Origin of the sequence: Streptomyces sp. NPDC005262 (assembly GCF_042872425.1) — a bacterium.
In the GTDB taxonomy this organism is placed as follows: domain Bacteria; phylum Actinomycetota; class Actinomycetes; order Streptomycetales; family Streptomycetaceae; genus Streptomyces.
Genome location: NZ_JBIAKK010000006.1, coordinates 1 through 230,686 on the forward strand (window position 1 = coordinate 1; position 230,686 = coordinate 230,686).

Below are 230,686 nucleotides of genomic sequence, written 5' to 3' on the forward strand. Positions count from 1 at the left end.
AGCGCGGGACGGGTGGCGTCACCGAAGGGGTCGTTGCCGCGCCAGCCGACGGTCCAGAGACCGAAGGTGAACTTGTCCGCGGAGGTGGGGGTGAAACGGTCCGACATGAATCTGCCTCTTGTCGACAAGGGCTCGGACGACGCACCGCCGACCGACCAATTTGTTTGCTGACAGTACTAATACTGCATCGCGGCTCTCGTCGCCAGCCCGTCTCCGTGACACATCAGTCACATAGGGGCAACATGACGGCTTCGTCCCGCCTCTGGCGGCACTCAAATGAGGCAGATCGATGGACCACTCCGTTCATGTCTTGATAATTCCGCCAGATTTGTTTTACACACGATCAAAATCGAGATGCACAGGCGGCGAGAGCTCCTGGATCCATTGAGGCGCAGCATGGCGTCCATCGGAGGATTCCGGTGGGCGCGGCCCGGTGCGCCATGTCGCCACCGAAGCGGGTCGCACACCTGCCCGAGCGTTCCAACTGGCTTGACGCTGCGATGACATGGGTGGGCGCAGTGCGCCCGGGAACCCGCATCGGACGGTCTATCGTGGGCGCCATGTCCGCCCCTGAACTCATCCGCATCGTGTCCCGCGACTCGCCCATGGCTCTCGCCCAGGTGGAGCGCGTCCGTGCCGAGCTGGCCGCCCTCCACCCCGGCACCGCCACCGAAGTCGTGGCTGTCAAGACCACCGGTGACAAGTGGATGGGCGATCTCGCCCAGGTCGAAGGGAAGGGCGCGTTCACCAAGGAGGTCGACGCCGCCCTCCTCTCGGGCCAGGCGGACCTCGCAGTGCACTGCGTCAAGGACATCCCGGCCGACCGGCCGCTGCCCGCCGGAACCACCTTCGCGGCCTTCCTCCGGCGGGACGACATCCGTGACGCCCTCGTACACCCCGGAGGTCTCACCCTCGACCAGCTCCCCGACGGAGCCAGGATCGGCACCTCCTCCGTACGGCGCAGCGCCCAGCTCGCCGCCTCCCACCCGCACCTCCAGTGCGTGCCTATGCGGGGCAACGCCAACCGCCGACTGGACAAGCTCGCGGCAGGAGAAGCGGACGCGCTGCTTCTGGCCGTCGCCGGACTGGAGCGCATCGACCGCACGGATGTGATCACCGAAGTCCTGCCGGTCGAGGTGATGTGCCCGCCGATCGGAGCCGGGATCCTTGCCCTCCAGTGCCGTGAGGGCGACAGGGCGCTGATCGACGCGATCAGCGGCCTCGGCGACCCGGCCACCCACCGCGAGGCCACCGCCGAGCGCATGTTCCTGCACGTGCTGCAGGGCCACTGCAACAGCCCCATCGCCGGATACGCCCGTACCGAGGGGACCAGCGAACTGTCGCTGCGGGCGAAGGTGTTCACGCCCGACGGGAAGGTGATCCTCAACGCCCACGAGTGGGCGGGCCGCCTGGACCCGGCCACGCTCGGCACGTCCGTCGCCGTCGCCCTCCTGCGCCAGGGCGCCCGCGAACTCATCGACGGAATCCCGCACTGAACCAGTCCGGCGCACCGGCCGGTGCTCCTGAGCCGGCCCGCCCCGGCCCCGCCCCGGACCGAGGAACTGTCTGATCAGGTCCGCGAGGGCACGATGCAGTCCCGGTCGCCGGCGCGATGTCCTTCCCGGCGTCGTACGGGTCGACGACAGGCCACGGCCGGTCGGCCCGCGCCGCCTCCCTGAAGAAGTACGGGTGGATGAAGCCGTCGGCCGTGCGGCAGTCATGGTTGCCGAGCAGTGCCGAGCGGTCGCCGGTACTCGACCGGAACCAGTTTTGTGGGTGCCGCTCACTCGTCGAGGTCCAGCACCGGTCGCCGTCGCACGACTGTGCGCGCCACCTCCGCCGTGCCCTTCCACGGCCCCGGCTCGGCACCCTGGGCCGCACGGTCCCGGCGCGTACACGAAGGTGCCCGGAATGCGATCGTGGATCAGCGAGTTTGGAAGCTACGCAGCAGGCGGCGCGCACAGCGCGGAGAACAGAGAGCGGACGGCACCCATGGGCGAGTTGATTCTGATCCGGCACGGCGAGACCGAGTGGTCCCGGTCCGGGCGGCACACGAGCCACACCGATCTGCCGCTGACCGCCCTCGGTGAGCGGCAGGCCCGCGCTCTCGTGCCGCTGATCGCCGACCGGAAGATCGGGCTCACCCTGGTCAGCCCGGCCCTGCGGGCCCGGCGTACCGCCCAACTTGCCGGGCTTGCCTCGCCCCGTATCACCCCTGACCTGCGTGAATGGGACTACGGCGGCTATGAGGGTGTGACCACCGTCGAGATCCACCGCACCCGGCCGTCCTGGAACCTGTGGACCGACGGGGTCGCCCCGGGCTCGGAGGACCACCCCGGGGAGACACCGGCTCAGGTGGGGGAGCGGGCCGACCGCGTGCTCACCGAGATCCGCACGGCCGCCGAATCACTGGGGGACGCGGACATCGCCGTCGTTGCGCACTCCCACTTCCTTCGCGTGCTCACCGCTCGCTATCTGGGGCTGACTACGTCCGGCGGCACACTGTTCCAGCTCGGCACGGGGACCGTCTCCCGGCTCGGTACCGAGCACGGGAAGCCGGTCATCACCGCCTGGAACCTGGCCCTTCCCGAGAGTCTCCTCCACGCGGCAGCGCCGCATCCGGCGCAGTCGCCGGAGTGAGACGGGGCCGGTACGTGCCGCCGCCGACGGTGAACCCGCACGGGCGCAGTCGCGCACACCACGCCGCGAACGCATTCGTCCGCACCGTGGAATGAACGAACGGCCGGTACCTCACCCGAGGTACCGGCCGTTCGCAGGAGCGCAGAGGTCAGGAGATCAGCTCCACCTCCGCCAGCGTCCCCTCACCCTCGGGCACGAGGCGGTAGTGCTCGTACGTTCCCGTCGTGCTCACCGAGAACACCCGCGTCTGCTTGTCCCACGCGAACGACTGCGCGGACCGCTTGTCCAGGTCCTGCCAGGTCGTGCCGTCCGACGAGCCCTGCAGGACCCAGCCCTTCGGGGCCTTCGCCGCCGCGCCCGATGTCAGCGTGTACTGGACCGCCTTCGTCGATGCGGGCACCGGCAGCTCCACCGGGCCGTTCACCGTCGCCGTCGTGGCCGACGTGTTGTCGTACAGGGCACCCTCGCCCTTCAGCACGTCCTTCTTCGGCGACGGCACCTGGTCGTCCTTGGTGATCGATGTCGGGGCCGCGTCCTTGCCCGTCCCCCACGCCGACGGCTTGGCGCCCATGTCGAACTCCAGGACACCGCCCTTGGCGAGCAGGTCGTGCGGCAGCGACGTGGACGTCCACTTCTTGCCGTTGACCTTCAGGCCCTGCACATAGATGTTCTTCGCGCTGTTCTTCGGAGCCTCGACCACCAGGTCGTGGCCGTTCTCCAGGTGGACGGTCGTCTTCGTGAAGAGCGGCGAGCCGATCGCGTACTCGCCACTGCCCATCACCAGCGGGTAGAAGCCGAGCGAGGAGAAGAGGTACCAGGCCGACTGCTCGCCGTTGTCCTCGTCGCCGTGGTAGCCCTGGCCGATCTCGCTACCGGTGTAGAGACGGCTGAGGACCTCGCGGACCTTCTCCTGCGTCTTCCAGGGCTGCGACGCCGCGTCGTACATGTACGTGACGTGGTGCGCGACCTGGTTGCTGTGGCCGTACATGCCCATCCGTACGTCACGCGCCTCCGTCATCTCGTGGATGACACCGCCGTACGAGCCGACGAACTCCGGGCCCGCCGTCTCGGGAGTGGAGAAGTACGTGTCGAGCTTCTTGGCCAGGCCGTCGCGGCCGCCGTACAGGTTCGCCAGGCCGCGGCTGTCCTGCGGGGCCGTGAACGCGTAGCCCCAGCCGTTCGTCTCCGTGTAGTCGTAGCCCCAGATGCGCGGGTCGTACTTGTCGGAAGCGACCCGCCAGTCACCCTTGGCGTCCTTGCCCTGGAAGAAGCCCGCCTTGGAGTCGAACAGCTCGACATAGTTGCGGGCCCGGTTCAGGAAGTACTCCGACTCCTCCTTGTACCGGTCCTTCTTCGTCTTCTTGTAGAGCGCCTGGCCCATCTGCGCGAGGCCGTAGTCGTTGAGGTAGCCCTCCAGCGACCAGGACAGACCCTCGTGCGTCGACGTGTTCGCGTAACCCGCGAACGGGGACGTCTCCATGCCCTTGCGGCCGACACCCGACGACGGCGGAACCACCGTGGCGTTCTTCAGCGCCGCCTCGTAGGCCGCCTCGCCGTCGAACTTCACGCCCTTGACGTAGGCGTCCGCGAACGCGACGTCCGACGACGTGCCGGTCATCAGGTCGGCATAGCCGGGGGAGGACCAGCGGGAGATCCAGCCGCCGTCCTTGTACTGCTGGACGAAGCCGTCGACCATCTCGCCGGCCTTCTTCGGCGTGAGGAACGAGTACGCGGGCCAGGTCGTCCGGTACGTGTCCCAGAAGCCGTTGTTGACGTACACCTTGCCGTCGACGATCTTCGCACCCGTGTGGGTGGGGGTGTCGGAGCCGATCTGCGGCGAGAACGGGCTGGCGTACCGGTCCTTGCCACCGACCTGCTCGAAGCCCGAGTTCGGGTAGAGATACAGGCGGTACATGCTGGAGTAGAGACTCGTCAGCTGGTCGGCGTCGGCGCCCTCGACCTCCACCTTGCCCAGGATGTCGTCCCAGGCGTGCTGCGCCTGCTCCTCGACGCGGCCGAAGGAACGGGACGCGGGGATCTCCGCGGCGAGGTTCTGCTTCGCCTGGTCGATGCTGATCAGCGAGGTGGCCAGACGGAGGTTGACCGTACGGTCCTTGCCGGCGTCGAAGCGGAGGTAGCCCGTCACGTCGTCACCGCCGCCGCCCTTGAGCTTGCCGCTCGCGGTGACCGGTGCGTCGAAGACGCCGTAGACGAAGAGGCGGGTGGCACCGGTGGAGAGGCCGCTCTTCACGTCGGAGAAGCCGGTGAAGGAGCTGGTCCCGGGGTCGAGGGTGAGCCCGCCGTCGTTGGAGATGTTGTCGAAGACGACGGAGGCGTCGTCACCGGGGTAGGTGAACCGCATCCGCGCCGCGTGGTCGGTCGGCGTCATCTCGGCCTTGAGGCCGTTCTCGAACGTCACACCGTAGTAGTGCGGCTTCGCCGTCTCGTTCTCGTGCTTGAACGGCAGCGCGCGCGCCGTGCGGGAGGCGGACGGCTCGTCCTCGGCCACCGACGGCATCAGCTGGAACGTCTGCCGGTCGCCCATCCACGGGCTCGGCTCATGGCTCGCGCTGAACGCCTGGAGCGTAGGCAGGTTGTCGTCGTTGTTGGCGCGCTGGTAGTCGTACAGCCAGCTCGTCGAGCCGGCGTTGGTGACCGGCGTCCAGAAGTTGAAGCCGTTCGGGACCGCGGTGGCGGGGAAGTTGTTGCCGCGCGAGAAACCGCCGCTGGAGTTGGTGCCGCGGACCGTCGACGCGTAGTCGGACAGGTGCGCCCGGCGCTTCTCGGGAGCCCTCGGGGCGAGCTTGATGTCGTCGAGCCAGCCCTGGAACTTCGCCGGGCCCTTGGGGGAGTCGTACGCCACCAGGATCCGGTCGACGGTCTTGCCTGCCGCGACCGTGCCGATGCGGGAGGCGACCTTGTTCCACTGGTTCACGTACAGCCGCTTGGCGTCGGCCTGGCCCTGCGGGGTCAGCAGACCGCCATGGCTGTCGGTGGCGCCGAGATCGCTCAGATACGTACCGTCGGTGAAGGCCAGATCGACCGAGACATGGGTGGCGGGGTACGAGAGGTCCGTCTCGCCCATCTGCGGGTAGACGAGGTAGGAGAGCTCGGTGTCCCGGGTGACCGCGGTGTCGACGTCGAAGATCTTGTTGTACGAGTACGCGCGGCCGTCCGGCTTGTGCGTGCCCGCGTACCGCAGGGCCTTCTTACCGGTGAAGCCCGCGCCGGCCTTGGCGGTGGGCGAGCCGGACGGACCGCGGTCGATCTGGCTGCGCATCTCCTCGGGGGCGGGGGTGCTGGTGTTGCCGTCGGAGAACTGGACGTCGGCCAGCTGGGTCGCGTCCGATGCACCGTTGTTCTTGGTGACGTCCAGGCGGTAGTGCTGGTAGGCCGTGTCGCTCGAGAAGTCGTACGACTTCGTCTGGAAGCGCTCGGAGAAGGACTGGTCGGACCGGGAGTCGAGGTCCTTCCAGGTCTTGCCGTCGGCGGAGCCCTGAAGGGTCCAGTCCTTCGGGTCGCGCTCGTCGTGGTCATTGGCCGAAGTGAGCGCGTATGTCACGACCTTGACCGGTTCGACGAGGTCGAACTCGATCCAGCCGGTGGGCTCGAAGGTCAGCCACTTCGAGGAGGACTCCCCGTCGACCAGGTTCTCCTTCACCTCGCCGCCGCCGGTGTTCTCGCCGCTGGCGCGCAGATCTGTGACCTTGTCGGTGACATTGCCCGGTATTCCGGCGGAGAAGCCGCCGTCGATACCCGACGCCCGCTTCTTCCCGTCCGGACCCTCTTCCACGGTATTACGCCAGTCCGGCTGCTTTTCGTTCGCTTCGAACGATGAGCTGAATGTCTGGTCGCTCGTGGGCTTTTCACCCTTTTCGGCAGACCTCGCCGACTGTGCGGCGGCCGTGGTGGGGGCGGTCACCACCAGGACCAGTGAAGCCGCGATGAGTGCGGCCGTGCGGTTTTGTCTCTTACGAGAACCATGTCGGGGCTGCATGCCGAGCCATTCCTCCCGAGGAAGCGCACTGGACAACGTTGTCAGGGCGATGTGCAGGATCCAGTAGGGAGGCAAGTGGCGCGATGTGTCAAGGGTGTTGGACGAGGGCGCGCGGGTGAATCGACCGTATTGCGGAAATCGTTACACCCGGATGAGCGCGCACGGGGTCCATGTATCCGCGAGGTCTCAACTCGGGAAAGACTGCCGCTCAAACCTGCATTCGATCTTGCTCAGTTGGCTGCAAGTGGACTATACCTGTCGGCGTCTGCCCCGCCGTTTTCCACGCGGACGCGGACAAGGGGGGCCGGGGGGAACGGCCGGGGGCGCCATCGCTGCATCCATCGGTTCGATCTCCGGAATCCCCCGCTGCATCTGGCTAGCCTGCAAATCAGTACGACCCAAGCGCAACTGACCGCGGTGGCGGGGCCCTTCGCCTGAGGCGAATTTCGACGGGCGACCGGTACACACCGCCTGAGTCCTGGAGAAGGCGAGGACTTGAGCATGGGATCCACCTCCGCCCACAAGAATGAGGGCCTTGGCCGTCGCGACGTGATCAAGCGGTCTGCCGCACTCGGTCTGATCACCGTTCCGACGATGAGCTTCCTGTCGGCGTGTGCGAGTAGCGACAGCGGCACCGACGACTCGGTCAAGAAGGGCAAGACGAGCGCCAAGAACCCGCTCGGCGTCAACGAGACCGCTGCCCTCGATGTCGTCATCTTCGATGGCGGTTTCGGCCAGCAGTACGCGATCGACGCGGAGAAGAAGTACAACGCGGCCTTCCCGAAGGCGCCGAAGGTCAAGCACACCGCGACCCAGAAGATCCAGTCGCAGCTGCAGCCGCGCTTCAACGGTGGCACCCCGCCGGACCTGATCGACAACTCGGGCGCCGAGCAGATGGACATGGGTGTCCTCGTCGGCAAGAAGCAGCTGCTCGACCTGACGCCGCTGATGGACGCCCCGTCCATCGACGACCCGAGCAAGAAGGTCCGTGACACGCTGCGCCCCGGTGTCCTGGAGATGGGCCAGTTCGACGGCGACCCGGTCTGGATCATGTACTACGCGTACACGGTCTACGGCGTCTGGTACTCGCAGACCGCGCTCGACAACCTCGACGCGCAGTACCCCGAGAACTGGGACGACATGCTCGCCCTCTGCGAGAAGGCGAAGAAGAAGGGCATCGCCGGCTGGACCTACGCCGGTAAGTACCCCTACTACCTGCCGTTCTCGCTCTACCCGTTCATCGCCAAGATCGGCGGCCGGGAGGTTCTCGACAAGATCGACAACCTGGAGCCGAACGCCTGGAAGGACCCCGCGGTCAAGGCGGCGTTCGAGGCGTACTACGAGCTGTACAAGAAGGGGTACATCCTCAAGGGCACCCCGGGCATGACGCACATCCAGTCGCAGACCGCGTGGACCAAGGGCAAGGCGCTCTTCATCCCGAACGGTTCGTGGGTGGAGAACGAGGCGGCGCCGACCACGCCCAAGGACTTCAAGATGATGGTCTCGGCGCCGTCCAGCCTGGACTCGTCCGACAAGATGCCGTTCGGCACCATCTGGGCCTCCGGCGGGGAGCCCTTCGTCGTCCCGGCCAAGGCGAAGAACCCCGAGGGCGGCATGGAGCAGCTGCGCATCATGCTCTCCGAGGAGTCCTCGAAGAACTTCACCAAGCAGGTCAAGTCCCTGAGCGCCTTCAACGGTGGCACCGACGGTCTGACCCTGTCCACGGCCATGCAGGCCGGCGTCGACGCGCTGAAGAAGGCCGGCGACAACGTGGTGAACCCGCGTCTGCAGGACTGGTACGTGAAGCTCCAGAAGGAGCAGATCGGCGTCGCCGGCATCGGCGAGATGATGGCTGGCCGCGCGACCCCGGCGGAAGCCATCAAGAAGATCCAGGCCTTCGCGGACGCGGCGGCCAAGGACCAGTCCATCAAGCACTACAAGCACCAGTGAGCAACCGTCACCAGCGGCGGCACCCGCGGAAAGATCGGGGTCGGTAAACGATGCAGCATGGCAAGTACCGGTTCATTGTGGGGTTCTTGATCGCCCCACTGGCGTTGTACGCGGTCTTCGTCATTTGGCCGTTCGTCCAGTCCATCTACTATTCGTTCACGGACTGGACGGGTCTGAGCCCGGACTTCAAGATGGTCGGCTTCGACAACTACACCAGGATGCTGAAGGACGACATCTTCTGGAAGTCGTTGCAGCACAGCGTGTTGCTTGTGCTGCTGCTGCCGCTGGTGACGCTGGGCCTCGCGCTTTTCTTCGCTTTCATGCTCAATGTCGGCGGCCGACGGCGTAAGAACGCCACGGTCGCCGGCGTGCGGGGCTCGGGCTTCTACAAGATCGCCTATTTCTTCCCGCAGGTGCTTTCGATCGTGATCGTCGCCCTGCTCTTCCAATTCGCGTTCAACCCCAGCGACGGGATGCTGAACTCGACGCTGAAGGGCATCGGCCTCGGCTCCGTCCAGCCGGACTGGCTGGGCGATCCGAGCCTCGCGCTCATCTGTGTCATGTCGGTGCTGATCTGGTCGACGGTCGGATTCTTCGTCGTCCTCTTCTCCGCAGGCATGGCATCCATCCCGAAGGACTTCTACGAGGCGGCGCTCCTCGACGGCGCCAACCGCATCACGACGTTCTTCCGGATCACCCTGCCGCTGCTCTGGGACACCGTGCAGTCGGGCTGGGTCTACATGGGAATCCTGGCGCTCGGCGTGGAGGCGTTCACTGCCGTACAGGTCATGACCGTGGGTCCCGGTGGTCCCGACTACTCGACCACGGTTCTGCCGCTGTACGTGTACCAGACGGCCTTCCGTGACGGCCAGGCGGGATACGCAACGACGATCGGTGTCGGACTGCTCATCGTCACCATGGCCTTCGCGGCCATCGTGATGCGACTGGGCCGGCGCGAGCGGCTGGAGTTCTGATGAAGACCACTGACACCCCTCCCGTGGCTGCGGCGGACCTCGTGCCCGTGTCCAAGGCGTCCGTACCCGCCGGCAAGAAGGAGAAGAGCAGTGAGGGCAGCGTCCTCAACGTCTTCTCGCACGGTGTGCTGATCATCTGGGCGATCCTGGTCGTCATGCCGCTGCTCTGGGCGGTGATGGCGTCCTTCAAGACGGACGACTCGATCCTGTCGACGCCGTGGGCACTGCCCGACAAGCTTCACTTCGAGAACTGGTCGCGCGCCTGGAGCCAGGCGCACATGAGCGATTACTTCTTCAACACGATCGTCGTGGTGGGCGGTTCGCTCATCGGCACGCTGCTGCTCGGGTCCATGGCGGCGTACGTACTGGCGCGGTTCGACTTCCCGGGGAACCGCTTCCTGTACTTCCTGTTCATCGGCGGGATGAGCTTCCCGATCATCCTGGCGCTGGTCCCGCTGTTCTTCGTGATGAACAACATGGGCCTGCTGAACACGGTGCACGGACTGATCCTGGTCTATATCGCGTACTCGCTGCCGTTCACCGTCTTCTTCCTCACCTCGTTCTTCCGGACGCTGCCGACCTCGGTGGCGGAGGCGGCGATGCTCGACGGGGCGTCGCACACCCGGACGTTCTTCCAGGTGATGCTGCCGATGGCGAAGCCCGGCCTGATCAGCGTCGGCATCTTCAACTTCCTGGGGCAGTGGAACCAGTACATGCTGCCGACGGTGCTGAACACCGAACCGGATCACCGGGTCCTCTCCCAGGGCCTGGTCGAACTGGCCACCAGCCAGGGGTACAAAGGTGACTGGTCCGGTCTCTTCGCCGGTCTGGTGATGGCGATGCTGCCGGTCCTTGCGGCCTACATCGTCTTCCAGCGTCAGGTCGTCGCGGGCCTGACCGCGGGAGCGGTGAAGTAGCGCCGCACACTTCTTGCACACAGAAAAACCGCCCGTCGGCCACAGACCGACGGGCGGTTCGTCTGTTTTCCGTGGTCGCCCCGGCGGCGCAGGCTGCTCATCCGAGGCTCCCACTGCTCAAGGTCTTGACGGGGGGTGCCCCAAAACGTCAGCTTAGAGTTCACATGTTGGAGAAACTGGCAGGAGTGAGAGAGTCGATGGAGACTCCGGGGTCGCAGACATCTCTGCATCGCGCCAACCTTGAGCGGGTTGTGCGTGCCGTGCGTATGGCGGGCTCGCTCACCCAGGCGGAGATCGCCAGAAGCACGGGCCTCTCGGCGGCCACGGTCTCCAATATCGTTCGCGAACTGAAGGACGGCGGCACCGTAGAGGTGACCCCCACCTCGGCGGGCGGCCGCCGGGCCCGCAGCGTCTCGCTCAGTGGTGACGCGGGCATCGTGATCGGAGTCGACTTCGGCCATACGCATCTGCGGGTGGCGGTCGGCAATCTCGCCCACCAGGTGCTCGCCGAGGAGTCCGAGCCGCTGGACGTCGACGCCTCGTCGGCGCAGGGCTTCGGACGGGCGGAACAGCTGGTCAACCGGCTGATCGAGACGACCGGCATCAGCCCGGGCAAGGTGATCGGCGTGGGCCTCGGCGTTCCCGGCCCGATCGATGTGGAGTCCGGCACGCTGGGCTCCACGTCGATCCTGCCGGGCTGGACGGGCATCAACCCGAGCGAGGAGCTCGCCGCGAGGCTCGGCGTGCCGGTCTACGTCGACAACGACGCCAATCTGGGGGCGCTGGGCGAGCTCGTCTGGGGGAGTGGCCGGGGCGTCAAGGATCTGGCGTACATCAAGGTCGCGAGCGGTGTCGGGGCCGGCCTGGTGATCGACGGGCACATCTACCGGGGGCCGGGCGGCACGGCAGGCGAGATCGGGCACATCACCCTCGACGAATCGGGCCCGGTGTGCCGCTGCGGCAACCGGGGCTGCCTGGAGACCTTCACGGCCGCACGGTACGTCCTGCCCCTGCTCAGGCCGAGCCACGGGCCCGATCTCACGATGGAACGGGTGGTCCAGCTGGCCCGGGAGGGCGACCCGGGCTGCCGCCGGGTGATCGGGGACGTCGGACGGCACATCGGTAGCGGTGTCGCCAACCTGTGCAACCTGCTCAACCCGAGCCGGGTGGTCCTCGGCGGGTCCCTCGCCGAGGCCGGCGAGCTGGTGCTCGCGCCGATCCGGGACTCGGTGTCGCGCTACGCCATTCCCAGTGCCGGAAGGCAGCTCTCGGTGCTTCCCGGAGCGCTGGGAGCTCGGGCGGAGGTGCTGGGTGCGCTGGCCCTCGTACTGAGCGAAATGGGGGATTCGACCCTTTTGGAGAGCACTCTTCCGACGGCGACCCCTGCCTTCACTTAGATAACGAATGGCACCGTTGTCATCTCGTTAAGGATTTACTCCTTGACGTCGGCTTCGCAGCCGAGTTGACTTCCAGCCACCTCGGCCGCAACGCTGCGGCCTCGTCAGGGAGGCACACCCGCAATGAACGCAATGACGCGACGCATCGTCATAGGCACGGCCGCAGTTTCGATGGCCGTCTCCCTCGCAGCCTGTGGCAAGGCGGGCGACGACAAGAAGGGCTCGGCGGAGTCGGGCAGCAAGACCAAGATCGGTCTGCTGCTCCCGGAGAACAAGACCGCTCGCTACGAGACGCTGGACAAGCCGCTGTTCATCGAAGCGGTCAAGAAGGACTGCGCGGACTGCGAGGTTGTCTACAACAACGCGGCCGGTGATGTCGGCCAGCAGAAGCAGCAGTTCGAGCAGCAGATAGCCGATGGCATCAAGGTCATCGCGATCTCCTCGGTCGACGCCGAGAAGTCCGCCGCGTGGGTTGCCGACGCACACAAGAAGGGCGTCAAGGTCGTCGCGTACGACCGCGCCATCGTCGGTGCCGACGCCTACGTCAGCCACGACAACGAGAAGATCGGCAAGCTCCAGGGCCAGGCCGTCCTCGACGCCCTCGGCTCCAAGGCGGCCGGCTCCAACCTCGTCATGATCAACGGTGACGAGAAGGACCCGAACGCCGGCCTGTTCAAGAAGGGTGCTCACGAGGCCCTCGACGGCAAGATCAAGATTGCCTACGAGGCGTCCGGCGAGTGGGACCCGAAGATCGCCGGCGAGAAGATGACCGCCGCGATCTCCTCGGTCGGCAAGGGCAAGATCAACGCGGTCTACTCCGCCAACGACGGCATGGCGGGCGGTATCATCACGTCCCTGAGCAACGCCGGCATCAAGAACATCCCGGTGGGTGGCCAGGACGCCGAGCTCCCCGGTATCCAGCGGATCATCGCCGGTACGCAGACCTTCACGATCTACAAGTCGCCGAAGCAGCTCGCCCCGACGGCCGCCCAGTTCGCTGTCAACCTGCTCCAGGGCAAGGACATCGGCGCCTCGGGCAAGACGGACGGCGTTCCCTCCACGCTGCTCGAGCCGACCGTGGTGAACAAGGACAACATCGAGTCCACCGTGGTCAAGGACGGCATCTACCAGGCCTCCGCGATCTGCGTCAAGGACATCGCCGCCAAGTGCACCGCACTGGGCATCCAGTAGTCCCTCCTCGCGCCAGGGCCAACAGGCCCTGGCGCGTACGGGTTTGATCCGCGCCGCACGGCGGAGTCGGCCCGCCCCATGACTGTCCGGCCCCGGCCGGCCCACACCCCGCTGCCGGCCGGGTGCCGGACATTCTTCCCCCAGTACTTCCAGTACGTCGACGCTGCCCCTCGTGGCGCGGCGTCTCCGCCGGTCAGGCGGCACATCCCCGCCGGTCAGGCGGCGAAGGAGATGGTTCACGTGTCACAGACGCCCGTGCTGGCGTTGCGTGGAGTCTTCAAGCGATTCGGAGCGGTCCAGGTCCTCTCCGGTGTCGATCTCGAAGTCCACGCCGGAGAAGTGGTCGCCCTGGTCGGCGACAACGGTGCAGGAAAGTCCACACTGGTCAAGACGATTGCCGGCGTGCACCCCATCGATGAGGGCGTCATCGAGTGGGAGGGCGCGAAGGTGGACATCAACCGTCCGCACGACGCCCAGAACCTCGGCGTCGCCACCGTGTACCAGGACCTTGCGCTCTGCGACAACCTGGATGTCGTCGCCAACCTCTTCCTCGGTCGCGAGATCAAGAAGGGTGGCGTCCTCGACGAGGTCGCCATGGAGAAGCGGGCACAGGACCTCCTGTCCACGCTCTCCATCCGTATCCCCAGCGTCCGTATCCCGGTTGCCGCGCTCTCCGGCGGCCAGCGCCAGGTCGTGGCCATCGCCCGTGCCCTGGTCGGCAACCCCAAGATCGTGATCCTGGACGAGCCCACCGCGGCCCTCGGCGTCGAGCAGACCGCACAGGTCCTCGACCTGGTGGAGCGGCTGCGCGAGCAGAACCTCGGCGTCATCCTCATCAGCCACAACATGGCCGATGTGAAGGCTGTCGCCGACAAGGTCGCCGTGCTGCGACTCGGCCACAACAACGGCATCTTCCCTGTGGCGACGACCAGCCACGAAGAAATCATCGCCGCGATCACGGGCGCCACGGACAACGCCGTGACCCGTCGCAAGTCCCGCAGCGCGGAGGCATCCAAGTGAGCAAGATCAGCAAGACTTCGGCCGAGGTCCCGGCCCAGGCAAAGGCCACCGAGGCTCCCGCAGCAGCGGCCGGCGCAGTCAAGGTCGTCGACCCCCGCCTGCTCATCCGTGAGCAGGGCTTCAAGGGCTACTGGACCGAGTTCAAGCGCAAGGTGCGCTCGGGCGAGATCGGTTCGCTGCCTGTCGTGGTGGGCCTGATCGTCATCGGGATCGTCTTCCAGGTCGAGACCGGCAACTTCCTCACCTCGTACAACCTCGACCAGATCACGCTGTACGCGGCGGGCCCCGGCATCATGGCCGTGGGCATCGTCTTCGTACTGCTGCTCGGCGAGATCGACCTCGCGGTCGGTTCCGTCGCGGGTCTCGCGGGTTCGGTGTGGGCCGTGCTCGGCACGGACATGCCCGACTCCCTCGCCATCGTGGTCGGCATCCTGTCCGGCACGGTCATCGGCGCCTTCCACGGCATCGTCTTCGCCAAGATCGGCGTGCCCGCGTTCGTCGTGACGCTGGCAGGCTTCCTGGGCTGGGCCGGTCTGCAGACCTGGGTGATGGGCGACAAGTCCACCATCACCACCCCGCTCGGCAGCTTCGTCCGCGACCTGACCAGCTACTACTTCGCCGACGTCGCCGCCGCCTACGGTCTCGCCGTGGTCGTGATCGTCGCCTTCTACCTCGCGCAGCTGCGCGACTCGAGGCGCCGCAAGGCCGCAGAGCTGCCGCACCGCCCGCAGAGCGAGATCATCCTGCGCACCGTGCTGATCGCCGTCCTGTGCCTCCTCGCCGCGTACGCGTTCAACCAGGAGCAGGGCCTCCCGCTCTCCCTGGTGATCTTCCTCGCGATCCTGGTCATCACCGACTTCGTTCTGCGCCGCACCACCTACGGCCGTCAGATCTTCGCGGTCGGCGGTGGCATCGAGGCAGCGCGTCGTGCCGGTATCAACGTGTCCTGGATCCGCATCTCGGTGTTCATGATCTCCGGCACGCTCGGTGCGGTCGGCGGTCTCTTCCTGGCCTCCGCGACCGGCGGCGCCGACCGTTCGCTCGGTGGCGGCAACCAGCTCATGATGTGCATCGCCGCAGCCGTCATCGGCGGTACGTCCCTGTTCGGCGGACGCGGCAAGGTCTGGTCCGCGCTGCTGGGCATCCTGGTCATCCAGTCGATCGTCCAGGGCCTCAACCAGATGAACCTGTCGTCGAACGCGATCCAGTACATGATCACCGGTGGAGTACTCCTCATCGCCGTGATCATCGACTCGGTCTCGCGCAAGACCCAGAAGACCGCGGGCCGCGCCTGACCGCGGAACCCGCGCCTGTGCCCGGCACCCTTCGTGGTGCCGGGCACCTGCGTGTACGTATGTACGCACGCACCGGTCCGCACCGGAAAGCACCGCCCGATGACCCCGGCCCCGGACGGAACATTAGACTCAGCGGATCGGCATGCTCGACCAGCTCAAACGCAAGGAGGCACGGGTGGCCCTGCTGACCCGCATCGGGGGACCGCGCGACCTGGACCGGCTCAGTCCTGAGCAGCTGGAACAGCTCGCCGAGGAGATCCGGACCTTCCTCGTCGACGCAGTCTCCAAGACCGGCGGCCACCTCGGCCCCAACCTGGGCGTGGTCGAGCTGACCATCGCCCTGCACCGGGTCTTCGATTCACCGAAGGACAAGGTGCTCTTCGACACCGGCCACCAGAGCTACGTGCACAAGCTGCTCACCGGTCGCCAGGACTTCTCGAAGCTCAAGAGCAAGGGCGGCCTGTCCGGCTACCCCTCGCGCGCAGAGTCCGACCACGACATCATCGAGAACTCGCACGCCTCCACCGTCCTCGGCTGGGCCGACGGCCTCGCCAAGGCCAACGAGGTGCTGAAGAAGGACGACCATGTCGTCGCGGTCATCGGTGACGGCGCTCTCACCGGCGGTATGGCCTGGGAGGCGCTGAACAACATCGCCGCCGCCAAGGACCGCCCGCTCGTCATCGTCGTCAACGACAACGAGCGTTCCTACGCCCCGACCATCGGCGGCCTCGCGAACCACCTCGCCACCCTGCGCACCACGGACGGCTACGAGCGCTTCCTGGCCCGTGGCAAGGACATCCTGGAGCGCACGCCAGTCGTCGGGAAGCCGCTGTACGAGACGCTGCACGGCGCCAAGAAGGGGCTGAAGGACTTCATCGCCCCGCAGGGCATGTTCGAGGACCTCGGCCTGAAGTACGTCGGCCCGATCGACGGCCACGACATCGAGGCCCTGGAATCCGCGCTGCAGCGGGCCAAGCGCTTCGGCGGGCCGGTCATCGTGCACTGCCTCACCGAGAAGGGCCGCGGCTACACCCCCGCCCTCCTCGACGAGGCCGACCGCTTCCACGCCGTCGGCAAGATCCACCCCGACACCGGCCTCCCCGTCGCCACCTCCGGCCTCGACTGGACCTCGGTCTTCGGCGAGGAGATGGTCAAGCTCGGCAAGGAGCGCAAGGACATCGTCGCGATCACCGCGGCCATGCTCCAGCCGGTCGGCCTCACCAGGTTCGAGAAGGAATTCCCGGACCGGATCTACGACGTCGGCATCGCCGAGCAGCACGGCGCGGTCTCCGCGGCGGGCCTCGCCACCGGCGGACTGCACCCCGTCTTCGCGGTGTACGCCACGTTCCTCAACAGGGCCTTCGACCAGGTCCTGATGGACGTCGCGCTGCACAAGTGCGGTGTCACATTCGTCCTGGACCGGGCGGGGATCACCGGCACCGACGGCGCCTCGCACAACGGCATGTGGGACATGTCGATCCTGCAGTGCGTGCCGGACCTGCGGATCGCCGCGCCGCGCGACGCCGACCAGGTCCGCGCCCAGCTGCGCGAGGCGGTCGACGTCGACGACGCCCCGACCGTGGTCCGCTTCTCCAAGGGTGCGGTCGGCCCGTCAGTCAAAGCCGTCGGCAGGGTCGGTGGCATGGACGTGCTCCGCAGGGCCGACACCGCCCGCCCGGACGTCCTCCTGGTCTCCGTCGGCGCACTCGCCCCGATGTGCCTGGAGATCGCCGATCTGCTGGACGCCCAGGGCATCACGACGACGGTCGTCGACCCGCGCTGGGTCAAGCCGGTCGACGAGGCCATGGCCCCGCTCGCCGAACAGCACCGTGTCGTCGTCACCGTCGAGGACAACAGCAGGGCCGGCGGTGTCGGCTCGGCCGTCGCCCAGGCGCTGCGCGACGCGGGAGTCGACGTACCGCTGCGCGACTTCGGTATCCCGCCGCGGTTCCTCGACCACGCCTCCCGCAAGGAGGTCATGGCGGAGATCGGGCTGACCGCGCCGGACATCGCCCGCCAGGTCACCGGTCTCGTCGCCAAGCTGGACGGCCGCTACGACAGCGACGCCGGCAGGCCCTCCGTGATCGAGCCCGCCAGGGACTGATCCGACCGACACGGACCCGGCCCGCACGGGTCCGAACGAGCGACGAGCGATACGGCCGATGGGCCGGTCGGACCACCCTGTACGAGTGGTCCGACCGGCCCATTCGCGTGAAATCGCTCGACGTGGAGCCTTGCTCTGCCGGTGATGTCCCAATCATGGCGTTCACGACGAGTGCGTGGAGGTACGCCGGTGACTGCGCAGCAGGACACACCACCCACCAAAGGCGGGCTGTTCCGGACCAAGACGGTGGAACAGTCCATCCGTGACACCGAGGAGCCGGAGCACGCTCTCAAGAAGTCCCTCTCCGCGCTGGACCTCACGGTCTTCGGAGTGGGCGTCATCATCGGCACCGGCATCTTCGTCCTCACCGGCAAAGTGGCGAAGGAATCGGCGGGGCCTGCCACCGCACTCGCCTTCGTGGCAGCCGCCATCGTCTGCGCCCTTGCCGCACTCTGTTACGCCGAGTTCGCCTCCACCGTTCCGGTCGCGGGGTCCGCGTACACCTTCTCGTACGCCTCGCTGGGTGAACTGATCGCCTGGATCATCGGCTGGGACCTCGTGCTGGAATTCGCCCTGGGCACGGCGGTGGTGGCCGTCGGCTGGTCCGGCTACGTCCGCTCGCTGATGGACAACGTGGGCTGGCACATGCCCGACGTGATCGCCGGGCCGGATGCGGGGACCGGATTCGGCTTCGACGTCCTGGCCTTCGTCCTGGTACTCGTCCTGACCGTCATCCTGGTGCTCGGTATGAAGCTGTCGGCGAGGGTCACGACCGTCGTGGTCGCCATCAAGGTGGCGGTCGTCCTGATCGTGATCATCGCGGGGCTCTTCTTCATCAAGGCCGCCAACTACTCACCCTTCATCCCGCCCGCTGAGCCACAGACGTCCGGCTCAGGACTGAACGCGCCGCTGATCCAGCTGATGTTCGGCTACGCCCCGACCAACTTCGGCGTCCTGGGCATCTTCACCGCCGCCTCCATCGTCTTCTTCGCCTTCATCGGCTTCGATGTCGTGGCCACCGCCGCCGAGGAGACCAAGCTCCCGCAGCGTGACATGCCGCGAGGCATCCTCGCCTCGCTGTTCATCTGCACAGTGCTCTACGTCGCCGTATCGCTGGTGGTCACCGGCATGGAGCACTACACCGAACTGTCCGTGAGCGCCCCGCTGGCCGACGCCTTCAAGGCCGTCGGGCATCCCTTCTACGCGGGCGTCATCAGCTTCGGAGCCGCGGTCGGCCTCACGACGGTGTGCATGATCCTGCTGCTGGGCCAGACCCGGGTGTTCTTCGCGATGAGCCGTGACGGGCTGCTTCCCCGGTTCTTCTCCAGGACGCACCCGAAGTTCGGCACCCCGTACCGCCCGACCATCCTGCTCGGCGTGATCATCGCGATCGTGGCCGGCTTCACCAGCATCAACGAGCTGGCGACCCTGGTGAACATCGGCACGCTCTTCGCGTTCGTGGTGGTCGCCCTGGGCGTTCTCGTGCTGCGCCGCACCCGTCCTGATCTGCATCGCGCGTTCCGCACCCCGTGGGTGCCGCTGATCCCGGTCCTCTCGGTGGCCGCCTCGGTGTGGCTGATGCTCAACCTGCCGGCCGAGACGTGGCTCCGGTTCGCCGTCTGGATGATCGTCGGGGTGATCATCTACTTCTCTTACGGGCGCCGGCACAGCCGCATCAACGACGCCGTCGGCCGGCCGTAGGTCAGTCCTTGCGAGGCGGCAGCGGCCGTACGGCACGGGGGCCCGCGCATTGCGCCCCGTACGCCTCCACCCGCTGCCGCAGCTCCCGGTCGGCCGTCACCACGACACAGTCGCGGTTCGCGGCCGGAGCCGCCTCGGCGACGACGAGGTCGACGATCCGGTCGTCCCCACTGCCGGGCGCGGACTCCACCCGTACCCCCGGCACCGACACGATGCCACGGGCCGCGCCCTCGACGACCAGCACCAACTCGACGGGTCCGGGGTGCCCGGGCAGACCGGCCGCGGCGAACGGGACCAGGGAATCCCGCAGCCGTTCGGTCGCCCCGAGCCGGTCCCGCCACCAGCCGTCCGGCACCGACCCGACCACATTGGCCGCGTCCACGATCACCAGGGTCCGTTCGGTCTGCATCCCAAAATGGTGGCATGCACCGGCCGCCGCACGGCCCGTCAGCCGCCGGTGGCGGGGGACTTCTTCGCCGACTCCGGGATCGTGCCGTCCTTGCGGATCGCCTTCCAGAGGTCACCGGCCTGCGGCTGCGCCGCCACCACCCGGTTGGGGTCCTGCTTGTCGTACGCGACCGGAAGCATGATCGTTTCCATCGCGCTCGGGTCCACGCCGTTCATCGACCGGGCGAACTCCGCAAGGGACTTCAGTGAGGCGAGCCCGGAGTCGGTGGTCAGCGACTTGGTGGCCGAGTTGGCGATCTTGTACGAGTTCGTCGGACTGCCCAGCAGATCCTGCGACTTGACCTCACTCAGCAGCGCGAGGAGGAACTGCTGCTGGAGCCCGATGCGGCCCAGGTCGCTGCCGTCGCCGATGCCGTGCCGGGTACGGACGTACGCGAGGGACTGGGTGCCGTCGAGCTTGTGCGGGCCTGCCGTGAGGTCGAGACCGGACGACGTGTCGTGGATGTCCTGAGGGACATCGACCGTGACTCCGCCGATGGCATCCACCAGATCCTTGAACCCGGCGAAGTTGATCTCCAGGTAGTGGTCGATCCGGACCCCGGACATCTTCTCGACGGTCTTGACCACGCAGGCCGGACCGATCTGCGAGTAGACGGAGTTGAACATCACGCGGTTCGCGGACGGCGTCGTCGAGCCGTCGGCCTTGGTGCACTCGGGCCGGGTGACGAGGGTGTCGCGCGGAATGGACACGGCGACGGCCTGCTGCCGGCCCTCGGGTATGTGCACCACCATCGCGGTGTCGGACCGGGCGCCGCTGACGCTGCCGCCGCCCCCCAGCTCCTTGTTCTCGGCACCGGCCCGTGAGTCGGAGCCGAGCACCAGCAGATTCTGACCGCTGGTGGGCAGCTTCTCCGGGCGGTCGTCCCCCAGCGCCTTGTTGATGTCGACGCCCTTGATGTTCCCGTCGAGGCTGCTGTAAAGCCACCAGAAGGTGCCACCGGCGGCGAGGAGCAGGACGAGCACGACACTGAGGGTGATCTTCAGACCCCGGCGGCGCTTTCGGTCCTTCTTGCGACCCCGCTGCGAAGTTGCTGCTCGTCGGGAGGCGCGCGGGCCCGGGGGCATGCCGTCGTGGCTCATCCTGCTCGAGTCCCTTGTCTCGTCGCCCGGAAGGGCTGGGTTGGGTGGACTCGGGTGGGGGGAGGAGCCGGTCCGTCTTTTCCTGATGAATGTGCACTATAGACAGTCCATCGGACGTGCGTACGAGTGACGCGAACCTGTGCGTGGCGGACCGGCGACTTCCGGAAGTGCGGAGACGCGTCGTTGCGACAGGCCAGAGCCTTGGAACGCCCTCCGATGCGGGGGTTTAGGATGTGGCAGATTCGAAATACTGCGCGAGTCGTCGGATGTCAGTTCTGGAAGGTGGCTGCAGAACCATGCTGGAGCACGGCACTCGTGAGACTTCAAAGGCTTCCGCAGGCTCTCATGCGCTTCAGGGCGTATGGCTCACCCGGGGCAAGGACGGCCGACTCACTGTGTACGCCACGGCTCAGGGTGGTCTGCAGCGATGGACCGAGGAGCGGTCCGGTGGTCCGCGGTGGAGCCGCCCCGAGTTCTTCGCGGCGCCGCATCTGACCCATCTGTGTCTCGTGCAGGACAGCAACGGCTATGTGCATTTCATCGCCCGCCGTGAGCGAGGTGCCGCCGGCAAATCTGCTGTGGCCGACATCATGTACGCCATCCAGTACCAGACGGGCCGCCCGATCTCGCAATGGCGTTCCCTCGGCAACCCCCACAAGGACGCGGAGTCTGCGCGTGCGATCGGAGTGCCGGTCGGTGTGGTGACGTCGTCGGGTGTAGTGCACATCTGTCTGCCGAGCGCTCGCGGTGGTCTTGCTCTCCGCCGTGAGCAGCCCGACGGTAAATGGCGCGCGTGGGAGGACCTCGGGGGCAGCGGCATCGAATCCGCTCCGGCGATCGTCGCCCTCTCCACGGATCGCGTCGAGATCTTCGCGTCGACGCAGCTCGGTACGGCGCACTGGAGCCAGCAGAAGCCCGCCGGGCCGTGGGGCGACGCGCAGCCCTCACGCTTCGCGGTGTGCCCCGGTACGGCGGCCGGTCTGGAGACGGGCCCCGACCGGGCCACCTACTACTGGACCGATCCCGCAGGCCTCGGTGTGGTGGCGTACCGGGCCGGAGGGTGGCCGATGCCGCTCGGCGGGGCTCCGGGCGACGGACCCCACTCGACGGCGCGCGCGTTCGTGGACGGCTACGACTGCACCTTGCTGGCTCACCGAGGGGCGAACGGCACAGCCGTCATCGGTGTGGGAGTGACTGAGGGCGAGAGCAACGGGATGTGGTGGTCGGACACCGGAATGTCCTGTTCTGGCACCCCCGCGCTGGCCGAGGACGTCTTCGGCAGGGTGGTCGTGGCCGTGATCGACGAGAGTGGTGAACCTCGAGTGGCCCGGCAGACGGACGGTCCGGGACTGACGCTCGCCGAGTGGCAGACCCTCTGAGAAGAGCCGACCGGACTCTCTTTCACGCTCAGTAGGGAATCTCCGACGCATTCATGACACCCCGTAAGGGTTGTACGGCGAGTGCCATGACTTCAATCACTCTCGGGTGTCCAGAGTGTTTCGTGGGCCCTCACGGAACCTGCACGTTGACATCCTTTAATGTTCACTTAAGATTTGCGTCTGACGCAACAGTTTCAAGAGTTGAGCGACCAGTGGTCGGTTTGGTCCGACCCTGGGCCCCCATGGCTCGGCGAAGGCGGTGCGCAGAGTTGGATGTTGGCGGTGGCGCAGGCGCGTTCCGCTGCCGTGAACTGGAGTGTGAAGCATGGCCGACGGGCCGCGACTGAGTGTCATCGTCCCGTTTCAGGATGTTGAGATCTACCTTGCCGAGTGCCTGGAGTCCATCGCGCGCCAGACGTTCCGCGAGTTCGAAGTCATCATGGTTGATGACGGCTCGACCGATCACTCCACCCAGATCGCTCAGGACTTCTGTGCACGGGACCCCCGCTTCCGGCTGATACGGCAGGAGTCGCACGGCCCCGGCCATGCTCGCAATACAGGTCTTCGCGCCATGCATCAGGCAGGTGAGTTCCTGGTCTTCGCCGATGGTGACGACGTCATTCCGGAATACGCCTATGAGTTGCTCATCCGTACTCTCTCGGAGTCCGGTTCGGATTTTGTTTCGGGCAACGTCCAGATGATGAACTCCACCGCGAAGTGGCAGTCCCCTCTTCACAAGGGGCCGATGCAGCGCGACCGCCGTGGAACTCACATCACCCGGTTCGAGGCGCTGATCTACGACCGAACCGTCTGGAACAAGGTGTTCCGCCGCTCCTTCTGGGACTATCACTTCATTCAGTTCCCCGAAGGAGTCATGTACGAGGACTCCTGGGTGAACATGTTCGCCCATTTCCGGGCCCAGAAGGTCGATGTCATCACCGACATCGTGTACTTCTGGCGCCGCCGGGAAGGCGGAGCCGCCCCTTCGATCACCCAGCGGCACACCGAGCTCAGCAATCTGCGCGACCGGGTCGCCGCCGTGCAGTCCGTGAGTCGCTTCCTCGGTCAGCATCGGTCACGGTCGTTCAGGGACCACAAGCGCAAGTACGACCTCGCCTGCCTCAAGTCGGACCTCATGCTCCATCTGAAGGTGCTTCCCGACGCCGACGAGGAATATCGCGATGCCTTCATGCACTGGGCCCAGGAGTTCCTGAGCGAGGCGGACGAGGACATCATCGAAGAGCTCCCCGCGGACGCGCGTGTCAAGTGGCTCCTCGTCCACCAGGGTCAGCTCGATGAACTGCTCGACGTCATCGAGTTCGAGCGCAAGGGCGGACCGCTTCCGGTACGCCGCCGACTGCACCGGTACCTGAACTATCCGCATCTGGGCAACCGCAAGACGGGTCTCTACAAGCGCGACTACCGACTCGACAAGGAGTTGTCGCCCCACAGCTCGGCCACCGGGGTGCAGTGGAACGGCGAGTGGCTGACGCTGACCGGATCCGCCTATGTGCGTTTCATCAATGTGCACAAGCGGCACATGTCCACGAAAATGCTGGCGCTGCGCAACAAGAAGACCGGAAGCACCCTCGTCAATCTGGCCAAAACGACGTATTACCCCCAGGCGACCGAGCATTCCAACCAGAACCGCTACTGCTACGACTGGGCGGGCTTCGAGAGCCGCTTCGACACCACGCGGCTGAAGAAGAAGGGTGAGTGGGTCGAGGGAACCTGGGATGTCGCAGCCGGTGTGTTCAGCCGCGGGCTGTTCCGTTACAAGAGCATCGGCCGCGGTGGCTCCGGTACGGCAGCCAATCCGCCGTACCGGTATGTCGACAAGAACACCCGTATCATCCCGCTGTTCGTGCAGGGCAGTCTGAAGCTCAGGGTGGAGGTCGTCCGGTGCCGCATCACGAGGCACCGCGTGGTCGGCGAGTATCTGGAGATCGGCGGCGTCTATCTCGGTCCGAAGATTCCCGAGTGGGGCAAGTTCCGTGTCACCAGCATGAATGGTGCGGGCCGCCATGATTCATGGCTGAGCTTCCAGCCCGGCGGCGACGGCTGGTGCACGTTCGTCACCCGTGTCCCACTGGCCGATGTGGTGCCCGGCTCGCGGGCCACAGGCGAGGCGGTACCGCAGGCGTGGACCATGGGCAGCAACGGCTGGAAGGTCACCGTGCACGTGGAGGGGCGCAAGGCGCCGCTCTACCCGGTGATGGCCGAGGAGGCCCAGGACGGCCACTACCGCATGCCGGCATCTCTGCAGACGGACGATGGCGACCGCGAGATCGTCGTTCACCGGAACGGCTCGGGTTATGTGGTGCTGTTCGAACGCGCTGCCCTGCCCCTCCTTTCGGACGGCGCCTGGCTCGAGGACGGCGCGCTGGAGCTCATCTGCGGCTACTCCTGTGCCGACCTGCTCGGTCCCGCCGAGCGGGTCGCCGCCCACGTGGTCGTCCGCTCCCGTGCTCATGGCGCCGAACGGGCCGTGCCCATCCAGTGGGACGGAAAGAGGTTCCGCTGTGTCCTCACCCCCGCCGCGATGAGGACGCTGGCCGGCGACATCCCTCTCGCCGCGGGACGCTGGGATTTCTTCCTGCGCCGTCAGGACCCCTCCGTCGTAGCCCCGGACGACCGCTCCCCGGACCTCATGATCAAGATCGAGCAGGAGCTCATCGCTTCCATGCCCCAGAACATGGAGCGTGGCGACCGAGGGTACGAACTCCAGGCCGAGGCGTACGACAGGCTCTCGATGCTCGTGCAGTCCGCGATGCCTGAGGAGGCTCGAGGCCCGTACCGGCAGAAGTTGCTGCGAACCAGGGCATACCCACAGGCTCGGCGTCAGGACATTCGACCGGCCGTGCTCTTCGACGCCTTCAAGGGAACGCAGTACTCGGACAGCCCCCGGGCGGTGCACGAGGAGATGGTCCGGCGCGGGGTCGCGCTGGAGCACCTCTGGGTGGTGCGCGACGACCAGGTCGAGGTGCCTCCGACCGCCAGGCCTGTGCGCATGTGGTCACCGGAGTGGTACGAGGCGCTGGCGACTTCGCGCTACGTGGTCGCCAACAACCACCTCCCGGACTGGTTCCAGAAGCGTCCGGAGCAGGTTGTCGTCCAGACCTGGCACGGAACGCCGCTCAAGCGCATCGGCCATGACATCGAATCGGTGCACTTCGCGGACCAGCGGTATCTGGAGCGGGTGGAGAAAGAAGTCCAGAACTGGGACATGCTCGTATCGCCCAACAGCTTCTCCACTCCGATCCTCAAGAGGGCCTTCAGGTTTCCCGGAGAAATGGTCGAGTGCGGCTACCCGCGCAACGACATCCTGAGGCGTCACGACACGGGCCGCAAGGCGATGGAGATCCGGCGGCGCATCGGGCTGCCTCCGGGCAAGCGCGTCATCATGTATGCCCCCACCTGGCGCGACGACCAGTTCTACGCACCCGGGAAGTACAAGTTCGATTTCCGTATCGATCTCGACGACGCGCGGGAGCGGCTCGGTGCTGACCATGTGCTGATGGTGCGTCGTCATCCGAATGTGGTGGACCCGGTTCCGGGCGCGGGGGACGGCTTCGTCTACGACGTCTCCGACTATCCGGATATGGCCGATCTCTCACTCATAGCCGATGTGATGATCACTGATTACTCGTCCCTGATGTTCGACTTCGTCAACACCGGGCGCCCGATCCTGTTCTTCACCTACGACCTGGACCACTACCGAGACACGCTGCGTGGTTTCTATTTCGACTTCGAGGAGAGCGCCCCGGGGCCACTGGTCTTCGAATCCCCCGAACTGATATCGGCGATCCGGGACATCGACCGGATCCAGGAGGACTACGCGGACCGCTATCAATGGTTCCAGGAGGAGTTCTGCGACCTGGACGACGGCTACGCCTCGGCCAGACTCGCCGACCGGATCCTGGTCGCCGGTGGGGATCTGGACGCGGCGCAGGCGATGGCGCCGGCCGTCGGAACGGTGACGCCGTACAGCTCCGGCTACAACTCCGCCCAGGCGAGGGAGCGGGCCCTCGGCGGCCGCGCCGTTGTGCCCCGGCAGCTGATGAGCAGGGCTACAGCCGAGCCGCACAGGCAGGAAGTGGATTCCGTACATGTCTAACGCAGCCCCGAACGGGCGTGCCGTGTTCAGCGGTGTCGAAGCCTCCGGGTCCGTTCCCCTCGAGTACAGGTTCTCCCACGCGAAGAACGGAAACCGGCATCTGGTCGTCGTTTTCGCCAACCTCAATGCACCCGGTGAATGGGGATGGGCGAACGGGGTGCTCGACAAGACCCGCGCCAACATCCTGTGGATCCGAGACCAGTTCGACGGCCAGAACAGCTACTACCTGTGCAAGGGGATGGACTTCTCGCTGGAGAGGTCCGTCATCGAACTCATTTCGCGCGTAATGAACGCACTTGCTCTGACACCGGACGACTGCACCATGTTCGGCAGCTCGAAGGGCGGCACAGCAGCGCTGTACTTCGGATTGAAGTACGGCTTCCGGAACGTGGTGGCGAGTGTGCCCCAGTTCAGGATCGGCACCTTCGTCAAGGAATCGATGCCGGGTGCGGCCCGGTTGATGATGGGCGAAGTGACGGACGAGAAGGTGCACATCCTCGACTCCGTGCTCCCCGACGTGGTGCGGGCGGGGACGTATCGCGATGCCAACGTCTATCTGATCTCGTCACCTCAGGACGAGCAGTACACACGCCATGTCGAACCCTTCCTCGGGCTGTTCCAGGGGTACACGAACTTCAATTTCGTCTACAACGACTCTCCCTTGATCGCGAGTCACGGGAAAGTCACCCTGCGGAATCTCCCGACCATGATGGGGCTCTTGAATCTCCTCGTCGACGGAATCACTCCCCGCATAGGTGTGGTCAGCAACGGCCAGGAGCAGCCGGAGCGCGACACGTCCGCCATCGACGCCTATCTCTCGTCCACCTCGCAGATGCGCGGCGATACGTTCGCCGCGCCCGTGGTCTCGACGCCGGTACCTCATCAGGAGCTGCCGGGAAACGCCGTCCGTTTCGTCGGGAGTGCCCCGGGTGCCGTACGCGTCAGCATGTGGGAGAACGGCAAGTACCTCGGCTCGCCGCAGGTGCTCCCCGACGGCAGCTGGAGCTGGGCTCCGGAGAAGACCTGGGCCAGGGGGAAGCACGTCATCAGGCTCTTCGCAGTGGACGCCAACAAGTTCCACAGCGCACGCACCGAAGTAGTCTTCACCGCACTGGACCCGGCTTTTGCGCCGACACCGATTCTGCCGGCCGTACCGGTCGTGACCGCTCCGGTGGCCCACCAGCAGGTGGTGGGCGCGGCGGTGGGATTCATGGGGTACGCGCAGGGAGCAGCTCAGGTGTCCTTCCGCGAGAACGGCACCCATCTGGGTGCGGCGGCGGTCAGGTCTGACGGAAGCTGGTCCTGGGAGGCCCGATGGGCCTGGCCGGAGGGCCCGCACAATGTCGAGTACGTTGCAGTGGATGCGGCCGGCAACGAGTCCCCGCGGAGCCTGCTCGCCTTCACCGTGGTGAACGCGTTCGCGGTGCCGGCGAACGCCTCGTACGTCGAGCCGCGTTACTGACGCCGCCGTCCGCACCGTGCGAAGGCGTGCCGAGCGCGCCGAGGCCGTGTGAGGACCCCCACAAGATCGGAGTTCCCGAACCATGTCCAACGCACCTTCCGGCGGCGCCCCGCACAGTGGCATCGAAGCCTCCGGAAAGTACCCGGTTCAGTACAGGTTCGCCCATGCGAAGAAGGGCAACCAGCACCTGGTGGTCGTCTTCGCCAACTTTGCCGCGCCCGACGACTACGGGTGGTCGAACGGGGTCTTCGACAACCTCCGGTCCAACATCCTGTGGATCCGTGACCAGTTCGACGGCAAGAACAGCTACTACCTGTGCAAGGGGATGGACTTCGAACTGGAGCGGTCCGTCATCACCCTCATATCCAATGTGATGAACTCGCTGGGACTCACCCCGGACCAGTGCACCATGTGGGGGGGCTCCAAGGGTGGCAGCGCGGCGCTCTACTTCGGCCTGAAGTACGGCTTCCGGAACATTGTTTCGATCGTCCCGCAGTTCATGATCGGCACCTATCTGGAGAAGCACCCGTCGGTCGCGGAGTTCATGATGGGCCAGGTCACGGAGCCCAACATTCGCGTCCTCGACAATGCGATCCCCGACCTGGTCCGCGCCGGGGCGAACCGAGGGGCCAACATCTACGTGCTCTCGTCGCCGCAGGACGAGCAGTACCCGGTGCAGGTGGAGCCGTTCCTCGGCCTCTTCAACGGCTACGAGAACTTCAACTTCATCTTCAGCGACTCTCCCTTCATCTCCGATCACACCCAGGTGACCAGGAGAAACGTGCCCATGCTCATGGGACTCATCAACTTCCTCATCGACGGCATGGCACCGCGCCTCGGCTTCGTCGGTAACGGCCGCGAGCAGCCCGACGCCGACAGATCCGCCATCGACGGCTACCTGAAGGCGACAGCACAGGTGCGCTCGTCGTTCCCTGCCCCGATGGTCTTCGCTCCGTCGCCCGGCCAGCAGGTCCATACGCCTACGGTCGGATTCACCGGTTCCGCACCGGGCGCTGTGCGGGTGAGTATCTGGGAGCACGGAAAGTTCCTGGGCTCGCCCAAGGCCGCGCCCGAAGGCAGTTGGTCCTGGGAGCTGGGTAGGCCTTGGTCCAAGGGGCAGCATGTCGTCCGCATCTTCGCGGTGGACACCACCGGGTTCGCCTCACCCGCGACCGAGGTCGCCTTCACCGTCCAGACGCAGGGCTCCCTGTCCCCGGACCCGAACGCGGTGTCCGGCGGACAGCTGCTGGTGCAGCAGACGGTCGGCCCTTCGGCCCCGGCCCCTGTCATCTCGGTACCGGCTCCGGGTCAGCAGGTGCCGGGCCCGGTCATCGGACTCATGGGGTATGCGTCGGGCGCGGCGCACGTGGAGTTCGTGGAGGAGGGCATACCGCTCGGCATGGCACCGGTGGCCCCGGACAGCAGCTGGTCGTGGGAGTCGGGCTGGTCCTGGACCGAGGGGCCGCACACCGTGGAGTGCCATGCGGTGGACATGGGCGGCAACAGGTCCCAGCGGAGCGCGGTCACCTTCAGTGTGGTGAACGCCTACGCCTCGCCGGCTCCGGCGCAGCACCTGGGTCCCGGCTACTGACGCCGTGCCCGCAGGGGGACCGGCCTTCTCGTCAGCCGGCTCTGACCGCCATGACGAGCGCCAGGTGGTCCGATGCCGCAGTCGCCCGCACAGAGCAATGCGTTCTCGGCAGTGCCGTGAACAGGTAGTCCACCTTGTGACCGGTGAGATGAGTGGCTCGGCCGCTGCGTGAGGAGGCCGAATCCTGGTCGCACTCCCGGTAGCTGCGGTACATGTCGTACGGCCAGATCCAGCTGTCCTGGCTGCCGGCCGAGGGCGGCGCACTGTTCAGATCCCCGCCGAACACCGTGCGCGCGTTCGCCGCGCCCACCAGCGACGACAGCTGGTCGTCACGGTATTCCCAGTCCGGATGCGCCCGGTCGCCGCCGGGCAGAGTCAGGTGTGCATTGCACACCCGGACGCCGTGGGAGGCGAGCGAGGCGCAGAGGATGCCCCTGCGCAGTCCGACGGCCGGTTGCCGCGAGGGCACCACCGAGACATGGGAGAGCGGCGACGAGGCGAGGATCGCGAAGCCCGCCTGTCCTTGACGCTGCTCCGCGCACCGGACCTTGGTCTGCCGCCCACGGGCGTCGCGGTCGGCGTACGCCCGGAAGGTGCTGCGCCAACCGTTGCCCAGTTCCTTCCGCGCCGAGGCGAGGTCCCCGGCGCAGACCTCCTGGAGCATGATCACCTGCGCGCCGTCGACAGTGGCCAGCCGCTTCAGCGCCTGGAGTTTCTGCCGACTGCTCCCGGTGTCCTGGCAGTTCCATTGCCGTACGTCGCACATGTTCCAGGTCGCGATCCGCAGATCTCCCGGTACGGCGTCCGTCAGGGGCGCGTGAGTCGCGCCGGGCCGGCCGGACAGCGTGACCACGACGAGAGCGACCAGAGCCGCGACCGCCAGAGTCAGCCAGGGGGTCCGCGAGCGCGGTACCGCGGCGGATACCTTCGTCAGCATCCCGGGACGACGCGGCATGACGCGGCCTCTCCCTCTGCCCGGATTCTTCCCGCCCGGACTCTTCGCCGGCCCGAATGCGGACGGACCGTACGGGACATGATCCCGCACGGTCCGTCCTGTCCTACGACCGGCCTCTCACATCGGCAGGCCTGCCGACTTACGCCGGGACGCTCGCCACGCCCTGCGCCAGGAACTGCTTGCCGTTGACCCGCTCCGAGACGCCCTCACGGTCCAGGTACGGCGTGATGCCGCCCAGGTGGAAGGGCCAGCCCGCACCGGTGATCAGGCAGAGGTCGATGTCCTGGGCCTCGGCGACGACGCCCTCGTCCAGCATCAGACCGATCTCCTGCGCCACCGCGTCCAGGACGCGGTCGCGGACCTGCTCCTCGGACAGGACGACATCGCCCTGCTTGAGGAGAGCGGCGACCTCCGGGTCGAGCTCCGGCTTGCCGGAGTCGTACACGTAGAAGCCGCGCTTGCCGGCCTTGACCACCGCGGCCAGGTTCTCGGAGACGGTGAAACGCTCCGGGAAGGCGCGGTTCAGGGTCTCGGAGACGTGCAGACCGATGGCCGGGCCGACCAGCTCGAGGAGGACCAGCGGGGACATCGGCAGACCGAGGGGCTCGATGGCCTTCTCGGCGACCTCGACCGGGGTGCCCTCGTCGATGACGTTCTGGATCTCGCCCATGAAGCGGGTGAGGATGCGGTTGACGACGAACGCCGGGGCGTCCTTCACCAGCACCGCGGTCTTCTTCAGCTTCCGCGCCACACCGAACGCCGTGGCCAGCGAGGCGTCGTCGGTCTTCTCGCCGCGCACGATCTCCAGCAGCGGGAGGATCGCGACCGGGTTGAAGAAGTGGAAGCCGACGACCCGCTCGGGGTGCTGCAGCTTCGACGCCATCTCGGTGACCGAGAGGGACGAGGTGTTGGTGGCGAGGATCGCGTGCGCCGGGGCGACCGCCTCGACCTCCGCGAACACCTGCTGCTTGACGCCGATCTCCTCGAAGACGGCCTCGATGATGAAGTCGGCGTCGGAGAAGCCCTCGGCCTTGTCCAGCACACCGGAGACCAGGGCCTTGAGGCGGTTGGCCTTGTCCTGGTTGATCCGGCCCTTGCCCAGCAGCTTCTCGATCTCGGCGTGGACGTAGCCCACACCCTTGTCGACGCGCTCCTGGTCGATGTCGGTCAGGACGACCGGCACCTCCAGGCGACGCAGGAAGAGCAGCGCCAGCTGCGAGGCCATCAGACCGGCGCCGACGACGCCGACCTTGGTGACCGGGCGGGCCAGGCTCTTGTCCGGGGCACCGGCCGGGCGCTTGGCGCGCTTCTGGACCAGGTTGAAGGCGTAGATCCCGGAGCGCAGCTCGCCGCCCATGATCAGGTCCGCGAGGGCCTGGTCCTCGGCCTCGAAGCCGGCGCTCAGGTCGCCGTCCTTCGCCGCGGCGATGATGTCCAGCGCGCGGTACGCGGCCGGGGCGGCGCCGTGCACCTTGGAGTCGGCGATGGCCTTGCCACGGGCGACGGCCTGGTCCCAGGCGTCACCGCGGTCGACCTCGGGGCGCTCCACCGTGACCGCGCCGTTCAGCACGTTCGCGGTCCAGATCAGCGACTGCTCCAGGAAGTCCGCGCCTTCGAAGAGGGCATCGGCGATCCCGAGCTCGAAGACCTGCTTGCCCTTGAGCTGACGGTTCTGGTTGAGCGAGTTCTCGATGATCACCGAGACCGCGCGGTCCGCGCCGATCAGGTTCGGCAGCAGGGCGCAGCCGCCCCAGCCGGGGACCAGACCGAGGAAGACCTCGGGCAGCGAGAACGCGGGCAGCGCCTTGGAGACGGTGCGGTACGAGCAGTGCAGACCGACCTCGACACCGCCGCCCATCGCCGCGCCGTTGTAGTACGCGAACGTCGGGACCGCGAGGCCGGAGAGGCGACGGAAGACGTCGTGGCCGCCCTTGCCGATGGCGAGCGCGTCGTCGTGCTTCTTCAGCAGCTCGACGCCCTTGAGGTCGGCGCCGACCGCGAAGATGAACGGCTTGCCGGTGATGCCGATACCGACGATCGCACCCTCGGCGGCCTCCTTCTCGACCTGGTCGATGGCGGCGTTCAGGTTCGCCAGCGACTGCGGTCCGAAGGTGGTCGGCTTGGTGTGGTCCAGGCCGTTGTCCAGCGTGATGAGGGCGAACCTGCCCGCGCCCGCCGGCAGGTCGAGGTGGCGCACGTGCGCCTGCGTGACGACCTCGCCCGGGAACAGCTCGGCTGCGCCCTTCAGAAGCTCAGTGGTGGAGCTCACTTGCTGCCTCCGTCGAAGTTCGGGTTCTCCCAGATGACCGTCGCGCCCATGCCGAAGCCGACGCACATGGTGGTCAGGCCGTAGCGGACCTGCGGCTGCTCCTCGAACTGACGGGCCAGCTGCGTCATCAGACGCACACCGGACGAGGCCAGCGGGTGACCGTACGCGATGGCGCCGCCGTACTGGTTGACGCGCGCGTCGTCGTCGGCGATGCCGTAGTGGTCGAGGAAGGCGAGCACCTGGACGGCGAAAGCCTCGTTGATCTCGAACAGGCCGATGTCACCGATCGACAGACCGGCCTTGGCGAGGGCCTTCTCCGTCGACGGGATCGGGCCGTACCCCATGACCTCGGGCTCGACGCCGGCGAAGGCGTACGAGACGAGGCGCATCTTGACCGGGAGGCCGAGCTCGCGGGCAACGTCCTCGGCGGCGAGCAGGGAGGCGGTGGCGCCGTCGTTGAGACCCGCGGCGTTGCCGGCGGTGACGCGGCCGTGGGGGCGGAACGGGGTCTTCAGACCGGCCAGGGACTCCAGCGTGGTGCCCGGACGCATCGGCTCGTCGGCGGTGACCAGGCCCCAGCCCGTCTCGCCGGCCTCGGCGTTGGTGCGGCGCACGGAGACCGGCACCAGGTCCTGCTGGATCTTGCCGTTGGCGTACGCCTTGGCGGCCTTCTCCTGCGAACGGACCGCGTACTCGTCGGCGCGGAGCTTGGTGATCTGCGGATACCGGTCGTGCAGGTTCTCCGCGGTCATGCCCATGAACAGGGCGGACTCGTCGACCAGCTTCTCCGATACGAAGCGCGGGTTCGGGTCCACGCCCTCGCCCATCGGGTGGCGGCCCATGTGCTCGACACCGCCGGCGACGACGACGTCGTACGCGCCGAAGGCGATGGAGCCGGCCGTCGACGTGACGGCGGTCAGGGCGCCCGCACACATGCGGTCGATGGAGTATCCGGGGACGGACTGCGGCAGACCGGCCAGGATTCCGGCGGTCCGGCCCAGCGTCAGACCCTGGTCGCCGATCTGGGTGGTCGCGGCGATGGCGACCTCGTCGATACGGGCCGGGTCCAGGTCCGGGTTGCGGCGCAGCAGCTCCCGGATGGCCTTCACGACGAGATCGTCGGCGCGGGTCTCGTGGTAGATGCCCTTCGGGCCCGCTTTGCCGAACGGGGTGCGGACGCCGTCGACGAAGACGACGTCCCGGATGGTACGAGGCACGATGGCTCTCCTCCAGGGTGCGGGATGGCACTGCTGCGCGGCACGCCCGGAAGCGCGCCGCCACCATCATGCTACTTGCGGGTAACCAGACTGCCCACCCCCCACGGCGGGAGCGGCGAACGTCACATGCCGGGGCGGGGACAAGCTGGCGTGATTCCGATCGCCCCCGACCGCCCCGCGGCCGCACCCCGGCTGACGAAAACGCCCCCGGCCGGTCGGCCGGGGGCGTTTTCGTCGCACGACGCCGCGGAGCGTCGTCCAGGCGAATTCGTGCGGAAAGGGGGGGCGAGGGGGTCAGGCCGTCGCCGACGTCAGGGCGCGCAGCAGGAGCGGTGCGACCTGTTCGATCTGCCAGCGCCTGGCCCCGTACATGGTGAGTGCGTCCTCGACCGCGTTCGGCGTCGGGTTCTTCGGCGGCTCCCAGCAGACCCGGCGGACGGTGTCCGGCGTGATCAGGTTCTCCTGAGGCATGTGCAGCCGTTCGGCCAGCTCCGACACCGCGGCGCGGGCCGCCGAGAGCCGGGCAGCGGCCGCCGGATCCTTGTCCGCCCAGGAACGCGGCGGCGGCGGGCCCAGCAGGGGCTGGCCGGGCTGCGGGAGCTCGGACTCGGGGAGCGCCTTGGCCCGGTCGATGGCTGCCTGCCACTGTTCCAGCTGACGCCGGCCCATGCGGTGGCCGAAGCCCGGCAGGGTGGTCAGCGTCTGGATGTTCGGCGGGAGGGAGAGGGCCGCCTCGATGATCGCGCCGTCGCCGAGGACCTTGCCGGGCGAGATGTCCCGGCGCTGTGCGACCTGGTCACGAGCGTTCCACAGCTCCCGTACGACCGCCATCTGACGACGACGGCGCACCTTGTGCATGCCGGACGTGCGGCGCCACGGGTCCTTGCGCGGGGGAGCGGGCGGGGCCGAGGCGATCGCGTTGAACTCCTCCTGCGCCCACTCCAGCTTGCCCTGCCGGTCGAGCTCCTCCTCCAGGGCGTTGCGCAGATCGATCAGCAGCTCGACATCGAGCGCGGCGTAGCGCAGCCAGGGGTCGGGCAGCGGGCGGGTGGACCAGTCGACCGCGGAGTGCCCCTTCTCCAGCGCGTAGCCGAGCACGTTCTCGACCATCGCGCCGAGGCCGACGCGCGGGAAGCCCGCCAGCCGTCCGGCGAGCTCCGTGTCGAAGAGTTCGGTGGGAAGCATCCCTATTTCGCGCAGGCAGGGCAGGTCCTGGGTGGCGGCGTGCAGGATCCACTCGCTGCCGCGCAGCGCCTCGCCGAGCGACGTCAGGTCCGGGCAGCCGACCGGGTCGATCAGGGCGCTGCCCGCGCCGTCGCGCCGCAGCTGTACGAGGTAGGCGCGCTGTCCGTAGCGGTAGCCGGATGCGCGCTCGGCATCGACGGCGACGGGGCCGGTGCCCGCGGCGAAAGCCGCGACCACCCGGGCGAGGGCGTCGTCGGAGGCCACCACCGGGGGAATGCCCTCGCGAGGTTCGAGCAAGGGGATCGGCGCCGGGGCGACGTCGTCCGGGGGAGCGCCCCCGGTGGTTCGCAGTGAAGTGTCTGCTGCGGTCTCTTGGGCGTCGGTCACGTGTCAAGGGTATCTGTGTATGCACGGCGCCCGTCGACGGAACGTTCCGTCGACGGGCGCCGATGAATGTAAACCAGCCGGTCCGCAACGTTCTGTCGGCCGGCCGGGGCGTGCAGGTCAGTGGATGATGCCCGTGCGCAGGGCCACGGCGACCATTCCGGCGCGGTCTCCGGTGCCGAGCTTGCGGGCGATGCGGGCGAGGTGGCTCTTCACGGTCAGGGCGGACAGCCCCATGGAGACACCGATGGCCTTGTTGGACTGTCCTTCGGCGACCAGCCGGAGGACCTCCACCTCGCGGCCGGACAGTTCGCGGTAGCCGCCCGGGTGGCTCGGGGTGCCGGGGGGCCGGCGGTGCATACGGGCGGCATTGGCGCCGATGGGAGCGACGCCGGGGCGGGTGGGGTGGCCGATATTGGTACGTGTGCCGGTGACGACATAGCCCTTCACGCCGCCCGCGAGGGCATTGCGTACGGCGCCGATGTCATCGGCGGCGGAGAGGGCGAGGCCGTTCGGCCAGCCGGCGGCTCGGGTTTCGGACAGCAGGGTCAGCCCGGAACCGTCGGGCAGATGGACGTCGGCAACACAGATGTCGCGCGGGTTGCCGACGCGGGGACGGGCCTCCGCGATGGACGACGCCTCGATGACGTCACGTACTCCGAGTGCCCACAGATGGCGGGTGACGGTGGAACGGACGCGCGGGTCGGCCACGACGACCATGGCCGTCGGCTTGTTCGGGCGGTAGGCGACCAGGCTTGCGGGCTGCTCGAGGAGAACGGACACCAGGCCTCCTGGGGAGTGGCGGGACGGGCCGGCTCGGGGATGAAGCCGGGGCGAACCGTGCTTGAAGGGTCATTGACCTCTTCGGCAGCAGACCCGTCCTCCTTTAGAGGAAGATCACGATTTAGTGAGTAACAATTCGGGCAAATCGGACGGGCGATCGATTGTACGAAAAGAATCCCGGCAATCGAGTGAAACCTGTGACGGATTGATGCCGATATGTTTCGGCGTGCGCCAAAAGGTGTAGCGGCGGAACGGCCGGCTACGGAACCTGCGGACCGCGCCGCTGAGGCAGCGTCACCACCGCCGCGTCGGCCGGGCCCGACGGCGGCAGGCCGGCGATCTGGCACAGCAGATCCCCCCACGCCACCAGATGTGCCGCCGTGTCCGGTGCTCCACCTCGCCCCTCGCGTGGGGTCCAGGACGCCCGGATCTCGATCTGCGTCGCGGGGCGCCGCTCGGACAGCGCGCCGAAGTAGTGGGAACCTGCCCGGGTGACGGTGCCGCCCGCCTCTCCGTACGACAGACCGCGCGCCTCCAGCGCACCGGTCAGCCAGGACCAGCACACCTCCGGCAGCAGCGGGTCGGAAGCCATCTCCGGCTCCAGCTCGGCGCGGACCAGCGTCACCAGACGGAACGTGCCGTGCCACGCCTCGTGCCCGGCCGGGTCGTGGAGCAGCACAAGGCGGCCGTCCGCGAGATCGTCCTCGCCGTCGACGACCGCCGCCTCCACGGCGTACGCGTACGGAGCGAGACGCTGAGGCGGCCGAGTCGGCTCCACTTCCAGCTCGGGGCGGAGCCGCGCCGAGCGCAAGGCCTCCACCGCCGACCGGAACGCGGGCGGGACGGAACTGCCCTCCGCACTGTCCTTGCTGTCAGCGCCATCGGATTGTTCGGAGAATTGTCCCTGAGCCGGAGCCATGCGGGGAAGAGTAGGCGGAACCGGAGCCTCGTGCAGGGAGGGACACCCGGCGCGGACCCGGCTCCTCACCGCTTCGTGCGAAGATTCTGTGCGTGAGTGCCAACGATCGCCCCTCGGGCCAGCAGACGAAGACCTCCGCCACCCATGAGTCGGCGTTCCTGAAGGCATGCCGCCGCGAGCCGGTGCCCCACACGCCGGTCTGGTTCATGCGTCAGGCAGGGCGGTCGCTGCCCGAGTACCTCAAGGTGCGCGAGGGCATCGCCATGCTCGACTCCTGCACGATGCCGGAGCTGGTCACCGAGATCACACTGCAGCCCGTCCGCCGCCACAAGGTCGACGCGGCGATCTACTACAGCGACATCGTCGTCCCGCTCAAGGCCATCGGGATCGACCTCGACATCAAGCCCGGTGTCGGCCCGGTCATCGCCGACCCGATCCGGACCCGCGCCGATCTCGCCCGGCTGCGCGACCTCACGCCGGAGGACGTCCACTACGTCACCGAAGCCGTCGGCATGCTCACCGCCGAGCTCGGCCCGACGCCGCTCATCGGATTCGCCGGTGCGCCGTTCACTCTCGCGAGCTATCTCGTGGAGGGCGGTCCGTCCCGCAACCACGAGCGCACCAAGGCCATGATGTACGGCGAGCCGGAGCTCTGGGCCGACCTCCTCGACCGGCTGGCCGAGATCACCGGCGCGTTCCTCAAGGTACAGATCGAGGCGGGCGCCTCGGCCGTGCAGCTCTTCGACTCCTGGGTCGGTGCGCTCGCCCCCGCCGACTACCGCCGATCCGTGATGCCTGCCTCCGCGAAGGTCTTCGACGCCGTCGCCCCGTACGGTGTCCCGCGCATCCATTTCGGTGTCGGCACCGGCGAACTGCTCGGGCTGATGGGCGAGGCGGGCGCGGATGTCGTCGGCGTCGACTGGCGGGTCCCGATGGACGAGGGTGCGCGCCGGGTCGGACCCGGCAAGGCACTTCAGGGCAACCTCGACCCGGCGGTGCTGTTCGCGTCGACGGCGACGGTGGAGGCGAAGGCGCGCGAGGTGCTGGACGCGGCCGCCGGTCTGGAGGGCCATGTCTTCAACCTGGGCCACGGTGTGATGCCGACGACCGACCCGGACGCGCTGACGCGGCTCGTCGAGTACGTACACACGCAGACCGCTCGCTGAGGGCTGTTCCGTACGGTCCTACCGGCCTCGGGGCGCCCGTACGGCCCGGCCCCCGGGGACCGGATGCGGTGACAGACACGGCACTCCAGCATGCCGCTCAGCCGGGGTTGCCGCAGCCGGCGGCCGGTGTCCGCAAGTCCCCGAAGTCCGGGTAGGTCCGCCCGGACTGCGGGGGACGCGGGCGCCGGTCCGGCCGGCCGCTGCCGATGGTCGGCGCGCCGACCGCCACCACGGCCGACAGCAGGATCCCACTCATGTCCATGCCGTCGGCGCCGGATGAACGTCAGGCGGTGCCCGCCCGCCGTACCGCCGTCACAGCCTTCCGCGCCGCCACCAGAATGGGATCCCAGACCGGCGAGAACGGCGGGGCGTACCCGAGGTCGAGCGCCGTCAGCTGTTCCACCGTCAGCCCTGCGGTGAGCGCGACCGCGGCGATGTCCACCCGCTTCGCCGCCCCGTCCCGGCCCACGATCTGCACCCCGAGCAGCCGGCCCGTGCGGTGCTCCGCGAGCATCTTCACCGTCATCGGCTGGGCGCCCGGGTAGTAACCCGCCCGGCCCGTCGACTCGATCGTCGCCGTGACGAACCGCAGCCCCACCGCGCGGGCGTCCTTCTCGCGCAGCCCCGTCCGGGCGATCTCCAGATCACAGACCTTGCTGACCGCCGTGCCCACCACCCCCGGGAACGTCCCGTAGCCGCCGCCGACATTGGCCCCGATGATCTGGCCGTGCTTGTTGGCATGGGTGCCCAGCGCGATATGGCGGGTGCGGCCCGCCACCAGGTCGAGGACCTCGACGCAGTCGCCGCCCGCCCAGATGTTGTCGTGTCCGACGACCCGCATCGACAGATCGGTGAGCAGACCGCCGTGCGGGCCGACCGGCAGGCCCGCCGCGCGGGCCAGTGTCGTCTCCGGTTCGACACCGATACCGAGCACCACCACATCCGCCGGGTGGCTCGCGTCGTTCGTGGCGACCGCGGTCACGCGGCCGTCCGCACCGGTGAGGATCTTGGTGACCTCGGCCCCGTTCACCGTCGTGATGCCCAGCCCGTCCATCGCGTCGTGGACCAGGCGTCCCATGTCGGGGTCGAGCGTCGCCATCGGCTGCTCGCCGCGGTTGAGGACCGTCACCTGGAAGCCGTGCTTCAGCAGCGCCTCCGCCATCTCGACACCGATGTATCCGGCGCCGACGACGACCGCGCGCCGCCCCGGCGCCCGGTCCAGGGAGTCCAGCAGCGCCTGGCCGTCGTCCAGGGTCTGCACGCCGTGCACCCCCGCCGCGTCCATGCCGGGCAGCGCCGGACGCACCGGCCGGGCCCCCGTCGCGATCACCAGCTTGTCGAAGCCGGTCCAGTAGGTCTCCCCGCTCTCCCGGTCGAGCGCCCGCACCCGCTGCCCGGCGACATGGATCTCCGTCACCTCGGTGCGCATGCGCAGGTCGATGGCGCGGGCCCGGTGCTCCTCGGGCGCACGGGCGATGAGGTCGTCCCGTCCCGCCACGTCGCCGCTGACCCAGTACGGGATGCCGCAGGCGGAGTACGAGCTGAAGTGGCCCCGCTCGAAGGCGACGATGCTCAGCTCCTCCGGTCCCTTGAGCCTGCGGGCCTGGGACGCGGCGGACATGCCCGCCGCGTCCCCGCCGATGACCACCAGTCGCTCCGCTGTCATGCCGGGTCCCTTCGAGCGTCCACTCCGAAGGTCCACGCTACGACGCTCAGGGGGCGGTCGGAGCCTCGGGTGTTGCGGGAGCCTGCTCTTCCGGCCGGGACGCCTGGGGTTCCCGCGGCACCCGGCGTCGGGCGAGCCAGGTGCGCAGCAGTCGCCCGAGCAGCAGCAGCCCCGCGGCCGCGGCCAGGAACGGCGCCGCCGCACCCAGAGCCATCGCGATCCACCGCACCATCGTCACGAACGCGTGCCAGCCACCGCCGAGTGCGTCCACGAACCCCGGATCGTCGTCCTCGCTGTTCGACGGGGACTCCGGCTCGGAGAGGCTGAGCGTGATCGTCGCCAGGGTGGTGCGGTCCTTCAGCGACTCCTGCTGGGCGAGGAGCGACTCCAGTTCGGCCTGGCGGTTGCTCAGTTCCCCTTCCAGAGTGACCACATCGGCGAGCTTGTCGGCCCGGTCCATCAGCTTCCGCACCCGGGCGACGCTCGCCCGCTGGGTGGCTATCCGGCTCTCCACGTCGACGACCTGATCGGTGACGTCCTTCGCCTCCGTCGTCCGGGACAGCAGCTTCCCGCCACCCGCCAGCTCCCGCAGCACGGCGTCGTACTCCCCCTGCGGCACCCGCAGCACGATGTGCGACACCTCGTGCGTGGCGTCGAGCCGCTCGGTGGACTCGTTCGCCACCAGACCGCCCGCACTCTCCACTGCCGCACGGGCCGCCGCGACCGCCTTCGGCACACTCTTCACCTCCACGGAGAGCGAGGCCTTGCGGATGACATGGGGGGTCGACAGCGCGGAGGACTTCTTCTTCTCCGCCGAGCCGCTCTCGGCGGACCCCTGGTCCGCAGCCCCGGCGGCGGCGTCGCCGCGTTCCGCCTGGGGGGCCGCGTACTTGGCGCTGTCTCCCGCCGCGCTCTTGCTGTCCGAGCTGTCGCTCGCCCCGCAGCCGCTCAGCGCGAGGAGTGCGGCGAGCGTCCCGGCGGCGAGAACCGTGCGCGATCGCTGGGTGGACGAACGGTCCCGATGGCGTCCTGACTGCATAACTGCTCCCCCTGGGCGGGTGGTTGATGGTGCCGGTTCGACGTTCGGGACCGGGGTTCGGGTTGCCCGCTACCGGTTTCGAAGCGGTCACGTTCGGGACTCGGAACAGGTTTGAGAGAGTGGAGGCATGCAGCGTTCAACAAACCGCGCGGACACAGGTACGGGTCATGTCGTCGTCATCGGCGGCGGCATCGCCGGACTCGCAGCAGCCCACCGGCTCCTGGCCACCGGGCTGCGGGTCACCCTCCTGGAGGCGACCGACCGGCTCGGCGGCAAACTCATGACCGGTGAGGTCGCGGGCACCCAGGTCGATCTGGGTGCGGAGTCGATGCTGGCCAGACGGCCGGAGGCGGTCGACCTGGCGCGCGCCGTCGGGCTCGGCGACCGGCTGCAGCCGCCGGCCACGGCCACCGCGGCGGTCTGGACGCGCGGTGAACTGAGGCCGATGCCCAAGGGCCATGTGATGGGCGTGCCGGGCGACCCGGCCGCGCTCGGCGGGGTGCTGTCGCCGGAGGGCCTCGCCCGCATCGCGCAGGAACGGGACCTCACCCCGACCGCCGTCGGCGACGACGTCGCGGTCGGTGCGTACGTCGCCGACCGGCTGGGCCGCGAGGTCGTCGACCGGCTCGTGGAACCGCTGCTCGGCGGGGTGTATGCGGGCGACGCCTACCGGCTCTCGATGCGTGCCGCCGTACCGCAGCTGTTCGAGGTGGCCCGGGAGGGCGGTTCACTGCTCGACGGCGTGGAGCGCATCCAGCAGCAGGCGGCGGCCCGCCGGCAGACCGGCCCGGTCTTCCAGGGCATCGACGGAGGCATCGGCACCCTGCCGGACGCCGTCGCCGATGCCGTGCGCGGGGCGGGCGGCGAGATCCTCACAGCCACGCCCGTGCTGGGTCTGACCCGTACCACCGACGGCTGGGCCATCCGCACCGACACCCGGGTGATCACCGCCGACGGCATCGTCCTCGCCACTCCCGCCTGGTCCGCTTCCACCCTGCTCGCCGCCGAGTCCCCGGCCGCCTCCGTCGAGCTGGCGGGTGTCGAGTACGCGTCGATGGCGCTGGTCACCCTGGCGTTCCGGCGCTCCGACGTGGCTGCCACGGACGCCCTCGACGGGCGCTCCGGCTTCCTCGTACCGCCGGTCGACGGCCGCACCATCAAGGCATCCACCTTCTCCACGCACAAGTGGCAATGGGTCGCCGACACAGCCCCCGACCTGTTCGTCCTGCGCACCTCCGTCGGCCGGTACGGCGAGGAGGACCACCTGCACCGCGAGGACACCGAACTCGTCGACGTCTCGCTGCGCGACCTCGCCGAGGCGACCGGACTCGCCGCGAAGCCGGTGGACACCGAGGTCACCCGGTGGATCGGCGGCCTGCCCCAGTACCCCGTCGGTCATCTGACGCGGGTCGCCCGGATCCGCGACGAGGTCGCCAAGCTGCCGGCGCTGCGGGTCTGCGGAGCGGTGTACGACGGCGTCGGCATCCCCGCGTGCATCGCCAGTGCCCACCGGGCGGCGGACGAGATCGCCGCCGATCTCGCGGGAGAGATCATTGCCACTCCCACCCCGGTTCAGGGCACACGGAGCGAGGCGGGACAATAGCCGTATGAGTGCGCCTGAGAAGATCCCCAACGCCGGCAAGAAGGCCAAGGACCTCAACGAGGTCATCCGCTACACGCTGTGGTCCGTCTTCAAGCTTCGTGATGTGCTCCCCGCCGGCCGTGCCGGTTACGCCGACGAGGTCCAGGAGCTGTTCGACCAGCTCGCCGCCAAGGACATCACCGTCCGTGGCACCTATGACCTCTCCGGCCTGCGTGCCGACGCCGACGTCATGATCTGGTGGCACGCCGAGACGGCGGACGAGCTGCAGGAGGCGTACAACCTCTTCCGGCGCACCAAGCTGGGCCTGGCGCTGGAGCCGGTCTGGTCGAACATGGCGCTGCACCGCCCCGCCGAGTTCAACAAGGCGCACATCCCGGCGTTCCTGGCCGACGAGACGCCGCGCAACTACATCAGCGTCTACCCCTTCGTGCGCAGCTACGACTGGTACCTGCTGCCCGACGAGGACCGTCGCCGGATGCTCGCGGACCACGGCAAGATGGCCCGTGGCTACCCCGACGTCCGCGCCAACACCGTCGCCTCCTTCTCGCTCGGCGACTACGAGTGGATCCTCGCCTTCGAGGCCGACGAGCTCTACCGCATCGTCGACCTCATGCGTCACCTGCGGGCTTCCGAGGCGCGGATGCACGTCCGCGAGGAGGTCCCCTTCTACACGGGCCGCAGGAAGTCCGTCGCAGACCTGGTGGCCGGGCTCGCGTAGCGAGCGGGCTCCGACCACCCCAACCCGGAAGATCAGAGGGTGGGCGCCGGCGCACGGCTGTGCGCTGCCCGCCGCTCCAGCGACACCGGGTTCGGCTCCGGGTGCGCAGTAGGTCCTGACCTGCGGCGTTCCCGGGACGGGCGGGGGAGTGACACGTCCTTCCCCGCTCGTCTTCGGCCCCGCCCCGGCGCGGGCCCGGCACCTGCTCCCGTGGGAGCACCAGGCCTGGCCTCCAAGGCCGGCCCACTCATGCGCCGGGCACCGGCCCGGTGGAAGGCCACCCCTCGCCGCGCTGTATTCGATGGCCCTGGTGCGGGAGATGTGCCGGGTGGCCGCCGATCGAGAGCGCGGCGCGCAGCGCAGGATCGGCGACGGCACCGACACCTCGTACCGCGACCATCGCCAGGACGTCGTGATCCGTGCCGCCCACCGGGGCGGCGACCGAGTCCAGCAGCCGCTGCCCGGTGGGCGAGGCCCAGGAGCTGTACGGATGGATCTCCATCCGGGCGATGGCCAGAGCGCCGAGCGTCAGGACGAGCGGCAGCCCGAACCAGACGAGTTCGGCCGCCGTCGGACTGCCGAGCCCCCGCCCCTGTCCGGGAAGCAGCAGCGCGGCGCCCGTCATCACGGCCGCCAGCAGGGCCGATCCGCGCACCGCGCGCACCGCCGACGCGATGTCGGTCCGTTCACCGCCGGGCAGGGCCAGCCCCGCCCGGACGAGGCGGTCGGCGAGAGCGCGTACGGCTCCGGCGGCAGCGGTCGCCGAGCGTATCGGAGGTATCGGCGACTGCCCCTCCGGGCCGATGGCACGGATCACCGTGCGCTCGACCTCGTCCCGGCCGTCGGGGTCGACGACAGTGGCCCACCCGGTGTGGGCGAGCAGCAGTCGGCGGCGCAGATGCATGGTGACCAGGGCGAGGTCGGCGACCCGGTGCGGGCCACCCGTCAGGAACGCGGTCTCGTACAGGGTCAGTTCGACGTCCCCGGGGTCCCGCGCCCGGTCGACGGACGCGGCGGCCAGACAGAGCCGGAGACATGAGAGGGCCGCAGCGCCCCATGCGACCAGCAGAAACAGAACCCAGAGCATGTCGGGATTTCTATGCGAGGCGGACGGCGGAGCGCCACGGCTTTCCACCATGCGGACGGTGCACCGAGGGGACCGAAGCGGCAGTGGAGGCCGCGGAGCCGCCCATTCAGGAACTGCTGCTGCAGCTCGAACCACTGCTGCAGCTCGAACTACTGCTGGAACAACTGCTGCTGGAACAGCTGGAGCCGGAGCAGCTGGAGCCGGAACTGCAGCTGCTTCCCGAGCTGCACCCACCGCCACCGCCACCGCCATCTCCGCCGCAGCCGCTGCCTCCGCCGCCAGGGGTTCCGCTGGAACTTCCGCAGCCGGAGTCGGCCGGGCCCGAACCGGCGCACCACGCCGTCGCCATGAGGAAGTCGCCGCTGCCGGTGGAGGACGAGGAGGGGTGCGACGGCGACATCGGCCGCCGCCCGGTGGTCGTCCGCATCCGCGCCGCCGTCACCAGCTGCGTCCGCAGTACCGGATCGGGCAGCGCACGCAGTCCGAGCGTCGCCACCAGATGGGCCGGTTCCGCGGCGCCGACGTGGGCGGCGCGGTACTGCCTGGCCGCCTGCCTGCCCGCCCCGGTGATCCGGGCACGGGCAATGCCCGCGCAGACGAGCCCGACCGGGATGCCCACGACCAGGGCAGGGAGCACCTTGACGATGAAGGGGACGGAGAAGCCGGTCGGGTCGTCGTCCGTCACGAACTGAGCCACCGTCACCGCGAAGGAGGCCGGAATGGCCAGCAGACAGCCGAAACCCTGGAACAAGCCCCAGCGGCGCCACTTCCGGGTGGCCTCCGGCGCGGCCAGCAGACCGCGGGCCGCGAGTCCGTCGCCGACCTCCTGCACGGCCGGGTGCCGCATGGCGGCGTCCCGCAGCGTGTGCAGCGCGCCGCTGGGGGCGGCGGCGTGCGCCTGCAGTACGGCCCTCTCCACCGGGTCGTGGGCGATCGGCTGTGTGATGGCGACGATGCCGGGGCCGCCGACCACCAGGCGTCCGTCCGCCTGGAGCGCGGTGAGCGCGGTGTCCACCACCCTGCCGGGCCCACCGTTCAGGAAGGCCACTTCGTAGAGGTCGTGCACCGGGCCACCGGGTCCGCGCCGGGCCTTCGAGAGCCCCACGATCAGGAGCGTCGAGGAGGCGACGACGCCGAGCGTCACGAGCAGAGCGACGACATTCATCCCGGTCACCTTCCGACGATCGCGGCGCGGGCGGCCCGTACCAGCCGGGTGGTGCGACGTGGCGGCCTGGCGGCCGCACGGTCCTGCCACCAGTGGGTCAGCCGACGCCGGGCGGCGTGGTCCGCGGGCCGGCCGGTGATCAGCAACTGCTCGGCGAAGTCCAGTGCGTCGCGCCGGTATCCGGCGGACATGGGGCGGGTCCTGGCGTACGAGAGGAAGGCGTCCCGGTAGCCGTCGCCGAGGATCCGGGGCAGTTCGGGCGCCACCTTGGCGACGACGTCGGCCCGCTTGGCGGCCAGGGCGCGGCTCTGGACGCCCAGGCGACGGTGGTCGAAGCCCTCGGGGGCGGGGGTGCCGGCCACGAGTGCGGAGAGCAACGCGGTCTGGGCGACGGCGGCGCGGTCGCGCGCTCCATCGGTTGCGACACCGGTGTCGGTGGCTCGGCTGCTGACGGCGGCCGTGGTGGTGTCATCCGTGGATTCGACCGGGGAGGTGGCCGGGGCGATGCGGCCGTGGCCGGATGCTCCCGGCTCGGACGCGGAGCCCGAGCGTGCCTTCCCCGCCGCTTCCAACGTGGCGCGGACAGCGGATAGTTCGCCCGCCAGTTCCTCCGCGGGCGGGAAGTCGTCGTCGCGCTCGAGCAGAACGCCGGGCGGCGCGATCCGGGAGCGGAGTTCGGCGAGTACGTCCAGGACGGGACGGGTCACCGGGTGGGCGTGCGTGTCGTGCCAGACGCCGTCCTTCTCGATGCCGCCCGCCACATGCACGTACGCGATCGCCTCCACCGGCAGTTCGTCGAGGGCCCTTGCGGGGTTCTCGCCACGGTTGACGTGGTTGGTGTGCAGGTTGGCGACATCGATCAGCAGCCGGACCCCGGTGCGCTCGACCAGTTCCGCCAGGAACTGGCCCTCTGTCAGCTCCTCGCCGGGCCAGGAGATCAGCGCCGCGATGTTCTCCAGCGCCAGCGGCACCGGCAGCGAGTCCTGGGCGATCCGCACGTTCTCGCACAGCACGTCCAGCGCCTCCCAGGTCCTCGGTACGGGCAGCAGGTGGCCCGCTTCGAGCCTCGGAGACGCGGTGCGCGGCCCCCCGGCCCGTACGAACGCGATGTGCTCGGTGACCAGCGGCGTGCCCAGCAGCGCGGCCCGGGTGGCGAGGTCGGCGAGGCGGGCCGGGTCGGGGCGGTCGGCGCCGCCGAGGCCCAGCGAGACGCCGTGCGGGACGACGGTCACGCCGCGCGCGCGGAGCCGTTCCAGGGAGCCGGGCAGATGATCGGTGCAGAGGTTCTCCGCGACCGCTTCCACCCAGTCGATCCCCGGCAGTGCCTCCACCGCGTCCGCGATCTCCGGCCGCCAGCCGATACCGATGCCCAGCTCCATGGTGTCCCCCTCCTCCGCTCCGTGCAGGGGTAATGGCCCCGGCGGGCGGTGGCCAATCCGAAGAGGGGGACGTTCAGAGCAGGATTTGAGGTTCCGGCCCCGGGACGGGCCGGATCAGGGCATCGGCATCGGCATCGTGGACGGACGCGAGGTGAACGACTGGTCCCCGGTCGGCTCCGCGGGCACCGGCTGGGGCGGCACCACCCCGCCGGTGGGCGGGGGCGGCCCGGTCGGACTGGCGGTCGCCGCGGCCGCCGCATCGCGGGCGATCGCGTCGTAGTCGACGAAGCCCGTGCCCTCCAGCATCGTGATGTGGTCCAGCACCGTCTGGTTGGCGTCGGTCGCCAGCTGACGGATCAGCGAATTGCGGGTGGTGTTCCGGACCTGGCCGATCAGACCGAAGACCTTGCCGTGCGCGGCCCGCAGCAGATTGGCGAACTTGCGTTCGTAGTCCTCGCCGCTCGCCGCAGTCAGCTCGCGCAGCCAGCCCTGCTGCTGCTCGGTCGGCTGGTTCGGCAGCTCCACCCCGAGCTTCGCGGCCACGTCCCGGGCCCGGCGGTCCAGATCCGTGTGCCCGACCACCAGATGGTCGCCGGCGGCCTTGACCGCCTCGCTCGGCGCACGCTCGATGGCCTGCTGCCCGGCGGGGAGCTCCCAGAGCCCCGCCAGACGCACCTTCACGAGGAAGTCCCGGTCGGTTGCGGAGAGCGGACCCCACTGCGTGGCGACGGACGACGCGTTGAGATTGGCCTGACCGGTGCCGGAACGGTCGGCGTAGGACCAGACGGGATAGGCGAGCGCGCCGAGTGTGGCGACAAGTGCCGCGATGATGAGGGCCGTTCCGTTGATGCGTCGCAACAAGGTTTCTCCCGGGCCGAGGCGTGACGGCGTCGAATCAACTGCCGGTTCCAACGACCGGCGCATGACTGGTCGTTCAAGATACTGGTCAGTAGTGCCGGTGGGGCAGTATCGGGAGATACGCAGCGGCGCACCGGAGCGTTCAGCGGCGCATGCCGGACGCTCAGCGGCGCAGCGCCGGATGGTCGGCGACCACCGTGCAGGATCCCGGGGCGATCTCCGTGAAGCCGGCGTCGCGCACCACCGGAAGTCCGCTCACAGTGAGTTCCGCCCAGCGGGCGGCGTCCGGAGTGGCGACGGAGAGCGGGAACCCGGCCTCGCGCCAGGCCTTGCGCTCCGTATCCGACAGCTCCCACCAGGCGAGCTGTGCGCCGTGCCCGGCCTGCGCCATCTCCTTGCCCGCGGACATACCGAGCTTCGGGTTCAGCCACAGCACCGGGCCGGACAGGTCCGGTGCGGCGGGCGGCTCCGGGTCGTCCAGGTCCGTGCCCGACACCTGGAGCTTGGCCAGCTCCTTCGGCCAGCCGTCCAGCGGCACCGGCGGGAACACCCGCACCTCCGCGCTCTCGCCCGTGACCGTGATGCCGGGAAGGGCGGACGCCTTGCGCCACTCCGCGCCGCGCGCCCGGCGCACCACCTTGCGGATCCGGGCGTCCTGCCAGTCGTGGACGGCCTGCGCCCACTCGCCCTCGCCGACGGACCGCTCGTCGGAGAGCATCACGAGGACGGCGCGGGCGGCGGTGCGCAGTGCGTCGGTGCGGGCCGGGGGGTCGGTCTTCTCGATGTGCACGACCAGCGGCAGTACGTACTGCGGGGCCTCGTCCCGGCTGTTCCGCTCGGACTGGAAGGGGGAGACGGAAGTGGACGTGGCGCCCGGCCGGGCCGAGGAGTCCGGCTGGGACAGGGGAGGGAAGGTGTCGTTGCTGCTCACGCGTCCAAGTCTGCCAGCCGTCCCTCTCCCGGGCTTCCCGGCTCCTTGGCGGAATGAATCGCTCCGGGTGAGGATGCACCGCATGAAGAGCGATCTCTTTTCCAGCGAGAACATGGTCAAGCCGGCAACCGCCCCGGGAATGACCCTGCAGAACACCAAGTCCATCAAGTACGCCGTGAACGGCGAGATGCACGCACGCCAGGGATCGATGGTCGCCTTCCGCGGCGATCTGCAGTTCGAGCGCAAGGGCCAGGGCCTCGGCGGCATGCTCAAGCGCGCCGTCACCGGAGAGGGGCTGCCGCTGATGGCGGTCCGCGGTCAGGGCGAGGCGTGGTTCGCCCATGAGGCCGCCAACTGCTTCATAGTGGAGATGGAGCAGGGCGACGTCCTCACCATCAACGGTCGCAACGTCCTGTGTTTCGACGCCACGCTCTCGTACGAGATCAAGACGGTGAAGGGTGCCGGCATGACCGGCGGCGGAATCTTCAACAGCGTCTTCAGCGGCTACGGCAAGCTCGGCCTGATGTGTGAGGGGCATCCCATAGTGATCCCGGTCACGGCTCATCAGCCGGTGTGCGTCGACACGGACGCCGTGGTCGGCTGGAGCAGTCAACTGGCCACGTCGCTGCACCGCTCGCAGAGCTTCGGTTCGATGATCCGCGGCGGCTCCGGGGAGGCCGTCCAACTGAGGCTGGACGGGGAGGGGTTCGTGATCGTACGGCCCAGCGAGCTCAAGCCCGAGAAGGCATCGGCCAACTGAACCTGACGGGGGTGGGCCGTCGCTACGGCCTCGGCGGACCGTGGGTGCTGCGCGGGGTCGGACTCGACCTGCCCGCGCACACCCTGATCCGGATCGAGGGCGCCAACGGATCGGGCAAATCAACCCTGCTGAGGCTGCTCGCCGGGATCGACGCCCCGACCGAGGGGCGGATCACCGGCCGCACACCGTCCACGTTCCGCTGCTGCCCGCCGGGCTCGCCGGGCTGCTCGCCGCCGCCTGCTGCGCGTTGCTCGGAGCGGCGGTCGGCGCGCTGTGCGCGCGCCCGGTGCTGCACCGCCGCGGCTGGTCGGTCGCGACCACCGCGTTCGCCGCCCTGCTGTCCCTGGTGACCAGCGGCTCGCCCGCGAAGTACGCGGTCACGGGGCTGGTCACCGGATCGCTGACCGGGGCGGTCCACATCCCTGTCGTGCCGCTGATCTGCGCCGCTGCCGTCGCTGCCGCGGTGGGGACGCTCGTCTGCCGGCTGACTTCGCTGCGCGGGTGATCAAGGGCTGTCCCGTGATCCCCGGCGGATCGGCGCGCGGAGCCTTGTGCGGTGCAGCGCAAGGCGGAGGGGCGTCATCGGGCTGGGCGTATTCGGGCTTCCAGCACGCGGTGAGGTGCCGTAGCTGTCGTCGTGCGCCCGCCGGGGACCACGGGACACCCCTTAGGCTCGGACCCATGGACGAGTCGTACTGCGAGACGCCCGGCGCGCGGCCGGTGACGGTGGCTTCCGGCGCAGCGGAATCGGGACCTCCGTACGCCGAGTGCGTGCTGTGCCGGGAGCCGACCGAGTATCCGGAGTCGGTCAAGGGGATCACGCTCTGCCCGGTCTGCGAATGGCAGGAGGCGCAGCGCACCGCCTGCTCGGGCTGACCAGCCACCGGACGGGCACGGAGGGCGCCGATGCCGACGTACCCCTGTAACTCCCTCCGATGGCGCCCTCATCACCTGGCGCTTCGACAGTTCCGCCGCCGAGCAGCGACCGCACCTGCCTACCACGGACAGGGCCTCCATCAACTGGTGGGCGCTGCAGACCGATCCGGTACGGGGCGGCGGGCGGTGCCGCCCGCCGCCCCGTACCGCTCAGCGCATCAGCGCCAAGGGCCCGTCACGGCGAACGTCGTCCCGGGCGTGTAGCAGTTGACGAACATCGTTCCGCCGTCCGGCGCGAACGTGACCCCGGCGAACTCGCCCCACTCCGGCTCCTGGGGCGTACCGATGTTCTGCCGGCCGCGCGCCATCGCGTACACCTCGCCGCTCCGCGTCACACCGAACACATGCTGGGCGCCGCTGCCGTCCTCGCACACCATCAGCCCGCCGTCGGACGCCAGGCAGATGTTGTCGGGGGACTCGCCGGGCAGCTGGACATCCGTACCCGGGCCGAAGACGACCACCAGGGTGAGGCGGCGGCGCTTCGGCTCGTACCGCCACACCTGGCCGAAGTGGTCGGCCGCCGAGCCCGCCGCACTCTGCGCGAAGCTGGAGACGAAGTAGACCGATGAGCCGCCCCAGTAGCAGCCCTCCAGCTTCTGGGCGTGCGTGATGCCCTTCGGACCGAACTCCTGCAGCCGGACGGGCGTCCCTGCGGCCTGCGGATCCGGTACGGGGACCCACTCGATGCGGTCGAAGCTCGCACCGGTCTCCTGGACGACGGAGAGGTCGGGGACGCCGGGCACCCGCATGGCCTGCAGTTCGCCGCCGGCCCGCAAGGAGCCCGTGCCGCCCAGTGGTTTCTCCGGCAGGAAGCGGTAGAAGAGCCCGAACGGCTTCTCGAACGCGTCCTCCGTCTCGTAGACGATCCCGTTGTTCGGATCGATCGCGCTCGCCTCGTGCTGGAACCGGCCCATCGCGGTGAGTGGCACGGCTCCGGTGCGGTGCGGGTCGGCGCCGTCCACCTCGAAGATGAAGCCGTGGTCCTTGGTGTAGCCGTTGGTGCCGGCTCGGTCCTCGGTCTCCTCGCAGGTGAGCCAGGTGTTCCAGGGGGTGCGGCCGCCCGCGCAGTTCACCGCGGTGCCGGCGATGGCCACGCGTTCGCCGAGGACGGCGCCGCGGCTGTCGAGCTCCAGTGCCGTGCAGCCGCCCTTGCCCATCGGGTCGTAGGTGAGGCCGTCGACGGACGGGACGGCGATCTTCGCGGTGACCCGGTTCTCGTGGTTGCGGACGAGGTGGACGCGGCCCCGGTGGCCGGCGAAGGCGGCCATGCCGTCGTGGTTGCTGGGCACCGGGCCCTCGCCGGAGCGGAGCCGGTCGCCCTCACGTGAGAGCACCCGGTAGCGGAACCCCTTCGGTAGATCGAGCAGGCCGTCCGGGTCGGGGACCAGCGGTCCGTAGCCGCTGTGGCCACGGGCGGCTGCGGTGCCTGCGAAGAGTTCGGAGAAGGCCCCGGCGAAGGCGATCGAGACAGCGGTCGCACCGCTGCCGGCCAAGACCTGTCGTCGTGTTGCGAGTCGTCGTGCTGGTGCAGATGACATGAGGCAACTCCCTGCTGGCGGACAGGAGAAGTGACCCGCATGTGTGTACCACGCGTATCGCCGCGCGTGAACCATGCGGGCCACTGTGCCTGGTGGCGCGTCGCGGGCCTGCCGTGGCCCGTGGGGTCAGACGAGCGAAGCGGTCAGGGTGATCGTCGTGCCCGTGAGCGCCTGGCTGACCGGGCAGTTCGCCTTGGCGTCCTCGGCCGCCTTGACGAAGCCCGCCTCATCGAGACCGGGCACCTCGCCCTGCACGGTGAGGTGGATGCCGGTGATGCCGGTACCGGGCTGGAAGGTGACCTCGGCCTGGGTGTTCAGCCGGGTCGGCGCGTTGCCGGCCGTGGTCAGACCGTTGGAAAGCGCCATCGAGAAGCAGCTGGAGTGCGCCGCCGCGATGAGCTCCTCCGGGCTGGTCTTGCCGTTCGCCTTTTCCGCGCGGGACGGCCACGACACGGGGTAGTCCCCGATGCCGGAGGAGTCGAAGGTGACAACGCCCTCGCCCTCGATCAGGTTGCCTTCCCAGACCGTGTGCGCCTGACGCGTGGTTGCCATGCTGGTTCCCTTCGGATGATGGAGTTGCCGCATCCGAACCTACTGCGCCACCAGTCCCTTTGCGTCGCGCGCCAGCGCCGTGAGCCGGGAGATCGCCCGGAAGTACTTCTTCCGGTATCCCCCGTTCAGCATCTCGTCACTGAACAGCCGGTCGAACGGGAGCCCGGAGGCGAGCACCGGTATCTCCCGGTCGTACAGTCGGTCGGCGAGTACCACGAGCCGCAGCGCCGTCGACTGGTCCGGCACCGGCTGCACGTCGGTGAGGCAGACCGCCCGGACGCCGTCCGTCAGTGCGCCGTACCGGCTGGGATGGACCCGGGCCAGATGGTCGAGCAGCGCCGGGAAGTCGTCCAGGCTCGCGCCCGCGGTGGCGTACGCCGCCCTGGTGACCTGCTCGTCCGAGTACGGGGCGGGGGCCTCGGGCAGCCCGCGGTGCCGGTAGTCCTCGCCGTCGATGCGCAGCGGGCGGAAGTGCGAGGACAGGCCCTGGATCTCCCGCAGGAAGTCGGCGGCGGCGAAGCGCCCCTCGCCGAGCTTGCCGGGCAGTGTGTTGGAGGTGGCGGCCAGCGCGACCCCCGCCTCGACCAGCCTGCTGAGCAGCGACGACACGAGGACGGTGTCGCCCGGGTCGTCGAGTTCGAATTCGTCGATGCAGAGCAGCCGGTGCCCGCTGAGTGTCTGCACGGTCTGCTGGAAGCCCAGGGCGCCCACCAGATTTGTCAGCTCCACGAAGGTGCCGAACGCCTTGAGCGACGGGGCGGCGGGCGTGGCGTGCCAGAGCGAGGCCAGCAGGTGCGTCTTGCCGACGCCGTAACCGCCGTCGAGATACACGCCGAGCGGTCCGGCCGCCGGCGCCGGCTTCCTGCTCATGAACCACTTGCGCTTGCCCGTGCCCGTGGCGTGCGCACCGCCGAGCCCGGTCGCGAACCCGCTGAGGACCTTGACCGCCTCGACCTGACTGGGCTGGTCGGGGTCGGGGACGTACGTGTCGAAGCGCACCGAGTCGAAGCGCGGCGGCGGCACCATCTCGGCGACCAGTCGGTCGGCAGGGACGTGCGGCTCAAGGGCGCACAGGGACAGCGGGGCCGTTTCGGCTATGGGACTCTGCCCAGGCACGGCGGTGGAGGACGACACAGCTGTCAAGCTTAAGCGCCGTGCGAGACTGCACGAATGCGACGCCTCTTCCCTGCGACCGACCAGACACCGGCTGCCGAAGCAGGGGAGTGGAGTCTGGACGAGCTGGCCGACGCCTATGCGTATCCCACGGGGGGTGGCCCGTGGCTGCGCGCCAACATGGTCTCGACGCTCGACGGCGCCGCCCAGCACGACGGCCGCTCGCAGCCGATCTCCTGCGAGACGGACATGCGGATCTTCGGTACGTTGCGCGGGCTGGCCGATGTCGTCGTGGTGGGCGCGGAGACCGTACGCAAGGAGGGCTACCGGCCGGCCCGGGCCCGGGAGGCCTTCGCCGCGCGACGGGCGGCGGCCGGACAGGGGCCCGCACCGGCGATCGCCGTGGTCAGTAGCAGCCTGGATCTGGACTTCTCGCTTCCGCTGTTCGTCTCGCCACTCGTCCCGACCCTCGTCCTCACCGGCAACGGCGCGCCGCCGGCCCGGATCGAAGCGGCCCGGAAGGCGGGCGCGGAGGTGGTGACCGCGGGGGAGGGCTCCCGGGTGGACCCCGCGAGGGCCGTACGGGAACTCGCGGACCGCGGACTCAAGCGGCAGCTGGCGGAGGGCGGACCCCGGCTGCTCGGTCAGTTCATCGCTGCCGGGGTACTGGACGAGCTGTGTCTGACCCTTTCGCCGATGCTCACCGCCGGTGACGCCCAGCGGATCGCCAGAGGTCCGGCGGTGGCGGTGCCGGAACGATTCACCCTGGCGTCGCTGCTGGAGGAGGCCGGCTTTCTCTTCACTCGGTACCGTCGGATCTGACAATCATCGGAATATCCCGTTCCGGTTAGCTTCCGGTGGGCACAATAGCTCTCGCAGTCCCCGTGGCCGCACGGGGAAGGATGGTTTCGGCAGCGGCCTGCGACGGTCGATGGAACAGAAGGGCGCCTGTGGTGTTCACCAGCGTTTTGATGATCGAGAAGCCCCTCACTTCCGAGGACGTCGAGTTCGTCACCACCCTCCACGGGGACGAGAGGACCTCGTTCGTCGTACTGATGCAGCCGCGCGGTGACCAGGCCGACGTACTGCTGCGCGCCATCGACGACGTGGCGATCGGAGAGCTGAAGGAAGCGGCCCGCGAGATCGGGGAGCCCGAGGGCAAGGACGCCAGGCAGTCCGCCGAGCTGGCCCTCGAGGTCTCGCTCGCCGCGCTGCGCAAGGCGGGCTCCGAAGCGGTCGGACAGGTGCTCGAGGACCACCCGCTGGACAAGCTGAAGTCCGTGGTCGACGAGGCGGAGGCCGACGAGGTCATCGTGCTGACCGCCCCGCACTACGTGGAGGAGTTCTTCCACCGCGACTGGGCGTCCAGGGCCCGGCACAAGGTGGGCGTACCTGTGCTCAAACTCTTCGCGCACAGCGAATAGGCTGGGGGCGTCGCACCACAACTTTTGGGAGATACGCGCATGGCACCCGGTATTCCTGCCGCCATGGAACGACCGCACTTCATCGGCATCGGCGGCGCCGGAATGTCGGGCATCGCGAAGATCCTCGCCCGGCGTGGCGCGAAGGTTGCGGGCAGTGACGCCAAGGAGTCCGGTACGGCCGAGGCCCTGCGGGCACTGGGCGCGACCGTCCACATCGGGCATGCCGCCGGCCATCTGGCGGACGACGCGTCCTGCGTGGTCGTCTCCAGTGCCATCCGCGCCGACAACCCGGAGCTGCTGCGCGCCGCCGAGCTGTTGATCCCCGTCGTGCACCGATCGGACGCGCTCGCCTCGCTGATGCAGGGCCTGCGCGCCATCGCCGTCGCCGGCACCCACGGCAAGACGACCACCACGTCCATGCTGGCCGTCGCCCTCTCCGAGCTGGGCCTCGACCCGTCGTATGCCATCGGCGGCGACCTGGCCGGTCCCGGAACCAACGCGACGCACGGCGAGGGTGACATCTTCGTCGCCGAGGCCGACGAGAGCGACCGCAGCTTCCAGAAGTACGACCCCGAGGTCGCGATCGTTCTCAACGTGGAGCTGGACCACCACGCGAATTACGCCTCGATGGACGAGATCTACGACTCCTTCGAGACGTTCGTCGGGAAGATCGTCCCCGGTGGCACCCTGGTCGTCTCCGCGGACCAGTCCGGCGCGGTCGAACTGACGAGGCGCGTACGCGATCTCTCCTCCCTGAACATCGTCACGTACGGTGAGTCCGAGACCGCCGACGTACGCGTCCACAAGATCACCCCGCGCGGTCTGACCAGCGAAGTCACGGTCGTCCTGAACGGCAAGTTCCTCACCTTCACGGTCTCCGTCCCGGGCAGCCACTACGCCCACAACGCGGTCGCCGCCCTGGCCGCCGGTGTCGCACTGGGCATCCCGGCCCACAACCTGGCATCCGCGCTCGGCAAGTACACCGGGGTCAAGCGCCGCCTCCAGCTCAAGGGCGAGGCGGCAGGCGTCCAGGTCATCGACTCGTACGCGCACCACCCGACGGAGATGACCGCCGACCTCGAGGCGATGCGCGGCGCCGCTTCCGACTCGCGCCTCCTGGTCGTCTTCCAGCCGCACCTCTTCTCCCGCACCCAGGAGCTCGGTACGGAGATGGGCCAGGCCCTCGCCCTCGCCGACGCCTCCGTGGTCCTGGACATCTACCCGGCCCGCGAGGACCCGATCCCGGGCGTCACCAGCACCCTGATCATCGACGCGGCGAAGGCGGCCGGCGCCGACGTCACCGCCGTCCACGACAAGGCGGCGGTCCCCGAGGTCATCGCGGGAATGGCGAAGCCCGGCGACCTCGTTCTCACCATGGGGGCGGGCGACGTCACGGACCTCGGCCCGCAGATCCTGGACCACATGTCGAGCTGAGGGAGCCACCGTGTCGTACGACATCGAGAAGCCGGACGAGGAATGGCGGGCGGAGCTGACGCCAGCCGAGTACGCGGTCCTGCGCCAGGCCGGCACCGAACCGGCCTTCGTCGGCGAGTACACCGACACCAAGACGGCCGGCGTCTACTCCTGCCGGGCCTGTGGCGCCGAGCTGTTCCGCTCGGACACGAAATTCGAGTCGCACTGCGGCTGGCCGTCCTTTTACGACCCGAAGGACACGGACGCGGTCGAGCTGATCCAGGACCGCAGCCTCGGCATGGTCCGCACGGAGGTGCGGTGCGCGCGCTGCGGCTCGCACCTGGGGCACGTCTTCGAGGGCGAGGGGTACCCCACGCCGACCGACCAGCGGTACTGCATCAACTCGATCTCGCTGCGCCTGGCACCGGACGAGAGCTGACGCGAAGCCCGGCTGCGGGGCGCATCCGCCCGCAGCCGGTCAGTCGTCCTCGGGGGTGTCGGGACGCAGCAGCGGGTGGGCGACGCCGGGGAACACCCGCGCCCTGACCACCGGCTCCGCCGCCCCGCCCTGAACCACTGTCTCGGCGACGCCCCAGGGGCGGCCGCGCAGGACGACGGTCAGCGTGTACGAGGACGAGCAGCCCAGGCAGTCGTACCGGTCCACCCACGTCTCCACGTCGGTGACGCTGCCGGGGTAGCGCGCCACGTGCCGGTGCCGGGCGTGACAACGGTCGCACGTCTCGCCCGGCTCGCACGTCCCGCCGCAGGGACACGGCACATCGAGCGAGTCCGCCGGGTGCCAGCGCTGGGTGAGGACGGCGTCACGGGTGGCGCCCATGTCCTTCATCGCCTTGAGATTGCGGGCGGCGACGTTGTACGACTCGCCCGTGGCGGCCATCCGGTCGCGGATGACGTCCTTGCGTCCGCGGTTCGTCGTCATCAGTTCCTCCTGGGTATGCGCAGCCCGCCAGGAGGCCCACGAAATCGTTCTCCTACGGTACCTGCCGCCGGCACCGCTGTACCCCGCACGCCTGCCCCGGCTCCGGCGGAATGGACGGATTGGAAGGCGGCGCGCCGTCATCCAGCCCATTCGGCTTGTTTCCCTCCCAGGCGCCGACCTTCCTGTGAAGCGGTCGTGAATTCAATCTTCATATTCCGTAAGTGAAATGCTCTGACCACGCAAAATCGTCCGTGGTCGATTCCGCCGGCAGTCATCGCCGGATGGCCTATTCGCTCCCTTGACCCGCCCTTGGGGCGCGTAACAGACTCCCCTGAGGAACTCATGCATCAGGAGCCACCGGCGCATGCGCATGCAGATGGCCCTGCGAGACCGATATTGCACGGGGTGAACAACGGGGGAAACAAAAGGGGATCGTGTACGCGGCTCGATGTGCGTGCGCACATTTCCTTCACTTCCTTGCGTCGTTGCTCGGTGCGCGAAGGGAAATGGAGGGGGAATGCCTACGCACATGGGCTATCCCGGCGTTTACATCGAGGAACTTCCCAGCGCTATCCGCACCATCGCATCGGTCACCACTTCGGTGACCGCGTTCGTGGGGCACACCCGCCGGGGTCCGCTCAATCAACCGGTACGGGTCAGCAGCTTCGCGGACTTCGAGCGCCGCTTCGGCGGACTCACCTCCCAGAGCGCGGTCAGCTATGCGGTGCATCAGTTCTTCGGCAATGGCGGCACGGTCGCGGTCGTCGTCCGGGTGGCCAAGAGCGGTACCGGTGAGGATGCCTGCGTCACCCTCCTCTCCACCGAGGGAAGCAGTGAGTGCCCGGTGCTGGAGGTGCACGCCAAGGAGCCCGGCATCTGGGGCTCCGGCCTGCGGGTGGCCGTCGACCACGACACCCCGGATCCGGACAAGACGTTCAATCTCCAGATACTCGATGCTCGCGGCGGTGGCCGCGAGTCCTTCACCGGGCTCTCGATGAACGCCGGCCACGGCCGCTTCGTGGAGACGGTCGTCAACGCCGGTTCCTCCCTGGTCCGCGTCAAGGCGCTGGACGAGGACCGGCCCGACCCCTCCGGCACGGTCTCCAAGCCTTTCGCGGCCGAACTTCCCGACCTGGGGGTCGAGTTGAAGGTCAAGATCGGCGACGTGGAGCGGGAATTCGCACTCTACGAGCCCGACCACGACGGCGAGCCCCCAGCCACCGTCACCGAGCTCGCCCTGCTGCTCGAGCGCAAGCTGCGCGCGCTGCCCGACGCCCCCGGCAAGCACGCCTTCGCCGGAGCCGAGGTCACCGCCTTCGGCCGTCGCCTCCAAGTCGTCGCCGGCTCCGTCGACCCCGACGACGTGGTGCGTTTCGTCGGCGAGTGCGCCAACGACCTCGGTCTCGAAGCCTCGGTCAACCCGCCCGTGCTCGCGCTCCAGGGCGGCAAGGACGGCGACCCGCCCGGACCGCGCGACCTGATCGGCAGCGAGGCGCGCAAGACCGGAGTACAGGCGTTGCGCGACGTGGACGACGTCAACCTGCTGGCTCTGCCCGAGCTTTCGGCGTACGAGTCGACCGATGACATGGTCACCGTGCTCTCCGCGGCCGAGCAGCTGTGCCGGGAGCGGCGGATCTTCCTGCTCGTCGACTCGCCGTCGACCTGGGGCAGCGTGGACGCGGCGCGGGCAGGTATCGGCGCGTTCGAGCCCGTACGCAGCGATCACGCGGGGCTGTACTACCCGCATCTGCAGCTCAACGACCCGCTGACCGGGCGGCTGCGTTCCTTCCCGCCCTCGGGTGCCGTCGCAGGTGTCATCGCCCGGACCGACGGCGAGCGCGGTGTCTGGAAGGCGCCGGCCGGGACCGAGGCGCGGCTCGCCGGTGTGCGGTCGCTGACGGTCAAGCTCACCGACCGCGAGAACGGGCTGCTCAATCCGCTGGGCATCAACTGCCTGCGCACCCTCCCCGTGATGGGCCCGCTGGTGTGGGGTGCCCGTACGCTCGAAGGCGCGGATGCGCTTGACAGCGAGTGGAAGTACGTGCCGGTGCGCCGTCTCGCGCTGCAGGTCGAGGAGAGCCTGCACCGCGGTCTGCAGTGGGTCGTCTTCGAGCCGAACGACGAGCAGTTGTGGCAACAGATCCGGCTGAAGGCCTCCGCGTATCTCCACGACCTGTTCCGGCAGGGTGCGTTCAAGGGAGGCACGCCACGCGAGGCGTACTTCGTCAAGTGCGACAAGGACACCACCACGGAGGCCGATATCGACGCCGGTGTAGTCAACGTCGTCATCGGCATCGCACCGGTGAAGCCCGCGGAGTTCGTCATCGTGAAGATCCAGCAGATGGCCGGGCAGTTCGACCTCTCGTAACCAAGAAAAGGAACACGAAGGAAACCGATGGCTGAGTTCCAGATCAACGCCCATCGCTTCGACCCCTACAAGAATTTCAAGTTCCTGGTCCTCTGGGACGGTCGAACGGTCGCGGGCATCAGCAAGATCAGTCCCCTGAAGCGCACCACCGAGGTGGTCAAGCACCGCCACGGCGGTGACCCGAGTTCACCGCGCAAGTCACCGGGCCGCTCCGAGTTCGAGGGCGTCACGCTCGAACGCGGTGTCACCCACGACCCCGAATTCGACCGGTGGGCCAACAAGGTCTGGCAGGTCGGCGCCGGGCTCGGCTCGGAGGTGTCGCTCCGGGACTTCCGCAAGGACATCATCATCCAGGTCCTCAACGAGGCCGGGCAGGTGGCCGTCTCGCACAAGCTCTACCGGGCCTGGGTGAGCGAATACCAGGTGCTCGGCGAGTTGGACGCCAACGCCAACGCCGTCGCCATCCAGAGCGTGAAGCTCGAATGCGAGGGCTGGGAGCGGGACTACGAGGTGGAGGAGCCGGTCGAGCCCTCGTTCACCCATCCCGCCTGAGCGGCGTCTGTGCACCGGAGGAGTGAGGGATGACGCCGACGGGGCCGGCCGAGCTGCTCGCCACCTGGGAGGCCGGGCTCGCGCAGCACGACTCGGGAAGGTCTCTGCTGCTGCACCGGGCGGCCCGCCCGGGAGCCGGTACCGACGCGTTGCTGTCGATGCCGATCGGCGAGCGGGAGGCGGATCTGTTCGCGCTGCGCCGGGCGCTGTTCGGCGAGCGCATGCAGGTGCGGGTCGAGTGCGCGGAGTGCGGCGAGGCCATGGAGTTCGACCTCGACGCGACGCTGTTCGGCACCCGGACGCGGACGCCGGGCGGGCCGCTGCGAGTGGAGGAGGACGGGTGGACGATCGAGTTCCGGCTGCCCACCGTCGCCGACCTCGCGGCGGCCGGCGCCGTGCCCGATCCGGACGAGGCGCGTCGGCTGCTCATGGCGCGCTGCACCGTGTCGGCCGTACGGGACGGCGAGGCGGTCTCGCCCGAGCGGCTGGCCGTCCTGCTGCCCGAGCGCGTGAAGCGACAGCTCGCGGAGACGGCGGCTTCGGCGGACCCGGCGTCCGACGTGACGCTGAACGTCGCCTGCCCAGAGTGCGGTGAGGCCACTCCGGCCGAGCTGGACATCACCTCCTACCTGTGGACCGAACTGGACACCTGGGCGCGGGACTTGATGCTCGACATCCATCTGCTCGCTTCCGCCTACGGGTGGAGCGAGCCGGAGATTCTGGCGCTCAGCCCGCTGCGGCGTCGCTACTACCTGGAGCTGTGCGCAGATGCCTGACTACTTCGACCGGCTGCTCGCCCGGTACGCACCGGTGCACGCGGTCGGCGGTGGCGCGGCGCGGGTCCGGCCGCGGTTGCCCGGCCCGTTCGAACGGGCCGAAGCGCTGCGGAGCGGGCCGCCGGAGCCGGACGAGCCGGCGGCTCTGATCCCGTCGGCGCCCCAGCCCGCCTTCGGACCGGCCGAGTCGGTACGGCGCGAGCGCGAGGTACGGACGGATCGCGAGACCGTCGTACGGACCGAGGCGGCGGCGGTTCCGGGTGTGCCCGAGCGGTGGGCGGGGCAGGCCGCACCGGTCACGGGCCCGCTGTTGCGACCGGCCGCGGCCACGCCCTCGGCGACCCGCTCGGCCGCCTCGGATGCCCCGCGGGCGGCACGGCGGGGTGCCGCCGCACCGGTGGCCGATGCGCCGCGGACGCCGGCCGCTGCCGTGCCGCGCGTGGCGGACACGGCTGCCCCGGCCGCCTCCGCACCTGCCCGGCCGCGCGGTGCCGATACGGCCGCGGCGCGGGGTGCGGCGCTGAACGGAGTCGGGCGGCGCCCGCCGCGGCCCGCCGAACGCGTCGTGCATGTACAGATCGGCCGCCTGGAGGTGAGCGCGGCTCCACCGCCCGGTGCGAGCCGCCCCGCCGTCGGCCACCCCGACCACACCGGACGGCGTGCGCCCGCGCTGACGCTGGACGACTACCTGTCACGCGGCGAGAAGAGGGACTGAGGCCATGAGCAACGCACTCGCCATCGCGACGGTCACCCAGGCACTGGCCCTGCTGATCGAGAACAACCTGAGCCCCGAGATGGACATCGCGGTGAAGGTCGAGACCCGTAAGCCGCCGGCCGAGCCGCCGGCCGAGCCGACCATCAACGTCTTCCTGTACCAGGTCACCCCGAACCCCTCGATGCGCCACACCGACCTGCCGGCGCGCGCATCGGACGGCACGCTGCTCAAGCGGCCCGCCGCCGCGCTGGATCTGCACTTTCTGATCAGTGCGTACGGGGAGGAGGCGGAGCTGGTCGGACACCGGCTGATCGGCTGCGTGGTGCGAACGCTGCACGAAATCCCGGTGCTGCCACAGGAGTTGATCGAACTCGCGGCGGAACGTCCGTATCTCGCGGGCAGCGATCTGGCCGACTCGCCGCAGAAGGTGCGGTTCACGCCGACGGTGATGGACATCGACGAGACGTCGAAGCTGTGGGGGATGCTCCACCAGACCCCGTACACCCTGTCGGTTGCGTACCAGGCGTCGCTGGTCCTGATCGAGGGCCGCGAGAGGCCGGTCCTGGCGAAGCCCGTGGAGCGGCGGACGGTGAAGGTGCTGCCGTTCGGGGCACCGGGCGCGCCGGTGCCGCCGGGGCGGCCGCAGGCCGCGGAACCCGAATCCTCGCCCCGACCGGAGCCCGCGCCTGACACGACGCCAGAGGCGGCCGCTCCCCCGCGAAAGCGCGCCGCGGCCAAGACCGCGAAGGCCGCCGCGAAGCGCGTGGCGAAACGGGCCGCGCCCGCTCGTGCCCGGAAAGGCACCGAAGCCGGCGCGGACGACAAGGAGAGCTGAGACACGGTGCGCGACACGGGGGCGGGTGAGGGCATGAGGACGCACGAGCCGACCGGTGCGTCGGCGAACGCCGGTGCGGACGGGCGGGAGCTGTTCGCGGCCGTACGATCCGTGCTCGCCCGCGTGGACGCCCACGCGGCCCGGGCGCAGAGCCGCCCCGGGGGGCCCGGCAGCGGACAGGGCGCCACGGACCGGCCGCACGCGGGGGCCGCACCCGCGGACAGCGCCGTTCCTGGCGCCGGTGCGGACCGCCCCGCCGCGAAGGGTGCGGCCGAGCCCGTCCGGTGGGACGGCGATCCCGGCGCCGCGGCGCCCCCGCGACAGAGCGAACTCACTGCCGGCGGCAGCACCCCCACCGCCACAGCCGGAGGTGAACCGGCCGCCCCCGGTGTGCGCGGGCCAGCCACGCTCGCCACGCTCGTCGCCTGCTTCGGGCTCAGCCCCTTCGAGTGCGACGTCGTCCTGCTCGCCGCCGCTGCGGAGCTCGACCCCACCACCGGCGGGCGGTGTGCCGCCGCCAGTGGGGACCCCGAGCGCACCCACCCCACGTTCTCGCTGGCCCTCGCCGCCCTCGACGGTGCGCACTGGAGCGCCCTCACCCCGGTCGCCCCGCTGCGCCGCTGGCGGCTCGTCGAGCTCGACGACGAAACCCGGCTGACCACCTCACGGCTGCGCCTCGACGAGCGCATCCTGCACTTCCTCGTCGGCTCGCCCTACCTGGACTCCCGGCTGCACGGACTGCTGCGCCGTGCGCCCGTACCGGAGTCGCTGCCCGTGTCGTACGACCTGGCGGCGAGTCAGGTCGCAGCGGGCTGGAAGGGCGCCGGGTCGCACGCGCCGCTCCGGATCGAGCTCGTCGGCGGCGATCTGCGGACCCGTACCGACATCGCCGCGGCGGCGGCACGCCGGTCGGGGCTCGGTCTGTACGCCATGGCCGCCGACGACATGCCCACCGATCCGGCCGAGCGCGACCGGCTGGCGCGGCTGTGGCAGCGCGAGGCCGTCATGCTGCCCGCCGCGCTGCTCGTCGAGGTCGGCGAGCTCGACCGCGACCAGGCGGCGGCCACGGACGCGTTCATCGAGAGTGCGGCCGTTCCGCTCGTCGTCTCCAGCCCCGATCCCCGGCAGACCGCCCGGCCGCGCGGTGAGCGCGTGACCGTGCCGCCGCTGGACACGGAGGAGCAACTGGGCGTGTGGGCCGACGCGTTCGCGGACGTACCGGAGGTGAGCGAGGAGGATTTGCGGGATCTCGTCGCGCAGTTCTCGCTGCCGCCACATCTGATCGAGTCCGCCGGAGCGACCGTCGTACGCGATCTGCCCGGCGAGGACGAGCTGGACGCGACCGGTCTGGCCTGGCGTGCAGGGCTCACCGAGGCCCGGATGGGCATGGACGAGCTGGGCCGGCGGATCGAGCCGCAGGCGGCGTGGAGCGATCTGGTGCTGGCCGAGCGGCAGCGGCGGATTCTGCGCGAGATCGTCGCGCATGTGCGTCAGCGCTCGACCGTGTACCAGGAGTGGGGCTTCGCCGAGACGCTGCGCCGCGGACTCGGCGTCACCGCACTCTTCGCCGGCGGCTCCGGCACCGGAAAGACCCTGGCAGCCGAGGTGATGGCCAAGGAGCTCGGCCTGGATCTGTTCATCATCGATCTCTCGCAGGTGGTCAGCAAGTACATCGGCGAGACCGAGAAGAATCTGCGCAAGGTCTTCGACGCGGCCGAACGAGGCGGCGCGCTGCTGCTGTTCGACGAGGCCGACGCCCTGTTCGGCAAGCGCAGCGAGGTCAAGGACAGCCATGACCGGTACGCCAACCTCGAGGTCAGCTATCTGCTGATGCGGATGGAGGCGTACCGGGGGCTCGCGATCCTCACGACGAACATGAAGCAGGCGCTGGACACGGCGTTCATGCGGCGCATCCGATTCGTCGTCGACTTCCCCTTCCCCGGCGAGAGCGAGCGCGCCGAGATCTGGCGACGGGTGCTGCCCGCGCGGGCCCCGATGAAGGGCATCGATCCCGCGCAGCTGGCCCGGCTGACCGTGGCGGGCGGCTCGATTCGCAATATCGCACTGTCGGGCGCGTTCCTCGCGGCGGAGGAGGGCGACCGGCTCCAGATGCGCCACATGCTGGAGGCGGCGCGCACCGAATACCTCAAGCTGGACCGCTCCTTGACGCCCTCGGAGGTCCACGGATGGGTCTGAGCGAGGCACGGCGTGAGGCTGCGCGCGAGGCACCACGTCCCTCGGAGCGCGCGATCCGCGTGGACATCGGCGAGCTGGTGCTCGACGGGTTCGAGCGGCTCGACCCCGACCGGGTCTCGGCCGCCTTCGAGGCGGAGCTCTCCCGGCTCGTACGGGAGCGTGGCGTGCCGCTGGCCGCTGACGGGGGCCGGGCCCTGGACGCCCTGTCCGGACTGCCGCCGCTGCCCTCGACCACCTCGCCGGGGCGGCTCGGCGAGGCGTTGGCGCGTGCGGTGCACGCGGGACTCTCGGGGCGGGGTGAGTCTCGATGAGTACGTCACATGCCCAGGACACGCAGGCGGCCCAGGCCGAACGGCGACGCAAGCGCAAGGAGCGCGCCACGTCCCGGACACCGGAGCCGAAGAACATCGTCAGCGGAGCCGGACAGCCGCTCGATCTCAGCGTACGGCGGGAGCTGGAGGAGCAGCTCGGCCACGACTTCAGCCGGGTGCGCCTGCACACCGACCGGGACGCGGGCGCACTGACGGAACTGCTGGGCGCGGACGCGGTCGCGGTCGGCCAGGACATCTTCTTCCGCGAGGGCGCCTATCGCCCGGGCACGGCGGACGGGCAGCGGCTGCTCGCCCACGAGCTGCTGCACACGGTGCAGAACCCGGACGGTCTGGGCGCGTTGCGCGCGGGCCGCGATCTGGGGGCGGTGAGCCTTCCGCAGCAGGCGCTGGAGCGCGAGGCCGAGTCGGCGGCGCAGGCCCTCGTACGGGACGAGGAGCAGGCCCCTGAGGTGGAGGCGGAGCAGTCCACGCCCGGCTGGCTGCGGTACGCCACGGTCGACGCCGACCGGTCCCGTACGGAACAGCTGGACCCCGCCACGCTGGTGGACCGTCTCGCGAACGGCGTGCTGCGCTCGCTGCGCGGCGACCCGGCGGACCTGTCGGGACGTGTACGCCTCCAACTGGCCCGGATGTCACCGCAGTTGCAGGACTCGGTGCTGGACCGGCTGGAAGTGCGGCTGCTCTCCGACGAGTACGACCGGATCCTCGACCTCGCCGAGGAGTCCGAGACCAGGCCGGCGGACCTCCAGCCGGCCGAGGTGCCCGAGCCGGAGACCGATCTCTTCGAGCTGCTGGGTGTCGAGCGCACCCGATGGAAGCACCAGGAAGAGGGCGGCCGGGGCGCGAAGGACAAGCAGGCCGCGGACTCCCGCGAGGAGCAGAAGGACGCCGCTGCACGGGACGAGAAGCTCAGCGGCGACCGGAGCAGGGCGCGCTCCGACGCGGTGGCCGAGGGCCAGGAGACTGCCCAGCGCAAGGAACAGGAGGACGAGCGGGCCCAGTCCCGGCAGCAGGCCGCGCAGGAGCAGCGGCAGGAAGAGGAGAAGCAGGGCCAGGACCGTCAGCGGGGCGACGAGGCCGCGGACGAGCGCGCGCAGGGCCAGGCGGACGGCGCCGAGCAGACCAAGGAGCAGCGCAAGGAGCAGCGCGACCGGGAGGAGCAGGACCCGGAGCAGGCGAACGCGCCCGGTGCCGACAAGCGCAAGCGCAAGGACGACGCGAAGAAGCCGGCGGACGGTTCGAAGCAGGAGAACCTCGACCCGAAGGCGAAGGGCCGGCCCGGTCCCGTACGCCCCGAGAAGGTGGACGAGCGGGCGGAGCAGAGGGACAGCGCGCTGTTCGAGCACGGCCTGCACGAGAAGGACGAGGACGAGGACGAGCCGCGCGAGGAGGAGAAGCCGCTCGGGCTCGAGGCGGGCGCGGACCGGGAGATCGGCGGCGACGAGGGTGACCAGGACAAGGGCGGCGGCGCGGTCGAGCCGGAACTGAAGCCCGAGGACTATCTGCCGGATACCGATCCGGATGTGTCCTCGGTCCCGACGGCGGACAACCCCTCGGCTGCCATGCCCGCCTTTCCCACGCCTCCGCCGACCAAGGCCGAACAGGTCCAGGAGCAGCGGGAGAACGACGCGGAGGAGGAAGAGGACGAGGACGCCCCCGAGGCCGAGGCCAAACCGCCGGGCGCAGAGATGGGGCCGGTCGAGGGCGAGGCGCCGCAGCCCGAGGGCGGCCCGGCGGCCGAGGCCGGGGACCGCAGCGAGAAGGACCTCCAGCCGGAGAAGCCGGTGGACCAGGAGGTCGGCCCCGATCCCGGGACCGAGGGCAGGCAGGAGCCGGAGCCCGAGGCGGAGAAGCGGGACCCGGAGCAGCAACAGGAGGCGGACGAGAGGGACTCGGGCTCCTCCGACGGCGAGGAGCAGCCGGACGCCAGGAGCGCCGAGGATCAGCAGGAGGAGCGTAAGGAGCAACAGGAGCAGGACCGCAGGCCTCGACCCGGGGTTGCCGGATCCTCGGCGGCTGCGTCGGGCACGGGCGCTGCCACCAGTACGGCGGCGTCCGCGACCCCGCCCGCCGGTGCGCACACGGAACGGACCTCGGCCGAGGACGCCAGGCCTTCTCCTGCCGCACGGCGGGTCGCCGACTCCGCGAAGAGCGACCATGAGGCATCCGCGCCCAAGAGCGCGGTGCCGAAGGAGAGCGGTCCGGGAGCGGCGGTGCCGAGCGGTGTGGTCGGCGGCAGCAGTGCGACAGGGCCGAGCGCCGCGACCGGCCCCGGCGGGGCGCCGTCGGTGGCGCAGGCCGCGGTGAGCCCCGCGGCTGAACAGGCTGAGAGCCCTGGGAGGTCGGGCCCTCCCGCGCCGGAGGCGTCGCTGGAGAAGGACGGCGGCGGCTGCGCCCCGCCCGAGCCCGCGGCGGAGAAGGACGAGGGAAGCGGCAGCTGCGGCGGAGGCGGCGGTGGGACGTCTCCCGAGGAGAAGCAGGAGGAGCCGCCGGACGTCTCGGGCCAGGACCCGAAGGCAGCCATCGGGACGGTCAGCAAGCTGGCTCCGGACCAGGCCGCAGCCGCCATGCCCGGTGTGGACGCGGCGGCGGACAAGAAGGTCGGTGAGGAGCAGCGGCGGCTGGCCGCCAACCCGCCGAAGCGGGAACGTCCTTCGGGCGCGCCACGGACTCGGTCCGGCCCGCCCGAGGCGGCCCCACCGGCCGCCCAGGTGACCGGCAAGGTCGAGAAGCTCGGGCCCGAGGATCGGGTCGAGAAGCAGAAGGCCAAGGGCAGCGCGAAGGCGGAGGGCGCGAAGCCCACCGACCACACTCCGCCACCGCCGGCCCCGGTGGCGGAAAAGTTGACCGCGGAAGAGGCGAAGAACGTCGATGCCGCGGCCGACGCGGTCCCGACCGTCGACCCGGAACTGCAGAACAAGACGGTCGGGCCCGCCCCCAAGATCAGGCTTGAGGGCGAAAGCGACCCGAAGCGTACGGACGACCAGGCCAAGGCGCTCATGGACAAGCAGTCCGACATCCAGAGCACGGGCCGCGAGGACGCGGCCAAGCCCATGGGCGAGGACCGGATCTTCCCCGACGCGCCCCAGGAGCAGCTGGTCGGCAAGGCCATGGGCGGTCGGCGGCGGGGCGGCGGAGGCGACTTGAAGGCCGGGTCCGCGCCCAAGCCCGGCGTCGGAGCGGTCGCCAAGCAGGAACGAGGCGGCGAGATCCAGGGGGCCGCGGGCCAGGCCCAGGGCGACCTGGTCGCCAAGGAGAAGCAACAGCAGCAGGGCGAACAGCAGGCCAAGCAGGAGAAGCAGACCGAGATCGACCGCGAGGTCACCCGGAACGCGGAGAAGCAGACGGCCGAGCGCGGGCGCGCGGCCGAGGATGCTCAGCGCGAGCGCGAGAACTGGCGCCACGAGCAGGACCAGAGGATCGAGGACGCGGACAAGAAGTCCGAGAAGGAACACACGGACAAGAACAAGGAAATCGTCAAGGCCCGCGACGACAAGGACAAGGAGGTCAGCGACCGCAAGGACAAGGACAACGCGCAGATCGACACCGAGCGCGAGAAGGCGGAGAAGGAGGCCGAGAAGAAGAAGGAGGAGGAGAAGCCCTCGGGAGGCTTCTTCGGCTGGGTCGCGGACAAGGTGAAGAGCGCCTTCAATGCGATCCTCGACGCGGTCACCAAGGTCTTCGACGCCGCCCGCAAGGCTGTCAACAGCATCATCGACACCTTCAAGGACTGGGCCAACAAGGCCATCGACTTCGTACGGGACCTCGCCATCAAGGCGATCAACGTCCTGGCGGATGCGCTGATCGCCATCGGTGACGTGCTGTTGGCGGCCTTCCCCGAGCTACGGGACAAGTTCCGCAAGGCGATCGAGGGCTTGCGTGACAAGGCGATCGCGGCTGTCAACGCGCTGGCGGACGGCCTGAAGAAGGCCGTCAATGCCCTGCTCGACGCATTGGCCGCGGGCCTGAATGCGCTGCTCGACGTACTGGAAGCAGGCATCAAGGCCGCCATCAAGATCTACCAGGCGGTCATTCTCGGCGCGATCAAGTACGCCCAGGCGGCGATCGAGGCGCTGGGCAAGTTCGCGGCACTGGTGGCGGACATCGCGCCGGACCCGGGTGGCTGGATCAGCAAGGCGGGCAGTTCGGCGAAGGCCGGCATCACCGACCACCTCTGGGGCGCCATCAAGACGGGTGTGAAGCGGTGGCTCGACACGAAGGTCGAGGGCATCCTCGGGCTCGGCAAGGCTGTGATCGACGTTCTGGTGAAGGGCTGCGTCTCGATCAAGCAGATCGGGAAGATGGCGTGGGACGCGATCATCGCCTCGCTCCCGATGATGATCGCCTCGCTTGTCATCGAGAAGGTCGTCTCGATGATCGTCCCGGCGGCGGGCGCGATCCTCACTATCGTCCAGGGCCTGATGGCGGCGTGGCAGAGCATCAGCTCGATCCTTTCCGCATTCAGCAAATTCTGGGCCTACTTGAAGGCGGTCAAGGTCGGACCCGCAGCCTGCCTGTTCGCGGAGGCGGTGGCCGCAGGTGTCGTCGCGCTGCTGGACTTCATTGCCAACTTCCTGCTGGAGCGACTCGGTTCCGCGACCAGGGGGGTCGGTAAACGCCTCAAGGCGATGGCCGAGAAGATCATGAAGGGCCTCAAGAAGACGGGCAAGGGTGCGAAGAAGGCGGCCGGCGAGGCGGTCAACAAGGCACGGGGCGCGATGCGTAGTGCGCAGGAGGCGCTGAGGAAGCCGGCGGGCCCCTCGAGGCCGAAGGGGCCGAGGGTCCCGAAGAACCGTTCGACGTCGGCGGACCGAGGTCCGGGGGCGAATCGGGTGCCGAAGGACGCGAGCAGCGACAGGCCGACGAGCAGGACGCCGAACAAGGAACGGGAGCACCGCCGCGAGGAGGACGCGGCCAAGCGGGACCAGCGAGGGCCGGAAGCGACGCCTGACAAACCACAGAGCCGGACGCCCGAAGACCGGCCCGGCACCGCACCGGACCAAAAATCTGATGCCCGGACGGACAGGACTCCGGGCAGCGCTCCGGAGAAGAAGCCCGACCTGCGAGAGAACAAGGCTCCGGACAAGTCCAAGAAGAAGGAGACCGAGGCTCCGAAACGCCCGAAGCCGCGTAAGCCCAAGTCTCCGCTCGGTAAGGCCTTGCAGAAGATAAAGGACAAGGTCAAGTCCGCACTGAAGAAGGTCCGCAACGCCGGTAAAACTCTCGGTAGGAAGCTCAGCAAGAGCAACCCCGGAAAGGCGATCAAGAACAGCGGCAAGAAGATGCGCGACCTCTTCAAGAAGAAGCGCGACCGTATGCGTAACGACAAGAAGCGACGCGCGGACCAGAACAAGAAGCACCGGGACGACCGGAAGAAGAAGGAGAACTCGAAGGAATCGAAGGAGGTGCGCCTCCAGAAGATTCTCGGACGGCTCCGGCCAACCATCAGGACCAAGCTCGAGAAGGGTATGTGGGACCCCGCGTTCCGGGCCATGCTTTTCGGGATGCGTAAGTGGTACAAGCTGACGAATCTGGCGCCTGTGGGTGATCCACTCATCGACATTCGGGCCAGGCTCAATCCCGAGGACAGTGCCGGCGAAGCTCAGCGGGACCAGCCGAACCCGGAAACCGGACAGCGAAAGGTACACCTCCGGGGCAAGAAGAAACCGGCGCCGCTGAACAAGGGGGACAAGGTGAAGCTGGCGCAGCACGGAATGGCTTGGCTCATCGGTGAGGTGACGAACACGAACGAGGAGCAGGAGAGATTCGACTTCTACGGTCATGGCGCGAGGGGAGACAGCCGTTTCAGCAACATCCCCTTCACTGGGGGGCATCGCTGGAAGAAATATAACCCAGGGCAGTCGTACAAGACCGGCGAGGCATTCGAGCGCATTCGACACCGGAACGAATGGGACGACTTCAATGATGCACGGCAGGTCCTCAACTATCGTAAGCATGTCGAGTTCAGTAACCCGGAGGGCATGCAGTGGCACCACATCCACGAGCAGAATGCCGGCGGCAGGCACCTCGTGCCGAACCTTGCGCTGACCACCGTGGAGCTCAACAGGGATACATTCAATCGCTGGTTTACAAGGCCTCGTCGAGACCTCAACGGCTTGAACGTACGAGCTTACCTGCGAGGAATCAACGCATCAGAGGCGGAGTACCGGAAGTGGGGGCTTCTGTGCATCAAGGAGAACAAGCTCAAGATCGACCGCAGGAATCACAATAATCGGGGCGACTATCAGGAACTGATCGGGAGGTGATGATGAAGACCGACTATCTGGTGAGCCTCGATGAGGAAGCCGACCCGCAGCTTCATGCGTTCCTCGTCGGCCAAGGGGCGCGGCTCACAACAGAGTTCGGCGAGTGGCGGGTGCCCCAGCACTGCCGGGCTTCGGTGAAGGCAGCACTGCAGCAGAGGGCACTCGATTTTCGCCTCCGCTACGAATTCTTGGCCGAACCGACCGACAGTGTGGACGAGTTGGCCGCATATCTGGGAGTGGACGTCCTCCAGGACTCACGCGTCACACCGTCGCGTCCCCTTTTTGCCAAGGCCCCGGAGGACGACTCCCTCATCGCCAGCACCGCGATGGTCGGTCTCCTGGAAGCGGTGACCTCCGAGCTGGGGTGGCAGCGCTACAGCGACGCCGCTGGGGACCTGTGGTCCCTCACCTCGGCAAGCACGCTTCCGGACCCCATCCGCACACCGCACGCCTTCGCCACCGTTCAGGGGAGGAATGGGCTGTGGATGGTGATGGATGACGGCAGGTCCATCATCACGGAATCCAGTCTCAGGCACTTGCGCCTGTGCGGGATTGCCTGGACCACCAAGAAGATGGTGGAGGGCAGAGTTCTCCCGCATCCAGCCATTCCGGTATTCGGTGGCCGCGTCCTCGACGTCATCGACAAGCACCACGTCGAGCTCGCCTTTCCGCCGCTCTGCCTGGTTCCCGAGCAGAGCACCGTCGACCCCTGGTAGCACTTCACCGGATTGGATTGCCGTGACCCGTTACGCAGACATACCCAAGCCCATCCGCTCCGGCATCGTCGTCGTCGACCCCGAGCGCGGTACCCCCCAGCGCATCATCGTCCTCCAGTTCAACCCCGACACCCTCGAACGCTCCCTCGCCCCTCAATCCGCCGGCGGCAGCGGTGACGCCGGCGGGGGCGGGAGCGGAGGCGACCGGAACGAGGCCCTCCGGCTCAAGGGGCCTGCCGAGGAGAGCTGGAAGTTCACCGCCGAGATCGATGCCACCGATCAGTTCGAGGTCGCCGCGCCCGACGGCATCCATCCGCAGCTCGCGACGTTGGAGATGCTGGTGCATCCCACGAGCGCGCAGCTCCGCGAGGCCTCCCGGCGAACCCAGAAGGGCACCATCGAGATCAGCCCGATCGAGATGCCGCTGACCCTCTTCACCTGGGGGAGCAAGCGAGTCATGCCCGTGCGGCTCACCGAACTGTCCATCAACGAGTCGGCGTTCGACGTCGGTCTCAATCCGATCAGGGCAAGCCTCGGCATCGGGATGAAGGTCCTCAGCGTGAGCGATCTGCCCGCCGGGCACCGCGGGGCCGACCTGTATCTCGCACATCTGGCGCAGAAGGAACGGCTCGCCGCGGCCGCGCTGGGCGGCAGGCTGGCCGAACTCGGTCTGGGACGGGGGCTTTAGGACGTGATTGATCCGTATGAGAGTGCGCTGGACGCGATCCCGGGGGCACATCCGTATCCCCGCACCAGCCGGTACCACGACGCGGAGATCGGTGTGCACCGCCTCCCCGACGGCACCGAAGTGCGGTACGCCAAGCGGCGTTTGCTGCCTCCGCTCAGCCGGGCCGCCGAGGAGACCGCCCCGCACACCGTCAGCAGTGGCGAGCGGCCCGACCATCTCGGGCAGCGCTATTTCGGGGACCCCGGGCAGTGGTGGCAGATCGCGGACGCCAATCCCGTACTCGACCCGCAGGAGCTGACCGCAGAGCCGGGGCGGACGATCGACATTCCGCTGCCGGGTGGGTTCCATGGCTGACGAGCCCATCGGGAGCGGGCCCGTCCATCTCACCCTGCACATGGGCCCCAAGCTCACCCGCCCGGTGCCGGCCGAGGTGGCCGAGGCTCTGTTGTCCGCGCAGATCACCATGACCGCGGGGGAACGGAGCGGGTTCCAGCTCGCCTTCGATCTGACCAAGCGGGGGCTGATCGCACAACGGCTGCTGCCCGAGGGGTTCTTCGATCCGAAGACCAGGGTGATCGTCGCGACCTCGGTCAAGGGGACGCCGACCGTGATCCTGGACGGGCTGATCGTGCGACAGGAGGTCGGTGCCAGCAATCAGCCCGGGCAGAGCACACTCACCGTTACAGGTGAGGACCTGACGCTGCTGATGGACCTCGAAGAGCGCACCGACCGGTATCCGAACCTCGGCCCCGCCCAGCGGGTGGAGCGGATTCTGCGGCGGTACGCCGACTACGGAATCGATCCCTGGATCATCCGTGAGCAGATCCATCAGCCACCCCGTGAGCAGCTGCGGGTGGACTACCAGACCGGCACCGATCTGCAGTATCTGAACGAGCTCGCGCGGGCGAACGGATACACCTTCTATCTGGAGCCGGGCCCGGGCCTCGGCCGGTCCATCGCCTTCTGGGGTCCCGAGCAACGGCTCGGTCGGCGTCAGCACGCGCTCAACGTCAACATGGACAACAATTCCACCGTCGACCAGCTGACTTTCGCGTACGACGGGACGGCCCGGGAAGAGCCCCAGGCCCGTGTCCAGGACCCGCGCACCCGCGATGTGAGGCTGCTGGCGCAGCCCGACATCAGCCCACTGCGGCCGCCTCTCGGCCTGCGGGCCTCGCCCGCTCTGAAGCGCAAGACGCTGTCCGGCACGGCGAAGAAGGAGCTCGGGCAGGCCGAGGCCGAGACGCTGGCCAGGGCTGCGACCTCCGCTGACGCCGTTTCCGGGTCAGGGTCGCTGGATGTCAATCGGCATGGATACGTCCTGCGGCCAAGGGAGTTGGTGGGGGTTCGCGGCTCGGGCCTGACGTACGACGGGGACTACTACGTCAAGAGCGTGACGCACAACCTCAGACCCGGCTCGTACCAGCAGAACTTCACGCTCTCCCGCGAGGGCCTCATCGCTCGCAGCAGGACGGTTCGTCCGTGAGGGCGCGACCGTGATGACGCGTCCGCAATGACGTAAGGACCAGGAGAACTTCGCATGGCTGCAGGACCGAACAACCGGTTTCTCGGCAAGTTCCGGGGGCGGGTGATCGACAACAAGGACCCGCTCAAGCTGGGCCGGATCACGGCCCAGGTGCCGGATGTGCTCGGCGACGAGGCCTCCACCTGGGCGCTGCCCTGCCTGCCGTTCACCGGCCGGCACGCGGGGCAGTACGTCGTCCCGCAGATCGGCGCCGGCGTGTGGATGGAGTTCGAACAGGGCGATCCGAGCTTCCCGATCTGGACCGGGAGTTGGTACGGGGACGCCTCCGAGCTGCCTCCCCGGGCGAGCGCGGAGCTGCCCGGCTCGCAGCCGGTGGTGATCCAGACGCCTGGCGATCACAAGCTGGTGATGTCGGACGTGCCCGGTGGCACGGGGATTCTGCTGGAGGCCAAGGGCGGCGCCTACATCCGGATAGATGAGAAGGGCGTGACCATCGGCACCGGCAAGGGTGCGTCGATCGTGCTGACCGGCGACGAGGTCAACATCAACGAGGGCCGGCTGATCGTGCCGAAGAAGCGATGACCACAGCGACGAGTACGACAAGAACGGGGAGATACGTGGTGTCCGGGAATCTGGTGAACAGCGGCTCGGCGATCAGCTGCCCGCACGGCGGCCGTGTCACGCCCGCCTCCGCCCCGTCGTCCGGAGTCCGGATCGACGGGCTGTCCGTGCCCAGCGTGACGGATGTCTTCGCGGTGAGCGGCTGCCGGCATACGGTCGACGGCGTACTGCATCCGTGTGTGACGGTCCGCTGGACGCCGGAGCGCGGTGGTGTGCTGATCGACGGCCGGTCCGTGCTGCTGGAGAGCTCGTCCGCGCTCTGCTTCAGCGCCGCGCTCGTGCCGCAGGGCCCGCCGGTCGTGACCGCAGCCGCGCGGGGGGTGTCCTCCCGATGACGGGGACGAGGAGCGATATCGCCTTCCCCTTCCGGACCGACCGGCGGGGACGCACCGCGCACGCGGCTCATGACGAGCATGTACGCGACCTGATCGAGCAGTTGCTGTTCACCAGTCCCGGCGAGCGTGTGATGCGCCCCGACTTCGGCTGCGGGCTGCTCGATCTGGTCTTCACGCCCAACAGCCCCGAGCTGGCCTCCGCGCTGGAGCTGTCGGTGCAGGCATCCCTGCAGCGCTGGCTGGGTGAGCTGATCGAGGTGGAGTCCCTGGACGTGGTCAGCGAGGAGAACGTGGTCCGGGTGTATCTGCGCTACGTGGTGCGCTCCACCGCGAGCCGGCGCGACGACGTGTTCGAGGGGAGCGGCCCGGCATGAGCGGTACGAACAACGAGTTGGTCCGCCGTACGGACGGCAGGCGCGTCAAGGTGCGGGCTGCGCAGCTCGGCGGCGTGGACGCCGTGGAGGTCGGTGACGACGGGCTGACCCTCACCGTCACCTTCCTCGGCAAGGCGCCCCATGGGCTGTGCCCGGAGAACATACGCATCGACGGCGGCCGGCGGATCTCCGGCATCGAGGCCGTCGAGGTGTCCGTCGAGCGCGAGGAGGACCCGGAGCTCGACGACCGGCTGTTCGTCACGCTGGACCGCACCGGCGACACGTCCCGGTACACGCTCTCCGTCGTGGACACCGATCCCTACGGACGGCCCGGCACCGGGCCCTTTCCCGGCTTCGACCAGCGGTACTTCTCCGCCGGGTTCGACTTCCGGCCCGGCTGCCCGACCCCCTTCGACTGCAAGGACGAGCAGCCCGACTGCCCGCCTGCCTTCCCTGCCGCGCCGGTCATCGACTACACCGCGCGCGACTACGACACGATCCGCCGCCTGATCCTGGACCGGCTGGCGCTGACCACGCCGGACTGGGTGGAACGCAACGCTGCCGACCTGGGCACCACGCTGGTCGAGCTGCTCGCGCACACCGCCGACCGGATCACATATCAGCAGGACGCGGTGGCCACGGAGGCGTATCTCGACACGGCCCGCCGCCGCGTCTCCTTACGCCGCCATGTGCGGCTCATCGACTACCCGATGCACGACGGTGTCAACGCGCGCGCTTTCGTCGCGGTCGAGACCGTACGGGAGATGACGCTGGGGCCCGGCACGTACCGCTTCGCGGCCGTCGACGTCCGCAGCCTGGGGCCGCGCGACCGGCCCGCGATCGGCACCGTCATCGACGACCGGGACCTGGCCGTGCTGGACGAGCGAGGATCGGTCGAGGTGTTCGAGCCGGTCGTGGCCGACGAGCCGCTGGCGCTGCGCCCCGAGCACAACACCATCCGCTTCTGGACCTGGGGCGACGAGGTGTGCTCGCTGCCCAAGGGCGCCACTTCCGCGACACTGCGGGACGCGTGGGCGGACGAGGAGTGCTCGGTCAGGTCACTGGAGCTGGCTCCTGGCGATCTGCTGCTGATCGAGGAGGTGCTCGGGGCACGCTCCGGTACGCCGGGCGACGCCGACCCCGCCCACCGCCAGGCCGTACGCCTCACCTCGGTCACGCCGGGCGTGGACCGGCTGGCCGACCAGCCGGTACTGGAGGTCAGCTGGGCGCAGGAGGACGCGCTGGCCCTCCCCGTCCGTCTGTCGACGCGGGGCGGCAAGGACTGCGAGCCGGTCGAGGACGTGAGCGTGGCGCGCGGGAATGTCGTGCTCGTCGATCACGGGCGCTCTCTGACGTTCCGCGGTGAAATGCCGGAGACGGCCACCGTGCCTCCCGCGCCCGCCGTCCTCGGGTCCTGCGAGCCGTCCGGCTTCGGCTGCTGGGACCGCAAGGAGGGGAACTCCACGGCAGTTCTCATCAACGCCCTTCTGGAGCAGACCCGTTGTGGCCGGCTTCTGACAGCTGACCAGATACGGGAGCTGTTCACCGTTGTCGGCGAGGACCGGACGGGACGCGCCGGTCTCGGCCTGGAACTCGCGGGCCGCCGACGGGCGAAGGTCGTCCCCGGCACCGCCTACGAGCAGGCCGGAGCGCTTGAGACCCTGCTGGCCCAGGTCGTCTACCCCGGAATCCCGGCGCGCTTCAGGCCGGTGCTGCATCGCTCGCCCGTCGTCCAGTCGGTGCCGTTCCCCGACCCGCGTCATGTCTCGGCGGGACAGTCCACCCGGCTGGCCGCCATCCCCGGACGCGTCCGGCAGCGGCTGGTGGAGCTGTGGCGCAGCGCCCGCGACTGCGACGGACTCACAGAGGACGAAATCACGGAGCTGACGGTGCTGTTCGGGCTGCACGTGCTGGAGCGTTTCGAGCTGCGCCGTCATCCGGTGCCCGCGCTGCGGGAGCTGCTGCACCGCAGCGAGCGGCTGCTGGCCGCGAAGCTGCGTCGTCTGGATGTGCTGTCGGCCCGGGCGCGGGCCGGTGCGGTGCTGGACGATTCGATCGCCTGGGAGATCACCCACACCTGGGGCGCCGAGTACGCGGCGGGGATCGATCCGGACGAGCCGGTGCTGCGGGGTCCCGCGGCCGCGCTCGTTCAGGATCCGCGGGCCGCGCTTCCCGCCGTGACGGTCGGGGACGGCGAGACGTGGTGGACCGCGAAGCGGGACCTACTCGACTCGGGTGCGCGCGAGCGGCACTTCGTCGGTGAGCTGGAGGACGACGGCCGGATCGCGCTGCGGTTCGGGGACGGGCGCCACGGCGCCCGCCCGCAGCCGGGCGCGCGGCTGGAGCTGCACTACCGGCTCGGCGGCGGCACCGCCGGCAACGTCGGCGCGGAGGCCATCAACCACCTGGTGCTGTGCCGGGATCCGGACGAGTCCGACGCAGACGAGCCGTTGCCCGTGGCGGGCGTACGCAATCCGCTGCCCGCCGTCGGCGGCACCGAGCCCGAGCCGGTCGAGCAGGTGCGCCAGCTCGCCCCGCTCGACCTGAAGCGCACGCGGCTGCGGGCCGTCACCGCCAAGGACTATGCGGCACTGGCATCCCAGCTGCCCGGAGTGCAGCGCGCGGCCGCCGAGATCCGCTGGACCGGCAGTGTGCAGGAGGCGCATGTCGCCGTCGACGCACTGGGTAGCGGGGACGCGTCCCCCGAGCTGCTCGACTCGGTGGCGTACGCCCTGGAGAGCTACCGCCGGATCGGGCACGACCTGGTGGTCGGGCCCGCGCGGTCCGTGCCGCTGGACATCGCGCTGACGGTGTGCGCGGTGCCCGGTCATCAGCACGGCCAGATTCTCGCCGAGCTGTACCGACTCCTCGGCAACCGCCCGCTGACCGGCGGACGTCTCGGCTTCTTCCATCCCGACGCGCTGACCTTCGGTGAACCGGTGCGGCTCAGCCGACTGGTGGCGGTGGCCGCGGCGGTGCACGGCGTGGAGAGCGTACGGGTGACCCGGCTGCGCCGGCTGTTCCACGAAGATCCACTCGATGACACGGCACTGGAGGCAGGCGTGCTGCGGCTCGGCCCGCTGGAGATCGCGCGTTGCGACAACGACCCGGACCGGCCCGAGCTGGGCCGGCTTTCGATCGAGCTCGGCGGAGGTAGGCGATGAGCGGATCTTGCGGTTGCGGCTGCGGCGGGCACGACGAACGCCACGCGCCCAAGGCCCTGTACAACGCGCCGGGCCACACTGCCCTCAACTACCGGGTCGGCGAGTACGGCTCGTTCCTGGCGGCCATGCTCGACCGGCTCGCCTCACCCGCCTATCCGGCGCTACGCGGGCTGACCGTCCGCACCCCGGACGATCCGTCGATCGGACTGCTCGACGCGTGGGCGGTCGTGGGCGATCTGCTCACCTTCCACTCCGAGCGCATCGCCGACGAGGGATATCTGCGCACGGCCGACGAACACCGGTCGCTGGCTCTGCTGGGGCGTCTCGTGGGACACCGGCCGCGTCCGGGCATCGCCGCCGACACCCATCTCGCGTACACGCTGGACAGGGATCCGCGGGCCGAGGACGTGCCGGTGCTGATCCCGCGCGGCGCGCGCGCCAACAGCGTGCCCAGCGCCTCCGACGAGGAGTCCCAGGCCTTCGAGACCAGCGAGGACCTCATCGCACGCTGGGCGTGGAACGAGCTGGCGGTGCGTCGGCGGCGGCCGGCGCCGCTCACGCCGGACGGTCTGCGCAAGCGCCCGGAGATCTTCGTCTCGGGGACCGACATCTCCCTGCAGACCGGGGACAGACTGCTGTTCGTCTTCGGTGGGGACAAGGACACCCCCGGTCAGCGGCTGCTCCTTCCGGTGGCGCGCATCCGCATCGACCGGGACGACGAGATCACGGCGATCGGGCTGCCGCAGTCCGCCCCGCCCTCGCTGTCCGAGCTGGTGTCCGAGCTGAGCGAGTGGATCACCGAGGACGAGGAGGGTGAGCCCACCCCCGACAACCCCGCCCCGCGCCCTGTCAGCCGGATCATCGAGGACTTCGACGCCCAGGTGCTCGCGCCGCTGCGTGCGGACCTGGCCGGCATCAGGACGCCCGCGCAGTTCGCGACGCGGCTCGTCGAGCCGCACGACCGGCTTGCGGAGGCGCAGGCGATAGCCGCGCCGTACGAGGAAGTGGCCGCCTGGTTCGAGCAGTTGGAGGCCGTGGTCGGCGAGCTGATGGAGCGTGCGGCCGATCTGGAACCTTCCCGCCCGGATGCGCCCGCGGCCGCTGCCGACTCGCCCGCCATGCGGGCGCTGGGGGCCGTACTCCCCGCACTGCGCACCCGTGTGGTGCGGCCCCCGTCGGGGGCGCGCACGCTCGATCCGGGCCGTTACTACGCGCCGGGTTCCGATCTCGGGGCTCAGCTGCTGTCGGCGCTCGATCCGCGGGTCGCCGACGGCATGTACGCGGCGTGGCGGCGGGCGGCGCCCGCCGCGCCCGCGCTGCTGCGGGAGCTTCAGGCGATGCGGGTGACCGCCGTGCCGTTCGGGGCGACGGCACCGCTCAAGCCCGTGCAGGACGAACGTGGGCGGGTGATCCGGCAGACGGACTGGCCCGTGAGCGGCGGAGAACTCACCACGATGCGGATCGTGTACGACACGGCCGGACGGGTTCCGGTGCGCGCCGAGTTCCAGCACATCGAGACGGGGTCCTCCTGGCAGCGTTCGGAGAATCTGCCCGCGGACACGAGCTTCGGTCTGGGGCCGGGCAGGGTCTCGCTGCAGACCCGGGTGGGCCAGGACCACGATCTGAGCTGGCTGACCAGGCGCCCTGCGGACTCGCAGGAGCCCGGTGTGACGGCCGAGTTCTCCCAAGGGCTTCCGGAGCGGACGCTGTTCGTGTCGAGGCCGGCCGAGGACGGGCGTGTGCATGTGGCCGTGCAGAACGGCCGGCCGCTCAACTGGCTGCTGACTCCCGGCGAGCACAAGCAGGTCACCCACGGCGGTGTGGAGGTGACGGCGCGGTACACGGTCGGCAGCGAGCCCGCGAATGTCGAGATCGGCATCGTGACCGTGCCCGAGCAGGCGGACCGTCATGTGCTTCCGCTCGACTCCGTGCAGGACGGGATCACCGTCGGCAGCTGGGTCGCGATCGAGCGTCCCCGCAAGGGCTCCGGGGAACCCGACGGCATCCCGGGCGACAAGAAGCTCGCGCTCGTGACCACCCGCGTCACCGCCGTGCGCACGGCCGCGTACACCAACTACGGGATCACCGGCCGTGGCACCGAGCTGACGCTCGCCGATCCGTGGCTGGACGAGCACGACGTGCTGCTCTCGGCGATCCGGGACGCCACCGTCCACGCGGGCGGCGAGGCGCTGCGCCCCGCCGACGAGCCGCTGCCCGAGGAGGTCCACGGCAATGAACTCGAACTCGCCGAGCTGTACGACGGGTTGCGGCCCGGCCGTCATCTGGTGGTGTCGGGAGAGCGCACCGACATCCCCGGCACGGCCGGGATCCGCGGCACCGAACTGGTGGTGATCGCTTCGGTGGAGCAGCGGTTCGACCCGCAGCTGCCCGGCGACCATGTCCACACAAGGCTGACGCTCACCACGGATCTGGCCTACCGCTACCGGCGCGACACGGTGCGCGTTCAGGGCAACGTCGTGCCCGCGACGCACGGCGAGAGCCGTGACGAGCCGATCGGCAGCGGCGACGCCGGCCGGACCAACCAGACGTTCACGCTCTGGCAGTCGCCGCTGACCTGGCTTCCCGCCGGCAATCCGCTGGGGGCCACCCCGGCGCTCGAGGTACGCGTGGACGGGCTGTTGTGGCACGAAGTGGACAGCCTGGCCGGACGCGGGCCGCGCGAGCGCGTCTATGTCTCGGGCACGGCCGGGGACGGGCGCGCGACCGTGACGTTCGGCGACGGGACGCACGGCGCGCGGCTGCCCACGGGGCACGAGAACGTCCGGGCCCGGTACCGCTTCGGCACCGGCCGGGCTGCCAACGTCGGAGCGGACCGCATCACCCAAGCGATCACCCGGCCGCTGGGCGTCACCGCCGTCACCAATCCCCAGCCCGCAACGGGCGGCGCCGAGACCGACGGTCCGGGCCTGACCCGCCGAACGATCCCGCTCGCGGTCTCTGCGCTGGACCGGCTCGTCTCCCTCACGGACTATGAGGACTTCGCCCGCTCGCGGGCCGGCATCGGCCGGGCCGCGGCGCGCGAGATCTTCGACGGGCGGCGGCGGATCCTGCACGTGACGGTCGCCGGGGTCGACGACATCGCGATCGCGCACGACTCCGAGGTGCTGCGGGCTCTGCGCTCCTCGCTCGCCGAGTACGGCGACTCGCGCCTTCCGGTCCAGGTGGACGTACGCGAACTCGTGCTGCTGCTCGTCGCGGCGAAGGTGAAGGTCGCCCCCGACCACACCTGGAGTGTCGTCGAACCGCGGCTGCGCCAGGCGCTGCTGAGCCAATTCGGCAGCGGTCGGCGTGAGTTGGGCCGCCCCGCGCGACTGTCCGAGCTCCTGGCGACGGCCCACGCGGTGCCCGGCGTCGACTACGTCGACGTGGATGTCTTCACCGGTGTGCCCGCGTCCGTGACACCCGATGAGCTGACCGGACTCGCGGATTCGCTCGCGCAGCCGCGCACCGCTGTCGGGGCCCGGCTCGCCGCATACGACGAGGACGTGCACCGTGTCACTGCCGACGGCGGCGAGACGCTCACCCAGGTCGCCGCCAGGTACGGCATCTCGCTCGCCGAACTGCTGCGGCTGAATCCGGACATCACCGATACCCGGCGGCTGGCGAACGGCCGGGCCGTGTTCGTCTTCCGCGGCATCCGGCCGGCCCAGCTCGCCCTGCTCTCCCCACATGTAGCGGACACGCTGATTCTGACGGAGGTCACTTCATGACCAGGGAACCGGACGGCCTCGCGGATCTGCTCCCGCAATGGCACCGCCTGCGGGACGCCGAGGGCGGCGAGCCGCTGCGCGCGCTGCTCGCGGTGATGGCCGAGCAGGTGGACCGGGTGCGGGACGGAGTCGAGCAGGGGTACGAGGACTGGTTCGTCGAGACGGCCGCGCCCTGGGTGCTTCCGTACCTGGGCGATCTGGTCGGCTACTCACCCCTGCCGGGCTATGAGCGCGTGCAGGCACAGGGACTTGAGGGCGAGGGTGGGGACGATTCGCGGCTGCGCCTCGCCGAGGCCCTGGCGCCGCGCCGCGATGTGGCCGCCACGGTCGCCAACCGACGGCGCAAGGGCACCCTCGCGCTGCTCGAGGAGCTGGCGGAGGACGTGGCCGGATGGCCTTCGCGGGCCGTGGAGTTCTCCCGGCTCGTTTCCCACCAGCAGCCCGTGAAGCTGTACGGATCGGGCACGGAGGCCGCCGACGGACGCCGCCTGCAGCGCGGCAGGCTCGTGGACGTACGGGAAGGGGCCGCGCTGGACCTTGCGGGCGGACCCTTCGGCACGATCGCGCAGTCGGTGAATGTACGACGGAGCAACTCGGCCCGCACCCAGGGCGGTTACTCGCCGGCCGGGGTCGGTCTCTTCGTCTGGCGGCTGAAGCCGTATCCCCTGACCCGCTCACCCGCGTACTGCATCGACCGGGCCCGCAACCTCTACACCTTCTCGATTCTCGGCAATGACACTCCGCTGGTGACCAAGCCGGTGCCGGAGCCGTCGGCGACCCATGTCGCGACGATCGACAACGTTCCCGCGTACATCCGCCGCCGGCAGCTCGCCGACCGGCTCGCCGACTACTACGGGCCGGGCAAGAGCTTCACGATCTGGCGCGACGGCCAGGACGAGCCGGTGCCGCTGTCGGACATCGTGGTGGCGGATCTGACCCACTGGCGCTACCGGGCCAAGCGCGGCCAGGTGGCGGTCGATCCGGCCCTCGGCCGGATCGCCTTCGGCTCGCGGTCCGCGCCGCGGCAGGGCGTGTGGGTCACCTACCACTACGCGTTCGCGGACGACACGGGCGGCGGGGAGTACCCGCGCGACCGGGAGACACCGACGGCCGCCAAGTTCTACCGCGTCGGCCCCGGCCAGAGCTACCAGCGGATCATGGATGCGTACAACGACTGGCAGCGCGACCGGCGTTCCGGGCACTGCGGCCCCGACGGCGTCATCGAGATCACGCACAGCGGCGCCTACCAGGAGCAGCTGGACTTCGACCTGGACCCGGGCGACCGCCTCGAAGTGCGGGCCGCCGAGGGCACACGGCCGGTGATCCGGCTGCTCGACTGGTACAGCAACCGGCCCGACGCGCTCAACATCCGCGCCCAGGAGGACTGCGAGGGTGAGGCTCCACGGATCGTGCTAGACGGTCTGCTGATCACCGGTCGCGGGCTCAATGTCACCGGCCCGGTCGGCGCGGTCGTGCTGCGGCACTGCACGCTCGTACCGGGCTGGTCGCTGGAGCCGGAGTGTGACCCGCACTCGCCCGACGAACCGAGCCTGGTCCTGGACCGGACCACCGCGTGCGTGTCCATCGAGCGCAGCATCCTGGGCACCATCGAGGTCATCGGCGACGAGGTGCGCCACGACCCGCTGCCCATCCACATCCGGGACAGCATCCTCGATGCCACAGGACACGACCGGGCGGCGCTCTCGGCGCCGGACTGCCGCCACGCGCATGCCGTGCTGTACGCGCACCGGACCACCGTCATCGGCGAGGTCCACACCCACGCGGTGGAGATCGCCGAGAACAGCATCTTCACCGGGCCGATGCGGGTGGCCCGGCGGGGCATCGGCTGCGTGCGCTTCTCGTACGTGCCGCCCGGGTCCCGGACGCCACGCCGGCACCGCTGCCAACCGGACCTGGCAGGCCACGAGGAGGCTCAGCGGGTACGGCCGCTGTTCACCGGCGAGCGGTACGGCACTCCCGCGTACGGACAGCCTGCCGGGGGCTGCGCCGACGAGATCAGGCGCGGTGCCGAGGACGGCGCCGAGATGGGCGCCTTCCACGACCTCTACCAGCCGCAGCGCGAGGACAGCCTGCGGGCCCGCCTCGCCGAGTACACCCCGGCCGGTACCGACGCCGGGATCATCCCCGTCACCTGACACGACTTCTCACCGACGTACGAACTTCCGAGGGGGACCCCTTCCCATGCACGCAGACATCTCCCGCATCACCTTCCGGCCGGACCGGCACTACTCGGCGGTGATCGCACAGCAGGGCCGGGTACAGCTCGACGCGGACGCCAATGAGCAGGCCGCCATCCAGCTTCTGCAGGCTCGTACGACCGCCGCCGATCTGATCGGGCAGCACGGCGGTCCGGGCGGCGCCACCGGCTTCGCGCTGGCTTTCGTGAGCGGTGGCCGGGAGCTGGACGATCTGTCCATCGGCGGCGGCCGCTACTACGTGGACGGCATTCTGGTGGACGCGACGCGTCCGCAGGCCGGCGTCCCGGTCGTCGACGACGGACACGCCACGGAGGACGGCGACAAGGAGGGCCCGGCTGACGAGCAGCCTGCGGCGACCTGGACGTACTGGGACCAGCCGGACGGATACCGGGACGCGGAACGCCCAGGTGACCGCCTGCCCGGCCAATTCCCTTATCTGGCCTACCTCAAGGTGTGGGAGCGCTCGGTGACCGCGGCCGAGGACCCGCTGCTGCGCGAGGTGGCGCTGGGCTCGGCGATGCCCGACACCGCAGCCCGGCTCAAGACCGTATGGCAGGTGCTGCCGCTGCCCGGCACACAGCTGGACCTGGCGGACGGGGCGAGCAAGGACGAGGTCCGCGCCGCGTTCGCGCAGTGGGTGGCGGAACAGGCGCCGACCGCGCGGATGGCGGCGCGCAGCGAGCGTCCCGAGCACGCCGACGAGGACCCCTGCCTGGTGAAGCCGGACGCCCGGTACCGGGGCCAGGAGAACCAGATGTACCGCGTGGAGATCCACGAGGGCGGAGCGGCCGAGGACGCGACCTTCAAGTGGTCGCGGGAGAACGGCTCGGTGACCTTCCCGGTCGACGGACTCGACGGTACGTGGGTGGAGCTGGCCTCCCTCGGCAGCGACGACAAGCTCGACCTGAACGTGGGCGACTGGGTGGAGCTCGTGGACACCGCCTACACCAGCCGGGGCGAGCCGCTGCCGCTGTTGCGCGTCGAGGAGGTCGACCTGCCGGGGCGGCGGGTGCGGCTCTCCGGCGAGCCGGATCCTTCGGTCGGACGGCGCCCCGAACTCCACCCGTTCCTGCGACGCTGGGACCAGCGGCCGGCTTCCCGGCACGGGGCAGGACCGGGGCGTACGAAGCAGGCCGCAGCCAAGCTGCGGGGTGGCGCGCTCCGTGTCGAGGAAGGCGGCTGGCTGCCGCTGGAGGACGGAGTACTCGTGTACTTCGAGCCCGGCAGGACGTATCGGGCCGGTGACTTCTGGACCCTTCCGGCCCGTACGGCGACGGGGAATGTCGAATGGCCGACGGACGTGGCCCGCCGGCCGCTGCTGCGGTCCCCGATGGGTATCCAGGTCCACTACGCACCGCTGGCCTGGGTACTGGGGGAGGGCTCGGTCCCGGATCTGCGGATGACGTTCGGACCGCTGGCTGCCGTCATCCCCGCCGCGAACGACGAGGAGCTGGCGGCGGAGGCTGCGGCCGAGGAGGAAGCCAAGGCGGCGGAGGCCTCCGCCGCAACCGGGCCGGGCGTGCCGACGACGGCGCAGGACGACGAGGCCCAGCGCGAGAACTGATGCATCACCAGAGAAGAGGAGCACCACGATGGCAACGCCTCTGACCGCCGACAGACTGCTCAAGGCCCTCCGGGACGAAGGGCTGCACGTTGTCGAGCAACGGAGCTGGCGCACGCACAACCGCAACCACAAGGGTCCGTGGGGGCCCATGCACGGCGTGATGATCCATCACACCGTGACCTCGGGCACGCAGAACTCCGTGGACATCTGCTACAACGGCCATTCGAGCCTGCCGGGTCCGCTGTGCCACGGCGTGATAGCCAAGGACGGCACGGTCCACCTGGTCGGAAACGGCCGTGCCAACCATGCCGGACTCGGCGACGACGACGTCCTGCGCGCGGTGATCAACGAATCGACGTTGCCCGCCGACAACGAGGCCAACACCGACGGCAATCGCTCCTTCTACGGCTTCGAGTGCGTCAACCTCGGCGACGGCAAGGACCCCTGGCCGGCGGCTCAGCTGGAGGCCATCGAGAAGGCGGCGGCCGCGATCTGCCGGGCCCACGGCTGGTCGCACCGCTCGGTGATCGGCCACAAGGAGTGGCAGCCGGGGAAGATCGACCCGCGCGGGTTCACCATGGACTCGATGCGCAGCCGGATCAGGGCACGTCTCGGCGGCACGCCCGACGGCCCGTCGAAGCCGCCGTCGAAGCCCCCGGCCAAGCTGGAGCCGTTCCCCGGAGCCACGTTCTTCCGGGTGGGCCGGCACAGCGCCGTCATCACAGCGATGGGAAAGAGACTGGTGGCCGAGGGCTGCGGAAGGTACGAGGTCGGCCCGGGCCCGGACTGGTCGGAGGCGGACCGCAAGTCTTACGCCGCGTGGCAGCGCAAGCTGGGCTTCTCGGGGACCGACGCGGACGGCATTCCGGGCAAGGCGAGCTGGGACAGGCTCAAGGTGCCCAACGTCTGATCCACCGCCACCCGACGCCGGCCGGGCGGACCTCTCCTCGACAAGAGCCGCCCGGGCGGTGATGTCAGTCCACCGGCCCGCCCGCCACATAGATGACCTGGCCGGAGACGAACCCCGCCCCGGGACTCACGAGGTAGGACGCCGTATGGGCGATGTCCTCCGGTTGACCCACTCGCCCGACCGGAATGGACTGCACCGCGTTGCGCTGGAACTCCTCGAAGCCGAGGCCCAGCCGGCGGGCCGAGGTCCTGGTCATGTCGCTCACCACGAAGCCCGGGGCGATGGCGTTGGCCGTGATGCCGTGCCGGCCGAGCTGCAGGGCGAGCGACTTGGTGAAGCCGAGCAGACCCGCCTTCGCGCTGGCGTAGTCGACACGGGCGGCGTCGCCGGTCGCGGAGATGCTCGACATGGTGACGATCCGCCCCCAGCCGGCCGCGATCATGTGTGGGGTGACGGCCCGTGTGGCGAAGAACGGCCCCCGCAGATTGACCCCCAGGACCGTGTCCCACTGTTCCGTGGTCATCTCCACGAGGTCGGCACGGGGACCGACACCGGCGTTGTTGACCAGCACCGTCGGCGGACCCAGCTCCGTGGTGACCCGGGAGACGGCGGCGGTCACCGCGGCCTCGTCGGCGACGTCGGCGGCGACCGCCACCGCCGTACCGCCGTCGCCCCTGATGGCCTCCACCGTGCCCGCGCAGTCCGCCTCGTCCAGGTCGATCACGCCGACCGCCAGGCCGTCGTGGGCCAGCTGCCTGGCCACCGCGGCACCGATGCCGCGTGCCGCACCGGTGACAATTGCCGTGCGTCGTACCTCATTTGTGTATGTCATGGGCTGAAGTTCACGGCATGGGCGCGCTGCTGCCAACCGAATTGGGCCCGGCCTTCACGGGCAGCCGTCACAGAACCACCGACCACCAAATGCGACCGGAACCGGCAGAACCGGCGCCCAGCACCTCTCCGACGTGCTGGGCGACTCCGACGAGGACCGCACGGAGCGGCCGGGGGATCCGTGTCCACGGGACAGCCCTTGGCCGGGCCCCGGCTAGGACCGTCGCACCCGTGCCGCCAGCCGGCTTCCCAGGCGCCTGCCGAAGGTGCCGGGCCGGCGGCGCCAGGTCCGGAACGCCTCCGCCGTGCGGCTGCTGCCCGTCCGTTCGGCGGCCCTCTCCACCGCCGCGATCTCGCTGCCGGACAGGTCGTGCACCACCGGACGCAGCACCTCCTCCAGCAGTGCGGCCCGGGTCTCGCTCCAGGCCCGGCCCGCGTGCGGATGAGAGGTCCAGACGGTGAAGCAGTCGGCCACGTAAGCCGGTTCGGTCCGCAGCCGGGCCAGGACGGTGTCGTGGCGGGCGGCCCTGCCGTAGGCCGCGATCAGGTCCCGGTCGTCGCTGTGCACGAATGCGTACAGCTCCGCCTCGGGGCGTTCCGGTGCGAGCAGCTTGTGGGCGAGGGTGCCGTAGGCGTGCTCCAGCACAGTGGGTTCCACCGGCTCGGCGCGGGCGCGTAGAGCCTTTGCGCGGTCGGGCCAGCCGGGCGCCGACTCACCGGACCTGATGTCGCGGGCGAACTCGAGCAGCCGCAGCGCACCGCGGCCGCGTGCGTCGATCTCCTGGGGGAAGCAGCGCAGCAGATCGTGGGCGAGTTCGGCGGCATCCGCGTCGTCCGAAGGCGCGGACAGTGCGGCGGCGAGGAGGTGTGACCACGTGCCGGCCGTCCGGTGGGAGTCGGAACCGGACTCGCCGAGCAGGAGGAGGGCCTCGCCCGCCGTCGGGGTGGTATCACCCCAGATCAGCCCGACGGCGGTGCGCAGTACCAGCGGCTCGGCAAAGGGTGAGAACCCTGCGGCGCGCAGCACCGTGTGCAGCGCCATGATGCGGTCGGAGCCCTGCTCCTTCGCGCGGGGCGCCGCGGCGCACATCCGCAGATGCGGCAGTGCCTGCGCGCCGGTGAAGGGGAGGGCGACGCGGGTGAGGAGTTCTTCGGCGGCGGAGGGTGCGGTCAGGGCGAGTTGGTCCAGTTCGCCGAGGAGCGCCGTGCGGACGTCGAACTGCTCGTCGAGGAGGTCGAGCAGTGCGGGGCCGCTGTCCGGCGCCGGAGCTGCCAGCAGGATCCGGGCCATGTGCCGTGCGACGGAGGGAAGTTGGTCTGCCAGATCCATGTCGAGCAGCCGGGCGATCCGGAGCAGCTGCACCTGGCGCCCGATGGTCTCCCCGACCGTCGTCTCCGAGGTGAGCTCGGCGAGCAGGTCCGGACCGAGCTCCTCGGCCAGCTCCTTCACGGCGGCGGGCTCGGCGAACGCCGAGCGGGGCGGGAGCGCGAGCACGGTGTCGCTGCGCCGCACCGCCTCCGTCACCAGCAGTGCGGCGAGCGGTGCCGTGGTGGTGGCGGGGACACGTCCTTCGAGCGCCGCCAGCAGCCGTGCCACCGACGCCGACTCGGCGGCGGTACGGTCGTCGGCCGGTGCCGTGAGCGCGGCGGTCAGCCGACGTACCTGCTGTTCATCCAGCGCATACGGCCTCTCGGCAGCCCAATCGGCGGCTGCTGCACGCCCGTTCGGACCGAGCGCGATGCCCGCGTGCAGTGCGGTGAAGGCGAGCGGTCCGGCGGCGAAGGGCGCGCCAGGCAGCCCGGCAGCCGCCCGGAACAGTTCAGGTGCACGGCTGCGCCAGATCCGGGCCACCGTCTCCGCCCAGGCATCGTCCACCGGCCACTCCGGAGCACGGCCGGCGCACGCGTGCACACGGAAGCCCGGGCCGGTCAGCTCGTGAGCGTCGTCCGGCAGTACGCCGATCACCTGGTGCGGGGAGTGCGCCGGGCGGCGGGTGTACGTGGTGAACGTCAGCCGCTGTGCGTCCTCCGGCGGGAGTACGGCGCCGGCCAGCGCGATCCACCGGGCCACGTCCGCACTCTGCCGCTCCACGAGGACGATCTGCACCGACGACGGTTTCTCACTCACCCGGCGCAGATCGGCGAAGACCGTCGCGAGCCAGGGGCTGCGGGAGACCGCGAAGTCGTTGAGCGCCTCCTGCCCGAAGGCGGCAGAGGCGGGGAGGGCCGAAATGCGGTCCGGTGTACCGCCGTCGGGCGTGGTCGACGCCCAGCTCGGCGACCGCCACGCCGTGATCGGGAGCGCGTCGCCCGGCAGGCGCGTGCCGGCCGGAAGATGCACCGCATGCGCGTGGAAGTGACCGGCGCCGGAACCCCCGAGTGCCACGGTACGGCTCAGCAGATGGCTGCCGTCGGAGAGCGCGCTGAAGCTGAACGTCTCGGGGAAGGACCGGAGTTCAGCGGCGGTCGGATGGTACGGCGCCCCGGCCGGAGGCTCGTAACCGAGCAGCTGCTCCGCCTCGGTCAGCACCGGCGTCGGTATGCCCCCACCGACCGCCGTGAACCGTGCGCCGACCCCGTCTTCCCCCGCGGAGGCCGAGGTGTAGTGCAACTGCGCGAGGCTCATGCGTCGGCCCTCTTCGTCCTTGCCACGTACGTCCCCGTGCGTCTGCACGCCCCGCCCTCGTCGGCCGTCCGTCATGGACCGACCGTACGGGCGCGGCGACGACCCCGGCGGGGAGCGGTCCGCAATCGCGGGAGCGACGCTATCAAGGTGCGGCGGGCCCGCAGGCACGCTGCCGAAACGTGATCCGGGCAACTGCCACGGAAGCATTCGGACCGACGGTTGTCGGGGGAGCCGGTGGCGCCACCGCTGGGTTCCGGCGGCGGGTACGGGCTGATCCCGGTCGAGGCGCCGGCCGACCGGCGAGTGGTGCCGGACGGCGTACAGACGCGCACGACGGTCCGTGCCGAGCCGGACCTGCTCTCGTCCAGGGAGGTTCGATCAAGGTGACGCCGGGTGCGGCGTCGCGGACGAGATTGCCGGGCGGACTCGGGACCAGGCGCCGTCCGCGCCGACCACGAGGTCGAACGCCTCCGTCGCCCGTCCGCGAAATGGACCAGCACGCCATCCCGGGTTCCCGGCACCACCTCCGTCACGCCCCGCCCCCACCGAGCGTCCAGCGGGCCGAGCAGCAGGTCACGGAGTTGCCGGCGGTCGATCTCGGGATTGCCCCGGTCATCCGGCCGGGGGTCGGCGACCTCGTGGGAGGACCGGGACCGGGCGCAACTGTACGGGCGCACCGCCCTCGGTCTGCTGCGTTACCACTACTGGATGGCCGACACCTCACCGGCCCGCATGACCCGACTGGTGGGTGTGCGGGACCAGATGATGGCCCACAACCTCCTCGCCGTCGCCGCTCGGGGCCCGGCGCTCATCCACGCCCACAACTCCCATCTCCAGCGGGGGAGGAGCACGATGCGGATGGGCGCAATGCCGCTGGAGTGGTGGAGCGCCGGTGCGCTGGTGAGCGCCCGACTCGGCGAGGAGTACGCCTTCGTGGCCACGGCCCTCGGCACGATGCGGCACCAGGGAGTGGACACGCCGCCGCCGGACACCGTCGAAGGACTCCTGTACGCGCTCCCGGCGGACCGCTGTGTCATCGACGCCCCGCGGCTGGCCGCCGCCCTCGGCGACACGCGGCCCGAGCCCCGCGTATCCCCATGGTTCGGTTACGCCCCGCTCGACCCGGCCCACCTGGCGGACAGCGACGGCATCGTGTTCGTCAAGGACGTCCCGTAGAGCCGGCTTGCGCGTCAACCTCCGGCTCCGTCGTCATGGCCGCCGTGATGCACGTCGGAGCCGGGGTGAAAAGCCGGCAGCGGACTCGGATCAGGTTTCGGGACCTCACCTCGGTGACGTCCCGTCCCGCGGGTGTTCGTGACCCCAGGTGTGCCCGGCAGCGGTGCCGGGCACGGCTGCACGCGGGAGCGGTCCTGCCCACCGCCGACGGGAGCCGGCCCCAGGGCGGGGCGGCGCTGCGCAGATCCGCGTGCGGAGCGCGTCCTGGTACCGACGCGCTCCTGGTCCGCAGCGTCCGGACACGCTCCAGTCAGCGGGTGGCGAGGAGCTCGAGTGTGTCGATCACACGGTTCGAGAAGCCCCACTCGTTGTCGTACCAGGCGACCACCTTCACGTGCCGGCCGTCGACCCGGGTGAGGGCCGAGTCGAAGATCGACGAGGCCGGATTGCCCGTGATGTCGGAGGACACGAGCGGGAAGTCCGAGTACTCGAGGACGCCGGCGAGCGGCCCGTCCGCCGCGGCGCGATACGCCGCCAGCACGTCCTCGCGCGTCACGTCACGGGCGACGGTCGTGTTGAGCTCGACGATCGAGCCCACCGGAACCGGCACCCGGATCGAGTCGCCCGACAGCTTGCCTTCCAGGTTCGGCAGCACCAGACCGATCGCCTTGGCGGCGCCCGTCGTGGTCGGCACGATGTTGACGGCGGCAGCTCGGGCGCGACGGGCGTCGCGGTGCGGACCGTCCTGAAGGTTCTGCTCCTGCGTGTAGGCGTGCACCGTGGTCATGAAGCCGTGCTCGATCCCGGCGAGCTCGTCGAGTACCGCGGCCAGCGGTGCAAGCGCGTTGGTCGTGCACGAAGCGTTCGACACGATCGTGTGCGCGGTCGGGTCGTACGCGTCGGTGTTGACCCCGAATGCCAGCGTGACATCGGCGCCGTCCGACGGTGCGCTGACCAGGACCTTCTTCGCGCCCGCATCGAGGTGGGCGTGCGCGGCCTCGGCCGACGTGAAGCGGCCAGTCGCTTCGAGGACGACGTCGACACCGAGTTCGGCCCACGGCAGCCGCGCCGGTTCACGCTCGGCGAGCACCTTGATGCGACGGCCGTCGACGACGAGGGCGTCCCCGTCGGCGGTCACCGGGCGACCGAGCCGGCCGGCCGTCGTGTCGTAGGCGAGCAGTCGTGCGAGGGTGGCGGGCTCCGTGAGGTCGTTGACGGCGACGACCTCGAGCTTGCTGTCACGTTCGAGCAGCGCGCGCAGCACGTTGCGTCCGATGCGGCCGAATCCGTTGATGGCGATGCGAGTCATAAGTGCTGTCCCTTCGGTTCGCCACCCAGGCTCGCTCGCGACACCCGTCGGTGACAGTGGCGCGATCGCCACGGTTCAAAAGGATCGCGCCAGGTGCGGCGTGGCTACTCGCCTCGGGCGAAGGTGCGCCGGTACTCGCTCGGCGTGGTGCCGAGGATGCGGTGGAAGTGCAACCGCAGATTCGCACCGGTGCCGAGGCCGACGTCGGCGGCGATCTGCTCGACGCTGCGCTGCGAACGCTCGAGCAGTTCGCGGGCCATGTCGATGCGGGCTCGCATGACCCACTGCATCGGCGTGTACCCGGTCTCCGCTACGAAGCGCCGCGAGAACGTGCGCGGCGAGACCGCCGCCTGCCGCGCCAGCCTCTCGAGGGTGAGGGGTTCATCGAGCCGGTGCAGCGCCCACTCGCGGGTGTCTGCGAATCGCTCACCGAGCGGCTCGGGCACGCTGCGCGGCACGTACTGCGCCTGACCGCCACTGCGGTAGGGGGCTGCGACCAGTCGCCGCGCCGCGTGGTTCGATGCGGCCACCCCGAGGTCGCCGCGCAGAATGTGCAGGCACAGGTCGATGCCCGAGGCGGCGCCGGCCGACGTCAGCACGCTGCCCTCGTCGACGAACAGGACGTTCTCGTCGACCTGAACGAGTGGATGCTTCGCCGCCAGCGCCCGTGAGTAGTGCCAGTGGGTCGTGGCACGCCTGCCGTCGAGCAGGCCCGTCGCGGCGAGCGCGAAGGCGCCTGTCGAGATGGCGGCGAGCCGCGCGCCCCGGTCGTGGGCGGCGATCAGCGCGTCGACGACGGCCTGCGGCGGATCGTCACGGTCCGGGAAGCGATAACCGGGGATGAAGACGATGTCGGCCCACGCAAGTGCGTCGAGGCCATGGGCGACGTGGTACGAAAGGCCGTCGCCACCGGTCACGAGACCAGGTGCCGCGCCGCACAACCGCACCTGGTACGGCATGCTCGCGCGCGTCGTGAACACCTGCGCGGGGATTCCGACATCGAGCGGCTTCGCACCCTCGAGCACAAGGACGGCGACGCGACGCAGGCGGGAGGCTGACACGGAGACAGGGTACGCAGGGGCGCGGGCCCGGTCCGGTGGTGCGGTAGGGGCTCCACCGCGCGGGTCCGGCCACCTCGGGACGGCCCGCTCACAACGAGGTACGCGGAGACCTGCGGCGCGAGCGGCGCCTGAGGGCCGTCCCGCAGAGAGTCCGCGAGAGCGCGGTGTGTCCGCCGGGGAGACGGACGACAAGCGCGCTTCGGCTCGTGCCGAACCGGGGTGAACCCGGCGCAGCCGAACCGGATCACCTGGTAGGCGTCCACCGGATGGGCCAAGCCGAACCCGGGGGACGACCGGGCCCTGTCACCCGATGAGGTGCCGGGCCGCGACAACCTGCCGCGGGAGACCGGCGACTCATCGCCCGCTCGGTTCCCGGGGCCGGCCGCCCGTTCCACAGGGCGGCCGGCCCCTCCGTCCGGTGCGGCATGAAGCGGAACTGCGGCTGCGCTTAAGAAAACCTCGATGGACCTGGGGCGCGGGGTACGGCAGATTTCTCCGTGACGGCAGAGGATGGTGCGCGGCAGCCGATCACCGCGCGCGCTGCCCATGCCGTCCCTCCTCCTTCCCCGGGCCGCAGGCCGCCTCAGGCGTGCCCCCGGCCCGGGGCAATCACCACGTACCACGTACAGGGAGCCGAAGCCGTGAAGGCACTCGTGAAGCAGAAGGCCGAGCCCGGACTCTGGCTGATGGACGTTCCCGAGCCGGAGATCGGCCCCTCGGACGTGCTGATCAAGGTGCTCCGTACCGGTATCTGCGGGACCGACCTGCACATCCGCAACTACGACGGCTGGGCCCAGCAGGCCGTGAAGACGCCGCTCGTCCTCGGCCACGAGTTCGTCGGCGAGGTCGCCGCGATCGGCGCCGACGTCGTCGACATCGCCCTCGGCGACCTGGTCAGCGGCGAAGGCCACCTGGTCTGCGGAAAGTGCCGCAACTGTCTGGCCGGACGCCGGCACCTGTGCCGCTCCACCCTGGGACTCGGCGTCGGCCGCGACGGGGCGTTCGCCGAGTACGTCGCGCTCCCCGCCTCCAACGTGTGGGTGCACCGGGTCCCCGTCGACCTCGACGTCGCCGCGATCTTCGACCCGTTCGGCAACGCCGTGCACACCGCGCTGTCGTTCCCGCTCGTCGGCGAGGACGTCCTGATCACCGGCGCCGGACCGATCGGCATCATGGCCGCGGCCGTCGCCAAGCACGCGGGCGCCCGCAACGTCGTGATCACCGACGTCAGCGAGGCCCGGCTCGACCTGGCCCGGAAGGTCGGCGTCAGCCTCGCCCTCAACGTCCGCGAACAGACCATCGCCGACGGCCAGCAGAAGCTCGGCCTGCGCGAGGGCTTCGACATCGGCCTGGAGATGTCCGGCCGCCCCGAGGCCATGCGCGACATGATCGCGAACATGACGCACGGCGGACGGATCGCCATGCTCGGACTGCCGTCCGAAGAGTTCGCCGTCGACTGGTCGCGCATCGTCACCTCGATGATCACGATCAAGGGGATCTACGGGCGCGAGATGTACGAGACCTGGTACGCCATGTCCGTACTGCTGGAGGGCGGCCTCGACCTCGCCCCGGTGATCACCGGACGGTACGGCTACCGCGACTTCGAGGCGGCCTTCGACGACGCGGCGAGCGGACTCGGCGGCAAGGTCATCCTCGACTGGACCTCCTGACCACCCGTATCCAGCTATCGAGCCGGGAGAGACCCCTCATGTTCGACTCCGTACGCGACGACATGCGCACCACCCTCGACGAGATCAAGGCCGCCGGACTCCACAAGCCCGAGCGTGTGATCGGCACCCCGCAGTCCGCGACCGTCGCCGTCACCGCGGGTGGCCGCCCCGGCGAGGTGCTCAACTTCTGCGCCAACAACTACCTCGGCCTCGCCGACCATCCCGACGTGATCGCCGCCGCCCACGAGGCGCTGGACCGCTGGGGCTACGGGATGGCCTCGGTCCGCTTCATCTGCGGCACCCAGGAGGTCCACAAGGAGCTGGAGCAGCGGCTCTCGTCGTTCCTCGGCCAGGAGGACACGATCCTCTACTCCTCCTGCTTCGATGCCAACGGCGGTGTCTTCGAGACCGTCCTCGGCCCGGAGGACGCGGTCATCTCCGACGCCCTCAACCATGCCTCCATCATCGACGGCATCCGCCTCTCCAAGGCCAAGCGGTTCCGCTACGCCAACCGCGACATGGCCGACCTGGAGAAGCAGCTCAAGGAGGCGTCGGACGCCCGGCGCCGGCTCATCGTCACCGACGGCGTGTTCTCCATGGACGGCTACGTCGCCCCGCTGCGCGAGATCTGCGACCTGGCCGACCGGTACGACGCCATGGTCATGGTCGACGACTCGCACGCCGTCGGCTTCGTCGGCCCCGGCGGCCGCGGCACCCCCGAGCTGCACGACGTCATGGACCGTGTCGACATCATCACCGGCACCCTCGGCAAGGCACTCGGCGGTGCGTCCGGCGGCTATGTCGCGGCCCGCGCCGAGATCGTCGCGCTGCTGCGCCAGCGGTCCCGCCCGTACCTCTTCTCCAACTCGCTCGCCCCGGTCATCGCGGCGGCCTCACTGAAGGTCATCGACCTGCTGGAGTCCGCCGGTGACCTGCGCGAGCAGCTCAACGCCAACACCGCGCTCTTCCGTACCCGGATGACCGAGGAAGGCTTCGACATCCTGCCCGGCGACCACGCCATCGCCCCCGTCATGATCGGGGACGCGGCGAAGGCAGGCCGGATGGCGGAGCTGCTCCTGGAGCGCGGTGTGTACGTGATCGGGTTCTCGTACCCGGTGGTCCCGCAGGGCGCGGCACGCATCCGCGTGCAGCTGTCCGCCGCGCACTCCACGGACGATGTGAACCGTGCGGTGGACGCGTTCGTCGACGCGCGGGCCGCATTGAGCGAGTAGGACCCCGCCGGAGGCCCGGGACCGGACGGTCCCGGGCCTCCGGCGGTCCCGGGCCTCCCCGACCGGGTCCAGGGCCGGGACATCCAGCGGGACCTGGGACAATGGATCGCATGATCGATGCACGGCGGCTGCGTATTCTCCGTGCGGTGGCCGACCACCGCACCGTGACTGCGGCAGCCGCCGCGCTGTATCTGACCCCTTCCGCCGTCTCCCAGCAGCTTGCCGCGCTGGAACAGGAGACCGGTCACCGGCTGGTCGACCGGAGCGCCCGGGGCGTCCGGCTCACCGCCGCCGGCGAGATCCTGCTGACTCACACCAACGCGGTCCTCGCCCAACTGGAAAGGGCGGAGGCCGAGCTCGCCGCATACAGCGCGGGGGACGCCGGTACGGTCACGGTCGCCGCGTTCGCCACGGGCATCGGCCTGGTGCTCGCCCCGGCGATCGCCGAGCTGACGCTCACCGCCCCCGGCATCCGGGTCCGGGTGCAGGACGCGGAGGGCGACGCGAGCGTGCCGATGGTGCTGGACCGGCAGGTGGATGTGGCGGTCGCCGTCGAATACCGGGGCGCGCCCGACGAGGACGACCGGCGGCTGACCCGGGTACCGCTGTACTCGGAGCCGTTCGACGCGGTGCTGCCGGTGGGCCACCGGCTGGCCGACCAGGACCAGGTGACGATCGCGGACCTGGAGAAGGACCCGTGGATCGGTCAGTATCCCGGCAACCCGTGCCATGACGTGGTGGTCCTGGCCTGCGAGTTCGCCGGCTTCCAGCCGAGATTGGAGCACTCCTCGGACGACTTCCGGGCGGTCGTGGCGCTGGCCGGGGCAGGGGCCGGAGTGGCACTGGTGCCGAGGTGGGCGCTACGCGGCATGGACCTTGCGGGCGTGATGGTGCGGCCGGTTGAGGGCAGCGCACCGACCCGACGGGTGTTCGCAGCGGTGCGGCACGGGGCGGAGGGCCACCCACTGATCAGACCGGTCCTCGATGCTCTGCAGGGCGCGGCAGTGCGGTTGCCTGCGGGCTGAGCGGGATTGCGCCTGCGACGGGCTCTGTCCTCGATCGCCCGACGGGCTTGCGTCGCGTCATCCGCGTGGTCGCCCCACCGGCTTGCCGGCCCGCCGCCTCGCGCGCTTCATGAAGGCCCTCGCCTCGCCACGTAGCTCGTCCCGAGGGCTCGAAGTCCTCAGGGGGTCAGGACGCCGGCAGCGGGAACAGCATGCATGTACTGGTGGCGTGGGCGAGGAGGCGGTCCGTCTCGTCGATGAGCCGGGCTTCGGCGAGGGCGGTGCGGCGGCCGCTGCTGATGAGCGTGCCGACGGCGCGGATCCTGCCGGTGTCGACGGTGACGGGGCGCAGGAACTTCACGGTCAGGTCGACCGAGGTGTACGCCATGCCCGGCGGCAGGGTGGACTGGACTGCGCAACCGGCGGCCGAGTCCAGCAGTGTGGCGTAGACCCCGCCGTGCACGCTGCCGATGGGGTTGTAGTGCTCCTCGCCAGGGATCAGGGAGAACACCGCCCGTCCGTGCTCGACCTCGTCGAGGGTGATGTCCAGGGTGGCGCCGACCGGAGGGCCGGGCAGCCGTCCGGCGGCGATCTCGCGCAGGAACTCCAGACCCGTGCTCCGCCCGACGGTGGCCGCCGAGATCGCCGGATCTTCCCATTCGTATGTACGTGACCGTCCCATGCGGCTGGCGCCTCCTCAGCTGACTTTGTCTCTCAAAGCTAGCTATCGACGCAGCTGACTGTCAATATCAAAGCCAGGAGGGCTACCATGACGGGATGAAGTGGCTGGAGATGAGCACGGAGAACTGCACGGTCCAGCGCACCCTCGACGTGGTCGGCGAGAAGTGGACTCTGCTGATCCTGCGCGACGCCTTCAACGGAGTGCGCCGCTTCGACGACTTCCGCCGCCATGTGGGGCTCTCGGAGGCCGTCCTGGCCGACCGGCTCCGCAAACTGGTCGCGGCCGGGGTCCTGCGGACCGTCCCGTACCAGGAGCAGGGCAGCCGGACCCGGAACGAATATCGCCTGACCGGCAAGGGCAGGGACCTGTGGCCCGTTCTCGTGGCGCTCAGGCAGTGGGGTGAGACCTACGCCGCCGACCCCGAGGGCCCGGTCCTGGACATGCGGCACAGTGACTGCGGCGCCCCGGTGCACGTCGTGGTCGAGTGCTCCGGCGAGCATGCCGCGCTCACCCCGGCCGAGGTCACGGTCCTGCCCGGACCTGCGGCCAGGCCTCACGGCTGAGTGGCTGCAGGCGAGTTGATCCCTACGTGACGGTCGAAGGCTCCTGAATTCCGAGGGGCCGACCGTCGCAACGGTCTGATTCCGTGTCGCCGGAGTCCTTGCGGCGGCGGACCCCTCCGAGGGCGAGAGTCGCCCGTCCTTCCGCCGCCGCACCGCCGCGAGCGACATCATGTGGGCTGCAGCAGGTCCCAGCGGTTGCCGTACAGGTCCTCGAAGACCGCGACCGAGCCGTACGGTTCGTGGCGCGGTTCCTCCAGGAAGCGGACTCCGGCTGCCTGCATCCGCGCATGGTCGGCCGTGAAGTCCTCGGTGTGCAGGAAGAAGCCGACCCGGCCGCCGGTCTGTGCGCCGACGCGGCTGCGCTGGTCGTCGTCCTTCGCGCGGGCCAGCAGGAGCCCCGTTCCCTCCGTCGCGCCGCGCGGCCGGACGACGACCCAGCGGGAGCCGTCCCCGCGGTCGGTGTCCTCCAGGAGATCGAAGCCGAGCGCGTCCGTGTAGAAGGAGATGGCCTCGTCGTAGTCGCGGACGACCAGGGTGACCAGGGCGATGTGAGACATGGCGGTTCCTCGGGGGTACTGAGTGCGGTTATACGTAACACTACCCAGAGTGCCGTTCGTGCCGGAACAATGCGCCGCATGCAGACGAGTGACGTCGGTGAACTGTCGGCCCGCGCCCGCCGGCTCGCCGTCCCCGGCCGCCGCCGCATCCTCGGCATCGCGGGGCCGCCCGGCGCCGGGAAGTCCACGCTCGCCGAGCGGCTGGTCGGCGGGCTCGGCGGGCTCGCCGTCCTCGTCCCGATGGACGGCTTCCATCTCGCGCAGGCCGAACTGGACCGCCTCGGCCGCGCAGGCCGCAAGGGAGCCCCCGACACCTTCGACGCGGCCGGCTACGCCGCCCTGCTCCGACGCCTGCGCACGCCCGGGGATCAGGGGCCCGTATACGCCCCCGCCTTCGACCGCGCCCTGGAGGAGCCGATCGCCGGGGCCATTCCCGTACTCCCAGACATCCCGCTCGTCGTCACCGAAGGCAACTACCTCCTCCATGACGACGGGCCGTGGGCTTCCGTGCGCCGGCTGCTCGACGAGGTCTGGTTCCTGGATCTCGACCCGGACGTCAGGGTCCGCAGACTCGTCGACCGCCATGTGCGGTTCGGCAAGCCCCGCCCGTACGCCGAGCGCTGGGTCGCCGAGTCGGACGAGACCAATGCCCGGCTCGTCGACCGTGGCCGGGACCGCGCCGACCTCGTCGTACGACTGCGACCCGCCGTCTGACCCGCGCTCGCACCCGTCCCCGCCGCCGGGCAGGATGCTGTGTGCCGTATCGCTTCGCCAGGAGGTTCCGCATGTCCAGCCCGAACCAGCCCGTGCCCTTCACCGCCGACGACTACCGGGCGAGGATGGCGCGGGCCGCCGAGTCCGCCGCGGAAGCCGGGCTCGCAGGCGTCCTCGTCGCACCGGGCCCGGACCTCGTCCACCTCACCGGCTACCGGCCCGTGAACACCGAACGCCTCACTCTCCTCGTCCTCAAGGCGGGCGAGGACCCGGTGCTCGTCGTGCCCACCCTGGAGGCGCCGGACGCCGAGCAGGCCGTCGGCTCCCCGGCCCTGACCCTGCGCGACTGGACCGACGGCAAGGACCCGTACGCCGTGGCCGCCCAGCTGCTCGACGCGGACGGCCGGTTCGGGATCAGCGACAACGCCTGGGCGATGCATCTGCTCGGGCTGCAGCAGTTCCTCCCCGGCACCTCGTACGTCTCCCTCACCGAGGCCCTGCCGATGCTGCGGGCGGTCAAGGACGCGGCCGAGCTGGAACGGCTCGCCGCAGCCGGGGCCGCCGCCGACGCCACGTACGAGGAGATCCTGAAGGTCCGCTTCTCCGGCCGCAAGGAGACCCACGTCGCCGCCGATCTCGCCGCACTGCTCAAGCAGTTCGGGCACTCACAGGTCGACTTCACCGTCGTCGGCTCCGGCCCGAACGGCGCCAACCCGCACCACGAGGCAGGCGATCGCACCATCGAGCACGGCGACATGGTGGTGCTCGACTTCGGCGGCCTCAAGCACGGCTACGGCTCCGACACCTCCCGCACGGTCCATGTCGGTGAACCCACCGCCGAGGAGCAGCGGGTGCACGACGTCGTGCGGGAGGCGCAGGAGGCCGGCTGTCGCGCCGTCCGGCCCGGCATCGCCTGCCAGGAGATCGACCGGGCGGCCCGCGCGGTCATCACCGAATTCGGTTACGGCGAGCGCTTCATCCACCGCACCGGCCACGGCATCGGCGTCACCACCCATGAACCCCCGTACATGATCGAGGGCGAGGAGCAGCTGCTGGTGCCCGGCATGTGCTTCTCCGTGGAGCCCGGGATCTATCTGCCGGGCCGGTTCGGCGTACGCATCGAGGACATCGTGACTGTCACCGACGACGGCGGGCGGCGGCTGAACACCACCGCGCGCGAGCTGGCAGTCGTCGAGTAGCTCACGAGCCGCCGCGGTTGCTGAGCCGCGCCAGGGTCGCGTACGGATACGGCAGCGGCCGCGCGCTCGCCCCGTCGAGCCGCGCCGTCTGGTCAGCCGTCAGTTCCCAGCCCACGGCGCCGAGATTCTCGGTCAGCTGCTCGACGATACGACGGCGTCCACGACGCCCCAGGTCTCCTCGTTGTCGCGGAGCCGCCAGTCGTCGCTCCTGTTCTCCTGCCGGTCCCCGTCCTGTGCCACGCCGCGTCAGTCGTCGGCGAGTACCACGCACGACTCCGGCGGCAGATGCAGCAGCCCGTCCGCGTCCGGTGCCGCCACCGGTTCCCAGGCGGCCAGCACCCTGCCCATGCCGGTCCGGTTCCTTCCACCGCCGAGTGGGATCGTGGCCGGCTTCTCGTCGAGGTTGACCGCGATCCGCAGATCGCCCCTGCGGTACGCCAGCCAGCGAGCCTGTTCGTCGTGGGCGGTCTTCACCGCGGCCAGATCGGGATCCGACAGATCGGGCATGGTGCGGCGCAGCGCGATCAGCTCGCGGTGCCAGGCGTGGAGGCGGGCATGCGGTTCGCGTTCCGGCTCGGTCCAGTCCAGGCAGGAGCGGTCGCGGGTGGCCGGGTCCTGCGGGTCCGGGATGTCGTCCGCCGCCCAGCCGTGCGCCGCGAACTCCCGCCGTCTGCCGTTGCGTACCGCCTCGGCGAGCGCCGGATCGGTGTGGTCGGTGAAGAACTGCCAGGGGGTGCGGGCACCCCACTCCTCTCCCATGAACAGCATCGGGGTGAACGGGCCGGTCAGCACCAGCGCCGCCGCGCAGGCCAGCAGACCGGGGGAGAGCGTGGCGGAGAGCCGGTCGCCGAGCGCCCGGTTGCCGATCTGGTCATGGGTCTGCGCGTAGCCGACGAAGCGGATGGCCGGGGTGCGGACGGTGTCGACGGGGCGGCCGTGCGTGCGGCCGCGGAAGGCGGAGTACGTGCCGTCATGGAAGAAGGCGCTGGTCACGGTCTTGGCGACGGCGGCCAGCGGGGCGGTGGCGAAGTCGGCGTAGTAGCCCTGGGACTCGCCGGTCAGGGCTGTGTGCAGGGCATGGTGGAAGTCGTCGTTCCACTGGGCGTGCAGACCGATCCCGCCCTCCGCGCGCGGCGTAGTGGTGCGCGGGTCGCAGAGGTCGGACTCGGCGATCAGGGCCAGCGGACGACCGAGCTCCGTGGCGAGTGCGTCGACCGCCCTGGACAACTCCTCCAGGAAGGTCAGCGCCCGGGTGTCGGCGAGGGCGTGGACGGCGTCGAGCCGCAGCCCGTCGAGCCGGTAGTCGCGCAGCCAGCCGAGCGCGCTGCCGAGCAGATACCCGCGGACCTCGTCCGAGCCGGCGGCGTCGAGGTTGACCGCGGCTCCCCACGGCGTGTGGTGGGTCTCGGTGAAGTACGGGCCGAACGCCGGCAGGTAGTTACCGGACGGGCCCAGGTGGTTGTGGACCACGTCGAGGACCACCGCAAGACCGAGCCCGTGTGCCGTGTCGACAAAGCGCTTCAGCCCGTCCGGGCCGCCGTACGGTTCGTGCACGGCCCACAGCGACACTCCTTCGTACCCCCACCCGTGAGTGCCGGGGAAGGGGCAGACGGGCATCAGCGACACATGCGTGATGCCCAGCTCGGCGAGGTGCGGCAGGCGCGCCGCGGCGGCGTCGAAGGTGCCCTCCTCGGTGTACGTGCCGATATGCAGTTCGTACAGGACGGCGCCCGGCAGCCCGCGCCCCGTCCACGCGGCGCGCCAGGGGTACGCCTCCTGGTCGACGACGGCGCTCTCGCCGTCCGGGCCGTCGGGCTGGCGGCGCGAACGCGGGTCGGGCAGCACGGGGCCGTCGTCGAGCACGAAGCCGTACCGGTCGCCGTCCGTGGCCTCCGCATCGGCCGTCCACCAGCCCGTTCGTACCTCGTCACGCGTCATCGGCCGCAGCGCGCCCGCCAGTCGCAACCGAACCGAGTCCGCCTCAGGTGCCCATACCTCGAACAGCATGCATCGCTCCTCGTCTCGTCGCCTCGGCCCCATGGTCGGCAGAAGTCGCGATCACCGGCCCACGACACTGGATCGAGCCCATTACTGGCGATTAAGGTCTGGTTCTGATCATTGCCCTGCCAGGTTCTGGCTCATACGTACGGCTGCTGGAGGCCGAGATGACTGTGCCGACGTTCCCGCCGGGATTCCTCTGGGGAGCCTCCGCCTCCGCCTTCCAGACCGAAGGAGCGGCCGACGCCGACGGCAAGGGCCCCTCCGGCTGGGACGCCTTCGCCGCCCAGCCGGGACGGATCAAGGACGGCACCGACACCAGCCGCGGCACCGGCTTCCACGAGCGCTACCGCGAGGACGTCGCCCTCCTGGCCGGCCTCGGCGCCGACGCCTTCCGGTTCTCCGTCAGCTGGCCGCGTGTGGTGCCGGGCGGCAGCGGCGCCGTCAACCCGGCAGGGCTCGACTTCTACGACCGGCTCGTCGACGAACTCTGTGCCCACGGCATCACCCCGGCCCCCACCCTCTACCACTGGGACACCCCGCTGCCGCTCGACGAGGCGGGCGGCTGGCTGAACCGGGACACCGCCTACCGTTTCGCCGAGTACGCGGGCATCGTCGCCGAGCGGCTCGCCGACCGCGTACCCATGTGGATCACCATCAACGAACCCGCCGAAGTGACGATGCTCGGCTATGCGTTGGGCGAGCACGCGCCGGGCCGCACCCTCCTCTTCGACGCGCTGCCCGCCGCCCACCACCAGCTCCTCGCCCACGGTCTCGGCGTCCGCGCGCTGCGGGCGGCCGGTGCCACCGAGATCGGCGTGGCCGTGTCGCACACCCCCGTCTGGACCGCGGGGGAGTCGGAGGAGGACCGGTTCGGTGCCGAGCTGTACGACACCCTCACCAACTGGATGTTCGCCGACCCGATCCTCACCGGCCGCTACCCCGACGAGAACTTCGCCGCGCTGATGCCCGGACCGGTCGAGGACGACCTCAGGACGATCTCCACCCCGCTCGACTGGTACGGGGTCAACTACTACAACCCCACCCTCGTCGGCGCCCCCAGGGCGGACGCCCTCGAAACCTTCTCCGGCTTCGGGATGCCCGCCGAACTACCCTTCGGCATCCGAGAGATCGAGGGATACGAGAAGACCGACTTCGGCTGGCCCGTCGTCCCCGACGGACTGCGCGAGACCCTCGTGCAGCTGCAGGCCCGCTACGGCGACCGGCTCCCTCCCCTCTACATCACCGAGAACGGCTGCGCAGTCGACGAGGCCGTCACCGACACCCGCCGGATCGACTTCCTGGAAGGCCACCTGGGCGCGCTGCGCACCGCGATCGACGCAGGCGTCGACGTCCGCGGCTACTTCACCTGGTCGCTGACCGACAACGTCGAGTGGATCGAGGGCGCCAGCAAGCGCTTCGGCCTCGTCCACATCGACTACGAGACACTGCGCCGGACCCCCAAGGAGTCGTACGCCTGGTACCGCGACGTCATCCGCAGCCAGAAGGCAGCACGGGCCTCGGAGTCAGCGGACTGACCTGATCCGCCACACCAGCACCCCGCCCGCCACCGTCACCACGGTGGACGCCAGGTACAGCCCCGCGTAGCCACCCGCGTACGCCACGATCGGCGCGGCCAGCGCCGGACCGAGCACCTGGGGCGCGGAGTTGGCGACATTGATCACCCCCAGGTCCTTCGCCCGGTCCTCGGCCGCCGGCAGGACCTGGGTGATCAGCGCCTGGTCGACCGCGACGTAGATCCCGTAGCCGAGCCCGAGCAGCACCGCCGCGCCCATCGCCGCCGGCCAGGTGTGCCAGAACGTCAGCAGCAGCGAACCCACCGCCATCACCATCGAACAGACGCTGACCATCATCTTCCGCTTGCCCATCCGGTCCGAGACGATGCCGCCCGCCACTGCCGTCACCACCACACCGACGGTGTAGAGCAGCGTCAGATACAGCACACCCATGTCCGGGTCCGGGTAATGGACCGCGTCCTTGAGGAAATACAGCAGATACAGCGTGCCGATCGCATTGCCCAGTTGGACGAGGAACCGGGTCAGCCACGCCCAGCCGAAGTCCGGATGCAGCCGCGGACTCACCCAGAAGTCCTTCAGCCGCACCGCCGACCCCGGAACCCCGGGCACCGCCGGATCGCGGGTCAGCAGCACGAACGGCACCGCACACAGCACCACCAGACCCGCCAGCATCAGATACCCCGAGGCGATCCCGGTCACCACCACGGACACCAACAGCACGCCGAGGACCAGCCCGAGCGTCTGCGGTATCCCGATGAACCCGGACACCGCCGCCCGCTGCCGCACCGGCACCTGGTCCGGCACCACCGCATTCGTTCCCGCCAGCATCGCGTTCAGCCCCAGCTGGGCCAGACACCAGCCGAGCGCGACCCCGACCACGGTCGTCTGCGCCGCCGTCACCACCAGGCCGAGCGCACCCACCAGCGCGCCACCCACGATCCACGGGTGACGGCGCCCGAACCTCCCGCTCGTCCGGTCCGACAGCGCACCGGCGACCGGGTTGGCGACCACCGCGACCAACGCGCCGACGCCGGTCGCCCAGCCGAGCGCCACCTCCTTGCCGGACGTCGTCAGATCGTCGATCTGCTCGGCCAGCAGCACCTGGATCGGGGTGAGGAAAGCCATGTACAGGCCCAGGTTGGCCAGCACCAGTCCACTGATCCAGCCGCCGCCGACGCGGGACTGCGGTTCCGTTCGGGTGTCGTCCACGGTCATCGGCCGCTCGCCATCAGCTCGGTGGTGCGCGTAGCCATCGCGGTCGGAGGTGCCCCGGAGGTGCCCGGATCCTACGAACGACCCCCCGCGTGATCAATACTTCGCGCCACGGTCGCTTCGTGGTGGTCCCGAGGCCCGGCTGGGGATCTCCGCGCGCCCGACACTCGTGTCCGTACCGGCCGCACGGCGCCGACCGCGCCGGTGACCGGGACGGCGGCCGTGGGCGGCAATCTGCTGCTCATGTGGGGCCGCGCGGCGGGGATGCGACCGTCCCCGCCGCTCAGCAGCTCCGCCTCGACCGGCCGGCGGAACTCACCCCGAACCTCACACCAGATGGATGCGTTCCTGTATGACCCGATGGCCTGCCCGGGCGAACGCGGCGGCCATCGGCGCATTGCCCCGGTCGGTGGCGCCCGCGATGAACTCGGCGCCCTCGGCCGCCAGGAAGTGCGTGCACTCGACGAGCAGGTCGTACCCGTAGCCGTGGCCACGCTGTTCGGGTACGACGCCGATGAAGCCGATGCACGGACCGCCCGGGTTACGGGCCGGCACCTGGATGCCGGCCACCTCGCCGTCGGGGGTGTACGCCAGCTGCCACCAGGAGCGCGGCGAGGGGCACCAGTGGAAGAAGTCGAGTTCCTCCTGCGCCGCCTGCTCCAGTCCGCCCGGGCCCTCGATGGCCCGCCGGGCGTGCGCGTCCAGCGTGACGGAGTGGACCCGGCGCAGCACATCGAGGATCACCGCGTCGTCCGGCTCCGGGCGGAACATGAGCCGGCCGGGCCGCTCGGGCACCCCGCACTCCGGCGTCCACTCGTAGCGGTACCGCTCCACCAGCGGCTGCATACCCGTCGCGCGGGCGGCGGCGATCCTCGACTCGGCGGCGGCCGTGACATCGGGCCGCTCCCGCCAGTCGGCGGGCAGTATCAGCTCGTACTCGGCGTACAGCGGCGCACGGCGCAGCAGTTCGCTGCCCGCCTCATCCTCGCCGTCGGCGAAGTCGAACCAGTTGAGCGTCACCGGCTCGGTGTCGTCGGGCCCCGACCACCAGGCGGCCCTGGCCACGACGACACCGTCGCGCAGAGCGATCCAGCTCCACTCGGGGCGGTACTCGCCGCCCTCGTGCACCGTGGCATAGCTGTGGCCGAATGCGGCGCGGCCGACGAGACCAGGGTCCTGCAGGGTGTGGAAAAGATGTGCGTCACTCTCGGTGAGCGCGCGAACGACCAGATCGGTCATGGAAAAGTCCTCCGGAAGAAGCGATGCGCTCCCGGTCAGACCGAAACCGAAACCGCCCGGTGAACGGGACGGGAGCGCGGGAATGAAGTGGTACTGGTACGCACTGTTCTCGCCTCCTTCCTCGATCCTCGGGCGGGCGAACAACGTAACCGGCCCCACGGCTCGCGGTCCAGCGATTTATGCCCCGTCCCAGATCATGTTGAACGCGCGCTCGAAGTTGACGTACCCCAGGCGCTCGAACGACTTCGCCATCGGCACGTTGCCGAGGTCCGTCGCGGCCCGGATCCGCTCCACGCCGTCCTGCGCGGCGAGCACCCGCGTGCCCTCGGCGAGCAACTCGTCGATATGGCCGCGACCGCGCTGCGCCGGCAGCACACCGATGTACGCGATGATCGGGTTGTAGCTGTTGCGGGCCGGGATCACGAACCCGACCGGCTCACCGCCGGGGAGTTCGGCGATCCGCCACCACTCCCGCGGGGTGGTGTACCCCGCGAGCTCCTCGTCGTAGTGCTTCTCCGCGGCCTTGCGCGCGGACAGGCCCGATGCGAGGTCCTCCTGGCCGTGCGCGTCGAGGGTGCCCTCCATCACCGGGGTCATCAGTGCGAGCAGATCCTCGCGCCCGGCCACCGGACGGAAGCGCAGCCGGCCGGTGTCGGCCGGGACCGGCGTACCTGCCCGCCACTCCAGGCGCAGCCGCTCGACCAGCATCCGCGCACCGGTGCGCTCCATCACCCGGATCCGGGCCTCGACGATGTCGCGGGCCACCGGGTCCTCGCGCCAGTCCGGCGGTACGAAACGTCCGTACTCCGGCCGCGGGACCCCGGCGGGGACGACGGCAGCCGTCGCCGCCTCCAGCAGCCGCACACCTGTCTCGGTGCGCTCGGGCTCCGGCAGCGTGTCGTCGACGTCGAAGAAGTCGAGCGCCAGCGGTACGTCCCCGCCCTGGCTCCACCAGCCGGCCCGTGCTACCACCCGGTCGCCGCGCAGCGCCACCCAGAGCCACTCCGGGCGGCGGCGCCCGATGGCGAGGTCGTCGGCCAGCTCGTGGTCGAGGACGTACAACAGGCTTCGGAAGAGCCCGAGTTCGTCGGGCCCGGTGAGCGGACGGATGGTCAGTTCCAGTGGTGCAGGGGTCACCAAGTCTCCACATCTCCTTGAGGCGTGCCTGCCAACCGGCACTCAGTACACGGCACGCGGCGGGAGACAGTAGCAACGTTCTCCTGACATCGCCCGCGACATTCGGCACGGGTGCTCTGCGTCGTCGTGCCGCGCAGGTCAGGTGGGCGGAAAGCAGGCTTGTTCTGGACACTCCGGGGCGGTCGGCCCGACAATCGGTCCTGTGACGTCCTCCTTCGAGTTCCACACGTATCCCGCGCGGGTCTCCGACGCCCAGCGCGACCGTGTTCTCGGTGTGCTCAGAGAAGGCGCGGCCCAGGGCAAGCTGTCCCACGACACATTCATGCGACGCATGGAACTGGCCCTGTCCGCCCACCGCTCGGAGGAGTTGGAGGCACTCACCGCCGACCTGCGGACCGAAGGCCGCTGGACACGTGGGCTGTTCCAGGTGGTGGGCGCGGTCTCCGGGTTCCCGGCCCGGGTGCGCAGGGCCTGGCAGGCCGAGCGGCTGCCGAAGCTGCTGCTTCCCGCGCCCACCCCGTACCCCGTGCTCATCGGCCGCGACCCGGCGAACGGACTGCGGCTCACCCACGAGACCGTCTCGCGGATGCACGCCGAACTCACGGTGCAGGGCGGCCGATGGATCCTGCGCGATCTCGGCTCGACCAACGGCACGTGTGTGAACGGGCAGCGGGTGACCGGGGCGGTGTCGGTGCGTGACGGGGACCAGGTGAGCTTCGGCCGGATCACCTTCCGGCTCTCCGCGCCCGTACTCAAGCCGCCCGAGTCCCCCGGGATCGCCGGGCGTCCGGTCTGACGCCGACCGGGCACCCGCGGATCAGGCCTGTTGATGGAGGCCGCGTCCGGCGAGGGCGGGAACGGCCTCGCCGACAGTCCCGGAGAGCTTCGGACGGGCGTGGATGTGGTGCGCCACATCGGACGGTGTCGGACGGGCGTGGATGCGCTGCGCCACGTCGGACGGTCCGGCGTCCCAGCCGACGGCCAGCCGGCTCTCGGCGATCATCCCGAGACGTCTCGCGGTGTTCTCCCGAGCGGAGCCGACGGGCGCCGCCGCGGGAAGGCCGGGGCACGAGGTGTAGCCGGCTCCCACCACTGCGGGTGGGGACACGGTCGGTGGCCGTTCCCCGCCCCCTCCCTCACCCGAATGGCCGTACCGCCACTGCAGTGACCGCGCCGCGATGGTCCCCTGGATGCATCCGCGTCGTACCGCGGCGCACCGATCCAGGGGGGTACGGATGCCGACTGATGACCCCGACGGCATACCCGTGCCCACGCCTGTGCCCGTGGCCCCGCCCGCAGCGGGCCACGGCCGCCGCGCCGCCCGGCCCGGCACCGGCCCGAGCCTCCTCGCCCCCGGCGCCGCGCACGACCCGTACCGGCTCTATCGCGTGCTGCGCGAGGAGTACCCGCTCAGCTACGACGCACTCCTCGGCGCCTGGCTGCTCAGCCGGTACGCCGATGTGACCACCGCCCTCACCGACCCGCGGTTCACCGGCTTCCCGCACGACGGGGCGCCCCGCGGCGGGCCCGCGCCGCGCGGGCTCTGCCACGGCAGCATGGCGTGCCAGCCCCGGCCGCAGGACATCGCGCGGGCGGCAGCGACCGCGCCCCGTCACCTCACCGAGCACGTCGAGCGGACCGCCTACGTCCTCGCCCGCCGCATCGCCGGGCGGCAACAGGCGGACCTCGTCAAGGAGTTCTGCCACTGGCTGCCCGTAGGCGCCGGCACCTACCCGGATCTGGGCCCGTTGCCCCGCCACGCCGCCACCGCCCCCTGCACCCGGCAGACCGCCCTCCGGGAAACCGCGCTCGCCTCCTTCCTCGCCAATGTGCTGGACGATCCCGACCTCCTGGCAGCCCTGCGCGTCGAACCCGCTTTCGCCCACCGCGCCTGGACCGAATCGCTGCGCCGCGACCCTCCCGTGCAGTTCGTGCTGCGCCGCACCGTCGCCGAGGTCCGGGTCAGCGGCGGCACGCTCCCCGCCGGTGCGCCCGTCGCCTGTCTGATCGGCGCGGCGGGCCGCGATCCGGAGCGGTACGCCTCACCCGACCTCTTCGACCCCTTCCGCCGTGACCAGGGCGCGTCCACGGCCGGACCGGAGTCCTGCCCCGCCGTCCTGCTCGGCCGGCTGGAGGCCGAACAGGGACTGATCGCCCTGCTCGACGCCATGCCCCGGCTCCGCTGGGTGGACGGGTTCCGTCCGGCCGGCACCGGTCTGCTCACCCGCGGTCCGCGGACCCTCCTCGTCCGACCCGGCTGAGCAGCGCCACCGGCCGCTCGGCGAACAGCTCGGCCACCGCGACCACACCCCCGGAGAACTTCCGGCCCGAGGTCAGCAGATCGGTCCACGCGCCGTCGTCCGGCAGCGTCAGCTCCGTGCCGCGCCAGCCGCCCGCCCCGGCCAGCCGCAGCGACAGCCTGGTCACCGCCGTGACCACCTCGCCCGAGCGGCAGAAGGCCAGACAGTGCGCGGCCGCCGGACCCTGCACGGTCAGCGGGGTGTACGTTCCCGATTCGCCGAAGAGCTCCGGCCGCTCGCGCCGCAGCCGGAGTGCCGCCACCGTGAGCGCGGCCTTCTCAGTGACGGGCCCGTCCTCGGGCGGCTGCCGGAACGGCTGCCGGTTGTCCGGGTCGACGAGGGCGGCGTACTCCTGCTCCGTCCCCTGGTACAGGTCCGGTACCCCCGGCATCGTCAGCTGCACCAGCGCCGCGCCTGCGATGTTGGCCTGTGCGAACGGTTCGAGCGCCGCCGCGAACCGATCCAGCGCCGCCCGCGCCGGACCGGTGCCGGCGGCCGGTCCCGCCGCGACGAAATCCGACACCGCCTGCTCGTACACCGGATCGGGCTCGGTCCAGCTGGTGAAGAGACCCGCTTCGCGAACCGCCTTGAGCAGTGCGGATTCGAACCGCTCCGCTCTCTCCACGGCCGGCAGCCCCGCGCAGCCGAACGCCGTCTGCCAGGCCTGCCAGGCCAGCTGGGGATCGGGTGCGGTCGCCGTCGGCGCCGCCCGCCCCAGCTCCGCCAGCAGCTCCGACCACTGATCCGGGCACTCCGACAGCACCGCGATCCGGGCCCGCACATCCGCACTGCGCTTGGTGTCATGGGTCGTCAGCGCCGTGCCGGTGGCGGGCCAGTCGCGCGCCAGCCGGGCACAGAACGCATGGAACTCCTCCGGAGCCACCGCCGGGGACCCTGGATCACCGCCCACCTCGGCCGCCGAGATCAGCGGCGCGTAGCGGTAGAACGCCGTGTCCTCGACCGACTTGGCCCGCAGCGCGGACGCGGTCTGCGCGAACCTGGCGCAGAACGCCGCCCGCTCCGGCCCGTCACCGAGCCGCCCGAGTGCCAGATCCCGCACCACATCGACGGCCGTCGCCTCCTGCGGCACGGAGAACACCGCTCTGGCCTCGCGTACGGCGGTGTTCGGCAGCGTCGCCTCCGCCGCCGCCGTGCAGGGCCCGCCGGCCGTGACATACGGACGGTAGACCGGAACGCGGACCAGCAGTTCGCGCACGGCGGTGTGCAGCGCCCAGGGAGCGTGGTCGCGCAGCGCGGGGTCCTCGGCGCAGATGCGCACGGCGAGCCTGGTCAGGTGTTCGGTCTCGGCGGCCAGCTCATGCGTCACCACCCGGTACGCGGCGCGGCGGACCGTCGCCGCCCAGTAGCCGCCGCGGTCCCCGGCCGGATTCGCGAACTCCCGGTACCCGCGGGCCAGCTCGGCGACGCCCACCGGGTCGATGAACAGCCCGTCGACCCGGTGCAGGGCGTCGTACCCGGTCGTCCCGGCGACGGCCCAGCCCGCGGGCAGCGGCTCGGTGCCGGTGAGGATCTTCTCCACGACCGTCCACCGGCCGCCGGTCGCCTCGCCGAGCCGCTCCAGATAGGAGACGGGATCGGCGAGTCCGTCCGGATGGTCGATGCGCAGCCCGTCGACCACACCGTCCCGGACCAGTTCGAGGATCTTGGCATGGGTGGCGGCGAACACCTCGGGATCCTCGACCCGCACCCCGATGAGGTCGGAGATGGTGAAGAACCGCCGGTAGTTCAGCTCGGTACGGGCCAGTCGCCACCAGCCGAGCCGGTAGTGCTGCGCGTCCAGCAGCTTCGTCAGCGGCAGACCGGTGGTGCCGGCCCGGAGCGGGAACTCCTGTTCACCGTAGTGCAGCACCTCCCCGTCGACCCGGAACCGGTCCCTCTCGTCGCTGATCCGGCCGCCGAGCACCGGCAGCAGCACCTTGCCGTCGCCCGCCGTCCAGTCGATGTCGAACCAGCGGGCGTACGGGGACCCGGGGCCCTCGCGCAGGACCTCCCACAGCGCGCGGTTGTGCCGGGGGACAGCGGCCATGTGGTTCGGCACGATGTCCAGCACCAGCCCGAGTCCGTGCTCCCGGGCCGTGCGCGCCAGCTGACGCAGCCCCTCCTCACCGCCGAGCTCGGCCCGGACACGGCTGTGGTCGACGACGTCATAGCCGTGTGTGGAGCCGGGCACGGCTTCCAGAACCGGGGACAGATGCAGATGGGATACGCCGAGCGCGGCGAGATACGGCACCGCGTGCCCGGCGGCCGAGAACGGGAAGTCGGGCTGGAGCTGAAGCCGGTACGTGGCGGTGGGCGTCATGCGAACGTACGTACCCAGCCTGAGGCCGACTGTGACACGGCATCCGCCCTATCCATCCGGACGAGCGGTCACCGCGGAGCAGCCCGGGTGCTTCGGTCGCTGCTCTCATCCCCGGGGGGCTCCCTTCCGGATCATGCCGCATCGGTAGCAGAGAGCTGAGGGCTGCCCCGTAATCCCTGGCGGGCGTACCGACATCTACGGCACCTCGCCGCGTTGTCGGTACGCCCGAGTACGGCCGGTGCGATGACGCCCAGCCGCCTTCGGGACAGCCGTTAGGCCGGCCGTTGCAGCACCGCCATGCTCCGCCCCACCAACGTCACCCGCTCGCCCGCCGCCACCTTCGGCCCCGCCCCCGGCCGTACCCCGTCCGGGCTGGCCGTGTCGACCACGATCGACCACTGGCGCCCATGGTTCACCGGAACGGCGAACTCCAGGGTGTCGGCGCTCGCGTTGAACATCAGCAGGAACGAGTCGTCGGAGATCCGCTCACCGCGTGGCCCCGGCTCCGAGATCGCGTGGCCGTTCAGAAAGACCGTCAGCGCCTTGGCGTGCGCCGCCTGCCAGTCCCGCTGGGTCATCTCACTGCCCTCGGGCGTGAACCAGGCGATGTCGGAGAGTTCGTCGTGCGTGCCCTCGACCGGCCGCCCGTGGAAGAACCGGCGACGCCGGAAGACCGGGTGGTCTCGGCGGAGCCAGACCATCGCCCTGGTGAACTCCAGCAGCGTGCTGGCCTGGACGGAGTCCGCCCCGCCGTCGTCCCCGGCCCCGGTCCCGTCCCCGTCCCCGTCCTGGGCGCCGGCCTTGCGCGGTTCCGGCCAGTGCACCCACGACAGCTCGTTGTCCTGGCAGTACGCGTTGTTGTTGCCGCACTGCGTGCGGGCGAACTCGTCGCCGTGACTCAGCATCGGCACCCCCTGCGACACCATCAGCGTGGCGATGAAGTTGCGCATCTGCCGCTCGCGCAGCTCCAGCACCTCCGGCTGGTCCGTCTCACCCTCCACGCCGCAGTTCCACGACCTGTTGTGGCTCTCGCCGTCCCGGTTGGCCTCGCCGTTCGCATCGTTGCGCTTGTCGTTGTACGAGACCAGGTCGTGCAGCGTGAACCCGTCGTGGCAGGTGGTGAAGTTGATCGAGGCGAGCGGCCGCCGGCCGTCGTCCTGGTAGAGGTCCGAGGAGCCGGTCAGCCGCCCCGCGAACTCGGCGAGGGTCCGCGGCTCGCCGCGCCACAGGTCGCGCACGGTGTCCCGGTACTTGCCGTTCCACTCGGTCCACAGCGGGGGGAAGTTCCCCACCTGGTAGCCGCCCTCACCCACGTCCCACGGTTCGGCGATCAGTTTCACCTGGCTGACCACCGGATCCTGCTGCACCAGGTCGAAGAACGACGACAGCCTGTCCACCTCGTGGAACTGCCGGGCCAGCGTGGCCGCCAGATCGAAGCGGAAACCGTCCACATGCATCTCGGTCACCCAGTAGCGCAGCGAGTCCATGATCAGCTGGAGCACGTGCGGCGACCGCATCAGCAGCGAGTTGCCGGTGCCCGTGGTGTCCACGTAGTACCGCTGGTCGTCCGCGAGCCGGTAGTACGAGGCGTTGTCCAGTCCCCGGAACGACAGCGTCGGCCCCAGATGGTTGCCCTCCGCCGTGTGGTTGTAGACGACGTCGAGGATGACCTCGATACCCGCCTGATGCAGCGCCCGTACCGCCTGCTTGAACTCGCTCACCTGTTCACCGCGGTCGCCGCGGGAGGCGTACGCGTTGTGCGGGGCGAAGAAGCCGATGGTGTTGTAACCCCAGTAGTTCGCGAGTCCCGCGTCCGCCAGCCGGTGGTCCTGGACGAACTGGTGCACCGGCATCAGCTCGATCGCCGTGACACCGAGCTCCGTCAGATGTGCGATGACCTCCGGGTGGGCCAGCGCCGCGTAGGTGCCGCGCAGCTCCTTGGGCAGTCCTGGATGGAGCATGGTCAGGCCCTTCACATGGGCCTCGTAGATCACCGTGCGGTGGTAGTCCGTACGGGGCCGCCGGTCGTCGCCCCAGTCGAAGTACGGGTTGACCACCACCGACGTCATGGTGTGCGGCGCGGAGTCGAGGTCGTTGCGCGCGTCGGGGCGGCCGAACGGATAGCCGTACACCGCCTCGCCCCACCGGATCTGTCCGGAGACCGCCCGCGCGTACGGATCGAGCAGCAGCTTCGCCGAGTTGCAGCGGGTTCCGTGCTGCGGCTCGTACGGTCCGTGCACCCGGAATCCGTACCGCTGCCCGGGCATCACCCCGGGCAGGTAGGCATGGCGGACGAAGGCATCGGTCTCTCTCAGCTCCACCGCCGTCTCGGAACCGTCGTCGTGCAGCAGGCACAACTCGATTCTGTTGGCGGCCTCCGAGAAGACCGCGAAGTTGGTGCCGACGCCGTCGTACGTGGCACCGAGGGGATACGCCTGTCCCGGCCAGACCTGCATAGATATGACTCTTCCACTTCTGATCCGGGTGCTGGGGGCACTTGGGACCGACCCGGCCAGATCTTCCCCGAAAGAGTGCCCCGCACCTAGGACGTCGCCCGGTCCTGTCAACATCGGTCCTCTCGATGTCGCCCGGAACCGGAATCCGAGGATCTGACCGGGGCACACGTCCGGTATGCGGCACCTGACGGGGTACCCAATCACCGTGAATCCGCTCACTCCCGCAGATCTCGCCACCGGGAACAGACTTTACTCATGGGGGAGTTGAGAAAGGAGCCTGTGCATCCGGCTGCACCGGCTCCCGCTCCCGGAGTACCCTTCCTTGATCATTGGTGGGGGAGCGGAAGGCGGTGCGCGGGTGAGCTCGGGAGGATTCGAGCTGCCCCCAGGTGACGCAGGTCACGAGGGGGAATCCGTCGACGCCCCCCCGGGGGCGGTATCGCTTGCGCAGCCCATGGAGATCGGCGCCGAACTGGACTGGGGCGCCGAAGCCTGGAGTGAGGTCCGGACCCGGGCCCAGCGCGCAGGGCGGGCCTACATCTGGCTGAATCTCGTGGAACAGCGGCTGCGCGCCGTCGTCGCCGCGGTGCTGCGGCCCATCTACGAACCGGTGCACGGCGACGACTGGGTGGTGGCCGCAGCGGGGCCCGCCGGGCAGGAATGGGTGCAGCGCGCCGTCGCCGTGCGCGAGGTCTCCCGCCGCAAGGGGTATCTGCTCGACCCGGCCGACGACAATGTGCTCAGCTTCCTCACGCTCCCGCAGCTGCGGGAGCTGATGATCCAGCACTGGCCCTGCTTCGAGCCGTACTTCGACGACCGGCGCGATGTCGAGCTGGCGCTCGACGAGCTGGAGGTCGCCCGCAATGTGGTCTCCCGCAACCGCGCACTGAACGAGGCGGTCCTCGCCCAGGCCGAGCGCGCCTCGGCGCGGCTCCTGGAGATCCTCGGCAGCGGCGCCGCGGTCCCGTCCGCCGACCGGCTGCCGGTCGACGCCGTCGAGGAACTGGTCGGCGACCGCTACGCGGATGTGGTCTCCGTCCACCCCGACCGGGTCCGGCTGCAGCGCCAGCTCCCCGCCGAGGACCTCTTCGGCGGCTCGCGCCGCCTCGACGCGATCGGCATAGGCCTCAATCTCCTGGTGCAGAACTTCTCCGGCCGCAGGCTCGTCCGGCTGGCCGAATCGGGATGCCGGATCCGGCTGCTCTTCATCAACCCGGCGAGCAGTGCGGTCAAGCGCCGCGAGCGCGAACTGGGCCTCAAGAAGGGCGAGCTGAGCCGGTCCGTGGAGATGAACATCCTCCATATGCGCCGGGTCCGCTCCAAGCTCCGCGATCCGGGTGCCTTCGAGATCCATGTCTTCGACGAGACGCCGCGCTTCACCGCCTATCTGGTGGACGGGGACGGGGCCGATGCGGTGGGCGTCGTCCAGCCCTATCTGCGGCGCGCACGCGGCATGGAGGCCCCGGTGCTGGTGCTGCGGGGCGGCGGCCGGGCGGTGGTCCGAGCGGGACAGGACAACGAGCACGGGCTGTTCGAGACATACCGCGAGGAGTTCGAATCCGTATGGACGGACTCCCGCCCGGTCTCCTGAACCCACCGCCTGTGACCGTTGTCAGTGGTGCATGGCAGGGTGGTCAGCACCTGGGGGAGAGCACCACGAAGGAGGTACGGGATGAGCTGGCACCGGGAGGCCCTGGTCGGCTTCGACCTGGAGACGACGGGCACGGAGCCGCTGGAGGCTCGGATCGTGACGGCCGCGGTCGTCGGCGTCGGCGGCAGGGACGGGGAGCCGGTGCGGCAGCGCACCTGGCTGGCGGATCCCGGAATCCGGATCCCCGCACAGGCGTCGGCGATCCATGGCATCAGCAGCGAGCGGGCGGCGGCGGAGGGGCGGCCGGCGCGCGAGGTGGCGGACGAGATCGCCGAGACGCTCGCGGGCTACTGGCGCCAGGGAGTGCCGGTCGTCGCGTACAACGCGGCCTTCGATCTGACGCTGCTGACGGCGGAGTTGCGCCGGCACGGACTGCCGTCGCTGAGCGACCGGCTCGACGGCGGCGGGATCGGTCCGGTCATCGACCCGTACACGATCGACCGGGCCGTCGACCGCTACCGCAAGGGCAAGCGGACGCTGGAGGCGGTCTGCGTCGAGTACGGGGTGGTGCACGGCGGCGCCCATGACGCGGGCGCGGACGCGCTGGCCGCGGTGCGGGTGGCGTACGCGATAGCCGAACGGCACGGCTCGGTGGCCGCGCTGACGGCGGCCGAACTGCACGAGCGCCAGATCACCTGGTACGCGGACTGGGCGTCCGGCTTCCAGGCCTTCCTGCGCCGCAAGGGCACTCCGGACGCAGTGATCGACCCACACTGGCCCGTACGGGAACCGGCGCAGATCACCGGCTGAATCCCATCCACAAACCCGAGCCCGCCCGCGGATCCGAGCCCGGCGTCTTCCATCTCCTGGAGGTCAACGGGAGATTCAGGACAAGGTGGCCGCCGGATGGCCCCGGCAACGACCGCTAGAACGGATACCACCGCACCTCGGGGTCACCGTCACGCAGGGACGCAACCCTGCGCCGGAACTCCGCGAGGGCCTTCGGGTTGCCCGGTGCATGCTGCGAGACCCACGCACAGCTGGCCGTCTCCCTGGCGCCCCGCAGTACCGCGCAGCCGTCCCACTCCCGGACGTCCCAGCCGTACGCGGCGGTGAACGCGTCGTACGCCTCCGCCGCCAGCCCGTACCGGTCGCGGGACAGTGCGAGGACCACCAGGTCGTGCTCGCGCAGATCCGCGGAGAACGTCTCGAGGTCCACCAGCACCGGCCCGTCCGGACCGACATGGACGTTTCGCGGCAGTGCGTCGCCATGGATCGGCCCCGGCGGCAGATGCGGCACCAACGCCGCCGCTGCCGCGGCGAACCCGTCCCTCCGCTCCCGCAGATATGCGGCGTCGGCCGGATCGATCGCGTCACCCGCGATCCGCAGCCACCGCTCCACCCCACCCAGCAGCTCCCGCCGCGGCAGCGCCGGTCCGTCCGGGGCGGGGAGCGCGTGGACCAGGGTGAGCAGCGGCGCCAGATCCCGCGGCTCGGCGGGGCGCACCGCGTCGGGGAGCCGGTGCCAGACCGTCACCGGGTGTCCTTCGACGAGCCGCGCCTCCGGCTCCGCCGCCCGCACGGCGGGGATGCCCGAAGCGGCGAGCCACCGCGCGACGGCCACCTCGCGCTCGGCCCGGCTGCGCAGTTCCGGATTCCGTACGGCGTCCCGGCCGACCTTGACCACCAGGTCGCCGACGGCGAACACCGCGTTCTCGCCCAGCGCGATCAGCTCGGCCTCGCCGGGAAGCCCGGCAGCGGTCAGCACCTCGCGCGCACGCATCTCGTTCATGGTCCGATTTTCGCATCCGTGCACACCACCTTGACGAACCGACGGACCGTCAGCACCATGGCGGGGGCCACCTGAGCGGCCGGAACTGGATGAAAGCGATCCAATGACGCAAGGGGGTCGAATTCATGACGTTGGCGAATGCAACCGTACAGTCCGGACAGCACGGTCCGCCCGGCGGTCCGCGGTCCCGGCAGGGCGGACAGGCGCCGCGGATCGACCGGAACGCCGGCACCTGGTTCCTGGTGCTTCCCGCCCTGATCCCGATCCTGATCCTCAGCGTCGGCCCGCTGCTCTACGGTGTCGCCCTGGCGTTCACCGATGCCCAGTCCGGCCGCACCCGGGCCACCCAGTGGGTCGGCGGGCTGAACTTCCAGGACCTGCTCCACGACACCCTGTTCTGGGACTCGTTCCGGATCGGCCTGGTCTGGGCGGTCGGCGTCACCGTCCCGCAGTTCCTGCTCGCGCTGGGCCTCGCCCTCCTGCTCAACCAGAACCTGCGGATGCGCTGGCTGGCGCGTGCACTCGCGATCATCCCCTGGGCCATGCCCGAAGTCGTCGTCGGCATCATGTGGCGGCTCGTCTACAACCCGGACGCCGGCGTCCTCAACGAGACCATCCGCGATCTCGGGCTCGGTGACGGCCGGGACTGGCTGACCGGACTGGCCACCGCACTGCCCGCCGTGATTGTCGTCGGCGTCTGGGCGGGCATGCCGCAGACCACCGTCGCACTCCTGGCCGGCCTCCAGAACACCCCGCACGAACTCCACGAAGCTGCCGCCCTGGACGGTGCGGGTGCCTGGCGCCGCTTCCGTACCGTCACCTGGCCGGCTCTCAGACCGGTCGCGCTCGCCATCACCGCCCTCAACTTTATCTGGAACTTCAACTCGTTCGCCCTGGTCTACGTCCTGACCAACGGCGGCCCCGGAGGCCGGACCCGGCTTCCGATGCTCTTCGCGTACGAGGAGGCCTTCCGCTACGGCCAGTTCGGCTACGCCGCGGCGATGGGCTGTGTGATGGTCGCGGTGATCTCCGTCGTCCTCGCTCTCCATCTCGTCGGCCGGCTCAGGGGAGGCGAGGACCAGTGAGCCTCGGTACCAGCAGATCCGCCCGCACCGGACAGTACGTCGCACTCCTGGTCTACCTCGTCTTCCTGGCGTTCCCGTTCCTCTGGCTGATCTCCACGGCCTTCAAGCCGGCCCGCGAACTGGGTTCACTGCACCCCACCTGGATCCCCGAGCACCCGACCCTGGACAACTTCCGGCAGGCCTTCGACGAGCAGCCGCTGCTCCAGGCCGCAGCGAACTCGCTGATCGCCGCGGTGTCGGCCGCGCTGATCGCCGTCGTCATCGCGACGCCCATGGCCTATGTGATGGCCCGGCACCGCACCCGGCTCTCCGCCGCCGCCACCGGCTGGGTCGTGGTCAGCCAGGCGTTCCCCTTCGTGCTGCTGATCATTCCGCTCTTCCTGATTCTCAAGAACATGCATCTGATCAACTCCCTGTGGGGGCTGATCATGGTGTACGTCGTCTGGGCCCTGCCGTTCGCGCTGTGGATGCTGGTCGGCTACGTCCGCGCCGTACCGACCGAACTCGAAGAGGCCGCCTCGGTCGACGGTGCGAGCCGGCTGCGGACACTCGTCTCGGTCACCGCCCCGCTGCTGGCTCCAGGGATCGTCGCCACCGCGCTCTTCGCGTTCATCACCGCATGGAACGAGTTCTTCTTCGCACTCGTCCTGCTCAAGACACCGGAGAAGCAGACCTTGCCGGTCGTACTCACCCACTTCCTCGGCGCGGAGGGAGCGGCCGAACTCGGGCCCCTCGCCGCCGCCGCATTTCTTGCCACCCTGCCGTCCCTCGTCCTCTTCGCGGTCATCCAGCGCCGGATCACCGGAGGCATGCTCGCCGGGGCGGTGAAGAGCTGATGCGCGCACCGGTACGGACGGCGGCCGCCGCGGCCGCCGCGCTGGCCCTCCTGCTCACCGGCTGCAGCGGTGACGGAGGCGGAACGGACACCGACGGCAAGATCGAACTGCGCTTCCAGTCGCTGGCCTGGCAGAAGGAGTCCGTCGACGCCAACAAGCAGCTGGTCAAGGAGTGGAACGCCACCCACCCCGACATCCAGGTCGAGTACGTCCAGGGCAGCTGGGACAGCGTCCACGACCAACTGCTCACCTCCTTCGAGGGCGACGAGGCACCAGACGTCATCCACGACGCCTCGGACGACCTCGCCGACTTCGCGTACGGCGGCTATCTCGCCGATCTGCGCGGCCTCCTGCCCGACCGGCTGACCGCCGACATCCCGGAGCAGAGCTGGCGGACCACGACCTTCGGTGACGGCGTCTACGGGGTGCCGTTCCTCCAGGAACCCCGGGTCCTGATCGCCAACACAGAGATCCTCAAGGCCTCCGGGGTCCGTATCCCGACCCCCGAGAACCCGTGGAGCTGGGACGAATTCCGTCAGGTCACCAAGGAGCTGACGGGCAAGGGGGAGGGGAAGGCGACGTACGGCGTCGCCTGGCCGCTGAAGGAGCCCGTCTCCGTCACCCTCAACCTAGGCCTCTCCAGCGGCGGACAGCTCTTCCATCGCGGCGGCGACGGCAAGGTGACCATCCGCCTCGACGAGGGCGACCAGGTGGTCCCCGGCACCATCCGCGCTCAGGTCGAGACCGACCACAGCGCTGCCCGCACCGCGCTCGGCATGGGCGGCTCCGATACCCTCCCCGGGCTGTTCGGCGGGCGGTACGCGATGGTCCCGCTGGGGTTCTCGTACCGTCAGCAGGTCGTCGAACAGGCGCCCGAGGGCTTCGATTGGACGGTGCTGCCCGCCCCGGCCGGCAGCGACGGGCTCGCCCAGGGCGTGAGCCCGCAGACCCTGTCCGTCGCAGAGTCCAGCCCGCACAAGAAGGCGGCCGTGCAGTTCATCGACTTCCTGCTGCGTCCACCGAACATGGTGCGCCTGGCAGAGGGCGACTGGATGCTGCCGACCGGCACGGCGGCGCTCGCGGATCCGGCCCTGCACACCACCGAGAACGGCTGGGCGACCGGCGCGGCCCTGGCGAGAGGGCTGCGCTCGGCGCCCGCCCAGTCGGTGCGTGGCTACCCCGAGTGGAAGGACAAGGTCGCCACGCCCGCACTGCAGGAGTACTACAGCGGGGCGATCGGCAGGGACGAGCTGAACAGGCGCCTGGTCGACGACGGGAACCGGGTACTGGCCCGCTACCAGCGCTGAAGCCCGGCGAACCGGACGAGGTCCCGTTCCAAGCTGCGCCCCCGCGCACGTGCAAGGTCCGTACGCGCGCGGGGCGTTGGGGCCGGCCGCCCGACTTGACCACCACTGGCCGATTTCTTATTACGAAACCTTGTTGAGTAAGTCACAGCTGTATGAAGGGGTTGATCTGAGCGTGTCAATCGGTAAGGGTTTCGAGCCAGCCCCCGGAGATCTTCCGGCCGAGGGCCAATCCCCCCACAAACAATGCCGAGGAGACCCCTCTTCATGGCCATGCACAAGCGCACACCCCGGACCAAGCTGACCGCTGCGATCACCGCGGTGGCCGCGGTTGCCGGCGTCACCCTGCTGGGCACCTCCTACGCCGGAGCCGCACCCGCTCCCGCGATGGGGACGGTCTACGGTGCGGACGCGGCGACCGCCGTCTCGGGCAGCTACATCGTGATGCTGGACCAGAAGGCCGACAAGGCGAAGCTCGCCAAGGAGTACGGCGGCAAGCTGAAGCGCGCCTACAACTCCGCCATCAACGGCTTCTCCGCCAACGGACTTTCGCAGACCGAGGCCAAGCAGCTCGCGGCCGACCCGGCCGTCTCCAAGGTCGTCCAGAACAAGAAGTTCCACATCGACGCCACCCAGGACAACCCGCCGTCGTGGGGCCTCGACCGGATCGACCAGACCGAGACCGCCGGCGACCATGCGTACACCTACCCGGACAGCGCGGGCGAAGGCGTCACGGCGTATGTCATCGACACCGGTGTCCGTGTCACGCACAAGGAGTTCGAGGACCGGGCGAGCTCGGGCTTCGACGCGGTGGACAACGACGACAGTGCGGATGACGGCAACGGCCACGGCACCCACGTGGCCGGCACCATAGCCGGTGCGACGTTCGGCGTCGCCAAGAAGGCGAAGATCGTCGCCGTCCGGGTCCTCGACGACTCCGGTTCGGGCACCACCGAGCAGGTCGTCGCCGGCATCGACTGGGTCACCGCGCACCACGAGGGTCCGTCCGTCGCCAACATGAGCCTCGGCGGCGGTGCCGACCCGGCTCTCGACGCCGCGGTCCAGAAGGCCATCGCCTCCGGAGTCACCTTCGCGGTGGCCGCAGGAAACGAGTCCGCCGACGCGGGCGAGGGGTCCCCGGCCCGCGTCCCGGAGGCCATCACGGTCGCCTCGTCCACGCTGGACGACGAGCAGTCGTCGTTCTCCAACTACGGCCCGGTCGTGGACATCTACGCCCCGGGTTCGGACATCACCTCGTCCTGGAACGACAGCGACGACGCGACGAACACCATCTCCGGAACGTCCATGGCGACTCCGCATGTCGTCGGTGCCGCCGCCGTCTACCTCGCCGGACACCCGGACGCCACCCCGACGGACGTCGCCACGGCCCTCACCGACGGCGCCACCCCCGACGCGATCTCCAACGCCACCGAGGGGACGCCGAACAAGCTGCTGAAGATCGTCGAGTAACAGGCACCACCGAGACGGCGGCCGTCGCGCTCTCCCCCACGGGGCGCGGCGGCCGCGCACCTCCGGCGGATCGTCCTATGGTGTGCCCATGACCACCAGGTACGCGGCGCTGTTGCGCGGCATCAATGTGAGCGGCCACAAGAAGGTCCCGATGGCCGAACTCCGCACGCTGCTCACGGAGCTGGGCCATGCGGACGTCCGCACGTACCTGCAGAGCGGCAACGCCGTATTCAGCAGCGCGTCGCGCGACGAGGACGGGCTCACCGCACAGCTCGAGCAGGCCATCGAGGAACGCTTCGGCTTCGCCGTTCCGTGTCTGATCCGGAACGGCCCCTATCTCGCATCGGTCGCCGACGCCTGCCCGTTCCCGGCCGCCACCCTCGAGGGCAAGCAGCTGCACGTCACCTATTTCGACCGGCCGGTGGACGCCGCACGCTTCGCCGCGATCGACGCCGACACCTTCCGCCCCGAGGAGTTCCGGCTCGGCGACCGCGCGCTCTACCTCTATGCCCCCGACGGACTGGGCCGCTCCAAGCTCGCCGATGCGCTTCATCGTCCCTCCCTCACCAAGGGCCTCACCGCCACCACACGTAACTGGAACACCGTCGCCAAACTCGTGGAGATGACGCGTGACTGAGCCGCAGCCCGGCGTGGCCGCCGCCGTCGAGGGCGAACTCAGGCTCCTCGACCCACTGGTCCGCTGCTCCGCCGATCTCCTCGTCCAGGTGCTGCACCCGGAGTACCGCGAGATCGACGCCGCCGGCCGCTTCTGGGACCGCGACGCGACCATCGCCTCGCTGACCGCGGACGAGGCCCCACGCCCCGGACAGCTCACCGCGTCATGGATGCGCGGAGTCCAGCTCGCCGACGAACTCGTCCATCTGACCTTTGATTCCGAGTCCAAGGGGCTCCGGGCCCACCGCAGTTCACTGTGGCGGCTGACCGAGCGCGGCTGGCTCCGCTACTTCCACCAGGCCACGCCGTTCATCGCCGAACCGTCCGACGGCTGACGGCGCCCGACGTCGATCACCCGCTGTCAGCCGCGTGTGACGCGCTGCGCCCGCGCCGTCCACCGGCCGTCCGTACGTGCGATCCGCACCGGATGCCCGAAGCAGTCGCTGACCTGATCCGTGGTCAGCACATCGTCGGCCGGACCCGAGGCCACACACCGCCCCGCCCGAAGCAGCATCGCATGCGTGGTGGAGGCGGGCAGTTCCTCAAGATGGTGTGTGACCAGGACCGTCGCCAGCTGGGGGTGTTCCTGGCGCAAGGTGTCCAGGGCGTCCAGCAGTTGCTCGCGGGCGGCGAGATCCAGACCGGTCGCCGGTTCGTCGAGGAGCAGCAGCCGCGGCCGCGGCATCAGAGCGCGGGCGATGAGCGTACGGCCCCGCTCGCCCTGCGAGAGCGACGGCCAGCGCGATCCGGCCTTGTCCTGCATGCCCAGCATCTTCAGCAACCGGTCGGCCTGGTCCCGCTGCTCGGCACTGGCGGACCAACGTGGCACCGGCTCCACCGAGTTGGTCAGACCGGTGAGCACCACCTCGCGCACCGACAGCGGGGAACGCAGCGGATGACGCGGGTTGACGTGCCCCAGCAGGGTCCGCAGCTCCCGCAGATCGACCCGTCCGATCGTGCGTCCCAGGACCTCCACGGATCCGTGGGTGGGGTGGGTGACCGCGCCGAGCAGCCCGAGCAGCGTGCTCTTTCCGGCGCCGTTGGCGCCGAGCAGGGCCCAGTGTTCACCGCTGCGCACGGTCAGCGAGACGGAGTCGAGCAGGACGTTGCCGTCCAGGACGAGCCGGACGCCGTCGGCCCGGATCACCGGCACCGGGGACGCGGGGACGGAGGTGGTGAGGGCGACGGTGGTGGTCACGGGCGGGTACTCCTTCATGCGGGCGCGAGCGCTTCCAGGTGGCTCATGTCTTCGGTGGACAGCTGGATCTCCGCAGCCCCGAGATCCTCCGCCGGTCGGACGAGCGGACCCGTGCCGGTTGGCGGGGACAGTACGGGGGAGCGGTGCGGCAGCCAGGCGAGGGCGATCTGCCCGGGGGTGGCGGCGTGTAGTTCGGCGATACCGGCGTGCGCCTCGGCGGTGCCACCGGTCGGCGCGGCCGTCGGGTACCGGGGCGGAAAGCCATGGGTCTCGAAGAGTTCAGCACCGGGTCGACGCGCGGTCGAGGAGATCGAAGCGGTTCTGCACCGAGGCGGTCCCGGTCGGGGAGAGAGCCTGCTCCAGCTGGTCGGTGGTGAGGGTGTGTTCAGACCGTTGAACCGGATCTTACCTGCCCGACTCAGCGCTTCAGGAGCGCCGTCCGGTCTCGTCCATGGGTACGTCCGGGTCCGGCCGGTGCAGTCGGTGGAGACCGATCCGGTCCGCCCGCAGCCGCCTCGGACCGGCCCCGCACATCGTCCGCAACAGCTCAGAGCCTCTGTCATCAGGTTCCAGGCCCCGGTGGGCGGCCTTCGACAGGTCCGCCTCCCCGCATAGGATCTGACCGCCATATGTGACACACGGCAGCACCGGACGGAGCCGACATGCGCTACATCATCGTGGGAGCGGGCGCCGTCGGCGGCGCCATAGGGGGACGGCTGGCCGAGGCCGGCCACGACGTCGTCCTGGTGGCGCGGGGTGCGCAGTACGAGGCGCTGCGCACGGGTGGACTCCGGCTCACCACGCCGGACGGCCCGCGTACCCACTCGCTCCCCGTCGTCGACCGGCCCGACGCACTGGACCTGACCGCGGACGACGTACTCGTACTCGCCGTGAAGACGCAGGACAGCACCGCCGCGCTCGACGCCTGGAGCGTCAGGCCGGTGGCGGGCGGCGGTACCGCGGGCGAGCGGCTGCCGCTGGTCTGTGCGCAGAACGGCGTGGAGAGCGAACGTCTCGCACTGCGCCGCTTCCGGCATGTGTACGGCATGTGCGTCTGGCTGCCCGCCACCTTCGTCGAACCCGGGGAGGTGTCCGCGGCCGGAACGCCGCTGACCGGCATCCTGCACCTGGGGCGCTACCCCACCGGGACCGACGAGACGGCCCGGCTGATCGCCGCCGACCTGGAGAAGTCGAAGCTGCTCGCCCCGGTCGTGCCGGACGTGATGCGCTGGAAGTACGGCAAGCTGCTCTCCAACATCGCCAACGCCGTTGAGGCCGTCACCGGGCTGCTCACCGGAGACGACGCCATCGCCCTCTTCAAGCGGGCGCTCGCCGAGGGCCGGGCCGTGCTGGCGGCCGCCGGCATCGAAGCGGTCGGCCAGGAGGAACAGACGAAGGCGCGCGGTGACCGGATCCGCTTCGAGCCGTTGGACGGCTCCCCGCGCGGCGCCGGGTCGTCCTGGCAGAGCCTCAGCCGGGGTACGGGCACCATCGAGGCCGACTACCTCAACGGGGAGATCGTGCTGCTCGGCCGGGAGCACGGGGTGCCCACACCGGTCAACGACGTACTGCAACGCACCGCGAATGCCTTCGCCCGGGAGCGGCGGGAGCCCGGATCGATGTCGGTGGCCGAACTCGGCGCACTGATCGACGCGGCCTCCTGACCGGTCCGAGGCCAGGCCGCTGTCGCTTTTCTTCAATACCGCTCGGCAGTGGCCGCTCTAGCGTGCTGTGCATGAAGAACGAACACGCTCACCTGAGCGAATGTGCCGTCGAGGCGGCACGTATCGCCCGCTCCGTCGAAGCCGAACAGCTGGACTCCTCCGCCACGCCCTGCGGCGACTGGGACGTGCGCGGGCTGATCAACCACTGGGTGCTCTACACCTCGTACGGCCTGGAGCACCGGGCCCTGCGCAAGGATCTTACCGACGAGCTCACCACCCGTGACTTCACCGCGGATGCCGACTGGGCGGAGAAGTACGCGGCGCAGCTGGACCGCGCCGTCGTGGCCTGGTCCGACCCGGCTGTCTGGGAGGGGGAGATCGAGCTCGGGGGTTCGACGTCCCCGGCGTCCGAGATCGCCGCCATGCTCATCGAGGAGACGGCCCTGCACGGCTGGGACGTGGCTCGGGCGACCGGGCAGGAGTTCCGGCTCTCCGACGCGGCCGCAGCCTTCGTCCTCGATGTCGTCGACGGTTCCGCGGCGCTCTACCGGCAGTACGGCGGTTTCGCCGACGAGGTCCCGGTGTCGGGTTCGGCGTCGGTGTTCGAACGGGCGCTGGCCCACAGCGGACGCGACCCGCACTGGACCGCCGCCTGAAAGTGGCCCAGTCGATTGAGTGGTGAATGGCTCAGAGTCATACGCCAATGTCTGGATAGGCTCGGCGTATGACCACTCACCCCACCCCGGCTACGGGCCGGACCGCCGTCGACTTCTACTTCGACCCGGCCTGCCCGTTCGCCTGGATCACCTCCCGCTGGATGCTGGAGGTGGAGCAGCGGCGCGACATCGAGCTCCGTTTCCACGTCATGAGCCTCTTCCTGCACAACGTCGGCAATGAACTCCCCGACTGGTACCGGGAACTGGTCGACAAGTCGATCGGCCCGGTGCGGGTCGCGGTCGCCGCGGCCGCCGACCACGGAAACGGTGTGCTCCGGGAGCTCTACACCGCCTTCGGAACCCGTATCCACGTACAGAAGAACGCGGACTTCGACGAGGTGATCGCCCAGGCGCTCGCCGAAGTGGGCCTGCCCGCCGGGCTTGCCGGGGCCGCGCACTCCACGGCGTACGACGAGGCGCTGCGCCGCAGCCACGACGCGGGCAAGGACCCGGAGGCCGACGCCTATGTCGGCACCCCCACCATCCATGTCGACGGCGGCGTCTGGTTCGGCCCCGTCCTCAACTCCGTCCCGCGCGACGAGGAGGCGGCGAGGCTGTTCGACAGCCTCCGGGTGATGGCCGGCTATCCGGACTTCTTCGAGCTCAAGCGCACTCGCACGGGCAGCCTCGACTTCAGCTGACAGTCGCTCGCTCTTTCGGGTGCTCGCCGTGATTGATCCGATGACTCCTATGAAATGAGGGCTCCAGGGCGGCAATCCTGCAAGTTTCGTTGACCGTTGCATGTAAACCCTCCTACCTTTCTCGTGGCCTGACGAGACTGATTTCCAAAGGAGGGAAGATGCTCGCACCCCGAAGAGCCGCGCTGGTCGCGGCTCTCGCCGCGGCCCTGGCGCTCGGCGTCCCCGGCAGTTCGACCGCGGCCGGAACCGGCTCGGCCGACGCGCACTCCGCAGATGTGTATGTGTCCCCGATGGGTGACGACCACGCGCAGGGCGTCGCCCGCCACCCCGTCAAGTCCCTCCAGCGGGCGCGCGATCTGGCGCGTGCCAGGGCCGCGCATGCGGAGGGCGACCTCACCGTCCACCTCGCCTCCGGGACGTACCGGACAGACAAGCCGCTCGTCCTCGATGCCCGGGACTCGGGCCGCGACGGCCACCGGATCATCTGGCAGGGGACCGGGTCCACGGTCATCAGCGGCGGCCGCAGGGTCGAGGGCTGGCGGCCGGTGCATGGACGTCCCGGGCTCTACTCCGCGCCCGCGCCCCAAGGACTCACCGACACCCGGCAGTTGTACGTCGACGGAGTGCGCGCCCAGCGCGCACGCGGCGAGGTGCCCGTCGGGCTGACGGTCACGCCCACCGGATACACCACGACGGCGGACACCCTCGCGCACTGGCGCCACCCCTCCGACGCCGAATTCGTCTACTCCAGCGGCGAGGAACTCTGGAACGTCGAACGCAACGGCCTCGGACAGTGGACCGAACCGCGCTGCCGGATCGCCGAGGCCGAGGGCACCACCCTCACCATGGTCCAGCCGTGCTGGGAGAACTCCAACAAGCGTGTGGAGTTCCCCGACATCCCGGGCCGCTCCGTCTCCATGGTCGGCCCCGGCCATCTCACCAACGACGGCAAGGCTTCGTACATCGAGAACGCCTACGAGCTCCTGGACCAGCCTGGCGAGTGGTACCTCGACCGCTCGGCCCGCACCGTCTACTACCTGCCGCGCAAAGGCGAGGACCTGCACCGTGCGGACGTCGAGGCGGCCTCGGCCGAGAAGCTCGTCGACGGCCGTGGCACCGCTGAGGCACCCGTCCACGATGTCGCCTTCCGCGGGCTGCAGTTCAGCTACGCGACCTGGCTGACCCCCTCACGGCCCGAGGGCTTCTCCGAGATCCAGGCCGGTTACACCATCACCGGGCCCACCGGCTGGGCCACTCAAGGACTGTGCGGGTTCGTCGAAGGCGGCACCTGCCCGTTCGCCTCCTGGACCAAGATGCCGGGCAATGTCTCCTTCACGTACGGCCGCCGCATCGAATTCAGCGACAGTGTCTTCACCCATCTCGGCGCCGCCGGCCTCGAACTCGGTACGGGCACGGCCGACACCCGGGTCAGCGGCAGCATCTTCACCGACATCTCGGGCAACGGCCTGGAGATCGGCGGTGTGGACGGCGGAACCCCCGCCGGCGGAGTGGAGGTGACCAACAACCACCTCTACGGACTGCCTCGTGAGTACCACGGGGCGGTCGGCATCCTCAACGGCTACACCCAGAACAACACCATCGCGCACAACCAGCTCGACCATCTCGGCTACAGCGCGATATCCATGGGCTGGGGAGGCTGGCCCGACAAGATCGGCTCGCCCGCTACGCCCAACCCCAGCCATGACAACGCCGTGAGCGACAACCTCATCTTCGACTACATGCAGATGTTCGACGACGGTGGTGGCATCTACACCCAGGGCATGACCGGCACATCGCTCGCCGACGGTGAGAAGGTCACCGGCAATGTCATCCACGACCAGTGGGGCCTGGGCAAGAGCGTCTACACCGACAACGGCTGCACCTACGAGACCGTCCAGGGCAATGTGCTGTACGGAGCTTCGTACGCCAACGTCGCCAGCCGCCACACCGACTACCGAGACACGCTCGGCAACAACGACCCGACGCTCGTCAAGGACAACTGGTGGGAGGAGGGAACGAGCGACGGCGACAACAAGGGGCTGGTCACCACCGGAAACCACATCATGACGTCCCCCGCCGACGTTCCCGCAGCGATCATCGAGAACGCCGGACTGGAACCCGCGTACGAGGGGATTCTCGAACGCGGCACCGGGGCGCTCTCCGTACCCGAGGCGCCTTCCCGGGTCGGCACCAGCACGGCGGGGGCGGACGCCCTGTACGCCACCTTCAATCCCAGCTTCGTGGAGGGCGGTTCACCGGTTCTCGGCTACACCGCGCACGCCCTGCGGCCGGACGGGACGGAGGCGGCGTCTGCGACCGCCTCGGCCGCCGACTACAAGCGGCTGGCCTACATCCGGATCGGCGGGCTCCCCGAGGACGACGGCCCCTTCACGGTCACCGTCACCGCCGCCAATGCGCAGGGCTCCAGTGCCGCGTCCCTCCCCTCTGCCGCGCTCCGGCCGACCGCGGCCACGGTGCTGTCCGACGCACCCTCCGCGCCGAAGCTGCATACCGCGGCCACCGCCGCGACTGTCGCCTGGACGCCGCCCAAGAACATGGGTGACGCCAAGGTGATCGGATACCGGCTGACACTCTCCGACGGCCGGACCGTCGAGGTCACCGGGCGGGACGCCCTGGTCGGCCAGCCCTCGGCGAAGGGCATGTTCCGGGTGGTCGGCGGCCTGACCCCCAGCACCGCGTACACGGTCACGGTCGCCGCGGTCACCGCGGCGGGCGCCGGGCCGGCGGTCACGGTCAAGGCGACGACCAAGGCCGGGTAGACCGAATCGGCCGGGTGCCGCGCGGCCGGCGCAGCGCCCGGCCGCAGCGGGTCGGCGGCGAGGGCCCGGTCAGGCGGTGAGCGCCGCCACGCGCGGCACGCGCGCCTGGTCGTAGCGCCGCAGCAGCAGTCGTGCCACCTCCGGCGAAGGGCCGAGCACATCGGCCAGCACGTCCGCCCCCGCCTCCCGGGCACCCGCAGCGATACGGTCCGGGAGGCGGCCGGGTGCGATGACGTACGGCGCCACCGCCACCCGGCGCACGCCCTCGGCCCGCAGGGCCCGTACCGCGTCCTCGGTACGGGGGAACCCCGTGGGAGATGCCGCGGAGGCGAACGCAGGCCGCACGGAACACCAACCGGTGTGCCGCAGCTCCCGCGCGATTTCAGCGATCACTGCGATCGCCTCCGGGTCTGTGGAGCCCGCCGAGGCCAGGACGAGCCCGGTCGAGCTTTTGTCGCCGGGACGGATCCCGGCTTCGTGGAGCCGCTGTTCCAGAGCGGAGTTCAGCAGCGGTGACGGGCCGAGTACTTCGGCCTGTCGGATGTGCATCCGCGGCAGTCCGGCCCGGGCCTTGTGCAGCACGGTCGGGATGTCGGACTTGGCGTGGAAGGCCCGGGTGAGGAGCAGGGGCAGCGCGATGACGTCCCTCGCCCCGTTCGTGGCCAGCCGCTGAAGGACCTGCGGCACCGACGGGGCGTTGAAGTCCAGGAAGCCGGTCTCCACCCGAAGCCCCGGCCGCAGCGACCGGACCCGCGCGGTGAGCGCGTGCACGGTCGCCGCGTGCCGCGGATCGCGGCTGCCGTGGGCGATGACAAGGAGAACGGGGGAAGCCATGACAGTACTCAGTTCTTGACGAGGAGGCCGCGGCTGCGCAGCACCCACCGCTCCAGCGGGCTGAAGATCAGCAGGTCGATGGCGATGCCGACGATCAGGATCAGGAAGATGGCGAGGAACACCATCGACATGCTGCTGGTCTCCCGGCCCTGCTCCAGCAACTGCCCCAGGCCCACGCCCAGATCGGGCGACGAGGCGATGATCTCGGCGGCCATCAACGAGCGCCAGGAGAACGCCCAGCCCTGCTTCAGCCCCGCCAGATAGCCCGGCAGCGAGGCGGGCAGCACGATGTGCCAGGTACCGCGCAGCCCGGTGGCGCCCAGCGTCTGCCCCGCCCGCAGATGAAGCGGCGGGATCTGGTCGACACCGGCGACGAGACCGTTGGCGATCGACGGGACGGCGCCCAGCAGGATCACCGCGTACATCATCTTGTCGTTGAGCCCCAGCCAGAGGACCGCGGGCGGCACCCAGGCCACCGACGGCAGCGACTGGAGACCCGAGAGCACCGGTCCGATCGCCGCACGCACCACCTTCACGCGCGCCACCAGCAGCCCGAGCGGGGTGCCGATGACGAGCGCCAGCAGGAAGCCGAACAAGCCGCGCGAGATGCTCGTCCAGATGTAGCCGAGCAGGGTGCCCTGCGCCCAGGCGTTGCTCACCTCGTCCCAGACCTGGGACGGCGATGGAAGCTTGTAGTCGTCGGTGACCTTCGCCCAGATCAGGATCTGCCAGACGACCAGGACGAGCGCGATGGCCGCGACCGGCGGCAGGACCTTCCGCACCAGCACCTGGCGTACCGGGGTGCGGCTCACCCGCACCGCGTCGAGTGCGTCCAGGCCCGCTTCGAGGCCGGCCAGGTCCTGGGCGGCGTCCTTGACGGCGGCGGCCTCGGTGGCGGTGGTGTCAGTGCTGGCCATGTCGGCGGATCTCCCCACGCAGTTGTTCCGTGATCTCGACGGACAGCTCCGCCACCGCGGAGTCCTCGATGCGGCGCGGCTGATCGATGTCGACCGTCCACTCACGGGCGATCCGGCCGGGCCGCGACGACAGCAGGACGACCCGCTCGGCGAGCCGGACCGCCTCCCGCACGTTGTGCGTGACGAAGAGGACCGAGACGTTCGTCTCGCGCCAGATCCGGGTCAGCTCGTCGTGCAGCACATCCCGTGTGATGGCGTCGAGTGCGGCGAACGGCTCGTCCATCAGCAGCAGTTGACTGTCCTGGGCGAGCGCGCGGGCCATCGCCACCCGCTGGCGCATGCCGCCCGAGAGTTCGTGCACCCGCTTTCCGTACGCCCCGCCGAGCCGTACGAGTTCGAGCAGCCGCTCCGCCTCCGCACGGCGGTCGGACTTGGGTACGCCACGCAGCCGCAGCGCGAGTTCGATGTTCTTGCCCGCGGTCAGCCACGGGAAGAGGGCGTGCTCCTGGAACATCAGGGCCGGCCGACCGCCGGGGGTCTCGATGGACCCCGCGGTCGGACGGTCGAGTCCGGCCACCAGGTTGAGCAGCGTCGATTTGCCGCACCCGGAAGCTCCCAGGAGGGTGACGAATTCGCCGGGAGCGACATCGAGCGTGATGTCGTCCAGGACGAGCTGCGTGCCCTCCGGTCCGCCGAAGGACTTCGAGACGTGCGCGATACGGGCGGCGTGCCCGGCCGACACACGGTCCTCGGCCTTGGTGAGAGTGGTCGTCGCCATGGTCGTCACCTCCTGGGAGATCCTGGATCGGTCGGGGGTTACTTGACGCCGAGACCGGCGTCGGCGACCTCGGGCTTGCCCGCGGCCTTGAGGATCTTGTTCAACGGCTTCAGGTCGTAGATGCCGCTCAGGTCCGTCTGCTCCAGCAGACCGGCCTGCACCGCGTGCTTGGCCTCCGTGTCGAGGGTTGCGGCCAGCGGGTCATCGGTGAACTGGACCGACTTCCACGCCGGGTCGATGACCTCGGGCGGCAGCGCCTTGCCGGACAGCTCCTTGAGCGCGGCGTTGGCGGAGGCCTTCGCCTTGTCCGGGTTCGCGTTGATCCACGCGTTGGTGTTGACGGAACCGCGCAGCACCGCCTCGACGACGTCCGGGTGCTCGCTCAGGAACTTCTGCGACACGATGATGTTCGTGATCACGAACTTCTTGTCCGGCCAGAGCGTCGACTCGTCGAGGAGCACCTTGGCGCCCTGCGCGACCAGCTTGGACGCGGTCGGCTCCGGGACCCAGGCACCGTCGATGGAACCGGCCTTGTAGGCGTCCGGGGTCACCTTGTTGTCCGTACGGATCACGGAGACGTCGCCCTTGCCGCTCTGGGCGTCGACCTTCCAGCCCTTCTCGGAGATCCAGTTGAGGAACGCCACGTCCTGGGTGTTGCCGAGCTGGGGGGTGGCGATCTTCTTGCCCCTGAGGTCGTCCAGGGTCTTGATCTTCTTGGGGTCGACGACCAGCTTCACACCGCCGGACGCCGAACCGCCGATGATCCGCAGGCTCTTGCCCTTGGACTTGGCGAATCCGTTGATGGAGGGGGAGGGGCCGATGAAGCCGATGTCGATCGACCCCGCGTTGAGTGCCTCGATCTCGGACGGCCCGGCGTTGAACGTCGACGGCTTGACCGTCGTGCCGCCGAGCTCCTTGGCGATCAGGCCTTCCTGGATGCCGACCAGGGCGGTGGCGTGCGTGAGGTTCGGGAAGTAGCCGATCTTCACGGTGTCCGCCGAGAGCTTCTTGCCGCCGGAGGAGACGTTCGCCTTCTTGGTGTCGTCCTTCGCCTCGGAGCCGTAGCCGCAGGCGGTGAGCGCCACGGCGAGCAGCGGCAGAGCGGCGGCAGCGGCGAGGCTGCGGCGCAGGGTGATACGGGTGGCAGGCACGGGAGGCTTTCCTCTCGTTGGCCCGGTACTCGCGTCCCTCGTCGGTTTCGGTTACGGGGGCGCGGCCGGGAAGTCGGCATGTCTTCGTCTGAACTGGCGGTACAGGCGGTGCGGTTGGTGCAAGCGGGCGCGCAGGCAGTGCGCGTACGTCATCGCGCACATCGCGCAACCCCGCCCTGGCCGCTGCCGAGGGTGCCGCTGCCGACGCGACCACCCTCCTTCGCGAACGTCGCGAAGACGTCGATACTCATCAGAAGTCCCATTCGGCGTCGTCGGTAGCGGCTTCCCCGCCCGTGGCCCCGGCGGCGAACGCCTCGCCCGCCATGCCGGCCGTGAGCGTGGTGCCGTCCGCCGGGTCGATCAGCAGGAACGAACCGGTGCGGCGCGAGTCCGCGTAGGAGTCGAGCGCGAGCGGTTCGGCGGTACGGACGACGACCCGGCCGATGTCGTTGGCGACGAGCCGGCCGGGCGCCGGGTGCTGCGAGAGGTCGTCCAGCGTCAGCCGGGACGGGATGTCCTTCACGATCGCCTTGACCGTGCGGGTGGTGTGCTTGAGCAGCACCCGCTGGCCGACGGCGAGCGGCTGGTCCGCGACGTGGCAGACGGTCGCCTCGACGTCCTGGGTGACCGCCGGTGCGTCGTCGGCCGGTGCGATCAGGTCACCGCGCGAGACGTCGATGTCGTCGGCCAGCCGGATGGTCACCGACTGGGGCGCCCAGGCGATGTCGACGCTCTCGCCGAGCGCGTCGATCCCGGCGATCGTCGACGTACGGCCGGACGGAAGGACGGTGACGGCCTCGCCCACGCGGAACGCGCCGGCGGCGATCTGGCCCGCGTAGCCCCGGTAGTCGGGGTGCTCGGCGGTCTGCGGCCGGATCACGAACTGGACGGGGAATCGTGCGTGGCAGGCGGTGAGGTCGTGGCTGACCGGCACCGTCTCCAGGTGCTCCAGGACTGTCGGGCCGCCGTACCAGTCCATGTGCGCGGACGGCTCCACGACGTTGTCGCCGGCCAGCGCGGAGATCGGGATCGCGGTGATCTCCGGGACCCCGAGCGAGGCCGCGTACGCGGTGAACTCCTCGGCGATGGCGGCGAATACGGGCTCCGCGTAGTCGACCAGATCCATCTTGTTGACGGCGAGGACCACGTGCGGCACCCGCAGCAGCGCCGCGACGGCGGCGTGCCGGCGGGTCTGCTCGACGACACCGTTACGGGCGTCGACCAGGACGACGGCGAGCTCGGCGGTCGAGGCGCCCGTCACCATGTTCCGGGTGTACTGCACATGCCCCGGGGTGTCGGCCAGGATGAACCGGCGGCGCGGCGTGGCGAAGTAGCGGTAGGCGACATCGATAGTGATGCCCTGCTCGCGCTCGGCCCGCAGCCCGTCGGTCAGGAGAGCCAGGTCCGGCGCCTCCTGGCCCCGGTTGCGCGAGGCGTGCTCGACGGCCTCCAGCTGGTCGGTGAGGACCGACTTGGAGTCGTGCAGCAGGCGTCCGACGAGGGTGGACTTGCCGTCGTCGACGGACCCCGCGGTGGCGAACCGCAGCAGGGTCGTGGTCGACAACTGCTCTGCGTGCCGGGTGACTGTGGTCATCTTAGAAGTACCCCTCGCGCTTGCGGTCTTCCATCGCGGCCTCGGACATCTTGTCGTCGGCGCGTGTCGCGCCCCGCTCGGTGAGCCGGGAGGCGGCGATCTCGGTGATCACGGCGTCGAGCGTCGTGGCGTCGGAGTCGACGGCGCCGGTGCAGGACATGTCGCCGACGGTGCGGTAGCGCACCTGCCGGGTCTCGACCCGCTCGCCCTCCTTGGGGCCGCCCCAGTCACCGGCGGTCAGCCACATCCCGGAGCGGTTGAAGACCTCCCGCTCATGGGCGAAGTAGATCTCAGGGAGTTCGATGCCCTCGCGTTCGATGTACTGCCAGACGTCGAGCTCGGTCCAGTTGGAGATCGGGAAGACCCGGACGTGCTCGCCGGGGGCGTGCCGGCCGTTGTACAGCTGCCACAGCTCGGGGCGCTGGCGGCGCGGGTCCCACTGGGAGAACTCGTCGCGCAGCGAGAAGACCCGCTCCTTGGCGCGCGCCTTCTCCTCGTCGCGGCGGCCGCCGCCGAACACGGCGTCGAAGCGGTGCTGCTGGATCGCCTCGGTCAGCGGCACGGTCTGCAGCGGGTTGCGTGTGCCGTCGGGGCGCTCGCGGAGCTTGCCGGCGTCGATGTACTCCTGCACGGAGGCCACATGCAGCCGCAGCCCGTGCTCGGCGACCGTGCGGTCGCGGTACTGCAGGACCTCGGGGAAGTTGTGCCCCGTGTCGACATGCAGCAGTGCGAACGGCACCGGCGCGGGCGCGAACGCCTTGAGCGCCAGATGCAGCATCAGGATGGAGTCCTTGCCGCCGGAGAACAGGATCACCGGCCGCTCGAACTCCCCCGCCACCTCACGGAAGATGTGCACCGCCTCGGACTCCAGGGAGTCCAGATGGCTGAGTGCGTACGGATTGTCGGTGCCTTCCGACACAGTCGCGACGGTCGTCACGCTGCACCCCTCTCGCTCAGCAGCGCATACAGCTCCGCCGCGGACTCCTGCACGGTCTGCTGGTGCGACTCGATCCGCAGGTCCGGGGACTCGGGCGCCTCATAGGGGTCGTCGACCCCGGTGAGTCCGCTGATCTCGCCCGCGGCCTGCTTGGCGTAGAGGCCCTTCACATCGCGGACGGAGCACACCTCGACCGGAGTCGCGACGTGCACCTCCAGATACGCGGTGCCCTCCGCCTGATGGCGCTTGCGTACGGCGTCACGGCTGTCCGCGTACGGGGCGATGACCGGAACCAGCACCTTCACGCCGTTGGCGGCCAGGAGTTCGGCGACGAAGCCGATCCGCTGGACGTTGGTGTGCCGGTCCTCGCGGGAGAAGCCGAGCCCCGCGGAGAGGAACTCCCGGATCTCGTCGCCGTCGAGTACCTCCACCCGGTGGCCCTCGCCACGCAGCCGGCCTGCCAGTTCGTACGCGATGGTGGTCTTGCCCGCGCTCGGCAGACCGGTCAGCCAGATGGTGGCTCCCGTCTCCGTCACGCTCATCGAAGTCTCCTGATCAGTCGTCATCAGTCGTGCAGCCCGCACTCGGTCTTGCCTCGTCCGGCCCAGCGGCCGGCGCGCGCGTCCTCGCCCTCCAGCACCCGGCGGGTGCAGGGGGCGCAGCCCACGGAGGCGTACCCGTCCATCAGCAGCGGGTTGGTGAGGACCCCGTGCTCCGCGACGTACGCGTCCACGTCGTCCTGCGTCCAGCGGGCGATCGGCGAGATCTTGACCTTCTGCCGCTTCTCGTCCCAGCCGACCACCGGGGTGTTGGCCCGGGTCGGGGACTCGTCCCGACGCAGCCCGGTCGCCCAGGCCGCGTACGAAGTCAGGCCCTCCTCGAGGGGCTTGACCTTCCGCAGCTTGCAGCACAGGTCCGGGTCGCGGTCGTGCAGCTTCGGTCCGTACTCGGCGTCCTGCTCGGCGACGCTCTGACGCGGGGTCAGCGTGATGACGTTGACGTCCATCACGGCATCCACCGCGTCGCGGGTCCCGATCGTCTCCTCGAAGTGGTACCCGGTGTCGAGGAAGACCACATCGACGCCCGGGAAGGCGCGGGAGGCGAGGTGGGCCACGACCGCGTCCTCCATCGAGGAGGTGACGCAGAACCGCTTGCCGAAGGTCTCGGCGGCCCACTTCAGGATCTCCAGCGGGGAGGCGTCCTCCAGCTCCCGGCCCGCGCGCTCGGCCAGGCTCCTGAGGTCATCGGTCGTCAGAGTGTCCGTCATATCCCGTCCCCTTCGACGTCGTTGCGCTGCAGTCCCCGGGTCAGCAGGCCCAGGAACTTGAGCTGGAACGCGCGGTTGCAGGAAGCACATTCCCAGGCACCGTGCCCGGTCTCGTGCGGGCGCAGGTCCTCGTCCCCGCAGTACGGACAGTAGAACGGCGCGGCGCGACCACTCATGACAGCGACTCCGCACTGGCCCGCGCCGCCCACGTCGCGAACCGCTCGCCGTCCTCGCGCTCCTTCTGGAACCGGCCGAGCACCCGCTCGACATAGTCCGGCAGCTCGGCCGAAGTGACCTTCAGTCCACGGACCTTGCGCCCGAAGCCGGCCTCCAGACCCAGCGCGCCGCCCAGGTGCACCTGGAAGCCCTCGACCTGGTTGCCTTCGGCGTCCAGGACGAGCTGGCCCTTGAGGCCGATGTCCGCGGTCTGGATGCGGGCGCAGGCGTTGGGGCAACCGTTGAGGTTGATGGTCAGCGGTTCGTCGAAGTCCGGCAGGCGGCGCTCCAGTTCGTCGATCAGCGACGCACCGCGTGCCTTCGTCTCGACGATGGCCAGCTTGCAGAACTCGATGCCGGTGCAGGCCATCGTGCCGCGCCGGAACGGCGAGGGCTTCACCTGGAAGTCGAGCGCCTCGAGACCGGCGACCAGGGAGTCCACCTGGTCCGGCTCCACATCGAGGATGAGCATCTTCTGCTCGACGGTGGTGCGCAGCCGGTCCGAGCCGTGTGCAGCCGCCAGGTCGGCGATCTTGGCCAGCGTGGTGCCGTCCACGCGGCCGACCCGGGGCGCGAACCCGACGTAGAAACGGCCGTCCTGCTGCTCGTGGACACCCACGTGGTCGCGCCAGCGGTTGCTCGGCTGCTCGGGGGCGGGGCCGTCGAGCAGCGGGCGCTTCAGGTACTCGTCCTCCAGCACCTGGCGGAACTTCACCGGGCCCCAGTCGGCCATCAGGAACTTCAGCCGTGCGCGGGTGCGCAGCCGGCGGTAGCCGTAGTCACGGAAGATGCCGACGACTCCGGCCCAGACGTCCGGCACCTCGTCGAGCGGCACCCATGCGCCCAGCCGCTCCGCGAGCCGCGGGTTGGTGGAGAGCCCGCCACCGACCCAGACGTCGAAGCCCGGGCCGTGCTCGGGGTGGACCACGCCGACGAACGCGATGTCGTTGATCTCGTGCACCACGTCCTGCACCGGCGAACCGGAGATCGCGGTCTTGAACTTGCGCGGCAGGTTGGAGAATTCCTTGCTGCCGATGTAGCGGTCGTGGATCTCGTCGACGGCGGGCGTGCCATCGATGATCTCATCGGCCGCGATGCCCGCCACAGGGGAGCCGATGATCACGCGGGGGCAGTCGCCGCACGCCTCGGTGGTGGAGAGCCCGACGGCCTCCAGCTTCTCCCAGATCGCCGGGACGTCCTCGATGCGGATCCAGTGCAGCTGGATGTTCTGCCGGTCGGTGATGTCCGCGGTGCCGCGCGCGTACTCCTGCGAGATCTCGCCGATGACCCGCAGCTGCGCGGTGGTGAGCCGGCCGCCGTCGATCCGCACCCGCAGCATGAAGTACTTGTCGTCCAGCTCCTCCGGCTCCAGGACCGCGGTCTTTCCGCCGTCGATCCCGGGCTTGCGCTGGGTGTACAGACCCCACCAACGCATGCGTCCACGCAGGTCGTTCGGGTCGATCGAGTCGAAACCCCGCTTGGAGTAGATCGTCTCAATGCGTGTCCGCACGTTGAGACCGTCGTCGTCCTTCTTGAACTGCTCATTGCCGTTGAGCGGAGTGTGGTGCCCCACGGCCCACTGGCCTTCGCCACGGTGGCGTCCGGCCTTGCGGCGGGGCGTGGTGGTCGCAGGCTGTTCCGGGGTAGCGGCCATGACAGTACGTCCTTCGGGACTGCAGGAGGGCGGCTCTGAACTGCACACTCGCGCTGAGGCGCGGCGGTGCGCAGGTGTTGCAGAGAAAAGGGGATCGCGGCGGTGCTGGGACTCTCAGCCCGCCGGACAGATGGCGCTGGACATGCGGCCGAAGTCGACGTGGCGTCGACTCACCAAGGCAATTCCAGTTCCAGACATGACGGAAGCGTGTCACGCGCCTCTCGGGACAGTCCACCGCTATCCATGATGTGGACGAGACTGTCCCGAAAAGTGAGACGATGTGGCGGCCGTCACCTCCCCCGCCCGCATTGCGGCGTCCGTAATGGAGGTAATGGTCGAAACGTACTGCTCTAGCGGGCGGCGCCGGGCCACGGCCCGGGCGTCGCCACGTCCGCCTCCAGCTCGACCTTGGTGTCGAAGAGCCTGAACCCGCGGCGCAGATAGTTGTCCATGGCGTGCGGGCCGTCCTCGGAGCAGGTGTGCAGCCATACCCGCTTCGTCGGCGGCCGCTCGGGCCAGCGCTCCGCCAGGTCCCAGGCGCGCGCGGCCCCGTACGTGAGAAGGTGCCCGCCGATCCGACGCCCCCGGAAGGCCGGGATCAGACCGAAGTACATGATCTCGACCACGCCGTCGTCCTGCGGGTCCAGCTCGATGTAGCCGGCCGGGGTCCCGTTCTCGTACGCCACCCAGGTCTCCGCCCCGGGCCGGTCCAGGGCCTCCTGCCACTCGGCGTACGTCATCGAGAGCCGGTCGGTCCACCGGATGTCGCCGCCGACCGCCGTGTACAGGAAGCGGCTGAACTCCGGCAGCGGCACCGCCGACCGTACGATCCGGACGTCGCCCTCGGGGACCGCGGCGGGCCGCAGGTCGTCGGGGGAGGTCTGTTCCAGGGACCAGATGGTCACCTCGGCGGCGGCAGGTGCGGGCTCAGGGTTGCTCATGCATGCCAGGGAATCATGCTGTACAGCTCTGGCCAAAGCCTGTCCCGCTGCCTGGAATGCGACGCCGGTCACGGCCCGGCCGACGTCCCGGCCCGGGCCCGGCTGCCCGGTTCCGGCGCCGACCCGGCTTCCGTCACGCTGTCGTACGGGCCCTGACCACCACCGGCGCCATCGACCGCGGCAGCAGATCGCCCGGGTGTTCCGGATGGATCACCTCCACAGCGACCCCCTCACCGAAGCGGTACGGCCGGTGCGCCAGCACCTCCGCCAGATGGCGTCGCAGCCGTGAGATCTCCGCCCGCACCGTAACCGTCCGGGTCGCATCGCCGAAGATGTCCTCCCCCAGCTCCGACGCCGTACGCCCCTCGGGGTGCAGCGCCAGCGCGTACAGCAGCTCGGCATGGCGTGGCGAGAGCCGCTGGGTCGACGAGCCGACCGGGCCCGTCACCGTGACCGTGAGACCGGGTGGCCGGCTCAGATCGAGGACCACCCGGCGCGGCGGCGCATCCGACGGCTCGTCCGTCACCTGCACCAGCCAACCGCCCGGCAGCGGCTCCACCCGGCACATACCGAGCGACGGCAGCCACACCCGGCCGGACTGCAGTGACTTCGGCAGCGGGAGCCGGTCGACCGGCGGCATCCCGGTGACGGCGGCCAGCCAGCCGTGCGGGTCCACCGCCAGGGCCCGGCCGCCCAGCCGGGCGAGGAGCGGGGCCGCCACCGAACGCAGCCGGTCGACCGACACCAGATGCCGGGTCCGGATCTCGTTCTCGGCGAGCCGGGCCACCGAACCGACCAGTGCCAGCGTCATCGGATGGAACGTGGTCGCGGGGCCGCTGATGTCGACGATGCCGATCAGCCGGCCGTCGCGCGGATCACGGACCGGGGTCGCCGCACACGTCCAGGAGTGCAGACTGCGGACGAAGTGCTCCGAGGAGTGGACCTGGACCGGGGCGCGCGAGGCGAGCGCCGTCCCGATCGCGTTCGTGCCCGTGATCGTCTCGGCCCAGGACGCACCCTCCTCCAGACAGATGCCGTCGGCCCGGCGCAGCACCCCCGGGTTGCCCTGCCGCCACAGCACCCGGCCCTCGGTATCGGTGACGACCATGATCTGCTGCGCGCTGTCGGCGATGGAGACCAGACCGTCGCTGAGCAGCGGCATCACCTCACCCAGCACGGAACTGCGGCGACGGTGCTCGATCTCGTCCGTCTCCAGCAGCACACTCTGGGTGGACTGCTCGGGGTCGATGCCGCTGCGCAGCACCCGATCCCAGGAGGCACCGATCTCGGCCCGTGGTGCGACGGGCGGGCGGTCGCCGGCGAGCCTCGCCTCCCGGGCCTTGTGGAGTAAGCGCGTGGCCCGGTCCGAACCCAGGGCGGCCAGGCGTGTCACCTCGACCGGACTTGTCTCCACCGTCGATCCCCCCAGCTGCCGGAGCCGTCCACGGCCCGTCGCTTCCATCCTGTCGTTCTGGGGTTCCCGATACTGCGCACTCCACACACTCGTTGCAACCCTTTGCAACTCTGGCGGTCGCGTGTCGATACGTACGAGAGTGACGTATCGCCGCGCGGCGGAGCCTGGGGCCCCGCTGTTCGGTGTGCACAGCATGAAGGGTGGTGCCGTGTCGGCGCAGCACCACCCTTCGTCGCTGTTCCTCCTCAGGGCGCGACGGGCCGGGCCCGCTCCACGATCGAAGCCAGGTCCAGGCTGTGCGGCAGCGTCCCGAAGGCCGAACCCCAGTCCCCGCCCAGCCGTGACGCGCAGAACGCGTCGGCCACCTCCGGCGGCGCCCAGCGCACCAGCAGCGAACCCTGCAGCACCAGTGCCATCCGCTCGACGAGCCGCCGGGCCCGCGCCTCGATCCCGTTCAGATCGGCCAGCTCGGTCAGCATGTCCTTGATCGCCCCGTCCAGCCGGTGATCCGCGCCGCGCGCCCTGCCGACCTCCTGCAGGAACGCGTTCAGTGCCTGCGGCTCGCGCTGCAGTGCCCGCAGCACATCCAGCGCCTGTACGTTCCCCGAGCCCTCCCAGATCGAGTTGAGCGGCGCCTCGCGCAGCAGCCGCGGCATCCCGGACTCCTCGACGTAACCATTGCCGCCCAGACACTCCAGCGCCTCGCCGGCCAGCGGTGTGCACCGCTTCGTCACCCAGTACTTCGCCGTCGGCACCGCGATCCGCAGGAAGGCCCGCTCCGTCTCCGTACCGGCGTCGTACGCGGCGGCCAGCCGCAGCGCCAGCACCGTCGCCGCCTCCGACTCCAGCGCCAGATCGGCCAGCACGTTGCGCATCAGCGGTTTCTCGATCAGCACCCCGCCGAACGCGCTGCGGTACGTGCAGTGGTGGATCGCCTGCGCCACCGCCTGCCTCATCAGCGCCGCCGAGCCGAGCACACAGTCCAGCCGGGTCGCGGCGACCATCTCGATGATGGTCCGCACCCCCCGCCCCTCGTCACCGACCCGGCGCGCCCACGTCCCGTCGAACTCGACCTCGCTCGACGCGTTGGACCGGTTGCCCAGTTTGTCCTTGAGGCGCTGGATCGCGAACGCGTTACGGGTGCCGTCCGGCAGCACCCGGGGCAGCAGGAAGCACGTCAGCCCGCCGGGCGCTTGCGCCAGCACCAGGAAGCCGTCGGACATCGGCGCCGAACAGAACCACTTGTGCCCGGTCAGCAGATACTCGCCCTCGGCCGACAGCGGCTCGGCCCGCGTCGTGTTGGCCCGCACGTCGGAGCCGCCCTGCTTCTCCGTCATGCCCATTCCGAAGAGCACGCCGGCCTTCTGCGCGGGGGGCCGCAGCCCCTCCTCGTACACCCACGACGTCAGGCGCGGCTCCCATTCGGCGGCCAGCACCGGATCGGTCCGCAGCGCGGGCACCGCCGCATGCGTCATCGACAGCGGGCAGCCCTGCCCGCCCTCGGGCTGCGTCCACACCAGGAACCCGGCGGCGCGCCGCACATGCCCGCCCGGCCGGCCCCAGGCATCGGTCAGCCCGGCGGTGACCGCGTGCCCCAGCAGCCGGTGCCAGGCCGGATGGAACTCCACTTCGTCGATGCGATGCCCGTACCGGTCATGGGTACGCAGCTCCGGTGGGTACTCGTTCGCCAGCGCACCCCACCGCTGGACCTGCGCGGACCCGGCGGACCGGCCCAGCTCGCCGAGCTCGTCGCGGGCACCGGCGAGCAGCTCGGGTGCGAGGTGCCGCTCGACGGCCTCGGTGAGCGCGCGGTCGGCGGCGAAGACGTCATAGTCGACCAGGGGCGGGACCTGGTTGGACACTGTGTGGGTGGTGGCTGCCATGCCGATACGGTAAGGACGTGCAGGCAGCAAATGAAACACCCGAGCGGCCACCGGGGCGGCTCCACCGGGCCCGAGTCCTCTACCGCAACGTATCCAAGCGGCAGATGGTCTGGCAGTTGCTCAAGGACACCGTCAATTCGTGCATGGAGTACCGCATTCTGGGCCTTGCGGCCGAGGCGGCGTTCTTCACCCTGCTGTCGCTTCCGCCGCTGCTCCTCGGACTGATCGGACTGCTCGGTTACGTCGACGAGTGGACGAACACCACCACGGTCGCGTCCATCGAGCGCAACATCCTCAACGCGGCGCAGACGGTCCTGTCCCAGCGGGGCGTCAACGACTTCGCCAAACCGCTCCTGGCGGACGTCACGACCGGCGCCCGCCCCGATGTCATCTCCATCGGTTTCGCGATCGCGCTCTGGTCGGGGTCCCGTGCGGTGAACGTCTTCATCGACACGATCACCGTGATGTACGGCCTCGACGGCCAGCGCGGCATTGTCAAGACACGGCTGCTCTCCTTCCTGCTGTACATCGTGGCGCTGCTGCTCGGCGCGGTCGTGCTGCCGCTGCTCGTGGTCGGCCCCGACCGGGTCGTGGAGTTCATCCCGTGGGGCACGGAGGTCATAAGCGTCTTCTACTGGCCCCTGGTGATCCTGCTGTCGATCGCGTTCCTGACGACGCTGTACCACGTGTCCGTGCCGGTCCGTTCGCCGTGGATCGAGGACGTGCCGGGTGCGCTCGTCGCGCTCGCGATGTGGGTGGTCGGGAGCTTCCTGCTGCGGATCTATCTGACCAGTACGGTCGAGGGGCCGACGATCTACGGCTCGCTCGCCGCCCCGATCGCCGTGTTGCTGTGGATCGGTATCTCCGCGTTCGCGGTGCTGGTGGGGGCGGCGGTCAACGCCGCCATCGACCGGGTGTGGCCCTCGCTGGCGACGGCGGCGGCGCGTGCGGCCAACGACCGTGCACGGGCGGTCCAGGCCGCGGAGCTCCTGGCGCGGGCGCAGGCGGAGAACGCCGAGGCGGACTGGGACGACATCGACGAAGGCGACACCCCCTACATGCCGTCCGAGTTCCCTGAGCGATGGTCGAGGTTCCTGCCGCCGGACGATGTGAGGTCCAGGCTGCGACAGCCGAGCCGCGGCAAGGAGACGGCCAAGCACACGTCCAAGGACGCGGAGCGGGAGGGGAAGAGGCCCCCGAAGCCGCGGCCGTAGCGCCGCAGGTGTCGCACCGGGCGGCCGGGAAGTGAATCGGTTGCCGGCGACACTCGGGCTGTCCCGTCATCCCCGGTGGGCGCACGACGACAGGTGCGGCACCTCGCCGCGTGCCGGAACAGCCGAATAATCCCGGTACGAGACGCCCCTCCGCGGTGCGATGCGCCGCATCCGACGCCGTGCGCTGTTCTACCAGGGATGACGGGACAGCCCTTAGCGTGTGAGGTATGGGCGAGGAGTACGCAGAGCGGGAGTCCCGCTTCGACGGGGCGATCGTCTGGACGCGGAACGTGCCGCAGGGCCCCGTCCGGCCCGTGCTGCCCGACGGCTGCATGGACCTGCTCTGGATCGACGGCCGGCTGATCGTCGCCGGGCCCGACACCCATGCGTACGAACCCTCCGCAGGTTCCGGCGGCCGGTTCACCGGCATCAGGTTCGCCCCCGGCACCGCCCCGGTCCTGCTCGGCGTACCGGCGCACGAACTGCGTGACCTGCGGGTCGACCTCGCCGGTCTGTGGCCGGGCGCCCAGGTGCGCATACTCGCCGAGCGCATCGCCGATGCCGCCGACCCCGCTGCCGCGCTGGAGTCCCTGGCGCTGCGGCGGGCGGCCGCCACCGGTCCGACGGACCCGCTGATGCGGTCCGTCGCCGGGCAGCTCGCGCAGGGGTGGTCGGTAGCCGCCACCGCGCACACGGCCGGTCTCGGCGCCCGGCAGTTGCACCGCCGGTCGCTGGCAGCCTTCGGCTACGGGCCGAAGACGCTGGCCAGGGTCCTGCGACTGCAGCGCGCACTGGCTCTCGTACGGACCGGCATGCCGTACGCCCACGCGGCGCTCGCGGCGGGCTGCACCGACCAGGCGCACCTCGCGCGGGAGATGCGCGAACTGGCCGGTACGACCCTGACCGCCTACTGCGAGGCGCTGGCGAACAGCGACACGGCGCAGCCGTCCGGGTCGAGGACCACCGCGTAACGCTGCCCCCATACGGCGTCCCACGGCTTCAGATGGCCCTGGTACCCGGCGCCGGTCAGGTCGTCGTACACCGCGTCCACCTCTGCCGGGCTGTCGCAGACGAACGCGAGCCCGACCCGGTCACCTCCTCGCGAGCCGGCCCACCCGGGGTCGAAGGAGCGGACGACGTCCTCGGTGTCCCACAGGATGCGCTGTCCGTTCGGCAGGGTGACTTCGACATGGGGTGCGGAATCCGCTCCGGCGGGGATGTCGAGCCCGAGCCGGCGGTAGAAGGCGAGCGATGCGGCCAGGTCCGCGGTGGTGATGCCGATCGCGTCGAGTCGTGGAGTCATGGTCCGAACGTAGAACGCAGCCGCGCGGCCGGTCTTGTACGAATCGGTCATGCGCTGCCCCGGCGCAGGCCCGTGAAAAAAAGGGGTACCGGCGGTGACCGCCGCGCTGGGATGGACGGCAGGCTTCTCCGTCATCCACGACCGGGAGACAACGTATGTCCACAGGTGGTTCGGACGATCCGTCGATCGACACGGGGCTGGTGCGACGGCTGCTCGTGGAACAGTTCCCGCAATGGGCGGATCTGCCGCTCACGCCGGTTCCGGTGTCGGGGATGGACAACGCGACCTACCGGCTGAGCAACTCGTCGCCGACCTCCAAGGGCTGTCCCGCAATCCCTGGCGGGCGCGCGGCGTCAGCTACGGCGCCTCGCTGCGTTGTCGGAACGCCCGAATACGTCCAGTATGAGGACGCCCCTCCGCCTTGCGATGCACCGCATCTGACGCCGCGCGCTGATCCACCAGGGATTACGGGACAGCCCTTGGCCCGTGCGGATCGGGCCGGCTCGGGCCCGACCCGCCCGGGACAGCCGTCAGCCCAGGCAGTCACCCGGGGAAGTCCCCGGGTCCGTCAGCGCCAGGCCCAACTGGGCGCGCTCGGTGATCCAGCGGGCCGGGCGGTAGCGCGGGTCGCCGGTCGTCGTGTGCAGCGCCCGGTGCAGTTCCAGCATCCGGTCCGCGCCGATTCGGTCGCCCCAGGCCAGTGGACCCACCGGATAGCCGAGACCGGTCGTGACGGCCAGATCGATGTCGGCCGGGGTGGCGAGGGAGCGTTCGGCGATCGACGCGGCGACGGACACGATCGAGGCCAGCAGACGCTGCGCGACCGAACCCGCCGTGTCCCGTACCACCGACACGGCGTACGGCTCGCCGTCGTCCTCCGCAGCCCGCGCCAGCACCGCGCGGGCGTCCCGTGCGGCAGCCGGGTCCGCCGCGGCCGTCACGGCGAGTACCCGGCGGCGGCCGGCCGGAGGCAGCGGGTCCACTCCGAAGGTGCGCCCGGCGGGCAACCGGTACGCGGTGACCGCGGCGGCCACGGTCGTGCCCCAGACCGGGACCAGCACCAGGGCGTCGGTGGACGGTTCGGTGCCGGTCTCGACGGCGGCGCCCGCCGCGGCCAGCGCCTCTCGAAGCGCGGCCGCGCCGGAGTCCGCCGCGTCCCCGACGACGTACACCGGCCGGTCCGCGTCGCCGGTGACCGGCGGCTCCTGAGCGACGGCGGGCGCGTCGGAGCCGTATGCGAACCAGCCGTGCCCGGTCTTGCGGCCGTGCAGCCCCGCGGCCACCCGGTTAGGGGTGAGGTACGAGGGGCGGAGCCGGTCCGCGTACCGGAAGCCCTCCCAGATCGAGTCGATGACCGCGGCCGTCACATCCAGACCGGTGAGGTCCATCAGCTCGAACGGGCCCATCCGCAGGCCGAGCACGTCACGCGCGATCCGGTCGATGCCTGCCGGGTCGGCGACCGACTCCTCCAGCAGTGCGAGCGCCTCGGTCACCAGACCGCGACCGGCGTGGTTGACGAGGAAGCCGGGGGTGTCGGCGACCGTCACCGCCCGGTGCCCGCAGCCCTCGACGAGCGCGGTGAGGGCCGGCGGGATCTCCGGGCGGGTGGCCGCACCCGGCACGATCTCGACGATCTTCATCAGCGGCACCGGGTTGAAGAAGTGCAGCCCGGCCAGGCGAGTCGGGTCCTTCAGCGCCGCGGCGATCCGGGTGACCGAAAGCGAGGAGGTGTTGGTCGCGAACACGGCCGAGGCGGGCAGCGCCTGCTCGAGCCGGCCGAAGACCTCCGCCTTGGTGCCGAGGTCCTCCCGCACCGCCTCGATGACCAGCTCGACGTCCGGCCCGTCCGCCCACGGATCGTCGAGCGGAACCAGCCGTTCCAGGGTGGCGGCGCAGTCCTCGGCGGACAGCCGGCCCTTCTGCACGGCGCGGTCGAGCATGGACCGTACGAAGTCGACGGCCGCGGTCACCGCCTCGGCGCGTACGTCGCACAGCTCGACGGTGTGTCCGGCGGTCGCGGCCCACTGGGCGATGCCACGGCCCATGGCTCCGGCGCCGACGATCCTGATACGCATGGCGGTTGGGGTCCTCTCGGGTGCGGGTGGGTGAGCGGATGCAGTCGTCTCAGCGAAGATAGACGCGTTCGGGGTCGACGTCCTCGCGCAGCAGCCGCAGCTCCTCGGCGGTGGGCGGCGGTACGGTCTCCACCGTGTCGGCGACCGACAGGTCCCAGCCCGTGGCCGCCCGTACCTGTTCGACCGTGACACCCGGCTGGACGGCGACCAGCCGCAGTTCCTCGCCGATGCCCGAGCGGGCGAGGATGCCCAGTTCGGTGATGACCCGGGTGACGCCGATGCCCAGCGGCCGGATGCCCTCGGCGAGCGCCCGGTCGGGTCCGGGCGTGGTGCAGAAGTCGAGGGTCGCGGTGAACGAGCGCGGAGTGTGACGGCGCATCACCACGAAGACCTCACGGGAGTTGGCCATCACCTCGACGCCGCCGCCGGAGCCGGGCAGCCGGACCGTCGGGCTGTCCCAGTCGCCGATCACGGAGGTGTTGAGATTGCCGTGACGGTCGATCTGCGCGGCCCCCAGGAACCCGACGTCGATATGGCCGCCTTGCAGCACGCAGCCGAAGAGCGCCGGCATGGAGAGGACCGCCTCGGCACCCGTGATGAGAACGGCGTCGGCGATGGTCTCCGGCAGCTGGGAGGGGTGTGCGCCGCAGACTCCGGACTCGTACACGACCTCGATGTCGGGAGCGACCGTCAGATGGGCCAGCTCCGTGGCGAGCGTCGGCAGGCCGATGCCGGCGAACACGGTGCGGCGCGCGACCAGTTCGCGCGAGGCGACGACGGAGAGCAGCTCCGACGAGGTGACGGTGGTCATGCCCTGCTCCTTCTCGTGATCCGTACTCACAGTCGCCGCCCGTAGTTCACCGGTTCGCTGAGCGCCTCGCCGACCGCGAGCCCGGCCCAGAACTCGTCGCCGAGCCTGTCGACGTACTCGGCGTGGTCGGCCGTCCCGCGCACCCATTCGTCCAGCCAGGCCTGCAGCCGCTGCGGATCCTTGCTGATCCGGGACCAGGCCCGGTAGAAGGCGTTGTCCCGGTCGTAGTACCCCTGCGCGAACGAGGGGTGCGCGCCGCGTGGGCAGGCGACGACGGCGTCGACCGCATGGGCCGGGACGAGCGTACGGTTCGGGTCCGAGCGGATCACGCCGTCGTCGACTATCTCCTCCACGACGACGATCGCCTTGTCCGCGGCGTACACGGCCTCCGCCTGGATGCCGGTCAGGCCCCATATCTGGGTGTTGCCGCGGCGGTCGGCCCGCTGTGCGTGGATGATCGTGACATCCGGGTTGACGGGCGGCACCACATAGATCTGCTCGGGTTCGCCGTCCGGGCCCGGGTAGGGCGAAGTGACCTTCCGCAGATCGCTGTTGACGGATGGCAGATCGCTGCCGCCGTACGAGCGCAGGGGATAGAACGGCAGCCGCTGGGAGCCGGCGAGATAGCGGCAGATCATGCCGTAGTGGCTGTACTCCTCGAAGGCGAGCGGCGCCGGATCGCCGGTCTCGACGCGCCGCCGCAGCTCGCCGAGCGAACCGGCCGACGAGTTGCCGACGAAGGAGGAGACCAGCCGTGAGACACACCCCGCGGCGATCATCTGGTCGACGACGATGTCGGCGGTCATCCGGACGACGGTGAGGTCTCGGCGGCCCTGGCGGATGATCTCGTGGCCCGCGGCGGTCGGGATGAGGTGGGTGAAACCTTCGAGGCAGACGGTGTCGCCGTCGTGGACGAAGGAGGCGATGGCCTCCCTCATCGACAGCGTCTTGTCCGCCCTGTCCGTTGTGGCCACGGTGCTCCTCTGCGTGTGCGTGCGCGTCGCCCCACCGTGTCAGTGGCCATTGATTGCTGTCCAATACCGAATTAAGGTCGAATCAAGACTCCTGGTTTATGAATGAGGTGGGGAATGGAGCTGCGGCATCTGTCCGCGTTCATCGCTGTGGCCGAGGAGCTGCACTTCGGCCGGGCCGCCAAGCGCCTGCAGATGGCCCAGCCGCCACTCAGCCAGCAGATCCGGCAGCTGGAGAAGGAGCTCGGCGTCCAGCTCTTCGAGCGCAACACCCGCTCGGTGCGGCTCACCAGTGCGGGGGAGTCGTTCCTCCAGCCGGTGCGGACCGTGCTCGACGACCTCGACACGGCGGTACGAGCCGCGAGGGCGGCCGGCCGCGGTGAGTACGGTCGGGTCACCATCGGCTTCGCAGGTGCGTCCAGCCGCGAGACGCTGCCGCTGCTGACCAGGGCGGTGCGCGCCGCCCATCCCGCCCTGGAGCTGGTCATGAAGGGCCAGACGTACGCGGATGTCGCCCTCGCGGGAGTGGCGGACGGCTCGCTCGACCTCGGATTCGTCCGGCTGCCCGTGACCCGGCCGGGCGTGCAGTACCGGGTCATCGACGAGGAGGAGCTGGTCTGTGCCCTGCCCTCCGACCACCCGCTGGCCAGGCTGGAGCAGGTCCCGCTCGAGGTGCTCGCCCAGGAACCTTTCGTCTCCTTCCCCGCCAACACCGGCTCGACCGTGCGTGACGCGACCGTCGGGGCGTGCGAGGGGGCCGGATTCAACCCGCGCGTGGTGCAGGAGGCCCCCGACTCCTACACCATCCTGGCCCTGGTCGCCGCGGGCGTCGGCGTGACGCTCACCGTCACCTCCTGCCAGCACATCCAGCAGAACGGCCTGGTCTACCGACCGCTCGCCGGGCCCCCGATCCGGCTTCAGGCGGCGCTGGCCTGGCGGACCGACAACCCGTCCGCCGCCCTGCGCGCGGTACTCGCCGTCGCGGAGGGCGCGCTGCCGACCCCGGCCGGTCATTGAGACGCAGGGCGTCTTGAACCAGGGTGAACTGGATATTGGACCGACTCAGTCACCGGGTGCGAGGGTCGGTGGACACCAACCAAGGCATCTACCACCGGATGTCCGCGCACTCGTCCCCGTCACCCGCCCGTGCCACCGGAAGGTCCCGCCGTGCCCGACCAGCAGCCCGACATCGTCATCTGTGAACCGCTGCGCACCCCCATCGGCCGCTTCGGCGGGGCCTTCGCCCAGCAGACACCGGCCGCGCTCGCCGCACGTGTGATCGCCGAGATCGTCGCCCGTACCGGTATCGACCCGGCGAAGGTCGACGAAGTGACCCTTGGCCACGCCTACCCGTCCTCCGACGCCCCGGCCATCGGCCGGGTCGCCGGCCTCGACGCCGGACTCCCGGAGTCCGTGACCGGCTCCCAGATCGACCGCCGCTGCGGCTCCGGCCTGCAGGCCGTACTCGACGCGGCGATGCAGATCCGGGCGGGCTTCAGCGACGTCGTGATCGCGGGCGGCGTCGACGTGATGAGCGCCGCCCCCTACTACACGCACGACGGCCGCTGGGGCATCAAGGGCCCCGGCCTTCAGCTGCACGACTCCCTGGCCCGCGGCCGGGTCACGGCGGGCGGCGTCAACCATCCGGTCCCCGGCGGCATGATCGAGACCGCGGAGAACCTGCGGCGCGAGTACGCCGTCAGCCGCGCCGACCAGGACGCGCTCGCCCTGCGCTCGCAGCAGCGGGCCGCCCGGGCCGCGGCCGACGGGCGCTACGACGCGGAGACCGTGCCCGTGACCGTACGCACCCGCAAGGGCGAGACGACCGTCACCGCCGACGAGCACCCGCGCCCCGACACCACCGCCGATCAACTCGCCGCGCTGCGTCCGATCATGCTGAAGTCCGACCCGGACGCCACCGTCACCGCGGGCAACGCCAGCGGACAGAACGACGCGGCCGCCGCCTGCCTGGTGACGAGCGCGACGACCGCCGAACGCCTCGGCCTGACTCCGCTGGTACGGCTGGTCTCCTTCGCCCGCGCCGGAGTTCCGGCCGCGACGATGGGGATCGGCCCCGTCCCGGCGACCCGTGCGGCACTCGCCCGCGCCGGCCTCGGCCTCGCCGACCTCGATCTGATCGAGATCAACGAGGCATTCGCGGCCCAGGTCCTGGCCTGCACCCGCGAGCTGGGCCTCGGCGACACCGACCACGAGCAGCGGATCAACGTCAACGGTTCAGGCATCTCCCTCGGCCACCCCGTTGGCGCCACCGGCGCCCGGATCCTGGCCACGCTGACCCGGGAGATGCACCGTCGCGAGGTGCGCTACGGACTGGAAACCATGTGCATCGGCGGCGGCCAGGGCCTCGCCGCGATCTTCGAGCGCATCGCGGCCTGACGTGCACCGCGCTCGTCGCACCCACGGCAGCTGACCGGCGGTGAGACGTGCAGCGTCTCACCGCACCAGCAATTCGGTACTGGGCCGTACCAGGTCCCGGCAGGCACCGTGACCGCCACCACACCCCGGCAGCCGTCCCCAGGTCCCTCGCTGCGCTGCCGCCACAGGCGTCTCGGGCGACGCCCCACCATCCGCTTGATCGACGACGTTCACGGGAGCCATGCATGAGTGCGTCCACCGCCACCCCACGAGAGCACACCAGAGCCGCCAACCGCGCCGGATTCGGAGCCTTCATCGGCTCGACCATCGAATGGTTCGACTTCTACATCTACGGCACCGCGGCCGCGCTGGTCTTCGACAAGGTGTTCTTCCCCGAACTCGACGGCGCCGTAGGCACCCTGGTCGCCTTCGCGACCTTCTGGGTCGGCTTCCTCGCCCGACCCATCGGCGGCGTCATCTTCGGCCACTACGGAGACCGCCTCGGCCGCAAGAAGACGCTCGTCATCACCTTGCTGATGATGGGCATCTCGACCACCGCGATCGGTCTGCTGCCGGGCTACGCCTCCATCGGCATCGCTGCCCCGATCCTGCTGGTGGCCATCCGCATGGTGCAGGGCATCGGCCTCGGCGGCGAGTGGGGCGGCTCGGTCCTGATCGCCTCCGAGCACGCCCCGAAGGGCAAGTCGGTGCTGTACGGGGCGTTCGCCCAGCAGGGCTCGCCGGTCGGTAACACCCTCTCCACGCTGAGCTTCCTGGCGATCAGCCAGCTGCCCGACGAGGCGTTCGTCTCCTGGGGCTGGCGCCTGCCGTTCCTCTTCTCCGCCGCCCTGGTCATCGTCGGACTGTTCGTCCGGCTGAAGGTCGCCGAGTCCCCGGCGATGGCGAACCTCATCCAGAAGAAGGAGGTCGTCAAGGTTCCGCTGACCGAAGTCCTGCGCACCCAGCCCATGCTGATCGTCCTCGGCATCGGCGCCTGCACCATCGGCCTGTCGGCAACGTACTTCAAGTCGACGTTCGCCCTGTCCTGGGCCACCTCGTCGCTCGACTTCGACCGCAGCTCCTTCCTGACGATCATCCTGGTCGCCAACATCACGCAGATCGTCGTGCAGCCGTTCGGCGCCCTCATCGCCACCCGGATGAAGAGCTGGTCCCGGGCGGTGACGGTGATGCTGCTGCCCGAACTGATCCTGATGCCGCTGATGTTCGTCCTCATCAGCACCGAGAACTACGGTCTGGCGATGGTCGGCGTCGCCGTCGCGACCATCCCGCACTGCCTCTACTACGCGGCCCTCGCCGGGATGCTCGCCAGCCGCTTCCCGGCCCACCTGCGGTACACCGGCATCTCGCTCTGCTACCAGCTCTGCGGCACGCTCCTCGGTGGAACGACCCCGATCATCGGTCAGTTCCTGCTGAACCGCACCGGCTCGATCACCGCCGTCATCGCCTACGCCGTCCTCCAGGTGGTGCTGACCCTGGGCTGCATGCTGCTCCTGCTCAAGCGTCCCAACCACGACGAACAGGCCGCGGAGCCGCTTGCCGCACCGCGCACCGCACCCGTCACCGCCTGACTTCCACTGCGAGCAAGAACGGAGCGCGGACCATGCCGCTGACCGTGCACGGCATCCCGGAGGTCCTCACCCTGAGCGGGCGCGACCTGGGTCACTCCGGCTGGAAGGAGATCACCCAGGAACTCATCGACGCCTACGCGTACGTCTCGGGGGACCACCAGTGGATCCACACCGACACCGAACGCGCCGCGACGGGCCCGTACGGACGCACCATCGCCCACGGGTACATGGTCCTCAGCTGGGGGATCCCGATGTTCGGTGAACTGCTCCAGGTGCAAGGCGTGGGCCGGGCGCTCAACTACGGAGTGAACAAGGTCCGTTATCCGGCCCCGGTACCGGTCGGCAGCCGCGTGCGGCTGCATGCTTCGGTCCTCGGGGTGACGGAGGTCGCGCGGGGCGGCGTCCGGATGACCCGCGCCTTCACCTTCGAACTCGAAGGGTCCGAGAAGCCGGCCTGCGTCGCCGAGTCACTGACGCACTTCTACCCGTAGGGGCACGGCCCTGTCCGCACCGGCTGCGGCTGACGCGCAGTGAGATGCCCCGCATGTACGCGAGGCAGGCGGAACGCGACAGGTCCGGCAGGACAGCTGAGGCTGTCCTGCCGGACCTGTCGCTATTTCCCTGTGAGGCGAATTCTGCGTATGCGTCAGTTCCGCGAGGCGCGGGCGCGGCGCATCAGCAGGGTGCCGCCGAGCAGAAGGGCTGCGCTGCCGGCGGCCGCCACTCCGAGGTCGGCGGAGCCGGTGCGGGCCAGCTGAGAGCTGGGGGTGCTCACGCCGGCGGGGACCACGGTGGGCGGTTCGACGACGGGGGGCTCCACGACCGGCGGTTCGACGACGGGGGGCTCCACGACGGGGGGCTCGACGACGGGGGGCTCGACGACGGGCGGTTCGACGACGGGCGGTTCGACGACGGGGGGCTCCACGACGGGCGGCTCCACGACGGGCGGCTCCACGACCGGCGGTTCGACGACGGGGGGCTCCACGACCGGCGGTTCGACGACGGGCGGCTCCACTACGGGCGGCTCGTTCGTCGACGACCCGCCGCCGTTGGAGCAACGGTTGCCCACCGCCGGGTTCAGTGCGCCGACGACATCGACGGTGTTGCCGCAGGCGTTGACCGGGACGTCGACAGGAACCTGGACCAGGTTGCCCGAGAGCACTCCCGGGGAGTTGCTCGTGCCACCGACGGCACTCGCGCCCTGGACGCCGTCGTCGTCGCTGTCGCTCGCGTTCTCGCACGTGTTACCGAATGCCGGGTTCAGCAGACCGACCACATTGACGGTGTTGCCGCAGACATTGACGGGAACGTGCACGGGCACCTGTACGGCGTTGCCCGAGCCGACGCCCGGCGAGCCGGCAGCGGAGCCGTCGGCCGAAGCATCCGCCTGTGCATATCCGCCTGCCGCGGTCAGGATGCCTGACGCCGCCGCCATGACGAGCATGCTCTTACTCAAAGCTTTTCGCATTGGTTGCCCTTCCTTAGGACATTTCGCGCGGGCGGATGGCCCGCAGTTCATTCATCAGGCGGTGGAGCTGCCACCGGGGATACCGTCCCGGCAGCTCGCCATACGCGATTCGGCAAGCGGCGGTCACGGCTCAGCGGAACTCGCACGGACTCCTCTGACACGCGTTCCGAAGTCGCGCTTGACGAAAGGCATAACGACAAAGATTTGGTGGGGGAAACTCAGAATTTCGTGGAAATTATGTAACCACCCGGACGGATTACGTACGCGTGTTCGACGCTCTGTGGCACGGGCGACGCGGCGTGATCGCGACGCGCCTCGGTGCGAGTGACCACGACGGCCAGGCATTCGGGTGAATGGAGAGAACCAAACGGCTGCCGTCGAGTTGGTCAGGGTGCTCCGACGCGGGGCAACAGGTACGAGAAGGGTTGATTGTGATCAAGCAGGTCCTGGCTGCGGACGCTGTCGCTGCCTCCATCGTCGGCATCTCGGCGACGCTTGCTCCGCAGGCGATGGCTGTCGGCGACGACACCGGTACCACCTCGGTCGACGGCAACGGCTCGCAGTCGTTCGCCGACTCCGAGACCCGTGGTGACCGGAGCTCGCAGTTCGGCCTGGTTCAGGGCAGCCTGAACAAGCCATGCGTCGGTCTGCCGGCCGAGGTCGACACCGATTCTCTCGTCGGAGTGGTCCCGGTAGCGGTCCAGGGCGTCAGCGCCCTGTCCTCGCCGCAGCAGAACCAGCAGTGCACCGAGAACTCCACCCGGACCAAGGGTGACGAGCCGCTGTCGCACCTCCTGGACAGCATTCCGGTGCTCTCGGGCAACGGCACCGGCAACAGCTGAGTCTGCCGAACCGAAGACCCGGGCCCGTCGGGGTGCCCCGTGTGGATCGGGTCTGCTGTTGCCTGCCGGTCCCTCGGCACATCGGGAAATCGAATGATCTCCGCAGTCGTGCCGAGTGACGAATGTTCCATCATTCGGGCGGATTCTCAAGAATCTTCTTCTTGAAGAGTTTCGCGCACGGTCTTAAGTCGTTACGAATTGTAGTGGCGGAGTTACGAGCGTTCAGGACTGCGCTCGTGCGGCACGAAAGTCGTGGCCGCTCCGGACTCCGTCAAAGAAAGGGATGAAAGTGAAGTACACCAAGGCTGCCGCTATCGCCGCCGGAACCCTGATGGCGATCGGCGCCGCAACTCCCGCCTTCGCCGACTCCGGTGCCGAGGGTGCAGCCAACAACTCCCCGGGTGTCCTTTCCGGCAACGTCATTCAGGTTCCGGTTCACATCCCGGTCAACGTCTGTGGCAACACGGTGAGCGTGATCGGTCTGCTCAACCCCGCCGCCTTCAACGCCTGCTCCAACGGCTGAATGACGGGCGGCTGAGCCCAGCGCTCACCGCCCGTCCGCCCCGGATCGCGCCTCGTGTGCGATCCGGGGCTTTCCTCTTTCCGCGTGCTCCGTCCCGCGCGTTCGCGGTACTTCCGGATGCGGCGGAACGGCCGAAGTCGTTCCGCATCGCCCGAGGCGCGGAGCGCCGGCGGCTGGAGGGGCGGGCACCCGGACGGCTGCGCGGAACGGAGCACCTGACAGTGCACCACTCATTCCGGCCGTGGAACCCCCGCAACACTCGTTCCGGTGAATAGTCATCAGATCGATCGGGCGGTCCGCCAGAAAAGGCGGACCGTGCAGTTTCCCGATCGGAGCCGAGTCGTTACGCAGGTCGAAAGCGGTAGAAGTCACAGGTGAAGAAGGCTTGTGCGGCGCGGGGACGCGACCGAAACAGATGCCGCTGCAGAAGGGATCCTGAAAGTGAAGTACGCGAAGACTGCTGCGTTCGTTGCCGGTTCCGTGGTTGCTCTCGGAACGGCTGCTCCCGCCTTCGCCGTTACCACCGCCACGGCCCCGGCCCCCAGTTTCAGCCTCGACGGCGGCGTCGACCAGGTGTTGGCCGCAACCCCGCAGGGCGTCGACCCGATCGTCGACACCGTCGGAGGCGCCGCGGAATCGGTGCAGAAGAAGGGCACCGTCACCAAGGCCGCCGGTCAGGCCGCCGGTGCGGCCAGGAGCGCGGCTCCGCTGCTCGGTGGCGTGCCCCTCGGCGGCTGACCCGTCGAAAGGCGGCAGTTCCCAGCGCATCCGCGGCGATTGCAATTCTCCGGTGTCGGCTGCTGCGATCGTCGGCGCCTCCGTCGCCCCGCAGGCCATGACCATCGGCGACCACACCGGTACGACGTCGTTCAACAGCGACGACAGCACGGTCAAGGGCTCGCTGAACAAGCCCTGCGTCGGCCTGCCGGCGGCAACAAGTGGAGCAGCACCGCTCCGGAAGGCGTTTTCCCGACACCTTCGTGGGGCCGGTTCATCCGCGCGGCAGCCATTCCTCGGCGGCCCGGACGGACCGGCCTCTCGTCGTGCGTCCGCGGGTGACCACCAAGGGGTGCGGGGCGGCACTCAGCCCGCCGAAAACCCTCGATGGAGGGGCGCACTGGGCCGGTTGCCGTAGTGGCGGCTGCGGTCGGTGGCCACACCGGGTAGAGGCCCGTCATGGACCATTACGACAGTGAGCGCCCGTGCGGCCGGCACCGGCACACGGAGGACGTCACACCCATCTACGACCGGCTGCTCGCTGAATGGGAGGCAGCCCGGCGGGCCAGGCAGCAGGCGGTGCCGTGCGCCGAGTCCGATCCGCCCTACGTGGGGCGCCTGGTCCCCGCGGCGCGCACGTCCGGCGAGACGCTCGGCGACTGAGCGCGCCGGCCCGAACTCGCTCTGGGGCACGCCTGTTTGAGTGTTCTGCGGAGACGACGCCTCCGTACCCGGTTGGTCAGTACGTTCCAGAAGGGGCGTTCTGATCCCGGTCGTGGTCCGCTGCGGCAAAAAATGCGTTGACGGCGTCGGGCGGCCTCCGGCTATCGTGTGCAACGTTGCGGCCGGCGGACATTCCGCCGGTGTCGGCCCGTGCTGTGAACCAGGAGGTGAGGACATTGATGACTGTCGTTGCGATGGGCGCTGCCCATAACCGGAAGAGCATCGTTCTCACCCCTGTGGTCGCCGGCTGACCTTCTTTCGTACTTCTCCGCGCCCGAGTGCGCGTTGCCGGGGCCACCCTCCGAAGGGTTTCCCTTGTCTTTCTCCCCGCTTTCCCCGCTCTCCTCCAACACCGGCCCGTCCTCGTCGCATCCACTGTCGCCGTACGGCTGGGACGACGACTGGGCGGCCGAGTTCGCACCGCACGCCGCAGCCGGGCTGCTGCCCGGACGGGTGGTTCGGGTGGACCGCGGTCAGTGCGATGTCGTCACGCCAGACGGCACCGTCCGCGCGGACACCGCGTTCGTCGTCCCCCGCGACCCCATGCGGATCGTCTGCACCGGCGACTGGGTCGCCGTCGACCCCGACGGTGATCCGCAGTTCGTACGGACACTGCTGCCGCGGCGCACCGCCTTCGTGCGCTCGACGTCGTCACAGCGTTCCGAAGGCCAGGTGCTCGCCACCAACGTCGACCACATCGCCATCTGCGTCTCGCTCGCCGTGGAGCTCGACCTGGGGCGGGTGGAGCGCTTCCTCGCGCTCGCCATGTCCAGCTCCAGCGGTGACGCGCTGCTGCGGGACGGTGCGTCCGCCGCGGACGGTGCAGCCCAGCCGATCGTGGTGCTGACCAAGGCCGATCTGGTGCCGGACGCCGACACGCTGTCGTATTTCGTCCAGGACATCGAAGCCGTCGCGCCCGGGGTGCAGGTGCTGCCCGTCAGCTCCGCCACCGGGGAGGGCCTCGACGTCTTCGGTGCCATCGTCTCGGGCGGCACGAGCGTGCTGCTCGGGGCGTCCGGTGCGGGCAAGTCGACGCTTGCCAACACGCTGCTCGGCGACGACGTGATGGACGTACAGGCCGCCCGTGACGTCGACGGCAAGGGCCGGCACACCACCACGACCCGCAATCTGCTGGTTCTGCCCTCCGGGGGCGTACTGATCGACACACCAGGACTGCGCGGGGTCGGCCTCTGGGACGCGGAGACCGGCGTCGGCCAGGTCTTCTCGGAGATCGAGGACCTGGCCCGGCGCTGTCGGTTCCACGACTGCGCCCATCAGTCCGAGCCCGGCTGCGCGGTACTCGCCGCGATCGACGACGGTTCGCTCTCCGAGCGGCGCCTCGACAGCTTCCGCAAGCTGCTGCGCGAGAACCAGCGCATCGTGGCCAAGACCGATGCCCGGGTACGGTCCGAGATGCTGCGCGAATGGAAGCGCAGAGGGGCCGCGGGCCGGGCCGCCATGGACGCGAAGCGGGGCCGGGTGCGGTAACGCCGCGCCCGACCAGGAGGCCGGGTCGACGTCCGAAAACCGCGAGTGCGCCATCGCTCGGTGGCGCACACTGGACGGTGTGATGGACGAACGGACCAGGTACGAGGCGGTGAGCAGCCGCGACGCGCGGTTCGACGGCGAGTTCTTCTTCGCCGTCGAGACCACCGGCATCTACTGCAGGCCGAGCTGCCCCGCCGTCACCCCCAAGCGGAAGAACGTCCGGTTCTTCCCGACCGCCGCCGCTGCCCAGGGCAACGGCTTCCGGGCGTGCAGGCGCTGCCGCCCGGACGCCGCCCCGGGGTCCGCGGAGTGGAACGTACGGGCCGATGTCGTCGGCCGTGCCATGCGGATGATCGGTGACGGCGTGGTGGACCGGGAGGGCGTGCCCGGGCTCGCGCACCGGCTCGGCTACAGCTCGCGCCAGGTGCAGCGGCAGCTCAACGCCGAGCTGGGCGCCGGACCCGTCGCGCTGGCCCGCGCCCAGCGGGCGCACACCGCACGGGTGCTGCTCCAGACGACGGGGCTGCCCGTCACCGAGATCGCGTTCGCGTCCGGGTTCGCCAGCGTGCGCCAGTTCAACGACACGATCCGGCAGATCTACGCCCGCACGCCGAGCGCGCTGCGGGCCGAGGCCGGGACCGGACGGGGGGCGGGGGTGCGGGAGACGCGCACGGCCGGAATCCCGCTCCGGCTCGCTCACCGGGGACCGTACGCCGCCAGGGAGGTCTTCGATCTGCTGGCCGGCGAGGCGGTCGCCCGGGTCGAGGAGGTCAGCGGCGAGCCCGGTGCCCGCACCTACCGGCGCACCCTGCGGCTGCCGTACGGCACGGGTGTTGTCGCCGTCGACGAGCGGTCCGCCGGGGCATGGCTGGACGCCAGGATCAACCTCACGGATCTGCGCGATCTGACCACGGCCGTGCAGCGGCTGCGGCGCCTCTTCGACCTGGATGCCGATCCGTACGCCGTCGACGAGCGGCTCGGCGCCGACCCCGGTCTGGCACCGCGCGTCGCGGCCCGCCCCGGGCTGAGGTCGCCCGGCACCGCGGACCCCGAGGAGTTCGCCGTACGGACGCTCGTCGGCCGGGAAGCGGCGGAGCTGCTCGTGGAGACGTACGGGAAGGTCCTCGATGTGCCGAGCGGTGGTCTGACCCATGTGTTCCCGGAGCCCGGAGTGCTGGCCGGCGTGGCGGACGATCCGGCGCTGCGGACACTGGCGGCCGCGCTCGCCGACGGGACCGTGCGTCTCGACGCCGGGGCCGACCGCGACGAGGCCGAGCAGGCGCTGTTGCGGCTGCCGGGGGTCGGTCCGGCAGCCGTCGCGCTGATCAGGATGCGGGCGCTCGGCGATCCCGATGTGGATCCGGGCGGGTCCTGCGGGGCGGAGCGGTGGCGGCCCTGGCGCTCCTACGCCGTGCGCCATCTCGACTGCCGGTGACATCGACCCCGTCGAGAGGCCGTACTGCCTTCACCGGCCGGAACGCGGGGCGGGCCTTCCAGCACATGGACCGGCCCCGCACACCGACCCCACCGCCCGCCGCACCGGACGGTGGTCCCACGACCTGCGACAGGAGCGGCTCAGACCGGCAGACCCCAACGCGGCGCCGCCGCGTTCGGGGCGACCGGACGGATCGTCAGGTCCGGGCGGTCACCCTTGGCCGTGATCAGTGCCGAGTCGCCCTTGCGGAGGCTGATCCGCACCGTGCCGTCCGCGACCTCCTCGTACCTCAGCGGCCGTCCGTGGCGATCCCGGATCTCGATCGGGCCGTCTATGCCGTGGCGTACGACGCAAGGGGCGCCGGCCTCGCTGGTCACCCGCACCCAGCGGGTCCGGCCTTCTTCCCGTACCGCGCTGAGCAGGAACGCGCCCTGGGTACGGAAGTCGTGGACGGTCAGCTCCCGCCAGGCTGCGGGCAGCGCCGGGAAGACCCTGATCGTGCCGCCCCAGGACTGGCACACCATGTCGTGCAGCGACTGGGCCGCGGAGAGTGGGGTCTCGATGACCGGGCCCGACTCCTTGTACATGGTGTTCGCCTGGATGAAGCGGCTCATCAGCTGGCCGAGGTACTTCAGGGCGTCCTCGCCCTTGCCGAGCAGCGCGGACATCGAGGCCGCACCGGTGAAGGTGTAGCCCTGCAGGGCGCCTTCGAACCCCACCCAGTGGGCGAGGGACTTCTCGATCAGGGCGCGCTCGTCGGGTGTCGCACCCGTCAACTCGTACAGCGGGTACACCGCGAGCATGTGCGAGTAGTGGCGGTGCGACTTCGCGAACGGAACCCCGGCCCCGATCATGAACCCATTGGCGTCGACCGGGTAGGGCGCGAGCTTGGCCAGTACCTCCTGCCAGCGGGCCGTCAGCGGGTCGTGGACGCCTAGCTGCTCGGCCGAGTCCAGTAGGGTGCGGCAGCCCCAACGCAGCAGCATCAGGTCGTAGTTGCAGTCGGGGGCGTTGACGCCGTACTCGGGGGAGAACGTCGCCGGTAGGTGCAGCTTGCCGTCCGCACCGGGCGCCAGGAAGTGCAGGTAGTAGTTGACCGCCTTGCGCAGCAACGGGAACAGCGTGTCGCGCAGGATCGACTCGTCCATGGTGTGCCGGTAGGAGAGCCACACGTTGTGCAGCGCCCAGGTGAGGTTGCCGACCTCGGGGGTGGGAGGGTCCTGGCCGGGGATGCCGACACCGTAGCCGCCGTCGGTCACCGACGCGCCGTTGACCAGCTGAGGGTCGGTGGTGCGCGGGATGCCGGCCGAGTCCGCCCGGTAGGGGGCCGCGACCTCGCGGGAGAGCTGGTCCCGGAACTCGCTCAGGGCGCGGGTGACGGCGTCCAGCTCCAGATGATTGGAGCCGTGGATCAGCCAGTACTCCAGCTGGACGTTGAGGTTCCACCAGGTGTTCGGCCACGGGGTGGGCTCCAGCCAGGGGCCCGAGGTCGCCATCACGGGCGCGTCCTTGCGGGCCGCCGACGCCGTCTTGTAGAGCTGGATCCAGTAGAAGCGCTGCAACCGCGCGTCCGGGAGAGACAGGAAGCTCTTCCGGTAGAACCGGTCCCACCAGGAGCGGTGCGGGGTGGCGAGCAGCGCGTACGGGAGGGCGGAGGCCGTCTTGACCGTACGCAGCGCGCGGTCACGTGCGGTCGTCTTCGGGTGGGAGTGCGTGACGGTGACATACAGCGTGCGGCTGTCGCCCCTGGTGCGCTCCCGCCAGGCGGTGACGTGCTGGCCGCCCGCCAGCAGCGGCTGGACGGCGGCGCTCACCTCGCCGTGCTGCTCGACGACGGCGGGCGGGTTGCCCGTGTAACCGTCCGGCAGAGGCTTGAAGTCAGCACGCGGGCTGATGGCGTCGGCCGGATGGAAGACCCAGCGGAAACCCTGCTCGCCCTCGCTCGGGGTGACTTCGACGGCGAGCAGATCGCTGGAGGAGTGGACGAAGGCGCGGAGCTTCAGGGTGCCCGCGGTGGTGGTGATCGTGCCTTCGAGCTCGGCGGTGCGCAGTCGCATCCACCACTCGATGCCGGTGATGGTGCCGGCCGGTTCCAGGGTGAAGTGGCCGATCGGCAGGCGGGCGAGGCCGAAGAGGGAACCGAACTCGGGGCGGTGGTCCTGGACCTCGGAGTGCTGGACGTTGAAACGGACGGCCGTGGTCGTGGCGCCCGGCTCGGCGTAGATGCCGGAGCCGAGGCGGCCGTTGCCCAGATACGGGCCCTCGTACCAGGTCGTCGGCAGCTTCTGCCAGAGCAGATCGGCGTCGTCGAGGACGGTGCGCCAGCTGTCATCGGGGGAGTGCACGACGGGTGCGGCGGAGGTGGCAGGTGCGGTGGCCGGGGCTGCTGCCTGGGCCGGGACGGCCGCGCCGCCCACGACCAGCGCGCCGCCGAGCGCGGTGCCGGTGGCGAGAACAGTTCTTCGGGAGGGGGACGGCGGCGAGCAGGCCGTCCGGGGAGGCGGGGGCGTGCAGGAAGGGTCCGGTGCTGTGGGCAAGGCGTCTCCTGGCGACTCGTACGCAGGCGCATCAATTCATCCGAGCTATTCCTTCACGGAAGGTAGGCAAGGGTGATCCTGACGTCAATAGAGCGGGAGAGATCCGATGTGTTACTGCCTATCTGGACAGCGTCCACCCTGATGTCCACCGAGGGAGAGGTGAGCGGTCAGCTCCGGATCACTGCGACCAGCCACGTCCCCGTCACCAGCAGACATGCGAACAGCTCGACCAGCACGGAGTAGCCGGTGGCCCGCATCACCGAACGGAGCGAGGCCCGGGCCGCCCCGCCGCTGCCGAGCCGCAACCGTTCCGCACCGTAGATCGCCCCGACGTACCCCACGATTCCGCCCACCACGGGCAGCACGAAAAAGCCCACGATCCCGGCGATCCCGCCCAGCATCAGCGTCTTGCGCGGGGCGCCGGACTCGCGCGGGCGGCGCGGCCTCAGCAGCGGCTTCAGCGCCTGGTTCAGCAGCAGGAGGGCGGTGGCGCCGATCAGTACCCCCCAGGCGGCCGGGGTCCTGGCGGTGAGTGCCCACCACAGCACGGCCGCCCAGACGATCGCCTGTCCCGGCACTCCGGGCACCAGCACGCCGACCAGGCCGAGCAGAATGACCAGGCCCACGGCGATGAGCTGCCACACACCCATCTGACCAGCGTGCCGGAATCCGACGGCTCCCGCCCGTCAGCAAGGTGCCGGGCGAGAGCCGTCGGTGCAGCTCAGACGCGTAATGGGGGCGATCGTGAGACCTTGCCGGACCAGCCCTCCTCAGGCTCGCGGGGTGCGGGAGACCCAGCCCCGTTCGTACGCGTGCCAGCCCAGCTGCAGCCGCGTCGACACGCCGGTGAGCTCCATCAGTCCCTTCACCCGCCGCTGGACGGTCCGCAGCCCCAGCTCCAGCTGTTTCGCGACGCTCGCGTCCGTCAGCCCGGCCAGCAGCAACGACAGAATCTCCAGATCGGTCGGATCGGGTCCGACGGCGGTCTCCTGGGCCCAGCCGCTCTCGCCGAGCCGCAGCGGCATGGCTTCGCGCCACACCGCCTCGAAGAGCCCCATCAGCGACTCCAGCAGCCCGGAGGCATGGACGACCAGTGCCGCCGGCTCGGCGCCGCGGCCGGTCAGCGGCACCATCGCCAGCGAGGCGTCCGCGACGACCAGCTTGGTCGGCACCCGGTCGACGACCCGGCACTGCTCGTCCCGGCTCAGCGCCGCCGACAGTTCCAGGATCCCGCTCGGCAGCGCGAGCACCTCGCGTTCGATCACCACCCGGAACGACACCCCACGGGTGGCGGCCCGTTCCTCCGACTCGTTCTCCAGACCGCTGACCGCGATCGGGTTCCCGGTGACCAGGGCGCACACCTCGCTCGCCGCCCCCAGCTGCAACTGGTGGAAGCGGTGCGCCACCGCGCTCGCGCCCGTGACCACCTCGACCAGGTCGTGCACGGCGGGCTCGGCGGCGTCCGCCCGGTATTCCTCGGCGAGCAGTGCCGCCGCCAGTTCCGCCTGCTCCAGCTCATGGCGCTGCTGGGTGAGCAGCGCACCCAGGGCGACCCCGGGAGGCGCCGCCACCCACCGGCCGGTGCGGGCGGACGACTGGGCGGCGAGGCCCTGCTGCTCCAGCCTGCGCAGCGCCCGCTCGGTCTCCGACTCGGGGAGCCCCAGCCGGTGCGCGAGGTCGTTGACCTCCGCCGCCCCCATCGCGACGAGCGCACGGTAGGCGGACTCCTGTCTCTCGTCGAGACCTATGGCTCCCAGCACCCTCGGACCCCTCCCCGGACGTGTCATTTCCGCATCGTCGCGCACCCTTCGGCCGGTCGGCCGTGGCGGAAAGCGGCCACGGCGTAAACCCGCCGTGCACATCATCCCTGTATCGCACGCACCTCTGCCAATGTGGCGCCACCGCAGTACCAACAACGCCCGGAAACAAGGCCTTTGTGTGCCCTTCTTCCGGAATCACCTGGGGAGTGCGATGCGCCCGATATCGCGTACGGCGCTGGGAGCGGCGACAGCCGCCGTCCTGGCCGCCACCGTGGCAGCGCCGTCCGTGGCCGTGCCACAGGACGCGCCCGCCGCGACAAGACCGCTCACCGGCAGTGCGGCGGCCACCGCGGCCGCTGCCGGGAAGGGCAGCAAGCCGGTCACCGTCACCCTGGTCACCGGGGACAAGGTTCTGGTGAGCACGGACCGTTCGGGAGCGGCGTCCGCCACCGCGCTGCCACGCGAGGACGGCACCGTGCCGCTCATCCAGACCCGGCAGTCCGGCAAGGACCTGTACGTCTACCCGGACACCGCGACCGAGTCGCTCGCCGCGGGCAAGGTCGACGAAGAACTCTTCAACGTCACCGGACTGATCCGCCAGGGCTACGACGACGCGAGCACCCAGTCGCTGCCGCTGATCGCGGTGTACAGCCAGGACCTGGCCCGCTCGGCGCCCGTCACCCCGCGCGGTGCGAAGCGCGGACTCGCACTCGACGCCATCGACGGCGTCGCGCTCAAGGCGGACAAGCAGAAGGCCGCCGACTTCTGGTCGGACGTCACCGACACCCGCTCCCGCTCGGTCTCCGGTCTCAAGAAGCTCTGGCTCGACCGCAAGGTTCAGGCCACTCTCGACAAGTCGACGAAGCAGGTCGGCGCCGACCTCGCGTGGGCCGCCGGCTACGACGGCAAGGGCACCAAGGTCGCCGTGCTCGACACCGGTGTCGACGCGGAACACCCCGACCTCAAGGGCCGGATCGCCGCCTCGGAGAACTTCACCGACTCCGACACCACCGACGACCGGCAGGGCCACGGCACCCACACCATCTCCACCGTGGGCGGATCCGGCGCGGCCAGCGACGGCAAGAAGAAGGGCGTCGCCCCGGGCGCCGACCTCCTCGCGGGCAAGGTCCTCAACGACAGCGGTTCCGGCGCCGAGTCCTGGATCATCGCCGGTATGCAGTGGGCCGTCGACCAGAAGGCCGATGTCGTCTCGATGAGTCTCGGCAGCCCGACGCCTACCGACTGCACCGACCCGATGAGCGTCGCTGCCGAGGAACTCGCCCGGAGCAAGGACACCCTGTTCGTGATCGCGGCGGGCAACTCCGGCCCGACGCTGAACACTGTCTCCTCGCCGGGCTGCGCCCCCGGCGTACTGACCGTCGGCGCCGTCGACCGCGACGACTCCACGGCCCAGTTCTCCAGCCGCGGACCCGTGATCGGCTCGCACACCCTCAAGCCGGAGATCTCCGCCCCCGGCGTCGACATCTCGGCCGCTGCGGCCGGTGGCCGCGGCATCTACGCCTACCGGACGATGTCCGGTACGTCGATGGCCACCCCGCATGTCGCGGGCGCCGCGGCCATCGTGAAGCAGCGTCACCCGGACTGGACCGCACAGCAGATCAAGGCCGCACTCGTGTCCTCCGCGAAGAGCGACATCCCCGGTGACGTCCGGGAGACCGGCGGCGGCCGCCTCGATGTCAAGGCGGCCATCGACACCACCGTCGTCGGCGCCCCCGCCATCCAGGGCGGCACGTTCAACTGGCCGCAGGACAAGAGCGACCGCACCACGGTCGACGTCCCGTACACCAACTCCGGCACCAAGCCGGTGAAGCTGTCGCTGAAGGTCCAGGGCGTCACCGGCAACGACGGCTCGGCCGTCCGCTCCTCCGTCGCCAAGCTCGACGCGAGCAGTGTCACCGTCCCGGCCGGAGCGACCGTCAAGGTCCCGCTGCACATCGACCCGACCGCGCAGCTGAAGGCCGCCCAGTACGGCGATGTCACCGGGCGGGTACTGGCCACCGGCGCCGACGGCGCCAAGGTCTCCACCCCGTTCTCGCTGTACGTCGGCGCCGAGACGGTCACCCTGCGCGTCAAGCTCATCGACCGCACCGGCAAGCCCGCCGCGGGTTCCTCCTCGGTGGACGTCATCGGCACCGACACCGCCAGCGGTGAGCGCCGCTTCAACGAGGGCGCGGCCGACCAGGTGTACCAGGTGCGACCCGGCGCGTACTTCGTCTCCAGCTTCGTCATGTCGCCGGACCTGAAGGACGCCACCGGCAGGATGGTCGAGTCCGTCGGCTACCTCGCCAGGCCGCAGCTGAACGTCACCAAGGACACCACCCTGGTACTGGACGCCCGCAAGGCCCACCGGCTCCAGGTGAAGACCGAGGACCGCAGGTCCGAGAACCGTTCCACGACCCTCACCTTCGGCCGCAGCTGGGACGGCACGTGGCTGCACTCGGGTTCCGTCACCGGCAGTCGCATCGTGAAGAACTACCTGGCCGACGTCGAGGGCAGGGCGACTGACGGCGACTTCGAGTTCGGCAGCTTCTGGCGTGCGTACGCCCCGCAGATCGACAAGCTCGCGGTCGTCGGCGGTGCCGAGCTGCACCCGCAGACGGCGAGCACCGGCGCCGTCAACCTCGACGGTACGGGCGAGGCCGCGCTCGTCGACGCGGGCACCGGCACTCCGGACGAGCTGAAGGCCGCCGGTGTCGAAGGCAAGATCGCTCTGGTGAAGGTCGCCGACACCGGAGCCATGACGGTCCAGGCACGGAACGCCAAGGCCGCCGGCGCCAAGGCGATCATCGTGTACCGGCCGTCCGCGGGCACATGGCTGCCGTCCGTCGGCTTCGGTTCGGCGCCGTTGCCCTCCCTCGCCATCGAGACGAGTGAGGCCGCCGGCCTGACCGCCGCCCTTGCCGACGGTCCCGTGACGCTGCGCTGGAAGGCCACCGCCGCCAGCCCGTTCGTCTACAACCTCGGTTTCCCCGAGACCGGCCCGGTCACCTCGGACCGTACGTACAAGGTCCGTGACAGCAAGCTCGGCAAGTCCACCGCCACGTACGAGGCGATGGGCGTGGCAGCCGACTACGACGACTCGTTGGTCATCGACCGGCCGTACGGCGGGCGCTTCTCCGCCGCGTTCGACATCGTCGCCGTCCCGGGCAAGCGCACCGAGTACTACTCGGCGGGCGACAACACCTGGGAGCGCTTCGTCTCCTCCAGCTTCCCCTGGGGCGAGACCATGGTCGACCCGGCCCGCACCTACAAGTCCGGCTCGCAGCGTACGGAGAACTGGTACCGGGGGATTCTCGGCCCGTCCACCCCGCGTGACCTCCAGGGCAAGGAGGTGCTCGCCGCCGAGCGTCAGGACAACCTGATCGGGGTCGCCCCGGGCTTCTGGGCGGACAGCGAACACAGCGGTATCCAGGGTTCGTTCGGTGACCTCGGCAACATGACACTGACCAGCGGCGACCAGAGCTTCGGCAGCACCGGAGTCCCGTTCGGTGTATTCGAGGTGCCGGCCGGGGACGCATCGTACGAACTGACCATGGTCACGATGAAGGTCGGTTCGCCCGCGGCCGTGTGGAAGCGGTCCACCCAGACCGAGACCACCTGGAAATTCCGTTCGAAGCGGGACGAGAACGCGTACTCTCAGGGCATCCCGCTCCTCTTCCCGGGCTACGACCTGGCGACGGACGGGATGAAGACCCTGGCGGCGCAGGACGGTCAGAAGATCGGCCTGAGCGTCACCGGTCACGCGGGTTACACACCCGGCAAACTGACCGCGGCCAAGGTCTCGTACTCGTACGACGGTGGCACGACCTGGACCCAGGCCACCACCGCACAGCGGGACGGGCGTTGGACCGCGACCGTGAACCACGAGGGCGCGGCCGGCAAGCCGGTCACGCTGAAGACGGAACTGACGGACGCCAACGGCAACTCCGTCGTCCAGACCGTCGTCGACGCATACGCGGTGCGCTGACCAGGGTCACACCGGAACCGGTCCGCCGGGCGTCCTTCCCGTGGGGGGTGGGGTCGCCCGGCGGACCTCTTTTTTCCTGATGACCCGTTTTCGTACGGCCCGCGCGGTGGACAATAAGGGCATGAGTCAGCAGGGGGAGAGGCCCGCCGCCCACGAGGACGACTGGTGGCGCAGGCTGTACGACGAAACCGCCGCGGACACCGGGTCGACCGCCGCGGCCGACAGTCTCGACGACCGCTTCGACTCGGCCTCGGACGCGGTGGGTCCGGCGGGGCGGGGCGGGCCCGGTCATGACGACGGCGACGGAGGGGCGGACGCGGCCGTGCCCGATCCTCGGACGCCGCCCGAGCCACCTGTACAGGCGCGTGCGCCGTGGGAGCCGCCGACGGAGGCCGAGCGTGCCCCGTGGGAGCCACCGCGGGGCGCCGCACAACCACGGACCTTCACCGAACCACCGGCCCCTGCGTCGCCGCTCGTCGATGCGCCGCCCCCGGTCCCGCCGCTCGGCGCAGAGCGGCCGGGGATCGCCGATGGACCATCACCCGTCCCGGCTCCGCCCCCCGTCCCGGCCCCGCCCGCGGTCCCGGCTCCGCCTCCCGTCCCCGCTCCGACCGAGCACGTGCCGCCACTGCCGAGGCGGCCGGTCACCGAGCGGGCCGAGGCCCAGGAGGAGCCCGCACCCGCAGGGGTGACCGGTTCCGGCTCCGGGGCCACCCCGGCCGGCCCCGACCCGGTGGCTCCCGGCCCCGCGTCCCGACCCGGACCCGTGTACGTAGGGGACCGGCCGCCCACCTACGACGCCGAGCCCACCGCCCTGCCTGCCACCACCCCGCAGGAACTCGACGGGCTCGTCGCCGACACCGTGCTCGACGGGGCCAGGTACGGCACGTACACCCTGCGGGCCGCCTCGGTGCGCGGGGACTCCGCGCGGTTCCGCGGCGAGCCCCGGCGCGACGCCCTGCTCACCGTGCGCTTCGGCGCCGCCGAGAACGCCCTCGTGCTCGTCGCCGTCGCCAGCGGTGCCCGCGCCGCCGAGGGCGCCCATCTCGCGGCGGCCGACGCCTGCCGCTGGATCGGCGGTGCTGTCGGCCGCAGCCACGCCCGCCTCGCCGAGGACATAAGGGCAGGCCGCCGGGCCGACCTCAAATCCGGTCTGCAGCGCCTCACCGACCGCAGCTACGGCAGGCTCCGCGCCCGCGCCGCCGAGTTGGGGCTCGAACCGCACGAGTACACCACGGGCCTGCGCTGCCTGCTCCTGTCGACCGACCCCGACTGCCGCACCCGGGTCTTCTTCGGCGTGGGCGGCGGCGGGCTCTTCCGGCTGCGCGACGGTGTCTGGCGGGACCTCGAACCGGACGTCCCGGCGCCCGGGGCCGTCACCGGGGAGCCCGTCGTCGGGTTCGGATCCGCGTCCCCCGAGAGCGGGCCCCACGGCGACCGGCTGACGATGGACCTGGGGATCACGACGCCCCCGTCCCCGTACATCGAGAGCCCGCCCCCGCCGCCGGCGGAGCCCTTCCGGTTCCGGGCCTCGGTGGCCCGACCGGGGGACACGCTGCTGCTCTGCAGCACCGGGCTGGCCGAGCCGTTCCGCGGCGAGCCCGCACTCGCCGACGAGCTCGCCGAACGCTGGACGCCCCCGGAACCGCCCGGCCTGGCGGCCTTCCTCGGGGACACCCAGCTCAGGGTGAAGGGGTACGCCGACGACCGCACGAGTGTCGGCGTCTGGGAGGCGTAACCGTGCGGGCCATGGGTTGATGGACTCCTAGCGCGCTGCCGGCGCGGAGAGGATACGCACCCATGGCCAAGCAGAACGTGTCGGAGCAGTTCGTCGACATTCTCGTCCGGGCGGGCGTCAAGAGGCTCTACGGCGTCGTCGGCGACAGCCTCAACCCGGTCGTCGACGCCATCCGCCGCAACTCCGCGATCGAGTGGATCCAGGTCAGGCACGAGGAGACCGCCGCGTTCGCCGCCGGCGCCGAGGCCCAGATCACCGGCGCCCTCGCGGCCTGCGCGGGCTCCTGCGGTCCCGGCAATCTGCACCTCATCAACGGTCTCTACGACGCACACCGTTCCATGGCCCCCGTCCTCGCTCTCGCTTCGCACATCCCTTCGAGCGAGATCGGTCTCGGATACTTCCAGGAGACACATCCGGATCTGCTCTTCCAGGAGTGCAGCCATTACAACGAGATGATCTCCAACCCGCAGCAGATGCCGCGGCTGCTCCAGACCGCGATTCAGCACGCCATCGGCCGAGGAGGCGTCAGCGTCGTCTCCATGCCGGGTGACATCGCCTCCCAGCCCGCGCCCGAGAAGTCGATCGAGCATGCCCTGGTCACCTCGCGGCCGACCGTACGGCCCGGCGACGAGGAGATCGAGAAGCTCTGCCGGATGGTCGACGCGGCGAAGCGGGTGACCCTGTTCTGCGGCAGCGGCACCGCGGGCGCCCACGCCGAGGTCATGGAGTTCGCCGAGCGGGTGAAGGCCCCGGTCGGGCACGCGTTGCGGGGCAAGGAGTGGATCCAGTACGACAACCCGTACGACGTCGGCATGAGCGGACTGCTCGGCTACGGCGCCGCGTACGAGGCCACCCATGAGTGCGATCTGCTGGTCCTGCTCGGCACCGACTTCCCGTACAACGCCTTCCTGCCCACCGATGTGAAGATCGTCCAGGTCGATGTGCGCCCGGAGAACCTGGGCCGCCGCTCCAAGCTGGATCTGGCGGTGTGGGGCGACGTCCGCGAGACCCTGCGCTGTCTGACGCCGCGGGTGAAGGCCAAGACCGACCGGAAGTTCCTCGACCGGATGCTGAAGAAGCACGCCGAAGCGCTGGAGGGCGTGGTCAAGGCGTACACCCGCAAGGTCGAGAAGCACATCCCGATCCATCCGGAGTACGTCGCCTCGGTGCTCGACGAACTCGCCGACGACGATGCCGTGTTCACCGTCGACACCGGGATGTGCAATGTCTGGGCGGCCCGCTATCTGTCGCCGAACGGCAAGCGCCGGGTGATCGGTTCGTTCAGTCACGGCTCGATGGCCAACGCGCTGCCGCAGGCCATCGGAGCCCAGTTCGTCGACCGGAACCGGCAGGTCGTGTCGATGTCCGGCGACGGCGGATTCACCATGCTGATGGGCGACTTCCTGACCCTCGTCCAGTACGACCTGCCGGTGAAGGTGGTCCTGTTCAACAATTCCTCACTCTCCATGGTGGAGTTGGAGATGCTGGTCGCCGGTCTGCCGTCGTTCGGCACGACCAACAAGAACCCGGACTTCGCCGCGATCGCGCGGGCCGCAGGGGCGTACGGCGTACGGGTCGAGAAGCCCAAACAGCTCGAAGGCGCCCTCAAGGACGCCTTCAAGCACAAGGGCCCGGCCCTGATCGACGTCGTCACCGATCCCAACGCGCTCTCCATCCCGCCGAGGATCAGCGCGGAGATGGTGACCGGGTTCGCGCTCTCCGCCAGCAAGATCGTGCTGGACGGGGGTGTGGGCCGGATGCTTCAGATGGCCCGCTCCAACCTGCGGAACGTGCCCCGCCCCTGAGGGCCTGCCGGGTGACCTCTCATCGAAGGTCACCCGACAGGCTCCGAGCCGGTCCGGGGCGGGGCGGCCGCTCAGGCCGGACTCAGCCGCAGCGTCAGGATCTGGAACGGCCGCAGCGCCACCACGAGACCGTGCTCATCGGCCGTCGCCTCGTGCAGGGGCCGCTCCAGCAGGTCGGTGATCTGCGCCCGTACGACGGGGAAGCCGACCCGGAGCGTCGTCGTCGCCCGGCCGCCCGCCGACTCGTACAGCCGCACGACCACGTCGCCGCTGCGGTCCTCCGCCAGCTTCACCGACTCGACGGTCACCGCCGGATGCCCGGTCGTGATCAGCGACGGCACCACCGGGGCCACCGCAGCCCGCAGCGGAAGATTGAGGGCGAGCCCCGCGCGGACCGCGTCCGTGACCTCCGCGCCGGGCGCCAGCGCGTAGCGGAACCGGTGCGTGCCGAGATCGGTCTCCGGGTCCGGGCTGTGCGGGGCGCGCAGCAGCGTCAGCCGTACGGTCGTGGCGAGACCCGACTCGTGCGGGGTCCGGGTCACATCGTGCCCGTACGTCGAGTCGTTGATCACCGCGATCCCGTACCCCGGCTCGGCGACCCGCAGCCACCGGTGCGCACAGATCTCGAAACGGGCCGCGTCCCAGCCGGTGTTGTCGTGCGTGGCCCGGTGGACGTGGCCGAACTGGATCTCGGCCGTGGACCGTTCGGCATGCACATCGAGCGGGAAGGCCGCCTTGAGGACCTTCTCCGACTCCTGCCAGTCCACCTCGGTCTCGATGTCGACCTGCCGGCTGCCCGCGGCCAGCCGGATCTCCTGCACGATCCGGGACTTACCGAACGTCCGCACCACGCGCACCGCCGTCCTCAGCGGCCCTTCCTCGACCACCTCCACCGATTCGGCATCGGTCAGATCGGTGCGGGAGCGGCGGTAGTGCCGGTCGATGTCCCACGCATCCCAGTGGTTGGGGTGGTCGGGGTGCAGCTGAAGGAGGTTGGCCCGGTGGCCGGGGGGGATGACCTCGCGGTGCGCGTCGAGATCGCGGACGGCCGCGATCAGCCCGTCGCGGTCCACGGTGACCCGCAGGAGCCCGTTGTCGAGGACGAAACCGGCGTCCGCCGTGCGGCTCGTCACCGCCTCCCGCTCGGGCACCGCCGATCCGTCGAGCAGCCCCGCACCCAGCCCCGGCGACCGGGCGAACACCGCCGTACGCCACTCGTCGAGCGGCTGAACCTGTGCACCGGACGGCAGCACCGCACTTGCCTCCGCGTCCAGCTCGATCACCTGACTCCGTTCGTACGGGCTGGAGTTGAGTGCGACGAGTCCCTCCGCCGCGCCCAGCGCCGCCACCGCGTCCGCCACCAGGTCCGCCAGCTCCGCCCGTACCTCTTCGTAGGTGTCGCGGGCCTCGCGATGCACCCACGCGATCGACGAGCCCGGCAGGATGTCATGGAACTGATGCAGCAGGACCGTCTTCCACACCCGGTCCAGCGCTTCGTACGGATACGCATATCCGGGTGTCCGCAGCGCAGCCGCTGTCGCCCACAATTCGGCCTCGCGCAGAAGGTGCTCACTGCGTCGGTTGCCCTGCTTGGTCTTGGCCTGGGTGGTGTACGTCGCCCGGTGCAGCTCCAGGTACAACTCGCCGGACCAGACCGGCGCCTGCTCCGCGTACTCCTCCTCGGCCGCCGCGAAGAACGCCGACGGCTTTTCGATCTCTACCCGCGGCGACCCCTCAAGATCCCGCAGCCTGCGCGCCTTCTCCAGCATCTCCCGGGTCGGACCGCCCCCGCCGTCACCCCAGCCGAACGGCACCAATGATCGGGTCGCCCGCCCCTTGTCCGAGAAGTTCTTCTCCGCATGGGCGAGTTGACGTGCGTGGAAGTTCGCGTTGTACGTGTCCACGGGCGGGAAGTGGGTGAAGACACGGGTTCCGTCGATGCCCTCCCACCAGAAGGTGTGGTGCGGCATCTTGTTGGTCTGGTTCCAGGACAGCTTCTGCGTCAGGAACCACTTCACCCCCGCCAGCCGAGCCAGCTGCGGGAAGGCCGCCGTGTAGCCGAAGGAGTCCGGCAGCCAGATCTCCTGCGTCTCCACCCCCAACTCCTGCTCGAAGAAACGCTTCCCGTGCACGATCTGCCGTGCCAGCGCCTCGCCGCCCGGCATGTTGGCATCGGACTCCACCCACATCGAGCCGACCGGCGCCCACTGCCCGTCCGCCACCGCCCGCTTGATCCGCTCCCAGATGTGCGGCTGGTGATCACGCACCCAGGCGTACTGCTGGGCCTGCGAACACGCGAAGACCAGCTCCGGATAGTCCTGGGCGAGCGCGGTGACGTTGGCGAACGTACGCGAGGCCTTCCGTACGGTCTCGCGCAGCGGCCACAGCCACGCGGAGTCGATGTGCGCATGGCCGGCCGCCGAGATCCGGTGCGCACTCGCCGACGCCGGGCGGGACAGGGCCCCGGCCAGCTCGGCTCGGCCCGCGGCCGCCGTGCCCGCCACCTCGTGCAGGTCCAGGGCGTCGAGCATCCGCTCCAGCGCCCGCAGGATCTCGTGGCGCCGCGACCGGTCGGCGGGCAGCTCGTGCATCAGCTCGGACAGCACCTCGATGTCCAGGACGAGATGCCAGACCTCCTCGTCCAGCACGGCAAGGTCCGCGGAGGCGAACCTGTAGAGCGGCCGGTCGCCCGCCGTCAGGACGTCACCGAGCGGTGTCGGCTCGAAACCGTGCTCCAGGACGGCCGGGTTGGCCGCAGCCTCCAGCAGCAGGGAGACCGGCTCACCGCCCGACGCCGAGGCCGAGACCGTCAGGTGGCGATTGTGCGGATGGATGCCCTTGAGCGGTACGCCCTCGGCGTCGTAGAGCATCCCCTCGGCCTGGAAGCCGGGCCCCTGACCGGAGAAACCAGGATCCACCACCACCTCGACATGGCGGCCGGCCCACGCCTCGGGCACTTCGCCCTCCAGCCGGAACCAGCTGGTCGACCAGGGCCTGCCCCACTCGGTTCCGGTCGTGAAGGGCTCGTACGTCCCCTTCATGGCCTCCGCCACCGGCACCGGCTCACCGGGGGCGTGCCACACCGAGAGACCGAGCGGGGACCGGTCCGCGTACTGGGCGGGGCGGATGAATTGGTGGAGGGCCCGCTCCAGGCGGCCCTCCACCAGCGTGCGGTCGTCGTGCATCACGGCTCCTCGGGGTCGGCAGCTGCGGGGTGCTCATGGCACCACTTCCCCGGCGGTGCGCCGGGCACCCCTGGCGCAGGTCCGTGACGGACGACGTATCCGGGCGGGCACCGGGGGCATACGCACTCGGCGCGCGGGTGCAGGCGCGGGGACGGTCAGCGCAGTCGCAGCGTGCCGGGCGAGGTCCGTTCCTCGATGATCTCCACCAGTTGGTTGAAGAGCGTCGGTCCGTGTCCGGCCAGTGCCTCGTCCAGATTCCGCTGGAGGGCCGGCCGGTTGGTGGGGTGTGCCCGCCCGAGCAGCCGGCGTACGTGGCGTGCGGTCTCCTCGTGGCCGAGGGCGCGCGCGGAGCTTGCGTGGTCGCGCCACTCGATGACGAAGTCGCCGTCGTCCGGTGTCCCCATGCCGCCGCTCAGACAGTCCGCGAAGGCGTCGAGGTTGCGGCCGAAGTAGCCACCGGGACCGTTCACCGCCTCACCGATCACCTGCCAGAACCGTTCCAGTCCGGTGACTTCGGAGCCGTCGATCACATAGGTCACGGTCATGGGCGCAGCGTACAAGGCACCGCCGTCCCGTCGGTCTGGTGATCCGCGCCGCAGGTGGGGGGCTACGGCGCGGACCGGTCCGCAGGGTGCTGCCGGTGGAATCCTCAGCAGCCGTGGTCGACGAGGTCGAACGTGGCGTAGTGGTCGGCGGTGTAGTAGTCCTCCTGGCTCTGCTCACCCGTGACGATGCGCCGCGCGCCGCGGGTCGGCGAGCCCGGAGTGATCACCGTGTACTCGTGGTAGTAGCCGGTGTTCCGGCTGGGGAGCACGCCTTCCCGGTTCTGGAAGACGATGCCGTCCTGCGAGTAGGGGTAGGGGCCGCCCGCGTCGATGAGATCGAGCGTGTCGTGCGCCTGGGACGGCAGGTCCGAGTAGCAGATGCTGCCGACCGATGCGGTGGCGGCGGTGGCGGACGCCGTGATCGGGCCGCCGACGAGGAGGACGGACAGGAGGGCGGCGGCACCGCCGAGCGTGGTGATCCGTGGGGGGATTCGCATGTCCACCATGATGACGCGCGTAGACATGTCCTCGTCAACGCCAACTCGTGTGAATTTTTTGGAAGTTAACCGCGAAGACGGGAATGTGTCGGCCGTGTTTCCGAGGGCGGCAGGGCCGCCCCGTCCCCATATGTGCTTATTGATGAGTCGACAAGCGTGACGGCTCGCGTGCGGGGCATGCATCCCGGGAAGGTGTTCGACGAGAAGGGGGTGATTCACTGTGCACGCGGGGGAAACGATGGAGCGTCAGCAGCTGATTCGAATGCACCGCAGACTGGCTCATACCGATCTGGCGGACATCTCCGAAGTGCGCTGTGCGCTGCGGGAATTCCTACGATATCGATGGCACGAGGAGTCGGCCGAAGTGGCGGAGCTCCTGCTGAGCGAACTGGTGACGAACGCGCTGGTCCATACGCGGCACGGGGCGGTCGTCACGGTGACCGTGGCACCGGCGACACTGCGGGTCGAGGTGCGGGATTTCGTATCCGGACTGCCCATGTCGTACGTACCGAACGCCGACGACGGTACGCACGGCAGGGGGCTGATCCTGGTGCAGAGTCTCGCGGACGCCTGGGGCGTGAAGGCGCACGCCTTGGGCAAGGTGGTCTGGTTCGAGCTGGACGGCGGAAGGCCCTGAGGGTCCTGGGAGTCCCGGCGAGCCGGATGCCGGGACGGGGCCTTCCGCCTTGCGCCGCACGGACGTCGACCGTCCGGGCGCCGCGGGGCAGGGTCTCGATCAGCCGAACTGTTGCTCCAGGTCCTTGAGTTTCCGCTCCAGCGAGTCGAGCCGGGGCAGGGCCTGGGTGTCGTCCTCGGCGGTGAGGTCGACGGTCCTCGGATCATGTGTGCTGCGATCCGGGGCGCCGTTCGAGCTCGCGCCGCTCACGGCCTGCAGGGACGGCCTGGGTCGCAGAGGCAGCTGCCCCGGCTCCGGAAGGACGGGTTCCACGACGGACTGTGCGGAGCCCGCCGCCGGGGCGATGGTCGAGACGTCGATCTGGGCATCGCCCCGGCCGGCCCGGCCCCAGGCCCGGTTCTGCCGGTTCAGGGCCTTGATGTGGGCCCGGTCCAGCTTCTCCTGGTCCCTCCGGCGGAGACGGTTCTGCTCCTTCTCCCGCCGGTCCTCGCGGACCTCGTCGACCGCTTCGTCCAGCGTGCGTACGCCCTCCAGCAGCATCAACGACCAGGCGCCGAAGGTCTCCCGGGGTGCGCGCAGCCACCGTACGATCCGGATCTGCGGCAGCGGTCGGGGCACCAGGCCCTGTTCGCGCAGCGCGGCCCGGCGGGTCTGTTTCAATGCCCGGTCGAAGAGCACCGCCGCGGACAGAGACATCCCCGCGAAGAAGTGCGGGGCGCCCGCATGGTCCATGCCGCGCGGGGCGTGCACCCAGTTGAACCAGGCGGCAGCACCCGCGAACGTCCACACCAGCAGCCGGGAGCCGAGCGCGGCGTCACCGTGGCTGGCCTCGCGCACGGCGAGCACGGAGCAGAACATTGCCGCGCCGTCGAGGCCGAACGGGACGAGGTACTCCCAGCCGCCGGAGAGACTGAGGTTCTGCCGGCCGAAGCCGACCAGCCCATGGAAGGAGAGCGCGGCGGCGACTGCCGCACAGCAGAACAGCAGCACGTACGAGGCGGTGGCGTAGAGCGCCTCCTTGCGCCTGCGCCGGTCCTCGCTGCGTTCCCAGCTGTCGTCGGCCGCGGACTTGTCAGCGGCGCGCTTGCCGCGCGCGACCATCGCCACCGCCGCAATGACCCCCACGAGCAGGACTGCGCCCGGAAGTAGCCAGTTCAGCGATATGTCGGTCAGTCTCATGCGCGGTCCCTTGCATCGCGTTAGGGGTTTCGGGCGCCATAGTGGCGGAAATCCCTTCCGGCCCAGGGGGTTTCGGGGCAAGAGAATGCCATTGGGGTTCCGGGCCGTACGGATGGGCTGAAACACCTCGAACACCCGTCTGTGGAAGTCGAGTTACGTTCGAATTCCGCCTGGCCGGGCGGGCGGCACGGATCAGGCGGGCGTCAGCTTCCGTACCCGGTCGGTGTCGCACGTGCGCGGGCAGGTGACGCAGGTGTCCTCGGGCCGCAGTGTGTAGAAGAGGCAGCAGCTGGCCCTGTCGCGGGTGGGCAGCGACTCGCCGTTCGGCCCGGTCAGTTCGCGGAAGCCGGCTGTGCCGACGTACGGCTTGGTGGTACCCGGCAGGAGCGCCTCCAGCTCGGTCAACGCACGCCGTTCCTCGCCGAGCAGATGCGCGATGTACCAGAGGCCCTCGACGACCTCGTCCGTCGCCATGCCCCAGAGCGCCCGCTTGCCGCGGCGCATCCGGGGGCCGAATCCGTCGAGCACCGGACCGATGTGTTCGGCCACCGCGGCCAGCACCTCGGCCCGCAGCGCCGCCTCGTCCGCCACCACCCTGGCCCCCGGCAGCACGGCCGCCGGATCGTCCGGCAGGCAGGCGAACTCCCGTACGCGCACCGTCAGATGGCCCAGGGACCGCTGGAACGCCACGTTCTCCACGGGGATCCGCGGCACCCGCCGGTGCAGGAACCACGGCACGGTCACCAGCAGACACGCCGGCCAGGCGTAGCGGTGCAGACCGAAGCTGGCGATCACATCGGGCCGCGCCTGCTGCCCGTAGTCCCGCAGCACCTGTGCGTTGTCCCAGGCGAGAAACGTGTCCAGGGCGGCGCCGCCGGCCGCGAGCTCGTGCACACCCACCCAGCCGACGCCGGACGGAGTCGGTTCGTCGTCCCCGAGAACCTCGGCACGCAGCCCGGGGAAGACCTCGGCCAGGCGGGTGTACGCGTCCGACACGGCAGACGTCGTCGTCCCGGGGAGCAGGGTGGGCAGGGTCATGCAGGGACCACCGAATCGCGATCGTTTGCAGGTTAGCCTTACCTTACCCGAAGAGATCGATGTTTGAACTGCGCCCTCCTCCGCCTATCGTGCACAGGAGGCATGGCGCAGGCGGGCCGGCCCGGAGCAGGCCGAGGAGGTCGGAGTGGAGCAGGGCAGAGCGCATCAGCAGGTGCGTCCGCCGTACACGTCCACCGCGTCCGCGGCCCCCGACCGGGTGCCCGGCCAGGCCCGCGCCCAGCGGGCTCGGGACGAGCAGCGACCCGGTGAACAGCCGCGCGGCGAGCAGGCCCGCGGGGAGCACATCCACTGCGAGTCGCCCGTGCCCCGCGTCGTGGTGCAGCGGTACTCCGTACGCGGGCAGATCCTGGACGCACTGCGCGCCGCTCTCGTCGACGGTGAGCTGCTGCCGGGCCAGGTCTACTCCGCTCCGGTGCTCGGCGCGCGCTTCGGGGTCTCGGCGACACCGGTGCGTGAGGCGATGCAGCAGCTCGCCATCGAGGGAGCGGTGGAGGTCGTCCCGAACCGGGGCTTCCGCGTCGCCGAGCGCGGCCCGCACGAGCTGGCCGAGCTGGCCGAGGTGCGCGCCCTGATCGAAGTCCCCGTCATGCTGCGGCTGGCCCGCACCGTGGACCAGGCCGGCTGGACCGCCCTGCGTCCGCTGGCCGACGCCACGGTCGCGGCCGCCGCGGTGGGTGACCGGGCGTGCTACGCGGAGTCCGACCGGGCCTTCCACCGAGCGGTCCTCGCGCTCTCCGGCAACCAGCAACTCGTGATGGTCGCCGACGACCTGCACCGCCGCTCCCAGTGGCCCTTGGGGCACAACCCGGCCACCCGCCGGGCCGACCTCCTCGCCGACGCCGTGGAACACACCGCGCTGCTCGACGCGCTGATCGCCGAGGACCTGCCCGTCGTGCAGTCGCTGGTGCGCGAACACTTCACCGGCGCGGACCGCTGACCTCCCTCGTCCGGGCTGCTGCCGCCGCCACGGACCGCTGTGCATACTCTGTGCCTCTCATCGCATGATCGTTTTCGAGGGGGGCGGGATGATGCGGAACCGAGGGCCTCGGAGGGTGTCCGCGCTGCTGGTGGTGCTGGGACTGGCGCTGGCGGCGGCGGGCTGCTCCGAGTCCGGCAGGTCCGACGGAAGGCCTCCTGGGACGTCCGCTCCCGCGACGCCGTCGCCGAGCGCGAGCCCTGCCCGTACACCTGCGGATTCCGCCGCGCCTTCGCCGACGCCCTCCGCGACCCCGTCCGCCTCCGCTGCGGCCACCGTCTCCGTGCCGCCGACGAGGAAGCCCGCACCGCCGAAATCCCCGGTCGCGCCGCCCCGGCGTGACGGCGGCGGGCAGAACGGGAAACCCGCCGCCGCGGTGCCGCAGAACCCGAACCGCGGCCCGAACCCGCCGCCCGCTCCGCCGCGTCCGACGCCGACACCCGAGTGGAGCGACGCGGGCTCGAAGCCCGGCGACCCGGTCGAGGACCGTGCCTGACGGTCCTCGTGGCCGGCCCGTGCTCAGTTCGCCCCGGCCGTCTCCGGGGCGGGTGGGTCCAGGTGCGGGGCCAGCCAGGTGGGGACGCCGCCCAGGAGGCGGAAGAGGCGGCCCGCCTCGGCGCGCAGCCGCGCAGCCGCCTCCGGTTCCGGTTCGGTGTCCGCCAGGGCGATGAGGGCCGGGGCCGTACCGACCAGGTAGCCCAGCTCCTCCCTTATCCGCAGCGACTCGGCGAACCCGTGCCGGGCCTCGGCCAGTTCGCCCTCGCGCAGCGAGAGCAGCGCGAGATGGCGCCAGGTGGAGGAGAGCAGCAGTTCGTCGCCCTGGGCCGTGGCGCCGGCGTGCGCCCTGCGGTACGCGGCGCGGGCGGCCTGTGGCGAGTCGGCGATGTTCTGTGCGATCAGGCCCCGGCGGAAGTCGAGCAGCGGGCGCGCCGGGGCGGCGGGGGAGAGCAGGGCAGCGGACCGGCTCAGCGCGACACGGGCTTCGTCGGCCCGGTCCCGTACCCCGAGAAGCGTCGATGCGTACGCCAGGTGACCCCGTTCACAGGCCGCGGCCCCGCGCTCGGCGTCGTCGTGGGCGAGGGCCTCGGCGGTGCGCAGGGCGTCCTCGGCGTCGGTCCAGCCCTGGCCGGTGTACAGGCACCGCTCGGTCAGCAGCGCCGTCCGCTGGAGCGCCGCGGCCGGATCGGCGGCGGCGTCGTGCTCGAGCAGAGCGGCGGCGTCCGTCCAGCAGGCGCGTGACCGCAGCCGCCATACCGCTGTCTGGAGCGGCGGATCGTCATCTGCTGTCGTTCCGGAACCAGACATGGCGGTATGCGCCACATTGCCCTCCCCTAGCGCGCCATCGAGCTGTTGAGTCTGGCGGCATCTCAGCACGGAATGGCACGCGGGGCCAAGGGGTCAGGTGAATGAATTCACAATCGGTCGGTCGCGGGCAGGGCTGTGGTAGGTCCGCCGAGTCAGCTCATACGCAGGGCCAGGAAGAAATCGAGCTTGTCCTCCAGGCGGGAAAGGTCACGCCCCGTCAACTGCTCGATTCGCCCGACCCGGTAGCGCAATGTGTTGACGTGCAGGTGCAGCCGGGCCGCACAGCGGGTCCACGAACCGTCGCAGTCCAGGAACGCTTCCAGCGTAGGGATGAGTTCGGCGCGGTGGCGGCGGTCGTAGTCGCGCAGCGGGTCGAGCAGCCGTGCGGTGAACGCACGTCGCACATCGTCGGGGACGAACGGCAGCAGCAGGACGTGCGAGGCCAGCTCGTGGTGACCCGCCGCGCAGACCCGGCCCGGACGGGCAGCCGCCACCCGACGGGCGTGCCGGGCCTCCTCCAGGGCGCCGCGCAGACCCTCGGGGGAGTGCACGGCGGCGCTGACACCCAGTGTCAGGCGGCCGTCGTCGGCGAGTCCCGCCGAGAGCGGTGCGTGAACGGCGGCGAGCAGTGCGTCCGCGTGCAGCGCCGGGTCGTCCTTGGCCGTCACCGCACCGGCGCTGTCGTCGGCCTCCCCCAGGTCCGGGGCATCGGCGGGCGATGCGGGGCGGGCGGGCAGCGGTACGAGGGCGACGGCCTCGTCGCCGGTGTGCGCGACCGCGATCCGGTCGGCGGAGTCGGGGCCGGTGACCGCCGGGTCGACGAGGATCTCCTCCAGCATCGCCTGGGCGACCGGGCCGCCCGCGATGCCGGATGCGACCGGCCCGCCCGTGGGGCCCGGAGCACCCTCCGCGCCCCACTCGACCCGGGCCACCACGACCTGCCAGTGCGGGGCGGTGCCCAGGCCGGGAAGCAGGACCGGGGCGGCGACCCGCAGCCTGGCCGCGATCTCGGTGGGTGCGGCGCCGGTCTGGACCAGTTCCAGGACTTCCCGGGCGAGCCTGCGGCGTACCGTGCGGGCCGCGTCGCGCCGGTCCCGTTCGACCGCGATCAGCTGGGTGACGCCCTGGAGCAGATCCAGCCGCGCGGCCGGCCAGTCGCTCGCGTCGGCCTCGACGGCGAGCAGCCAGTCGGAGAGCACCGACTCGCGGACGTCGCGGGAGGCGGGGGCCGCGCCCCGGCCGGTGTTGCGGATCGGGAACAGCGAATACGTGACGCCGTCGACCGTTGCCCGGTGCGGGTGGCGGCGGCCGGTGCGGGTGGCGGCCAGATGGTGGCCCGCCAGCGTCGCGCCCACCTGTCCGGGCAGCGGCGCACCGGCGCCCGCGATCTGCCGGCCGGTGGGGGAGAGTACCCAGGCGTGCAGGTCGAGGTCGGAGCCGAGCAGGTCGAGGACCACCTCGGGTCCGCCGCCGGCCGGACCCGAGGTCATCAGCCTGCGATGCCGGTCGACGACCGCCGCCAGATCGCCCGCCCGCTCCCCGGAGACCTGACGCACCACGTACTCGGTGATCGTTGCGAACGCGACGGTCTCATGGACGGCGAAGAGCGGCAGGTGATTCCGCTCGCACGCCTCGATCAGATCGCCCGGGATCTCGCCGAGCTCCGCCTCGCCCGCCGCGAGCCCGGCGACCCCGGCACCCGCGAGGATCCGTACGAACGGCTCCGAGTCCGCCGCGTCCCGGCGCCAGGCCAGGCCGGTCAGGACCAGCTCGCCGCCGGTCAGATAGCGGCTCGGATCCCGCAGGTCGGTGGTCATGACACCGCGGACGGACCGGTCGAGCTCGTCCTCGCCGCCGAGCAGCCGCAGGCCCAGCGCATCGGTTTCCAGCAGTGCGCGCAGCCGCATGTCGTTGCCGCCGATCTCTTTCGTTGGTGCGGGTGAAAACTGGGTATTGCGGTGAGGTCACTGAGCCCCGCCATTCGTTCGAATCTACAAGACGAGGACGGAGACCAGCCAACTCCTTCATGGTTTCGGTGACTGCACCGCGTGGAGTCCCGGTTGTGTACTGGGCCACACACCGCGTTAACAGCACATGAACAAGCCAATCGAGGGCCGGCCGTCCCCAGCCCCAGCGAACGACCCGATTGAGAAGAAGAGAGCCACTCATGGACTTCCTTCGCCCCGCCAGCTGGGAGGAGGCGCTCGCCGCCAAGGCCGAGCACCCGACGGCTGTGCCCATCGCGGGCGGTACCGATGTGATGGTCGAGATCAACTTCGACCACCGGCGGCCCGAGTACCTCCTGGACCTGAACCGCATCGGTGAGCTGTCCGAGTGGGAGGTGGGCCAGGAGGACGTGCGGCTCGGCGCCTCCGTGCCGTACAGCCACATCATGGAGCACCTGCGGGCCGAACTGCCCGGTCTGGCGCTCGCCTCGCACACCGTCGCATCGCCGCAGATCCGTAACCGCGGCGGTGTCGGCGGCAACCTCGGCACCGCGTCGCCCGCCGGTGACGCGCACCCGGCACTGCTCGCCGCGGGCGCCGAGGTCGAGGCCGAGTCCGTACGCGGCACCCGGATGATCCCGATCGACGCCTTCTACACCGGCGTCAAGCGCAACGCCCTCGAACCGGACGAGCTGATCCGGGCCGTGCACATCAAGAAGGCCGACGGGCCACAGCAGTACTCGAAGGTCGGCACCCGCAACGCGATGGTCATCGCCGTCTGCGCCTTCGGCCTCGCACTGCACCCCGAGACCCGCACGGTCCGTACCGGCATCGGCTCCGCCGCCCCGACACCCGTCCGGGCGAAGGTGGCGGAGGAATTCCTGAACGCCGCGCTCGAAGAGGGCGGGTTCTGGGACAGCCGCACCATCATCACGCCGTCCATCGCCGCGCAGTTCGCCACGCTCGCCGCCGGCGCCTGCAACCCGATCGACGATGTGCGCGGCACCGCGAGCTACCGCAGGCACGCGGTGGGAATCATGGCCCGCCGCACCCTCGGCTGGACCTGGGAGTCGTACCGCGGCAACGGCCGCAGCACCGAAGGAGCTGCCTGATCATGCGCGTCAATTTCACGGTCAACGGCCGTAAGCAGGAGGCCGACGACGTCTGGGAGGGCGAGTCCCTCCTCTACGTGCTGCGCGAGCGGATGGGCCTGCCCGGTTCCAAGAACGCCTGCGAACAGGGCGAGTGCGGTTCCTGCACGGTCCGCCTCGACGGCGTGACGGTCTGCTCCTGCCTGGTCGCCGCGGGCCAGGTGGAGGGCCGCGAGGTCGTCACCGTGGAGGGCCTCGCCGACTTCGCCGCCCACCGGTCCGAGGCACACCCCGGCAGTGGCTGCGCCTCCGGCGCCTGCGGCACCTCGCTCGACCAGGCCCGCCGGTGGGAGGCCGGGCCGGCCGCCGAACAGCCCCGGGACACCGGCGAACTCTCCCCGATCCAGCAGGCGTTCATCGACGCCGGCGCCGTCCAGTGCGGCTTCTGCACCCCCGGCCTGCTGGTCGCTGCCGACGAGCTGCTGGAACGCAACCCGGAGCCGTCCGACGCGGACATCCGCGAGGCGCTCTCCGGCAACCTCTGCCGCTGCACCGGCTACGAGAAGATCCTCGACGCGGTCCGCCTCGCGGCCGCCCGCGCGGAAGAGACGGTGTGACGATGGGCGTTACCGGCTCCCCCACGAACATCCACCAGGGCACCCGCACCAAGGGCGGCATCGGCGAGTCCACACTCCGCCCCGACGGCATCCTGAAGGTCACCGGCGAATTCGCGTACTCCTCGGACATGTGGCACGAGGACATGCTCTGGGGCCACACGCTGCGCTCCACGGTGGCGCACGCCGAGATCGTCTCGATCGACATCTCCGAGGCCCTCGCCACCCCCGGCGTCCACGCCGTACTCACCTACGAAGACCTGCCGACCTCGGTGAAGAACTACGGCCTGGAGATCCAGGACACCCCTGTCCTCGCCCACGGCAAGGTCCGTCACCACGGCGAACCGGTGGCGCTCGTCGCCGCCGATCACCCGGAGACGGCCCGCCGCGCCGCCGCGAAGATCAGGATCGACTACCGCGAGCTGCCCGTCATCACCGACGAGGCGTCCGCCACCGCCCCCGACGCGATCCTCGTCCACGAGGGACGCGACGACCACCATGCCGGGCACGTCCCGCACCCGAACATCGTCCACCGCCAGCCCATCGTCCGCGGCGACGCGGACGCGGCAGCGGCCCGGGCCGACGTCATCGTCAGCGGCGAATACGTCTTCGGCATGCAGGACCAGGCCTTCCTCGGTCCCGAGTCCGGCCTGGCGGTCCCCGCCGAGGACGGCGGCGTCGATCTGTACGTCGCCACACAGTGGCTGCACTCCGACCTCCGCCAGATCGCCCCCGTCCTCGGCCTGCCCGAGGACAAGGTCCGAATGACGCTCTCCGGCGTCGGCGGCGCCTTCGGCGGCCGCGAGGACCTGTCGATGCAGATCCACGCCTGCCTGCTGGCGCTCCGTACCGGCAAGCCGGTCAAGATCGTCTACAACCGGTTCGAGTCCTTCTTCGGACACGTCCACCGCCACCCGGCGAAGCTCTGGTACGAGCACGGCGCCACCCGCGACGGCAAGCTCACGCATATGAAGTGCCGCATCGTGCTGGACGGCGGCGCCTACGCCTCCGCCTCCCCGGCCGTCGTCGGCAACGCCTCCTCGCTCTCCGTCGGCCCGTACGTCATCGACGACGTCGACATCGAGGCGATCGCGCTCTACACCAACAACCCGCCGTGCGGCGCCATGCGCGGCTTCGGCGCGGTCCAGGCGTGCTTCGCCTACGAGGCGCAGATGGACAAGCTCGCCGCCGAACTGGGCATGGACCCCGTCGAGTTCAGGCAGCTCAACGCGATGGAGCAGGGCACCCTCCTGCCGACCGGGCAGGTCGTCGACTCGCCCGCCCCGGTCGCCGAGCTGCTGCGCCGGGTGAAGGCCCGGCCGCTGCCGCCCGAGCGTCAGTGGGAGGTCGCCGGTGAGGAGGCCGACGTGCGCGCGCTGCCCGGCGGTCTGTCGAACACCACCCACGGCGAAGGCGTCGTACGCGGCATCGGCTACGCGGTCGGCCTCAAGAACGTCGGCTTCTCCGAGGGCTTCGACGACTACTCCACCGCCCGGGTCCGGATGGAGGTCGTCGGCGGCGTACCGGTCGCCACCGTGCACACGGCGATGGCTGAGGTCGGGCAGGGCGGCGTCACCGTCCACGCCCAGATCGCCCGTACCGAGCTGGGCGTCGCCCAGGTCACCATCCAACCGGCCGACACCCGGGTCGGCTCGGCCGGATCCACCTCCGCCTCCCGGCAGACGTACGTCACCGGCGGCGCCGTGAAGCACTCCTGCGAAGCCGTCCGCGAGAAGGTCCTGGAGATCGGCCGCCGCAAGTTCGGTACGTACCACCCCGCCTGGGCCACCGCCGATCTGCTCCTCGAAGGCGGCAAGGTCGTCACGGACGGGGGCGAGGTGCTGGCCGATCTGGTCGACGTACTGGAGGACGAGGCGGTCGACATCGAGCTGGAGTGGCGCCACCGGCCCACCGAGGCGTTCGACCTGCGCAGCGGACAGGGCAACGGCCACGTCCAGTACTCCTTCGCCGCGCACCGCGCGGTCGTCGAGGTCGACACCGAGCTCGGCCTGGTCAAGGTCATCGAACTGGCCTGCGCCCAGGACGTCGGCAAGGCGCTCAACCCGCTGTCCGTCGTCGGCCAGATCCAGGGGGGCACCACCCAGGGACTGGGTGTCGCCGTCATGGAGGAGATCATCGTCGACCCGAAGACCGCGAAGGTGCGCAACCCGTCCTTCACGGACTACCTGATCCCCACCATCCTCGACACGCCGACCATCCCGGTCGATGTGCTCGAACTCGCCGACGACCACGCCCCGTACGGTCTCCGTGGCATCGGCGAGGCCCCGACCCTGTCGTCGACCCCGGCCGTCCTCGCGGCGATCCGGAACGCGACGGGCCTGGAGCTGAACAGGACGCCGGTGCGCCCCGAGCACCTCACCGGCACCTGAGAGGCTGTCGGGTGACCTCCGACCGGGCGGCCAAGCCCTGGCACGCACGCTTCCCGCGTTGTCGTCGGTCGGCGACGCTCCGCGTCGCCTCCCCTCCTCCGCCTTGGAATCGCACGCACCAGACCGCGTCCGCTTCCCGATCCGAGGTCACCCGACAGCCTCAGAGAGCGGCTCCCGCCGAACTCTCCGGGCGGTGCGTGCCTTTCCCGGAACGTCACACTTCCGCCGCCGGCACCGGCCGGAGACCCGGAGTACCGCACCGCTCGCGGTCCTCGGCACCACCCAGCAGTACCCGCGGTACCGCTGTACCCGAAACACCCGCACCACCGAGCAGTACCCGCACGTCCACTCTGCATGAACAGTTCGTCTCGGGCCGTCCCCCGGGTCGTGCAGCCAAGCAGTCATCCCAAATCCCGCATTCCGAGTCTCCATCGCGGGTGCCCCTGTGAACCTTGGGAGTCAGGCATCATGACCCAGCAGTCAGTGGAGCCCAGGACCACCGCGGAGGAGGCGGGCCCCGGCTCGCGCATCCCCGCCGGCAGATCCTGGCTCGACCGGTACTTTCACATATCCGAGCGTGGATCCACCGTCGCGCGCGAAGTGCGCGGCGGCGTCACGACCTTCATGGCCATGGCATACATCCTGCTGCTCAATCCGCTCATCCTCGGCGGCAAGGACGTCGAAGGACATCTGCTCAGCCAGCCGGGACTGATCACCGCCACGGCGCTCGCCGCGGCAGCGACCACCCTGCTGATGGGCTTCGTCGGCAAGGTGCCGCTGGCGCTCGCCGCCGGTCTCAGCGTCTCCGGCGTTCTCGCGTCGCAGGTCGCCCCCGCCATGACCTGGCCGCAGGCCATGGGCATGTGCGTGATGTACGGCCTGGTGATCTGTCTCCTGGTGGTCACCGGCCTGCGTGAGCTGATCATGAACGCGATCCCGCTCCCGCTGAAGCACGGCATCACCATGGGCATCGGGCTCTTCATCGCCCTGATCGGCCTGTACAAGGCCGGGTTCGTCGGCAAGGGCTCGCCGGCCGGACCGCCCGTCACGCTCGGTATCAACGGCGAGCTCGCCGGCTGGCCCGTCCTGATCTTCTGTGTCACCCTCCTGATGATCTTCATGCTGCAGGCCCGCGCCGTCCCCGGCGCGATCCTTATCGGCATCGTCGTCGGCACCGTGATCGCGGTCGTCGTCCACAAGGCGGCCGGTCTCGACGCCAAGGCATGGAACATGTCGCCGCCGGAACTGGGCGGCAGCGCGGTCTCCGCCCCGGACTTCTCCCTCTTCGGGAAGGTCGAATTCGGCGGCTGGGGCGACGTCGGCGCGATGACCGTCGGCTTCATCGTCTTCACCCTGGTGCTGGCCGGCTTCTTCGACGCGATGGCCACCATCATCGGGGTCGGTACGGAGGCCGGGCTGGCCGACGACAAGGGCCGGATGCCGGGCCTGTCCAAGGCGCTGTTCATCGACGGCGCAGGCGGTGCGATCGGCGGTGTCGCGGGCGGCTCCGGCCAGACCGTGTTCGTCGAGTCGGCGACCGGCGTCGGCGAAGGCGCACGGACCGGTCTCGCCTCCGTGGTGACCGGTCTGTTCTTCGCGACCTGCCTCTTCTTCACCCCGCTCACCGCGATCGTGCCGCCCCAGGTCGCCTCCGCGGCTCTGGTCGTCATCGGCGCGATGATGATGCAGAACGCCAAGCACGTCGACTGGAGCGACCGCGCGATCGCCGTCCCGGTCTTCCTCACCGTCGTGCTGATGCCGTTCACGTACAGCATCACGCCGGGCGTCGCCGCCGGTGTGATCTCCTATGTCGCGATCAAGGTGGCACAGGGCAAGATCCGTGAGATCGGCGGTTTCATGTGGGGTCTGACGGTGATCTTCGTCGTCTACTTCGCTCTGCATCCGATCGAAAGCTGGCTGGGTGTCAACTGACCCCCGCCCCTGAACACCACGCTTAAGGAGACAAGCCATGCTGGACATCGCCGGAGAGCTCCATCGGTGGGTCGGGCAGGGACGCGAATTCGCCGTCGCCACCGTCGTGGAGGTCGGTGGGAGCGCGCCCCGGCAGCCGGGAGCCGCCCTCGCCGTCGACCGCGACGGCACGGCGATCGGATCGGTCTCCGGCGGGTGTGTGGAGGGCGCGGTGTACGGGCTGTGCCAACAGGCCCTCGACGACGGCACCACCGTACGGGAGCGGTTCGGCTACAGCGACGAGGACGCCTTCGCCGTGGGTCTGACCTGCGGCGGTGTCATCGACATCCTGGTGACACCGGTCCGTGCGGACGACCCCGCACGCCCGGTGTTCGCCGCCGCGCTCGCCGCCGCGGTGACAGGGGAGGCGGCGGCGGTCGTACGGATCACGGACGGGCCCGCCGAACTCCTTGGCCGCCCCCTCCTGGTCCGTCCCGACGGTTCGTACGAGGGCGGGCTCGGCGGACATCCGGAGCTGGACCGCACCGCGGCGGCCGAGGCCCGCGCGATGCTGGACGTGGGCCGGACCGGCCCTCTCACGATCGGCGCCGAGGGATCGCGCTGCGGCCGGCCGCTCGGGCTGCTCGTCGAGTCGAGTGTCCCACCGCCCCGGATGATCGTCTTCGGGGCCATCGACTTCGCCGCCGCCCTGGTCCGGGTCGGCAAATTCCTCGGGTACCACGTCACCGTGTGCGACGCCCGGCCGGTCTTCGCGACCGAGGCCCGCTTCCCGGACGCCGACGAGGTGGTCGTCGACTGGCCGCACCGCTATCTGGCGGCCACCGCCGTGGATGCGCGCACGGCCCTGTGCGTGCTGACCCACGACGCCAAATTCGACGTCCCGCTGCTGGAGACGGCGCTGAAGCTGCCGGTCGCGTACGTCGGGGCGATGGGCTCGCGCCGCACCCATCTGGAGCGCAACGAGCGGCTCCGCGAGGTCGGCGTCACCGAACTCGAACTGACCAGGCTGCACTCGCCGATCGGTCTCGATCTCGGCGCACGCACCCCGGAGGAGACCGCCCTTTCGATCGCCGCCGAGATCATCGCCGAGCGGCGCGGCGGCAGCGGAGTCCCGCTCACCGGCGCGCACACCCCGATCCATCACGAAAGCGGGCAGTCGGTGGCCGGACGGATCTCCTCGGTGGCCTGACCGGCTCCCGGACCGCCACACGGAATCCGGCGCGGGCGTGCGGGCTCACCGGAACGCGGCGGGGCGCCGCCGAGCGAGCATGAGCCGTCGCTCGTCGGCCGGGTTAAACCGGATGAAAGAGGAGCAGTTGAGGGGGTGTCCGCCGGAACTCCTGAAAAGGCGGGATGCCGCCACGGCGGCATCCCGCCAGTCATGGGCGCAGACGCGGGTGGAGATTTGCCGGTAGATCAACCCCATGACATTGACACCCTCCTCCGCTTCCGGCCGGGCGAGACCCGTGCGTGCGGGACGCAGAGCCCTGCTCATAGCGACCTCCGTCGCTCTCGTGAGTGGCGCCCTGCTGCCCGCGGCAGGTGTCGCCTCGGCGGCGCAGGCCGCCCCCGAGGCCACCGAACACTCCCGGAACGCCGTCCATCAGTACGACATCACCCTGCTCACGGGCGACGTCGTCCACTACGTGGACGGAGTCGGCAAGCAGGACACCGTCACGGTGGACCGGCCCGACGGTGCGGTCGGTGGTGTGCATGTGCAGCAGGCGGGAGACGACATCTACGTCCTGCCCGACGAGGCGACCCCTCTGCTGGCAGCCGGAAAGCTGGACCGCCGGCTGTTCAATGTCACGGCCCTCGCCGAGATGGGCTACGACGACAAGCGGGCCGGTGGCATCCCGCTGATCGCCACCTACCCGGCGAGCCGGTCCCGTTCGCTGCCCGCCACCCCCAGCGGTGCCAGGACGGTCCGCCGGCTCGACAGCATCCACGGCGCCGCGCTGAAGGCCGACAAGGACACCGCGCGTACCTTCGGAACGACATCGCGCGTCCGTCCGACGCCCGTTCGCTGGACGACGGCATCGCCAAGCTGTGGCTCGACGGCCGCGCGAAGGCCACGCTCAAGGACTCCGTGCCGCAGGTCAATGCCCCGCAGGCGTGGGCCGAGGGATATGACGGCAAGGGCACCAAGGTCGCCGTCCTCGACACCGGCATCGACCCGGCCCACCCGGACGTCAAGGACCGCATTCTCGAGTCCAAGAGCTTCGTTCCCGGTGAGGAAGTCCTCGACAAGAACGGCCACGGCACGCATGTCGCCTCCACCATCGCAGGCTCCGGCGCCGCGTCGGACGGCGTCAACAAGGGGGTCGCCCCGGGCGCGGACCTGATCATCGGCAAGGTCCTCAGCAACGGGGGCTCCGGCGAGGACTCCGGGATCATCGCCGCGATGGAGTGGGCGAAGGCCGAAGGCGCCGACGTCGTCTCCATGAGCCTCGGCTCCAGCATCCCGGACGACGGCACCGATCCGATGTCGCAGGCGGTCGACGCCCTCTCGGCGGACGGTGGTCCGCTGTTCGTGATCGCGGCCGGGAACGCGTACGGCGCGGGCACCATCGGTTCTCCCGGTTCGGCCGAGAAGGCGCTGACCGTCGCCGCCGTCGACAAGCAGGACGCCCGCGCGGACTTCTCCTCCATGGGCCCGCTCACCCGGTCGTACGGCCTGAAGCCCGACCTGTCCGCCCCCGGCGTCGACATCAACGCCGCGGCCTCGCAGGCGGTCCCGGGCATCAGCGGCATGTACCAGCAGATGTCCGGTACGTCGATGGCCACCCCGCACGTCGCGGGCGCCGCGGCGATCCTGAAGCAGCGTCACCCCGACTGGTCCGGTCAGCGCATCAAGGACGCGCTGATGACCTCGTCGAAGCAGCTGCCCGACTACACGCCGTACGAGCAGGGCACCGGCCGGCTCGACGTCAAGGCGGCGGTCGACACGACGGTCGAGGCCACCGGCTCCGTCGCCGTCGCCTCGTACGACTGGCCGCACAGCGCCTCCGACCCGGTTGCCGAGCGGACGATCACGTACCGCAACACCGGTACGCATGACGTCAGCCTGGACCTGGCCACCGACACGGACGCGGCCGCGTACACGCTCTCCGCGTCGAGGCTGACCGTCCCCGCCGGTTCCACCGCCGACGCCGTGCTCTCGCTCGACCCGTCGAAGGTCGCGGCCGGCACCACGTTCTCCGGTCAGGTCATCGCCAAGGACGCGTCCGGCGCGACCGTCGCGCACACCGGCTTCGCCCTGAACAAGGAGCAGGAGCTCTACGACCTGACGCTCAAGCTCCGCGACCGCGCGGGCAAGCCGATGGACGGCTATGTCGTCCTCGGCGAGCTGAACGACCCGTATCTCAACCTCAACGCCGTCCCGGTCTCCGGTGACACCACACTGCGGCTGCCTCCGGGCACCTACACTTCCTGGGCCTCCGTCGACGTCGACGGTGACCGCCCGGACTCGAAGGCCGTCGCCTTCCTCGCGGAGCCCGAAACGGTCCTCGACAAGCCGACCACCCTCACCTTGGACGCGTCCAAGGCGCGCAAGATCAGTGTGCGGACGCCGAAGGAGACCGAGACCCGGCAGCTGCGCTACGACATGGCGCGCACCACGCCGAACGGCGGGGTCCTCCGTGACGCCTACCAGATCCCGGTGGCGTACGACCAGCTGTGGGCAAGCCCCACCAAGAAGGTCACCCAGGGCAGCTTCAGCTTCCTGACCCGCTGGCGCCAGGGCGAGAAGCAGATCGACCTGTCGGTCGACGGCCGTGATGTGCCGGTCACCGTGCAGGGCGGAGCGCCCGTCGCCGAGGACAGCAGTCAGAAGCTGACCGCGGTCTTCGCGGGCAACGGTGCCGAGGCCGACTACAAGGGTCTGGACGCCAGGGGCAAGGCTGTCGTGGTCCGCCGCAGCGACGCGGTTGCCGCGGCCGACCGGCTCGCCAACGCGCTCGCCGCGGGCGCCAAGGCGCTCTTCGTCGTCAACGACGGACGCGGCGTGGCGATGGAGTGGTACACCGAGTACGGCACCACGACCACCATCCCGGTCGCATCGGTGCAGCGGCTGGCCGGTGAGACCCTGATCAAGACGGTCAGGCGGGGCGAGAAGCTCTCCATGACCCAGCGCAGGTTCGCCCGGTACGTGTACGACCTGGTCGACCGCCACAACGGCAGCGTCCCGGACCGCTCACTGGCGTTCGCCCCGAGGACGGGTGAACTGGCGAAGGTGGAGAACACCTTCTACGGCCACAAGGCCACGCTGGGCGGGGGCTACCGCTACGACATTCCGGACTACGGGCCGGGCCTCGGCTTCGCGGAGTACGAGAAGTTCCCCGGCACCCGCGACGAGTGGGTCACCCCGCTTCCCGGCGCTTCCTTCTGGTACGAGGACCACTCGGTCTTCAACGCCACGGAGACCGGATTCGCGCACGAGATGCGCAGCGGCGAGATGGACTACACGGCCGGTCGCACCTACCCCGCCGACTGGTTCGCGCCGATCAGCCGCCCGCGTCTGGGCACCGGCTACTGGGGTCCGTTCCGTTCGGTCACCAACGACATGCAGTTCAACTTCACCCCGTGGACGGACTCGGGAGCAGGCCACTCGGGAGCCATGCCGGAGGACGAGTACGACACCACGACCACCGCGTTCTACCAGGGCGACACGCTGATCCGGAAGGTCGCCGGCCGGGCCGGATACATCGGGGACCTGTCGGCGGAGAAGCTGCCGTACCGCTTCGTCCTCGACTCCACCCGCGACGGTGACGTGTGGAGGACCTCCACCCGCACGCACACCGAGTGGAGTTTCGTCTCGGGCCAGATGGACCAGAACGGCCCCTGGCAGGCCGACCTCCCGCTGCTGCAGCTGGACTACAAGGTCGACACCGACCTCGCCGGTGACGTCGAGGCCGGCCGGTGGACCGAGATCGGTCTCACCTCCGGCACGCAGGAGTGGCTGGACGGCGCGGTGAAGGCCAGGACGGCCTCGTTGTCGGTCAGCTACGACGACGGCAGGACCTGGAGCGCCACGGAGCCGCGCAAGACCTCCGATGGCCGCTGGACCGCCCGGTTCAAGACGCCCGACAAGGCCGGCGGCTTCGTCTCGGTCAAGGCGCACAGCGAGGCCGGGAACGGGCTCGGCATCGACCAGGAGATCATCCGGGCGTTCGGTCTGAAGTGACCTCGGCCGAAGTGGCCTGCTGAGCACGCTGGTTGAGGCGGCTCCGCACTCCCTGCCGGGGAGCGGAGCCGCCTCTTCGCGTTCCGGAGGGGTGGCCCGGTGGGGGAACCGTGGTACCTCCTGAAGTCCCGCACCACCGGCCGAGCCGTTACCCGCGGGACCGCCGGGCGCGCCTTTCCGCGTAAACCACCGTGTCGGGCGCGGGCAGCGCGGACATCACCGTCGGTCCCGGCTGAACGCGAAGCCCGCGCAGAGCAGCACCGGGGCCGCCGCGAGCATGAAACACACTGTGAGCGGCAGCCGCCCCACCAGCAGACCCACCGCGGCCGTACCACCGGAAGATCCGGCATTGAGGGCCATGTTGACCCAGGCGCCGGCCTGCGTACGGCTGCCCGCGCCGACGGACTCGTCCGCAATCAGATACGCGGTGGTGATGGCCGGTGCGACGAACAGCCCGGCCGCGGCGACCACGGCCACCAGGACGTACACGTTCGGCGACACCCCCGCCGCGACCGATGACACCCCGAGGCCCCCGCCAAGTACCGTAAGCCGTGGCCGACTTGACATGCGCCACGAGACAGCGCCGTACGCCAGACCGCCGACCGCGCTTCCCGCGGAGAGCGCCGCCAGCACCCAGGCCACCGAGGCACCCTGATGACGCTCTTCGGTGAAGGCCACCAGGAGCAGGTCGAGGGCGCCCAGGCACAGCCCCACGCCGGCCGAGACCACGGCGGCGTGACGCAGCCCGACGTCACCGAGCAGCCGTTTCCCGGACGGTCCGGAAGGCGGCAGGGGTGTCACCCCGGACGGGCGGCCGCCCGTACCACGCAGTGGCGGGGACGCCACCAGCGCCGACGCACCGACGACCACGAGCACGGCACTGACGGCCACACCGGCCGCCGGTTCGGCGAACCTCACCAGCAGACCCACCAGCAGCGGCCCGGTGACGTACAGCAGCTCCTCGGCCACCCCGTCCAGGCTGTACGCGCGCTGCAGCAGTTCCCGGTCGGGTACGACGCTGCTCCACACGGTCCGCATCACGGGCCCGAGCGGTGGGGTGCAGGCACCGGCCGTGACGGCCAGCGCCCCCAGCCGGAGGCCCGAGGCGCCCGGCTGCCAGGTGGCGTACGCCAGAGCGGAGAGGAGCAGTGCGTAGGCGGCCCCCATGGGCGACAGCGCCCGGCGTGGCCCGTACCGGTCGACCAGCGCGGCACGGACGGGCGAGAGGAAGACACTGGTCGCGCCGAACAGCGCCATGACGGCGCCCGCCACGGAGTACGAGCCGGTGGCATCCTTGACGGCCAGCATCAGGGCGAGGGGGACCATCCCGTACGAGAGCCGTCCCAGCAGTGCGGCGCCGAAGGTGCGGCAGGCATGACGGGTGCGCAGGACGGTTGCGTACGAGGGAGCGTGCGAAGGCGAAAGCATGAGGATCGTTCCTCGGGAAGGCAGCGCGCAGTCACGCGCTGTGCGTGTGCAGGGACGCCGGAGTGCCGCACCCGGTGTGGCGGGGTGCGGTCGGTGCGGGGTCCTAGGCACGAGAGAGGAACATCCGTGCAACGTAGCAGCCGACCGGCCGGTGCGGACACCCCGCAGGAGGTGTCCGCCGGTGCCCTCAAACGACCGGTCCGCCCGCCGACTTGTCGAGGATCTTCTCGGTGGTCCGCCACAGCCGGGGCAGGAACCGGCCCATGTCCTCGGCACGGCGGAGAAGATCCGCCGTGGACGTGATGCCGAGATCGGCGACCGCCGCCCGGAAGGCCGGGGTGCGAGCGGCGTGCAGCTCCGGGGCGTCGATCGCCAGGACGGTGTGACAGCGGGCGAACGTGGCGACGATCCAGAAGACCGCCTCGCGGTGATCGCCCCGGTCGATGAGCGACCGGCTCCCGTCGATGGCGATCGGCCGTGCCGGCACGGTGATGTCGCTGCTGAAGGGGAACGGCGTCCTTGCCACCCGGGCGGTGGCGTCGAAGGTGTCGGCCAGCTCGTCCAGACGGTGCCGTACGACGGGGGCGGACAGTCGTGCGCAGCCCAGGAGTTCCAGAAGCTCGGGGTAGAGACGGTCGTGCCCGTACGCGACGAGAACCTCGCGGGCCGCGACGTAGCGCAGGCGCACGGTGGGGTTGCGCAGCGCGGCGACCAGCAGGACGTGGGTGGTCACCCCGGTCGGGAAAAGCCAGCCGGTCACCTGCTCGTGGAACGGTGCGCAGGGGTCGAACGCGGCGAGGCGGGATTCGATGCGGTGGCGGGCGTCCTCGCACCGGCGGCGGACCCAGGCAGGATCGGCGAACCGGCGGGAGACGTCCGCGTGCAGGGCGCGCAGCCGGCCGGTCGGATCGTCGATGATCGTGTCCCTGCGGAAGCTCCCGGCCAGGTGGTACGAGGAGAGGACGGCGTCCGCCGAGGAGAGCTCCGCCCACGAGAGGTGGCTGACCTCCAGGAGCGCGTCGCGGAAGCGGAGCTTGCCCGGCTTGGCCGGAGGAGTGTCCTCGGCCCTGACGACCATGATGTCGACGTCGGAGGACGGTGACAGTTCGGCGTCGTCGGGCAGGCCGACCGTCGAACCACTGAAGTACGCACCACGGAAGCCGGGATCGGTCCGGGCGTGCTCGGCGACCCACTGGGACGCGGCGGATCGGGCGGCTCCGACTCTCACGACGGCTCTCCTCGGTGACGTCCCGTGGCCCACACATGGCGGCGGTCGTTTCCAGTGTCCTCCAGGGTGAGGGACCGAGTTCCCGGGCGGGCCGCAGCGGGCTCCGTCCGGCGCGCCGGACGGAGGGCTGCCGGGCCACAGCAGCTGTGCGGAAGCAGAGTCGGGTGCCCAACAGAACTGACGTGCCAGGCACCTGACGGTTCATCCCATGGCTTGCCGGGACGGCCTACGGCGCACCGTGTCGTCGGGGGCGCCGTTCCGCGGCTGCGTTCCGGCGCGATGGTCAGCGCCCCGCGTGCAGCGCCGCCCAGGTGTTGCTGCTCACGACCCCGGTGACGGCCAGCCCCTGGCGGGTCTGGTAGGTGCGCACCGCCGTCGCCGTGACGGGACCGAAGGTCCCGACGGCGTCCACGGTCGTACCGAGCGCCGCGGTCAGCGACCGCTGCAGCCGCTTCACATCGGCACCCGAATCGCCCTGCCGCAGTGTCGGCGTGGACCCGGCCGACAGCAGCGCGGTCCAGGTCTTCGGGCCGACGATGCCGCCCGCGGGCAGCCCGCGGGTCGTCTGGTACGCCTTCACCGCGGTCAGCGTGGTCGCGCCGAAGCTTCCGTCCGCGGCGCCCGCGGTGAAGCCCTGCGTGGTCAGCAGCTGCTGCACCACCGTGACCTGAGCGCCCGACGCCCCGCTCTGCAGAAGTGAGTACGAGGCGAAGCCCAGACCGTCGCTGCTGCCGCTGCTGCTCCCGCTCGCGCTGCCGCCGCTCACGTCGGTGCTGTTCCCGCTGCCGCCGCTCCCGTTGCTGTTGCTCCCGCCGCTGCTGTCGCCCTCGACGAAGCCCATGTAGCGGTTCCAGTCCCAGTACCGTCCCGGGTCGGTGTGGTCGGTGCCCGGCGCCTCGCTGTGCCCGATGATGTGGGCCCGGTCCTTCGGGATCCCGTACTTGTCGCACAGCTCCCTGGTCAGTGCGGCCGAAGCGCGGTACATCGTGTCCGTGAACCAGGACGGGTCGTCGATGTACCCCTCGTGCTCGATGCCGAGCGCCGACGCGTTGGCCTGCTTCGCGTGGTACGCGGTGTCGCCGTCGCGCACCGTCTGAGTGATCTGCCCGTCGGACGAGCGGACCACGTAATGGGCGCTCACCTCGGCCGTCGGGTCCTGGAACCACTTGATGGAGCCCGCGTACGAGCCCTGCGTGACATGGATGATCACCTTGTCGATCGTCGCCGACCGGCCGACGGTGAAGTTGTGCGCGTCGGCCGGGACCCACAGTGCCGACGGGTAAGGGGTGATCGGGTCGCGTCCCGCGCCGCCGGGGAGGGCGCCCTTCTCCGGCGCGACGGGGCGTGCGGTGACCGAGATCTGCTCGCCGCCGGGGGCGGTGGCGGCGAACCCGTGTGCCAGGAACGCGTAGACGGTGTCGGCGTAGCGGGCGGAGGCTCGGCCGGTCGTGCCGCTGTACTGCGCGACGGCCGGGTACCAGGCATCGATGTCGTCGCGTTCGTCGCCGTCCAGGCCCAGCCGGTCCGCGTACGAACGCAGTACGGCCGCACCGCCCAGGATGTTGGCCGTGGTGTCCTGTCGCAGACGGGTCAGCGGCTTGCCGGTGATGTCGGCCGCCTTCTCCAGCGTCCGGTTCGCGGGGTTGCTCGCCAGATGCATCACGCCGTACCCGTTCGCCTGACTGGGGCGTCCGGTGTGGCCGTCGAGATGGGTCTCGCCGTAGCCGACGGCGGCGAGCAGATCGCGCGGTACGTCGAACTCTCCGGCCGCCTGCACGAACGCCTGGTTCATGGTGTGCAGGCCGTCGGCGGGTTTCGCCGGAAGGTGCGCGGCCGTGGCGGCGGCGGCCGGTGTGCCGGTCGCGGTCAGTGTGGTGACGGCGAGGGCCGCGAGGACGGATGCGCGGCGCCCGGTGTGGGCAGCGGCTCGTCTGGGCATACCTGCTCCTGCTCTGTGGGGGGAGAAGAACGAATGGCCCCCGGACCCTGGTGGGGTGGGCCGGGGGCCACGAAGCCCGGCCAAGGTATTCATGTGTCCAGGGCATGACAATGATCTTGAGGCGTGTCGAACTCCCTTTCACTCCAATGGGGTTGGCCGGCGGATCAATACCTTTCCTTGTGGCGCCGTGGATTCGTACACCTGGACGGTCAACCACCGCACGAGGGACAGCGGACCGGGACACCTCACCGCGAAGGCGTATAAAGGGTCCCCCGGAACCGGCCGGCGTCCCCCGATGGCACGTGCACCTCGCGCGGCAGGCGTCACCGTGTACGACAGCGGAGGAGTCCCCCATGAGCACAGCAGAAGAGATCAGAGCCTTGCTGGTGTCGAACTTCGGTACCGATCCCCTGGCGATCGGGCCCGAGGTGCCGCTCCATCAGCTCCGCCTGGACTCACTGGCTCTGGAGGAGCTGCGGCTCCTGATCGAGGACCGGATGGGGGTCGATCTGGACGATGTCCAGCTGACCTCACGTGACACCTGGGGCCGGCTGGTCGAGACGATCCACGGCAAGGTTGCCGCGTGACCACGCGCCCGGCCACCGAGAGTTCGGTGGCCCGGCCGGTCGCCGGGAGTCGGGTGGCCCGTCCGGTCGACGAGACCTCGGCGGCCCGGCCGGCCGGCGAGAGCCCGGTGGCCCGTCCGGTCGCCGTGCGTCGGATCCCGCCACAGCGTCCGGAGCCGTTCAGTGCCGCCGTCACCGGAATCGGTCTGGTCACCTCCGCCGGCGTGGGCGCCGATGCCACCTGGCGCACCGTGTCCGAGGCGGTCACCGCGCCCTCCGTGCTGCGGCGGACCGAACTCACCGACCTGCCCTGCGACTTCATGTACACGATCACCGGTCTTGATACGAAGGCCGTCCTCGGTGTGGCCACGCACCGGCTGATGGACCGCTTCTCGCAGCTCGCCGTCATCGCGGCCCGTGAAGCCGTCGCCGACGCCGGGTTGGACCCTTCGGTCTGGGACAGCGGACGGGTCGCCGTCGTCATCGGCTCCGCACACGGCGGACTGCCCTTCTACGACGAGCAGCACGCCACTCTCGCCGGGCGCGGTGCGCGCCGCGTCTCCCCGAAGCTCGCCCCGCTGACCGTCGTCAACGGCGCCGCCAGCAGCGTCGCCACGGACCTCGGTGCCCGCGGGCCGAGCCAAGCCGTCTCCACCGCCTGCTCCTCCGGCACCGTCGCGATCGGTACCGCACACCAGATGCTGCGCACCGGCGCCTGCGACATCGTCATCGCGGGCGGCGCCGAATCGGTCTGCTCCCGGCTGCTGATCGCCAGCGGCTGCCGGCTGAAGGCCGTCTCCACCCGCCGTGACGACCCCGAGGCGGCCTGCCGCCCGTTCGACACCCACCGGGACGGCTTCGTCGTCGGGGAGGGCGCGGGCCTCGTGGTGCTCGAGCGCCCGGAACACGCGCGCGCCCGCGGTGCCACGGTCCGCGCCCGCATCGCCGGATACGGGGCGTCCAGCGACGCGTACTCCGCGGTCGCCCCCGACCCCGAAGGGCTCGGCATCGAACGGGCGCTGCGCACCGCCCTCTCCGACGCCGGGATCGACGGCGCGGACGTCGGCCATGTCAACGCCCACGGCACCTCGACGGTGGCCAACGACCTCATCGAGGGCACGATGCTCCGCCGGGTCCTCGGCGACCGTCCCCTCGTCACCTCGACCAAGGCGATGACCGGACACACCCTCGGCGCCGCGGGCGGCATCGAAACGGCATTGACCGTGCTCGCGCTCCAGTGCCAACTCGTGCCGCCCACGGTCAATCTCGACGCGCCCGACCCGGCGATCCCCATCGACGTGGTCAGCAAGGAGGCCCGGCCGAGCGTGTTCGACGTCGCCGTCAAGACCTCGCTCGGCTTCGGCGGCCACAACGCCGCACTCGTCCTCACCAGGGCCTGACGCAGAAACGGAAGACCCCGCATGCCCGAGGAGACTGTCCGGACGCTGTCGGTGTACGGACTGCGGTACGGCTACCGGCTCCTGCAGCAGCCCGCACCACGCACCGAGCCCGTCGTCATCCTCGGCGGCGCACTCCAGGGAATGTTCGGCTGGCCCCAGATGGACAACCACGTGGGGGCAGTCGCCGACGTCGTGACCGCCGATCTGCCCGGCATGGGCGGGGCCGACGCCCTCCCGGCCGTCCCCAGCGCCGGGATCATGCGCTCCGCCCTCAACCGCATCATCGACGACCTGGACGTGGAGAAGGTCAATCTCTTCGGGTACTCCTACGGCACCTCGATCGCCCTCCAGTGCGCACAGCGCAACCCGGGCCGCATCGCCCGGCTGGTCCTCGGCGGCGTGCCGTCCCACATCGACGACGGCCAACGCGCCCACTGGCGACGGGTCGAGGACCGGCTGAAGGCCGGTGACCTCGAGGGCGCCGCGACCCTCGCCGCCGAGGGGCTGATGTGCCTCGACCCGGATCGCACGGTCCACCGCAGGGAGCTGGCGCTGCGCTACGTACGCCGCTCGCTCCTGCACGCGCTGTGCCACTCCCCGCATGCCGTGGACTCGCTGTGCCGGGTGCTGGGAGATCCGCCGGACTTCTCCGGCGGGCTTGCCGGCGTACCCACTCTGGTCTTCGCCGGCGAGCACGACACGGTGAGCTCTCCCGCACAGCAAAGGGAGTTCGCCGCCACCATCGAGGGAAGCCGGTTCCTCACCCTCACGGAGTCCGACCACTGGGTCGTCCTCGAACGCCCCGACGACGTGGCGGATCTCGTGGCCCGCTTCTTCACCGACCGCCCCCTCGAAACCGCCCCGGGGCTCGCCGCACTGCCGCGCCCGCGCCGGGCGGGGCACGGCGCGACGGCCCCCGGGTTCGTCCCGAAGGGTTGAACCGCCCGGCGATTTCGCGGCTCCCGGCCCGATCGCTCCCGGCCCGGCCGCATCGTCGGATCCTCGCACGCTGCGGTCGAGCCGGGGGAGTCTGTGCGGGGCCGCACAGCACGTGACCCTCCCGAGACCCGCCGGGCGGGCCGGTCAGGTCAGTGGCGACCGTGGTCCGGAGCGTTCACGTCCACGCGCACGATCTGCGGGTCGTGGTCGCTCGCCTGGTCGGCGAACTCCGCGTTGATGTGCACCACGTCGTAGTCGAAGCGGCGGACACCGGGGCTGACCAGGATGTGGTCGAGGGTCTGCGAGTTGCCCTCGTACACATAGCTGTACTGCTCGTTCTCCGGCAGTGTCGTGATCAGGGGCTTCAGCGTCCTGCCGGCGGTCAGCGAGGCCATCGTCGGCGAGAACGCGAAGTCGTTGAGGTCCCCGAGCGTGATGACCCGCGCCGACTTGTCCGCCGCCAGCAGCGACTTGACGAAGGTGTTGACCTCCGTCGCCTGCTTCACCCGCTTCGTCTCCGAGCTGCGCGTCGGCTCCTGGTAGCGGCCGTGCAGGGGCTGGTCGCCGCCCTTGGAGGCGAAGTGGTTGCCGATGACGAACACCGGCTTCCCATGGAAGCGGAACTCGCCGACCAGCGGCTTGCGGCTGTCGTCCCAGGCGTCGCTGGTCGGGGCGATCCGGCCGGGCGAGGCCGACAGGGTGACGCCCTTCTTCGTCCTGACCGCCGTCACAGCGGTGGTCGCGTCGCCGCCCGGGCGGTCCACGAAGTCGACCCGCTCGGGGTTGAACAGGAAGACGTTCCGGATGTTGCCGCCGGGCTCGCCACCGTCCTTGCCGTTCTCGGGGGCGATGTAGCGCCACGCGTACCGGGGCCCGCCCGCCGCGACGATCGCGTCGGTGAACCGCTTGAGCGTCGCGTCGGAGCCGACGGTGCCGTCGTTCACCGCGCCGTTGTCGTCCTGGATCTCCTCCAGCGACACGATGTCGGGCGAGGAGAGGTTGACCGCGACACCCGCGGCGAGGGTGTCGAACTTGCCCTGCTCGTCGAGCGCGTCCAGGTTCTCCACGTTGTACGTGGCGACCGCGAGCTCCTTGCCCTTCTGCTTCCGGGTGACCTCGCGCCGCAGGTGGTGGTCGGTGAGCGTGCCGAGCTCGGTGGCCTGCAGGTTGTAGCCGCCGAAGGAGTCGTAGTCCAGGACACCGGTGGTGGTGCCGGACAGCACGTCGCCCACGTTCGCGACGGGGAACGGGCGGGTGGTGTCGAGCGACATCACCTTGATGCGGCCGGTGTTCTGGTCGGTGTATGAGGAGTACAGCGTGCCGCCGCGCCGGGTCGGGTTCTCCTTCGGCTTGATGGTCACCCAGACCTCGTGGTACGCGGTCGTCGCGCCCGTGACGCGGGTGTCGGCGATCTCGACGCGGGTCCCTTCGAGCGACTCGTAGAGGTCGAGGGCGTACGTCGCCGGGTCCAGGGCGAGTGCGTCGATCGATCCGCCGTCCGCCGAGGGGACGTATGCGGCCGGTACCGAGGCGGCGTCGAGCACGACCGGAGCGGGCAGCGCGTTGCCCGACGACAGGACCGTGACCCTGGGGGCGGTGATCTCGGTGACCGACTGGGTGGTGGTCGACGGGTAGTACTCGTCCACCTTGCCGCTGACCAGAACCGAGTCGCCCACGGCGACGGCCGGTGCGGCGGAGCCGGTGTAGACGAAGACCCCTTCGCCCGTACGGGGGTCCGCGTCCGGCGTGGCGTCCTGGATCCAGAAGCCGCGCGAACCGCTGGTCCGCACACCGGTGACGAGGCCGGGGACGCCGGTCACCGACTGGCCGTCGAGCGGCGAGACGCGGGTGGTGCCCTGGATGTCGTGCACCCGCACGGTGCCCGGCTCGGTCGGGTTGCCCGGGTCGCCCGGTCCCGCACCGCCGGAGGTCTCACCGGCCGTGTTGAACGGTGTCGGGGCCCCCGCGGACAGGTCGGCCGCATTGTCGTCGGTGTCGGCGAGCGATGCGGCGCGCGACACGGAGGCGGTGGCGGAGGTACCCGTCACCGGCCCGCTGCCCTCGCGTACGACTGCGGAGCCGTAGCCGACGAGGTCCACGATGCGGGTGTCGGCCGCGCAGTCGGCCGCGGTCTTGCAGGTGAGCGGGGTGGTGCCCGAGACGAGGGCGACGGTGCCGCTGGTGGCGGACATCGCGACGGTGCCGGTGGCGTCCGGGGTCGGCAGAGCGACCGTGCCGCCGGTACCCGCGGCCTGGGCGACCAGGTAGCGGCCGCCGGGGGCGACGGATCCGGTCAGCGCGGAGACCTGCCACAGGGAACCGGCGGACGGCGAGCCCGGCAGGTACTGGACGCTGAAGCCGGACAGGTCGTATGCCGCGGAGCCGGCGTTGGCCAGCTCGATGAAGTCGCGGGTGAGCGTCGCACCCGAGTTGCCCCCGCCGCCGTACACCTCGGAGATCACGGCGGTCGAGGACGGGGCCGCGAAGGCGGCAGGCAGAGCGGTCGCCGAGAGGGTCACGGCGACCGCACCGGCCAGCAGGACGGAACGCGGTCTGGATATGTGCACGGTCAGCTGCCCCTCAGAGTGTGATGAGAGGCCACAAGCTATGCGCGTAGAACCGGCCATGACAAGGCATCAGAGGTTAATTCCAGAAATCGTGCCAGCTCCCTGGTGCGCGGCCGTCCTTCCGTGACTCGACAGGCAACCAAACGGTTGCCTATAGTGACAGCGGTGACCAGGAGACCAGGAGAACTGAGAGGGCGATGGCGACCACGGCGGCGATGGACGCGATATTCAAGGCGCTGGCCGATCCGAGCCGCCGGCAGCTCCTTGACCGGCTCAACGCGCGCGGCGGGCAGACTCTGCGCGAGCTGAGCGAAGGGCTCGCCATGAGCCGGCAGGCGGTGAGCAAACATCTGGCGGTCCTGGAGTCCGCCCTGCTGGTCACTGCCGTCCGCAGGGGCCGCGAGAAGCTCCACTACCTCAACCCGGTACCGATCCAGGAAGTCGCCGACCGCTGGATCGGCCTGTACGAGCGCGGCCGCATGACCGCCCTGTCCCATCTCAAACGCACACTGGAAGGAAGTCCGGCCATGGACAAGCCCGAGTTCGTCTACGTCACGTACATCCAGACCACGGCGGAGAAGCTCTACCAGGCGCTGATCGACCCCGAGTTCATCAAGATCTACATGGGCGGATACGGCCCCGAGTCGACCTGGGAGGTCGGCGCGCCGGTCCGCTGGAAGATGGACCCCGAGGGCGAGTTCGAGGAGGTCGGCCAGCGGGTCCTGGAGGCGGAGCCCGGCAGGCGACTCTCATACACCTGGCACACCCTGCAGCCCATGCACCGCGAGATGTTCGGTCTCATGTCGGACCAGGAGTGGGCCGAGGCGGTCAAGGAGCGGTCGAAGGTCACGTTCGACATCGAGCCCGCCGAGGAGCCCGCGATGGGCATCAAACTGACCATCACGCACGATGGCTTCGACAGTCCGGACAGCAAGATGCTGGAGGGTGTCAGCGGCGGCTGGGTCATGATCCTCTCGACGCTCAAGACCCTGCTGGAGGGTGGCCGGTTCGTCTCCGACCAGGGCCGGGACGTGTCCGCGTAGGACTGCTGAACGCACAGTTCGCCACAGACGGTTGTCCATGATGCGGGCAGTGGTTTGACCGGGTTACGTCATTCCGGCTACGTTGCCCGCCATGCAGCGATCCGCACATCTGACGACTCGAGGTCATGTCGACCTCAAGCGTGTGTGCTCCGCTGCGTGTCACCAGGCCTGAGAGCACAGCGCCCGCGCGACCGGCCACAGGCGAACCCTCGGTTCAGCCCACCGGATCTTCGCAGGGTGTTCCTCTCCACGGGAGAAGCAGAGCCCGCGCACCGTGCCCCGCACGGCAGCAGCGGTCTGCCACGCGCTCTATCCCGACGAGCGCGCACCGCGTCACCCGCTGCCACCGAGGACCTGGAAGGCACTGTGAAAAGTCTGTCCGCGGCCGCCCGCCGAGCCACCCCCCTGCTCCGTTCCGAGATACCCGCCGCCGGCCCCGCCCGCCGTGTCCCGGGCACCGGCTCCGTGCTGAGCGCGATCCTCGACCACGGCCCGGTGGCCAGGTCCGCCGTCGCCCGGCTCACGGGCCTCTCGCCCGCCTCCGTGACCGGTCACGTCGGCCGGCTGCTCGCCCGCGGACTGGTCCGGGAGAGCGCGGAGACCGCCGGCCCCCGGGGGCTCGGGCGGCCGCACATCCCCATGGAGATCGACACCGGCCGCTACCTGGTGGCCGGGGCACACATCGCCGTGGCCCACTCGACCGTGTCCCTGATGGATCTGCGGGGCCGGATCGTCGCCGAGGACCGGCAGCCGCACCGCACCACGGATCCGCACCGGCTCCTCGCCGGCCTCGCCGAGCGCCTTCCCCGACTGGTGTCCGCGCGTGCCGCGGGGCGGACCGTGCTGGCGCTCGGCGTCGCCACCGGGCACCGGGTCGACCCCGTCGCCGGGATGATCGTGGAACATCCACTGCTCGGCTGGCGCGATGTGCCGGTACGGGACGTCCTCTCCGCCGCGACCGGGCTGCCGGTCCATGTGGACAGCCACTCCCGGGCGTTGGCGCGGGCCGAGCAGATGTTCGGCGAGGCATCGACCCGGTCCAGCATGGTGCTGCTGTTCGTCGGCGCGGTCGTGGACGCCGCTTTCGCCACCGAGGGCGCCCTGCACCGGGGGCCCCGCTCCGGAGCCGGCAGCATCGCCCATCTCCCGCTCGGGGCAGGCAGATCCGGTGGCGCCGAACCGTGTTCGTGCGGGCGGCTCGGCTGTCTCCAGTCCGAGGTGTCGGAGCGGGCCATGGTACGGCGCGCGGCCGAACAGGGGCTGCTGGTCGCCTCGTTCAGGGAGCTGCTGGACCAGGCCCTGGCCGGGGAGGCTCGGGCGGTGGCGCTGTTCCGGCGCCGGGCCGGGCTGGTGGGCCGGGCAGCGGCGCTGCTGCTGGACATGTTCGACCCCGCGGTACTCGTCGTGGTCGAACCCGGAGCGGGCCGCATCCCGGAGTGTCTGGCCGATCTCCGCGAGCAGGTCGCGGAACGCTCCTGGGTCTGCGACGACCCGGAGCGCGTGGTCGTGCCGAGCAGCTTCACCGGCTCCGTACTGGCCACCGCGGGCGGCGCGGTGGCGCTCGGGGCGCTGTACAGGGACCCGCTCGGCCCTTGGCCGGCGCTTCCTGCGGTGTCCTGACGGAGCGGCACAATATCCGACTTAATTCAGGAAGTTGCATTGTTGACCGCGCCCGAGCCCGAACGGGATGATGGATTCATGACCAGCCAGCAGCGGAATTCCCGGTACGCGCCCTCAGCGGCGCGCTACCGCTGCGCGGCCGCGCCGGTGCGTATCGCCGTCCGGCGTCTCTGTTGTCGCTCCTGTCCGGGTCGCCGGTAACCCTCCGCTGATTTCGCGAAACGGTTACGCGTGGCTGCACGCTGCCTAAGGGCTGTCCCGTAATCCCTGGCGGGTGCACGACGACAGCTACGGCACCTCGCCGCGTTGTCGGAACGCCCGAATACGTCCAGTACGAGGACGCCCCCCCGCCTGACGATGCACCGCATCCGACGACGCGCGCTGATCCACCAGGGATTACGCGACAGCCCTCGGATCAGGGTCGCGCTCCCCGTACCTGTGCAGAATTCTCCTGCCATTCCTCCCCCTCCTGCTATTTCCCATCTCCTTTCCCTCCGCCCTTTTCCGACTCGGGAGAGACGTTGACTGTCACTGTGCCCTCATATCCCGCGACGGCCGCGACGGGCATTGCCCCGGACCGCTTCAAGCAGGCCTTCCGCCGCTATCCGGCCGGTGTGGTCGTCATCACCGCCGACGCCGGCCACGGACCCGTCGGATTCACCGCGACGTCGCTCGCATCGCTGTCGCTCGACCCGCCCCTGGTCTCCTTCGGGATCGGGACCACCACCTCGTCCTGGCCCCACATCGAGCGTGCCGACACGGCCGTCGTCAACTTCCTCGGCGCCGAACAGCGGCCGTTGGCAACGACATTCGCCACCAGCGGCATCGACCGGTTCGCCGCACCCACCGGCTGGCGGCGGCTGCCGCAGGGCGAACCGGTGCTCGACGAGGTGGCCGGCTGGCTGCGGCTGGAGATCGAGCAGACCGTCCCGGCGGGCGACCACCGCATCGTCATCGCACGGGTCGTGGACTCGTGGGTCGACGAGGGGCGCAGCCCGCTCCTCTTCCACAACGGCACGTACCACTCCCTCTGACCGCCGGGACGGCTCGCTGCCGCTCGCGATCTCTCGGCATCTCCAGCGACTTCTCATGACCACTGATCGGGAATTCACCATGCCACGCAACGATGTACGTCACGCAGTCGGCCGCCGGTCGTTCCTCGCCCTTACGGGCGGGGCGATCCTGGGCCTCGCCGCCTGCTCTCCGCAGGCAAGGACGGTCGCCGCCGCGGAGCCCGCCGGAAAGCTTCCCTCCGGTGCTCCGCCGCCAGGCACCGAACTGTCGATCGCCGTCCGCACCACACACCTTCAACTGGGGCCCGCCGGTTTGCAGAAGGAACTCGCGTTCACCGTCTCGCAATGGCCGAACCTGAGCGCCGGGCCAGACATCATCCAGGGATTCCGGGCGCATTCCATCGACTTGGCGGCTAATGCCGGAATACCGCCGATCCAGGCCGAGGCCATCGGTGTAGGAGCGAAGATCGTCGCGGTACAGGTGCGCAACCACCCGTCCTATGTCTTCGCGACCGCCCCCGGCTCAGGCATCCGAACGGTGGAGGACTTCCGCGGCAAGAAGATCGGTTTCTCCCAGGGACAGGCGCAGGGGGTCGTCGTGCTGCGGGCCCTGAAGAAGGCCGGCCTGAAGAACAGCGATGTCGAACTGGTCGCCCTGCCCAGCACCCAGTTCCTGACTGCCCTGCAGTCCAAGCAGGTCGATGTGGCCCCGCTGGGCGAGCCGACGCTGACCAAGTACCTCAGCCAGTACGCCGAGGACGGCGCCCGCGGAGTGACCACCGATGTGGTGGACCTGCTCTCCGTCCTGTGGGCACCCGACGAGGTGCTGAACGACAGGGCGAAGGCCGCGGCCATCCGTAACTTCGTCCCGCTGTGGTCCCGCGGCCTGGTCTGGGCGTGGGAGAACACCGACGAGTGGATCGACACGTACTACGTCAAGGACCAGGGCGTGACGAGGGCGGACGGCAAGCGCATCGTCGCCTCCCTGCACGAGCCGCAGTTCCCGGTGAGCTGGGACAAGGCGATCGCGTGGGAGCAGGAGACCGCCGACCTGATGGCCGAGGGCGGCTTCGTACCGAAGCAGGACGTCTCCGGCCTGTTCGACCGCCGCTTCGAGGGGCTCGCGGCGAAGGCCGTACCGGCCAGGTATCGGGAGACGTCATGACCGAGCTGCTGTCGAAGGCGCACCTGGCACGGCCGGTGGCAGGGACCGCCGCGCCGAACGGCTCGCCGGACGCGCACCAGGCGCACGGCGCACAAGGGCCGGCCGCCGTCTCCCCCGCCGTTCCCGCGGGCCCGGTCGTCCCCGTCGCCCGCTCCACCCGAAGGCGGCTCGGCCCGGGCCGCTCGCTGCCCTTCGGCCGGCTGATCGGCCCGGTGCTCGTGGTCGCCGTGTGGTGGGGAGCCTCCGCCGTCGGCTATCTCGATCCCCGGATCCTGTCCGGACCCGGCGCCGTGGTGTCCACCGCGACGGACCTGATCCAGAGCGGCCGCCTCCAGGACAACGTGCTGATCTCGCTCCAACGGGCAGGCCTCGGCCTCTTCTTCGGGGTGGCAGCCGGGGTGATCCTGGCCGTGGCGGCCGGTCTGAGCCGCACCGGTGAGTACCTCCTCGACGGCCCGCTCCAGATCAAACGCGCCATCCCGTCGCTGGCGATGCTCCCGCTGCTCATCCTCTGGCTCGGTATCGGCGAGCAGATGAAGGTCACCGTGATCGCGCTCGGCGTCGCGGTGAACATGTACATCAATACGTACTCCTCGCTGACCGGCATCGACAGCAGGTACGTCGAACTCGCCGAGGGGCTGGACCTGAGCCGCCGGCAGTTCATCCGCAAGGTCGTCGTCCCCGGCTCGCTGCCCGGCTTCTTCGTCGGTCTGCGGCTCGGCGTCACCGCCTCCTGGCTCGGCCTGATCGTGGTCGAGCAGATCAATGCCACCAGCGGCATCGGTTACATGATGTTCCAGGCCCAGCAGTACGCCCAGTCCGACGTGATCATCGTGGGGCTGGTGGCCTACGGGATCTTCGGCTTCGCCTCGGACGCGGCGGTACGCGCCATCGAGAGGAGGGCCCTGTCATGGCGACGCACTCTGGCGGGCTGACCGGCACACACGAAGAGACCGGGACCGGAACCGCGACCGCGACACGGCCGGTGGCCGTACGGACCAGGAACCTGGTCCGCCGGTTCGGTGACCGGAAAGTACTCAGGGAACTCGATCTGACCGTGACGCCGGGGGAGTTCACCGCCCTCCTCGGCCGGAGCGGTTCCGGCAAGTCCACCCTCCTGCGGGCCGTGGCCCGGCTCGACCACACCGTCGAAGGCTCCGGCGAACTCACCGTCCCGGACCGGGTCTCGCTCTCCTTCCAGGACTCCCGGCTGCTGCCCTGGCTCCGGGTGCTCGACAACGTCGTACTCGGTCTGCGTGGCCCCAAGGTGCGTTCACGCGGACTGACCGCGCTCGCGGAGGTCGGTCTGGAGGGCCGCGGCCGGTCCTGGCCCCATGAACTGTCCGGTGGCGAACAACAACGGGCCGCCCTGGCCCGGGCGCTCGTCCGCGAACCCGAACTCCTCCTGGCCGACGAGCCGTTCGGAGCCCTTGACGCCCTCACCCGGATCAAGATGCACGGCCTGCTGCGCGAACTGTACGAGCGCCACCGCCCCGCGGTGCTGCTGGTCACCCATGACGTCGACGAGGCCGTCGAACTCGCCGACCGGGTGCTGGTCCTGGAGGACGGCCGGATCTCGGTCGACCTCACCGTCGACCTGCCGACCCCGCGCTCGCGACGCGACCCCCGGTTCCAGGAGTACCGCGACACCCTGCTCAGCGCACTCGGCGTGACCCAGCCCCAGACCCGTTCCGAAGCGAAGGAAACCCATGTCCCGCAAGCCTGACCGCAAGCCGCTCCACCTGAACGCCTTCCTGATGTCGACCGGCCATCACGAGGCGTCCTGGCGCCTGCCCGGGAGTCCGGCCGAGGCGAACTCGGACATCGAGCACTACAAGAACCTGGCCAGGATCGCCGAACGCGGCAGGCTGGACTCGCTGTTCCTCGCCGACAGCCCCGTCCTGATGGGCGACCCCGGCCGGCGGCCCGCCGCCAAGCTGGAGCCCACCGTCCTGCTGACCGCGCTGGCCGGGGCCACCGAGCACATCGGCCTCATCGCCACCGCGTCGACCAGCTACAACGAGCCGTACAACCTGGCCCGCAGGTTCGCCTCGCTGGACCACATCTCGGGCGGCCGGGCCGGCTGGAACATCGTCACCACGGCCGGCGCCGACGCTGCCCGCAACTTCGGCCTCGACGACACCCCGCTGCACCGCGACCGCTACCGCCGGGCCGCCGAGTTCGTCGAGGTGTCCACCAAACTCTGGGACAGCTGGGCCGACGACGCCGTGATCGCCGACAAGGAACGCGGTGTGCACGCCCTGGCCGAACGGGTGCGGCGGATCGAGCACACGGGTGAGTACTTCCGGGTCGACGGCCCGCTCAACGTGCAACGCCCCCCGCAGGGCTACCCACTGCTCGTGCAGGCCGGCTCCAGCGAGGACGGCAAGGACTTCGCGGCGCGGTACGCGGAAGCCGTCTTCACCGCCCAGCAGACCTTGGAGGAGGGCATCGCCTTCTACAAGGACGTGAAGCAGCGCGCGGAGGCCATCGGCCGCAACCCGGACGGCATCAAGATCCTGCCCGGCATCGTGCCCGTCATCGGTGACACGGAGGCCCAAGCACGTTCCCTGGACGCGGAGTTGGAGGAACTGATCGTCCCCGAGTACGCCAAGCGGCAGCTCGCCCAGCGACTGAGGATCGCCCCTGACGACCTCGACCTCGACGCGCAGCTGCCCGAGGACATCCCCACCGAGGACGAGATCGAGGGCGCGAAGAGCCGCTACACGCTCATCGTGGAGCTCGCCAGACGCGAGAAGCTGACCGTACGCCAGTTGATCGGGCGGCTCGGTGGCGGGCGCGGTCACCGCACCTTCGCCGGAGCGGCCGAGCAGGTCGCCGACACCATCGAGCACTGGTACGACAGCGGGGCGGCCGACGGCTTCAACATCATGCCCGCGGTGCTCCCGTCGGGCCTGGAGGTCTTCGTGGACCGGGTGGTGCCGATCCTCCAGGAACGCGGACTGTTCCGCACCGAGTACACCGCCCGCACGCTGCGCGGCCACTACGGTCTGCCGCGCCCCGCCAACCGGCTGTTCGAGACCGTCGACCGCGGCCAGGGCCACTTCGGCATCGGTCTGGCGGAGGTCCGGTGACGGACTGTACGAACCCGGAAACCGGTACGCCCCGGCAGCCGTCGCCCGGCTGGGCACGGCGGCTGCTGGGCTACTGTCTGCGCCGGCGCACCGACCTGCTCCTCGCCTTCGGTGCCGCCGTGGTCGCGGCCGTCGCCACCGCCACGCTGCCACTCGTCCTGCGGCACGTGGTGGACGGGGTGGCGGCCGGCACCACCGCATCGCTCGCCCCGTGGACGGTCCTCCTCGCCGCCATCGGCGCCCTCCGCTTCGGGGCGAGCTTCACCCGCCGCTACCGCTCCGGCCGGCTGTCCCTCGGTGTCCAGTACGACCTCCGTAACGACGCGTTCGCCGCGCTGCTGCGGCTCGGCGGAGCCCAGCAGGACGACCTGCGGACCGGGCAGGTGGTGAGCCGGTCCATCTCGGACATCACGCTCGTCCAGACGCTGCTGCAGTTCCTGCCCAACCTCACGGGCAACGCCCTGATGTTCCTCTTCTCGCTGGTCTTCATGGCGTTGCTGTCGCCGCTGCTGACCGTCGTAGCCCTGGTCGTCGGACCGTTGCTCTGGCTGATCGCCCTGCGCTCGCGCCGCGACCTCTTCCCCGCCAACTGGCACGCCCAGCAGGAGGCCGCCGAGGTCGCCTCCACCGTCGAGGCGACCGTCACCGGCGTCCGCGTGGTGAAGGGCTTCGGCCAGGAACAGCGCGAACTCGCAGGGCTGGAACAGCGCGCCCGCAAACTGTTCGCCTCGCGGCTGCGGGTGGTCGGCTTCACCAGCCGCTACAACCCCGCCCTTCAGGCGGTTCCGGCCCTCGGCCAGGTCGCCGTCCTCGCCCTCGGCGGCTGGATGGCCCTGCACGGCCGGATCTCTCTGGGCACCTTTCTCGCCTTCACCACCTACCTCGGCTCCTTCGTCACCCCGGTCCGCCAGGTGGCGACCCTCCTCACCGTCTGGCAGCAGGCACGGGCCGGTACCGAACGGGTCCTGGAGGTCGTCGACGAGGAATCGGTGGTCACCGACGCACCGGACGCCCGGGAACTGCCCGACGAACCGCCGGCCCTCTCCTGGCAGGACGTCACCTTCGGATACGGGGACGGCGCACCGCTGCTCCGCGGCTTCACCCTGGACATCCGCCCGGGCGAGACGCTGGCCCTGATCGGCCCGGCAGGCTCCGGGAAGTCCACCGCGGCGGCCCTGCTGCCCCGGTTCTACGACGTTCCGTCAGGTGCCGTACGGGTGGGCGGCAGTGACGTACGCGAACTCGCCCTGGCGTCGCTGCGCTCCCGGATCGGCTTCGTCTTCGAGGAGAGCCTGCTGCTCTCCGACACCGTGCGCGCCAATATTGCGTACGGCGTCCCGGACGCCACGGACGAGCAGGTGCGGGCGGCGGCCCGGATCGCCCGGGCCGACGAGTTCATCGAACGGCTGCCGCAGGGGTACGACACCGTCGTCGGGGAACAGGGACTCACCCTCTCCGGGGGACAGCGCCAGCGGATGGCTCTCGCCCGCGCTCTCATCGGCGACCCGGCGGTCCTCGTCCTCGACGACGCCACGTCGGCCATCGACGCCCGGGTGGAGTCACAGATCCACCGCCGGCTGCGCGAGGACACCCGGCGCCGCACCACGCTGATCGTCGCGCACCGCAGATCGACCCTGGAACTCGCCGACCGGATCGCCGTCCTCGACGACGGCCGGATCGTCGACACCGGCACCCTGGACGAACTCCGGTCCAGGTCGCCCCTGTTCCGGAACCTGCTCTCCACGGCGGAAGCGACGACAGAGGCCGCGGCCGAGACCACGGAAGGCGCGACGGCCGTGGACGGCGCCGAGCCCGCGGCCGACGTGCCGGAACCGGCCGCCGCCGTCCTCACCCCGCACCTCTGGCACCGCCCCGACGACTCCCCGTCGGACCAGCTCGAAGGCACCGCCGTCCGCGCCGCCCGGGCCCTCGCCGAGGCGGCGGCCACCTCCGGGCCGGGGCGTGGCGGTCCCGGCGGCGGGGTCCTCGGCTCCGCCCCGCCCAGCGCAGAAGTCATGGCCGGGCTCGCCCGGGTCCCCCTGCCCGCCGCCGATCCGCAGGTACCCACCGGGCAGGCCGTCGCCGCCGACCCGGCCTTCCACCTCGGCACGCTGCTCCGCCCGTTCCGCCTGCCGCTGCTGCTCGGCCTGATCCTGGTCGCCCTGGACGCCCTCGCCCAGATCACCGTGCCCGTTCTGGTGAGACAAGGCGTCGACCACGGCGTCGCCCACCGCGCCGGGGGCGTCCTGCTGGCCGCCGCCGCTGCCGCGGCCCTTGTGGTCGCAGCGAACTGGCTGATCGGCGTGGCCCAGGTCCGTACCACCGGACGCACCGGCGAACGACTCCTCTACACCCTGCGTGTGAAAACCTTCGCGCAGCTGCAGCGGCTCGGCCTCGACTACTACGAGCGCGAGCTGGGCGGCCGGATCATGACCCGGATGACGACAGACGTGGACGCCCTGTCGAACTTCCTGCAGACCGGTCTGATCACCGCAGTGGTGAGCCTGCTGACCGTCCTCGGCGTCCTGGTCACGCTGCTGGTGATCGACGCGGAGCTCGCCCTGGTGCTGCTGGCCGCACTGCCGCTGCTGATCGCCGCGACCGCCCTCTTCCGCCACTACTCGGTGCCCGCCTACCGGGAGGCCAGGGAACGGATCAGCGCGGTCAACGCCTGCCTCCAGGAGAACGTCACCGCCATCCGCGTCACCCAGGCGTTCCGCCGCGAGCGCCGCAACGCCCGTGACTTCGCCGAACTGGCCTGGGCCTTCCGGGAGTCCAGGCTGCGCGCCCAGCGCTACATGGGCACGTTCTTCCCGTTCGTCGAGTTCCTCGGCACCCTGTCCACGGCAGCCGTACTGGCCGTCGGCGCGGGACAGGTCCGCTCGGGGGCACTGAGCGCGGGCACCCTCATCGCCTTCCTCCTCTACGTCGAGCTGTTCTTCTCACCGATCCAGCAGCTCTCCCAGGTGTTCGACGGCTATCAGCAGGCCGTCGTCGGCCTCGGCCGGCTCCGGACACTGATGCGGACGCCCACCGGCACCCCGCCCGCCGACCACGCACGCCCGGTCGGCGAACTGCGTGGGGAGATCGAACTCGACTCGGTCTCCTTCGGATACGCGGGCGGCGGCGGCCGACAGGTCCTGCACGGTGTCTGTCTGCGTATCGCACCGGGCGAGACCGTCGCCCTGGTCGGGGCGACAGGAGCGGGCAAGTCGACCGTCGTCAAACTCCTCGCCCGGTTCTACGACCCGTCGGCCGGCACGGTCCGCGTCGACGGGCACGATCTGCGCGAGCTCGACCTGCCCGGCTTCCGCCGCAGACTGGGCGTGGTGCCGCAGGAGGCGCATCTGTTCAGCGGTACGGTCCGGGACGCGATCGCGTACGGGCGCCCGGACGCCACCGACAGCGAGGTGGAGGCGGCGGCCCGCGTGGTCGGGGCCCACGACATGGTGGCCGGGCTGCGGCTGGGCTACCTCCAGCCGGTGGGGGAGCGCGGCCGCAGCCTCTCCGCCGGCCAGCGCCAGCTGCTGGCCCTGGCCCGGGCCGAACTCGTCGACCCGGACATCCTGTTGCTCGACGAGGCGACCGCCTCGCTGGACCTGGCCACCGAACGCCGGGTCGCCGCCGCGACACACGTGCTGGCCCGCCGGCGTACCACCGTCGTCGTCGCCCACCGGCTGACGACGGCGGCCCGCGCGGACCGGGTGGTGGTCCTCGACGCGGGAACCGTCGTCGAGACCGGCACCCACGCCGAACTGCTCGCAGCCGGCGGTCCGTACCGCCGCCTCTGGGACGCCTTCCGTCAGAGCGGCGACCCGGCCCCGGCCGACGGCCATCCGCAGATCAATGAACTCGTCAAGGAGAGTGCACGATGACCGGGTACCGCAACTTCGGACGCACGGGAGTGAAGGTCAGCCCGCTCTGCCTGGGCACCATGATGTTCGGCGCCCGCGGCAACGCGGACCACGACGACAGCATCCGGATCATCCACCACGCCCTGGACTCCGGCATCAATTTCGTCGACACCGCCGACGTGTACTCCGCCGGTGAGTCGGAGACCATCGTCGGCAAGGCGCTCGCCGGTGGCCGCCGCGACAACGTCGTGCTCGCCACCAAGTTCCACGGCAGCCTCGGCAGCGACCCCAACGAGCAGGGGAACTCACGCCGTTGGATCATCCGCGAGGTCGAGAACAGCCTGCGCCGGCTGGGCACCGACTGGATCGACCTCTACCAGGTGCACCGCCCCGAACCGGACACCGACTTCGACGAGACGCTCGGCGCCCTCTCCGACCTGGTGCACCAGGGCAAGATCCGCTACATCGGTACGTCCACCTTCGAACCGTCCGCGATCGTCGAGGGCCAGTGGATCGCGGAGCGCCGCGGCCGCGAACGCGTCGTGGCCGAGCAGCCCCCGTACTCGCTGCTCGCCCGCGGCATCGAACGCGAGGTGCTGCCCGTCGCCCGGCGGCACGGACTCGCGGTGCTCTCCTGGAGCCCGCTCGCCGGCGGCTGGCTGACCGGTCGCTACCGCAAGGGGGCGGGCCAGCCCGTCTCCAGCCGCGCCGAACGGCAGGCGGAGCGCTTCGACATCGCGTCCCCGGAGAACAGCGTCAAGCTCGACGCCGCCGAAGCACTCGCCCGGCTGGCCGAGGACGCCGGGCTGACACTCGTACAGCTGGCCCTGGCGTTCGTCCTGGAACACCCGGCGGTCACCTCCGCCATCATCGGCCCGCGGACCTTCGAACAGCTGGCGGGTCAGCTCGGCGCGGACCGGGTGCGGCTGAGCGGGGACATCCTCGACCAGATCGACAAGATCGTGCCGCCCGGTAACAACCTGTCGGCCCGCGACGCCGGATACCAACCGGTCGCGCTGACCGACCCCGCGCTGCGCCGCCGGTCGGCCGGGCCCGCGTAGCGCCCGCTCAGGCGCCGGGGACCCGGTCCAGGAAGCCGTTGACGGAGCTGATGCGCCCGTCGTCGTCGAGGGTGATGACGTCGGACCCGGCGGCGGGCGCCGAACCGTCGGCGGTGGAGACCAGGTCCCAGCTGAAACGGACGATGTCGTGGTGCCCGTCGGGGGTGCCGGTCAGCTGGAACTCGAAGCCCGGGAACTGCTGACGGGCACCACCGATCGCGGTGGCGAGCCCGTCGTGGCCGCGCACGTCCGCCAGCGGGTCGGTATAGGTGGCGTCCTCGGTGAACGCCGCGGCGACGGCCTTGGCGAGGTCCTCGGGGGTCGCTGCGTTCCAGGCGGCGAAGTAGCGCTGGACGGCGTCCTCGTATGCGGTCATCGTGCTGTCCTCTCGTCCCGTCCCGGCCGCGCGGCCGAGCTCCTGTGCTGCTCGTGAGGAACACGATGTCCGACGGCGGAAGAGGCGTCGATTACCTCCCAGGTCATGGTCGAGACCTTCCCGGTCACGGACGGACGGTTCTCGGGCGGGAGCCCCGGGTGGCAGGGGCATGGCCGGATTCGGCGGACCGGTTTCATCTGATTTTCACGGAGGGCCTCTACGGTGGACGTCGTGACCGAGATGAGCCCTCCCGGCTGGCATACGGACCCCGGGTATACAGGAACAGGCCCCGTCCAGGAACGCTGGTGGGACGGGAGCCGGTGGACCGATCAGCTCCGCACGCCGCCCGCGGCCGTCCGGCGCCGCCGGATCCGGATCGGGGTCGGCGTCACCGCCGGCGTGGTGGTCCTCGCCGCGATCGCGGGTGGCGTCCTGATGCTGACCGACGACTCCGGCCGTACGAAGAACACCTCCTCCGACGCCGCGTCGCCGGGGCCCGGTCTCCGCGGCGGGCAGAACGGCCAGGGCGGCCCGGGTGGTCCGGGCGGCGGTGGCCGGAGCGCGGCGCCCGACGAGCAGCAACCGCAACAGCCGCCGTCCGAGGACGGCTATGTGACGGACGTGGTGAGCGGCGTCAGCCTGCCGGTGCCGGACGGCTGGAAGGGGCAGTCGGCCACCGTCGGTGCGTCGGTGAGCACCGGTACCTACACCTGCCCGGCCGACACCTCGCAGAAGTGCGAGCGCGGCGGAGTGTTCGCCGCCCCGGCCCAGGCGCTGAAGATCACGGCGAGGACGGCGGAGGCGGCGGCCAAGGCGGACATCGCCGTCAACGCCAAGGAGTCGTACGGCGGCAAGGCCTACGGCGCCATCAGCTCGCACCAGCAGCTCAAGTCCGAGCCGGTCACCGTCGCCGGACAGCAGGGCTATCTGGTGCGCTGGAAGGTGGTCACGACGAAGGGAGACGACGGGTACGTGCAGTCGCTGGCCCTCCCGTCCCCGCACTCCGCGGACATGCTGGTCGTCGTGCGCTCCGGCTTCGACATCAGCTCCAAGGCGCCTGCGCTCTCGGTGATGGACGAGATCACGAAGGGCATCAAGGCCGCTTCCGGTACAGGGTCGGGATCCGGACGGACCGCCTGAGGAGCCTCGCCTCCCGGCCGGGCCATCACTTCACGCGGGTGCCGTGCGACGGCGGTACGGCGTTGCCGGACGCGAGCGGAGAGCGGGCGAGTTCGACGCAACCCAGGGCGATCAGGGTGAGCGCCGCCAGTTCGGGCAGCAGCCACCAGCCGGTACGCAGATGCTCGCCGAACAGGGTCACGCCGTACAGGATGCTGATCACCGCGTCGCCCAGCGTCAGCATCGGCTGTACGGCGACCAGGGTCCCTGCCTGCAGGGCGTTCTGAAGGAGGAACAGCGATCCCACGCCGGCGACGGCGGTGGCGTACAGCTGCCAGGACGTCACGAGCGCGGCCGCCCCGCCGCCGTCGCCGAGCCGCCCCATGGCATCCTTCATCAGGGCGGCGGTGAGCGCGTACCCGCATGCGGCGGCCAGGCCGAGCAGCGCTCCACGGGGGTTGCCGCGGGTGGACAGTGCTCCGGCGATCAGCGCCGCCTCGAAGATCCCCGTCAGGACCAGCGCCGGGATCCACGCCGCGTCCTGCACCGAGGAACTGCCGCCCCCCGGTGCGGCGGAGGCCATGCCGAGGGCCAGTCCGAACGTCACGGCGGCCACTCCGTACCAGACCCCACGGGGCACCCGGACCTGCATCACGAACCCGGCCAGCAGCAGCGTCGCCGGCAGCTCGATGACGAAGATCGGCTGAACCACCGAGATCGGCCCGGTGGCCAGCGCAGTGGCCTGGCAGACGGCGGCGACGATCACCAGGCCGATCCCGGCCAGCCACACCCTCTGGCGCACCAGATGGCCGATCAGCGACAGACGCATCGCCTCGGTGTCGGGTACCGAGCTGGCGGCGCGGCGTTGCAGCACGGAGGCGGCGCCGTTGCTGAGTGCGGTCAGGATGGCGAACAGGACACTGATCACCGGACCATGATGCGGGCGGTCCGCCCACATTCCCGGGTCCTGCCGTCCTCGGTGCGGCGGGCCGGGGAGAGGAGGGATGCGCAGTCGCGGACGGAAGATGTCCGCAAGCCCGCGTAGCGTGCCGTTCATGGCCGCGAAGACGCACTCCGCCGCACCCGCCTCGCCCTCCGTGCTCCCGCCCCGCGCACTGGGCCGCGCCACCCTGGCGCGCCAACTGCTCCTGCGCCGGAGTCCGATGTCCGCGAAGGACGCCGTCGGGCATCTCGTCGGGCTCCAGGCACAGAACACCAAGCCGCCCTACCACCAGCTCTTCGCCCGGCTCGAAGACTTCGAACCCGCCGAACTCTCCGGGCTGATGGAGTCCCGCGAGGTGGTCCGTATCGTCACCCTGCGATCCACCATCCACACGCACACCGCCGAAGACGCGCTCACTCTGCGTCCGTTGGTCCAGCCGGCCCGTGACCGGGAGCTGAAGATGTTCCGCAACGGGCTCGTCGGTGTGGATCCGGACCGGCTCGCGGCGCTCGGCAGGGAGCTTGTCGAGGAACGGCCCCGTACCCCGAAGGAGATCCGCGAGGCGCTGCTCGCCGAGTGGCCGGACGCCGACCCGCAGGCCCTGACCGTGGCAGCCCGCTGCGTCCTGCCCCTGGTCCAGGTCACCCCGCGCGGGCTGTGGGGCCGCAGCGGCCAGGTCGCTCTGACCACCGCGGAGCACTGGCTCGGCCGGCCGGCGGAGCCGACGCCCACACCCGACGCGACCGTGCTGCGCTACCTCGGGGCGTTCGGCCCCGCCTCCGTGCAGGACATGCAGATGTGGGCGGGGCTGACCCGGCTGCGGGAAGCCTTCGAACGGCTGCGGCCGCAGCTGATCACCTTCCGCGACGAGAACGGCGTCGAGCTCTTCGACCTGCCGGACGCCCCGCGCCCCGACGCGGACACCCCTGCCCCGCCGCGCTTCCTGCCCGAGTTCGACAACGTGCTGCTCGGCCACGCCGACCGTACGCGCGTCATCCCCCCGCGGTACCGGGGACGCAACGGGAACGGCAACCAGGCGTACGGAACCGTGCTGGTCGACGGGTTCCTCGCCGCGATCTGGCGATTCGGCGCGCCCGGCACGAAGTCCGGCGGGAAGCTCGGCGGCGGAGGGACCGTCACCGTGCAGGAGCTGGGGAAGCTCAGCCGGGCCGAGCGCGACGCCGTCACGGAGGAGGGCCTGCGGATGCTCGCCACGATGGCGCCCGTGCAAGGGCCCGCGCACGACATCCGGTTCGCGCCGTTCATCGACTTCGGGCAGTGAGGCGGGTTCAGCCGGCGCGGCCCGCCGCCACCGTCACGCCGAGGCCGATCATCGCGAAGCCACCCGCCCCGCCGATCAACGACAGCCGCCGCTCCGACCGGGCGAACCAGCTGCGGGCGGCCGAGGCGCCGACCCCCAGAGCGTGACCATGTCCGTCACCCCCTCGGCCCCGCCGCTACGGCAGAAGCCGGCGCTGACGTCAGGCACGCGACCAGGAGCGGCCGGCGAACGCGGCGGAGTCGCCATGCGCCGCTCGGTCTACGGCAGCAGCCCCGCCCGGCGCGCGGCGACCACGGCTTCCAGCCGGGTGTGCGCGCCCAGCTTCCGCATCGCCGAGCGCAGATACCCCTTCACCGTCTCCGGTCGAAGGCCCAGCCGGCCGGCCGCCACAGCGTTGGTCGCACCCGACGCCACACAGGCGAGGACATCGACCTCGCGCGGCGCCAGCATCACCTCACGGGCGTGTGACTCCTGCGCCCCGGACGCCGAGGCCAGCCGGGCACACACCGAGAGCAGTTCCTCGCGCAGCGCCGGGTCGGCCACCTTGGGGGCGAGCGCGCGCAGTTCGCGGTGGGCCTCGCGGACGTCCTCCCAGGCCCCCGGAGCGGCCCGGGGATCGGTCACCTGGTCCTGGGTGACGGACAGGAGCTGCTGCACCTCGTCCCGTACGACAAGGGCCTGCTCCACGTCGCGGGCCGCCGCGACTGCCGCGTCGAACGTACGGTCCCCGAGGGTGAGCGGCTCACGCAGCGCCCCGTACAGCACGCCCCGTACCCTCCGGCGTACGACGACGGGCACCGCGACCACCGAGCGCAGGCCCTCCGCGGCGACCGCGGTGTCGTACTCGTGGCTGATGTGCCGCGACGACGGGTAGTCAGTCACCGCGCACGGCCGCGACAGGGCGATCGACTTGCCGCCGAGCCCGCTGCCGGCCGATATGACGAGCCCGCGCAGCGCGGTGGTCTGCGCACCGTTGAGTTCCACGATCCTGGCGTGGCGCGGGTCCGAGAGCAGTCCGCCGAACGTGACGGGCAGTCCGCTCGTCCGGCGCAGCCGCAGCAGCGCCGCTTGTATCTCGACCGTATCGACCGGTTCCGGCACGCTGTCGCCTCTCTGCCCCGCCCTCTGTACCCCCGTTCGGGGGTGGTGAGACCTGGGTCACTGTTTTCATGATGTTAAGTGACCGGTCCGGTCCGCAATGAGGAGGGCACATGTCGGCAACGAACGCGACGGAAACGTTTCGGGCCGCCCGGGACTTTCTGCTGCAGCACCGCGAGGACTACGCGGCGGCCTACGAGGGTTTCCGCTGGCCCCGGGCCGACCATTTCAACTGGGCGCTGGACTGGTTCGACGTCATCGCCGAGAACAACGACCGCACCGCTCTGCACATCGTGGAGGCGGACGGCCGGCGCACCGAGGTGTCCTTCGCCCGGATGTCCGCCCGCTCCAACCAGGCGGCGAACTGGCTGCGTGCCCAGGGGGTGCGCGCCGGGGACCGGATCCTCGTCATGCTGGGCAACCAGGTCGAGCTGTGGGAGACGGCCCTCGCCGCGATGAAGCTGCGCGCCGTTGTCATCCCCGCCACCCCGCTCCTCGGCCCCGTCGATCTGCGTGACCGGGTGGACCGCGGCCGGGTCCGGCATGTGATCGTGCGGGACGCGGACGCCGAGAAGTTCGACGAGGTGCCCGGGGACTACACCCGGCTCGCCGTCGGTGGCGAGGTCGAGGGCTGGCAGTCGTACACGGGCGCCGACGAGCAGCCGGAGAGCTTCGAGGCGGACCGGGAGACCGACGCCGACGAACCGCTGATGCTGTACTTCACGTCCGGCACGACCGCCAGCCCCAAGCTGGTCGAGCACACCCATGTCTCGTACCCGGTGGGCCACCTGTCGACGATGTACTGGATCGGCCTCCGGCCCGGAGACGTCCACCTCAACATCTCCTCGCCGGGCTGGGCCAAGCACGCCTGGTCGAACCTCTTCGCGCCGTGGAGCGCCGAGGCGACCGTCTTCATCTTCAACTACACCCGGTTCGACGCGGGGCGGCTGATGGCCGAGATGGACCGCTCGGGCGTCACCAGCTTCTGTGCCCCGCCCACCGTCTGGCGGATGCTGATCCAGGCCGACCTCTCCCAGCTGAGGATCCCGCCGCGCGAGGTCGTCGCCGCGGGCGAGCCGCTGAACCCCGAGGTCATCGAGACGGTCAGGCGCGCGTGGGGCGTCACCATCCGGGACGGATTCGGCCAGACCGAGACCGCCGTCCAGGTCGCCAACACTCCCGGCCAGCTGCTGAAGTCCGGTTCCATGGGGCGGCCGAGCCCCGGCTTCAAGGTCGAGCTCCTTGACCCGGTCACCGGCCGGCCCGGCGCGACGGAAGGCGAGATCTCCCTCGATCTGTCGGACCGACCGGTCGGCCTGATGACCGGATACCACGGCGACCCGGACCGTACCGCCGAGGCGATGGCGGGCGGCTACTACCGCACCGGCGACATCGGCTCCCGCGACGAGGACGGCTACATCACCTATGTCGGCCGCGCCGACGACGTCTTCAAGGCATCCGACTACAAGATCTCGCCGTTCGAGCTGGAGAGCGCCCTGCTGGAGCACGAGGCGGTCGCCGAGGCCGCGGTCGTGCCCGCGCCCGATCCGGTCCGGCTCGCGGTCCCGAAGGCGTACGTCGTGCTCGCGGAAGGCTGGGAGCCCGGCCCTGACACAGCGAAGGTGCTGTTCGCGCACTCGAGGGCGGTGCTGGCCCCGTACAAGCGGATCCGCCGGCTGGAATTCGCCGAACTGCCGAAGACCGTGTCCGGCAAGATCCGCCGGATCGAGCTGCGCGAGCGTACGGCCGAGGGCGTCGGCACCGAATTCGACGAGGGGGACCTGCGATGAGCGGACGGACCGGCCTTTCCTACGCGCACGGCACCGGCACCACGGCCCTGCTCGGCGACACCATCGGGCGCAACCTCGACCGGGCGATCGAGGCGTACCCGGAGCGTGAGGCGCTTGTCGACGTCGCCTCGGGGCGACGCTGGACGTACGCGGAATTCGGCGCCGCCGTCGACGAGTTGGCGCGCGCTCTGATGGGCTCCGGAGTGGCGAAGGGCGACCGCGTCGGCATCTGGGCGATCAACTGCCCCGAGTGGGTGCTCGTCCAGTACGCCACCGCCCGCATCGGCGCGATCATGGTCAACATCAACCCGGCCTACCGGGCGCACGAGCTGGAGTATGTGCTCGGCCAGGCCGGGATCTCCCTCCTGATCTCCTCGCTCTCCCACCGCACCAGCGACTACCGCGCCCTCGTCGGCCAGGTCCGGGCCAACTGCCCCGCCCTGCGCGCCGTGCACTACATCGGCGATCCGTCCTGGGACGGGCTGACGGCTGCGGCCGCAGCCGTCACCGCCGGACAACTGGCGGCCAGGGAAGCCGGGCTCTCCTGCGACGATCCGATCAACATCCAGTACACCTCGGGCACGACGGGTTTCCCGAAGGGCGCCACCCTCTCGCACCACAACATCCTCAACAACGGCTATTTCGTGGGGGAGATGGTCGCCTACACGGAAGAGGACCGGGTCTGTCTGCCCGTTCCCTTCTACCACTGCTTCGGCATGGTGATGGGCAACCTCGGCATCACCTCGCACGGTGCCTGCATCGTGATCCCGGCCCCGGCCTTCGAGCCGGCCGCCGTCCTTGCGGCGGTCCAGGCGGAGCGCTGCACCTCGCTCTACGGCGTCCCCACCATGTTCATCGCGGAGCTGAACCACCCGGACTTCGCCTCGTACGACCTCTCCTCGCTGCGTACCGGGATCATGGCGGGATCACCCTGCCCGGTGGAGGTCATGAAGCGGGTCGTCGCCGAGATGCACATGGACGAGGTGTCCATCTGCTACGGCATGACGGAGACCTCCCCGGTCTCCACCCAGACCCGCCGCGACGACGACCTGGAGCGACGCACCGGAACGGTGGGCCGGGTGATGCCGCACATCGAGGTGAAGGTCGTCGACCCGGCGACGGGCGTGACGTTGGAGCGCGGCACGGCGGGCGAGCTCTGCACCCGCGGCTACAGCGTGATGCTCGGCTACTGGGAGCAGCCCGAGCGGACCGCGGAAGTGATCGACGCGGGGCGCTGGATGCACACCGGTGACCTCGCGGTGATGCGCGAGGACGGCTACGTACAGATCGTCGGTCGCATCAAGGACATGATCATCCGCGGTGGCGAGAACGTGTACCCGCGGGAGATCGAGGAGTTCCTCTACGGCCATCCGAAGATTGCCGACGTGCAGGTCGTGGGCGTACCGGACGAGACGTACGGCGAGGAGATCCTGGCCTGCGTCATCCCCAGGGACCCGGCGCAGCCGCCGACCCTGGAAGATGTGACGGAGTACTGCCGTGAGCAGCTGGCGCACTACAAGATTCCGCGACGGCTGCAGATCCTGGAGACCTTCCCGATGACGGTGAGCGGGAAGGTCCGGAAGATCGAACTGCGGGAGAACTACGGGTAGGGGACCCGGCGGGAGCGGCGCCGAGGGGCGTTGTCAGGCGGCTTCGATGATGTCGCCGGCAGCGCCCCGAGTGGCCGCCGCCCATTCGATGAGCAGCACCTCGTAGGCCGCGGACTCCACGGAGGACCAGTCCTGGCCGGCTCGTGCGTCCACGAGCGCACGTATCGCCTCGTTCGCCTCGACGGCGGACGGGTGAGTCGGCTGTGCGGACTGTCCGACGCTCTGTGCGGTGTTTCTCGGGGCGATAGGTGGTGAGAGTCGTGGAGTTAAGACCATGCGCACCACTGTAAGGCCGCCCACTGACAGCGACCGAACATTTGTGGCCGTAGGACCGAACGTGACCGATTGCACTCGCTGTTGCCGGCCGGTTCCACTGCGACGTCAGGGAGTGTGTCCGGGTCCGGCGCCGGGCCGCGCGGAAGCACCCGAATCGTGTCGCCGTGTCAGAGTTCGCGTCGCATGCAGACCCTTGGCCAGCGGTCCAGGCCGTGTTCGGCCTCCTCCGCCCTGATCTTCCGCAGTCCGTCGGTGAGTTCGGCCTCCGTGAGCGTGCGGAAGCCGAGGCGCGTGTAGTACGGCGCGTTCCACGGGACGTGCGAGAAGGTGGTGAGGGTGAGGGCTTCGAACCGCTGCTCGCCCGCCCAGAGGGCGAGGTGGTCGATGAGCGCCCTGCCGAGGCCGCGCCGTGCGACGGACGGATGGACCGAGACCTGCTCGACATGGGCAGCGCCGTCGACCGGGTCGGCGATCAGGTAGCCGACCGGACGGTCGTCGGCGTCCGCGGCCACCCAGGCGCGGCCGGCCCTGCGGTATTCGTCCAGCAGGTCGAGAGGCGGCGGGTCGTCGTCCGCGACGGCGGACATGGCGAGGGTGCGGAAGGGTTCGCCGGCGGCGCGCTCGATCTCCTGGAGCAGGGGGAGATCCGAGCGGCGGGCGGGACGGATGCGCATGCCGCCAGTATGGCGCTCGGTACGGAGGTCAGGCGCCGGTGGAGAGCAGTTCGTCCGCCGGGCCGTTGACCGGCTGCGGGGTCCCGGTGAGGTCCATCACGAAGAGCGGGATGCAGAGACCGTCCGCTCGCTCCCTGGCGTCCTGCGCATAGCCCGCCAGCGAGAAGAAGACGCTGGTCACCGAGGCGTTCAAGCTGTTCAGCCAGAGGCATTCGACATCGCGCAGGGTGGTCGGCCGGGTGGTCGAGTCGACCTGGGCGATCAGCCCGGCGGCGCGCAGATCGATCCGGGACGACGGGCGTTCCGCGGGCTGTACGACGTCGCGGTAGCCCAGCCACCGCAGATACATCGCGGCGGCGGTGACCGCGTCGCGGCCGGTCCGGATCGTCATCGGCCGGAACGCCGGGCGGGGCGCAGCCGCCGTCCGCGGCAGCGGGATGTGGGTGGGCAGGGTCCCGGCGTCCAGGCCGGGCGCGGACGCCGTGGCCGGGCGGACCGGGATCCGCAGCACCGTCCCGCACGGACAGCACAGCTCCGGCTGAGGCCACTGGTCGTGGCGTCCGCAGGTGCGGCAGCGCACGGTCACCCAGTCCTCGTTCCAGGTGCGGTGGGTGATCGGTTCGACCGTCCCGCCGCGCAGCACGGGCGGGGCGACGGGGGTGCCGCACGGGCACGGGTAGACCGGCGTGAGGTAGGCGTGATCGCGGCCGCAGGCCGGGCAGCGTACCGGCACGGACTCCACTGTGGTCTCCCTCCGGCGCTCCCCGGCGCCGCCCCGGGGCCTCCGCGCCCCTTGTCCCCTGTGCTCCGTCCCCATGGTCCACCAAGAGCGAGGCGCGAGGGAGCGACTTGGCGGATTCGCCGGTCTTGACGGCCACTCGGACGCGGCTTAGATTGCTTCCGTATAGCAGAAACAAACTTTCGTAATGCGGAATAGGTGCTCTCAGGTGGCGCGACAGAGCCCGACTCCACCCGTCCGAGCAGGAGTACTCCATGCCTCGAATGACCGCTGCCCGAGCGGCAGTTGAGATCCTCAAGCTGGAAGGCGTCACCAACGCGTTCGGCGTGCCGGGCGCAGCGATCAACCCGTTCTACGCGGCGCTCAAGGCCGGTGGTGGCATCGACCACACGCTCGCCCGCCATGTCGAGGGCGCGTCCCACATGGCCGAGGGCTACACCCGGAGCCGGGCAGGGAACATCGGTGTGTGCATCGGTACGTCGGGGCCCGCCGGGACCGACATGATCACCGGGCTCTACTCGGCGATCGCCGACTCCATCGCGATCCTCTGCATCACCGGCCAGGCGCCGGTGGCCAAGCTCCACAAGGAGGACTTCCAGGCCGTCGACATCGCCTCGATCGCCAAGCCGGTGACCAAGGCCGCGACGACCGTCCTGGAGGCCGC

The 230,686-nt window shown here is 70.2% G+C and carries 178 protein-coding genes and 6 pseudogenes (1 of these 184 cut by a window edge); 108 read left to right on the forward strand and 76 right to left on the reverse strand.

What is annotated here, in order from left to right; genetic code table 11:
- Window positions 1-560: 560 nt before the first annotated feature.
- Window positions 561-1,496: a hydroxymethylbilane synthase gene (hemC, locus tag ACFYP5_RS17190; RefSeq protein ID WP_389036213.1), complete on the forward strand. Its 936-nt coding sequence runs from the start codon at window positions 561-563 to the stop codon at window positions 1,494-1,496.
- Between the two features lie 496 nt (window positions 1,497-1,992).
- Window positions 1,993-2,640, forward strand: coding sequence for a histidine phosphatase family protein (locus ACFYP5_RS17195; protein WP_389036215.1), 648 nt, complete (start codon window positions 1,993-1,995; stop codon window positions 2,638-2,640).
- A 148-nt stretch (window positions 2,641-2,788) separates the two neighbouring features.
- Here the strand turns inward: ACFYP5_RS17195 and ACFYP5_RS17200 are convergent, their stop codons facing one another.
- Window positions 2,789-6,637, reverse strand: a complete 3,849-nt coding sequence (locus ACFYP5_RS17200; protein ID WP_389036217.1) for a GH92 family glycosyl hydrolase — start codon at window positions 6,635-6,637, stop codon at window positions 2,789-2,791.
- A gap of 501 nt (window positions 6,638-7,138) precedes the next feature.
- On the opposite strand from ACFYP5_RS17200, the gene ngcE reads away from it, so the two are divergent.
- From ngcE to ACFYP5_RS17245, 9 genes are all read left to right on the forward strand, one after another.
- A complete protein-coding gene (ngcE, locus tag ACFYP5_RS17205; protein ID WP_327127261.1) occupies window positions 7,139-8,587 on the forward strand; it encodes an N-acetylglucosamine/diacetylchitobiose ABC transporter substrate-binding protein in 1,449 nt (482 codons plus the stop codon).
- Window positions 8,588-8,637: 50 nt separating this feature from the next.
- Window positions 8,638-9,561 (forward strand): carbohydrate ABC transporter permease, encoded by a 924-nt coding sequence (locus ACFYP5_RS17210; protein ID WP_030917805.1) that lies wholly within the window; start codon window positions 8,638-8,640, stop codon window positions 9,559-9,561.
- Window positions 9,561-10,478: a carbohydrate ABC transporter permease gene (locus ACFYP5_RS17215; RefSeq protein ID WP_389036220.1), complete on the forward strand. Its 918-nt coding sequence runs from the start codon at window positions 9,561-9,563 to the stop codon at window positions 10,476-10,478. Before ACFYP5_RS17210 ends, ACFYP5_RS17215 begins: the two co-directional genes overlap by 1 nt.
- 197 nt (window positions 10,479-10,675) lie before the next feature.
- Entirely contained in the window at window positions 10,676-11,875 is a 1,200-nt protein-coding gene (locus tag ACFYP5_RS17220; RefSeq protein WP_384068256.1) for an ROK family protein, read from the forward strand.
- A gap of 123 nt (window positions 11,876-11,998) precedes the next feature.
- On the forward strand, window positions 11,999-13,066 hold the full coding sequence (locus ACFYP5_RS17225) for a sugar ABC transporter substrate-binding protein (RefSeq protein ID WP_389036221.1): 1,068 nt from the start codon (window positions 11,999-12,001) through the stop codon (window positions 13,064-13,066).
- Window positions 13,067-13,297: 231 nt separating this feature from the next.
- On the forward strand, window positions 13,298-14,086 hold the full coding sequence (locus tag ACFYP5_RS17230; protein ID WP_030979331.1) for an ATP-binding cassette domain-containing protein: 789 nt from the start codon (window positions 13,298-13,300) through the stop codon (window positions 14,084-14,086).
- A complete protein-coding gene (locus tag ACFYP5_RS17235) occupies window positions 14,083-15,381 on the forward strand; it encodes a sugar ABC transporter permease (RefSeq protein ID WP_389036224.1) in 1,299 nt (432 codons plus the stop codon). The genes ACFYP5_RS17230 and ACFYP5_RS17235 overlap by 4 nt, the downstream gene beginning before the upstream one ends.
- A 175-nt stretch (window positions 15,382-15,556) precedes the next feature.
- Window positions 15,557-17,485 (forward strand): 1-deoxy-D-xylulose-5-phosphate synthase, encoded by a 1,929-nt coding sequence (gene dxs / locus ACFYP5_RS17240; RefSeq protein WP_389037040.1) that lies wholly within the window; start codon window positions 15,557-15,559, stop codon window positions 17,483-17,485.
- A 189-nt stretch (window positions 17,486-17,674) separates the two neighbouring features.
- Window positions 17,675-19,186, forward strand: a complete 1,512-nt coding sequence (locus tag ACFYP5_RS17245; protein WP_389036226.1) for an amino acid permease — start codon at window positions 17,675-17,677, stop codon at window positions 19,184-19,186.
- A 1-nt stretch (window position 19,187) separates the two neighbouring features.
- On the opposite strand, the gene ACFYP5_RS17250 is transcribed toward ACFYP5_RS17245, so the two are convergent.
- Entirely contained in the window at window positions 19,188-19,595 is a 408-nt protein-coding gene (locus ACFYP5_RS17250) for an NTP pyrophosphohydrolase (RefSeq protein WP_389036228.1), read from the reverse strand.
- A gap of 38 nt (window positions 19,596-19,633) precedes the next feature.
- Window positions 19,634-20,734, reverse strand: a complete 1,101-nt coding sequence (locus ACFYP5_RS17255; RefSeq protein ID WP_389036231.1) for an LCP family protein — start codon at window positions 20,732-20,734, stop codon at window positions 19,634-19,636.
- A gap of 395 nt (window positions 20,735-21,129) precedes the next feature.
- Between ACFYP5_RS17255 and ACFYP5_RS17260 the strand changes: the two genes are divergently transcribed.
- The 4 genes from ACFYP5_RS17260 (at window position 21,130) to ACFYP5_RS17275 (ending at window position 29,283) form a co-directional block, all read left to right on the forward strand.
- Complete coding sequence (locus ACFYP5_RS17260; protein ID WP_389036233.1) at window positions 21,130-22,113, forward strand: hypothetical protein; 984 nt, start codon at window positions 21,130-21,132, stop codon at window positions 22,111-22,113.
- A gap of 325 nt (window positions 22,114-22,438) precedes the next feature.
- Entirely contained in the window at window positions 22,439-26,230 is a 3,792-nt protein-coding gene (locus ACFYP5_RS17265) for a CDP-glycerol glycerophosphotransferase family protein (protein WP_389036236.1), read from the forward strand.
- Window positions 26,223-27,692 (forward strand): Ig-like domain-containing protein, encoded by a 1,470-nt coding sequence (locus ACFYP5_RS17270; protein WP_389036239.1) that lies wholly within the window; start codon window positions 26,223-26,225, stop codon window positions 27,690-27,692. Before ACFYP5_RS17265 ends, ACFYP5_RS17270 begins: the two co-directional genes overlap by 8 nt.
- 82 nt (window positions 27,693-27,774) lie before the next feature.
- Window positions 27,775-29,283: a hypothetical protein gene (locus ACFYP5_RS17275; RefSeq protein ID WP_389036241.1), complete on the forward strand. Its 1,509-nt coding sequence runs from the start codon at window positions 27,775-27,777 to the stop codon at window positions 29,281-29,283.
- A gap of 31 nt (window positions 29,284-29,314) precedes the next feature.
- On the opposite strand, the gene ACFYP5_RS17280 is transcribed toward ACFYP5_RS17275, so the two are convergent.
- The 6 genes from ACFYP5_RS17280 to ACFYP5_RS17305 all read right to left on the reverse strand — a co-directional run bounded on the left by ACFYP5_RS17280 (window position 29,315) and on the right by ACFYP5_RS17305 (window position 36,995).
- Complete coding sequence (locus ACFYP5_RS17280; RefSeq protein WP_389036244.1) at window positions 29,315-30,238, reverse strand: endonuclease/exonuclease/phosphatase family protein; 924 nt, start codon at window positions 30,236-30,238, stop codon at window positions 29,315-29,317.
- A 139-nt stretch (window positions 30,239-30,377) separates the two neighbouring features.
- Window positions 30,378-32,507, reverse strand: coding sequence for a 3-hydroxyacyl-CoA dehydrogenase NAD-binding domain-containing protein (locus tag ACFYP5_RS17285; protein ID WP_389036247.1), 2,130 nt, complete (start codon window positions 32,505-32,507; stop codon window positions 30,378-30,380).
- A complete protein-coding gene (locus ACFYP5_RS17290; RefSeq protein ID WP_389036250.1) occupies window positions 32,504-33,724 on the reverse strand; it encodes a thiolase family protein in 1,221 nt (406 codons plus the stop codon). Before ACFYP5_RS17290 ends, ACFYP5_RS17285 begins: the two co-directional genes overlap by 4 nt.
- A gap of 294 nt (window positions 33,725-34,018) precedes the next feature.
- Window positions 34,019-35,296 (reverse strand): HRDC domain-containing protein, encoded by a 1,278-nt coding sequence (locus ACFYP5_RS17295; RefSeq protein ID WP_389036252.1) that lies wholly within the window; start codon window positions 35,294-35,296, stop codon window positions 34,019-34,021.
- A gap of 117 nt (window positions 35,297-35,413) precedes the next feature.
- Window positions 35,414-36,076 (reverse strand): response regulator transcription factor, encoded by a 663-nt coding sequence (locus ACFYP5_RS17300; protein WP_024488613.1) that lies wholly within the window; start codon window positions 36,074-36,076, stop codon window positions 35,414-35,416.
- A gap of 259 nt (window positions 36,077-36,335) precedes the next feature.
- On the reverse strand, window positions 36,336-36,995 hold the full coding sequence (locus ACFYP5_RS17305) for a DUF3000 domain-containing protein (RefSeq protein WP_030917737.1): 660 nt from the start codon (window positions 36,993-36,995) through the stop codon (window positions 36,336-36,338).
- Between the two features lie 92 nt (window positions 36,996-37,087).
- On the opposite strand from ACFYP5_RS17305, the gene hemE reads away from it, so the two are divergent.
- Entirely contained in the window at window positions 37,088-38,161 is a 1,074-nt protein-coding gene (gene hemE / locus ACFYP5_RS17310; RefSeq protein ID WP_389036255.1) for a uroporphyrinogen decarboxylase, read from the forward strand.
- Between the two features lie 97 nt (window positions 38,162-38,258).
- Here the strand turns inward: hemE and ACFYP5_RS17315 are convergent, their stop codons facing one another.
- Genes ACFYP5_RS17315 through ACFYP5_RS17325 form a run of 3 tightly spaced genes read right to left on the reverse strand, consistent with a single transcriptional unit; the run spans window position 38,259 to window position 40,866 of the window.
- The gene (locus tag ACFYP5_RS17315; protein WP_389036257.1) at window positions 38,259-38,417 is read right to left on the reverse strand and encodes a hypothetical protein; all 159 of its coding nucleotides are present in this window, start codon (window positions 38,415-38,417) and stop codon (window positions 38,259-38,261) included.
- Window positions 38,418-38,444: 27 nt separating this feature from the next.
- Window positions 38,445-39,827 (reverse strand): FAD-dependent oxidoreductase, encoded by a 1,383-nt coding sequence (locus ACFYP5_RS17320; protein ID WP_389036260.1) that lies wholly within the window; start codon window positions 39,825-39,827, stop codon window positions 38,445-38,447.
- A gap of 46 nt (window positions 39,828-39,873) precedes the next feature.
- Entirely contained in the window at window positions 39,874-40,866 is a 993-nt protein-coding gene (locus ACFYP5_RS17325; protein WP_389036263.1) for a DUF4349 domain-containing protein, read from the reverse strand.
- 127 nt (window positions 40,867-40,993) lie between these two features.
- Between ACFYP5_RS17325 and hemG the strand changes: the two genes are divergently transcribed.
- Both hemG and hemQ read left to right on the forward strand, forming a co-directional pair.
- Complete coding sequence (gene hemG / locus ACFYP5_RS17330) at window positions 40,994-42,469, forward strand: protoporphyrinogen oxidase (RefSeq protein ID WP_389036266.1); 1,476 nt, start codon at window positions 40,994-40,996, stop codon at window positions 42,467-42,469.
- 4 nt (window positions 42,470-42,473) lie between these two features.
- Window positions 42,474-43,187, forward strand: a complete 714-nt coding sequence (gene hemQ, locus ACFYP5_RS17335) for a hydrogen peroxide-dependent heme synthase (RefSeq protein ID WP_389036269.1) — start codon at window positions 42,474-42,476, stop codon at window positions 43,185-43,187.
- A 247-nt stretch (window positions 43,188-43,434) separates the two neighbouring features.
- On the opposite strand, the gene ACFYP5_RS17340 is transcribed toward hemQ, so the two are convergent.
- The 5 genes from ACFYP5_RS17340 to ACFYP5_RS17360 form a co-directional block, all read right to left on the reverse strand.
- Window positions 43,435-44,274, reverse strand: coding sequence for a TIGR04222 domain-containing membrane protein (locus ACFYP5_RS17340; protein ID WP_389036272.1), 840 nt, complete (start codon window positions 44,272-44,274; stop codon window positions 43,435-43,437).
- Window positions 44,275-44,380: 106 nt separating this feature from the next.
- The gene (locus ACFYP5_RS17345) at window positions 44,381-45,439 is read right to left on the reverse strand and encodes a TIGR04222 domain-containing membrane protein (RefSeq protein ID WP_389036275.1); all 1,059 of its coding nucleotides are present in this window, start codon (window positions 45,437-45,439) and stop codon (window positions 44,381-44,383) included.
- A 5-nt stretch (window positions 45,440-45,444) separates the two neighbouring features.
- The gene (locus ACFYP5_RS17350) at window positions 45,445-46,818 is read right to left on the reverse strand and encodes a DUF692 domain-containing protein (protein WP_389036278.1); all 1,374 of its coding nucleotides are present in this window, start codon (window positions 46,816-46,818) and stop codon (window positions 45,445-45,447) included.
- Between the two features lie 114 nt (window positions 46,819-46,932).
- Window positions 46,933-47,676, reverse strand: coding sequence for a DUF4142 domain-containing protein (locus ACFYP5_RS17355; RefSeq protein ID WP_389037043.1), 744 nt, complete (start codon window positions 47,674-47,676; stop codon window positions 46,933-46,935).
- Window positions 47,677-47,839: 163 nt separating this feature from the next.
- Window positions 47,840-48,607: a peptidyl-tRNA hydrolase gene (locus ACFYP5_RS17360; RefSeq protein WP_389036281.1), complete on the reverse strand. Its 768-nt coding sequence runs from the start codon at window positions 48,605-48,607 to the stop codon at window positions 47,840-47,842.
- An 82-nt stretch (window positions 48,608-48,689) separates the two neighbouring features.
- Here ACFYP5_RS17360 and ACFYP5_RS17365 point away from each other — a divergent pair, with 82 nt between their 5' ends.
- The 4 genes and pseudogenes from ACFYP5_RS17365 to ACFYP5_RS17380 all read left to right on the forward strand — a co-directional run bounded on the left by ACFYP5_RS17365 (window position 48,690) and on the right by ACFYP5_RS17380 (window position 50,243).
- The gene (locus ACFYP5_RS17365; protein WP_267000642.1) at window positions 48,690-49,367 is read left to right on the forward strand and encodes an AIM24 family protein; all 678 of its coding nucleotides are present in this window, start codon (window positions 48,690-48,692) and stop codon (window positions 49,365-49,367) included.
- A pseudogene (locus ACFYP5_RS17370) lies at window positions 49,364-49,564 on the forward strand (ATP-binding cassette domain-containing protein); the annotation flags it as partial. The gene ACFYP5_RS17365 and the pseudogene ACFYP5_RS17370, both read left to right, overlap by 4 nt.
- Window positions 49,565-49,614: 50 nt before the next feature.
- Entirely contained in the window at window positions 49,615-49,872 is a 258-nt protein-coding gene (locus ACFYP5_RS17375; protein ID WP_389037097.1) for a hypothetical protein, read from the forward strand.
- Window positions 49,873-50,048: 176 nt separating this feature from the next.
- The gene (locus ACFYP5_RS17380; protein ID WP_389036284.1) at window positions 50,049-50,243 is read left to right on the forward strand and encodes a hypothetical protein; all 195 of its coding nucleotides are present in this window, start codon (window positions 50,049-50,051) and stop codon (window positions 50,241-50,243) included.
- A gap of 218 nt (window positions 50,244-50,461) precedes the next feature.
- Here the strand turns inward: ACFYP5_RS17380 and ACFYP5_RS17385 are convergent, their stop codons facing one another.
- From ACFYP5_RS17385 to zapE, 3 genes are all read right to left on the reverse strand, one after another.
- On the reverse strand, window positions 50,462-51,841 hold the full coding sequence (locus tag ACFYP5_RS17385) for an alkaline phosphatase PhoX (RefSeq protein ID WP_389036287.1): 1,380 nt from the start codon (window positions 51,839-51,841) through the stop codon (window positions 50,462-50,464).
- A 126-nt stretch (window positions 51,842-51,967) separates the two neighbouring features.
- On the reverse strand, window positions 51,968-52,393 hold the full coding sequence (locus ACFYP5_RS17390; RefSeq protein WP_389036290.1) for an OsmC family protein: 426 nt from the start codon (window positions 52,391-52,393) through the stop codon (window positions 51,968-51,970).
- Between the two features lie 39 nt (window positions 52,394-52,432).
- Window positions 52,433-53,527, reverse strand: a complete 1,095-nt coding sequence (zapE, locus tag ACFYP5_RS17395; RefSeq protein ID WP_389036293.1) for a cell division protein ZapE — start codon at window positions 53,525-53,527, stop codon at window positions 52,433-52,435.
- 36 nt (window positions 53,528-53,563) lie between these two features.
- Here zapE and ACFYP5_RS17400 point away from each other — a divergent pair, with 36 nt between their 5' ends.
- The 4 genes from ACFYP5_RS17400 (at window position 53,564) to msrB (ending at window position 56,782) form a co-directional block, all read left to right on the forward strand.
- On the forward strand, window positions 53,564-54,328 hold the full coding sequence (locus tag ACFYP5_RS17400; RefSeq protein ID WP_389036296.1) for a pyrimidine reductase family protein: 765 nt from the start codon (window positions 53,564-53,566) through the stop codon (window positions 54,326-54,328).
- Window positions 54,329-54,477: 149 nt separating this feature from the next.
- Window positions 54,478-54,930: an indole-3-glycerol phosphate synthase gene (locus ACFYP5_RS17405; protein ID WP_389036299.1), complete on the forward strand. Its 453-nt coding sequence runs from the start codon at window positions 54,478-54,480 to the stop codon at window positions 54,928-54,930.
- Window positions 54,931-54,969: 39 nt separating this feature from the next.
- Window positions 54,970-56,364 (forward strand): UDP-N-acetylmuramate--L-alanine ligase, encoded by a 1,395-nt coding sequence (murC, locus tag ACFYP5_RS17410; RefSeq protein WP_389036302.1) that lies wholly within the window; start codon window positions 54,970-54,972, stop codon window positions 56,362-56,364.
- A 10-nt stretch (window positions 56,365-56,374) separates the two neighbouring features.
- Window positions 56,375-56,782, forward strand: a complete 408-nt coding sequence (gene msrB, locus ACFYP5_RS17415) for a peptide-methionine (R)-S-oxide reductase MsrB (protein ID WP_030979272.1) — start codon at window positions 56,375-56,377, stop codon at window positions 56,780-56,782.
- 39 nt (window positions 56,783-56,821) lie between these two features.
- On the opposite strand, the gene ACFYP5_RS17420 is transcribed toward msrB, so the two are convergent.
- Window positions 56,822-57,283 (reverse strand): hypothetical protein, encoded by a 462-nt coding sequence (locus tag ACFYP5_RS17420; protein WP_389036305.1) that lies wholly within the window; start codon window positions 57,281-57,283, stop codon window positions 56,822-56,824.
- 517 nt (window positions 57,284-57,800) lie between these two features.
- Here ACFYP5_RS17420 and ACFYP5_RS17425 point away from each other — a divergent pair.
- The 20 genes from ACFYP5_RS17425 to ACFYP5_RS17520 are packed head-to-tail and all read left to right on the forward strand — an operon-like array spanning window position 57,801 to window position 87,131.
- Window positions 57,801-59,651 (forward strand): phage tail sheath family protein, encoded by a 1,851-nt coding sequence (locus ACFYP5_RS17425; RefSeq protein ID WP_389036308.1) that lies wholly within the window; start codon window positions 57,801-57,803, stop codon window positions 59,649-59,651.
- 27 nt (window positions 59,652-59,678) lie between these two features.
- Window positions 59,679-60,203 carry a phage tail protein gene (locus tag ACFYP5_RS17430; protein WP_030352235.1) on the forward strand — a complete coding sequence of 175 codons (525 nt, stop codon included), beginning with the start codon at window positions 59,679-59,681 and terminating at the stop codon, window positions 60,201-60,203.
- Window positions 60,204-60,232: 29 nt separating this feature from the next.
- On the forward strand, window positions 60,233-60,979 hold the full coding sequence (locus ACFYP5_RS17435; RefSeq protein WP_389036311.1) for a hypothetical protein: 747 nt from the start codon (window positions 60,233-60,235) through the stop codon (window positions 60,977-60,979).
- Complete coding sequence (locus ACFYP5_RS17440) at window positions 60,972-61,694, forward strand: hypothetical protein (RefSeq protein ID WP_389036314.1); 723 nt, start codon at window positions 60,972-60,974, stop codon at window positions 61,692-61,694. Before ACFYP5_RS17435 ends, ACFYP5_RS17440 begins: the two co-directional genes overlap by 8 nt.
- A gap of 4 nt (window positions 61,695-61,698) precedes the next feature.
- Window positions 61,699-62,529, forward strand: coding sequence for a DUF4255 domain-containing protein (locus ACFYP5_RS17445; protein ID WP_389036316.1), 831 nt, complete (start codon window positions 61,699-61,701; stop codon window positions 62,527-62,529).
- Between the two features lie 33 nt (window positions 62,530-62,562).
- Window positions 62,563-64,725, forward strand: coding sequence for an AAA family ATPase (locus ACFYP5_RS17450; RefSeq protein WP_389036318.1), 2,163 nt, complete (start codon window positions 62,563-62,565; stop codon window positions 64,723-64,725).
- Window positions 64,716-65,036 carry a hypothetical protein gene (locus ACFYP5_RS17455; RefSeq protein WP_389036320.1) on the forward strand — a complete coding sequence of 107 codons (321 nt, stop codon included), beginning with the start codon at window positions 64,716-64,718 and terminating at the stop codon, window positions 65,034-65,036. Before ACFYP5_RS17450 ends, ACFYP5_RS17455 begins: the two co-directional genes overlap by 10 nt.
- Window positions 65,033-71,323 carry a DUF4157 domain-containing protein gene (locus ACFYP5_RS17460; protein ID WP_389036323.1) on the forward strand — a complete coding sequence of 2,097 codons (6,291 nt, stop codon included), beginning with the start codon at window positions 65,033-65,035 and terminating at the stop codon, window positions 71,321-71,323. The genes ACFYP5_RS17455 and ACFYP5_RS17460 overlap by 4 nt, the downstream gene beginning before the upstream one ends.
- Window positions 71,323-72,039 (forward strand): hypothetical protein, encoded by a 717-nt coding sequence (locus tag ACFYP5_RS17465; protein WP_389036325.1) that lies wholly within the window; start codon window positions 71,323-71,325, stop codon window positions 72,037-72,039. The genes ACFYP5_RS17460 and ACFYP5_RS17465 overlap by 1 nt, the downstream gene beginning before the upstream one ends.
- A 22-nt stretch (window positions 72,040-72,061) precedes the next feature.
- Complete coding sequence (locus ACFYP5_RS17470) at window positions 72,062-72,727, forward strand: hypothetical protein (RefSeq protein WP_389036328.1); 666 nt, start codon at window positions 72,062-72,064, stop codon at window positions 72,725-72,727.
- Window positions 72,728-72,730: 3 nt separating this feature from the next.
- Entirely contained in the window at window positions 72,731-73,081 is a 351-nt protein-coding gene (locus ACFYP5_RS17475) for a hypothetical protein (RefSeq protein WP_389036331.1), read from the forward strand.
- Window positions 73,074-74,213 (forward strand): hypothetical protein, encoded by a 1,140-nt coding sequence (locus ACFYP5_RS17480; protein WP_389036334.1) that lies wholly within the window; start codon window positions 73,074-73,076, stop codon window positions 74,211-74,213. The genes ACFYP5_RS17475 and ACFYP5_RS17480 overlap by 8 nt, the downstream gene beginning before the upstream one ends.
- A 54-nt stretch (window positions 74,214-74,267) precedes the next feature.
- Complete coding sequence (locus ACFYP5_RS17485; protein ID WP_389036336.1) at window positions 74,268-74,795, forward strand: phage baseplate assembly protein V; 528 nt, start codon at window positions 74,268-74,270, stop codon at window positions 74,793-74,795.
- 38 nt (window positions 74,796-74,833) lie between these two features.
- Window positions 74,834-75,169, forward strand: a complete 336-nt coding sequence (locus ACFYP5_RS17490) for a hypothetical protein (RefSeq protein ID WP_389036339.1) — start codon at window positions 74,834-74,836, stop codon at window positions 75,167-75,169.
- A complete protein-coding gene (locus ACFYP5_RS17495) occupies window positions 75,166-75,543 on the forward strand; it encodes a GPW/gp25 family protein (RefSeq protein WP_389036342.1) in 378 nt (125 codons plus the stop codon). Before ACFYP5_RS17490 ends, ACFYP5_RS17495 begins: the two co-directional genes overlap by 4 nt.
- Window positions 75,540-78,707, forward strand: coding sequence for a putative baseplate assembly protein (locus tag ACFYP5_RS17500; RefSeq protein ID WP_389036344.1), 3,168 nt, complete (start codon window positions 75,540-75,542; stop codon window positions 78,705-78,707). Before ACFYP5_RS17495 ends, ACFYP5_RS17500 begins: the two co-directional genes overlap by 4 nt.
- Entirely contained in the window at window positions 78,704-82,438 is a 3,735-nt protein-coding gene (locus ACFYP5_RS17505) for a putative baseplate assembly protein (RefSeq protein ID WP_389036347.1), read from the forward strand. Before ACFYP5_RS17500 ends, ACFYP5_RS17505 begins: the two co-directional genes overlap by 4 nt.
- Window positions 82,435-84,594, forward strand: a complete 2,160-nt coding sequence (locus ACFYP5_RS17510; protein WP_389036350.1) for a hypothetical protein — start codon at window positions 82,435-82,437, stop codon at window positions 84,592-84,594. The genes ACFYP5_RS17505 and ACFYP5_RS17510 overlap by 4 nt, the downstream gene beginning before the upstream one ends.
- A gap of 46 nt (window positions 84,595-84,640) precedes the next feature.
- The gene (locus ACFYP5_RS17515; RefSeq protein ID WP_389036353.1) at window positions 84,641-86,221 is read left to right on the forward strand and encodes a DUF6519 domain-containing protein; all 1,581 of its coding nucleotides are present in this window, start codon (window positions 84,641-84,643) and stop codon (window positions 86,219-86,221) included.
- 28 nt (window positions 86,222-86,249) lie between these two features.
- Window positions 86,250-87,131 carry a peptidoglycan-binding protein gene (locus ACFYP5_RS17520; protein ID WP_389036356.1) on the forward strand — a complete coding sequence of 294 codons (882 nt, stop codon included), beginning with the start codon at window positions 86,250-86,252 and terminating at the stop codon, window positions 87,129-87,131.
- Window positions 87,132-87,195: 64 nt separating this feature from the next.
- Here ACFYP5_RS17520 and ACFYP5_RS17525 read toward each other — a convergent pair whose 3' ends face one another.
- The 3 genes and pseudogenes from ACFYP5_RS17525 to ACFYP5_RS17535 form a co-directional block, all read right to left on the reverse strand.
- Window positions 87,196-87,963, reverse strand: coding sequence for an SDR family NAD(P)-dependent oxidoreductase (locus ACFYP5_RS17525; RefSeq protein ID WP_389036359.1), 768 nt, complete (start codon window positions 87,961-87,963; stop codon window positions 87,196-87,198).
- A 213-nt stretch (window positions 87,964-88,176) separates the two neighbouring features.
- The gene (locus ACFYP5_RS17530) at window positions 88,177-90,588 is read right to left on the reverse strand and encodes a GTPase-associated protein 1-related protein (protein WP_389037045.1); all 2,412 of its coding nucleotides are present in this window, start codon (window positions 90,586-90,588) and stop codon (window positions 88,177-88,179) included.
- A 393-nt stretch (window positions 90,589-90,981) separates the two neighbouring features.
- Window positions 90,982-91,214 (reverse strand): annotated as a pseudogene (locus ACFYP5_RS17535) (FAD-dependent oxidoreductase); the annotation flags it as partial.
- Between the two features lie 4 nt (window positions 91,215-91,218).
- Between ACFYP5_RS17535 and ACFYP5_RS17540 the strand changes: the two are divergent.
- Window positions 91,219-91,764: pseudogene (locus ACFYP5_RS17540) on the forward strand (erythromycin esterase family protein); the annotation flags it as partial.
- Between the two features lie 310 nt (window positions 91,765-92,074).
- Here the strand turns inward: ACFYP5_RS17540 and gap are convergent.
- Window positions 92,075-93,073: a type I glyceraldehyde-3-phosphate dehydrogenase gene (gene gap / locus ACFYP5_RS17545; protein WP_389036362.1), complete on the reverse strand. Its 999-nt coding sequence runs from the start codon at window positions 93,071-93,073 to the stop codon at window positions 92,075-92,077.
- Window positions 93,074-93,177: 104 nt separating this feature from the next.
- Entirely contained in the window at window positions 93,178-94,134 is a 957-nt protein-coding gene (locus ACFYP5_RS17550; RefSeq protein WP_389036365.1) for a GlxA family transcriptional regulator, read from the reverse strand.
- Window positions 94,135-94,775: 641 nt separating this feature from the next.
- Here ACFYP5_RS17550 and tdh point away from each other — a divergent pair.
- The 3 genes from tdh to ACFYP5_RS17565 all read left to right on the forward strand — a co-directional run bounded on the left by tdh (window position 94,776) and on the right by ACFYP5_RS17565 (window position 98,061).
- Entirely contained in the window at window positions 94,776-95,804 is a 1,029-nt protein-coding gene (gene tdh, locus ACFYP5_RS17555; RefSeq protein ID WP_389036368.1) for an L-threonine 3-dehydrogenase, read from the forward strand.
- Between the two features lie 38 nt (window positions 95,805-95,842).
- Window positions 95,843-97,036, forward strand: a complete 1,194-nt coding sequence (locus ACFYP5_RS17560) for a glycine C-acetyltransferase (protein ID WP_389036370.1) — start codon at window positions 95,843-95,845, stop codon at window positions 97,034-97,036.
- 110 nt (window positions 97,037-97,146) lie between these two features.
- Entirely contained in the window at window positions 97,147-98,061 is a 915-nt protein-coding gene (locus tag ACFYP5_RS17565) for a LysR family transcriptional regulator (RefSeq protein WP_389036372.1), read from the forward strand.
- Between the two features lie 166 nt (window positions 98,062-98,227).
- On the opposite strand, the gene ACFYP5_RS17570 is transcribed toward ACFYP5_RS17565, so the two are convergent.
- A complete protein-coding gene (locus tag ACFYP5_RS17570) occupies window positions 98,228-98,722 on the reverse strand; it encodes a PaaI family thioesterase (protein ID WP_389036375.1) in 495 nt (164 codons plus the stop codon).
- 95 nt (window positions 98,723-98,817) lie between these two features.
- On the opposite strand from ACFYP5_RS17570, the gene ACFYP5_RS17575 reads away from it, so the two are divergent.
- Window positions 98,818-99,285, forward strand: a complete 468-nt coding sequence (locus tag ACFYP5_RS17575) for a winged helix-turn-helix transcriptional regulator (RefSeq protein WP_389036378.1) — start codon at window positions 98,818-98,820, stop codon at window positions 99,283-99,285.
- Window positions 99,286-99,452: 167 nt separating this feature from the next.
- Here the strand turns inward: ACFYP5_RS17575 and ACFYP5_RS17580 are convergent, their stop codons facing one another.
- Window positions 99,453-99,842 (reverse strand): VOC family protein, encoded by a 390-nt coding sequence (locus tag ACFYP5_RS17580; RefSeq protein WP_389036381.1) that lies wholly within the window; start codon window positions 99,840-99,842, stop codon window positions 99,453-99,455.
- A gap of 78 nt (window positions 99,843-99,920) precedes the next feature.
- On the opposite strand from ACFYP5_RS17580, the gene ACFYP5_RS17585 reads away from it, so the two are divergent.
- Both ACFYP5_RS17585 and ACFYP5_RS17590 read left to right on the forward strand, forming a co-directional pair.
- Window positions 99,921-100,556: a nucleoside/nucleotide kinase family protein gene (locus ACFYP5_RS17585; RefSeq protein WP_389036384.1), complete on the forward strand. Its 636-nt coding sequence runs from the start codon at window positions 99,921-99,923 to the stop codon at window positions 100,554-100,556.
- Between the two features lie 71 nt (window positions 100,557-100,627).
- Window positions 100,628-101,755 carry an aminopeptidase P family protein gene (locus ACFYP5_RS17590; protein WP_389036387.1) on the forward strand — a complete coding sequence of 376 codons (1,128 nt, stop codon included), beginning with the start codon at window positions 100,628-100,630 and terminating at the stop codon, window positions 101,753-101,755.
- Between the two features lie 246 nt (window positions 101,756-102,001).
- Here ACFYP5_RS17590 and treZ read toward each other — a convergent pair whose 3' ends face one another.
- Entirely contained in the window at window positions 102,002-103,762 is a 1,761-nt protein-coding gene (gene treZ / locus ACFYP5_RS17595) for a malto-oligosyltrehalose trehalohydrolase (protein ID WP_389036391.1), read from the reverse strand.
- Between the two features lie 158 nt (window positions 103,763-103,920).
- On the opposite strand from treZ, the gene ACFYP5_RS17600 reads away from it, so the two are divergent.
- Window positions 103,921-105,291 carry a GH1 family beta-glucosidase gene (locus ACFYP5_RS17600; RefSeq protein ID WP_389036394.1) on the forward strand — a complete coding sequence of 457 codons (1,371 nt, stop codon included), beginning with the start codon at window positions 103,921-103,923 and terminating at the stop codon, window positions 105,289-105,291.
- Here ACFYP5_RS17600 and ACFYP5_RS17605 read toward each other — a convergent pair.
- From ACFYP5_RS17605 to ACFYP5_RS17615, 3 genes are all read right to left on the reverse strand, one after another.
- Window positions 105,280-106,506, reverse strand: a complete 1,227-nt coding sequence (locus ACFYP5_RS17605) for an MFS transporter (protein WP_389036397.1) — start codon at window positions 106,504-106,506, stop codon at window positions 105,280-105,282. The two genes, ACFYP5_RS17600 and ACFYP5_RS17605, sit on opposite strands and share 12 nt — an antisense overlap.
- Before the next feature lie 324 nt (window positions 106,507-106,830).
- Window positions 106,831-107,742 carry a GNAT family N-acetyltransferase gene (locus tag ACFYP5_RS17610; protein WP_389036400.1) on the reverse strand — a complete coding sequence of 304 codons (912 nt, stop codon included), beginning with the start codon at window positions 107,740-107,742 and terminating at the stop codon, window positions 106,831-106,833.
- Window positions 107,743-107,919: 177 nt separating this feature from the next.
- The gene (locus tag ACFYP5_RS17615) at window positions 107,920-108,879 is read right to left on the reverse strand and encodes a GNAT family N-acetyltransferase (protein WP_389036403.1); all 960 of its coding nucleotides are present in this window, start codon (window positions 108,877-108,879) and stop codon (window positions 107,920-107,922) included.
- 202 nt (window positions 108,880-109,081) lie between these two features.
- Here ACFYP5_RS17615 and ACFYP5_RS17620 point away from each other — a divergent pair, with 202 nt between their 5' ends.
- Window positions 109,082-109,675 (forward strand): FHA domain-containing protein, encoded by a 594-nt coding sequence (locus tag ACFYP5_RS17620; RefSeq protein WP_389036406.1) that lies wholly within the window; start codon window positions 109,082-109,084, stop codon window positions 109,673-109,675.
- Window positions 109,676-109,696: 21 nt separating this feature from the next.
- On the opposite strand, the pseudogene ACFYP5_RS17625 reads toward ACFYP5_RS17620, so the two are convergent.
- Window positions 109,697-109,882: pseudogene (locus tag ACFYP5_RS17625) on the reverse strand (hypothetical protein); the annotation flags it as partial.
- A gap of 232 nt (window positions 109,883-110,114) precedes the next feature.
- Between ACFYP5_RS17625 and ACFYP5_RS17630 the strand changes: the two are divergent.
- Window positions 110,115-111,140 carry a cytochrome P450 gene (locus ACFYP5_RS17630; protein WP_389036410.1) on the forward strand — a complete coding sequence of 342 codons (1,026 nt, stop codon included), beginning with the start codon at window positions 110,115-110,117 and terminating at the stop codon, window positions 111,138-111,140.
- On the opposite strand, the gene treY is transcribed toward ACFYP5_RS17630, so the two are convergent.
- Both treY and glgX read right to left on the reverse strand, forming a co-directional pair.
- The gene (gene treY / locus ACFYP5_RS17635) at window positions 111,100-113,499 is read right to left on the reverse strand and encodes a malto-oligosyltrehalose synthase (protein ID WP_389036413.1); all 2,400 of its coding nucleotides are present in this window, start codon (window positions 113,497-113,499) and stop codon (window positions 111,100-111,102) included. The two genes, ACFYP5_RS17630 and treY, sit on opposite strands and share 41 nt — an antisense overlap.
- Before the next feature lie 272 nt (window positions 113,500-113,771).
- A complete protein-coding gene (gene glgX / locus ACFYP5_RS17640) occupies window positions 113,772-115,955 on the reverse strand; it encodes a glycogen debranching protein GlgX (protein WP_389036415.1) in 2,184 nt (727 codons plus the stop codon).
- 358 nt (window positions 115,956-116,313) lie between these two features.
- Here glgX and ACFYP5_RS17645 point away from each other — a divergent pair, with 358 nt between their 5' ends.
- A complete protein-coding gene (locus ACFYP5_RS17645; protein WP_389036418.1) occupies window positions 116,314-117,546 on the forward strand; it encodes an SAV2148 family HEPN domain-containing protein in 1,233 nt (410 codons plus the stop codon).
- An 81-nt stretch (window positions 117,547-117,627) separates the two neighbouring features.
- Window positions 117,628-118,356 (forward strand): 3'-5' exonuclease, encoded by a 729-nt coding sequence (locus tag ACFYP5_RS17650; RefSeq protein ID WP_389036421.1) that lies wholly within the window; start codon window positions 117,628-117,630, stop codon window positions 118,354-118,356.
- 115 nt (window positions 118,357-118,471) lie between these two features.
- Here the strand turns inward: ACFYP5_RS17650 and ACFYP5_RS17655 are convergent, their stop codons facing one another.
- On the reverse strand, window positions 118,472-119,338 hold the full coding sequence (locus ACFYP5_RS17655) for a phosphotransferase enzyme family protein (protein WP_389036424.1): 867 nt from the start codon (window positions 119,336-119,338) through the stop codon (window positions 118,472-118,474).
- 125 nt (window positions 119,339-119,463) lie between these two features.
- On the opposite strand from ACFYP5_RS17655, the gene ACFYP5_RS17660 reads away from it, so the two are divergent.
- The 6 genes from ACFYP5_RS17660 (at window position 119,464) to ACFYP5_RS17685 (ending at window position 125,043) form a co-directional block, all read left to right on the forward strand.
- Window positions 119,464-120,423, forward strand: coding sequence for a carbohydrate ABC transporter permease (locus ACFYP5_RS17660; RefSeq protein WP_389036427.1), 960 nt, complete (start codon window positions 119,464-119,466; stop codon window positions 120,421-120,423).
- The gene (locus ACFYP5_RS17665; RefSeq protein WP_389036430.1) at window positions 120,420-121,259 is read left to right on the forward strand and encodes a carbohydrate ABC transporter permease; all 840 of its coding nucleotides are present in this window, start codon (window positions 120,420-120,422) and stop codon (window positions 121,257-121,259) included. Before ACFYP5_RS17660 ends, ACFYP5_RS17665 begins: the two co-directional genes overlap by 4 nt.
- Window positions 121,259-122,566 carry an ABC transporter substrate-binding protein gene (locus tag ACFYP5_RS17670; RefSeq protein ID WP_389036433.1) on the forward strand — a complete coding sequence of 436 codons (1,308 nt, stop codon included), beginning with the start codon at window positions 121,259-121,261 and terminating at the stop codon, window positions 122,564-122,566. The genes ACFYP5_RS17665 and ACFYP5_RS17670 overlap by 1 nt, the downstream gene beginning before the upstream one ends.
- Before the next feature lie 264 nt (window positions 122,567-122,830).
- The gene (locus ACFYP5_RS17675) at window positions 122,831-124,033 is read left to right on the forward strand and encodes a S8 family peptidase (protein ID WP_389036436.1); all 1,203 of its coding nucleotides are present in this window, start codon (window positions 122,831-122,833) and stop codon (window positions 124,031-124,033) included.
- 88 nt (window positions 124,034-124,121) lie between these two features.
- Window positions 124,122-124,670: a DUF1697 domain-containing protein gene (locus ACFYP5_RS17680; protein WP_389036439.1), complete on the forward strand. Its 549-nt coding sequence runs from the start codon at window positions 124,122-124,124 to the stop codon at window positions 124,668-124,670.
- Window positions 124,663-125,043: a DUF4440 domain-containing protein gene (locus tag ACFYP5_RS17685; protein WP_389036442.1), complete on the forward strand. Its 381-nt coding sequence runs from the start codon at window positions 124,663-124,665 to the stop codon at window positions 125,041-125,043. The genes ACFYP5_RS17680 and ACFYP5_RS17685 overlap by 8 nt, the downstream gene beginning before the upstream one ends.
- Window positions 125,044-125,069: 26 nt before the next feature.
- Here the strand turns inward: ACFYP5_RS17685 and ACFYP5_RS17690 are convergent, their stop codons facing one another.
- On the reverse strand, window positions 125,070-125,906 hold the full coding sequence (locus tag ACFYP5_RS17690) for an ABC transporter ATP-binding protein (protein ID WP_389036444.1): 837 nt from the start codon (window positions 125,904-125,906) through the stop codon (window positions 125,070-125,072).
- A 662-nt stretch (window positions 125,907-126,568) separates the two neighbouring features.
- Between ACFYP5_RS17690 and ACFYP5_RS17695 the strand changes: the two genes are divergently transcribed.
- From ACFYP5_RS17695 to ACFYP5_RS17710, 4 genes are all read left to right on the forward strand, one after another.
- Window positions 126,569-127,570 carry a ketopantoate reductase family protein gene (locus tag ACFYP5_RS17695; RefSeq protein ID WP_389036447.1) on the forward strand — a complete coding sequence of 334 codons (1,002 nt, stop codon included), beginning with the start codon at window positions 126,569-126,571 and terminating at the stop codon, window positions 127,568-127,570.
- Between the two features lie 71 nt (window positions 127,571-127,641).
- On the forward strand, window positions 127,642-128,226 hold the full coding sequence (locus tag ACFYP5_RS17700) for a TIGR03086 family metal-binding protein (protein ID WP_389036450.1): 585 nt from the start codon (window positions 127,642-127,644) through the stop codon (window positions 128,224-128,226).
- A gap of 68 nt (window positions 128,227-128,294) precedes the next feature.
- Complete coding sequence (locus ACFYP5_RS17705) at window positions 128,295-128,927, forward strand: DsbA family protein (RefSeq protein ID WP_389036453.1); 633 nt, start codon at window positions 128,295-128,297, stop codon at window positions 128,925-128,927.
- Window positions 128,928-129,085: 158 nt separating this feature from the next.
- Window positions 129,086-131,707 (forward strand): right-handed parallel beta-helix repeat-containing protein, encoded by a 2,622-nt coding sequence (locus tag ACFYP5_RS17710; protein ID WP_389036456.1) that lies wholly within the window; start codon window positions 129,086-129,088, stop codon window positions 131,705-131,707.
- A 69-nt stretch (window positions 131,708-131,776) separates the two neighbouring features.
- Here ACFYP5_RS17710 and ACFYP5_RS17715 read toward each other — a convergent pair whose 3' ends face one another.
- From ACFYP5_RS17715 to ACFYP5_RS17775, 13 genes are all read right to left on the reverse strand, one after another.
- Complete coding sequence (locus tag ACFYP5_RS17715; RefSeq protein ID WP_389036458.1) at window positions 131,777-132,541, reverse strand: sirohydrochlorin chelatase; 765 nt, start codon at window positions 132,539-132,541, stop codon at window positions 131,777-131,779.
- An 8-nt stretch (window positions 132,542-132,549) separates the two neighbouring features.
- Window positions 132,550-133,458: an ABC transporter permease gene (locus ACFYP5_RS17720; protein WP_389036461.1), complete on the reverse strand. Its 909-nt coding sequence runs from the start codon at window positions 133,456-133,458 to the stop codon at window positions 132,550-132,552.
- Window positions 133,445-134,236, reverse strand: coding sequence for an ABC transporter ATP-binding protein (locus ACFYP5_RS17725; RefSeq protein ID WP_389036464.1), 792 nt, complete (start codon window positions 134,234-134,236; stop codon window positions 133,445-133,447). The genes ACFYP5_RS17720 and ACFYP5_RS17725 overlap by 14 nt, the downstream gene beginning before the upstream one ends.
- A gap of 38 nt (window positions 134,237-134,274) precedes the next feature.
- Window positions 134,275-135,387 carry an ABC transporter substrate-binding protein gene (locus ACFYP5_RS17730; RefSeq protein WP_389036467.1) on the reverse strand — a complete coding sequence of 371 codons (1,113 nt, stop codon included), beginning with the start codon at window positions 135,385-135,387 and terminating at the stop codon, window positions 134,275-134,277.
- 250 nt (window positions 135,388-135,637) lie between these two features.
- Window positions 135,638-136,981 carry a sulfate adenylyltransferase subunit 1 gene (locus ACFYP5_RS17735; protein ID WP_389036470.1) on the reverse strand — a complete coding sequence of 448 codons (1,344 nt, stop codon included), beginning with the start codon at window positions 136,979-136,981 and terminating at the stop codon, window positions 135,638-135,640.
- A gap of 1 nt (window position 136,982) precedes the next feature.
- Window positions 136,983-137,918: a sulfate adenylyltransferase subunit CysD gene (cysD, locus tag ACFYP5_RS17740; RefSeq protein ID WP_389036474.1), complete on the reverse strand. Its 936-nt coding sequence runs from the start codon at window positions 137,916-137,918 to the stop codon at window positions 136,983-136,985.
- Window positions 137,915-138,460 (reverse strand): adenylyl-sulfate kinase, encoded by a 546-nt coding sequence (cysC, locus tag ACFYP5_RS17745; protein WP_030917145.1) that lies wholly within the window; start codon window positions 138,458-138,460, stop codon window positions 137,915-137,917. Before cysC ends, cysD begins: the two co-directional genes overlap by 4 nt.
- 23 nt (window positions 138,461-138,483) lie before the next feature.
- Window positions 138,484-139,185, reverse strand: coding sequence for a phosphoadenylyl-sulfate reductase (locus tag ACFYP5_RS17750; protein ID WP_389036477.1), 702 nt, complete (start codon window positions 139,183-139,185; stop codon window positions 138,484-138,486).
- A complete protein-coding gene (locus ACFYP5_RS17755; protein WP_030917138.1) occupies window positions 139,182-139,361 on the reverse strand; it encodes a hypothetical protein in 180 nt (59 codons plus the stop codon). The genes ACFYP5_RS17750 and ACFYP5_RS17755 overlap by 4 nt, the downstream gene beginning before the upstream one ends.
- On the reverse strand, window positions 139,358-141,055 hold the full coding sequence (locus ACFYP5_RS17760; RefSeq protein ID WP_389036480.1) for a nitrite/sulfite reductase: 1,698 nt from the start codon (window positions 141,053-141,055) through the stop codon (window positions 139,358-139,360). The genes ACFYP5_RS17755 and ACFYP5_RS17760 overlap by 4 nt, the downstream gene beginning before the upstream one ends.
- A gap of 350 nt (window positions 141,056-141,405) precedes the next feature.
- Window positions 141,406-141,996 (reverse strand): GNAT family N-acetyltransferase, encoded by a 591-nt coding sequence (locus ACFYP5_RS17765; RefSeq protein ID WP_389036482.1) that lies wholly within the window; start codon window positions 141,994-141,996, stop codon window positions 141,406-141,408.
- A gap of 133 nt (window positions 141,997-142,129) precedes the next feature.
- On the reverse strand, window positions 142,130-143,410 hold the full coding sequence (locus tag ACFYP5_RS17770) for a GAF domain-containing protein (RefSeq protein WP_389036485.1): 1,281 nt from the start codon (window positions 143,408-143,410) through the stop codon (window positions 142,130-142,132).
- A gap of 245 nt (window positions 143,411-143,655) precedes the next feature.
- The gene (locus ACFYP5_RS17775; RefSeq protein ID WP_389036488.1) at window positions 143,656-145,293 is read right to left on the reverse strand and encodes an acyl-CoA dehydrogenase family protein; all 1,638 of its coding nucleotides are present in this window, start codon (window positions 145,291-145,293) and stop codon (window positions 143,656-143,658) included.
- A 17-nt stretch (window positions 145,294-145,310) separates the two neighbouring features.
- Here ACFYP5_RS17775 and ACFYP5_RS17780 point away from each other — a divergent pair, with 17 nt between their 5' ends.
- Entirely contained in the window at window positions 145,311-146,507 is a 1,197-nt protein-coding gene (locus ACFYP5_RS17780) for a YihY/virulence factor BrkB family protein (protein WP_389036490.1), read from the forward strand.
- 227 nt (window positions 146,508-146,734) lie between these two features.
- Window positions 146,735-147,478: a helix-turn-helix domain-containing protein gene (locus ACFYP5_RS17785; protein ID WP_389036493.1), complete on the forward strand. Its 744-nt coding sequence runs from the start codon at window positions 146,735-146,737 to the stop codon at window positions 147,476-147,478.
- Here ACFYP5_RS17785 and ACFYP5_RS17790 read toward each other — a convergent pair.
- The 4 genes from ACFYP5_RS17790 to ACFYP5_RS17805 form a co-directional block, all read right to left on the reverse strand.
- Window positions 147,415-147,861 carry a VOC family protein gene (locus ACFYP5_RS17790; RefSeq protein ID WP_389036496.1) on the reverse strand — a complete coding sequence of 149 codons (447 nt, stop codon included), beginning with the start codon at window positions 147,859-147,861 and terminating at the stop codon, window positions 147,415-147,417. The genes ACFYP5_RS17785 and ACFYP5_RS17790 overlap by 64 nt on opposite strands.
- Window positions 147,862-148,340: 479 nt before the next feature.
- A complete protein-coding gene (locus tag ACFYP5_RS17795; RefSeq protein WP_389036498.1) occupies window positions 148,341-149,885 on the reverse strand; it encodes a 3-hydroxyacyl-CoA dehydrogenase in 1,545 nt (514 codons plus the stop codon).
- Between the two features lie 49 nt (window positions 149,886-149,934).
- Window positions 149,935-150,696 (reverse strand): CoA-transferase subunit beta, encoded by a 762-nt coding sequence (locus ACFYP5_RS17800; RefSeq protein ID WP_389036501.1) that lies wholly within the window; start codon window positions 150,694-150,696, stop codon window positions 149,935-149,937.
- A 26-nt stretch (window positions 150,697-150,722) separates the two neighbouring features.
- On the reverse strand, window positions 150,723-151,634 hold the full coding sequence (locus ACFYP5_RS17805) for a CoA transferase subunit A (protein WP_389037048.1): 912 nt from the start codon (window positions 151,632-151,634) through the stop codon (window positions 150,723-150,725).
- Window positions 151,635-151,784: 150 nt separating this feature from the next.
- Here ACFYP5_RS17805 and ACFYP5_RS17810 point away from each other — a divergent pair, with 150 nt between their 5' ends.
- From ACFYP5_RS17810 to ACFYP5_RS17825, 4 genes are all read left to right on the forward strand, one after another.
- Complete coding sequence (locus ACFYP5_RS17810) at window positions 151,785-152,684, forward strand: LysR family transcriptional regulator (RefSeq protein WP_389036503.1); 900 nt, start codon at window positions 151,785-151,787, stop codon at window positions 152,682-152,684.
- A gap of 150 nt (window positions 152,685-152,834) precedes the next feature.
- Window positions 152,835-154,064: an acetyl-CoA C-acetyltransferase gene (locus tag ACFYP5_RS17815; RefSeq protein WP_389036506.1), complete on the forward strand. Its 1,230-nt coding sequence runs from the start codon at window positions 152,835-152,837 to the stop codon at window positions 154,062-154,064.
- A 224-nt stretch (window positions 154,065-154,288) separates the two neighbouring features.
- The gene (locus ACFYP5_RS17820; protein ID WP_389036509.1) at window positions 154,289-155,632 is read left to right on the forward strand and encodes an MFS transporter; all 1,344 of its coding nucleotides are present in this window, start codon (window positions 154,289-154,291) and stop codon (window positions 155,630-155,632) included.
- A 32-nt stretch (window positions 155,633-155,664) separates the two neighbouring features.
- Entirely contained in the window at window positions 155,665-156,123 is a 459-nt protein-coding gene (locus ACFYP5_RS17825) for a MaoC family dehydratase (protein WP_389036512.1), read from the forward strand.
- A 155-nt stretch (window positions 156,124-156,278) separates the two neighbouring features.
- On the opposite strand, the gene ACFYP5_RS17830 is transcribed toward ACFYP5_RS17825, so the two are convergent.
- On the reverse strand, window positions 156,279-157,100 hold the full coding sequence (locus ACFYP5_RS17830; RefSeq protein ID WP_389036514.1) for a chaplin: 822 nt from the start codon (window positions 157,098-157,100) through the stop codon (window positions 156,279-156,281).
- A 431-nt stretch (window positions 157,101-157,531) separates the two neighbouring features.
- Between ACFYP5_RS17830 and ACFYP5_RS17835 the strand changes: the two genes are divergently transcribed.
- From ACFYP5_RS17835 to ACFYP5_RS17860, 6 genes are all read left to right on the forward strand, one after another.
- Window positions 157,532-157,942, forward strand: a complete 411-nt coding sequence (locus ACFYP5_RS17835) for a rodlin (protein ID WP_389036517.1) — start codon at window positions 157,532-157,534, stop codon at window positions 157,940-157,942.
- 289 nt (window positions 157,943-158,231) lie between these two features.
- Window positions 158,232-158,465: a chaplin gene (locus ACFYP5_RS17840; protein ID WP_389036520.1), complete on the forward strand. Its 234-nt coding sequence runs from the start codon at window positions 158,232-158,234 to the stop codon at window positions 158,463-158,465.
- Between the two features lie 441 nt (window positions 158,466-158,906).
- A complete protein-coding gene (locus ACFYP5_RS17845; protein WP_389036522.1) occupies window positions 158,907-159,203 on the forward strand; it encodes a hypothetical protein in 297 nt (98 codons plus the stop codon).
- 438 nt (window positions 159,204-159,641) lie between these two features.
- Window positions 159,642-159,845: a hypothetical protein gene (locus tag ACFYP5_RS17850; RefSeq protein ID WP_389036525.1), complete on the forward strand. Its 204-nt coding sequence runs from the start codon at window positions 159,642-159,644 to the stop codon at window positions 159,843-159,845.
- Window positions 159,846-160,220: 375 nt separating this feature from the next.
- Window positions 160,221-161,393: a ribosome small subunit-dependent GTPase A gene (rsgA, locus tag ACFYP5_RS17855; protein WP_389036528.1), complete on the forward strand. Its 1,173-nt coding sequence runs from the start codon at window positions 160,221-160,223 to the stop codon at window positions 161,391-161,393.
- 82 nt (window positions 161,394-161,475) lie between these two features.
- On the forward strand, window positions 161,476-162,828 hold the full coding sequence (locus tag ACFYP5_RS17860; protein WP_389037051.1) for a DNA-3-methyladenine glycosylase 2 family protein: 1,353 nt from the start codon (window positions 161,476-161,478) through the stop codon (window positions 162,826-162,828).
- 140 nt (window positions 162,829-162,968) lie between these two features.
- Here the strand turns inward: ACFYP5_RS17860 and ACFYP5_RS17865 are convergent, their stop codons facing one another.
- From ACFYP5_RS17865 to ACFYP5_RS17875, 3 genes are all read right to left on the reverse strand, one after another.
- Window positions 162,969-165,365 (reverse strand): glycoside hydrolase family 95-like protein, encoded by a 2,397-nt coding sequence (locus ACFYP5_RS17865; RefSeq protein ID WP_389036531.1) that lies wholly within the window; start codon window positions 165,363-165,365, stop codon window positions 162,969-162,971.
- 167 nt (window positions 165,366-165,532) lie between these two features.
- Window positions 165,533-166,015 carry a DUF456 domain-containing protein gene (locus ACFYP5_RS17870; RefSeq protein ID WP_389036534.1) on the reverse strand — a complete coding sequence of 161 codons (483 nt, stop codon included), beginning with the start codon at window positions 166,013-166,015 and terminating at the stop codon, window positions 165,533-165,535.
- Between the two features lie 120 nt (window positions 166,016-166,135).
- Window positions 166,136-167,125 carry a helix-turn-helix domain-containing protein gene (locus ACFYP5_RS17875; protein ID WP_356640545.1) on the reverse strand — a complete coding sequence of 330 codons (990 nt, stop codon included), beginning with the start codon at window positions 167,123-167,125 and terminating at the stop codon, window positions 166,136-166,138.
- A gap of 211 nt (window positions 167,126-167,336) precedes the next feature.
- Between ACFYP5_RS17875 and ACFYP5_RS17880 the strand changes: the two genes are divergently transcribed.
- From ACFYP5_RS17880 to ACFYP5_RS17890, 3 genes are all read left to right on the forward strand, one after another.
- A complete protein-coding gene (locus ACFYP5_RS17880) occupies window positions 167,337-171,113 on the forward strand; it encodes a S8 family serine peptidase (protein WP_389036537.1) in 3,777 nt (1,258 codons plus the stop codon).
- 121 nt (window positions 171,114-171,234) lie between these two features.
- Entirely contained in the window at window positions 171,235-172,851 is a 1,617-nt protein-coding gene (locus ACFYP5_RS17885) for a protein phosphatase 2C domain-containing protein (protein WP_389036540.1), read from the forward strand.
- Window positions 172,852-172,913: 62 nt separating this feature from the next.
- Window positions 172,914-174,656: a pyruvate dehydrogenase gene (locus ACFYP5_RS17890; RefSeq protein ID WP_389036543.1), complete on the forward strand. Its 1,743-nt coding sequence runs from the start codon at window positions 172,914-172,916 to the stop codon at window positions 174,654-174,656.
- A gap of 71 nt (window positions 174,657-174,727) precedes the next feature.
- Here ACFYP5_RS17890 and ACFYP5_RS17895 read toward each other — a convergent pair whose 3' ends face one another.
- The 3 genes from ACFYP5_RS17895 to ACFYP5_RS17905 form a co-directional block, all read right to left on the reverse strand.
- Entirely contained in the window at window positions 174,728-177,841 is a 3,114-nt protein-coding gene (locus tag ACFYP5_RS17895) for an alpha-mannosidase (protein WP_389036545.1), read from the reverse strand.
- Window positions 177,842-177,996: 155 nt separating this feature from the next.
- Window positions 177,997-178,386 carry a barstar family protein gene (locus tag ACFYP5_RS17900; RefSeq protein ID WP_389036548.1) on the reverse strand — a complete coding sequence of 130 codons (390 nt, stop codon included), beginning with the start codon at window positions 178,384-178,386 and terminating at the stop codon, window positions 177,997-177,999.
- A gap of 104 nt (window positions 178,387-178,490) precedes the next feature.
- Complete coding sequence (locus tag ACFYP5_RS17905) at window positions 178,491-178,883, reverse strand: ribonuclease domain-containing protein (RefSeq protein ID WP_389036551.1); 393 nt, start codon at window positions 178,881-178,883, stop codon at window positions 178,491-178,493.
- 262 nt (window positions 178,884-179,145) lie between these two features.
- On the opposite strand from ACFYP5_RS17905, the gene ACFYP5_RS17910 reads away from it, so the two are divergent.
- Entirely contained in the window at window positions 179,146-179,520 is a 375-nt protein-coding gene (locus ACFYP5_RS17910; protein WP_389036554.1) for an ATP-binding protein, read from the forward strand.
- Between the two features lie 99 nt (window positions 179,521-179,619).
- On the opposite strand, the gene ACFYP5_RS17915 is transcribed toward ACFYP5_RS17910, so the two are convergent.
- Together ACFYP5_RS17915 and ACFYP5_RS17920 are read right to left on the reverse strand one after the other, a co-directional pair.
- Window positions 179,620-180,699, reverse strand: a complete 1,080-nt coding sequence (locus ACFYP5_RS17915; protein WP_389036557.1) for a DUF2637 domain-containing protein — start codon at window positions 180,697-180,699, stop codon at window positions 179,620-179,622.
- Window positions 180,700-180,891: 192 nt separating this feature from the next.
- Window positions 180,892-181,737 carry a (2Fe-2S)-binding protein gene (locus ACFYP5_RS17920; protein WP_389036559.1) on the reverse strand — a complete coding sequence of 282 codons (846 nt, stop codon included), beginning with the start codon at window positions 181,735-181,737 and terminating at the stop codon, window positions 180,892-180,894.
- Between the two features lie 145 nt (window positions 181,738-181,882).
- Here ACFYP5_RS17920 and ACFYP5_RS17925 point away from each other — a divergent pair, with 145 nt between their 5' ends.
- Window positions 181,883-182,695, forward strand: a complete 813-nt coding sequence (locus ACFYP5_RS17925; RefSeq protein WP_389036562.1) for a GntR family transcriptional regulator — start codon at window positions 181,883-181,885, stop codon at window positions 182,693-182,695.
- A 558-nt stretch (window positions 182,696-183,253) separates the two neighbouring features.
- Here the strand turns inward: ACFYP5_RS17925 and ACFYP5_RS17930 are convergent.
- Window positions 183,254-184,039, reverse strand: a complete 786-nt coding sequence (locus tag ACFYP5_RS17930) for a hypothetical protein (RefSeq protein WP_389036565.1) — start codon at window positions 184,037-184,039, stop codon at window positions 183,254-183,256.
- Window positions 184,040-184,191: 152 nt separating this feature from the next.
- The gene (locus tag ACFYP5_RS17935) at window positions 184,192-185,946 is read right to left on the reverse strand and encodes a PucR family transcriptional regulator (RefSeq protein ID WP_389036567.1); all 1,755 of its coding nucleotides are present in this window, start codon (window positions 185,944-185,946) and stop codon (window positions 184,192-184,194) included.
- 260 nt (window positions 185,947-186,206) lie between these two features.
- Between ACFYP5_RS17935 and ACFYP5_RS17940 the strand changes: the two genes are divergently transcribed.
- The 6 genes and pseudogenes from ACFYP5_RS17940 (at window position 186,207) to ACFYP5_RS17965 (ending at window position 197,197) form a co-directional block, all read left to right on the forward strand.
- On the forward strand, window positions 186,207-187,097 hold the full coding sequence (locus tag ACFYP5_RS17940; RefSeq protein WP_389036570.1) for an FAD binding domain-containing protein: 891 nt from the start codon (window positions 186,207-186,209) through the stop codon (window positions 187,095-187,097).
- A 2-nt stretch (window positions 187,098-187,099) separates the two neighbouring features.
- Window positions 187,100-187,693 carry a (2Fe-2S)-binding protein gene (locus ACFYP5_RS17945; protein WP_389036573.1) on the forward strand — a complete coding sequence of 198 codons (594 nt, stop codon included), beginning with the start codon at window positions 187,100-187,102 and terminating at the stop codon, window positions 187,691-187,693.
- A 2-nt stretch (window positions 187,694-187,695) separates the two neighbouring features.
- On the forward strand, window positions 187,696-190,080 hold the full coding sequence (gene pucD / locus ACFYP5_RS17950; protein WP_389037054.1) for a xanthine dehydrogenase subunit D: 2,385 nt from the start codon (window positions 187,696-187,698) through the stop codon (window positions 190,078-190,080).
- Between the two features lie 468 nt (window positions 190,081-190,548).
- Entirely contained in the window at window positions 190,549-192,012 is a 1,464-nt protein-coding gene (locus ACFYP5_RS17955) for an NCS2 family permease (protein ID WP_389036575.1), read from the forward strand.
- A 37-nt stretch (window positions 192,013-192,049) separates the two neighbouring features.
- Window positions 192,050-193,201: an XdhC family protein gene (locus ACFYP5_RS17960; RefSeq protein WP_389036578.1), complete on the forward strand. Its 1,152-nt coding sequence runs from the start codon at window positions 192,050-192,052 to the stop codon at window positions 193,199-193,201.
- Between the two features lie 235 nt (window positions 193,202-193,436).
- A pseudogene (locus ACFYP5_RS17965) lies at window positions 193,437-197,197 on the forward strand (S8 family serine peptidase).
- A gap of 216 nt (window positions 197,198-197,413) precedes the next feature.
- Here ACFYP5_RS17965 and ACFYP5_RS17970 read toward each other — a convergent pair.
- From ACFYP5_RS17970 to ACFYP5_RS17980, 3 genes are all read right to left on the reverse strand, one after another.
- Window positions 197,414-198,625, reverse strand: a complete 1,212-nt coding sequence (locus tag ACFYP5_RS17970; protein ID WP_389036581.1) for an MFS transporter — start codon at window positions 198,623-198,625, stop codon at window positions 197,414-197,416.
- A 187-nt stretch (window positions 198,626-198,812) separates the two neighbouring features.
- The gene (locus tag ACFYP5_RS17975) at window positions 198,813-199,853 is read right to left on the reverse strand and encodes a hypothetical protein (RefSeq protein WP_389036584.1); all 1,041 of its coding nucleotides are present in this window, start codon (window positions 199,851-199,853) and stop codon (window positions 198,813-198,815) included.
- 283 nt (window positions 199,854-200,136) lie between these two features.
- Window positions 200,137-201,792 carry an N-acetylmuramoyl-L-alanine amidase gene (locus ACFYP5_RS17980; protein ID WP_389036587.1) on the reverse strand — a complete coding sequence of 552 codons (1,656 nt, stop codon included), beginning with the start codon at window positions 201,790-201,792 and terminating at the stop codon, window positions 200,137-200,139.
- 353 nt (window positions 201,793-202,145) lie between these two features.
- Between ACFYP5_RS17980 and ACFYP5_RS17985 the strand changes: the two genes are divergently transcribed.
- The 3 genes from ACFYP5_RS17985 (at window position 202,146) to ACFYP5_RS17995 (ending at window position 204,697) form a co-directional block, all read left to right on the forward strand.
- Window positions 202,146-202,379, forward strand: coding sequence for an acyl carrier protein (locus ACFYP5_RS17985; protein ID WP_389036590.1), 234 nt, complete (start codon window positions 202,146-202,148; stop codon window positions 202,377-202,379).
- 125 nt (window positions 202,380-202,504) lie between these two features.
- Entirely contained in the window at window positions 202,505-203,758 is a 1,254-nt protein-coding gene (locus tag ACFYP5_RS17990) for a beta-ketoacyl-[acyl-carrier-protein] synthase family protein (protein ID WP_389037057.1), read from the forward strand.
- Between the two features lie 21 nt (window positions 203,759-203,779).
- Window positions 203,780-204,697, forward strand: a complete 918-nt coding sequence (locus ACFYP5_RS17995) for an alpha/beta fold hydrolase (RefSeq protein ID WP_389036593.1) — start codon at window positions 203,780-203,782, stop codon at window positions 204,695-204,697.
- A 149-nt stretch (window positions 204,698-204,846) separates the two neighbouring features.
- Here the strand turns inward: ACFYP5_RS17995 and ACFYP5_RS18000 are convergent, their stop codons facing one another.
- Complete coding sequence (locus ACFYP5_RS18000) at window positions 204,847-207,264, reverse strand: endonuclease/exonuclease/phosphatase family protein (protein ID WP_389036595.1); 2,418 nt, start codon at window positions 207,262-207,264, stop codon at window positions 204,847-204,849.
- A 215-nt stretch (window positions 207,265-207,479) separates the two neighbouring features.
- On the opposite strand from ACFYP5_RS18000, the gene ACFYP5_RS18005 reads away from it, so the two are divergent.
- The 9 genes from ACFYP5_RS18005 (at window position 207,480) to ACFYP5_RS18045 (ending at window position 220,115) form a co-directional block, all read left to right on the forward strand.
- Window positions 207,480-208,307: an ArsR/SmtB family transcription factor gene (locus ACFYP5_RS18005; RefSeq protein ID WP_389037060.1), complete on the forward strand. Its 828-nt coding sequence runs from the start codon at window positions 207,480-207,482 to the stop codon at window positions 208,305-208,307.
- Window positions 208,308-208,673: 366 nt separating this feature from the next.
- On the forward strand, window positions 208,674-209,927 hold the full coding sequence (locus ACFYP5_RS18010; RefSeq protein WP_389036598.1) for an ROK family protein: 1,254 nt from the start codon (window positions 208,674-208,676) through the stop codon (window positions 209,925-209,927).
- 521 nt (window positions 209,928-210,448) lie between these two features.
- Complete coding sequence (locus tag ACFYP5_RS18015; protein ID WP_389036601.1) at window positions 210,449-210,961, forward strand: flavin reductase family protein; 513 nt, start codon at window positions 210,449-210,451, stop codon at window positions 210,959-210,961.
- A 79-nt stretch (window positions 210,962-211,040) separates the two neighbouring features.
- Entirely contained in the window at window positions 211,041-212,105 is a 1,065-nt protein-coding gene (locus tag ACFYP5_RS18020; protein ID WP_389036604.1) for an ABC transporter substrate-binding protein, read from the forward strand.
- Complete coding sequence (locus ACFYP5_RS18025; protein WP_389036606.1) at window positions 212,102-213,040, forward strand: ABC transporter permease; 939 nt, start codon at window positions 212,102-212,104, stop codon at window positions 213,038-213,040. Before ACFYP5_RS18020 ends, ACFYP5_RS18025 begins: the two co-directional genes overlap by 4 nt.
- Window positions 213,016-213,831, forward strand: coding sequence for an ABC transporter ATP-binding protein (locus ACFYP5_RS18030; protein WP_389036609.1), 816 nt, complete (start codon window positions 213,016-213,018; stop codon window positions 213,829-213,831). Before ACFYP5_RS18025 ends, ACFYP5_RS18030 begins: the two co-directional genes overlap by 25 nt.
- Window positions 213,815-215,200, forward strand: a complete 1,386-nt coding sequence (locus ACFYP5_RS18035) for an LLM class flavin-dependent oxidoreductase (protein ID WP_389036611.1) — start codon at window positions 213,815-213,817, stop codon at window positions 215,198-215,200. The genes ACFYP5_RS18030 and ACFYP5_RS18035 overlap by 17 nt, the downstream gene beginning before the upstream one ends.
- Window positions 215,197-219,075, forward strand: coding sequence for an ABC transporter ATP-binding protein (locus ACFYP5_RS18040; RefSeq protein ID WP_389036613.1), 3,879 nt, complete (start codon window positions 215,197-215,199; stop codon window positions 219,073-219,075). The genes ACFYP5_RS18035 and ACFYP5_RS18040 overlap by 4 nt, the downstream gene beginning before the upstream one ends.
- Window positions 219,072-220,115: an aldo/keto reductase gene (locus ACFYP5_RS18045; RefSeq protein WP_389036616.1), complete on the forward strand. Its 1,044-nt coding sequence runs from the start codon at window positions 219,072-219,074 to the stop codon at window positions 220,113-220,115. Before ACFYP5_RS18040 ends, ACFYP5_RS18045 begins: the two co-directional genes overlap by 4 nt.
- Before the next feature lie 7 nt (window positions 220,116-220,122).
- On the opposite strand, the gene ACFYP5_RS18050 is transcribed toward ACFYP5_RS18045, so the two are convergent.
- Window positions 220,123-220,491 carry a nuclear transport factor 2 family protein gene (locus ACFYP5_RS18050; protein WP_389036618.1) on the reverse strand — a complete coding sequence of 123 codons (369 nt, stop codon included), beginning with the start codon at window positions 220,489-220,491 and terminating at the stop codon, window positions 220,123-220,125.
- Window positions 220,492-220,722: 231 nt separating this feature from the next.
- On the opposite strand from ACFYP5_RS18050, the gene ACFYP5_RS18055 reads away from it, so the two are divergent.
- Entirely contained in the window at window positions 220,723-221,631 is a 909-nt protein-coding gene (locus ACFYP5_RS18055; protein WP_389036621.1) for a DUF2510 domain-containing protein, read from the forward strand.
- A 25-nt stretch (window positions 221,632-221,656) separates the two neighbouring features.
- On the opposite strand, the gene ACFYP5_RS18060 is transcribed toward ACFYP5_RS18055, so the two are convergent.
- Complete coding sequence (locus ACFYP5_RS18060; protein WP_389036623.1) at window positions 221,657-222,538, reverse strand: DMT family transporter; 882 nt, start codon at window positions 222,536-222,538, stop codon at window positions 221,657-221,659.
- Between the two features lie 127 nt (window positions 222,539-222,665).
- Here ACFYP5_RS18060 and ACFYP5_RS18065 point away from each other — a divergent pair, with 127 nt between their 5' ends.
- A complete protein-coding gene (locus ACFYP5_RS18065; RefSeq protein WP_389036625.1) occupies window positions 222,666-223,835 on the forward strand; it encodes a winged helix DNA-binding domain-containing protein in 1,170 nt (389 codons plus the stop codon).
- A 7-nt stretch (window positions 223,836-223,842) separates the two neighbouring features.
- On the opposite strand, the pseudogene ACFYP5_RS18070 reads toward ACFYP5_RS18065, so the two are convergent.
- Window positions 223,843-223,971, reverse strand: a pseudogene (locus ACFYP5_RS18070) (LysE family translocator); the annotation flags it as partial.
- 122 nt (window positions 223,972-224,093) lie between these two features.
- Window positions 224,094-224,936: a response regulator transcription factor gene (locus ACFYP5_RS18075; protein WP_389036628.1), complete on the reverse strand. Its 843-nt coding sequence runs from the start codon at window positions 224,934-224,936 to the stop codon at window positions 224,094-224,096.
- Window positions 224,937-225,046: 110 nt separating this feature from the next.
- On the opposite strand from ACFYP5_RS18075, the gene ACFYP5_RS18080 reads away from it, so the two are divergent.
- Window positions 225,047-226,723 (forward strand): AMP-binding protein, encoded by a 1,677-nt coding sequence (locus ACFYP5_RS18080; protein ID WP_389036631.1) that lies wholly within the window; start codon window positions 225,047-225,049, stop codon window positions 226,721-226,723.
- Window positions 226,720-228,333: an AMP-binding protein gene (locus tag ACFYP5_RS18085; protein ID WP_389036634.1), complete on the forward strand. Its 1,614-nt coding sequence runs from the start codon at window positions 226,720-226,722 to the stop codon at window positions 228,331-228,333. Before ACFYP5_RS18080 ends, ACFYP5_RS18085 begins: the two co-directional genes overlap by 4 nt.
- Window positions 228,334-228,366: 33 nt before the next feature.
- On the opposite strand, the gene ACFYP5_RS18090 is transcribed toward ACFYP5_RS18085, so the two are convergent.
- The 3 genes from ACFYP5_RS18090 to ACFYP5_RS18100 all read right to left on the reverse strand — a co-directional run bounded on the left by ACFYP5_RS18090 (window position 228,367) and on the right by ACFYP5_RS18100 (window position 230,025).
- Window positions 228,367-228,609, reverse strand: a complete 243-nt coding sequence (locus ACFYP5_RS18090; protein WP_389036637.1) for a hypothetical protein — start codon at window positions 228,607-228,609, stop codon at window positions 228,367-228,369.
- Between the two features lie 167 nt (window positions 228,610-228,776).
- A complete protein-coding gene (locus ACFYP5_RS18095) occupies window positions 228,777-229,283 on the reverse strand; it encodes a GNAT family N-acetyltransferase (protein ID WP_389036639.1) in 507 nt (168 codons plus the stop codon).
- Window positions 229,284-229,311: 28 nt separating this feature from the next.
- On the reverse strand, window positions 229,312-230,025 hold the full coding sequence (locus ACFYP5_RS18100; RefSeq protein ID WP_389036642.1) for a hypothetical protein: 714 nt from the start codon (window positions 230,023-230,025) through the stop codon (window positions 229,312-229,314).
- A 251-nt stretch (window positions 230,026-230,276) separates the two neighbouring features.
- Here ACFYP5_RS18100 and gcl point away from each other — a divergent pair, with 251 nt between their 5' ends.
- On the forward strand, window positions 230,277-230,686 hold the 5' portion of the coding sequence (gene gcl, locus ACFYP5_RS18105; protein ID WP_389036645.1) for a glyoxylate carboligase. It continues 1,375 nt past the right edge of the window; 410 of the gene's 1,785 nt are visible here — the first part of the coding sequence; its start codon is at window positions 230,277-230,279; its stop codon lies off the right edge, out of view.

Excerpts from the sequence above, each read along its gene's own strand:
- hemC (WP_389036213.1), top strand. The coding sequence starts at position 561 with ATGTCCGCCCCTGAACTCATCCGCATCGTGTCCCGCGACTCGCCCATG.
- ACFYP5_RS17195 (WP_389036215.1), top strand. The coding sequence starts at position 1,993 with ATGGGCGAGTTGATTCTGATCCGGCACGGCGAGACCGAGTGGTCCCGG.
- ACFYP5_RS17200 (WP_389036217.1), bottom strand. The coding sequence starts at position 6,637 with ATGCAGCCCCGACATGGTTCTCGTAAGAGACAAAACCGCACGGCCGCA.
- ngcE (WP_327127261.1), top strand. The coding sequence starts at position 7,139 with ATGGGATCCACCTCCGCCCACAAGAATGAGGGCCTTGGCCGTCGCGAC.
- ACFYP5_RS17210 (WP_030917805.1), top strand. The coding sequence starts at position 8,638 with ATGCAGCATGGCAAGTACCGGTTCATTGTGGGGTTCTTGATCGCCCCA.
- ACFYP5_RS17215 (WP_389036220.1), top strand. The coding sequence starts at position 9,561 with ATGAAGACCACTGACACCCCTCCCGTGGCTGCGGCGGACCTCGTGCCC.
- ACFYP5_RS17220 (WP_384068256.1), top strand. The coding sequence starts at position 10,676 with ATGGAGACTCCGGGGTCGCAGACATCTCTGCATCGCGCCAACCTTGAG.
- ACFYP5_RS17225 (WP_389036221.1), top strand. The coding sequence starts at position 11,999 with ATGAACGCAATGACGCGACGCATCGTCATAGGCACGGCCGCAGTTTCG.
- ACFYP5_RS17230 (WP_030979331.1), top strand. The coding sequence starts at position 13,298 with ATGGTTCACGTGTCACAGACGCCCGTGCTGGCGTTGCGTGGAGTCTTC.
- ACFYP5_RS17250 (WP_389036228.1), bottom strand. The coding sequence starts at position 19,595 with ATGCAGACCGAACGGACCCTGGTGATCGTGGACGCGGCCAATGTGGTC.
- ACFYP5_RS17255 (WP_389036231.1), bottom strand. The coding sequence starts at position 20,734 with ATGAGCCACGACGGCATGCCCCCGGGCCCGCGCGCCTCCCGACGAGCA.
- ACFYP5_RS17265 (WP_389036236.1), top strand. The coding sequence starts at position 22,439 with ATGGCCGACGGGCCGCGACTGAGTGTCATCGTCCCGTTTCAGGATGTT.
- ACFYP5_RS17270 (WP_389036239.1), top strand. The coding sequence starts at position 26,223 with ATGTCTAACGCAGCCCCGAACGGGCGTGCCGTGTTCAGCGGTGTCGAA.
- ACFYP5_RS17275 (WP_389036241.1), top strand. The coding sequence starts at position 27,775 with ATGTCCAACGCACCTTCCGGCGGCGCCCCGCACAGTGGCATCGAAGCC.
- ACFYP5_RS17280 (WP_389036244.1), bottom strand. The coding sequence starts at position 30,238 with ATGCCGCGTCGTCCCGGGATGCTGACGAAGGTATCCGCCGCGGTACCG.
- ACFYP5_RS17305 (WP_030917737.1), bottom strand. The coding sequence starts at position 36,995 with ATGGCTCCGGCTCAGGGACAATTCTCCGAACAATCCGATGGCGCTGAC.
- ACFYP5_RS17315 (WP_389036257.1), bottom strand. The coding sequence starts at position 38,417 with ATGAGTGGGATCCTGCTGTCGGCCGTGGTGGCGGTCGGCGCGCCGACC.
- ACFYP5_RS17320 (WP_389036260.1), bottom strand. The coding sequence starts at position 39,827 with ATGACAGCGGAGCGACTGGTGGTCATCGGCGGGGACGCGGCGGGCATG.
- ACFYP5_RS17325 (WP_389036263.1), bottom strand. The coding sequence starts at position 40,866 with ATGCAGTCAGGACGCCATCGGGACCGTTCGTCCACCCAGCGATCGCGC.
- hemG (WP_389036266.1), top strand. The coding sequence starts at position 40,994 with ATGCAGCGTTCAACAAACCGCGCGGACACAGGTACGGGTCATGTCGTC.
- hemQ (WP_389036269.1), top strand. The coding sequence starts at position 42,474 with ATGAGTGCGCCTGAGAAGATCCCCAACGCCGGCAAGAAGGCCAAGGAC.
- ACFYP5_RS17340 (WP_389036272.1), bottom strand. The coding sequence starts at position 44,274 with ATGCTCTGGGTTCTGTTTCTGCTGGTCGCATGGGGCGCTGCGGCCCTC.
- ACFYP5_RS17345 (WP_389036275.1), bottom strand. The coding sequence starts at position 45,439 with ATGAATGTCGTCGCTCTGCTCGTGACGCTCGGCGTCGTCGCCTCCTCG.
- ACFYP5_RS17350 (WP_389036278.1), bottom strand. The coding sequence starts at position 46,818 with ATGGAGCTGGGCATCGGTATCGGCTGGCGGCCGGAGATCGCGGACGCG.
- ACFYP5_RS17365 (WP_267000642.1), top strand. The coding sequence starts at position 48,690 with ATGAAGAGCGATCTCTTTTCCAGCGAGAACATGGTCAAGCCGGCAACC.
- ACFYP5_RS17380 (WP_389036284.1), top strand. The coding sequence starts at position 50,049 with ATGGACGAGTCGTACTGCGAGACGCCCGGCGCGCGGCCGGTGACGGTG.
- ACFYP5_RS17385 (WP_389036287.1), bottom strand. The coding sequence starts at position 51,841 with ATGTCATCTGCACCAGCACGACGACTCGCAACACGACGACAGGTCTTG.
- ACFYP5_RS17390 (WP_389036290.1), bottom strand. The coding sequence starts at position 52,393 with ATGGCAACCACGCGTCAGGCGCACACGGTCTGGGAAGGCAACCTGATC.
- ACFYP5_RS17400 (WP_389036296.1), top strand. The coding sequence starts at position 53,564 with ATGCGACGCCTCTTCCCTGCGACCGACCAGACACCGGCTGCCGAAGCA.
- ACFYP5_RS17405 (WP_389036299.1), top strand. The coding sequence starts at position 54,478 with ATGATCGAGAAGCCCCTCACTTCCGAGGACGTCGAGTTCGTCACCACC.
- murC (WP_389036302.1), top strand. The coding sequence starts at position 54,970 with ATGGCACCCGGTATTCCTGCCGCCATGGAACGACCGCACTTCATCGGC.
- ACFYP5_RS17420 (WP_389036305.1), bottom strand. The coding sequence starts at position 57,283 with ATGACGACGAACCGCGGACGCAAGGACGTCATCCGCGACCGGATGGCC.
- ACFYP5_RS17425 (WP_389036308.1), top strand. The coding sequence starts at position 57,801 with ATGCCTACGCACATGGGCTATCCCGGCGTTTACATCGAGGAACTTCCC.
- ACFYP5_RS17430 (WP_030352235.1), top strand. The coding sequence starts at position 59,679 with ATGGCTGAGTTCCAGATCAACGCCCATCGCTTCGACCCCTACAAGAAT.
- ACFYP5_RS17435 (WP_389036311.1), top strand. The coding sequence starts at position 60,233 with ATGACGCCGACGGGGCCGGCCGAGCTGCTCGCCACCTGGGAGGCCGGG.
- ACFYP5_RS17440 (WP_389036314.1), top strand. The coding sequence starts at position 60,972 with ATGCCTGACTACTTCGACCGGCTGCTCGCCCGGTACGCACCGGTGCAC.
- ACFYP5_RS17445 (WP_389036316.1), top strand. The coding sequence starts at position 61,699 with ATGAGCAACGCACTCGCCATCGCGACGGTCACCCAGGCACTGGCCCTG.
- ACFYP5_RS17450 (WP_389036318.1), top strand. The coding sequence starts at position 62,563 with ATGAGGACGCACGAGCCGACCGGTGCGTCGGCGAACGCCGGTGCGGAC.
- ACFYP5_RS17455 (WP_389036320.1), top strand. The coding sequence starts at position 64,716 with ATGGGTCTGAGCGAGGCACGGCGTGAGGCTGCGCGCGAGGCACCACGT.
- ACFYP5_RS17460 (WP_389036323.1), top strand. The coding sequence starts at position 65,033 with ATGAGTACGTCACATGCCCAGGACACGCAGGCGGCCCAGGCCGAACGG.
- ACFYP5_RS17465 (WP_389036325.1), top strand. The coding sequence starts at position 71,323 with ATGATGAAGACCGACTATCTGGTGAGCCTCGATGAGGAAGCCGACCCG.
- ACFYP5_RS17480 (WP_389036334.1), top strand. The coding sequence starts at position 73,074 with ATGGCTGACGAGCCCATCGGGAGCGGGCCCGTCCATCTCACCCTGCAC.
- ACFYP5_RS17485 (WP_389036336.1), top strand. The coding sequence starts at position 74,268 with ATGGCTGCAGGACCGAACAACCGGTTTCTCGGCAAGTTCCGGGGGCGG.
- ACFYP5_RS17495 (WP_389036342.1), top strand. The coding sequence starts at position 75,166 with ATGACGGGGACGAGGAGCGATATCGCCTTCCCCTTCCGGACCGACCGG.
- ACFYP5_RS17500 (WP_389036344.1), top strand. The coding sequence starts at position 75,540 with ATGAGCGGTACGAACAACGAGTTGGTCCGCCGTACGGACGGCAGGCGC.
- ACFYP5_RS17505 (WP_389036347.1), top strand. The coding sequence starts at position 78,704 with ATGAGCGGATCTTGCGGTTGCGGCTGCGGCGGGCACGACGAACGCCAC.
- ACFYP5_RS17510 (WP_389036350.1), top strand. The coding sequence starts at position 82,435 with ATGACCAGGGAACCGGACGGCCTCGCGGATCTGCTCCCGCAATGGCAC.
- ACFYP5_RS17515 (WP_389036353.1), top strand. The coding sequence starts at position 84,641 with ATGCACGCAGACATCTCCCGCATCACCTTCCGGCCGGACCGGCACTAC.
- ACFYP5_RS17520 (WP_389036356.1), top strand. The coding sequence starts at position 86,250 with ATGGCAACGCCTCTGACCGCCGACAGACTGCTCAAGGCCCTCCGGGAC.
- ACFYP5_RS17525 (WP_389036359.1), bottom strand. The coding sequence starts at position 87,963 with ATGACATACACAAATGAGGTACGACGCACGGCAATTGTCACCGGTGCG.
- ACFYP5_RS17530 (WP_389037045.1), bottom strand. The coding sequence starts at position 90,588 with ATGAGCCTCGCGCAGTTGCACTACACCTCGGCCTCCGCGGGGGAAGAC.
- gap (WP_389036362.1), bottom strand. The coding sequence starts at position 93,073 with ATGACTCGCATCGCCATCAACGGATTCGGCCGCATCGGACGCAACGTG.
- ACFYP5_RS17560 (WP_389036370.1), top strand. The coding sequence starts at position 95,843 with ATGTTCGACTCCGTACGCGACGACATGCGCACCACCCTCGACGAGATC.
- ACFYP5_RS17565 (WP_389036372.1), top strand. The coding sequence starts at position 97,147 with ATGATCGATGCACGGCGGCTGCGTATTCTCCGTGCGGTGGCCGACCAC.
- ACFYP5_RS17570 (WP_389036375.1), bottom strand. The coding sequence starts at position 98,722 with ATGGGACGGTCACGTACATACGAATGGGAAGATCCGGCGATCTCGGCG.
- ACFYP5_RS17575 (WP_389036378.1), top strand. The coding sequence starts at position 98,818 with ATGAAGTGGCTGGAGATGAGCACGGAGAACTGCACGGTCCAGCGCACC.
- ACFYP5_RS17580 (WP_389036381.1), bottom strand. The coding sequence starts at position 99,842 with ATGTCTCACATCGCCCTGGTCACCCTGGTCGTCCGCGACTACGACGAG.
- ACFYP5_RS17585 (WP_389036384.1), top strand. The coding sequence starts at position 99,921 with ATGCAGACGAGTGACGTCGGTGAACTGTCGGCCCGCGCCCGCCGGCTC.
- ACFYP5_RS17590 (WP_389036387.1), top strand. The coding sequence starts at position 100,628 with ATGTCCAGCCCGAACCAGCCCGTGCCCTTCACCGCCGACGACTACCGG.
- treZ (WP_389036391.1), bottom strand. The coding sequence starts at position 103,762 with ATGCTGTTCGAGGTATGGGCACCTGAGGCGGACTCGGTTCGGTTGCGA.
- ACFYP5_RS17600 (WP_389036394.1), top strand. The coding sequence starts at position 103,921 with ATGACTGTGCCGACGTTCCCGCCGGGATTCCTCTGGGGAGCCTCCGCC.
- ACFYP5_RS17605 (WP_389036397.1), bottom strand. The coding sequence starts at position 106,506 with ATGACCGTGGACGACACCCGAACGGAACCGCAGTCCCGCGTCGGCGGC.
- ACFYP5_RS17610 (WP_389036400.1), bottom strand. The coding sequence starts at position 107,742 with ATGACCGATCTGGTCGTTCGCGCGCTCACCGAGAGTGACGCACATCTT.
- ACFYP5_RS17630 (WP_389036410.1), top strand. The coding sequence starts at position 110,115 with ATGCCGACTGATGACCCCGACGGCATACCCGTGCCCACGCCTGTGCCC.
- treY (WP_389036413.1), bottom strand. The coding sequence starts at position 113,499 with ATGACGCCCACCGCCACGTACCGGCTTCAGCTCCAGCCCGACTTCCCG.
- glgX (WP_389036415.1), bottom strand. The coding sequence starts at position 115,955 with ATGCAGGTCTGGCCGGGACAGGCGTATCCCCTCGGTGCCACGTACGAC.
- ACFYP5_RS17650 (WP_389036421.1), top strand. The coding sequence starts at position 117,628 with ATGAGCTGGCACCGGGAGGCCCTGGTCGGCTTCGACCTGGAGACGACG.
- ACFYP5_RS17655 (WP_389036424.1), bottom strand. The coding sequence starts at position 119,338 with ATGAACGAGATGCGTGCGCGCGAGGTGCTGACCGCTGCCGGGCTTCCC.
- ACFYP5_RS17660 (WP_389036427.1), top strand. The coding sequence starts at position 119,464 with ATGACGTTGGCGAATGCAACCGTACAGTCCGGACAGCACGGTCCGCCC.
- ACFYP5_RS17670 (WP_389036433.1), top strand. The coding sequence starts at position 121,259 with ATGCGCGCACCGGTACGGACGGCGGCCGCCGCGGCCGCCGCGCTGGCC.
- ACFYP5_RS17675 (WP_389036436.1), top strand. The coding sequence starts at position 122,831 with ATGGCCATGCACAAGCGCACACCCCGGACCAAGCTGACCGCTGCGATC.
- ACFYP5_RS17680 (WP_389036439.1), top strand. The coding sequence starts at position 124,122 with ATGACCACCAGGTACGCGGCGCTGTTGCGCGGCATCAATGTGAGCGGC.
- ACFYP5_RS17695 (WP_389036447.1), top strand. The coding sequence starts at position 126,569 with ATGCGCTACATCATCGTGGGAGCGGGCGCCGTCGGCGGCGCCATAGGG.
- ACFYP5_RS17700 (WP_389036450.1), top strand. The coding sequence starts at position 127,642 with ATGAAGAACGAACACGCTCACCTGAGCGAATGTGCCGTCGAGGCGGCA.
- ACFYP5_RS17705 (WP_389036453.1), top strand. The coding sequence starts at position 128,295 with ATGACCACTCACCCCACCCCGGCTACGGGCCGGACCGCCGTCGACTTC.
- ACFYP5_RS17710 (WP_389036456.1), top strand. The coding sequence starts at position 129,086 with ATGCTCGCACCCCGAAGAGCCGCGCTGGTCGCGGCTCTCGCCGCGGCC.
- ACFYP5_RS17715 (WP_389036458.1), bottom strand. The coding sequence starts at position 132,541 with ATGGCTTCCCCCGTTCTCCTTGTCATCGCCCACGGCAGCCGCGATCCG.
- ACFYP5_RS17720 (WP_389036461.1), bottom strand. The coding sequence starts at position 133,458 with ATGGCCAGCACTGACACCACCGCCACCGAGGCCGCCGCCGTCAAGGAC.
- ACFYP5_RS17725 (WP_389036464.1), bottom strand. The coding sequence starts at position 134,236 with ATGGCGACGACCACTCTCACCAAGGCCGAGGACCGTGTGTCGGCCGGG.
- ACFYP5_RS17735 (WP_389036470.1), bottom strand. The coding sequence starts at position 136,981 with ATGACCACAGTCACCCGGCACGCAGAGCAGTTGTCGACCACGACCCTG.
- cysC (WP_030917145.1), bottom strand. The coding sequence starts at position 138,460 with ATGAGCGTGACGGAGACGGGAGCCACCATCTGGCTGACCGGTCTGCCG.
- ACFYP5_RS17750 (WP_389036477.1), bottom strand. The coding sequence starts at position 139,185 with ATGACGGACACTCTGACGACCGATGACCTCAGGAGCCTGGCCGAGCGC.
- ACFYP5_RS17755 (WP_030917138.1), bottom strand. The coding sequence starts at position 139,361 with ATGAGTGGTCGCGCCGCGCCGTTCTACTGTCCGTACTGCGGGGACGAG.
- ACFYP5_RS17760 (WP_389036480.1), bottom strand. The coding sequence starts at position 141,055 with ATGGCCGCTACCCCGGAACAGCCTGCGACCACCACGCCCCGCCGCAAG.
- ACFYP5_RS17765 (WP_389036482.1), bottom strand. The coding sequence starts at position 141,996 with ATGAGCAACCCTGAGCCCGCACCTGCCGCCGCCGAGGTGACCATCTGG.
- ACFYP5_RS17775 (WP_389036488.1), bottom strand. The coding sequence starts at position 145,293 with ATGGCAGCCACCACCCACACAGTGTCCAACCAGGTCCCGCCCCTGGTC.
- ACFYP5_RS17785 (WP_389036493.1), top strand. The coding sequence starts at position 146,735 with ATGGGCGAGGAGTACGCAGAGCGGGAGTCCCGCTTCGACGGGGCGATC.
- ACFYP5_RS17790 (WP_389036496.1), bottom strand. The coding sequence starts at position 147,861 with ATGACCGATTCGTACAAGACCGGCCGCGCGGCTGCGTTCTACGTTCGG.
- ACFYP5_RS17795 (WP_389036498.1), bottom strand. The coding sequence starts at position 149,885 with ATGCGTATCAGGATCGTCGGCGCCGGAGCCATGGGCCGTGGCATCGCC.
- ACFYP5_RS17800 (WP_389036501.1), bottom strand. The coding sequence starts at position 150,696 with ATGACCACCGTCACCTCGTCGGAGCTGCTCTCCGTCGTCGCCTCGCGC.
- ACFYP5_RS17805 (WP_389037048.1), bottom strand. The coding sequence starts at position 151,634 with ATGAGGGAGGCCATCGCCTCCTTCGTCCACGACGGCGACACCGTCTGC.
- ACFYP5_RS17810 (WP_389036503.1), top strand. The coding sequence starts at position 151,785 with ATGGAGCTGCGGCATCTGTCCGCGTTCATCGCTGTGGCCGAGGAGCTG.
- ACFYP5_RS17820 (WP_389036509.1), top strand. The coding sequence starts at position 154,289 with ATGAGTGCGTCCACCGCCACCCCACGAGAGCACACCAGAGCCGCCAAC.
- ACFYP5_RS17825 (WP_389036512.1), top strand. The coding sequence starts at position 155,665 with ATGCCGCTGACCGTGCACGGCATCCCGGAGGTCCTCACCCTGAGCGGG.
- ACFYP5_RS17830 (WP_389036514.1), bottom strand. The coding sequence starts at position 157,100 with ATGCGAAAAGCTTTGAGTAAGAGCATGCTCGTCATGGCGGCGGCGTCA.
- ACFYP5_RS17850 (WP_389036525.1), top strand. The coding sequence starts at position 159,642 with ATGGACCATTACGACAGTGAGCGCCCGTGCGGCCGGCACCGGCACACG.
- ACFYP5_RS17860 (WP_389037051.1), top strand. The coding sequence starts at position 161,476 with ATGGACGAACGGACCAGGTACGAGGCGGTGAGCAGCCGCGACGCGCGG.
- ACFYP5_RS17870 (WP_389036534.1), bottom strand. The coding sequence starts at position 166,015 with ATGGGTGTGTGGCAGCTCATCGCCGTGGGCCTGGTCATTCTGCTCGGC.
- ACFYP5_RS17880 (WP_389036537.1), top strand. The coding sequence starts at position 167,337 with ATGCGCCCGATATCGCGTACGGCGCTGGGAGCGGCGACAGCCGCCGTC.
- ACFYP5_RS17885 (WP_389036540.1), top strand. The coding sequence starts at position 171,235 with ATGAGTCAGCAGGGGGAGAGGCCCGCCGCCCACGAGGACGACTGGTGG.
- ACFYP5_RS17890 (WP_389036543.1), top strand. The coding sequence starts at position 172,914 with ATGGCCAAGCAGAACGTGTCGGAGCAGTTCGTCGACATTCTCGTCCGG.
- ACFYP5_RS17895 (WP_389036545.1), bottom strand. The coding sequence starts at position 177,841 with ATGCACGACGACCGCACGCTGGTGGAGGGCCGCCTGGAGCGGGCCCTC.
- ACFYP5_RS17900 (WP_389036548.1), bottom strand. The coding sequence starts at position 178,386 with ATGACCGTGACCTATGTGATCGACGGCTCCGAAGTCACCGGACTGGAA.
- ACFYP5_RS17905 (WP_389036551.1), bottom strand. The coding sequence starts at position 178,883 with ATGCGAATCCCCCCACGGATCACCACGCTCGGCGGTGCCGCCGCCCTC.
- ACFYP5_RS17910 (WP_389036554.1), top strand. The coding sequence starts at position 179,146 with ATGCACCGCAGACTGGCTCATACCGATCTGGCGGACATCTCCGAAGTG.
- ACFYP5_RS17915 (WP_389036557.1), bottom strand. The coding sequence starts at position 180,699 with ATGAGACTGACCGACATATCGCTGAACTGGCTACTTCCGGGCGCAGTC.
- ACFYP5_RS17920 (WP_389036559.1), bottom strand. The coding sequence starts at position 181,737 with ATGACCCTGCCCACCCTGCTCCCCGGGACGACGACGTCTGCCGTGTCG.
- ACFYP5_RS17930 (WP_389036565.1), bottom strand. The coding sequence starts at position 184,039 with ATGTCTGGTTCCGGAACGACAGCAGATGACGATCCGCCGCTCCAGACA.
- ACFYP5_RS17935 (WP_389036567.1), bottom strand. The coding sequence starts at position 185,946 with ATGCGGCTGCGCGCACTGCTGGAAACCGATGCGCTGGGCCTGCGGCTG.
- ACFYP5_RS17940 (WP_389036570.1), top strand. The coding sequence starts at position 186,207 with ATGGACTTCCTTCGCCCCGCCAGCTGGGAGGAGGCGCTCGCCGCCAAG.
- ACFYP5_RS17945 (WP_389036573.1), top strand. The coding sequence starts at position 187,100 with ATGCGCGTCAATTTCACGGTCAACGGCCGTAAGCAGGAGGCCGACGAC.
- pucD (WP_389037054.1), top strand. The coding sequence starts at position 187,696 with ATGGGCGTTACCGGCTCCCCCACGAACATCCACCAGGGCACCCGCACC.
- ACFYP5_RS17955 (WP_389036575.1), top strand. The coding sequence starts at position 190,549 with ATGACCCAGCAGTCAGTGGAGCCCAGGACCACCGCGGAGGAGGCGGGC.
- ACFYP5_RS17960 (WP_389036578.1), top strand. The coding sequence starts at position 192,050 with ATGCTGGACATCGCCGGAGAGCTCCATCGGTGGGTCGGGCAGGGACGC.
- ACFYP5_RS17970 (WP_389036581.1), bottom strand. The coding sequence starts at position 198,625 with ATGCTTTCGCCTTCGCACGCTCCCTCGTACGCAACCGTCCTGCGCACC.
- ACFYP5_RS17980 (WP_389036587.1), bottom strand. The coding sequence starts at position 201,792 with ATGCCCAGACGAGCCGCTGCCCACACCGGGCGCCGCGCATCCGTCCTC.
- ACFYP5_RS17985 (WP_389036590.1), top strand. The coding sequence starts at position 202,146 with ATGAGCACAGCAGAAGAGATCAGAGCCTTGCTGGTGTCGAACTTCGGT.
- ACFYP5_RS17995 (WP_389036593.1), top strand. The coding sequence starts at position 203,780 with ATGCCCGAGGAGACTGTCCGGACGCTGTCGGTGTACGGACTGCGGTAC.
- ACFYP5_RS18005 (WP_389037060.1), top strand. The coding sequence starts at position 207,480 with ATGGACGCGATATTCAAGGCGCTGGCCGATCCGAGCCGCCGGCAGCTC.
- ACFYP5_RS18020 (WP_389036604.1), top strand. The coding sequence starts at position 211,041 with ATGCCACGCAACGATGTACGTCACGCAGTCGGCCGCCGGTCGTTCCTC.
- ACFYP5_RS18025 (WP_389036606.1), top strand. The coding sequence starts at position 212,102 with ATGACCGAGCTGCTGTCGAAGGCGCACCTGGCACGGCCGGTGGCAGGG.
- ACFYP5_RS18030 (WP_389036609.1), top strand. The coding sequence starts at position 213,016 with ATGGCGACGCACTCTGGCGGGCTGACCGGCACACACGAAGAGACCGGG.
- ACFYP5_RS18035 (WP_389036611.1), top strand. The coding sequence starts at position 213,815 with ATGTCCCGCAAGCCTGACCGCAAGCCGCTCCACCTGAACGCCTTCCTG.
- ACFYP5_RS18045 (WP_389036616.1), top strand. The coding sequence starts at position 219,072 with ATGACCGGGTACCGCAACTTCGGACGCACGGGAGTGAAGGTCAGCCCG.
- ACFYP5_RS18050 (WP_389036618.1), bottom strand. The coding sequence starts at position 220,491 with ATGACCGCATACGAGGACGCCGTCCAGCGCTACTTCGCCGCCTGGAAC.
- ACFYP5_RS18065 (WP_389036625.1), top strand. The coding sequence starts at position 222,666 with ATGGCCGCGAAGACGCACTCCGCCGCACCCGCCTCGCCCTCCGTGCTC.
- ACFYP5_RS18080 (WP_389036631.1), top strand. The coding sequence starts at position 225,047 with ATGTCGGCAACGAACGCGACGGAAACGTTTCGGGCCGCCCGGGACTTT.
- ACFYP5_RS18085 (WP_389036634.1), top strand. The coding sequence starts at position 226,720 with ATGAGCGGACGGACCGGCCTTTCCTACGCGCACGGCACCGGCACCACG.
- ACFYP5_RS18090 (WP_389036637.1), bottom strand. The coding sequence starts at position 228,609 with ATGGTCTTAACTCCACGACTCTCACCACCTATCGCCCCGAGAAACACC.
- ACFYP5_RS18095 (WP_389036639.1), bottom strand. The coding sequence starts at position 229,283 with ATGCGCATCCGTCCCGCCCGCCGCTCGGATCTCCCCCTGCTCCAGGAG.